Origin of the sequence: Lacibacter sediminis, assembly GCF_014168535.1 — a bacterium.
Taxonomy (GTDB): Bacteria; Bacteroidota; Bacteroidia; order Chitinophagales; family Chitinophagaceae; genus Lacibacter; species Lacibacter sediminis.
Map to the genome: position 1 here is coordinate 3,517,966 of NZ_CP060007.1, position 230,686 is coordinate 3,748,651.

A 230,686-nucleotide genomic window follows, 5' to 3' on the forward strand; every position below is an offset into this window, starting at 1 on the left:
TCACTTTGCACATTGCGACTGGTCACTAAAAACTGGAAACCATTCTGATCATCATTGTATGTGTCAAAGAAAACAGAAAAATAATCGACGTCCTGCTGGCTTTCTTTATCACGTGCCGTTAACTGTGTTCGCACTTTTGAAGGATCATCATATAAATATGCACCGATATAAATAGAATTGTTATCGTAAACAACATACACTTTGGTTCTATATGCAGACGCTTCACCATAGTTAGGACTGTTCACGACGAAGTTTTCGGCAACAGGAGCTGTTTGCCAAATGGCTTCATCCAGCACCCCATCTAACTTGGGTGCCTGCACAACTTTACTGGCCTGGAGGGAACGTTCCGGTTCGTTATTGGCAAGCGATGATAAAGCGGCAATCGTTAATACAAAGGACAGGATCGATTTTCTCATTACGGCCGCAAACTATTATAAAAAAACCGCTCAAATATTTGAATTTGTATGAGCGGTTTAATGACTGACCCCGGCCTTAAAGCCGGGGCCAGTCATTAATTCATTTTCTTTTTAAGGTTATTCACCTGATCCTGAAGGTTACTCACCAGTGATGCAAGATTTGTTACATCCCAACGCTGTCCCTGGTTTACACGGCTCAATACCATTTGAGCACTCCAGAATTCGAGTACATCTTCGGCATTTACTTGGTAGGGCTGGTAAACAGGATTATCACTCACCAACGTGAGCTTATTCTTAGTGCGGTTACTCTTCAGCACACGCTTATAAACAACCCCTTCTGATTTACTAAGGATGATGTACGCATTGTTATTTTTTACATCGTCGAGATTATGCACTTTCTCTCCCACGATCACACTGCCGCTTGGTGTCGGCAACATACTATCACCCACAATTTCAAAGGCACGATAGGTTCCGCCTGCCAGCATAGGTAAAGTGAAGGTGTTCAGTTCATCCAGAAATTCAGGATCGGCATATCCATTCAGGTAACCGGCCGCAGCTTTTACGGGCACAAAATGAATGACATTTGTTTCAGCGATCATCTTTAATTGGCGACGCTTGGCGAGGTAGGAACCTTTTGATTCGCTGAGATCTTTACGCAATAAGTCATCAATGCTTACTTTGAACAGATCGCTCACAGTTTCCAGCACTTCATAATTAGGCTCGGCACGCTCTTCTTCATACGCCCCAACGAGGGAACGTTTAATGCCGATCTTTTGTGCAAATTCTTCCTGTGTCCATCCACGCAATTTACGCAGGTATTTGAGGTTTTGATTGGCAACGGCCATGGTCTGCTAATTTTATTGGAGCGAATATACTAATTATTTTAGTTTGATAAAATATTTTATCATTGTTTCTCACAGATGATTTCAAAAAAGTGAATGACGTTGATGTTCAGACACATTTTGCCAACTCCTCAATAAATCAGACTTTTACGTCCATATAAGAAAGGAACTAACTATGGCGAAGAGCACAAAAAAGAAAGAACAACCCATCATCCTTATCACCAACGACGATGGTGTTACAGCACCGGGCATCCGCAGCCTGGTGGAAGCCGTAAAAGATCTAGGAAAAATTGTGGTAGTAGCTCCCGATAAACCGCAGAGCGGAATGGGCCACGCCATCACCATTGGTTTTCCGTTGCGTTTACAAAAAGTGCATTTAATGGACGATGTAGAAGCCTGGCAATGCAGCGGCACACCGGTTGATTGCGTAAAGCTGGCGGTTGACAAAATACTGCACCGCAAACCCGATCTCTGTCTCAGCGGTATTAATCACGGTGCCAATCACAGTATAAATGTAATTTACAGCGGTACTATGAGTGCAGCCATTGAAGCAAGTATTGAAAGTATTCCCTCAGTTGGATTCTCGTTACTTAATTATAGTATGGAAGCTGATTTCAGCGGTGCAAAAAAATATGCCCGTCTTATTGTTGAGCAACTGCTGAAACGTAAACAGGATAAACATCTTTGCCTGAACGTTAATTTTCCGAGTATTGATGAGAGTTTGATCAAGGGTGTAAAGGTTTGTCGCCAGGCTTATGCCAAGTATGTGGAAGATTTTAATGAGCGGAAAGATCCGTCAGGAAAGAATTATTACTGGCTCACAGGCGAGTTTAAAAACTTCGATAAAGGAAAAGATACCGATGTTTGGGCCCTTGAACACAATTTTGTGAGTGTAGTTCCCGTTCAATTCGACCTGACAAATTATAAACTCAAAAAAGAATTAGAAACCAAACTGAAATTCTGATGCTGAAACTCGATAAACTACCCTTTGGAATTGCATTGGGTGCCCTCGCCCCCATTCTTGGTCTTGTACTTTATTATTTTCTGAAAACTCCTTCCATCAGCTTTGGCGAATTTGTAGAATACTTCTTCAAAACAAAAGCGATGCTTACGGCAGTAGGAAGTTTATGCCTTATTGCAAACATCGTTCTCTTTACCATTTTTATTAATGGTCGTCGTGACAAAACAGCCATCGGCATTTTTGCGATGACGGTGATGTACGGGCTGATCATCCTTTACGCAAAGTTCTTCATGTAAGACCGCTGGGAAAGTTGATTAAGATGATGCGAATGATTACTTGTAATCATCACGCCCACCTTATGATTTCATTTCGCCATCGCTATTGATGGTTGAAAAAAACTTCTGTGTATTTATTATAGGTTAGGTTTAGCAACGGCCTTAAAAAAAAGGGTTGCCTTAAAAGGCAACCCGTAACCCTGTGTCTATTGATTATGACTATTATAGTTTAACGATTGCTGTTTCGTTTACAACACGTGTGTTGTTTTTAATACTGAAAACAGTTGATTGCGTTGATTTAGTTCCAATCACTTCAAATGTTACATCTACACCTTCCAGTTCTTCTGTGTTTAACTGGTATTTACGTGTGATGTTTACACCGCTGATTGTTTCCTGGTGAAGGATCAAACCAAACTCATCCTTTACAACGATCACGAATTTTTCTGCTTCTTTATTATTAAGACTGAGCTGGAAGATTGGCTGGTTTTGTGAACGGCCGATCATTTTTAACTCAGCTGCAGGAGTTATTTCGTTTACGTTTGTTGCGAATGCGGTAAATCCTGTCGTTACTGCTAATAAGGTAAATAAACCAATAGCTGCATTTTTCATTGTCTTTTTCATGTTTCTTATGTTTTAAATTTTTACGAATTGTTATTTGCTTTTTCTACAGGCAAGTATCGCAGCAAAAAATCGTGGGGCAAGTATCGTGGAGCAAGCAGGTTAAGTCAAATTCTACTCCGGAGATTCGGTACGGAAGAAGCTTGTGATTTGCTTCGTTGACAAGACAAAAGTACAGCCCCGCAAACTCCTGCACAAGTCAAGAAAAGGTTCATTTTATGGCCGTTACTTTCTTAATTATTTTCTAAAAGCCTTGCTGGCAAAGGGTTTCAGAAAATATTTTGCATGACGCCCAACCTCTTTTTCAGCTATATTATCACAATGTTATCAGCCTGAAATACGCACAAATACGCATGCGGATTGATTGGTATCTTTACGGCAAAATATCACTTTCAAGATTATTGATCGATTATTTACAACATGAATTACTATATCATAGCAGGAGAAGCAAGCGGCGATTTACATGGAAGTAATTTGATTAAAGAATTGCATAAGCATGATACAACAGCTAATATCCGTTGCTGGGGGGGTGAAAAAATGCAGGCCGCCGGCGCAACTTTGGTGAAACATTACCGTGATCTTGCCTTTATGGGTTTTGTGGAAGTGATCAAAAACTTACGCACTATTTTCAACAACCTCTCTTTTTGCAAAGAAGATATACTGGAACATCGCCCTGATGTACTGGTGTTGATCGATTATCCCGGTTTTAATTTACGCATTGCCAAATGGGCAAAAGAAGAAAACATAAAAGTTGTTTACTACATCTCACCACAGGTATGGGCATGGAAAGAAAACAGGGTGAAGATGATGAAGCAATGCATCGATCGTATGCTGGTGATCCTCCCGTTTGAAAAAGATTATTACAAACAGAAATGGAATTGGGAAGTAGAATATGTTGGTCATCCGTTGATCGAAGAAGTGGAGCGATCGAAAAAAGAATCGATCATGTTGCAACCGGGTATACCAATTGATGCAAATAAACAGATCATTGCATTACTACCCGGCAGCCGCAAACAGGAGATCTTAAAAAAATTACCTGTGATGCTGGAAGTGAGCAGGCAGTTCAGCAATTATCAATTTATAGTTGCCAAAGCACCGGGACTTGATGCATCTTTTTACAATGAATTGTTAAAGTCGTATGAAAACGTATCATACGTCAATAACCAAACCTATGCTTTGTTGCAACAATCAACAGCCGCATTGGTAACATCGGGCACAGCAACATTAGAAACTGCTTTGTTTGAAGTACCGGAAGTAGTTTGTTACAAAGGCAACGAGATCAGTTACCAGATCGCTAAACGATTAGTGAACATCAAATACATTTCATTGGTAAACCTTATCATGGATAAAGAAGTGGTGAAAGAGTTGATACAGCATGAAATGAATGCAACCAATCTCAGCAACGAATTACAACTCATCTTACCCGGTTCTGCAAAACGGGAACAACTGCAACTCGATTATAAACAGCTGAAAGAAAAGTTACAAGCAGGTGGTCATGCTTCGTTGAAAGCAGCTAAATCGATCGTTGATTTTTTACAGCAGTAATACTTATTTAAACAGAGGAAGAATTACCCAACGTACCAGCAAAACCATCATTGCAAACAGAAATACAAAAATGGAAATGCGGTTAATACCATGCATGTATTTCATCCACTGCGTTTTTTCCTGATTAGGATCAGGCTTCTTAATGTATAAATATTCTGCTACCTGGCGAAGGATACCCATATCGTTTTTCTTTTCTAACAATGCAAGTTACCTAAATGTTCTGCAGTTATGATTCAGGTCATAAAAAAAAGGACATATCAGTTTTACTTTAGACAGAATTTCTACATTATTTGTTCAACAAAAAAAAACCAAACGATATGAAGTATTTTTCCTTCATGGCCGCCGCCCTTCTTTCATTTACAGTAGCCTGCAATTCCGGTACCGAACAAGCCAGTACCACAACCGCCGAACCTTCTGCAGCTAATGCAGCCGGTCAATCGGCCGTGCAAGACGATGACTCACAAAAAGATGTGGTAAAAGTTGCCATTGGCAGTAAAGACCACACTACTTTAGTGGCTGCATTAAAAGCCGCAGAATATGTTGATGTGTTGAGCAATGCCGGACCATTTACTGTTTTTGCTCCTACCAACGCTGCATTTGATCTTTTACCAAAAGGCACACTTGATGATTTAGTAAAACCCGAAAACAAAAACACATTGCGTGATATTCTTGAATACCATGTGTATGTTGGTGTGTTGAAAGATGGATTAATGGGTGATGACATGACGTATGGCATGGCAAACGGTCAATCAGTAACCATTGGCAATAAAGATGGAAAAATGACAGTGAATGGTGCAAACATTATTGCTACAGTTCCGGCATCGAATGGAATTATTTATGTGGTTGATGCGGTATTATTGCCTCCAAAAAAATAATCTAACCAGTCCTTAAAATAATAAAGGCATCCAATTGGATGCCTTTTCCGTTCCCATAAGACTTAATCAGTTAATAAATATTTTCCTGCTTGGGAAGTTGTGCAATATTGATCTGCATAACAGTTGCAATAGATAAGGCACGTTGTTTTGCCTGCTCTGCTTTCTCCCCTTCAAACAGCTCATCAATTGTTTCGTTGAACAATTGTATCCAGCGATCAAAATGTTCTTTCTTCATCGTTGATTTCTGGTGAATATCCATGTGTATTCGCATGGGATTACCTGTGTAACCGCCGGTATGAAAAATGATATTCTCCCAGAACGTGTACATCACCGGTAAATGTTTCTCCCACTGCACATCCACAACTTTATTAAAGAAAAAACCAATCAAAGGATCGGGTTTTACTTTATCATAAAATGTATTCACCAGCAAGATCACATCTTCACGATTTTCCATTTGTTTTTTCATGTGTGAATTATTTTTTGCCTGCTATTTTATAATGAGCATACTGAAATCAGTGAGGGCTTTCAATGCATGTACCTGGTTTGCTTTAAATGAAAACAGATCGCCACGTTTTAAATGATGCGACTGTCCTTCAAGTGTAAATTCACATTCTCCCTTCTGCACTACAAGAAATGCATCTGTTTTTGAAACATGTGGTTTTAATACTTCACCTTCGGGCAGGTTGAGCAACATCACATTCATGCGCTCATCTTTATAAACAGATGTTTTTGTTGTTTTACCAAATCGGATCTGGTCTGCTAGATTTCCTAAATGCATATTTTAAGTTTAAAGATCCTTACGTTGAAATTTTTTCATGGATAACCACACCGGAACAATGGCCCATACAAACAATACCAGTCCCGAGAGCAACATGCCACTTGCACTGCCAAAGAATTCACTGAACACTGCACCGGTATAACCCATGAGTGCAGAAATATCAAGCTTTAATAAGATCAAAATTCTTGAGAGATCAACCGGGTTGAGCATACTTAATGCAATCATTGGTTTCTCCAATGGATAATCACTGAAACGGAAGAGTAGCATCAGCACAATTGCATCATAGATCAATGTGAAAAAGAACCATAGCAATACAGATACACCAATCCCTTTTGCTTTATCTCTTGTTATAACTGATGCGAGCAATGCAATTCCGGTAAAGATCAATGTTTGAAAAACGCCTGAAAGCAATAGTGTAAAACCGGTACTTGTACCATCGCAGATCAACACAGGAATACCCACGCCAACCAAAAATGCAAGCACAAGCGATAAGGACAAACCTGCATAGATACTCAACCACAAACTTTTTCGCTTTAACGGTTGTGCGACCAGCAACTCAATAAACTCCGATGAATTATAAACATAAATGGTAGAAAAAATAATACTCACCAACGGAATAAAAATGAGTACCAGGTTCATGAGGCTCATGATACCCTTCGTAGCATTTTCATCCATATTAAAAATCCCGAACGACATGGCCAGCAAGAAAAAAGTATACGCCATGATGATCCTGTTACGGATAAGATCGAGTAATACATGTTTAACAATGGTTCTCATAGTCTCGTTATTTCATGATTTGTGCAAAGGCCTTGGCTAATTTCATTTCACCTGTATCTTCCTGTAATTGTTCAAGCGATTTATGAAACTGTAATTTGCCATCCTGCATATAAATAATTTCACTCACCACATCATCAAGCTCGCTTAATATGTGCGATGTAATGAGAATGAGTTTCCCTTTTTGTTTTTCCCTGATGATCTTTTGTTTCAGTACTTCCGATGCCACAGGATCAAGACCTGCAGTTGGTTCGTCAAGGATCAACACATCGGGGTTGAATAAGAATGCAAGCGCTGCACTTACTTTTTGTCTTGTGCCTCCACTGAGTGTCCGCATTTTTTTCTGCATCATTTCGTTTAATCCAAATTCACTGATAAGTTCTTCATCTGTTGCTGCTGGATTTTTGCGAATGTCACGCATCATCGTAAATACCTGGGCAATGGTCATGTTATCTGGATAGCGACCGATCTGCGGCATATATCCTATGCGTTCACGATACATCCAGTTGTGCAGAATATTATGTTGATCGAACGTGATAAAGCCACTATCGGGCACCACCATTCCGAGAATTGATTTGATTAATGTTGTTTTACCACTGCCGTTAGGACCGATCAACGCAATGGTTTGCCCACGGTTGCAGGTGACACTCACATTGTCGAGCGCTTTTAATTTGCCGAATGTTTTTGTAACGTTACTGGCGATGATCATGGCTTAGAATTTAATTGGTTTCATCAGGGGTTCATCATCTTTTAATTCAACAGGTGTAATTACAGGCAACATTTTTTCCGCTTTATCCAACAGCCCAACAATAAAACTGCGGTAAAGCATCATACTGGAGTTGTTTTGTTCGCTGATCATCGAGAACATACTTACGGGGCGGTAAGGCACATCGCCAATACCATTACGGTTAAGATCATAGCCTTCGTATTTATCCCAGTAGTTCTTGAAAAATTTATTCAGCATCAATTCGCCGTTGGTAGCTACATCAAAAGAATTTGTTCGGAAATTATTATGCATGATATTATTCTCCATACAGCTCGCTTGTATCTTCAATGCCCATCCGTTATTTTCAAATGAATTTTTGATCAGGTCGATGCGGTTACTTCCTTCCATCATCACTCCCACTGTGTTGCGTTTGAACATATTTCCTTCCACATGGCTATCTGTAATATCTTTCATTAAAATACCATAGGCAGCCGTTCCCCAGTTATCAGCAAATGTGTTGTGATACATTTTAATTCCCTTGGAATACATCACTGCTACGCCTGCGCCATTATCAGTAAACCTGTTCGATATATATGAATTGGTATTGGAAAACATAAAGTGCAAACCATACCTCACATTTTTTGTACTGTTGTTCTGTTTGATGGTAGAGTTAGTAACAAACTCGAAATAGATACCATCACGATGACCGGTAACGTAATTGTTACTGATCTGCATACTGTCACTCTTCCAGCAATGAATACCGTTGCCGGAAGAAATTTCATCTTTCGCATCAGAGCTCAACTTATTACCTGTAATGATACAGGCTGTTGCATGTTGCGAGTAAATACCAAAATAGCTGTTTTGAAATTGATTGTTTCGTATAATCACCCGACGGCTTTCCGCTATACGCAAAGCAGCAATATCATTATAACTGCTGCGGCCTGCATTACGAAACATAAACCCTTCCACCACAACGCCATCTGCATTAATGGTAATGATCTCATATTTCCGTTCTCCATCAAGCACAGGGAAATTTATACCAAACAGTACTAATTTTTTGTTGATACTGATCTGCCCTTCTTTGTATACGCCAGCAAATACCATTACTGTATCGCCATCAACAGCCTGTTGCAGCGCTTGCTTAACAGAACGGAATTGCTGTGTTGTACCTACACGTAATGTGCGGGCTGAAACAGATGATAGGAAACAAAAAAACAATATGCCGGTGAGTAATTTCATTATTGAATAAGTTCTTTCCAATTAACAGGCACTCCCTTGAGATCCTGTTGAAATTTTTTCATGCTGTCGGCAACTGCAAATGCAGCTACATTACCACCCATCGGACTGCGTAACTGATCACCCTGCAACAGAAAACTTTCTTCCGCTTTTACCAGTTTTCCTTTTTCAGCAAAATCAACCAGGTAAACAGAAGCAATTTCAGTTGAAGGCACAGTACCTGACTTGATAAATGATACAACACAATGCACATCATCAAACTTGTACACTTTATTTTTATTCGTGATCACTTCAGCACCAAAACGCTGATCGCTGATCACCATCCTACAAAAATGACAGGCATCTTTTCCAAAAGCGATGGGCTGTGGTCCACTTGAACATCCCTGCATGGTTAACATCAGCAACAAAGAACCTGCTGCTGCAATATTTTTTGGCTTTACTTTCCACTCACGGTAAGCGAGTATTACAAGAATGAGTCCCACGCTAAGAAAAATATATCCTCCCACATCAGGAAAAGAATAAGCGCCAAAATTCAATAACTGTTTAAAGCCAATTAGTGGTGGTTGATAAGCCATTCCCGGTACAATGATGGCTGCAGCAGGATCAAGGTTATGACCGTAGTTGTATTCCCACCTGTAAAAATCAAACATGGCAATTACACCAAAGGCAATATAAAGTGCAGTCCACGTATAAAAGAACCAACGGCGGTTTACTAAAAATGTAAGCATGCCAAACAGTGCAAACGCTCCAATGAGATAGGGCAATATGGTAAACTCAACAAAATCTTCGGTGCGTAGTCTACGCATACCAATATAATGATTCAATCCGCTGATCACATCAACATCACCTGCCAGTTTATTCGCATGGATCTTTAATACAAGCCCTTCAGGATACTGCGGGGCAGTAAGATCAATGCGCCACATGGGCACAAAAATGACAACGAATAAAGCAATGCCGCAAATGAGCGATAACATCCTTGCAATTGGTGATAATGGCCTATTCATTGATCTGATTTTTTGTTCAAAAAGAAACAGGCCTGTTTTACCTGTATGGCAGCACAGGCCTGTTATTGATAATTATCCTCAACTTTTATTTGCTCGCTGGCTTTTCTGCAGCGTCAGCACCTTTCTTACCTAAACTGAATGACAGTGGCACATTACTTCCTGCTGGCGATACACGAAGGTAGCCTTGCATTTCCTGGTGCAATGCACTACAGAAATCTGTACAATAGAATGGGAATACTCCAACTTTTTCCGGCACCCATTTTAATGTTTGTGTTTCACCAGGCATAATGAGCAACTCTGCATTCAATGCACCTTTAATGGCAAAACCATGTGGTACATCCCAATCCTGCTCAAGGTTAGTTACGTGGAAATATACTTCATCACCCAGCTTAACACCTTCTATATTATCGGGTGCAAAGTGTGAACGGATCGATGTCATGTACACATGAATTTTATTTCCTTCACGCACTACTTTTGATTCTTTTTCACCTTTTGCTGCATATGGATGCTGGTTCTCATCAATCTTAAAAATTTTCACACTTTTGTCTTTGATCAACGATGCCGGCATTGAACCTGCATAGTGTGGTTCACCAATAGTTGGGAAATCGAGGATGAGTTGCATTTTATCGCCACTTATATCAAATATTTGAGCACTTTGTGTTAACTCAGGTCCTGTTGGCAGATAACGGTCTTTTGTGATCTTGTTATAAGCCACCACATATTTACCCCAAGGCTTTCTTGTATCGCCACCTGGAATTGAAAGGTGACCAATAGAATAATAAGTAGGTACACGATCAAGTACTTCCAGGCTTTTTACATTCCACTTTACAATTTCACTGCTCACAAAGAATGAAGTGTAAGCATTGCCTTTGTCATCAAACTCTGTATGTAATGGTCCGAGACCTGGCTTTTTTACTTCACCATGTAACGCTGCTTCGTATTTAATTACAGGAATGCCACCGTATTCACCATCGTAAGTTTTATCAGCAATTGCTTTCTGAATTTTTGTGAAAGAGAACACAGGAATGATAGCAGCCAGTTTACCACTACCTACAATGTATTCACCTGTTGGATCTGTATCACAACCATGTGGTGATTTAGGACAAGGAATGAAATAACAGATATCTTTCAATATTGCAGGATCAAGCACAGTTACTTCTGTTCTGATCTCATGCTTGGCTGAATGTGTTTTTTCATCCCATGTATTATGCGCATAACGCACTTGTTTTTTTACACCCTTACCCGCTTTCAGATACTCTTCTGCTTTTTTCCAGTTTACAGCAAGAATAAAGTCTTTATCACGTTGTGATGCATTTACTTCTAATAAGGTATTTGCCTGCTCACTATTGTAACAACTAAAGAAGAACCAACCATGGCTGGGTCCTTTACCTGCACGACTCAGATCAAAGTTTACACCTGGTAATAATAACTGGAACGCAATATCCATTTCACCATGTTCTTTACCAATACTGATGAAACTGATCACACCTTTAAAATTGTCTTTGTATGATTCAATAGGCACATCCTGGTTATCGCCAACAGGAATACTGAAACGTGTACCTGCTACGAGATACTCTGAATTCTCCGTAATAAATGGAGATGAGTGATTACCTGCGCTGTTCGGTATTTCAATGATCTCGGCTGTGCGGAAAGTTTTGTTATCGATCCTTGCAACACGAGGTGTGTTGTTACCGTTACCAAACGTCCAGCGTCCATCAATTTCACCATTTGTTTGAGAGAATGAAACGTGATGAAGATCATCCCATGGAACAAAACCATTTGAGGTCATCAACATAGGTTTTGATTCTTCGCTGTAACCGTATCCTTTTTCAGGATCAACAGAGAATACAGGAATCACACGAAACAAACGGCCGCTGGGCAAACCATACACACTCATTTGCCCGCTGAAACCACCGGAAACAAAATTGTAAAATTCATCGTACTTACCGGGAGCAACATACGCTTTTTCAGCAGAGCCACCGGCAGCAGCATTAGAAGCGCCTTTGGGTTTACATGACATCCATTGCAAAGCAACTAAAGCAAGCAGGATCGTCAACATTCTTTTAGAGCTGTTCATATTAATTGTATTAAGAGTTATTAGTAAGTCCTGGAATTGGCTGGTTATTTAACACCATCATTCTTACGCATGAATTCATACACATGTCTTGCGTCGTCGTCGGTTAAATTTTGGTTAGGCATACGAACAAGGCACAGCTCCAATTGAGCCATCGCTTTCGGATCCTTATTAAGCATTTCATCTACGTTAGTCACGAAGTTCATGATCCACTCAGGTTTGTGACGTGTTGTTACACCTTTCCAACCTGGTCCCACCAGTTTTTCATCGGTCAGTTTATGGCAGCTTCCGCATTTAACATCATATACCTTCAAACCAGCTTCCGCCATTACTTTATCCAGTTCAGGCTTTACATCTACATTGGTAAACTTACCGGCACCCCTTTCAGGATCGTAAGATGGGTTACCATTATCAGTAGTTGTTTTTGTGGTTGATTCTGTGCCTGATGTTTTATCAGATGATGTTTCATTATTACAAGCGTATACAAAACCTAGAAAACTAAAGACGATGAGCATTTTTTTCATGAGCTTATTTTTTAAGTTGGCAGATAATATAACAGGGCAAGATTACTATCACTTGAAACAGAACAATATGATTACAGTCATAAAAGAAACTGACTGATTACAATCAGTTAAAAGCAGGTGCTTTAAATTGAATGCTGCTGAAAAACTGACCAAAATCAGTTTAATGTTTGCCATTTATCAGAAGCAGAACATTACCTGCGTAGTATTTTGCAGCCATTATGCAGGCAACTACTATCGGTATTATTGATCTGGATCTGCTCCTTGCGTGGGGCGCAACCTTTCACAACCTTGACAAAGGACAGGTACTTTTTTGTGAAGATGATCCTGCACATTTCTATTACCAGGTAGTGGAAGGAAGGATTAAAATGTGTAACTGTAACGAAGAAGGAAAAGAATTTATACAAGGGATGTTTGAAGCAGGTGAAAGCTTTGGCGAACCTCCTTTGTTTGATGGCGGCGTTTATCCTGCCAGTGCAGAAGCCGACGAAGCATCAGTCGTTATTCGTTTACGAAAAGAAAATTTCCTGCAACTGCTGAAAGAAAACTTCGATATCCATTTTGGTTTTACACAAACACTTGCACGCAGGCTTCGTTTTAAATCATTGATCTCAAAAGAAATTTCATCATATGGTCCCATGCATCGTGTAAGCACGTTGTTGCAGGAGTATAAAAGAAGTAAAGGCATTGCGGATAATGAATTACTAAAAATAGAACTCACACGCCAGCAGATAGCCGATATGACAGGCTTACGGGTTGAGACAGTTATCCGTTCCATTCGTGAACTGGAACGAAATGGTCATTTAAAAATTGAACGGGGCAAAGTGTATTGCTGATATGAGCAAACGCATATTCCTGTATCAAATAAACAATTCACTTTGAGAAAACTTTCGCTGTAATATGACTTTCACACAACTATGGGCCAAACGGGCTTTCTTCAATTTTACATTACTGGCATTGGCAGGTGTATTACTGCGGTATAAAATTCTTTTCCCTTTACCACTGGTTGATCAAAAGCATTTATTGCACGCACATTCACATTTTGCATTTGCCGGTTGGGTATCGCTGGCCTTGTTCATTGGTATCATTCACCTGTTAAAACCAAACGAACAGCAGCAAAAGCAATTCAACAAAATATTATGGGCGCAACAGATCAGCAGTTATGGTATGTTGTGCACCTTTCCTTTCATGGGTTATGCTGCTCCTTCTATTTTCTTCTCTACCCTATCAATACTTGTTTCATTCTGGTTTGCAATGGTTGCGTGGAAAATGATCAGCAGCAACGCACAATTAAGTTTCGAAAAGAAATGGTTGTACACTGCCTTGATCAGTAATATTATTTCAGCAGCCGGCACATTTACGCTTGCTTATTTAATGGCTAATAAGATCATAAACCAGGACCTCTATTTTGGCTCGGTTTACTTTTATCTCCACTTTCAATATAATGGGTGGTTCCTGTTTAGCATTTTTGCTTTGTTCTTTTCGCAGATGAAAGAACGGATGCTGCCACAACACATACGCTTAACGAATCTTTTCTTTTACCTGCTGTTGCTTACACTTATTCCTGCATGGTTCTTATCCATGTTATGGATGCGTGTACCTGGCTGGATGAGTACGTCAGGTGCAATTGCAGCAGTAATGCAGGTCATTGCACTTTCAATTTTTATCCGATTATTAATACTAATGAGGCAGCAATTTCGACTTGTGTTTCATCCACCTGTTCATCTTTTATGGCTAATTGCAGTTGTGGCTTTTTCACTTAAAATAATCATGCAGGGTTTTTCTGCTATACCTGCACTCAACCAATACGCCTTTGGCATTCGTCCGATTATTATTGGATTTCTTCATCTTGTTTTGCTTGGCTTTGTGAGCATATTCATTATTGGCTACCTGTTGCAAAACCGTTTGGTTTATTTGCCAACAAAACTTTCCTTTGGCGGTTTATGGCTTTTTGTAGTAGCCATGTTTCTGAATGAACTTGTGCTTATGAGTCAGGGCTTAGCTGCAATTTTCTATAAACCCTTTCCCTTTAACAATGAATTGTTACTTGTTGCAGCATGCGGCATGTTCACAGGTTTGCTGTTGTTTTACCGGGAACAAACAAGCAAGTACGCTTCTCTGCAACCTGGCACACAAGTGATCAGCAGTTAAACTCATAATAACGTAAATAAAAAACCCGGGCAGGAATACCCGGGTTGAGACCAACTACTGTATGATTAAAAACTACTGTTATTATCTTGTACAATTAGAAATAACTAAAAGTTATGGCAGAGTTCACAGGTTGCTGACCCACAACTGTTGATTGCATTACTGCTGACTTGGGCACTCCGTTTGAATGATACTGGTAAGTATAGTTCACCGTTTCTTCCAGAATATTATTATCGTCCTTATGAATTTCCGTCAGCATATTATTAGGAGATGCCGGTACCCAAAGTAAATGCAACAGATCTTTTGCGGCGTAAAGCGGGTTTGGTTTATTATCGTAAGTAGATGTTACGGTGCCGCCAAAAATAAACAGATCAGGTTGCAGAGGATTTTGAAAGTAGAACTCTGTTTTTTCTACATTACCTGATGCGCTGTTTGTGAAAACAAACTTTAACCATGCTTCACCTGCTGCTGAGTTAATTTGAACTGATTTTAAAAAGTTGTTTTGGTAAGTATAGGTTGTAACGAAGAGTTCTATTCCAGACAATGTTTCGAATGAAGCTTCTGCCAATACACCGTTCTGGTAGATGGGCACAATGCGGATGTCTTCATCAGAAGTGATTTCGCTGATCTTTCCTTGTGCATTATAACTCACTTGGTAATTCACCAGATCGCCTGAGGTAACAAAGTCATTTTTTAAGGCAGCGGTTTTTATAGTACCGTTTGCGTTATACGTCAATGAAACCTGGTTGTCCGGCGCCGTAACTGATTTGAGTTTTGTGCTTGTAAACGCTTCTGATTTGTCTTTCTTACAAGAGCTGAAAATGAGTGTGGTGCTCACAACAAGAGCGAACAGCGTTGCTGTTGATTTAAAGCTGAATTTCATAATAATGATAAGGTTTAATGATTTATGACTTGACAAAGATCATTCAACTAACGTTGCACCGCAACCGCATAAATATGTGAAATAAAAAACCCGCTGTAAAGCGGGCCTAGGTGTGTTCTGTTAACAATTGTAAATCTTCTAATGATTAATATCTCAACAAAGATGTACTTCTGATAAAATTGTACCTATCGCATAATTATGTGGTTTGCATTTTCTTAACAACAGCGAACATTTTCTACAGATCAACCTGTATTAATTTATTTGTGACAGATGCGGGAATATCCTCACCGGTAGCGTTTAGTGAAATCCGGTTCAACGCATCTCTATACCTAATGACTTTACCAAAACGCAGTTTTTCTGAGTCCCGTACAATCTCAAACTTTTTGCTGATAAATAAAGGAGTTTGCATTAAAGGGTAAGCCCGCAACAATTGATATGGAATTAATGTATCCCACAAAACCATTTGACTGTTATTTGAAAGTTGTTTACTTACAGCTAAACGAACTTCAGCCTCTACCCCATTGTAAACCGGTGCAGAGTAATCTGCAGCCTGGAATACTTTAAACTCAACCGTTTGCAATACAGATACGGCTTTCGCAGGCGTTGGTTTTTTGCAGGCAATTAATAAAAGAAGAATAGTTGATGATAAGATTAATTTTTTCATTTTATACATTCTTGATTAGTAATTGAAATGGTTTAACTTATCTGATAAGACTACTGCTCTCGCTATTTATTTTGTTTTTTGATCCACATCACAGCTGTTTTCACTTTTTCATCTTTTGATAACAGCTGGAAATTATCACCGCCTTCAACTTCAATATCCGGCTTTATACAATCATATAATATCTTTCCCTGTCCGTCCTTAAGTACACTTACAGCAAGATTAAATCCCGCTGAAGGCAATAATTCAAAACCTTCGTTGCCACTTGTTAATCCCATACTTTCCTCCCCAATTAAAATCGTATTATTTCGAAATGTAAGTGCAGCCGCAGTGCATTCACCGGCGCTTGCAGTGGATGGCCCTATCAGTACAGCAACAGGCAAATCCGAATAATCGGTGAAGGAATTTATTTTAATTTTATAGTAACCGGTTATAAGACTGTCATTTCTGAAGAAAACTTTTCCTTCGCCTTCTTTTACAGTATGGGAATACGAATCACTAACAATACCTTCCTTAAAAAGGCTTCGTAACCCTGCAATCATTGGAAACATATTTCCACCCTGATTTAAACGCAAATCGATAATGATACCTTTTGGATTCCGTTTCATCATTAACATAATGGAATCATTGATCCTGTTTGCAATTTTATCTACGGATGCTGTGTCTTGAGCTACTATTACCGGAATTCTTAAAAAAGCAATGTCCGGGGTTATCATTTGGGCAACAATTTTCGGACCTTTCACTAATTCAGCTTCCGTAACGGCATTGATCTTGTGCAGGTTTCTGATTTTTCCTGTGCTGCGGAACATGGTGTCTTTATAAAAAAAAGCACCATGAACATCACTTAGCTCATTGTATAATTTTGTAAATACAAATCCGCCCTCCGCTACTGTTTTTACATTCGCCGTTTGTTCTTTCAGTTCCTTTTTTAACCCCGACCAATCAACTTTATGTGCATTCAATGCCTTTTGCTGCATAATACCGATCGTTGTATCAAGTAGAAAGTGTACTGAATCTTTAGCCGTTAACAACTGTGATGATGCAACAAACGGCATCATTATCACGAAAGCCAAACTTATTTTTTTAATGAACATGAAATAACGATTTACAATTATTAAACTAAATGATCAGTTATCTAACAGAGGGGTGTACTGAGCTCATTTTACTATTACAACTGAATTTGAATATCCATTTTCCATTTCTGTTTCTTTATTACCTGGATCAATGATCCACTGCCCGTCAATTACAAATTTGTACATGTGTTTGCCCGGTTCTGCAATCGTTTCAACGATCCATTCATCACCTTGCCTTTTCATTTTCGCAGAGGAAGCCGACCATTCGTTAAAACTTCCTGCCACCGAAACTTCTTTTGCATTGGCATAACCCTTCAACCGGAATGTAACTTTAGTAAACACAGGAGTTTCTTTTTCTACCTGTGCGATCAGGCGTATCAACTCATCTTTCCATCCCGGATCAGTTGATGTATTGAAACTGCTTTTCATTGCCAGTATATGTGCTTTCTGTAATGCAAGTCTTGGCATGATCAAACTATCAGGTTGCACACCAACCCCTTCCCAGTTTGTTTTGGTGATAGGATTAATAGCACGGCCAACAGGTAAAAACATATTGAAGTGCTTTGTAAGATTTACAGAGCCGCCGGGATTTGCACCACCACCTGTTACTTCGCCAATGATGGTTGCACGTTTTAAATTTTTAAGATCATAAGCCATTTCTTCAGCACCGGAAAAAGTACCACCGCTGGTTAAAATATAAATTGGCTTGTTGAGATATTTTTTGCCGGGCACTACTACCTGTGTCCATGTTTGTTGTGTAAAATTCCGCTCACGCCAGTAAAGATCATTTAAGTGCGTTTTATCAGTAAAGAAATAACTGCAAAGAAAAGGGATCACATTGTCACTCATGGCACCACCACAATGGCGAAAGTCGATAATGAGTGCATCGGTGTGCTGTACATAGTTCATCATGGCTGCGTAAAAATCACCGGCATATTCTGTTCCACATAAAAATTTAAAATCGATATAACCGATATTACCTCTTAAAACCTCCAGTTTCTTTACGCCATAGTTTTCAAAACGAAGAAATTCAGCATAGCCTTTCCGTTCTTCTTCCGATATCTGCATCAGATCATTGTTACGGTTTATAGCTAATGGCTCGGCCGAATAACGGATCGTTACATGCTTATCATGACAGATACTTCTTACATCGGTTGTTAATTTTGCAGCAAAAGCTTCAGCACTGCTAATTGTATCATAAGCTTTATTTGATTGCTGTTTTCGCAGGTGAAGTTCGATTTTCTTTGCTGTTTCAGGAAAGATGTAGCGCTCATTCATCAACTTAATAACACTATCGATCGCTTCTGATTTTTGTTCTTTTGTTACCTGTGCAGTGGCAGCATGAAGCGTAAGAAGTAAATAGATGACAAGGTTTATGACAGGCTTCATAAAAAAGATTTTACCAAATGTAACCAGTCAGTAATTGCAGCAGCACCACATGAACATGTGAAAAAAGGAGGACGCAGATCAGGCTTTTACAAAACGATAGTGAAGCTGTACGAGACCCGTTTCAAATTTTTTTACTGTTAGCAATTCGAGATTTTGTAAAGGAATTCCGGTACTAAACAATTTAATACCGTCACCAAGTAAAACGGGTATGTAAGAAAGATATAACTCATCAACCAACCTCTTTTTTAATAATTCATTCACGACAAATGCCCCTCCATCAATAAAAATATTCTTTCCTTCCTTCTTTTTCAGTGTTGTTATCAGCTCCGCAACATCACCATTGTGAAAATGGGTAAAGCCTTTCGTTTCCCGTTCTGTCCTTGTAATGACATAAGCATCCTTATCAGCATGTGGGAAAGGATAACCCATGGACAAAACTTTATCGTATGTATTTTTACCCAATACAACCGTATCAACTGTTGAAATGAAAGCGGCATAGCCATAGTCCTCTCCTTCTTTTTCTACTTTTGAAAGAAACGAAATATCCCCATCAGCTCCAGCAATATAACCATCAACACTTGCAGCAATATAAACAATCACTTTCCTGCTCATAAAAAATCTGATTTTATAACTTAGTGCTGATATTCTTCAGCATCATCTTTGCAAACTCATCTTCCGGATTAATTGCAAGCGCCTTATTGAACCATTCAGCAGCTTCCTTAAACTTTTTCTGATTAGCATACAATTGGCCGGTTACATTATACAAAGATGCTTCTTTTGGAAATTCCTCCCTCCCCATTTCAATTACTTCAAACGCTTTATCAAAGTCCTTCATCATTTCAAACATATCAGAGAACATGATATATACCCAGGGGTTTGGTGTTTTATCAAATCCTTTTTCTTTTAGAATGGATTTATAATTCGTACGCACATAGTCGAACCCTTTCTGCTCTGTTACTTCCATTAATACATTCTCAAGATACTTTTCAGGTTTGCGGGTGTCCTTACTGTAAAGAATACGCAAAATGTTATTTGTTACTTCACGTGGGTTCACCCGGTTATTGATCAATACAATCACAATGTATCCATCCTCCTTTACGATCTTGAGATCAGATGAAAAACCCTTACCACCTCCACTATGGCTGTAAGTCCTTTTCCCAAAATCTGTTTGTTCATCAACCCAACCAAAACTGTATTTATCTGCTCTGCCTGTTGCAACTTTCCCACTCCACATACTGTCACGCATGGTGGCCGAAAGAAGTTTGCCATTCAGTAATGCTTTTGCAAAACGATAAAGATCGATCACGTTCGACTGCATACCACCATCAGAAAAAGCAGGAAATTCTTCTGCTGCTGCATTGATAAATGTTTTTCCTGTGTAAGCTAAGTAAGGAGTTGCTTCATTTGGTGCAACAAAAGTTGCCGGATAATGAATGTATGAACGTTTGATGCCTGCGGGTTTGAAAATCCGTTCTTCCAGGTTTTGCATGTACGACTTACCGGTGATTTTTTCAATGATCTTCCCCAATAAAATAAACCCGGAATTCGAATAGTCGTGACGCTGTCCAACATAATCCAACGTTGGATCCATGGCTACTACATAAGGCATTACATCATTCAACGATTTCAGTTGATGACGCTCTGCTTCAAAATTTACATGCATCATATAGTTGCCAACGCCTGATGTATGTGTCAGCAGGTGCCACACTGTTATGCTATCTGCTTTCTTCACGTTGTATTCAGGAAGTATAGATGCGAGTGTTTGATCAATGGATAATTTCCCTTCCTGTACCAACTGCATAATAAGTGTGGCAGTAAAGGTTTTTCCCATTGAAGCAATATTAAAATTAGTAGCGATTCGGTTGGGCACCTGTTCTTCCCTGTTGGCATAGCCAAATGCCTGTTGATACAATACTTCATTATTCTTTGCAACAAGTACACAACCTGAGAACTGTTTGGTTTCTATATACTGCTGAATAAGACTGTCAACTTTTAATTTTTTATCTGCCGGAAGTTGGGCAAATGAATATTGCAGTCCGAATACAAATAAGAAGATGATAAGTTTCATAGTTTAAATTTAGTTGGGTGCATCAGCAATGACAACCACATGAATATGTGAAAAGGGACCTTTCACAAGATCCCCTTCTTAACCAACCGCTGCTGAAAATTGTAAATCAGTTATTGGTAGCTGTATGTAAATAATATTGGAACAGTACTTCTGTCGTCCTTATAAAGTTTTGTTGCAGGATAACCATCGGCATCATACGTATATTCAAATGTATTTGTTTGATATAGCTCCCCGTTAGCAGCATAATGTCTCATGCGGCCCGCATTGTTTTTTTGAAATACAACTGATGGCAGATAAACTAATCCTGAAAATGATATTTCCGGATTTTTAAAACGATCGTACTGATCATATACTGTACTTCCGCTTAAGACAAAAGGTCCATCGTTTGCCATTTTTAAATAGTACATCATCCGTTTCACATTTCCGTCAGCATAATATTCAAATGTCTGTTTTGATTCTTTTGGCTGATCCGGCTCAGGCTGACTAAACTTTTCCCTCCACTCGATCAATTGTCCCTTATTGTTATAGCTGTAGTTAATCACAGAAATCTCACTTCCCATTGGACGAAAATTTCTTACAACTTTTACCTGCTTTCCTTCTGTTTCATAAAAAACAGAACCACCTGGCGCTCCGGCTGTATTGATGACCCCATCGACATAAGAATAATTCACCGACATAACTGAAGTGCCGTTTCCATTGATAAACTGAATCGTGTGGTTCGTCAAAAGCTTATTTGCATCATAAGTAAACGAACGGAAATCAGTTGGTGATGAGGAAATTTTTGTGACTTGTTTTAACGGTCGTTGTGGCTCATTTACCGGTTTCTTGCATGAAGCAAGTAACATTATAATAATTCCAAAGCTCATGAAGGTGTAACGCATATAATTTCATTTTCAGGTTAAGAAATATTTTGATTAACGATAGGTTGCCACATAGCGGCACAGATCTATTTTCAGATCGCTAGTCCGGAATAGATACTCACCAAACAACTGCCTGCCGGCATTGATCGTAATAAAAATGTATGTATTATTTACAGGGACATATAGAACCTGTGTGGTGCCTCCTATGCCATCGCCTTCGTGTCCATATGTAACAGTAGGTACAGTTTTATTGTAACTCCCAAAATACTCAAGACCCAGGCCATAGTCGGGTTCTGTACTTTCTTTTCCCTGTATCCATGTGCGCATTTCCTGTAATGAAGCTGCACTGATGATATTTCCGTTGATGAGTGCTTCCATAAAACGGATCACATCAGTTCCATTTGCTGCAATACCGCCGTAACCTTCCAAACCTTTTGCAATGGTATTATTCCATTTAGTTACATTTTCGAGCTGGCCATTATTGTAACGTTCAAAATAGTAATTCGGGAAACCCAGATTCAGCATTTGCTGATCAGTAACTCCATAGAACGTTTTTGTAAGATTTAATGGCTGCAATATTTCTTCCTGTAAAACCTGTGCATAGGGTTTATCGCTTGCTTTTTCTACAACCCATTGTAACAATGCGTAGCCGCTGTTGCTATAGAAAAAATCTGTTCCAGGTTCAAACAACGCAGGCTTATCGTAAATAAATTTTATTTTTTCTTTAAGACTCAAGACCGTAAATGGATTGTTGAGTTGAAATAATTGAAAAGAAGGTTCGACTGTATGATTTCTTAATCCACTGCTATGATTCATCAATTGACGAACAGTGATCTTATCGCCGTTTGCAATATGCTGTAATATATCCTGCGAAATAAAATCAGCTATACGTGCATCAAGATTCAATATACCTTTCTCTTTTAACCGCAACGCAACAGTGGCCAGGTAGGTTTTTGAAATACTGTAAACCCATGCCGTCATATTATCCGACATAGCAGTTTTTGTTTCAGGTTTTGCATACCCGCCGTTTGTAATATACCAGCCATCGGCATTCTTCACCATTACCTGGGCACCCGGTACACCTTTGGCAATATGTTTATTCAGAATAAAATCGAGACTGTCTTTCATTGGGTGATTCTCATTCTCTGGTAACGAGCCTGCAACCGGAGTAACAGCGGTGCTATATACATCCTGTCTGCACGAAGCTAAAAGAAATAAACAGGCTACGGCCACAACGATCGAAAGATGTTTCATGATCATTCAATTAATAAGTTGAGTGTGTGAGTTATTTTTTTGCTGAATATTTTACACCCAGCAGAAAGAAAGAAGAAGGCAATGGTGTAAGATCAGGTGTGTACTTAAACAATGCATTTAACTGGTAAGAAACATAAGGTGTAAATCTACCCTTTGCTGTTTCTATTCCACGGTAGCCAATGCTTACCTGTGCTGGAAACTGAATAACAGTTTTTGTGGCTTTACCTTCAACCCATTCTGTACCATTCCATTTTAAGGGCTTTGAAGGATAAAATGAAAATTGATACCCAAGACCTGCACCAATTCCTAATTCAATTTTTTTTGCAACAAGAGGTGTGTAGTTGAATAACAGTTGTGTAAACAACGCATCACCTTGCTGCATGTGCCTGTTATAGCCTAATCTTAATGTTAGTCCAATACTGTTTTTTACATTCAAAGGTTGCTGCACTCCTGCCATAAAAACAGGTTGTGTTCCTTTTAACTCTGCTTTGAGAAAGGGAGCATAATAGGTTTGCAGGCCGCCTGCTACGTCAAACCCAAGCGGCTTTGTTCGTTGCTGGGCCGAAAGATTGAATGCCCCCATCGTAAAAAGAAAAGAAAGAATGATGATAAGGTTAACTTTCATGATAAGGTTTATAAGCTGCAAAGTTTCCAAATAAAAAACACATGCACAACCACATAACAATGTGATAAAAAGAGATGTGCTCTTTCAATCACATCCCGTTGATGACAAGATTTAACTCAGGCAGCTGATAAAACCGACAAGCGATTTTGCTCAACCTGTTTCAAGGTGTTTTCGATTTGCAGGAAGTGCCGTTGCTCGTGTGCAATAAAGAAACGGAAGGTGTCGCCCAGTTTTAACTTAATGAGCTTTGTAAGTGAAATAGGAACACGGTTGTAATCAAGATTAGCTGTTCGTGCAATCTGCAACAGGTTCAGCAAATGATGTTGATGATTGATAAACTCAGTCAACATTGCCACAGCATCGGGCTGAGCAGAGGGAACAGCATTGGCAGGTGATTTCATTTTACTTTTAATATGCTTATCTCCTGTTGGCTTCATGAGGTTGGTAAAATAATTACCGAGCCAGCCGGGCGTAAAGTTTTGGTTAGGCCCCGATTGATTAAGGTGCAGCCTTTCTTCTATTGCTGTAATGTAGTAACGGGCATAGATATTCAAATGTTCCAGCACCTGGGCCACGCTCCACTTACCGGGTTGAGGTTGTTGTGTAAGCAAAGCCTGATTTGTGTTTTGCAGAGCTGTGCACTGCAAAAGTATTTCACGAACATCGCTTTGTAGAAGTTCAAGCAAGGTATTGCTGTTGATCTGTTTCATGTGTTCTTTTTTATTTTTTTAGCCACATAGTATATCCATAAAAATCATCGTCGCTGTTGGTATAAATTAGCTCGATAATTTTTATGGATATATCATGCTTCTGAATTTTATACAAATTTCAACTGAAGCAACAAGATGATTGTTGGTAAAAACCAAGATTTACAAAGCAGGAAAAAAATCAGAGTTTAACGGAGCCCAGCAGTTTGCTGAAATTGGTAGCATCCATGCCGAGATAAGAAGCAATGTATTTGTGCGGTACGAGGTTGAGAATATGTGGGCTTCGTTGCAGCAACGTCCTGAATTTTTCTTCGTTGGTAAAACACTGCAACTCGATATGGCGCTGCAATGCACCTTTCAAAGCATAAGCTGTGGCCTTGAACAATAATTGCTGAATAGCCGGTGAAGATTTTGCCAATTGATCTACTGCATCATATGAAATACGCAGGAAACGACTGGCCGTTAATGTTTCAAGAAAATATAGCGATGGGGTTTGAGTAAGAAAGCTATCAGCCACTCCGCTGAAAGAAGGAGGATAAGTAAACACGATCGTGGCTTCTTTGTTGCCATCACCTATGTAAAAAGCACGCTGTAATCCTTCCAGTACAAAATAAAGATGGCGTTCTGTTTCACCGGCGGCAGTAAGAATTGTTTTCCGCTTCACCGTTAACGGTTGCCAGCCGGATGTAAAACGTTCCAGCTCCGCTACAGGTAGTGGATAGATCTGTTGAACATATTGTTTCAGCAATTCAATTTCCATCCCGCTAAAGATAAGCAATGGGTGCTATGCAAAAAAGCAGATCAGTTATTTTCGGGATTACCTGTGCAGTTGATCAGCAGGTAACCAAATCCGGTTCCTGTTGGTACAACATAGATATGAGCCCACATTAAGTCGTTCATAAAAAATGATTTTAATAATGATATAAACGAAACTGATGTGAAGATAGATTGCAGATACCCCGAAATCAATCGCATAACTGTGTGAATTGAGGAAGCTGTTGGTTGAAATGATGTGATGCAGCATCACATATTGTTGTTGTTTAATGAGCAGGATTAAACATTGCGTAGTAGATCAGATCAATATAACGGTTGTTTTTCAGTTCACTTTCCCTGTGTGTGCCTTCGTAACCAAAGCCAAGTTTCTCAAGGAGCTTTATACTTGTATTATTTCCTCCTTCAACAATCGCTTCAATACGATGCACATCAAGTTGTTCAAATGCGTAACGGCAGATGGCTTTCACCGCTTCTGCTGCATACCCTTTTCCCTGCATTGCAGGCAACAGCCAATAACCGATCTCAACACACCGATGCTGCGGACGGTAGTTATTTAAACCACCATTGCCAATAACAGTTGAAGGATCATCTTTTATGCAGATGGCCCACCAGGTTCCCGTCCCTGTTTCATAAATTGAATTGTAAAAATCGAGTTGTGCCTGCACTTCTTCCAACGAGTAATAAGCAACCGACATGTGTTGATTCACCAGCGGATCGCTGTAGCCTTTTAATACATCAGCCGCATCCGTCTGTTCTACTTTTCGGAGTAGTAAACGTTCGGTTTGTAAAACAGGGAAACTCATCAGACAAATTTACAGCAGCCTGTCTTTAAACGCTTTTGCGACCGCTTCACTTTTTGAGTTGACGTGGAGCTTCTCGTAGATCTTTTTGATATGGCTGCGAACGGTATCAATGGAAATAAACATTTCAGAAGCGATCATCTTGTAGCTAAATCCATCAACCAACAATTGCAACACCTGTTTCTCCCGATCACTTAAATTATAATCATCGTTTTGAGAGGTGTTCACTTGCGAAAACATTTTGAGCACCTGTGTTGCAATGGATGCTGTCATTGGAGCACCACCACTGGCTGCTTCTTCAATATACTCGAGCAATTTAGCCGGGGGTGTTTTTTTGAGCACATAACCATTGGCACCATTACGAATCGCTTCAAATACATTTTTATTATCGTCGAATACGGTCAGCATTAGTATTTTAACATCGGAATTTTTTGCCCGAATCTTTTTCAAACCTTCAATGCCATTTGTGCCGGGCATATCAATATCCATCAGGATCACATCGGGTTTCCACGCTTCTACTTCATCGGTTACATTGTCGCAATTTTTATAGGAAGCCAACACAGTAAATCCATCACTCCCGTCAATCAACATTGTAAGACCTTCACGCAGCTGTGGATTATCTTCATACAGCACTACTTTTATCATGTTATTATAGTTTATACAAATTTAATATTAACCTTACCGCTGCCAATCACATAAATATGTGCTTGTTCATCAGAATCCTCGTCCGCCTGTCAATACCGCATAGACTCTTGGAAGAAACCGGCGCAACAAACTTCCTGTCCAGATACAAAAACACAACGTAATGAACGGTATAACCAGGTAACAAAGCAAACGGTAATAAGGAATCATTGAACTGTTCATTAATGCCCACTTCATTACATAAGGTAACAAAGGAACATGCATACCAAAAATGAAAAACGAAAAACCACTGGCATAATGAAACCATTCTTTTTTATTGAACCAGTGGATTACTTTATCGGCTCCAAACCAAATGGCAATAATACCGGAAAGAACTGCTGTCTGGTGTATGATAATGAGCGTAATTATTGATGGCCACACATCATATTCAAGTTCAAAGGCCAGGAATGTTTTTATAACCGATAAACCGATAAAAAAAATCAATGCTAATCCCAGGCTGAACCATTTTGGTTCCGTTTCAATGGAGAAATTCCGCTTCTGTATCCATACACCCAGGGAAAAGAAAAACAATCCACGAAAATCAAGCAAGGGTACATTTATCAAGGTTACAAAAAATAAGAGGAAGGTGAAAGGCAGCCAGATATAGGGCACCTTAACAACTAACCAACGCAGAACAGGATAACAAATGTTAAACACAAACAACGACATAATAAACCATAACTGGTATGAAATGGGGGCAAGTGTTAACCGCTGAAACATGCCAGCCCAGCCAATCTCCGTATAAGGACGGTTATCACCCATCTGATCAATTCCTGCAGCTGCAACTACATTTGCAGTATAAGGAAACTGTTGTAGCAAAAACGTCAACAATAACCCAAACGAACTCCAGATAAAATAAGGGATAATTAATGTGCGAAATCTGTTCTTTACCTGTTGCGAATAGGGCCGGTGATCGTAGGAGGCATAGAGATAACCGGAGATCATAAACAACAAAGGGATACGAAAACGAAGCAACCCGTTGGCAATAAAATATTCGAAAAATGTGGTAAATGTGAGGGGCTCATTTACTGTACTGAAAGGTGCGAGATAGGTATTGTTCAAATTGTAACCATGCACATATGCCAGCAATGCGATACATACAAACGTAAAGAATCTGAATTTCTGACTGAGTGAACGGGTCATGGCAGTTAATTAAGTGGCACTGTTAATCGTACTTCAGTTCCCTCTCCCTCTTTTGATGTGAGTTGAAGTTTACCATGCAATGCATCGGTACGCTTTTGCATATTACCCAAACCATTCCCTCCATCCGCATCTTTTACATCAAAGCCAACACCATTATCTTTTACCAGCAAGATCAATTTTCTGTTCTCCACAAATACATGCACAATTGCTTTGCTGCACTTTGAATACTTGGCTGCATTATTCACAGCTTCTTTAAAGATGAGGAAAAAATCCCGGCGACCTTCCATATCGATCTTTGCTTCATTTACCTCCTCACTTGCTTTAAACTCAAGATCAATTTCCTTTGCTTCAAATACGTTCGTGGCAAACTCACGCATGCGTGCCACCACTTTCTGCATGGTATCATTAGCCGGTTTAATGGCCCACACAATATCATCCATTGCTTCCATCATGCGCTGACTGTTATCACTGATCTTATTAATGTATTCACCCGTCTTCATGGCATCAGAATTCAATTTTGCTTTGGCCATTGAGCTCAGAATGTTGATGGTGCTGAGTGTGCTGCCCATATCATCGTGCAGGTCACGTGCTACACGATTACGGATCTTCTCCACTGCGATCAAACGGTTAAGACGAAGCCTGTGCATGCTGTAAGCAATCATTGCTACAATTAAAAGCAGCGTTGAAATAAACCACTTTGTTCGCCAAAAAGGAGGTTTTATAAATAGATTTAAACTGCTGATATTTTTCGAAACCATCCCGTCAAGACTTTCTGCCTTTACTTTAAATGTATAATGGCCGGGAGCCATCTCTGTAAATGGAACAGACAAACGATCAGCCCTTATCCAGTCTGTATGCAGGCCGTCCATTTTATAATAGTAAATAAACTTGTCCCTGTTCTTAAAATCAAGACAGGCAAAGCTGATGGTGAAATTATTCTGATCCGGCATCAGTCTTATCTCAGGTAAACGTTGTAATGAATCGAGCAATTGGTATTCATTACCCAACAGGAAATCAGTTAACGTAACATCAGGCGGCGGACTGCTTCTGCGAAACACATCCGGTTTAAAAAACAATAAACTGTTTACACCTGCAAACATTACATAACCCTCGCTGCAGATAAAATCAGCTTTATCAGTAAGTTCTCCCATCAAAATTCCATCCTTGCTGCCGTAACTTGTAAACCGTTTTCGTTTATGATCGTAACGTGATAATCCTTTGTGTGTAATGATCCAGAGATAACCATTCCGATCGAGCCGTAAACGTTTGATGGAGTTTGAAGGTAACCCTTCACGCCAGGTAATCTGTTGCACTTTACCTGTTCTTTTATTGATGATATTCAACGCTTCTGTTGATGCGTAAATAATACTATCGTTCAACTGCTCAAGATCATAGCAGGTGTTGGCAAATAATTGCCCATCGCCTTCTTCCGTGGTATAATGCTGCTCAACTTTATCTGTAATGGTGTTGATCGCATACACACCTTTATCCTGTGTTGCAATCCATGCCCAGCCCTGTTTATCAATTAAAATTTTGTAAATGATTGCACCTCGCCCCAGATCAAGCACAAGCTTATAATCTGTTCCATCATATTTAATAATTCGTCCGGCCTGTGTACCAAACCATAATTTTTTTTGCTGATCTTCTGCAATATAACGGATGGTACGATCTTCAAAAATTTCAGGACGTTGATATAATGTTTTACCTGTTAGAGGATCATGAATCATCAAATGCCCCCCTTGGCAACCAATAAAGATTTTTCCGGTTGTCTTTTGCTGGCACATGCTCCAGGTTAAACGATAATCGTTTGCCTTCCGTTCATCCATTGAAGGCATGTTTTTATAAAGCGGCGAAGGATAAGGTTTAAAACTTTTATCGAGTGTGATGATACCTTTACCCCAGGTACTCAACCAATAATCACCGTTCTTTAATTCTATCAAATCAGTTACACTGTAGTAACCCGGCAAATTCGATAAATAGATATTTGCAATATCAGTAGAGAATGTTGAAGTATAATACAACCCCTGATCAGTTGCGATCCATAACACACCATCCATGTCTTCAAACAACTGATTGACCGATCCATAACGGATGCCGTAATTATCGAGGTACTGTGTGCGGTGAAGCTGAAAACCTTTATTGATGGTATTGTTCCTGTTATCGAGACTGTAAAGATTGCCTAAACCATAAATCCATAAAATACTATCTTTTGTCTGGTAAAAACTTCTCAGCTCTGCATAGGATGTATTAACACCTGTAAGACCAGCCGTATCATTCAATGGATATTTACCTGATGCGTCAAAACAATGAAACTGTTGCCCGATTGGCCAGTTAAACACCCAATGCCTGCGTTGCTGATCAATATAAAATTCAGAAACATTTGATTGCACTTTTTCGTTGTTCAGGAGAGCAAGGTTTGCAGGATTATAATGTTTACTCCACATTTGTTTACTGGCTTCATCATACACAGCCAGGCCGCTATCACAAACGAGCCAGTATTGTTTTTTCAGTTTATCATGAAAGGTATTGGCTGTACTTTTCCAGTTTTTGGGCAATTTATTAAGTGCTGTATTTTCTGTAAATGCATTAGCAGCTTTATCATACTTCACAATTTTCCCGTATTGATGAATGCTGATATAGGTGTCACCATAAGCATCCTGCCACATTTTAAACTCCGAACGAGGGGGCAATGGTGCCGATGTTTTAACGGGCACTTTGCGATAACTGTAAGTAGCAGGATTAAAAATGCCAACCTCCTTAACTGAATAAGCCGCCAGCCACATGCTGTTACTATCAGCTGGCAATATCTGGTTCACTGTAACAGTCGGTAAGGGATCACCCTTTGTACCATCAGGACTGAATGTAACAAACTTGGCACCATCGAAGCGTTGCACACCATTACTTCCGCCCACCCAGATATATCCTTTTTTATCCTGGTAAATACTGAAGAGAACATTTGATTGTAAACCGATACCGTCATCGGTACTTATCCGGTTGAATGCATAAGAAAATCGCTGTGCCGAAACCGGAAGCACAGCAACAATGAAAAAAACAAAGGATACAATTACTCTCATGCGGTTGATACTTCTTCAAATGTAAACAACCGTTTTAATATTCTGCAACCCTGCTCACAAAACCACATGATTATGTGGTGGCTTTGCTGTAACCAATTTAAAATGCAGTTACAGCAAGGCTTTCGGCCAATGAATTTCAATTCTACCCGGCCGCATCAACATGTTTATGCGATTGTTTTCGCCTGTTTCCCGTTGCATCTTTGTGTTGTTAAACGAATCATCAAAAAAAGGCTGCAAAGCCAAAAACCTTATTATCATGAAACAATTATTCATCCTGTTCATCAGTGTGCTGTCAATGGCCACTGTTGCAAATGCAGAGAACATTACAAGAGAAGTGGATCTTACCGCTTCTGTTTACAGTATTGAAGTAAGCGACGACATTAATGTTGTGCTTACACAAAGTACAGATGCAAAACTTCGTATCACCGGCGAAGAGAAAGACAGCAAATCAGTATTACTCGATCAGAAGAATGGCCGTGTGCGACTCCTTAGCAAAAAAGGTTCACTTAAAAACAAGGTAACTGTTTATGTGCCCGTACAAAACCTGCACAAGCTCGTTATCAACGGAAAATCTTATGTACGCAGCAATGGTGTTATTGCATCAAAAAACCTGCAGGTAACAGTTGCAGGCGAAGCAAAAGTGGAGATCAACCACATTGGTGAGATTGCTTTTGAAGCAGACCAGGATATTGATCTGCAGATCAAAAAATGGCACACATCATACAGCAAACAATAATCTTCTGTATCAACAAATGAAAGCCATCTGCATATGCAGATGGCTTTTTGTTTCAGCACTAAACGGTTTATTCTTGGTTTACTACAGTTCACGCAACAATAAGTGCTATTCACATATTTATGCTATTGTGCAGGCCTATACGCATTATATATTTGTTCTGTGATTGATTGATCACAAAAAACAAACAACATGAAAAAAGGTATATTGATGGTAACAGTACTGGCGGCATGGTTCCTGGTAAAAAACCCGGAGTATACGCAACTGGTAAAAGGCAACAACACAGGCTTTCCCGAAAAAGCAATGGCGTTTGCAAAAACAGTGAAGAAAGACCTGTTTCAGTTTACTACCGTTCATTTGCCACAGGTAAAAATAAAAACAAACAATAGCAAGCATAAAACGCAATCCTGCTTTTTGCAGGTAACCAATGACAAACATTTATATAACCATGAACCCTTATTGATCGTAAACGGCCTTTAAAAAACACTTCTTCGTTATTAGTCACACCTATAATTACTTCAGTCTGATCTTGAAAGACACAGCCGCCCCGTAAGGCGGCTTTATCGTTTGCGTAAACAAATTTTTTCAACCCTTCAATTCTTTTTATCTTTCGCTCCACGATTGCCTGCCTTAAAACAGGATTACTATGTCATTTTCACATGCAGCACGTCTGCAACAGTTTAAGAACCTCGTAGGGATCAGATTTCAACTCTACAACAGTTTGTTTACGTCGCTTCCGTTTCATCGTATTGAGCGGACAGGTATTTTATTGTCTTTACTGCTCAACAACAGTGAAGATGGGTATAAGAAAAAACTGAGCCCGGTTGAAATACTTGAAGATTTCTTTAACCGTCATACCACGTACCAGAAAGAACAGGAACAGATCGATCTGCTTTTTCGCTTTGTACAATATGCCGAGCGACAGATCGTATTGTTTGATGCATTGGAAGATGCTTCGTTTCGTGAAGTGAACGACATGCAGGGTTCAGGTTCGTTGAAACAACTTTTTAACGAAGTGCAGTTAAAGCACAAAGAAAAAGAGCTGGAACAAAAGCTCAACGATTATTGCATCCGTTTGGTACTAACGGCACACCCTACCCAATTTTATCCCGGTTCGGTGTTGGGTATTATTCATGATCTGTCGAAAGCTTTGGCCGATAATAATGCAGGACTCATCAATACTTATTTGCAACAGTTGGGTAAAACGCCTTTCTTGAAAAAGCAACGCCCTACTCCCTACGATGAAGCAGTGAGTTTGATCTGGTATTTAGAAAATGTATTTTACACGGCGGCAGGTAAAATTTATACCTCTATCAAAAATCAGCTACAGTTAGGGATTGATTTTAACCAGCCATTGATCCGCATGGGTTTCTGGCCCGGTGGCGACAGAGATGGAAACCCGTTTGTAGTAACAGATATTACGTTGAAAGTAGCAGCACTGTTACGTGGCTCTATCATTAAATGTTATTATTTAGAAGTACGACGTTTAAAACGCAGACTCACTTTTACAGGTGTGGATGTTTTACTTGCCGGGCTTGAAAAGAAATTATACGATAATATTTTTATTCCCGGTCATACAACCAGTTTAAGCAAAGATGAAATACTTGCTACGCTGTTTGAGATCAGGAGTATTCTTATTCACCAGCACAATGGTTTGTTTCAGCAATCAGTGGAGCAACTCATTAACCGAGTGCAGTTATTCGGTTTGCATTTCGCTTCACTCGATATTCGCCAGGACAGTTCAGTTCACAAACAGGTATTGGCAAACATTGTAGCAAAAGACAATACTGTTGCATTACCATATTTACCTGGTTACAAGACCAACCCCGAAAATAAAGCTACTGATGAACTGGTGAAGGAAACACTGGATGTAATGAAAAACATCCGCAACATTCAACAGGCAAATGGTGAAGATGGTTGCAACCGTTACATCATCAGCCAATGTACAAGCGCTGAAAATGTAATGGAAGTATTTCAATTGTTATTGTTAAGTGGATGGAGCAAAGAAGTATTGCCGATTGATATTGTGCCTTTGTTTGAAACAGTAGAAGATCTGCAACAGGCACCAAAGGTGATGAAAGCGTTGTATGAGAACGAAGTGTATAAAGATCACTTACAGCAACGCAGGAAACAACAAACCATCATGCTTGGTTTTAGTGATGGCACCAAAGATGGCGGTTACCTCATGGCCAACTGGAGTATTTTTAAAGCGAAGGAAGAACTCACCCGCATTTCGAGTGAGTATGGATATAATGTAGTGTTCTTCGACGGACGTGGTGGCCCGCCTGCACGTGGTGGTGGTAAAACACATCGCTTCTATGCATCCATGGGCAAACAAATTTCCAATAAAGAAATTCAATTGACCGTACAGGGACAAACTGTAAGCTCCAATTTTGGCACTCACGATTCGGCACAGTTCAATATTGAGCAGTTGCTCAATGCTGGCATCAGCAACGATCTGTTCTCTTCTACCAAAGCGTTGGAGAAAAATGAAGAAGCATTGATCATGGAAGTGGCGAAGAAAAGTTTTGATGCGTATGTTGAATTGAAACAGCATCCTTACTTTATGCAATACCTGGTTGATGTGAGTCCGTTGAAATATTACAGCGATACCAATATTGCCAGCCGTCCTGCAAAGCGTGGTGGCTCTTCACGTCTTGAACTGAAAGATCTCCGTGCTATTCCTTATGTGGGTGCGTGGAGCCAGATCAAACAAAACGTAACGGGTTACTATGGTGTGGGCACGGCGTTGAAAGCATTAGACGACCAGGGACGTTTTCCTGAGATCAAACAACTGTATCAAAACTCGCTCTTCATTAAAACACTCATGGATAACTGTGAGATGGCGATGAAGAAATGTTTCTTCCCGTTAACAGAATACCTGTGTGATCATCCGGTGTATGGCGAGATCTGGCAGAAGATCTACAACGAATACGAACTCACGAAAAAATATGTGTTGCTGCTGAGCGGTAATACTGAGTTGATGGAAGATTTCCCGGTAGAACAATTATCGATTCAGATGCGTGAACGGATTGTAATGCCACTCATCACCATTCAGCAATATGCCATTGCGAAATGCAGGGAGATGAATGAACGTGGGCAACAATCGCCACATAAAGCAGCGTACGAAAAACTCATCATCCGCAGTTCGTTTGGAATTATTAATGCGGCGAGGAACTCGGCGTAAAAGATAAATTGATTGATATTGAAAAATCCGTGTACTGATTGTGCACGGATTTTTTTGCTTTAAGCATTGTGAAACACCGAACTAAAAAACATAATGTAAGTGAGGAAAATCAGAGAGTAGAAAACTAACATTTCAATATGAGTTGTATATATTAGCGTACTAGTGCTAAGAAGTGAATAGCTAACAAGCATACAATTAGTCAAAGAAATTTAACATTTAAGACAGACAAATGCCAGACAAAACGTTCGTAGAAGAAATTAAGCAGACAAAAAAAATGAAACGAACATTTGATGACTATCTGAACTACTTCATTTTGATATTTCCTTTCGGGTTTGTTTCTATTGGTTTTTCGATTGCATTTGGATACTTCAAACATAATCTAGAAATTCAACAATTACTAATTTCTATTATTCCAATTTCACTTGGACTTTTATTTGCCTACTTTACTTTAAAACGGCTGAATGAGAATATCACTTTTGAAATAATTGAAAATAAAAAAAACCTTGAAATAGACAATTTGAAAACAGCTTTAGAGAATAATTTTCGAATAAACGACATTTACATAGATGAAAAATTAGGTTTCATTGAAGTATTGACTAAACTAACTGGATTTTCTTGGGGAGAACGAATTACAATCATAAAAGACGGAAATTTATATTTAGTTAACAGCAGACCAAGTGGCACAAGTCAACCTGTAACAATTACTAAAGACAGAAAAAATATTAAAAAAATCAGAAGTATACTAACTGAATAAAATCTCACACAGCGCAAGTGTCTGCTTGTGTCATTAAACTCTCTTCATTTATTAGCATCAATACTTAATCAATCGTACCTACAGCGCAAAAAAAACACTTCCTGATTTTATCTACCGATCTGTTGTACCTGACGGCACATGCGAAAACCAGCAAATCAAAAAAAAGAATTACCCAATCCTGTTTTGTTGAAGTAACTTGTTTTGCAGACAAGCACATCAACCCATATGCCCACCACAGAAGCGACCATTCCACAACTAAACCTGGATCTTATTCAGACATTGGCCCTTGCCGGTCTGCTTTACTTAACAGGCATGTTGCTCAAAAAGAAAATAAAACTCTTTGAACAGCTCAACATCCCTTCTGCTGTTTTAGGCGGGTTGGTTTTTGCTGCTGTCAATTTAATTCTGCACAACCGGTTCCTGAATATCCAAAGTAATACTTCTATGCAATCGTTATGCATGATGCTGTTCTTTGCCTCTATTGGAACCAATGCAAGTTTTGGCTTATTGAAAAAAGGAGGGAAACAGGTGATCGTGTTCCTTATTCTTTCATCGGCTTTTTGTGTTATTCAGAATCTTGCAGGCATTGGTGTTGCCAGCCTATTTGGTGTATCAAAACTCTTTGGTGTAATGGCTGGTTCAGTTACACTGGTTGGAGGACCGGCAACGGGATTAGCATTCTCTCCTTTGTTTGAAGAACTGGGTTTAAAAGGTGCAGAAACAATTGCCATCACTTCTGCCACATTCGGCATTGTGTTCGGCGGATTACTTGGCGGGCCCGTAGCTACATTTCTTATCCGGAGATTCAACCTGGAGAAACAAACGAAAAAAGATGTGATCAGAGCGAAATCCGATTGGGCAGAAACAGATGAAACACTCGGCGTTGATATTACACATGAGAACTCAAGTTTTACCATGAGTCTTACAAATGTTGTGATCATCATCGGTTTGGGAAGTGCGGTCAGTTTTTTGATTGCAAAATCAGGCATCACACTACCCTCTTATATTGGTGCCATGATCGTAGGAGCTGTTTTCCGGAACATCAACGATAAAAAAGAATGGATGATCCTTGATCAAAAGGTCATTGATTTTGCCGGCGGCATTGCACTGAATATTTTTTTGCTGATCGCATTAATGGATTTGAAACTATGGGAGCTTTCCCACTTGGCCGGGCCACTTTCAGCAATACTTTTAACACAGGTGATCGTTGTTATTTTATTTGCACTCACCATCACGTTCGTATTGATGGGCAGGAATTATGAAGCGGCTGTGATGTCAAGCGGCTTTATTGGATTTATGCTGGGCACAGTTGCCAATGCAATGGCGGTAATGAAAACGATCGTCGATAAACATGGACCTGCACCACATGCCTTCATGGTGGTTCCGTTGGTGGGTGCATTTTTTATTGATTACATCAATGCACTTGTAATTACTGTGTTTGCAAATTTTTTGAAGTAATAGAATTGTGGTGGTTCCTTTTTGCAGAAAGCACCACAATTGAATTTGCATTTAACGTGTAACCGTTACCCGCAAAAATGTTGCAGGAATAGAAACACTGCCACTATCATTACTTTTATTCTGGCTGTTGAATAACTCTTCGAGTTCACGTTGCAGATCTGCTGCCTTTCCATTTTTTTCAGCTGCTTCAAATGCATTCATCGTTGGTCCATAAAAGTTTTTAAACCTGCTCACTAATTCTGCTGCAGGAAAAGGAGCAATAAACGAAAAGCTGTCCCGCATAAAAGAAATCTGTTCGGCCGGTACGCCTGCATTCACGAAGCGTTCGGTTACATTACTTTCCACTCCCCATAACATCGGGCTTATAAAACCTTCGGGTGGCGGCGGCGTGTATGCAGAACTGATCTTTAATATCTGTGCAACCAATGTAGGGTCGCCCGGTATCCAGTTACCCATAATTATTCTTCCGCCTTTTTTTGTTACACGAACCATTTCTTTTGCAACATCCATGGGCTTTGGTGCGAACATGGCGCCAAAGATGCTCACCACAAGATCATATGATTCATCCTGTAAAGCATTCAGATCAGTTGCATCTCCTTCCTGGAAACTGCAATTGCTCAATCCTTCTGCAGCCGCTCTTTTGTTGCCCGCTTCTACCAGGTTGGTTGCAATATCAACACCTGTAACAACAGCTCCAAGCCTTGCTTCAGGAATGGCTGTTGTACCATCGCCACAACCAAGATCAAGAACATTTATTCCTTTTGTGATTCCCAGTTGGGCTACTAATGCTTCACCGCTTTCACGCATGGTTTCAGCAATTTTTGTAAAATCGCCCTTCTCCCATAAAGCTTTGTTTGGATTCATTTGAATTTGTTTAGTTGGTCAAAATAGAAATTAAAGCGGATTATTTTACATCTTGTTTAGTAATTTTTTCTTCGGATATATTACAGAAATAAGCAACCTGCCGACTCTGAGGTCTGGCTGATAAAAGAGTAATAGATTGATAAGACTCCTGCACCCAACTATTTCTGTATTTTTGCCCGTCTTAAAAAAGCACTATGAGTAAAGTACAAGTCGGGCTGGTGCAAATGAGCTGTACAGCCAATAAAGAAGAGAATCTGCAAAAGGCAATTGCCAAAACAAGAGAGGCAGCTGCTAAAGGCGCACAGATCGTTTGTTTACAGGAGTTGTTTACATCGCTATATTTCTGCGATGAAGAGAACTATGATAATTTCCTGCTGGCCGAAGCCATTCCCGGTCCGTCAACAGAAGCGTTAAGCGCAGTTGCAAAAGAATTGGGTGTGGTGATCATTGCTTCACTCTTCGAAAAACGTACACAGGGTTTGTATCACAACACCACTGCAGTCCTCGATGCTGATGGTACCTATCTCGGCAAATACCGCAAAATGCATATCCCTGATGATCCGGCGTATTATGAGAAATTCTATTTCACACCCGGTGACCTCGGTTATAAAATATTCAAAACAAAATTCGCCAACATCGGCATCCTCATTTGCTGGGATCAATGGTATCCGGAAGCGGCACGGATCACTGCGTTGATGGGTGCTGAAATTTTATTCTATCCAACAGCTATTGGTTGGGCTACTTCACAAGATGAAGCAACCAATACCGAACAATACAATGCATGGCAAACGATGCAACGAAGTCATGCAGTTGCAAACGGCATTCATGTAGTGAGTGTAAATCGTGTTGGGTTAGAACAGAATGGGGCCATGCAATTCTGGGGTGGCTCGTTTGTAAGTAATCCGTTTGGCACCTTGTTATATAAAGCCACCCATAACGAAGAAGAAGTGCATGTGCAGGAACTGGATCTCAAAAAAACAGATCAGTACAGAACACACTGGCCGTTTTTACGTGACAGAAGAATTGATTCGTATCAACCAATTACGAAGCGATATATTGATGAAGATTAAACTGTTCATGGTTGATGGTTCATTGTTTATAGCAAGAGCCGCCAACTATGAACCATGAACTATTAACAATGAACTTACAACTTACTCCCAAAGAACTTGGCTACTACTTCCCTGCAGAATTTGCTCCACACGTTGCAACATGGCTTTCATGGCCGCATAAAGAAGCAAGCTGGCCCGGAAAAATTCATACAATCTTTCCATACTACGCACAGTTTATTAAAACACTGGCTTTAAGTGAGCAGGTGCGAATTAATGTTGCTGATGAAGCGATGAAGAATTTTGCATTGGGTCACTTACAAACAGCAGAAGTTGATCTGAGTAAAGTTGAATTCTTTTTTCATCCTACAAACGATGCATGGTGCAGGGATCATGGACCTGCATTTCTCATCAACCCAAAAGCAGAACAGAAAAAAGTAATTGTTGATTGGGGCTATAATGCATGGGGTGGAAAATATCCTCCATTTGATTTGGATGATGTAGTGCCAACACTTATCGGTAAACATTACAATATACCGGTGTTCAATCCGGGCATTGTGATGGAAGGTGGTTCTGTTGAATTCAATGGCAAAGGAGCTTTGATGACATCAACAGCTTGTTTATTAAATGAAAACCGTAACCCGCATTTGAATCAACAACAGATCGAAGAATATCTCATCAACTATTATGGAGTTGAACAGATCCTTTGGATCGATGAAGGAATTGTAGGCGATGATACTGATGGACATATTGATGATACGGTTCGTTTTGTAAACGAAGACACAGTGATCACTGTGATTGAAGAAAACAAAGCAGATGAGAATTACGATTTACTGCAGCATAATTTAAAACAGTTGCAACAAATGCGTTTGCTCAATGGTAAACAGTTGAATATTGTTGAACTGCCCATGCCTGATGAATTGATTTATGACGGGCAGCGTCTCCCCTGCTCTTACGCAAATTTTTATATTTCCAACAAGCATGTGATCGTACCAACATTCCGTTCTGCAAAAGATGACAAAGCTCTAAAGATCATTCAGCAATGTTTTCCTGAACGTGAAGTAGTGGGTATTGATTCAACAGAAATTATCTGGGGATTGGGAAGTTTCCATTGTTTAAGTCAACAGGAGCCGGCAGTATAATCATCAATTTAATTTCTATATGAGGAAACAATGTGTAATCGTTGTTTCCTTTTTTTACGCTTGCTATTATCGCTCACGTATTACACTGATTTACGCAGAACAAAATCTGTGAACATCTGTGAAAACAATGAGCTATAAATCTTTTAAAAACGAAAAACCCCCCGTAAATACAGGAGGTTAATCGATTACCTGCTATAGAAAGAGCAGGTCTGCCATATATAAAAAAGGAAACTAAATAACTTTAGATCCTCCCTTAAAAACTTACTACGGCAGCTAAAATAAATGAACCCGTACTTTTTTGTGATGGAGAAATTACCGGATCACTGTTCTTGTAATAGATTGCATCTTTTGCAGCATCCAATCTGAATTCAGGAACGATCATGATACCTGGCACTGGTTTGATATTGAATGAAAGTGTACCTGCAGTAACCGGAGATCCGCCGAGGTATCCTGTAATATCATCTTTATCAGAAAAGTGTTCTCCTCTGAGAGTAATACCAAATTTATCTGTAGGGTCGATATTTACATACAATGCAGTGCCCCACCATGATACATTAGGGCCAGCTGCTGAAGGATCAACTGTTTTGTAAGCAGCATCAAGACCAAGTCCGAGCTTACTGGTAACTGGTGCTATAAGCGTTAAACCAATCTGGTTAACACTGTTATCGCCTAAATCTTTACCACCAACATAATTGAGGTAAGCATTTAAATGCTCAGATGTTTTGCTTAACTGTGCAATAAAATTTTTCTTCGCAAATGGTGCAGAAATGTAATCTGTTGGGTTTGCGATACCAGCCATTAAGCCAAAGCCTCCACCTAATGTGAAATCAACTTTTAAACCTGTGTGTGTGAAAGGACCGTAAGTGAAGAGATGGCTCATGCTGTAGTTACGATTCAGTTGCGGATCAACCAATTCATAACCCATATGCGTTGCCCATTTACCCATTGTAAATTTCACTTTATCTGAAGGGGCGTAAGTAACATATGCCTGCTTAATTGCAGCCAAAACTCCTGTTTCATTATAAGAGAATTCAGCAGCACGTGTGCCAAAACCAAGATCAGCAACAGCACCAATTTTTCCTTTTGTATAATCAAACTTTACTGAAGCCATACCCAGTTCAAACGAATTGTGTGAATTAGTAAAGCTGGTATTATTATTAAAAGAAGGAACAGCTTTTGCGTTATTAAAATTATAACGGTAGTAGCCATCTACTGAACCGGTAATTTTAAGTGTACCAGTAGTAGAATCCTGGGCCTTTGCAGTTAGAAATAATGACGAACATACGATAGCTAATGCAGAAATTTTTCTTAACATTGTAGTATTGCTTTTAAGTGTTAATAAGGGTACAGCCGATGTATTGCGTCAACAATACATCATTACGCTGTACCTTTTTTTGGTTTGTGAATGTTATACTTTCTAAGCTGAGGATAAGCTTACTCAGCAGTATTTGATACTTCTTCTTCTTTCATTGAACCGTTCTTAGATACCAACAGTGTACCCTGTAAGTACTTCTCATTGTGTTGAGTGGCATCAAGACCAAGCTCTTCTTCTTCTTCAGTTACACGCATTGGAAGAATGAAGTTGATGAATTTGAAGATCAGGAATGAAGCGGTAAAGCTGAATGCAACAACAATAGCAAGTCCCTTCAATTGTGTAAAGAAGAAATCAGGATTGCCGTAAAACAAACCGTCGTTACCGGCTGCATTTACTGTTTTTGTTGCAAACAAACCAGTCATGATCATACCAACAATACCACCAATACCATGGCAAGGGAATACGTCGAGTGTATCATCAAGACTTGATTTTTGCTTGTAATAAACAGCAATATTTGAAATGATGGCAGCTACTGCGCCAATGAAGATACTTTGAGGAACTGCAACAAAACCAGCTGCAGGTGTAATAGCTACGAGACCTACTACAGCACCAATACAGAAACCGAGAACAGAAGGTTTTTTACCACGCACAACATCAAAGAACATCCAGCTCAAACCTGCTGCTGCAGCTGCTGTATTAGTTGTAGCGAATGCAGATACTGCAAGACCGTTTGCACCTAATGCAGAACCTGCATTAAAACCAAACCATCCAAACCATAAAAGCCCTGTACCGATCAATACGTAAGGAACGTTAGCCGGTGGAATCTCTTTATTTTCAATGTGTACTTTTCTACGTTTTAATACCAAAGCACCTGCAAGGGCAGCACAACCTGCTGAAATGTGTACAACAGTACCACCGGCAAAATCGAGAACACCCCATTTAAACAGGAATCCATCAGGATGCCAGCTCCAATGCGCCAATGGTGCATACACGAGTAAACAGAACAACACCGTGAACAGGATGTAAGAAGTGAAACGGATACGTTCAGCAACCGCACCTACTACCAGACCCGGTGTAATGATCGCAAACATCATTTGGAATAATGCAAACAATGCAAGCGGAATACTTGGTGCTAAACTCCAGGGAGCGCCTGATACTACATCTTTAAAGAAAAGGAATGTTGTTGGGTCGCCAATAATGCCACCTTGAGATTGGCCAAACGCAAGACTGAAACCTACAACTACCCAGAGCACACCAACCACGCCGGCTGCTACCACACTTTTGATCATGGTAGAGATCACGTTCTTACGGTGTACCATCCCGCCGTAAAAGAAGGCAAGACCTGGTGTCATCAAGAATACTAAAGCAGTTGCTACAATGATCCAGGCAATGTCTGCCCCATTGTAAACACCTTCTTTGTCTTCAAATGCTGAAGCAGCCGGAATAAAGAGGGCTGCGATGGCTACTGCCGCCAAAATAAGGAAGGGGGCAATTTGCCGGGGGGTTACTTTTTTAATCATGGTCGATCGATTTTTGGTTTAGATATTAATTAATTATCTAATTAATTATTATTTAACTAAACTACATATAAAATATAATAGCAACAGTTAGTTTTTTTCACATTTTATATTTTTTAATATTTACTGAATGGCAATAAAAAAACAGGTGCAATTTTTTGTTTTTCAACAACTTGCACCTGTTTCTACCAGTTGGGCATCATAAAATACCCAATATTAAAATCTCTAATTAAACTGCATAAAAAGTAGCTGTTTGATCTTTTGTTTCCAATAAAGACGTTCCGGATAGAAATTCGTCCACTTTTCTGGCACATTCTCTTCCTTCACTGATTGCCCAAACAACCAACGATTGGCCTCTGCGCATATCACCTGCTGTAAACACTTTATTGATATTGGTCTTGTATTCTTTTTCTGTGGCTTTTACATTCTTTCGCTCATCTAACTCAACACCCAACTGCTCAAGCAAACCAACATATTGCGGATTCACAAAACCCATAGCCAGTAAAGCAAGTTCACAAGGAATGATGCGTTCGCTACCTTCTCTTTCAACAAAAGAAGAAGGACGACCATCTTCACTGCTCTTCCATTCCAGGTCAACGATCTTTAAAGCTTTAAGATTTCCGTTTTCATCCCCAATAAACTCTTTTGTAGCAATGGCCCATTTACGATCAGCTCCTTCTTCATGTGAAGAGGATGTTTTCAACGTCATTGGATAAGTTGGCCAAGGCATAAATTGTGTACGATCCTTTGGCGGCGTTGGCATCAACTCAAACTGCGTTACAGATTTTGCTTTGTGACGGTTGCTTGTACCAACACAATCACTACCCGTATCACCACCACCAATTACCACTACATTTTTACCTGTTGCAAAAACATCTTCGGTAAGAATATTACTTTCAATAGCAGCATTTGCTAAAGGATCGAGCTTTGCATTACGTTTGTTCTGTTGCTTTAAGAATTGCATTGCAAAATAAACTCCCTTCAACTCACGACCTGGAACATTGAGATCTCTTGGCACAGTAGAACCACCAGCCAAAACAATTGCATGGTATTCACGCAACAGATCATTCACATTTACATTCACACCAACATTGGCATTGCATTTAAATGTAACACCTTCGTCTTCCAGCACTTTCAATCGGCGATCGATCACCCACTTTTCTAATTTGAAGTCTGGAATACCATAACGCAACAACCCACCAGCCTGGTCATCACGTTCAAACACCGTAACTGTATGACCGGCATAGTTTAATTGCGCAGCTGCAGCTAAACCGGCAGGACCACTACCAACAACTGCTACTTTTTTACCTGTACGTTTGTTGATCTTCTTTGGTTGAACAAAGCCTTTATCAAAAGCAATTTCAATGATATGCTTTTCAATTTCTTCAATTGCAATGGCAGGTTGATTGATGCCTAATACACATGCTGTTTCGCATGGTGCAGGACAGATCCTTCCTGTAAACTCAGGGAAGTTATTGGTAGAAGAAAGAATGTCATATGCTTCCTTCCATTCTTTACGATATACTGCATCATTGAATTCAGGAATAACATTACCTAAAGGACAACCATTATGACAAAATGGAACACCGCAATCCATGCAACGTGCACTTTGCTGGTTGAGCTTTTCATCACTGTAACGATTTACAAATTCATTGTAATCATTTACCCTTTCTTCCACACTCCTTTTGGTTGGAAGCTCTCTTGTAAATTCTAAAAACCCGGTTGGCTTACCCATGAGAACGATTTATTTTTTCCGTTTCTTAGTTACTGATAATTATTTTCCGACTGTGATTGTTTGTTTGCTCTTCAGCACCACTTTCTTGTAATCAGAAGGGAATACTTTCACAAAATGATGAAGTTGATTTTCAAAATCATCCAACACAAATTTTGCAACAGTGCTGCCTGTGTATTCGTAATGCTTACTGATCATCTGCTTTAACTCAATTGCATCTTCATCACTCACCGGATCAAGATCAACCATTTCCTTGTTGCAGTTGATTGCAAATTTTCCTTTTACATCATATACATAAGCAATACCACCACTCATACCTGCAGCGAAGTTGCGGCCTGTATCTCCAAGGATCACCACTCTTCCACCAGTCATGTATTCGCAACCATGATCACCAACGCTTTCAACCACCACACTTGCGCCTGAGTTACGAACTGCAAAACGTTCACCAGCCTTACCACGAATAAATGCTTCACCATCTGTTGCGCCATAGAAGGCTACGTTACCAATGATGATATTTTCTTCAGGAGTAAATGTTGCAGCTTTCGGTGGATACACAACTAATCTTGCACCACTCAATCCTTTACCGAAATAATCATTTGCATCACCTTCCAGTTCAAGTGTTACACCCTTTGTATTGAATGCGCCAAAACTTTGTCCGGCTGTACCGGTGAATTTGAAATGAATTGTATCAGGAGCCAATCCTTCTGCACGATATTTCTTTGTGATCTCGTTCGATAAAATTGTACCTGCAGTACGGTCCGTATTTTTAATTTCGAATGAAGCCGTTACTTTTTCTTTCTTCTCCAATGCAGGTTTTGCAGCAGCTAACAATTTCCAATCGAGAACGTCTGCTAAACCATGATCCTGTTCTTCTGTGCAATACAACCCTGTGTATTCAGAAGCTGGTTCTTTATATAGGATCGGAGACAGATCAAGTTTGCTGAATTTCCAATGATTGATATTTTCTCTCATCTGCAAACAATCAACCTGACCCACCATTTCATTTACTGTTTTGAAACCAAGTTCAGCCATGATCTCTCTTAACTCCTGCACCATGAAACGGAAGAAGTTCACCACATGATCTGCATTACCGGTAAAACGTTTACGTAATTCAGGATCTTGTGTTGCCACACCAACAGGACAAGTATTCAAATGACACTTACGCATCATGATACAACCTTCAACCACAAGCGCTGCTGTTGCAACACCCCACTCTTCTGCACCGAGTAATGCAGCGATGGCAATATCACGACCGGTTTTCATTTGACCATCGGCCTGCACCACCACACGGCTACGTAATTTATTTTTTACGAGTGTTTGATGTGCTTCAGCCAAACCAAGTTCCCATGGAAGACCTGCATGTTTGATGGATGAAACCGGTGATGCACCTGTACCACCATCATGTCCGCTGATCAACACTACATCTGCTTTTGCTTTTGTAACACCAGCAGCAATGGTTCCAACCCCTGCTTTACTTACCAATTTTACATTGATACGTGCAGCACGGTTTGCATTCTTGAGATCGAATATTAATTGTGCTAAATCTTCAATAGAATAAATATCATGATGTGGCGGTGGAGAGATCAAACCAACACCAGGTGTTGAGTGACGTGTTTTACCGATCCAGTCATCAACTTTATGACCGGGTAACTGTCCACCTTCACCGGGCTTGGCACCCTGCGCCATTTTAATTTGTAATTCATCAGCTTCTGTGAGATACAAACTTGTTACACCAAAACGTGCAGATGCTACCTGCTTAATTGCAGAACGCATACTGTCACCATTTGGTAAACGATCATAACGACGCTCATCTTCACCACCTTCACCGGTATTGCTCTTACCACCTAAGCGGTTCATTGCAATAGCCAGTGTTGTATGTGCTTCCCATGAAATAGAACCAAAACTCATGGCACCTGATGCAAAACGCTTGTATATATTTTCAGCAGGTTCTACTTCATCAATTGAAATTGCAGGACGATTACGTTTGAAATCAAACAAGCTCCTTAGCGTTGCTGCTTTCTCACTCTGATCGTTTACATGCTTTGAATATTTTTTGAATGTTGCATAATCATTCATCTTGGTTGAATACTGCAAGAGGTGGATCGTTGTTGGATTGAACAAATGGAATTCACCTTTGCGTTTCCATTGATACACACCACCAACAGGTAAACGATCAACAGGCACATCTTTTTTGCTGAAAGCAAAGTAATGTTTCACCAATGCTTCTCTTGCAATTTCTTCAAGTCCTATTCCTTGTATACGACTTGTTGCACCTGTAAAATATTTATCTACTACTTCCTGGTTCAAACCAAGTATTTCTAAAATCTGTGCGCCTTGATAAGATTGCAATGTAGAGATACCCATCTTAGAGAATACCTTCAGCAAACCATCACACACCGCTTTCACATAATTTTTGCGTAACACTTCCCATTCAAGATCAGTTTCAAGTGAACCGTTCACTTTCATGTTACGGATCGAAGCCAATGCGAGATATGGATTGATTGCTGTTGCACCAAACGCAAGCAAACAAGCGAAGTGATGAACCTCCCACACATCACCGGCTTCTACAACAATGCCCACCTGTCCACGTAATCCTTTACGGATAAGATGGTGATGTACAGCAGCAGTTGCCAAAAGTGAAGGGATAGCAGCATGATCACTATCAACAGCACGATCGCAAAGGATCAATACTTCAAATCCATCATGCACTGAATCTTCTGCATAACGACAGATACGATCAAGACCTGCCTTGAGTGAACCCGGCTTGCCATCTGCACGGAAATAGATCTGAATTGTTTTTGCCTGGAACTTACCGGTGTCAATACTTCTGATCTTTTCAAGATCACTGCTTGTAAGCACGGGTTGCTTCAACGCAACAGTATGACAATGCATTGGATCTTCTTCCAGCAAATTACCATTGTTACCAACGAATGCAGCAAGACTCATCACCATGCGTTCACGAATAGGATCGATCGGCGGGTTGGTTACCTGTGCAAATAATTGTTTGAAGTAAGAAGTTAAATGCTGTGGTTGATCACTGAGTACGGCCAACGGTGTGTCAGTTCCCATTGAACCAATTGGCTCTTTGCCATCAATGGCCATAGGCTTAATGATGGTATCAATGTCTTCAGTAGAATAACCAAATGCTTTCTGATATTTATGAATGCTTTCATCACTGAGATGTGTAAACGCAACACGTGGTTCAGGCAATTCTTCTAAACGTATTTTATTTTGATTCAACCAATCTGCATATGGTTTTTGTGAGCAGATGGTTTGTTTCAGCTCTTCATCGCTGATGATGCGTCCCTGCTCCATATCCACCACAAACATTTTACCCGGATGCAAACGGCCTTTCTTCACAATTGTTTTTGGATCAACCCACACTGTACCGGTTTCACTTGCCATGATCACACGATCATCAGAAGTAATGCAGTAACGTGAAGGACGAAGACCATTCCGATCTAACGTGGCACCAATAATTTTTCCATCAGTGAATGAAATGGAAGCAGGACCATCCCATGGTTCCATGATCGATGCATGGTATTCATAGAATGCTTTCTTCAAAGGATCCATCTGATCGTTATCATCCCATGCTTCAGGAATCAACATCATCATTACATGTGGTAATGAACGGCCGGTCATTGCCAGCAATTCGATCATATTATCCAGACATGCAGAATCTGATTGACCACCGGTTACAATCGGCAACAACATCTCCATTTCATCTTTGGTGAAGTTGGGAGATGTGAAACCATGCTCACTTGATTTTAGCCAGTTGAGGTTGCCTTGTAATGTATTGATCTCACCATTGTGCGCAATGAAACGGAATGGCTGCGCCAGTTTCCAGGAAGGAAATGTATTGGTAGCAAAGCGGCTGTGCACCAAACCAAAAGCACTCACTACTCTTTTATTATTCAGATCAGGAAAATACCCACGAACCTGTCCGCTGGTTAATTGTCCTTTATAAACAACAGTTTTATAGGAAAGTGATGCAATGTAAAAACCAATCGCATCTTTCTTCACCGTGCTGTTGATTAAATGCGTTGCATGATTACGCAACACAAACAACTTGCGTTCAAACTCATCAGGATTGGTAATATGATCAGGACATGCAACAAATACATGTTCCATTTCAGGTTCAACACTTAATGCTGTTGGACCAATACCATCAGGATTCACCGGCACTTTTCTGTACGTCAAAATTTCCAATCCCAGCTTCTCAGCTGTGCGATTGAAAATATCTCTGCACTCTTCACGAAGTTTTATTTCCCTTGGGAAAAACAAAACACCCACACCATACTTTCCAAATGAAGGAAGATGAACACCCAGCTTTAAACATTCTTCAAAGAAGAACTCATGTGGAGTCTGAATCATAATACCGGCGCCATCGCCCGTATTATTTTCACAACCACACGCACCACGGTGCTCCATGTTTTCCAACACAGTTAACGCATCGCTGATATGCTGATGTGATTTGTAGCCTTTAATACTCGCTACGAAGCCGATACCACAGGCATCGTGTTCAAATGCCGGGTTATATAAACCTTGGTTGCCTGCCATTCTACATGCAAGTTTTGATGAAAAATATTATTCAAGTCAGGTTTTGAAACCTGTAATAGCAAGCAATCGCTTAAAATTACCAAATAAAACAACTAACACCTGTTGTATGAACTGTCATATTTCTAACAGAAATATCACACCAGATAACCAAACAGGTTGTCGTTCTTATTTAATTCAGTAAAGTTAATCTGGTACTTTTTCATATTGGCTATAAGGGCATCATAGTCCGTCCTGCTCCGCAGCTCCACGCCAACCAATGCCGGGCCTGTTTCTTTATTATGCTTCTGCATGTACTCAAAACGTGTAATGTCATCATTTTCACCGAGTACATAATTTACAAATTCTTTTAATGCACCGGGACGTTGTGCAAAACGGATAAGGAAATAATGCTTCAGCCCTTCATACTGCAGGCTTCGTTCTTTGATCTCCTGCATGCGGTCGATATCATTATTACTTCCGCTTACAATGCATACAATCACTTTTCCCTTGATTTCATCTGCATAATCATCCAAAGCGGCTATACTTAATGCCCCGGCTGGCTCAACTACAATGGCATCTTCGTTATAAAGCTTCAGGATCGTTGAACATATTTTGCCTTCATTAACGAGGTGCATATCGTCCAACACATCTTTGCAGATACTGAAGGTTACATCGCCTACACGTTTTACCGCAGCACCATCTACAAAACGATCGATGTTTTCTACCGTTACCGGATGACCCGCTGCCAACGCTTCCTTCATTGAAGGAGCACCTTCGGGTTCCAGTCCAATAATTTTTGTTTTGGGCGAATAGGTTTTGAAATACGAACCAATGCCCGCACTTAAACCACCTCCACCAACAGGAATGAACACGTAATCAATATCACTTTGTTCTTCCAACACTTCTACGCCAACGGTACCCTGCCCTTCAATGATCCGCAGATCATCAAAGGGCGGGATAAATGTTAAGCCATTTTCTTCGGTATAAATTTTAGCTGCTGCTGCACAATCATCAAACGTGTCGCCCACCAAACGCACTTCAATAAAATCTTCGCCAAACATTTTTGTTTGTGTGATCTTTTGATTGGGTGTGATCACCGGCATGAACACAACACCTTTTGCATTTAGTTTTTTACAACTGTAGGCAAAACCCTGTGCATGATTACCTGCACTTGCACAAACAACGCCTTTTGCTAATGCTTCAGGAGGCAAACTGCTCATCATATTATACGCACCACGAATTTTATAGCTGCGTACCACCTGCAGGTCTTCCCGTTTGAGATAAACCTTACATTCATATTTCTTCGACAGACTTCGGCTTAACTGCAACGGCGTTTTGTGCACTACTTTTTTAATACGCAATGCAGCGCCGGTGAAATCAAGTTTTGTATCGTTCGAAGTTAGTTGCATGTTATGCGGGTGTGTTGATCACTTTCATATCCGTCATTGCTTTACGCAATACAGCGCCTACTTTTTCAACAGGGTGTGAACGGAGAATATGATTTACAATGATCAGTTCTTTGTTATCAACGCCGGCATCTTTACCGTCGTTGTAGTTTTTACCGATCACATCTGTATCAATCGTCTTCATAAATTCTGTGAGCATTGGTTTTGCTGCATGATCGAACAGGTAGCAGCCATATTCTGCTGTATCAGAAATTACACGGTTCATTTCAAACAACTTCTTACGTGCAATGGTATTTGCGATCAACGGCGTCTCGTGTAATGATTCGTAGTAAGCAGATTCTGCTTTAATACCTGAAGCCACCATTGTTTCAAATGCTAATTCAACACCTGCACGAACAAAAGCTACAAGTAACAATCCATTGTCGAAATATTCCTGCTCTGAAATTTTTGCTGATGTTGGTGCAGTTTTTTCAAACGCCGTTTCACCGGTTGCCTTGCGCCAAGTTAACAGGTTCTTATCATCATTCGCCCAGTCTTTCATCATCGTTGATGAGAATTCACCGCTCATAATATCGTCCTGGTGTTTCTGGAACAATGGACGCCAGATATTCTTGATTTCAGTTGAAAGTTCAAATGCTTTGATCTTGGCTGGATTTGATAAACGATCCATCATAGCTGTAACACCGCCGTGTTTCAACGCTTCTGTTACAACTTCCCAACCATACTGAATAAGTTTTGAGGCATATGAAGGTTCAATTCCTTTCTCCACCATTTTGTCAAACGCAAGAATAGAACCTGTTTGTAATACACCACACAAAATGGTTTGCTCACCCATGAGATCCGATTTTACTTCGGCAACAAACGATGAACGCAACACACCTGCACGATGACCACCGGTTGCAGCAGCATATGCTTTTGCCTGGATCAAACCTTTTCCTTCAGGATCATTTTCAGGATGCACAGCGATCAACGTAGGTACACCAAAGCCACGCTTATATTCTTCACGCACTTCTGTACCGGGACATTTAGGTGCCACCATGATCACCGTGATATCTTTACGGATCTGTGTACCTTCTTCAACGATATTAAAACCATGTGAGTAAGACAAAGTAGCACCTTGTTTCATCAATGGCATAATTGCTTTAATTACTGACGTATGCTGTTTATCGGGAGTAAGATTCAATACGAGATCAGCAGTTGGAATCAGTTCTTCATAGGTGCCAACAGTAAAACCATTTTCTGTTGCATTTTTCCATGAAGCACGTTTTTCAGCGATTGCTTCTTTACGTAACGTGTACGAAATATCCAATCCTGAATCACGCATGTTCAAACCTTGATTCAAACCCTGTGCACCGCAACCAACGATCACAATCTTTTTTCCCAATAAAGCACTCACCCCATCCGCAAACTCACTACGATCCATGAATTCACATACACCAAGCTGATTCAACTGTTCCCTGAGCGGAAGTGTGTTAAAGTAATTTGCCATTTTCTGTTCTTATTTTTTGTTTGATTTTAAATGTTTATTTCTTTGATAAATTTCTTCTGATTGCCATAGCGTAACCGAGGTGTAATGCATCATGTACCATTACAAACCGAACTGCGTCTTCAATATTGTTTAATGCATAGCCATATGATGTTGTGTAAGGCTTGTATTGAACAAAAACATTTTCAGCTAATCCTCTTTCAAGTTCATCAATGCAAGACATTGCATATTCTTTCAACTCATCAATTGTCTCCTGGCTGATAAAGCTTTCGGGTCTTGTTCCTTTTTTAAAGCTTGCCGTCAATTCGCCCGGCACATCCGCCTCAACTCCTGAAAGTCCATTGCACAAGCCTTGTTGAGCTGTTATTATATGGCCAAAATTCCAGGCAATATTATTGCTCATGCCTTTGGGAATTTCATTCAACTCTTCAATGGATAACCCACTTACAAGATCAATGAAACGTGCCCTAGTTTGTCTTATTAAATCAAATTGCTCTTTCATCCTGTTTTACATTGTAAACACTTCTTCACCTTTATCTAAATACTCGTTCTCGATCACTTCTTCACTTGGCTCCCTGTATTCAAACTCCTTCAGTTTTTTATGGAAACCATCACTTGCTTTTATAATAGCCACTCTTGCAGAACGAACAAATTCAATTAACCCATATGGTTCGAGTACTTTAATGAATGCGTCTGTTTCATCACGCTGTCCGCTCACTTCAAACACCGTATAATCTTTGCGTATCACTACAGCCTTTGCACCATACTGGCTCAACAGGCGTTCTACTTTCACTTCTTCAGCAATAATTTCTGTCGGCACTTTATATAAAGCAAGCTCCTGCCAAATGATCTCTTCATTTGTATTATAATATGCTTTCAATACTTCCACCTGCTTTTCTATCTGGCGACAGAGTTTGCGTACTACTTCTTCTGTTTCGTTGATCACAATCGTGAAACGATGTACACTGTCTACTTCACTGGGCGATGTATTTAAACTTTCAATATTAATCTTGCGTTTGGAAAAGAGAATAGCGATCCGGTTCAACAAACCGATCTGATTCTCTGTGTATACCGTTATGGTGTATTCCTGTTTTTGCATATGCTTTATTTTTACTAAACCGCCTGCAGGGGTTCTTTAGATTTCTTCTTTGCTTAATACGATTTCCGATACGCCTCTTCCCTGTGGTACCATCGGGAATACATTGTTTTCTTTACCAACCATTACTTCCAGCAAATAGCTGCCTTCATGATCGATCATTGTTTTCAATGCGGCTTTTAATTCTGAACGTTCGCTGATGCGTTGTCCGTCGATGTAATATCCTTTTGCCACTGCAACAAAATCAGGACTTGTGATATCAACAAACGAATAACGTTTTTCATGAAACAGTTGCTGCCACTGGCGTACCATGCCCAAAAACTGGTTATTTAAGATCAGGATCTTTACGTTTGGTTTGAACTGCATGATGGTTCCCAATTCCTGTATCGTCATTTGAAAACCGCCATCACCAATAATTGCAACCGTTGTTCTTGAAGGATCGCCATACGCTGCACCAATAGCTGCAGGCAATGCATAACCCATTGTTCCCAATCCACCGCTGGTGATATTACTTTTCGTTTGATTCATTTGTGCATAACGGCAGGCCACCATCTGGTGCTGACCAACATCCGTTACAATAATTGCATTGCCATCTGTTAATTCATTCAATGCTTTGATCACTTCACCCATCGTAAGAATATCCGTTGCAGGATTCATTTCAGGGTCAATGCACAAGGATTGTTCTTTCGCCATGCAGTCATGGAACTTCTGTAACCATTGCGGATATACTTTGCTTTCAACCAACGCAGTTAGCATCGGCAATGTTTCTTTACAATCGCCCCAAACAGGAACAGTTGTTTTTACATTCTTATCAATTTCAGCAGGATCAATATCGAGATGAACGATCTTCGCCTGCTTTGCATATTTATCTAAACGACCGGTTACACGATCATCGAAACGCATACCAACAGCGATCAATACATCACATTCATTCGTCAACAAATTCGGACCGTAGTTACCATGCATGCCCAACATACCAACACCTAAAGGATGATCAGTTGGAATAGCACTCATACCCATGATGGTCCATGCAGCAGGAATACCGGCTTTTTCAATGAAAGCTTTGAATTCTTTTTCTGCTTTTCCAAGAATTACGCCCTGACCAAAAATTACAAATGGACGCTCCGCTTCATTAATAAGCTTTGCTGCTTCTTCAATATATTTTTTACGTACAATTGGTTTTGGACGATAGCTGCGGATGTGTTCGCACTTCTTGTAACCTTCGTATTCGAACAATTGCATCTGTGCATTCTTGGTAATATCGATCAAAACCGGACCGGGACGACCACTGCCTGCGATATAAAATGCTTTTGCTAATGCAGCAGGAATTTCTGTTGCATCTGTTACCTGGTGATTCCATTTTGTAACAGGTGTAGTAATATTGATCACATCCGTTTCCTGGAATGCATCTGTACCAAGCAAATGTGCAAACACTTGTCCGGTGATACATACCAATGGTGTAGAGTCGATCATCGCATCAGCCAAGCCTGTTACAAGATTTGTTGCACCGGGTCCACTTGTTGCAAACACAACACCTGTTTTACCACTTGCTCTTGCAAAACCTTGTGCAGCGTGAATTGCACCTTGCTCGTGACGAACAAGAATATGTTCCAAACGATCATTGTAATCATACAATGCATCATAAATTGGCATAATGGCACCACCCGGATAACCGAAGATGGTCTTTACGTTTTCATTGAGCAAAGCATCTAATACGGCTACACTTCCGGATACACTCCCCACCAAACCTGAGGCTTTCGAACTCTCCGATTTACTTTTACTATCTTTTTCTTTTATCGTCAATTCTGTTGTATTTGACATAACACGCTTTTTCGATTTTTAATGCTGTTTCATAAGCCCCTTTTTGGGGTTCGGGTTTTAAGCCTCGTCTGTTACGCAACCTTGTGAAGCATCCCTCACACACATTGCATATTTATATAAGACACCTTTCTTTTCTTTTAATGCGGGCTGCTTCCAGTTCTTACGTCTTTCTGCTATCACTTCGTCAGCTACTTTTAAGTTTATCTTATTGCTTGTTGCATCCAGTTCAATGATATCATCGTCCTGCACCAATGCAATCAAGCCTCCTTCAAATGCTTCCGGAGTGATGTGTCCGACGACGAAGCCATGCGAACCACCGCTAAACCTTCCATCAGTGATCAATGCAACATCTTTTCCCAAACCTGCACCTGTTATGGCAGAAGTTGGTTTCAACATTTCCGGCATACCCGGTGCACCTTTCGGTCCTTCGTAACGAATCACTACAACATCACCTTTCTTTACTCTTCCGCTTGCAATACCTGCTACCAGATCTTTTTCACCATCAAACACTCTTGCCGGTCCTTCAAAACGTTCACCTTCTTTACCACTGATCTTTGCAACGCTACCTTTCTCAGCAAGATTGCCATATAGAATTTGTAGGTGACCAGTTACTTTCAATGGTTGTTCTAAAGGGTAAATGATCTTCTGTGTTTCAAAATTTATTTCTGTGATGCCGGCTAAATTCTCAGCAACTGTTTTACCTGTAACTGTTAAACAATCGCCATGCAGCAAACCTTTGTTCAATAAATATTTCATAACAGCAGGCACACCACCATGCGCATGTAATTCCTGCATCAGATATTTTCCGCTTGGTTTAAAATCAGCCAGCACCGGTGTTTTATCACTGATGCGTTGGAAATCATCCTGCGTCAAATCAACATCCACACTTTTTGCCATAGCGATCAAATGCAACACAGCATTTGTACTTCCACCGAAGATCATGATCGTTACGATTGCATTCTCAAATGCCTTCTTCGTCATGATATCTCTTGGCTTAATATCTTTTTCTAATAATACTTTGATTGCTCTTCCTGCATCCAGGCACTCATTCTTTTTTTCATCGCTGATTGCAGGGTTTGATGAAGAATAGGGTAAACTCATCCCTAATGCTTCAATAGCCGACGCCATCGTGTTCGCAGTATACATACCACCGCATGCACCAGCACCCGGACAACTATGTTTTACCACTTCTTTAAAATCTTCAGGCGTGATCGTTCCTGCTAATTTTTTTCCCAATGCTTCAAATGCAGAAATGATGTTGAGCTCTTCGCCTTTGTGATGACCCGGTGCGATTGTTCCGCCATACACCATAATTGAAGGGCGATTCAAGCGACCCATTGCCATAATTGCGCCGGGCATGTTTTTATCACAGCCTGGTAATGCAATTAATCCATCATAATAAAATCCGCCGCACACACTTTCAATACTGTCTGCAATTAAATCACGACTCACCAACGAATAACGCATACCATCGGTACCATTACTGATACCATCGCTGATGCCGATTGTATTAAAGATCAAACCAACCAAATCATTCTTCCACACACCTTCTTTCACCACTTTTGCAAGATCGTTCAGGTGCATGTTACAAGTGTTACCATCGTAACCCATACTTGCAATACCTACCTGTGCTTTTTTCAGATCATCTTCTGTTAAGCCAATGCCATACAACATGGCTTGTGCAGCCGGTTGTGTTTCATCCTGTGTTAATACTTTCGAATACTTGTTTAATTCAGCCATTTTTATTTTTGTTATCGTCTGTTATATTCTATTTAGCTTCCGTTGCCACGCTCGCTTGTACTTTCTGTAATTCTATTCTACCGACAAAATGTTCCTATGGAACAAAATTTATACTACTGCTTCTTCTTTCTTTGCGTCTTCGTGTCTTTGTGGTTTAAAATTTTCTACCACTAAATTCTTATACGCCTGTTGAATTTTTCTGCTCACAGTATCACTCCATTTCAATGGAAACTTGTGATCATCCAAACTGTCGAACCCAATCACTTCTGCTGCAGTACCACAATAAAAAACAGCATCTGCATTTTTCAACTCATCGATTGTAAACACCTTTTCTTCTACTTGAATTCCCAGCTCCGCACATAATTCAAACACTGTTGCTCTTGTTATGCCGGGAAGAATATTTCCTTTTGCAGGTGTAAAGAGTTTACCATCTTTCTCATAAAACAAATTGGCGCCCGGCGCTTCTGCAACATTGCCATTCATATCGAGCAACAATGCTTCATCAAACCCTTTTGCTTTTGCTTCGTGGCTGGCGAGTAATGAGTTTACATAATGACCTGCTGCTTTCGCTTCGATCTTGAACGCTTTCGGATTCGGACGTTCAAAAGAACTTGTCATAATGCGTAACAGCTTATCGCCAAGAAACGGTTGCATGGCCCATACTTCAATTACAAGAAACGACTGCTCGTTCTGAACAAAACTCATATTCGCCGGTGCATAAACCACGGGACGTATATAAGCATCCTGCAGATCATTCAACTTCAGCACTTCATATGTAACAGCCGTTAATTCTTCTGTTGTCCAGTGATAAGGGAGGTTCACCAGTTCAGCCGAACGTTGCAAACGATCATAGTGTTCTTTGGCCTTGAAAATTTTCGTTTCGCCATTCACTGTTCTGTACGAACGGATGCCTTCAAACACACTGTAACCATAATGAAAACTCTGGCTATAGAGATCCATTTTTGCTTCAGCTGCTTTTACATACTCACCGTTGAGATACAAAATCGTTTCACTGTTGTAATAAGTTGCCATACACTTTTTCGTTTTTTAGCGGTAATAAAAAAACCCGCCTCTTTTGGAGGCGGGTTGTTATGTTAATTCGTTTTGTCAGTTACATACAACAAGCACCTCCGTTGATAGCAGGAATAATAATGACTACCACAATGACAATTGTGTTTACAAGTAGTAGATTATTTAATTTGCTTTTCAACATAGTGCGTTGTTCGAAAAACGAATATACCGCCTAATTGAAAATAAACAAAGAACTTTTTTTGAGGTGGAAGGTTTAGGGTGTATGGTTTAAGGTCTTACCTTACTTCTTCCTATACCTTTCGCCTTACACCTTTATATTATCGTTGACTTACGCAACTCAATATTCTCTTTCTTCACAGACCCCGGAATTTTTCCTGATACATAATCGCTGATAAGATCACCGATTGTGCTCATGAAATAAAAATTCATGGGATCAATATCTTTTGTAACAAAATTATTTTCCAATGTCCAGTCAACTGCATCACGTATTACCTCCGCTTCGGCAGTCAATCCAAAATGATCGAGCATCATTGCTGCTGATAAAATTGAACCTATTGGATTTGCAATGTCTTTACCTGCTGCCTGCGGATAAGAACCATGGATCGGTTCAAAAAAAGCGGTGCCGTTACCAACAGAAGCTGAAGGCAACATACCCAGCGAACCTGCCAATACACTTGCTTCATCGCTAATGATATCACCAAACATATTTTCGGTTAAGATTACATCAAACTGTTTTGGGTTTATCATCAATTGCATGGCCGCATTGTCAACAAACATATAATCAACAGTTACATCGCTGTACTGTGTTGCAATTTCCTGCACCACTTTTCGCCACAACCTGGATGTTTCGAGCACGTTGGCTTTATCAACCAGCGTTACTTTCTTCTTTCTTCTGTTCTGCGCATATTTAAACGCAAGATGTGCAATGCGTTCAATTTCCGGACGTGTGTAATAACACTCATCACTTGCCGTATTACCATCTTCGCTCGTATACTTTTTTCCGAAATAGATACCACCGGTGAGTTCACGGAAGATCACACAATCAACTCCTTCAAGTAAAGCAGGTTTCAATGGTGATAAATGCTGCAAAGTGGAATAAGTTGTTACCGGGCGAATATTGGCAAACAGCTGCAGTGCTTTGCGTATACCAAGAATGCCTTGTTCAGGACGAACTTTTGCTGATGGATCATTATCATATTTTGGATCACCAACTGCACCAAACAAAACAGCATCGCTGTCTAAACAAATATCAATTGTCTCCGACGGCAATGCTGTTCCGGTTTTATCGATCGCATCTGCACCAATTAATGCTTCCTTGTAATGAAAGACATGCCCATATTGCTGTGCAACTGCATTTAATATTTTAATGGATTGTGCCGTTACCTCCGGCCCTATTCCATCTCCGTTTAATATCGCAATCTTTTTCTCCATGATCAGGTTGTGTGTTTTCGTAGTTTATTGATTGGTTATGTTTAAGCAGTAACAATCACCTGTTTTGCCAATACATTCAGATCAGCGTCTTCCACTTCTTTCTTCGAATCTGCCAGTGCAAGAAAACGTTCATATAATTCATCGACTTGGTTACGATCGAAACTGTAACCAAGATTTTTGAAACGATAAGCCAATGCACTTCTTCCGCTGCGTGCTGTTAATACGATCTTAGAAGTATCTGCACCCACTTCTTCCGGTGCAATAATTTCATACGTGGTTGCTTCTTTCAAAAATCCATCCTGGTGAATACCTGATGAATGTGAGAATGCATTATCACCAACTACAGCTTTGTTTGGCTGCACCACCATACGCATAGTTTCGCTCACCAAACGGCTCATTGGTAACAATTGTTTCGGATCAACATTGGTATACAATCCCAGTTCTGGATGTTTGCGAATGGTCATCACCACTTCTTCAAGTGATGTGTTACCTGCACGTTCACCGATACCATTGATGGTACACTCGATCTGGCGTGCACCTGCAATGGCACCTGCAATAGAATTGGCGGTTGCCAATCCTAAATCGTTATGACAATGACAGGAAAGAATAGCTTTGTCAATATTGCTTACATTGTTCATTAAGTAAGCCATCTTTTCTGCATACTGATGTGGCAAACAAAATCCTGTTGTATCAGGAACATTCACTACTGTTGCGCCTGCAGCAATCACAGCTTCTGTAAGTTTTGCCAAAAACTGCAGGTCTGCACGACCTGCATCTTCGGCATAAAATTCAACATCGGGCACATAATTACGGGCAAGTCTAACGGCGTTAACGGCTCGTTCAAGTATTTCTTCTCTCGTGGAATTGAATTTGTATTTGATGTGGTTATCGGATGATCCGATACCGGTGTGGATACGTGGACGAACCGCAGGCTTTAATGCCTCAGCTGCTACTTCAATATCCTTCTGCACGGCACGGGTTAAACCGCAAACCGTTGCATGCTTAATAACTTTGGAAATCTGGTTCACACTTTCAAAGTCGCCCGGACTTGAAATGGGAAAACCTGCTTCAATTATATCAACACCTAAAGCTTCCAATTTTAATGCAAGCTCTACTTTCTCTGTTGTGTTTAACTTGCAGCCTGGTACCTGCTCTCCGTCTCTGAGAGTGGTATCAAAAATGAACACTTGTTTGTCGGCCATAATATTCTTTAATGCTGTGAAAAAAGCAGGTTTATTACCTCAATAGCTGATCATTGATTGAAGTAACAACCTGCAGGATAAAATTATTTCATATTGAAGCCGTTCGCAAACCTTATTTCATGTATTTTACGACAGATAAGGGATACCCTTTTACCGAAAACGCTTGTCTGTAAAGGATTATAGCAGAAACTAATTACGATGCCCAACAGATCGACCGATACGACCTTTCAACTCGTGAAATCGCTGGAAAAGAGCGAAAAGCGCAATTTTAAGCTTTATGTTCAGCGAAACACAGCCGATCCGAATCTTAAGATCATCCAGCTTTTTGATGCCATGGACAAAATGGATGAGTACGACGAGGCTGCTCTTTTACGCAAAAACCAGAGCCTGGCCAAGCCCCAGCTTTCCAATCTCAAGGCCCATTTATACAAATCGATCCTCAGCAGTCTTCGCCTGATCAAGCAGGAAGACAATATCACCATCCAGCTAAACGAGCAGATGGATTTTGCCCGTATTCTCTACAACAAAGGTCTTTACCTGCAAAGCCTGAAGACCCTCGATAAAATGAAGGAGCTGGCACGGCAATTTGAACAGGTCACTTACCTGCAGCAGATCCTGTTTTTTGAAAAGAAGATTGAGGCATTGTACATCACCCGAAGTATGCAGGACAGGGCCGATAAACTGTCGAAAGAATCAACAGCTGTTGAAGAACAGCTCACCAATATTTCGCAGCTTTCAAATTTATCGTTGCAACTCTATAGCTGGTACATTAAAAATGGTGTGGCAAGAAATGAAAAGGAAGGAGATGAAGCCAAAGCTTATTTTGAAAATCATTTACCAAAGAATGCAGACAAGCTCACGGGCTTTTATGAGCAGCTTTATTTATATCAATCGCATTGCTGGGTAGCATTTATTCGCCAGGATTACCTGTTGTATTATCGTTACACGCAAAAATGGGTGGATCTGTTTGAAAAATATCCAGGTATGCTCGAAGCGGAGACAGCGCACTACATTAAAGGCATGCACAATTTAATGAGTGCGCATTTCGATTTGAGTAATGAAGCCAAATTGAATGAAGCGATTGAACAGTTAGAAAAATTTTCGCACAGGAAAGTCGCACAGCAGAATGAGAACTACCGCATTCTTTGTTTCGTGTATCTCTCTATTGCCAAGATCAACAAACATTTTTTAGAAGGAACGTTCTCCCAGGGTTTACGATTAGTGCCCGGTATTGAAGAGAAGCTCGATGAATATGGTTTGTATCTCGACCGGCATCGCATTCTCACTTTCTATTATAAAATTGCCTGTTTGTATTTTGGCAGTGGCAACAATGAGAAAGCCATCGAGTATCTAAACAAGATCATTAATTGGAAAGTTGATCTGCGTACCGATCTGCAATGTTATGCACGACTGTTGCACCTCATTGCTCATTTCGAATTAGGCAATTACGACCTGTTGGAATACCTCATTAAATCGGTTTACCGTTTCATGGGTAAGATGGAAAACCTGAGTGCGGTGGAAGAAGAAATGTTCAGCTTTTTGCGTAACGCCTTGCAATTATCACCAGCACAGGTAAGACCGGCTTTTGAAAACCTGCTCGAACGAATCAGTCAATACGAAGGCAACCGTTTTGAAACAAGAGCCTTTGTTTATCTCGATGTGGTAAGCTGGCTCGAAAGTAAAATTGAAAATGTGCCGGTGCAGGATATCATTCATAATAAATACAAGCGACAGAAAAAAACAATTGCCTGATCATTGTTGTTAACAGTTAAGCATGAAAAAATCACTCACTCTTTTAACGTTCTTTATCCTTCTTGTTTTAGGTAGCAATGCGCAAAACATCAACCCAAAAAATATAGAAATTGTTCGTGATAGCTTTGGTGTGCCGCACATTTTTGCGAAAACAGATGCCGAAGTTGCGTATGGTTTAGCTTGGGCACATGCAGAAGATGATTTTAAAAGTCTGCAGGATGTGGTATTGCCGGCAAAAGGTTTGATGGGCAAAGTACAAGGTAAAGCAGGTGCTGCCGGAGATTATGCGTTTGCTTTATTCCGTTGCATGGAAATTACCGAAGCAAAATGGAATACGCTTACACCTGCTTTTCTGAAACTGATCGATGGCTATGTTCAAGGTATCAATGCGTATGCAAAAGCACACCCCAACGAAGTATTGCACAAAAAAATATTTCCCATTACGGCGAAAGAATACATTGCTTCATCAGTATTGGCATTAACTGCTTTCAACGGAGCGGATAAAGCACTGATGGCCATTTTCAACAATACAATTGAAACTGATACCGAGTTGAATAAGAAAGGAAGCAATGCAATGGCTATACATCCAACTAAAACAAATACGGGTGAAGCGTTTCTGTTGATCAATGCACACCAGCCCAACACAGGATCACAAGCATTTTACGAAGCACATATTAACAGCGAAGAAGGATTGAATGTACACGGCGGTTTGTTGGCAGGTGGACCATGCATTCTGCATGGCGTGAATGAAAATTTAGGTTGGGCGCACACCGTAAACTATGTTGATCGTGTAGATGTGTTTCAACTGGAAATGAATCCTGCAAATCAAAAGCAATACAAGTTTGATGGCGAATGGATCGATCTGGAAGAGAAAATAATTACCCTGCGCATTAAAGGAATACCTGTTGGTGTAAAACGAAAAGTATACTGGAGCAAGTATGGTGCAACGATGAAGAACAAACAAGGTTTCTTCTCGATTCGTTTGGGTGCCAATATGGATATACGGGCATTGGAACAATGGTATTACATGGACAAAGCAAAAAACTTCACGGAGTTTTATGCGGCCATTAAAGATCAGCGCCTCTCAATGTTTAACATTACCTATGCCGATAAACACGATACCATCTTTTATGTAAACAATGGATTAGTGCCGGTGCGTAATCCTGCGCCGCAGTATAACTGGAAATCAACCTTACCCGGCAATACTTCACAAACATTATGGACAGGTTTTCGCAAATTCAGAGAACTGCCGCAATATGTAAACCCGAAGAACGGCTATGTATTCAACACCAATCATTCTTCGTTTTTTGCAACCGATGCTGCCAATAATTTAAAAGTCGAACAATTTCCATTAGCCGATGGCTGGGAAACCTGGCATAACAACCGCAGCATGCGAGTAGTGGAACAAATGCCCGATACACAATTAGATTATACAACGTTCAAGAAAATAAAATTCGATAAGCAACTGCCCGATACACTTCGCTATCCTTACAACATCGATACCATGTTTATACTCAATGAAACAACTTATCCACAAGTTGCATCATTGATCACTACATTAAATAGCTGGGATAAAAAAGGAACAGCCGACAGTAAAGGCGCTGCTGTTTTCCTCTTGAGTTATTTGCACTTGTCAAAAATACTGGCCGGTCAACCTGCACGAAGCATCACACTACAGGAAGCTCTCACGACCTATCAGTTTGTTCATGACTATATGATGAAACACTTCGGCAAAACCGATCTCACATTAGGCGATATACAAAAATTAGTGCGTGGCGATAAAGAATGGCCGCTCTGGGGTTTTCCTGATCTCTTATCGCCGCAATGGACAGCCAACTATAAAGATGGTAAACTGAAATCGGTTGGTGGTGATGGGCTCATTATGTTTGTCCGCTTTACAAAAAATGCATTGCCACAAATTGAAACGGTAAACATGTATGGTGCTTCTGCTAAAAAAGGCAACAAACATTTTGATGACCAGGTGGAAATGTATATTAACCAACAAACAAAACACATGACGTTGAAGAAAGAAGATGTGTATAAGATGGCGGAGAGGGTTTATCATCCGGGGGAATGAGGTAACAGTATCAAGTACCCAACAGATTCCTCCTTCGTCGGAAAGACAGCTTTATTGAGCAGTTTACAATAGCTCAACTTTGTGGCTAAGCCGAATACTCCTGTCATCCTGAGGTACGAAGGATCTGCTCAATATGCATTCATCAATTCTTACTGCTATCCTTCTTCGGTACAATTTTATAATCAGCATCGGTTATACCTTTTACGCCTCTTCCCTTCTTTGTTGAATCAGGAAAATTATTTTTTTGCGGCGTTACAACCGGAGGCGTAAACGCTGGTGCAGCATTCGTAATTACTTTATTGCTGTCGGGCTGCTGCACGGGTAATGTTACAGGTGCAAGCGTATTACTGTCAACAGGCAAACCTGTGGATGTGTTTGCCGGAACAGTTGTATTGTTTACAGGTGCTATCGTATTGTTTGTACCCGGTGAATTATTGCGTACAGGATTATCGTTTTTGTTGGGACTTGTTACAGGTGCAGTAATGCTTGGCTGATTGACAGAAGGAATATTTTGTTTACGGTTGTTGAAAAAATAAATCAATACAATAGCAACAGCAGCAATGATGAATCCACGGTTGATCCATTTTGCCGGACCATTTGTTGGTGCGGGTGGCGGATTGGTTGAACCATCATCTGTTGGCAGATCAATATCGAGCTGTGCTTCGATACGTGCCCAGATAGCATCCACCATATCCGGCGCCGTTAGCTGTTCCAGCTTTTCGGTAATGGTTAATTCGTATGTTGCTTTTTGATTCATCCGCTATGTTGTGCGACTGAGTTGTTGTTGTAATTTTTTCCGGGCTTCGCTGAGGTGCCATTTCGATGTACCCTCACTGATATTTAGTTGTTCGGCTATCTCCCGGTGATTATAGCCTTCCACTGCATACAACACAAACACAGCATGTGTAGCGGGTGGTAACTGGTGAATGAGTTTCATAATTTCATCAGCACCCATGCGTTCCAACACCGTATTACTGATCTGTGGTTCTTCTACTGTTTCCAGTTCCATATCCTTACTGAAACGTTCTCTTGCTTTGAGGTGATCGAGCCCTTCGTTCATCACAATGCGTTTGATCCATGTTTGCAACGCACCTTTGCTTTTATCGAACGTGTGCATGCTTTTAAAGATCTTCACAAACGCATGACTCATAATATCGGCTGCATCGGCTTCATCACGGGAGTAACGCAGAGCGATCGTCATCGCATAGTTGTAGAACTGCCGGTACAACTGTTCCTGTGCCCTGCGTTGATTGCCCTTGCAATCTTCCACCAACTGATCAATATCGAGTGCTTCTGCAATCACTTCCCTGCTTAGAAATTTGTGTCTTTATCTTTTTCAACATCCTGCATCCTCTTCAAAAGAATAGCCGATGAAATGGATGATAAAATGATTTTGTCTCTTGCATCTAAATTATTTGCAAACCAAATGCTGTTGTCGAGTATATCAATAATGGCTACTACCCCATCATCCCAACGTAATTCATAACCGGTGAGCATAGGTCCACCAACCACTTTTGTCTCTTTACCACTTTTAGTTGTTACTTTCTCCAAACGCAAAGGACGGATAGCAATGTTTTCTTTTCCATTGGTAGCATAGCCCTCTTCTTCTACATACGGACGATCAAACATTCTCCGTGCTGTATCTTTTCGTGCTTCGTATTTGTTCATTAACACCACCGACCATGGATCGTTTTCTTTTGCCATCAACGGAAGTATAGCTGCGGTGAATGCATATTCATAGCGTTGTGTTGCGTTTACCTGTCCGAGAAAAGGATTGTTGCTTTTGTACACGAGTTGATTTTCGCTGAACTTTTCTGTTGCAAAAACTTCGGCCATTAAATTTCCATCCTGGATCGTGTATTGAAATTTATTGCGTTGCTTGAGGTTACGTACATCCGTATCAATATTCAATACACGCAACAACATGGTTTGCGGATCGAGACTGAATTTTGTGTACTGAAATGAACTGCTGAAATCCCAACCACGCTTTACAGCTGATGTTGAAAATTCGCCGAAGCTCAATTTCTGGTTGATCATCCAGCCATTCAAACCTTTTACCTGCATTTTGGTTGCCTGCGAGCTGAAGCTCGCAGGAACCGATACTTTAGCTGCTGTGCAGGACACCAAAAACAGCAGCGCTATGAGTGATAATTTCTGTATCATAAAAATTCGTTTATGAATGTACTTAAAAAACGTTTTTCTTAATAGTTGAAAATGGTCTTTGTTGTAAACAAATGCTCATTGGTGATATACGATTTGTAGCGGCGTATCAGCTCTGTAGGATAACCTTCGCTATCGTATTTGTATTCGAAACTGTAGGCAACATTTAAAGGATAGTTACCAAAGTAAGTGCGTGCCTGCCAGTTGAGATTGTTTTTTGAACTATTGCTTAAAAACAGATCGGGCCAGTTCATGTGGACATATGGATTGATAGCGTTGTCGTGTTGGTAACTGCCTGTTTCTGTACTTCCATTGCTGGTGCGGCTGTTATCGGAAAACAGGTTACCGTTTCTCCAACGTTGATAATAATCCATGGTAAGCCCAGTGTGTGAGTAGCTAAAACGGAAAGTCACTTCATCCATTCCATCGCCATTAGGTCCATGATGTGCGATGTCCACTTCTGTTTTGCTGCTGTTCAATAGATCTTCTGTAATGTGATTGATTTTACCGGCAGCGTTGTAACGGATGGCTCTTGTACCGGCAAATACGTTGCCTTCGTTGTAGATGCTGATTTTTTCTACACGACCATCTGTGTATTCCAGATTTTCTGTTCTGGCAACAAACGGCGTACCATCAGCCGGACGCTTCTGCATGAATTCAACTTTTATTAAACGTCCTTTCCCATCGTAGATATAGTTGTTCTTCGATTCGGCTTTGTACATGTTGCCATCCCAACGTGCAGTAATCTCCGACTTCAGTTTTTTCGCTTCCTTTTCTTCTCCAAATTCGTACACAGTATCTTTTTTCAATTCTTCCTTTGCATAACGTTTGGTGTAAGTGCCGCCCCATTTTTGTACAATAAACTCGTGGTGGGCTGCTTCTTTTTTTAAGATCACGGTATTGGTGCCGGGTAACAGGTTGATGAATTGTACACTCTTCAACTCATTGGCCGCATCGAACGTACGGTACACTAAAGATGACTGAATGCTGTCGTACATAATATCGCCCACTTTTATGCGGGTCCTCATTTTGATGCTGAGCTCTGTTTCTTCGGGTGTATTGCTGTTGCCAAACTCACCGGCAGCATAACCAAAATCAATGGCTTTATCGGTTACTTCTACTTTCAGAAATTCAGCAGCCACAACCACTGAAGTAGCGGCAGGCAATACCATAGGGTAAGCTAATGGCTTGGTTACGGCTGTTGCCTTTGCCGAATTAGTTACCGGTACGGCATACAATACATTACCGGTTCCGGAGACGATCATGAGTTTGCTGATGCGGTACGTACCTGCAGGCAACTCCATTTCTTCGGTTGTAAATTTTCCGTTGAAGCTGATAGCTGCCAGCTTATTGTTTACCACCAATTCGTCCTGTGCATTCACCACATCGAACTTAGCAAACAGGTTGGCCATGGGTTGATTGGGCAAGCCGGGCAATGCATCGGCCGTAATACGATACTTGTGTGATAAGCCGGGCATTGGGCCGGGGCCACCTCCGGGTTGTTGTAGTTCTACCGGCTTCTTGCAGGAAACCAGGATGAGAAGGCTTGCGAAGAAAAGCGTGAATACGCTGCGAAATGTCTGTTTCATAAACTTTGATTATAAGGTTTTAAAATGCCGCTTTTGTGCGGTTTGATAGAGATACCCAACACGGGCACAAAAGGGTTGGGTAGAAATGGAGGCGTTAACGGAATTTTAACAAATGGGGCAAAATCGGATAGTGTTACCGACATTAAAAGGCTCAACAGATTCCTCCTTCGTCGGAAAGACAGCTTTGTTGAACATAGTACAGGTGTTCAGCAACTGTATACTGTAAAAGGTTGTTGTCATCCTGAGGAACGAAGGATCTACTTGGTTTAAAATATTAATTTACTGTTCGTTACCCCCGCAACCGTTCCCACACCTCTCCTTCCACAACTAACAGCTGCAAGTTTCAAACAGCGTAAATTTGGGCGGCCCAACTGCGGCAGCACACATGAACGAAAGATTACAGCAATTAGCCCAACAACTCGAAGGAGAATTTTATTTTGATACAACCATGCGTACCCTCTATGCTACTGATGCATCGGCGTACCGTGAGTTACCATTGGCCGTAGCCATTCCTAAAACAAAAGACGACATCAAACAACTCATTGCGTTTGCACGCAAAGAAAAAACATCACTAATACCCCGTACCGCAGGCACATCGCTTGCCGGTCAGGTGGTGGGCAATGGTATTATTGTGGATGTTTCGAAATACTTCAACAACATTCTTGAACTCAACAAAGAAGAAAAATGGGTGCGTGTGCAACCGGGTGTGATCCGTGATGAGTTGAACATGTTCCTGAAACCGCATGGTTTATTTTTTGGCCCGGAGACTTCTACTGCCAACCGTGCCATGATCGGAGGAATGGTGGGCAACAATTCCTGCGGTAGTAACTCTGTTTTATACAGAAGCACACGGGAGCATTTGCTGGAAGTGGATTGTTTGCTTAGCGATGGAACGGAGACTACGTTTAAAGCATTGAACATTGATGAGTTTCATGCAAAGTGTGAGGGCGAAGGTTTGGAAGCAAACATTTACCGTTCGGTAAGAAGAATGCTGAGCAACTACGACAATCAGGTAGAGATTCGCAAAGAGTTTCCCAAGAAAACAGTGGAGCGCCGCAACACCGGTTATGCAATTGATCTGTTATTGGAAACGGCTCCGTTTACTGCAGGTGAAACTGATTTTAATTTCTGTAAACTCATTGCAGGTTCAGAAGGTACATTGGCTTTCATCACTGAAATAAAATTGAATGTTGTTCCGCAACCTCCAAAAGAAATTGGCTTGTTGTGTGTACACTTCAATACTATTGATGAAGCATTGAGAGCAAACCTCATCGGTTTAAAATATAATCCGGGTGCAAGTGAATTGATTGATCATTACATTCTTGAATGCACAAAAGAAAATAAAGAACAGATCAAGAACCGCTTTTTTGTACAAGGTGATCCCGGTGCTATTCTGGTGATTGAATTTGCACGTGAAACAAGAGAAGAAATTATTTCTATTTGTGAAAAGGTAGAAGCAGAGATGCGTGCAGTAGAATTGGGTTATCACTTCCCGTTGTTGTTTGGCGAAGACAGCAAGAAAATATGGACATTACGGAAAGCAGGCTTGGGTTTGCTGAGTAATTTACCCGGCGATGAAAAAGCAGTACCGGTTATCGAAGACACAGCTGTTGATGTAAATGATCTGCCCGATTTCATTCGTGATTTTAATGTGATTCTGAAACAACATAATCTGTATTCGGTGCATTATGCGCATGCAGGTTCGGGTGAAATTCATTTGCGACCCATCATTAATTTAAAAACAGAAGAAGGCAACCGTCTCTTCCGTGTAATTGCAGAAGAGATCGCTACACTGGTGAAAAAATATAAAGGATCTTTAAGTGGAGAACATGGTGATGGTCGTTTGCGTGGTGAGTTCATCAAGCAAATGGTGGGTGAAAAGAATTACCAATTGTTGAAAGAGGTAAAGAAAACATGGGATCCTGAACATATTTTCAATCCCAATAAGATTGTTGATACGCCGCCGATGGATACCATGCTTCGGTATGTACCCGGACAACAAACACCTGCGTTTAAAACAGTATTCCGTTTTCACAACCAGGATATTCTGCAACATGCTGAGCAATGTAATGGCAGCGGCGATTGCCGTAAAACACATTTATCAGGTGGTACGATGTGTCCTTCGTTTATGGCTACCCGTAATGAAAAAGAAACTACCAGAGCAAGAGCCAATATTCTGCGTGAGTTTTTAACCAACTCAACAAAAGCCAACCGTTTCGATCATAAAGAGATTTATGAAGTGATGGATCTGTGTTTGAGTTGTAAGGGTTGTAAATCGGAATGCCCCAGTAATGTGGATATGGCGAAACTCAAAGCTGAGTTTATGCAGCATTACTACGATGCGAATGGTGTACCTTTCCGTTCAAAACTCATTGCCAACTTTACCAACTCATCGAAGCTGGGTTCCATTGCACCATCATTGTACAATTTTGTGATGACGAATACTGCCATCAGTAACATGGTGAAAAAAGTATCGGGCTTTGCAACGAAACGCTCCATGCCGACGATGTATAGTACTACTCTAAGCAAATGGTTCAAGAAGGAAAATCCAAATTCCAAAAACCAAATTCCAAATTCCAAAAGGGTTTACCTTTTCTGCGATGAGTTCACCAACTACAACGATACACAGATCGGTATCAAAGCTGTTGAGTTGTTGAACAAGCTTGGTTACGAAGTCATCATACCCGAACATATTGAAAGTGGCCGTTCCTGGTTATCAAAAGGATTGATACGAAAAGGAAAAGAAATTGCGAATAAGAATATTGAATTACTGCATCTAATTATTTCAGCAGATACACCACTAATTGGTATTGAACCTTCTGCTATTCTCACTTTCAGAGATGAGTACATTGATTTAGCAACAGATGAGAATTTTGAAAAAGCCAAACAGCTTGCAGCCAATGCATTAATGATTGATGAATTTATTGCAAGTGAAATTGATAAAGGTAATATCAACAAACATCAATTCACTTCAGCTGAAAAGAAAATCAAACTGCATGGCCACTGTCAGCAAAAAGCATTGGCGGGTACAGCAGCTACCGTAAGGATATTATCGTTCCCTGAAAATTATAAAGTTGAAACAATTCCATCAGGCTGTTGCGGCATGGCCGGTTCATTTGGTTATGAGGAAGAACATTATGAACTCTCAATGAAAATTGGTGAAATGGTGCTCTTCCCTGCTGTACGTAATGTAGCCGATGATGTTATTATTGCAGCACCAGGTACAAGTTGCCGTCATCAGGTGAAAGATGGTACAGGCAAGAAGGCGTTGCACCCGGTTGAAGTGTTGTGGGAAGCGTTGACATAAACACAATCACGAATTACTAAAAAATAAGCGGCTGTAATTCCAGCCGCTTATTTTATTTTCCCTGGTAAAAATCAAGTACTCTTGTGCGGAAACTGTATTCGTATTGTGTTTGTACAAGATTGATTTTACTTCTATCAAGATTATTTTTAGCAATTAGAAACTCTGCTGCATTTATTACACCACTTTCAAAACGCACTTCTGCAGCACGGAATGATTCTTCAAAATTTGCCAACTGATCTTTCAACATAGCATAGCGGTTGTAAGATGTCTGCATATTTAACCACGCCTGTTCAATGTTTTGTTTCAGTTGGTAATTGGTATTCTCTGCATTGAGTTGTGTGTTCTTTAATTGCAACTTTGCTTGCCTAACCCTGTTCTTTGTCTGCAGGTTATTAAAAATAGGTATCTGCATATTCACTCCGGCAAAAAAACCAAGGTTGTTTTCCATCTGCTTAAAATAACTAACGGAAGAAGTAGAAAAGTTCTGTATCTCCCTATACACAGGCGTGCGTGCACTTCCGCTTTTGATATAAGTACCTGTCTCCACTTCAGAAATCGTTGTAGGGGTTAACCGTGTAAACAAATTGGAGTAACTGCTTCCTGCACTTGCACCCAAACTAATGGTTGGATAATAACCACTTTTGGCAACCAGGATATTTTTTTCTGCGCTCTTTACACGATATTCATTTGCTTTTACCAACGCCATGTATTGCAGGGCAGCTTCAATTACTTCAGGTGAACTTTGTGCATAGAGATTTTCGTTCAATTGAATTGTTCGTTCTAACTGCATTCCTGCTTCGTAAGGAATATTCATTAGCTGGCATAAAGTAAGCTTTGCCTGTTGCAGATTATTCTCCAGATTCACAATACTGATCTGTTCATTCGCCATTTGGCCCTTCATATCTGTCAGCTGGAAATTTCCTGCAGAGCCTTCCTTCACCATTATTTCCATGCGTTCGATCTGTTTTTTTGTAACCAGCAATTGCGCACGGGAAACATTCAATACATCTTCACTCACCAGCACCTGCATGTAAGACAATATTACATTCAATACAAGATTATCTTTTGCTTGTTTATAATCAAGCTCGGCTGCTTTATGCGAAAAATTGGTTTGCTGAATTAAATTCTGCAAACGCATACCATTGAACAAGATCACACCTGCATCTAATCCCGCATTGGAAGATGACAATTGATTATTGGTGTATGTATTGGTGATCGGATCAACATTACGTCCAAAGTTGTTACCATAATTCCAACGACTGTTTACATTGGGCAACAGGTTCATCTTTGCCTGGTTTTTATCAATCTCTGCCGATTGCATCTGCAAACCTGTTTGCTGCACAAGAATATTTCTGTTCAAGGCCGTATCAATGCATTGCTTTAAACTATACTGCTGTGCTGTTGCACTATATCCCACAACTAAAAGGCACAACACAAAACTGAGTATCCGCATAATTTTTTTATTAATTTTTAACCTGTTGTTCAACACGTCCGTCAAGTAAATGAATGGTTCTGCCGGCATAGGCAGCATTTTTTTCACTGTGTGTTACCTGAATGATGGTTACACCTTCTTTGTTCAACTCTTTAAATAATTCCATGATCTCCTCACCTTGCTTAGAGTTGAGGTTGCCGGTTGGTTCATCGGCCAGTATCAGTTTTGGTTTGGCGATCAATGCACGTGCTACACCTACCAACTGTTGCTGCCCACCCGATAGTTGCGTTGGAAACAGATCTTTCTTACCAACAATATTGAATCGATCAAGCATATCTGCCACCATTGCTTTTCGTTCGCTGTTTTTTACATCCTGGTACAGCAAGGGTGTTTCAATATTTTCATACACCGTCAACTCATCGATCAAATGATACTGTTGAAAAACAAACCCGATATACTGCTTATACAATTGTGCCCGTTGCTTTTCTTTTAACTTATGTACACTCTGATGCAGGAAATTGTATTCGCCTTCATCAAACCCATCAAGCATACCAATTACATTCAGCAATGTTGATTTACCTGAACCTGACGGTCCCATAATGGAAATAAACTCTCCTTCCTCCACTTCAAGATTAATATCCTTCAGCAGAAACGTCCGGTTACCACCAACAGTAACCCATTTAAACAAATTCTTCAGTTGTACTAACATATCTTCTTTTGATTTTATTCGGTTCGTAAACTTTTGATCGGGTTGGTAACAGCAGCTTTTATTGCCTGCAGGCTAACAGTCACGAGTGCTATCATTAATGCAAATACTCCTGCAAAAAGAAAGACCCACCAATGCAAATCGATGCGATAAGCATAGTTATTAAGCCAATCATTCATAAAGTAATAAGCAGGTATTGCAGCAATCAATACTGATAAGAGTACCAACACTACAAATTCTTTTGACAACATCGTTACAATGCCTAAAACAGTTGCTCCCAATACCTTTCTGATGCCAATTTCTTTTGCCTTTCGTTCAACTGTGTATGCAGTGAGACCAAACAACCCGAGGCACGAAATAAGCACAGCAAAAAAAGTAAACCAGTTCACCAGTATGCCGATCTGCGATTCACTTTTGTACAATCGTTCATATTCTTTATCCTGAAAATTATATTCAAACACAAACCCAGGTGCCATCGCCTTATAAACTTCTTCTATCCTTGCAAGTGTTTTCTGCATATTATTACCGTCAGTTCGCACATACATAAGCCATGTCCAATCTGGCCGGCACATGATAATCGCCGGTGCTATCGGGTTGTGCAATGATTCAAAATGAAAATCTTTCACCACCCCTGCTATGGTTGCTTTACCGTAATATAAATCCAACGTTTGTCCTACAGGATTCTTTAATCCCATACGTTTCACAGCCTCCTCATTCACCAGCACTTTGCTTGTATCTGCCGCATAATTACCAATGAATGTATTGCCTTCTGTTATTTTTAATCCCATAGTCTTTACTAAGTCGCTGCTGCTTGCCACAAAGCTGAAGAATACATTCTGCCCTTCTTTTTTTCCGGGCCAATTGACCTGTGTACCACGGTTATTTGACATGGTAAACGTAATGGATGCCTGCGATGTACTGATAACACCAGGCACTTTATTCAACTCACGGATGAATGTTTCATTTTTATCGGCAGGCACATGATTGGGGAACCAGATCAAATGCTCTTTATTAAATCCAAGGTCCCGGCTCTGTATATAATTTACCTGCTGCGAAATAATGATCGTACCAACGATCAATGCAACCGACACAACAAACTGAGCGACCACTAATCCTTTTCTGATAAAAACAGAACCTTGATAAGGAGAAACAAACACATTCTTTAAAACCTTTATTGGCTTGAAGGATGATAATACGAATGCTGGGTAACTACCGGCAAGCAATCCAGTAATGAGTATAATTGAGAGAAATACTCCTGTATTTTTCCAATCACTAAAATCAATACTGATGTCTTTGCCAAAAAACGAATTGAATAACGGCAGAGCAAGCAACACTACAGTTACAGCAATAATTCCCGATAAGAGAGAAAGCAGAATTGACTCGCTTATGAACTGCTTCACCAATGAACTGCGGTCTGCACCTATTACCTTGCGCACCCCAACTTCTTTTGCTCTCTGCGTTGCTCTTGCAGTTGAGAGATTCATAAAATTTATGCAAGCCAATAATAAAATAAAGAAGGCAATAGCAATAAATAGTTTTACATAAGCAATTCTTCCCCCGCCTGCATACTTACCATCTTTAAAATCGTAACGGAGATACCAATCGTCAAGTGCCCACAGAAAGTTAGTCGTTTGAGGTTGCTTATTTGTATACTTTGCGAGTATGTTTGTAAAACTTTTTTGGAACTGATTTTTGTCAACACCCGGTTTCAACTTTAGATAAGCACGTACATTACTTATTTCCCAGTTTGCATTACTTCCATCAGCTCCGTTCAAATAATCGTTTATGGGCATCAAATAATCAAAACGAAGGGTTGCATGCTCAGGAACATCTTTTAAAATACCCTCAACCCGATATACTTTATTTTGTTCAATTGTAATTATTTTTCCAACCGGGTTTTCAGTGCCAAAGTATTTCTGTGCTAACTTCTCCGAAATCAAGATTGTATTTGGCTGGGTTAACACGTCCTTATTATGTCCACTCAGCAAAGGGAAGTTGAAAATTTTAAGAAACTCCGGGCTCACATAAAGTCCAAATTCCACAAAATTTTTATCTCCAACTGTAAATTGTCTTTCATCGCCCCATGATACGTTAGCTGCATACTCAACAGCTGGCAGATCTTTTTGAATGGCAGGCGCTAATAAAGCCGGAACAGCAGAAAAAGTCTGCACTTCGCCATTTTCAAATTTCTGGTTGCTCATCACAGCTGCAATTCTTTCCTTGTCTTTATGAAATCCATTATAATTCATTTCATACTGCACCCAAAGCATTATCAGCATGAATACAGCTAACCCAAGTACAAGACCAATAACATTGATGGCCGCAAAGGTTCTGTTTCTGCCAAGGTTGCGCAATGCTGTTTTGAAATAATTTCTAAACATAATGTAAGGTTTATTCGGTTCGTAAATTTTTAACCGGGTTTGCCGATGCTGCCTGCATAGATTTATAAATAATCGTAAACAACGCAATGGTGAAAATCATACAGAATAATAAGCACAACATGAAGATGTTGATGCCGTCATTGTAAGCAAACAACTTGATGAATACATAACCCGCCATATAACTAACCGGCAATGCAATGCCCGCAGATATCACAATCAGCTTTACAAAACTCCTTGATAACTCTTTCACAATCGCAGGCACCGATGCCCCCATCACCTTCCGTATGCCGATCTCTTTCACACGTCGTTCTGTATGATAGGTAACAATACCTAATAAGCCCATCACAGCGATCACTAACACCACCAAACAAAACATGCCCATGAACCGCATGTCTCTTCCGGGAAAATAACGATCATACAAATCCTTTTGATAGTTGGAGAATGCCAGCTCTTCATGTGGATGATATTTTTTCCAGATGCTGTTGATCTCACTTTTAAACACTGGATCTTCCACATCTGTTTTGGTTTTAATGCTCAACACATGAAACTGTGATGGATTGTACTGCAACAACAATGGCTTTGCTGCAAACTGATACACATGATAACAGAAATCTTTTACTACACCGTGAATTGTAGCCTGGCGGTTGTTATTTAAATAAATGACTTTACCTATTGCTTCCTGCGGTGTACCCAAGCCAAGTGATCTTACAGTTTGTTCATTTACCACGATGAAATCAGATACAGAATCGCTATTCGATAGAGGAAGATTCTTCCCGGCAATGATCTGCAGATTCATGTTTGTAACAAAATCAGCATCTGCTGCATAATAACTGGCTTCGGTATTCTGCTCCAGCTTATCCTTTTTGATGGCACATTGTGCAGAACTGCCACCGAATGGCGTAGACACGAGTCCTATTCGCTCCACAGATTTGTTAGCATTAATATCGTTCTTTAACAGCCGGTAATCTCCGTTGAAAGAAACATGATATATCTGTTCACGGTTAAAATTTTCGTTATCGGTTGCCATGTATTTAAACTGGCCATATAATGTAGCAACTAAAAATATAAAGAGCGAAGTGGCTACAAACTGAATAACAACCAGGCTGTTTCGCAAGCCCATCTTTCCAAACGTAGCGGGACTTATATTTCCTTTTAAGACTTTCGCCGGTTGAAAACCTGATAATATTCTTGCAGGGAAAAATCCGGCAAGCACTCCAATAAAAATGGCAAAGGCGATAAATACTCCCCAAATAATAAATTTATTATCAACCTCCCAGGTAAACCAGTTTACATAACTGAACTGCTCCATCAGATTCAACATAATAAACCCAACCACTAATGCGAGTAATGCAACAAGAATTGCTTCACAGATAAATTGCCACACCAGTTGATAACGCAAGGCACCTGCCACTTTACGTACACCAACTTCTTTTGAACGACTGAGTGAACGGGCCAGTGTAAGATTCACATAGTTAAACCCGGCTAACAACAGCAATGCCAATGCAAATCCAAAGTTCACTGCCAGATCGAGTAAAGATTCAACATAGGAATTACCACGAAGATCATCAAAGTCAGGAGCAAGCTTCTCAATGTATTGTTTACGGAAGTGAAGTGTTTCTTTTAAAGAAAGCGATGCTGCCTGTCTGTTAAGTTTAGCTGCAATGGAAGTCAAAGCTGCATCAAGATTCTTTTCTTCTACCCCCGGCTTCAGTAACACATAAGTGAACCCACTCAGGGAAGTAAGACCCGAATCTTTATTTACTCTTTTGTAAGTAGCCATTGAAATCATAATGTCGCTACGCAAATGCGTATTACGTTTATAAGGTTTCAACACACCTGTTACAGTAAACTCACCATAGTCGGGGTGACTGAGTAATTTACCAACGGGATCAACCGTTCCAAAAAACACCTCTGCTTTTTCTTTCGTGAGCACCAATGTATTTGGTTCAACAGGCCGTGTACCCTTCTCTAACTGAAATCCAAACATGTCAAAGAAAGCAGGTTCAACATAAATACTGTTAACATCAATCGTCTTTAAACGGTTGTTTAACTGCCAGCCAAATTCACGTACCACAAATGTTGATTGCTCAATATAGGGATAGCCTAGATTTAGCTGTTCTGATGCAGCAACAGGCGATAATGCATATTTTGTTTTTGTACCAACATTATCCGTGACATCTGTAATAATTCTAAATGTTCGTTCCGGATATGGGTGAAAATTATCGAACTCGTATGCGCTCTGCACCTGAATCAAACTCAGTAACGCAAAGGGAATGGCGAGGCCAAGCCCAACTATATTAATAAAGGAAAATAATTTATTCTTCCAGAGATTACGCCAAGCTACTTTTAGAAAATTCCTGATCATAGGTGTAAATTATTCGGTGCGTAAACTTTTAACCGGGTTTGCCACAGCAGCCTTCACGGTATTATAGCAAATAGTGATGAACGCAAATAACAATGCGATTACTGCCACCAGTATAAACATCCAGATACTGATATCAATACGGTAAGCAAATGATTGTAACCATTTGTTCATCGCCAGCCATGAAATAGGTGTAGCAATCAACACTGCGATGAGTACCAGCAATAAAAACTCTTTTGAAATGAGATAAGATATATTCGGTACGCTTGCGCCTAACACTTTGCGTACGCCAATTTCTTTTACACGTTGCTGAATGATAAGTAATACCATTGCCAGCAATCCCAAACAGGATAACACAATTGCAATAGCTGCAGCAATACTCAACATAATCGACATCATTTTCTCCTGCTTATACCAGTTATTGATATTATCATCCATGAACGATCCTTTGAATTCACGCCCCGGTTCAAGGATGGCCATTTCTTTTTTCACCGCTTCCATTACCGCTACTTTATTCTGCGCATTTGTTTTGATAAAACAGTAACGAATGCCAGCCCTCTTATTCATCATCAAAGCAAGTGGTTGCTTTGATTCACGCATAGAATACAAATGGAAATCAGGAATGACTCCAACAATATTCCATGCAGGGAAACCACTGTCAACAACTATCTTTTGACCAACAATTTGCTTTTCATTGAACTGCTTTGCAAGGCTTTCTGTAAGTAATACCTGTGGTAAACTATCGGCAGCATAAGAAAGGTCGATATCATTTCCTTCAATTGGTTTGATACCAAACGTTTTCAGGTAATCATACTCAATGTCAGCCATGTTGGTACTGATCTCCGTGTCCTTATAACCAAACCGATTGCTTATTCTGGTGGTTGCACCATCTCTGCCAAGCCCGATATTAATATTACTACCTGTAAGCGAAAGAATAGCGGGGTTTGATGATAACCGTGAACGTAGTTTCTCAATATTGCGTAATCCCTTCTCTGGTTTATGAAACGGAACTACAATAACATACTCTTTATTTACACCAAGGTCTGCATTTTGCATAAACTTAAACTGGCTGTAAATAATAAGTGTACTACTGATCATAATACAGGCTATCACAAACTGTATTACAATTAATGAACTTCGTGCAATACTTTTTCGTTTCAGTGATATTTTTCCTTTAAGGGTTTCTACAACTTTAAGTTTTGCCATAAGCCAGGAAGGATATCCGCCTGCTATAAACGACACCAGCAACAACAAACCAAACGTCATCAACAAATATCCCGGGTTCCATAACAATTCATGCAACGGCATATTCGATGGCGATTGACGTTGTATGATACCGATAATAATATTTGTAAGAACCAATGAAAACAGGAAAGCAATGCTGCAAATAATAAAGCTTTCGCTCCATAACTGTACAAACAGGCTGTCTTTTGCAGCACCCAGGCATTTACGCACACCAATTTCTTTACTTCTTGTAAATGCGTTTGCGAGGTTGATGTTTACAAAATTGAAACATGCGATCAAAATGATCAACAAGCTTATTGCCAGCATAGCGACGAGCTCAGCTTTGTTCACTGAATTTCCGACATTATTAATGCGAGGGGAAAAATGCAGATCCTTTAAAGAAAGTAAATATGTGGTGAATACATCACCCTTTTTATCGGGAATAGCTCCATCACGTTTTAAACTTACCGACCAATCAGCAAGATATTTTTTATTGATTGCCCTCAATTGCTGTTCGGCCTGTTGCACTGTAGCATTATCCTTTAATTGCAGAAACACAGGATGGTGTTGGTTATTCCAGTTTGTTTTATCAACCGCATAATCGGGTCTTACTTCAACCCGAGCCACGGCATCAAACTCGATGGTAGAGTTTCTTGGAATATCTTTTACTACCGCTGCAACGATCATTTCTTTTAGCTTACCGCCATAAGGCGATTGGATCGTTTTTCCTACCGGATCTTCATCACCGAAAATGATCTTTGCTGTTTTTTCAGTGATCACAATATTTGACAGATTACTCAATGGGTTAACAGCATTCCCTTTCACAACCGGGAATGTAAACATTTGCAGAAAATCTTCATCAACCAACATGGTTGTAATGTCTACTTCCTTTTCCTTATAAATTATCGTGTTGCTTCCATGTAAGAAACGGGTGGATTTATCAACAGCTGTCGCTTCCGCTTTAAATATTTCTGCTGCTGGGAAACCAAAAGTATTACCGATCTCATCGCCACTTGCTTTGTGAAATACATGATACACCTGGTAAATCTTGTCACGGTTCAGATGATTTTTATCAAATGTAAATTGACCATATACCGCAAGCAATACAACAAGTCCGATTGTAAAACCTATTACCAAACCAACCAGGTTGATGGTTGTATGAAATTTATTCCTGAACAGGCGACGAAATGATAATGACAAATAATTACTGAGCATGATGTAAGGTTTTTATTCGGTGCGCAAACTTTTTACAGGATTAGCAACGGCCGCTTTTATTGCCTGGAAGCTGATGGTAGCGATAGCAATGGTAACTGCAGCAAGCCCTGCAATCGCAAATACCCACCATGAGAGATCGATGCGATAAGCAAAATCCTGCAACCATTTATTCATTGCAAACCAGGCAACAGGCGTTGCAATCACAAACGAAATGATCACAAGACGTAAAAAATCTTTTGATAACAATTGCGTGATGTTAAATACGCTTGCGCCCAATACTTTGCGAACGCCGATCTCTTTTGTTCTTGATTCAACCGTATAAGTAGCCAAACCAAATAAACCAAGACATGCAATGATGATTGCCCAAACAGATGCCGTTGTAAACAGGCGGCTGTATTGTTGCTCGGTGATATATTGCTTATTAAAATTCTCATCCGCAAAAAAATACTCAAACGGGTTATTGATGAAATATGATTTAAACAGCTTCTCCAGCTTTGCCACGTTATCCTGTATTTTATCTGAGCTTAACCGCACCGTGAAGTAGGCACTGTTGCTTTGCGGATAGAAAATGATTGGTTCAATGGCCCGTTGTAAACCCGTATGGTGATAATTTTTTACTACTCCAATAATCTGCAGCTTACGTTCATCCCACTGTACTTTTGTATTCAATGCATCATCCACTGATTTAAAGCCCAGCTCTTCAATCGCTTTTTCATTCATCAGCACTTTATCATTGTCATTCCATTCCACCATTGTTTCTGCCTGCGTAAATGTGCGGCCTCCTGCCAAGCCGATCTGAAAAGTATTGAGATAGCGATCATCGATCAATGTAAATGAAAATGATTTGAACTCATCTCCTTTTCGTGAGCCCGGCTGGCTAAAACCGGATGTTGCAAAATTGAAACCATTGCCGGGCACACTGCCACTCAACGCATAATCTTTTACATAACTCTGTTGAGCGATCATATTAACGAATGCATTCCGCCTGTCTTTATATGTACTGTCACGGCCCACCTGCGGACCACGGATAACCAGCAATTGCTCTGTGTTTACACCAAGGTTCTCATTCTGCATATAATTCAACTGCTGGTAAATAAATGCAGTAACAAGCAACAAACCGATTGAAATAGCAAACTGAAAAACCACCAGTGATTTTCGTAATACAACGCCTTGGGTTGTTTTGATGAGTTTACCTTTTAATGTTTCAACAGGATTGAACCCGGACAAACTGAAAGCCGTATATGCGCCGGAAAGCAATGAGCCTGTAATGAGCAGCAGCAATCCGATCATCCATGTTTTTGTATACAACAACGACGACAACGAAAGCTCTTTGCCAACGATATCATTGAACAATGGTTGAATAAGTTGCACGATCAACAAGCCCAACCCAAATCCAATCAGGTTTACCAATAACGATTCACCAAGAAATTGCATCACCAGCGATTGACGTGATGCGCCCACTACCTTGCGCACACCAACTTCACTTGCACGTTTTAACGAATTGGCCGTGGAAAGATTAATGTAGTTGAACCACGCAATTGCAAGAATGAGCAATGCAATAACACTCAGGATGTAAACATATTTCAGGTTACCACTTGTTTGATAATAATCGCTGAACGATGCTGGCAAATGCACATTAGCAAATGACTGCAACCGAAACTGCAATCCATCTTTATCTTTTTTAAGCTGTGTTCTGAGTGTGGTTAATTTTTGTTCCAGTCGTTTATGATCCGCACCATCACTTAACCGGAAAAAGGTATTGATGTATTGTGAATTGAGGTTATCAAGTTCGGCCCAATCATTTCCGTTGAGGTTAGCAGGATTTTTCAATGTTGCCAGCGAAAAAACCATATCAAACCGGATGTCTGAATTCTCAGGTATTTCATATACGCCTTCTACTATATAGGTTGCTTTACCAAACTGGTTGTACAAAGTCAACGCTTGACCCAGTGGATCATCGTTCGCAAAATATTTTTTTACAGCGGCTTGCGACAGAAACACAACATTTGATTTTTTAAATGCAGTTGTCTGTCCTTCGATTACTTTAAAACTGAAGAACTCAAAAAAATTACCTTCAGCATAACCAATTTCAGTTTCTCTGAATGGCTCTGCCTTTTCCACATCACGACGAACAATTCCTTGTCCTGCGCCTTCTTCAAATCTGCAATAGTCTTCTATTTCGGGAAAACTTTCTTTAGCCCGTTGCGCCCAACCTGGTTCTACCTGTGGCCATGTTTGTCCTTTTTGATCTTCATTCAACAATCGATAGATCGATGACAGATCTTTATGAAAACCATTTACGCTCTTCTCAAAACTTACATATTGCAATATCAACAGAAATGCTGCAATACCCATTGCCAAACCGGAAATATTGATGAAACTATACAGCTTGTTACGCCATAAATTTCTGAAAGCGATCTTGAAATAGTTCTTGAGCATACAGTTAGTTTTATTCGGTGCGTAAACTTTTTACAGGATTGCTCAATGCAGCTTTAACCGCCTGCGAACTCACCGTTAATATGGCAATGATCAATGCAATAACTGCTGCTGCGGCAAACACCCACCAACCAATGCTTACCCTGTAAGCAAAGTTCTGCAGCCACTGACTCATGGCCCACCATGCAAGTGGTATGGCGAATACACATGCAATTAATACCAGCTTCACAAAATCTTTGCTCAGCATTTGCACAATGCCTGAAACAGATGCACCCAATACTTTACGGATGCCGATCTCCTTTGTACGTTGCTCAGCCATATAGGTTGCAAGACCAAATAATCCAAGACATGCAATAAGAATTGCCAGGAATGAAAAAGAGAAAGCAATTTTGCCGATGCGTTGTTCATCACGATACATTCTGTCGAACGATTCATCAAGGAAATTGTAAGAGAATGGCATACCCGGTGCCATTGCTTTGAATTTTGATTCAACCTGCGTCAGTAAATTTTTCATCTCCTTTGTTTCAACTCGAAATGCTGCAGCCCACCTGTTATTACCAAGACGGAAGCAAAGTGGTGAAACATTTTTCCGCAGCGACTCATAGTTAAAATTCTTCACTACACCTATGACTGTATAAACAAGAGGATTCTGACCATCAGAGGAGTATAGTTTTTTACCAATAGGGTCACCGCCGCCAATTAAAGCTGCAGTAGCTTCATTGATAATTAAAGCTGTTGAGTCGCCACCATATTGCGGAGAAAAATTGCGACCCTTAATTATTTCCATTCCAAGCGTTGGAATATAATCATAATCAATTCGCCAGTTCTGCATATTAAATCCGTTCTTCTCCGTCATTACAGATTCTGTTGACCATGTATTATCATTACGTGCTGAATTGCTTACGGGTAAAAAACCTGCAAAGGAAGCAGACTTCACACTGCTTAGTTTTGACACTTCTGTTTTGAATGACTCCGCCGTTGATCTGCTCATTGATGGAATATCAACCACCATTACCTGTTCTTTATTGAAACCGATCTTTTTTGATTGGATATAATTCAGCTGCTTGTAAATAACAATCGTGCCGGTGATCAATAAGATGGTTGTAAAGAACTGGAATACCACCAATGTGCTGCGCAGGTTACTCTTCGAAAATCCGGCATTCATTTTTCCCTTTAAAACAGCAATGGGTTTGAAAGAAGAAAGAAAGAAAGCCGGATAACTTCCCGCAACAAGACCAACTGCTATTGGCATTGCTAATAAGAATAAAAGGAAACCGGGTTGTAACAGATCAGTAATTTGAAAATCTTTTGCTGCAAGATCATTAAACCAGTTTAAGGCAAGCCATGTGAAAGCAAACGCCAGCAGTAATGCAATAAAACTTGTAAGTGTTGATTCTGCCAAAAACTGGCGGATCAATGATTTCTTTTCTGTACCCAATACTTTCCTGATACCAACTTCTTTTGCTCTTGAGGCTGAACGTGCCGTGGAAAGATTCATGAAATTGATACATGCAATCAGCAATATAAACAACGCAACTGCGCCAAAAATATACACGTACTGTATACTGCCATTCACACCCAACTCAACACCTCTTTCGGAATGCAGGTGAATATCTGTTAACGGTATCAGTGAATATGCAAGTCTGTTCCCGGTTTTTTCAAAATCCTTCATGCTTTCAATCTGCATGAATTGTCTCGCCTGCGGTAACATATATTTATCAATTACCTGCACAAAGTTTTTCTCAAATGCTTTATAATCTGTGCCTGGCTTTAAAACAATATAGGTGTGAAAATTATGACTCAGAAAATTACCAAAACCATACTCCACATTATCCATCGATAAAAACATATCAAAAATGAAATGCGAATTCTTTGGAATGTCTTTGATGACAGCCGTTACTTTATACAGCCTGTTTCGCTCATCATTACATTCCATCGTTTTACCCATGGCTGCATCAACCGAACCGAAATATTTTTTTGCTGTTGATTCTGAAATAACAACTGTATTAGGTTCATTCAAAGCAGTTTTGGCATTGCCCGCAACTGCAGGAAATGTAAACACATCAAACAATGTTGAATCAGCATATACCACTCTCTCCTCCGTAATAAATACATTGTCTTTCTTGAACAATTTGGAACCTTCACTGCCATAAATTCTTGCAAACTGTTCAACCTGAGGATAATCTTTTTTAAGTGTGGCACCCATCGGATCGGCACTCACAGCCATATTTAAAGCAGTACCACCAAAACGGATATCGGAATTGATGCGATAGATACGATCGGCCTTTTCATGATAACGATCGTAACGTAATTCATCGGTGATGTAAAGTGTAATGAGTATAAAACATGCAAGCCCCGATGCAAGGCCGATTATATTAATAAGCGAAAAGGTTTTATTCTTCAGCAGGTTTCGCCAGGCAATTTTTAAATAATTACTGAACATGATAACAAGGTTTAATGGTTGGCAAAGAGAGCTAAATGATTATGGTTAATGGCTAATTGGGGAATGATTTTATCAAACCAATATATTTTCCGTAACCGAATGTCCATCGAGCATGCGGATAATGCGATGACTGTATTTTGCATCGTGCTCGCTATGTGTTACCATGATGATGGTTGTGCCTTGCTCATTCAAATCCGTAAGTAATTGCATTACTTCATTACCGTTTGAAGAATCAAGATTACCTGTCGGCTCATCTGCAAGAATAAGCTTGGGATTATTCACCACTGCACGTGCAACTGCCACACGCTGCTGCTGACCACCGCTTAACTGCTGCGGATAGTGATTACGACGATGCATGATCTGCATTTTGTCAAGTACTTCTTCTACTTTTTTCTTGCGCTCATCAGCCTTTATATTACAATAGATCAACGGCAACTCCACATTCTCGTAAACAGTTAACTCATCAATGAGGTTAAAGCTCTGGAACACAAAACCGATATTACGTTTACGCAGATCGGCACGTTTGCGTTCGTTAAAACCTGCCACTTCAATGCCGTTGAACAAAAAGCTGCCACCATCCGGATCATCTAGCAAACCAAGAATATTCAGCAAGGTTGATTTGCCGCAACCGCTCGGCCCCATTACGGCCACAAACTCTCCTTCCTTTACTTCCATCGAGAGTTTGTTCAATGCAACAGTTTCAACTTCTTCTGTACGATAAAACTTTTCGAGATTAGTGATCTTTATCATTGATGTGATTTTTTTACAATTGAAAATAATTTAATGGGCCATGCAACAGGAAATCGTTTGATGGTGGTTGTTTCATGTCTTGCTCTTCAACACTGCATGTACGATTGTTACTCACTACAACGGATGTTGCGCCAAGCAAACAAACCAGTACAAAAGCGATCAACAAAATGAATTGCTTTTTCATAATCTATTTCTTAAGAATTAACTCCTGCATATTGCCATAGTTTTCATAGCTGCTGGTTACTACTTTATCGCCGGGTTTCAATCCACTCAACACTTCATAGTAGTCAGGATTCTGCCGACCAAGTTGAATATCTACTTTGTAAGCAACAGTTCCGTTTTCATTCAACTTAAATATCCAGTTACCGCCTGTTTGTTGGTAGAAACCTCCTTTCGGTAAAAGAATGGCCTGTGTTTCTTCACTCAAAGCCAAACGCACTTGTAATGTTTGTCCACGACGGATACCTTCCGGTACTTTATCTGCAAATTCCATATCAACCTGGAAACGGCCATTGGTGACCTGCGTATATACTTTTTTAATTTTCAGTTGGTAAGTTTTACCGGCCACATCACAATTGCCCATAAGACCGGCAAAGATTCTGCTGATGTAATGCTCATCTATGTCAACACGAAGCTTGTATCCGCTCATGACATCAATTTGGCCGAGACGTTGTCCTTTATTTTTGTTCTCACCTATTTCAGCATCAAGCGATGTTAACTGTCCGTCAACCGGTGCACGAACAATTAGGTCGCCAACTTTTTTGCGCATCAGTGCAAGTGTGCGCTTCATTTGTTGATAGCTTTCACCCATCTGGTCAACTTGTTGTTTCATACTGGTTGCATCGGTTTTCATGATCTGCTCCGTTAATTTTTTACGGCGTAACTGGTAATCGTATAAATTTTTACTGCTTTGAAATTCCTGCAGGCCAATTACTTTTTGATCGTATAGTTTTTTGTTGAGGAGATAAACACGTTCAGACTCTTTCAATGCATTATCAACTTCTGCATCCTGGTTCTGGCGGTTAATGGAGTTTTGCTCAGCATTATTTTTACTGATCTGCATTTGGGTTAACACATTAAACACCTGGGTTTCCTGGTTGGCAAGTTGTAATTCAAGATCAGTATTTGATAAACGAAGGATCGGTTGGCCTTTCGTCATCATGGCTCCATCTTCCACATATTTCTCTTCTACCCTTCCGCCTTCCATTGCATCGAGATAAATAGTGCTTTCAGGTAACACCACTCCGTTTAATGTAATAAACTCATGAAAGGCTGCAGTTTTAATTTCGCCAATGGTAATGCGTTCAGTATCTACATTCAACTTTGATTTGCCTGATGTAAAATAAACGCTGGCAGCAATCAACGCAACTATAGCTGCAATTCCTGCAATCGTTAGAATGCGTTTCGTGTTCCATTTCTTCTTTTCAATAACTCTGTCCATGTAAAGTAATTTCCTTTTTAAAATCTGTTCTCTTGACGTTGAAAGTTACCCTGATGTTACAGCAGGGTAACTTTTAAACCAAAGAAATCAATTGAGAACACGCAGATAACCTATAACACCGTGCCAATGGGCTAATTCATTGGTTTTCACGCAAGTTCTCTCACCTTCAAATTAAAAGTGTACGGTTTCGATACAATAGGTGTACGGTTTTGATACAGTTTCCGTTGGTTGGGATTTTTGTTGAGAATTAGTTGTCAATACTTTACGAATATGGTAAACTTGTGGTGGTGAAAGTACTGCCATGAATACAAACAGTACGATCGAACATAAAAGAATGAATTTAAAAAATTCCCGCATACTGATCATAGATGATGATACGGATGTTCTCACGGCTGTGCGACTGCTGCTGAAAACTGAAGCAAAGGAAGTAGTGACCGAAAAGAACCCGGAAAACATCCGTCACCTGTTGGCCAAGCAAAGTTTTGATCTGATAATGCTTGATATGAATTTCAACAGCACCATTCATACAGGCAACGAAGGAATTTATTGGTTGAAAAAAATTAAAGAGCAAACGCAACAGCCTGCGGTGATCATGATCACTGCTTATGGCGATATTGATCTTGCTGTGCGTTCACTAAAAGAAGGTGCTGCCGATTTTGTGATAAAGCCCTGGCATAATGAAAAATTGATCACCACCATTCGTGAAGCACTAAATAAAAAAGGTGCAGACAAATCTTCAGGCAGTCTTGTTTCTCCAGCTACTGCAGGCAAAACAGTTATAGGTGAAAGTGCTGCTATGAAAGATATTTTTGTGAAGATCGAAAAAATTGCACCCACTGATGCGAACGTATTGATCCTTGGAGAGAATGGCACGGGTAAAGATCTTGTTGCACACGCAATTCACAAGCAATCACTACGGGCGAATAAACCATTTATAAAAGTTGATGCCGGTGCATTAACGGAAACATTATTTGAAAGCGAATTATTCGGTCATAAGAAAGGAGCATTTACAGATGCAAGGGAAGAACGCATTGGCCGGTTTGAAGCTGCAAACGGCGGTACTTTGTTTTTAGATGAGATCGGTAATATCAGTTTACAACAACAGGCAAAACTTTTATCGGTATTACAAAACAGGCAGATCATTAAGTTGGGAAGTAATGAACCCATACCTGTTGATATTCGCTTGATCTGCGCAACAAATCTTCCCTTAGCTGAATTAGCTAATGAAAATCGTTTCCGTAAGGATCTTGTTTACCGTATCAACACAGTTGAAATAACATTACCGCCATTACGTAAACGCAAAGAAGATATTCCATTGCTGGCACAGCATTATGTGACTGTGTATGCCGAAAAATATATTAAACCGAATATTCAGTTAGATAAAAAAGCAATTGACAAATTGGTAGAGCACCCTTTTCCCGGCAATGTGCGTGAACTGCAATACAGTATTGAACGTGCTGTGATCATGACAGAGGGTGATACGCTTTCAGCAAGTGATCTTATTTTTTCGCCCATTGAAACAGCACGTATGCAGGCCGAAGAAGAAGAACAGGATCTTAAGTTGAGCAGCATGGAAAAGAATACAATTCTTCGTGTAATTGAAAAACATAGCGGTAATATTACCAAAGCAGCAAAAGAACTGGGTTTAACAAGAACAGCGTTGTACAGGAGATTAACGAAGTATGATATTTGAGTCCGTAACACGTCCCGTCTGACGCACTCGTCTGACAGAATCAAACACAGAATAAGAATATGTTTAAACGCTACGAATTCAGATTATTCATAAGATTGATATTGCTGTTTGCAATATTATTTGCTGCTGCGTGGTTGTTAGTGAAAGAATACTTCTTGTATACCGGATTTCTTTTACCCATACTTGCTTACCAGTTTTATGATCTTTATCAATTACTCAACAAAGCACAGAACGAAGTAAAAGAATTTGCTGAATCAATTCACTATAGAGATTTTTCGAGGCACTTTAATGTAAAACACGCTCCTGCTGAATTGCAACCCTTGCGTGAAGGATTTAATGAGATCAACTCTACGTTTAAAGTGATCAGCCGGGAAAAGGAAACACAATATGTATACTTACAAAAAATTCTGGAGCTTGTTGACACCGGTATTCTCTCGTACAAGACCGATACAGGCGAAATTGTATGGATGAATGAATCGTTTAAACGGATGATGGGTATCCCCTATTTAAAAACCATTCACTCATTGGAGAAAAGAGATGAAGGGTTGTATAAAGAAGCGATCAATATCAAAACCGGTGAAAGCAAACTGGCAACTGCAACAACTGATAAAACAAGTTTTAAAGTATTGCTATCGGCTACTGCTTTTCAAACCGATGATCAAACGTTTAAACTCATCGCCTTTCAAAATGTAAATGAGGCCTTGGATGAGAATGAAGCAGAAGCATGGCGCAAACTGTTAAGTGTAATGACGCATGAAATCATGAATTCTGTTGCACCTATTTCGTCCCTGGCAGAAACATTAAAAAACAGGTTGCACCAAAGCGTGGAGCATCTCCAAAACAAAGAAGGATCAGTTGATGATCTTGCATTGGGTATTGAAACCATTCAACGCCGAAGTGAAGGTTTGCTGAAGTTTGCTGAAACTTACCGCAACCTCAATAAGATCACCACACTCAACAGTAAAAAAATACTGGTGAGAGATTTGTTTGAGAACCTGAACCAGTTAATGTTGCCAACACTTGAACAAAAGAAGATCGAACTGGATATTATTCTGAAAGACCCTGCCGTAACCTTGGTTGCAGATATTAATTTACTTGAGCAGGTATTGATTAATTTACTGGTGAATGCCATTGAAGCCGTAAAGGACAAACCAGATCCGCAGATCATACTCACTGCAACTACAACTACAACTGGTAAAACGGTGATCAAAATATCGGATAACGGAAGCGGTATGTCGGCTGAAATTTTAGATAAGATCTTTATTCCATTCTTCAGCACAAGAAAAAACGGAAGCGGCATTGGCCTCAGTCTTTGCAAACAAATTATGCTGTTACACAAGGGCAATATCCGTGTGCAAAGTAAAGAAGGAGAAGGAAGCTCTTTTATTCTTGTGTTTTAGAACTGTTGTTACTGCGTCAATGTTGCACTGCCAAACAAGTGATTATACTGCTGGCAATGGATCAATGCATATTTATATTGTGTGAAATCAGGTGCTCCGGGAATAGCATATACCTGGTTGCCACTTGTTGAACGGAGTTTACCCAGGCTGATAAAATTGATGGGCTGCACTTCCTTTGAAAGATATACATACAGATCAGGACCATTCGAAATAGTTACATTCACCAATGCTAAGCTTAAAGAACCGTTTGATGAACGAAGCACTCTCGCCTGTCCGCTAACAGCACCCCAAGGGCCATTTACAAAACTTCCCATTAAAAGCACTGTTTGATTTACCGAATCAACAGGATCTGTACCTGGTGTTGTGGACGCTTCTTTTTTACAACTGAAAAAAAGCAAGGCAGTAATTGCGAGAAATAAAATGTATTTCATATTGATCGTTTTAAAAATGATAAGCCACACCAATGCCGCCGTTATTCGCTTTGTTACGAAAACGATCGACATCTTTTGGAACTGTTTGTTTTACATTGGTTGTTTTGTATTCAACAAACATGAATTGATAAACGCCTTTCACACTCCAGCTTTTATTTAAATGATAGTAGAGAAAAAATTCTGAGTTAAGCGAACCGAGATCAAGATCCCCGGTGAGTAAAAGATTAAACGGCACCGGCTTTGCTTCGGGTTCTGTTCTTGTTGTTCCATTGCTGGTGAAAACTGCACTGCTTGTGCGGCCAATAGTAAAACCGATGAGATCAATATTAAAGCCGGCATAAAATTTTCCGCTGATATGATAACCAAAGTTTGCAGAAAGGTTGAGTGAATTGGTGAATGGGCGTTGTACTGTAAGTGTATCCCAGTTCTCGGTTTTTTGTTCCGATACTACCACAATGAATGGCACACTCGATCCTCGTGCCACATCAGCAGGTGCTGTCCAGAAATCTTTTTTCACTCCAAAATATGCAGTGTTGCGAATGCCAAGCCCCAATTCAAATTTCCTTTTCGTTCCAACACGCCAATTATAAACATAGGAAGCAGCGAGTGTTTGTTGCGATGCTCCGATGGTTGCAGTAAAATCAGCAAAACGGTTGGTGCGTGGCAATTCTTTTACTTCCTGTGCTGATACAGAAGTACTGATAAATGCAACTAAGATGACAGATGTCCATTTCATAATAACCGTATTAACGTAAAACAAAACTATAAGCAAGTACAAACCCGATTTGTCCTGATACTGACATTACTACCGAAATCAATGTTAAAAACGTTTAACGAATTTGTTGTAAGCTGCACGACCTTTTGCACATTACGGCCTGTTTAGCTTTGCTGAAACTTTAAATATGAAAAAACTATTTCTTCTTGTCTCACTTACGATTTTTTCGGTTGCACAGATGACGGCACAACAAAAACAAATCTTCACAAAAAACAACATTGCAGTTAATGGCTATGATGTGGTGGCCTATTTTACCGATAACAAACCGTTAAAAGGAAATGATGAACATACTGTTACCTGGAACGATGCCAAATGGCTGTTCGCAACAGCAGAACATGCCTTGTTGTTTAAAACAAATCCTGAAAAATATGCACCACAGTATGGTGGGTATTGTGCCTTTGGTTGTTCACGTGGTTACAAAGCAAAAACGGAACCTGATGCGTGGAGCATTGTCAATGGCAAGCTTTATCTAAATTATAATGTAGAAGTGAGGGAACTTTGGAAGAAAGATATTGAGAACTATATTAAAAAGGCAGATGCAGCGTGGGAATCACTAAAAGATAAAGAACCGAAGTAGAAAAATTGCAGGAATCTTTTGTAAACATCATTTGTTAACATTCAGTTCACGTACAAAACACAGCTTTGTAAAAAGCTATTCTTGCATTTACCCTCCTCCTCTGCTTTTGGAAAAGATTTTCTATGGGGTGTAGCTGTTGCAGCTGCACAAAACGAAGGTGCCTGGAATATTGATGGACGTGGCTCATCTATCTGGGATGTGTTTGCACGACGACAAGGAAAAATAAAAGGCGGCGCCAAGCCAACAGAGAACTGCGATTTCTATCATCGTTACAAAGATGACCTCATGCTTGTAAAAGCTCTTGGTTTTAATGTATTCCGTTTTTCATTTTCATGGAGTCGTATTTTCCCTGAAGGCACGGGCAAAGTAAATAAAGAAGGCGTAGCATTTTATCATCGCATGATCGATGAATGTTTGCAATTGGGTTTAACGCCATTCGCCACACTCTATCATTGGGATCTTCCGCAGGCCTTACAAAAAGAGGGTGGCTGGGCAAGTGTACATATGCAAAAATGGTTTGCCCGTTATGCAACATTTTGTGCAGAAGAATTTGGCGATAAAGTCAAGCACTGGATCATTCTCAACGAACCAATGGGTTTTACTTCACTCGGATATATGCTCGGCAAACATGCACCGGGAAAGACAGGACTTGAACATTTTTTCCCCGCTATTCATAATGCTGTGATTGCACAAGCTGAAGGTGGACGAATCGTAAGAAAACATGTACCTAAAGCAATCATCGGAACAAGTTTTTCCTGTAGTGAAGTTATGCCCTATTCGAACAAAAGAGAAGATGTGGAAGCAGCCAAGCGTTTGGATATTTTACTCAACCGTTTATTTATTGAACCAACACTTGGACGTAATTATCCAAATGAAGATTTTCCATTGATCGATAAACTTCACCTTAAAACAAAAGCCTGGCGATACACGGAACGGATGCAGTTTGATTTTGATTTTATCGGACTGCAAAATTATTTCAGTGTAACCGTTAAACACAATGCACTCATTCCATACATACAGGCAAGTGAAGTAACTGCAAAAACAAGAAAGGTGCCGCACACATCATTGGGATGGGAAATAAACCCCGATTCATTCTACCGTTTATTAAAACGTTACTGGAACTATGGCGGTGTAAAATCAATTATTGTTTCAGAAAATGGTGCCTGCTTTAAAGACACATTAAAAAACGGATCTGTTCATGACCAGGAACGCATTGATTATTTTAAACAATATCTGGCAGCTGTCTATAAAGCTAAACAGGAAGGTGTAAAGATCAATGGCTACCTGGCATGGACACTGATGGATAATTTTGAATGGAGCGAAGGTTTCAATGCAAGATTTGGATTGATACATGTTGATTTCAATACACAACTACGCACCATTAAAGACAGTGGTTACTGGTGGCGTGACTTCTTATTATAGCAACAAGAAAGGAGCATCGTTTGATGCTCCTTTCTTTTATTTCTTCAAATAGTTTTTACTCATCTCATCATACATTAGCAGGTATTTATTTGATTTGCCATCCCTGTCGAAAAACTGTTCCCATGTGCTGAGCGGTTCCCAAATACAAGTTCCTTTACCTTTTCCGTTGGGCAGACTGAATGCAATTTTATTTACTTCTTCTTTCAACGCTGAGTATTCAACCACAATCACATCTTTGTTATAACGGCGAACGAGATCCTTGAGATTATTCTCCAGATCAGCTAATGTACCATGCCATTTGGGATAGTAGGACTGTCCGATCACATCAAAGTGCACACCACGTGCAATCATATTGTCAATAAAGAAAACAGATTCGTTGTTTTGTCCGCCTAACGCCACATGCAACATCATCTGCACAGTTGGATCAACTGCTTTAACTGCCGCAGTGCCTGCGCAAAGCAATTGTGCCAGTTGATCGATATTACTCACATTACCATCGGGCCATACAATACCATGATTGATCTCGTTACCCACCTGCACCATATCAGGTGTTGTACCTTGTGCTTTCAATTCCTCCATCACCTTTTTCGTATAATCATACAAGGCCTTCTTCAACTCTTCAAATGAAAGTCCTTTCCATGCAGCAGGTTTATATTGTTTACCGGGATCGGCCCAGTAATCGCTGTAATGAAAATCGAGTAAGAGCTTTAAGCCGGCAGCTTTAACACGCTTTGCCATTTGCTTGGTATAGTTGAGATCGCAAAAACCTTTCTTTGGTGAATAGCCACTGTCCTGTGCAGGATCATGAAAGATGCGCAAACGCACATAGTTGATGCCATGCTCTTTGATAATTTCAATTGCATCTTTTGTGACTCCTTTATCAGAAAACTTTATACCCCTTGCTTCCAGTTCAGGCAAAAAAGAAATATCTGCACCCATCATTTGATCAACCACTCTTGGTTTTGCTGCTTCACCTTTCAATTTATATTTCTCATCAATAGTAATAGCACTCACTTTTTCAGGCGCAACCATTATTACATCCGTTGAACCGGTAAATAAATTATTCGCACTTGCTTCCACTTTAAAAATGCCTGCCTTTGTACCCGATTGAATGATCACCTGGCATTTCCCATTGAATAAACTGCGTTGCCATGTACCCTCTGTACATTTATCTGCTTCATGACTGCTGGGATCACCATTACCCACACCAATGATCTTTGCATCACCCTCAATTTTGAATTTAATGAGATTATCAGCAACCGGTACTTCACGGCCTTCACGATCAACAACCGTTACATTCATCACCGTTACATCTTTACCATCAGCCAGCATCGTTGTTTTGTACGGTGTTAATACCACTTCAACAGGCACGCCTGTTGTTTCCACTTTCGATATAAGCTTTTTTCCCTTCTTATAAGCAACAGCTTCTAATTTGCCCGGTTCAAATTCCACTTTCCATTGCAGGTGACCATTGCGTGGCATGTCTTTCTTACCTAGACTTTTTCCGTTTAAGAATAACTCTACATCATCAGCATTACTGTTCACCCACACATCAATTTGTTTTTTCGGTTGTCCCCACTCGTTACGATGATTCCAATGTGGAGAAATGTGCAGCACATCTTTATCTGTCCACCAGCTTTGATAATAGTAGTAAATATTTTTCGGGAAGCCACACACATCCATGATACCGAAATGCGAATTGATATTCGGCCATTTGTATGGTGTTGGTTCACCACGATAATCAAAACCTGTCCAGATAAATCCACCGAGCCAAAAATCATTTGTTGCAGCTAACTTCCACCACTCTTCTGCACGGCTTGCCCACCATGGAGCAGTAATATCCTGATCAGGTACATATCCACGGATCGAATCTTTTACCAACTCTCCACGTGTAGTTACGGTGCTGCCCATCTCCGTTCCAATGATTGGTTGGTTCGGATGATCTTTATGATAATCTGCAACTGCAAACTGACGATAGTTGAAACTGCGGACAGGAATCACTTCATTCACTCCTTTATATACATTCGCCAGATCAGCAGCGTAAGTGCAGGTGCGTGTAGGATCAAGTTGTTTTAATTTACTGATATAGGTTTCAGCAATTCGCTTGCCGAATGAATTGCTGTGTATCCATCCTTCTTCATTACCGATGCTCCACATAAATACGGAAGTGCGGCTGCGGTCACGCTTTACCAAACGTTGAAATTGATCCATATACTCAGCACCGCTGTTCAACAAACGTTGTTCATCCATTACCAACATACCCAAACTATCACATGCATCCAACAACTCAGGTGTTGGCGCATTATGACTTGTACGATATGCATTTGAACCGAACTCTTTTAATAAACCAATACGATAGTATTGCAGATAATCAGGCAACGCACTTCCCACACCAGCGTGATCCTGGTGATTATTTGTTCCAAATAGTTTAACATGCTTTCCGTTTAAGAAAACACCGTTGGGTTTTATTTCAATCGTACGGAAACCAAAGCGAAGTTTCTTACTGTCTACAATAACTCCATTTTGTTTTAACTCCACTACAACACGATAGAGATAAGGATTTTCCAACGACCATAGCGTTGGGTTCGTAACATTAACGATCTGCTTAATTGTTTTTTCTTCGTTTGTATTGATTGCAAGTGCGGTTTCTTTTGCAGCACCGATCTTTACACCAGCCCTGTCAGTTAAATAGGTATTGACTGAATAATTACCAGCAGCAGTATACTCATTTGCAACTGTAGTTTCAACGTTCAGCGTTGCATTGTTGCCTGTAATATTTGCATAAGCAAACACACCATCCGTTGCAATATGCGTATTGGGATAACTGTTCAACCATACATGACGATAAATGCCTGCGCCTTCATAAAACCATCCTTCGTATTGCGTTGCGTCTACACGAACTGTTATTACATTGCTGCGGTCGTAGTTGATAAAATCAGTTACATCATAATTCACACCAACATACCCACTCTTGTTATTGCCGAGATAAAATCCGTTGATCCATAGATTGGCATCACGAAAAATTCCATCGAACTGCAATTGAAAGCGACGACCGGAATCAGCTTTCGCCACGGTAAAATTCTTGCGATACCAACCAATACTTGTTGCAGGAAACAAACCACCCACCGGTTTGTAACCATGACTTTCCACATCAAAATTATCTACATAAGCAAAAGGTAATTCAACTGCCCAATCGTGTGGCAGATTGAGTGTGCGCCAGCTACTGTCGTTAAACCGTGCATCGATAGCTGTACCTGCAGCACCACCCGATTTCGAAAAGATGGTTTTGATACTGTAGTTGAAATCTTTTTCAGGATTAGCTGCATGACCGAATGCAAACTTCCAGTTGTTATCGATGTTTATTTGTTTGCGTTGAGCGAAAGAGCAAATGCATGAAAGCATTGCAAAAACAAAAAAGGCAGCAATATGTAATCTCATTCTGTTGTTTTTAAAAGCAGTTCAGGCGATACCTGTAAGACAGTAAAAATATTACAGTTCAGCCTAACCATCTAAAAATAAACAGTCAAGACAACAAATAAAATGAAATGCTATCAGATTGAACGGCTGATGCCAAGTTCTAACCCACGCAATTCAGCCAAACCACGTAAACGACCAATGGCACTATAACCGGGATTAGTTTTTTTGCTGAGATCATCAAGCATTTGATGCCCATGGTCAGGTCGAACCACTATTCGTCTGTTTTCTTTTTTCATGAGCAAAACCACTTCTTTCATCACTGCATACATATCTACATTGCCTTCGAGATGATTGGCTTCGTAAAAATCACCATCGGCATTTCGTTGCGTACTGCGTAAGTGTAAGAAATGAATACGGCTGCCCAAACGTTTCACCATACCAGGCAGATCATTATCTGCACGAACACCAAAGCTGCCTGTACAGAAACATAATCCATTAGCAGGCGATGGAACTGCAGCGATGAGATCATTGATATCTGCTTCGGTACTTACAACTCTTGGCAAACCAAAAATTGCATGTGGCGGATCATCGGGATGGATCACCAACTGCACACCTGCTTCTTCAGCTACAGGTGTTACCTGTTGCAGAAAATAAATTAAATGTTGTTTGAGTTTTGCTGCATCAATTGAATCATAAGCAGATAATGCTTTGGCAAAATCAGCAACAGTAAAACTTTCTTCACTACCGGGTAAGCCTGCGATAATCGTACGGATGAGTGATTGCTTTTCTTCTTCTGTCATTGTTTGCAATCTTTCTTTCGCTTTCTCCAATTCAGTTGAAGTGTACTCATCTACTGCTCCTTTTCGTTCGAGAATAAATACATCAAACGCAATGTATGCAGCACGTTCAAAACGCAAGGCTTTGCTTCCATCAGCCATCGTATAATAAAGATCAGTTCTTGTCCAGTCGAGAACGGGCATGAAATTATACGTTACTACCTTGATGCCACATGCACCAAGATTACGCAGCGACAGTTTGTAATTTTCAATGTATTGTTCAAAGCCTGTTGATTGACGACGGATGGCTTCATGCACAGGAACACTTTCCACCACATCCCAGGTTAAACCAGCAGCTTCCACTTCAGCAATACGTTTGTTGATTTCTTCTACTGTCCATACTTCGCCATTGGGGATATGATGCAATGCGGTTACAACACCACTGCAACCTGACTGTGCAATATCTGAAAGGGATACCGGATCGTTTGGACCGTACCAACGCATTGTTTCAATTAAACCTGCTGATTTCTGATTCATAATAAATGTTCGTTCGTTTATTCGTTAACTGCTTTCACTTTTGTTGGAAAAGCAGAGATGCCGACGAAATTACTGCGTTCCAGTATTGCAACATTTATTTTTCTGATGGCATTTGAAAAATAAGGAGGCTTTTTATCGCCCCATTCAACTGAGCAGTTGCGCATCACGATCTTTTTTGCAGTATCAAAATAGAAACCGGCTGTTGTTCCTTTTATAAAACCTTCCACATTCGCCGGTCTGCGATCGTACACGCCACCGGGAATAGTTGTTGTTTTGTTGATGAACACATCCACATTGTCGAATACAATGTTTTGAATTTTATCCTGCGACTCTCCACTTACATAAACTCCATTCTCGCTTGTACATTTGATATTGCTGAAGTAAATATTCCTCACCATACCCACTTTTCCTTCTGTTGCTCCTTTTGGGAAACGCCAGTTGGCATCTTTGTGATTGATCTTTGCACGACGGTAAGCAGTAACATAGATCGGTTCGGCCTTGCCCCACCACACATCGCTGAACAAATGTCCTTCGATGATCATGTTGGAAAAGATGACATCGGTTACCACACCTTCATCCCTGTTTTGAATACCTATACCACGATTACTTTTTTTGATGATGCAGTTATCGATGAGTACCTGGCGGATCGTATCCATATTCTCCGAACCGATCTTAATGGCACAACTTCTCGATGTCATGGTGCAATTTGTAACCGTGATATTTTCACACACACCAAACTCTTCGTACTCTCTTCTGTTCTTTAAACAAATACAATCATCACCGCTTTCAATATAACAATCGCTGATGCGTACATTTTTGCTGTGATCGAGATCAATACCATCGCTGTTGCGCACTTTTAAACTGTTGAGCAACGTAATGCCGCTGATGACAACATCATTGCAACCAACCAAATGAATGGTCCAGTAAGCAGAGTTGCCGATCTTCACATCATGTATGCGGATGTTTTTACCGCCAACGATCGTCAACACATGCGGACGTGGATCCAATACATTGAACGGTTTTAACTCATACGAATCTTCCAGCTCAGCACCCATGAATGAGATACCGTTGCCATCAATTTCTCCATTACCACTAATGGTAAAATTCTCAACATTCTCTCCGCCGATCCAGATGGTTCCTTCACCGGGATTAGTCCTGAACGCACTTTTGGTATATATTTTTTCGTCAGGATTTGCCAGCAGCTTTGCTCCTCCCTGCAAATGCAGTTCAATATTCGACTTTACAGTAATCGGACTTGCCATGTACACAAAAGGTGCAGTAAACAAAACCGTACCACCGCCTGCAGCATGTGCAGCATCAATCGCTTTTTGAATAGCAACTGCATCATCTGTTTTACCATCGCCCACTGCGCCGTAATCTTTTACTACAAAAACTTTTTGTCGGTTACCCTGTTGTGCTGTTCCATAAAAACTGATGAACGAAAGCACAAGAATAAAATATGTTTTAAACCTAAGCATGAGAAGAAATTTTTAATTCGTTAAACCTGTTGGACGACTTGCAGCAGATGAACCCCATTGTGTTGGCTGATCAGTTAACCACAACTCCAGTTTACCACCCTGCATGATATTTGTGTAAGTGATAAAGTTTTTATTGTACGGTTTTCCATTCCATTTTACTTTATCAATATAGATCGACTGAGCATTTGCTTTATGTGTTTGCAGTGTAAATGTTTTATTCCCTTGCAAACGCATGGTTACCTTCTCAAACAAGGGAGCGCTCAACAGGTAGTTGTTCGAAACGGGATCAACGGGATAAAAACCCATCGCTGCAAATACATACCAGGCACTCATTTGTCCTGCATCATCGTTACCGCTTAATCCACCTACACCATCGCTGTATTCTTCAGTCAATATCTTTCTTACTTCCCGTTGTGTTTTCCATGGCGATGAAGTGTAGTTGTACAAAAATGGAATCTGGTGACCGGGTTCATTACCATGCCAATATTCATTTTTATTGAACAAACTATCCAATGCGTTTTCAAATTGCTTTGCGCCACCCATGAGTTTCGCTAATCCCGGAACATCCTGCGGAACATAAAAGGTATACTGCCGTGGTGTACCCTCTGTAATATAGGATTCACGTTTATCTGCATTGAAAGACTTAAACCATGTGCCATCTGCATTTTTACCACGCACCATCCCAACAGATGGATCAAATACATTTTTATAATTGAGTGAACGTAGCTGCAGTTGTTTGTAATCATCCTGCTTATTCAAGCCTTTTGCTACAATTGACAACGCATAATCATCAAATGCATATTCGAGTGTGCGACTCACCTGTTCCTTTTTGTGAAAGGCTTCCTGCACACTGTCTTCCATTGGAATAAAGCCATACTTGAGATAAGTGGTTAACGCTCTTCTTCCCATTCCATTCTTGTATTCTGCAAAATTATTTGGAGTTTCAAATGCATTTTTTCGCATGAGCTGGTATGCAGATGCAATATTGTAATTGCGGATGCCTTTGTTGTAAGCTGATGCAATAAATGCCGTTACATGATCGCCGATCATCGCTGCCGTATAACTGTTCCAGCAAGGAAAGATGGGCAACCAACCACCCTGCTCTCCTTTCAAAATCAACGACTGCACAAAATCGTTCGTCATCGTTGGATTCAAAATTTCCATCAATGGCAATTGTGCACGATAAATATCCCACATCGAAAAATCATCATAGTAGTTGCCATTCATGTTCTTCAGTTGGGCATTACCTGCAAACGAAGGATAAGTACCATCTACATCGCTGAACAATCGTGGATGCTGCATGGAATGATACATCGCAGTATAAAAGATGCGTTTGTCTTTTTCGTTCGAGGTTTGCACCTGCACTTGCCCTAATGCTTTCTCCCATTGCTGTGTTGCGGCAGTTCGTATGTCGTTAAAATTTTTTGCACCAACTTCTGTTGCAAGATTTTTCTTTGCTGCTGCCAGACTGCTGAAGGATGTACCGATACGCAACAACAACTGCTCGCCTTTCTTCAATTGAAAACCTGCAAATGCGCCGGCGTCCTTCTTTTGTAGTACACTGTCATTTGCAAAAACTGAAGCACCTGCAAATGTGCCATGCTTTGTAAAGCGCTTTTCAACTTTAATATAAAACCATCCATTGAAACCTGTTGGTTCGCCCCAACCCTGGTAAATACGATGCGCCGGATTGTATCCCCATATCTCACCTTTCGCTGCATCTACTTTTACAAATCCTTTTGCATAATCGCTATTGGGCGTTACAAGTATATACAGACTATCATCTTTCTGCATGGTGAACTGCAACAGTCCGCAACGAAGTGTGGAAGTTATTTCGGTTGTAACAGATCCGGCAGTAAGTTTATAATAGCTTGGAGAAGTAGATTCATTTTTATGCGAAAACGGAACAGCATATTCTTTTGCCGAAGTTTTTAAAGAACCAACAAGAGGCATAATCGTGAAACTGCCATAATCCTGCGTGCATGAACCACTTAACCAATGCGAACCACGAAAGCCGGTAAGCATTGAATCTTTATAAAAATAAGGTGGCACACATTTGTTTTCTGTTTGTCTTGTTTGTGCCGTCCATTGTGTCATTGCAAAAGGCAATGTAACAGCAGGAATGGTATTGGCATTTGCTTCCGTTCCGCCCGCTTCGCTGTGCTTAATGGCGCTGATAGTTGTTGCAGATGCAGAGCCAGCCAATGGTTGTACATACTTTATCAATTGCTGTGCATTTACAAACTGCTGAACAAATAAGAATGTAACAGCAAGGATACAACTTGAAGCATTTATATATAAACGATCTCTATACATTTCTTTTCGCTGAAAATGATTACTTAACTGAATGTAAGTTTATGTTTAAATGGTGTTGTACCTGTAATATATACATGCTCTCCTTTTGTACGCAAGGTTCCGAAGTGTGTACTGTAGCGCTCGCCTTCCAAATTCATTACCTGCTTATGTGTTACTGCACCGGGGCCAAATGTAATCACATCACTGCCCGAACGGTATTCGCCTGTTCCTTGTTCAAGAAAACTATTGCCATTTGCATCAGCTGCAGTTACTCCGGTTAATTGGCCGCCTTCTTTGAAACATAATTCAATGGTGACAGGTACAGCTTTCATTCCTTTAATATCAAACTCAAGTTCTACCGTTCCGTGTGTTTCTGTTAAGCGGACGATTGTTTCCAATGTTTTTACATTACTCACCGGACGGTTACTGAAATCCATTTTATTCCAGAAACGATCATCGATACTTGGTGATAATTTATAATCGCCATTTGCTTTCCGTTTCTCTTTCGGCATTGGTTGGTAGTAGGGAATTTCCAGTTTCTTCCTTAATACGTAACTGTTACCTTCTTTGCGCAAACCATCGCTATAGAAATAACCCATGCTGAAAAAGCTTGATGACAAACGCATGTACTTCAAAATGGCATCACCTTTTCTATACGAGAAAAAATCAGGTGAGTTGGAACGACCGGATGCAATGAGCAAAGGCTGATCTGTACCTCCAAACAGCGTAACCGTTGTATTCTTTTCTTTTATCCGCAACAGATGTGATGTTGGAAATAATTTTTCATAACGATCAGGTAATATTTCAGCAGTTGGTAATTGCTGCTGCAATATTTCATCTTCCAGAAAATAAAACAACGACCGTGACAGTATATCTTTTTCAAAATCCTTTGTTGATTCGATCTGTTTACAGGTGGCAGCAAACAGTTTATTTTTTTCATGAACAGCCATATAGCGGTACTGCAGGTAAAACAGTGTACTTGGCTTTGCAGCAGCTTCGTACTGATCCTGTCTTCTCGAATCGTTACGTACTAAATCTCCGTTCGATTCGATATAGTACTGATACATGAAAAGATTTTTGCGAACCGGCGCATACAACGAAGACTTATTCGCCAGTCTTGCAATAGTAATAAACGCAGCATTCTCTACACCTGAATAAATACCACTGCGTTCGGGATAGTGGCCATCTGCATCGATGAACACGCCTTCGCCTAACCAATCATTAATGCGGTTGATGTATTTCTTATTCGGAAACAAATGATTGATCTGTGCAAGCGCCGCAGAAATAACCCAACGGTGATTAGGAGTGTGAATGCCGCCTGTTACCAATCCTTCACCAGCTTTCAACAGAATCTGTTTCAACTGTTGCTGCACATCCAGTAATTCGCTGCTGTTATCTTTCCGCATAATCGTTGCAGCTGGTCCAAGTATCTCAATCAAAAAAGCAGTATCGGGTGGCGATTCCAGATTACCAACATTTACTGTTCCATCTTCTGCTTGTGCAGAGGCAAGAAATTTTACAAGAATATCCAGCTTCTCCACTACTGCAGCATTGTGATAATAGGCCGAACCTTTTGCACAATATGCAGCTGTAAGCACGGCAATATCGTAAGCGATCATGCGGCCGAAACGCAGGTTACCCTGCTTCACCGTTTCCATTAACTGCGATGCACTTTTATCATTTGCAGTAAGCAAACGGCGCATCATTTCTGTATCAATGGGTGCAGTAAAATCATTTGCTGTCGCTTTTACAAACAGTGGACTCAATGCCGCCATTGTTCCTATTTTCAAAAAATCAGTCCGGTTCATCTTTTTCATGTGTAAACCATTTATGTGTTACCAGAATACAGTGTACAATGCTGCCAGTATTCCACAAATTATAATGGAGCCAATAATAAAGCCTGTTGACACCTTGAACATACTTTTATCAACTTCAATGGTATGCGTATCTCCCGGTTTGTTTGGTTTCAGTAAACTCATGCTCACCATCATTGCAACGATTACAATAAAGGTAATGGTCATGCGATCAAGAAACGGATAATCAGGGAAACCGCCATTTGTCCATACCGGTAAAAACTTTAATACCGTTGAAACAGGAATCGTTAACACTGCACCCGCCAAAGCCGCTGCTGCGGTTGTACGTTTCCAGAACATACCCAACAAGAAAATCGCCAATACACCAGGAGAAAAGAAGCCCACATATTCCTGGATGAATTGATACGCCTGATCAAGTGATTTTAATGCGGGGGTAACAATAGCAGCAATCACCATCGAAATAATAACTGCCCAACGACCTGTAAGTACCAGCTTTCGTTCCGATGCATCTTTATTGAAATACTTTTTATAAATATCAAGTGAAAAAATAGTGGAGATGCTGTTTGCTTTTCCTGCAAGCGAAGCAACAATAGCTGCTGTTAATGCAGCAAAGGCCACACCTTTCAATCCCGCAGGTAGTAAATTCATTAAGGTTGGGTATGCATGATCGGGCTTAATCACACCAGTTGCAGCATCGGCCATCTCCTGTTGAAACATGCCGTTCTGATGCAACACATACATGGTAATACCGGGCAACACTGCAATAACAGGGATCAACAATTTTAAAAAAGCAGCAAACAAAATTCCGTTGCGTGCAGTTTTTAAATCAGCACCCAATGCCCGTTGAACGATGTACTGATTGCAACCCCAATAAGCGAGGTTATTAATGAGCATTCCGCCAATCAATACCGACAAGCCCGGCAACTCTTTGTAATGCGGACTCGACTTATCAAAGATCATATGAAAATGTTCCGGCGCTTCTTTGCGCAACACACCCAATGCTTCAAGAATATTTCCATCAAAGCCAAACTTATCTGCAAGCAACGACAATGCTAAATAGGTTGTCACTAATCCACCGATCAGTAACACCAACACCTGTATCACATCGGTATAGCCGATCACTTTCATGCCGCCCAATGTAACAATGATGGAGAACACACTTAGGCCAACAATGCTCCATTCGAAACTGATGGGTGAAATAGAAGAGATCGCTAATGCTCCGAGATAAATAATGGACGTAAGATTTACAAACACATACACCAGTAACCAGAACACCGCCATGATGGTGCTCACCTGATCGTTATACCTTTTTGCCAAAAACTGCGGCATGGTATAAATCTTATTCTTGAGATAAAGCGGAATAAGAAAAACAGCAACAATAATGAGTGTTGCAGCAGCCATCCATTCGTAGGTAGAGATAGCAAGCCCTAATGCAAAACCCGAGCCACTCATACCAATAAAATGTTCTGCAGAAATATTGGATGCGATGAGTGATGCCCCAATGGCCCACCATGTTAATGAACCTTCAGCCAGAAAGAAATCTTTTGAGCTGGAAGTTTTCGATTTCTTCTTATGAAAAATATAATAACCGTATGCCGATATCGCAATGAAGTAGATAAAGAAAACAATGTAATCGGCAATTTGTAATGTATGCATAAGCTAGTTCGTTAACGCTTTCGTTTTGAAAGATTGTTATAGTTTTAAAAACCACTTCCGTTTATACAGGAGATATAATCCTGCAAACTGTATAAGAGCAACACCGATCCATAAAAAAGCTTCCCGCCATTTGGCATCCACCAGCTGAACCGTACCGCCAAATAAAAATTCAGAAGTTGACATAAAGTTTACCACGCCATGTGCAGCCATGTAAATCAAGATTGAATTGCAACCCAGCCACACAAAAGGCATGCTCCATTTTTTGAAACCCAACACATCAATTATATAATAAAAGATTGCAAGTAGCAATAAACTCCATCCACCGGTATAAAGCACAAAAGAACTCGTCCACATGTTTTTGTTAATGGGAAATACAAAACCCCAAAGCCAACCGACAAGTAGAAGTATTACTCCGCCAATCAATATGTACACTGTTTTCGTTTGTGCAGTCTCTTTTTTCGAACGTAAAAATTCTCCGGTAAAAATGCCCAGTAATGCTGTTGCAATTGCAGGAATGGTAGAAAGTAATCCTTCCGGATCATACGTGGCACGATGCATTTTACCGGGCAATAATAACTGATCGATCCATGCAGCAACATTTCCTTCTGTTGTCAATACGCCAGCGCCAAAACCGGGAACCGGAACAGCCATCATCACCAACCAATAGCCTAGCAAGATGAGTAGAAACCAGGCTATTCTCCACCTGAAAGAACTGTTGAGATAAATCAACGCTGCAAAAAAACAACTGAGTGCAATTCTCCCCAACACACTTGCAAAACGTGTTTCCTCATAACTCTTCCATTGAAGCAAACCATTTACGATCATACCAAGCAACAATAAAAGGATTGTTCTTTTAAGGAGTGAACGGTAGATCTTCTTTTTTGCATCAGCACCGCTACTTAACTGTTTACTGTAAGAGAACGGCATGCTTACACCAGCAATAAAAATGAACAGCGGAAAAATCAAATCGTAAAACGTAAAACCATTCCATACTGTATGATGTAGTTGATTGCTTGCATGTACAGCCAGCTTTTCAAAGAAACCAAGTTCATCTGTTAGCTGCATCTGCCAGCTTACGGCGTCCTGCTGCAATCCATGTGTTTGCTTTACCGCATTAGCAAAGCCATGAATAATTCCTTCACCACTTACGATCCAGAACATATCAAAACCACGCAACGCATCAAGCGACAACAATCTGTTGCTTGCGGTAGCTGGTTGGTTATGTGTTACGGCCTGGTTCAAACAGAAATTATTTTTTTATCGTGTAGTTGTAAATAATTTTTCCGGCATCATTCACCGCTTGCATTAACAACTCATTGCCGGTAACTGAAAATACAAAGAAGCCATATTCAGAAGCAGACAACAAACTGTTTTCAATTAAACGTGCAGGTGTTTTTTCTGATGCTGCACCTGAAATGATATGGTGCATATTACCGGCCGATTGCATGTGCTGCAAACTATGTTCATGCCCGGCAAGATAAACATCTACTTTATATTGATCGAACATCGGCTTCAATGAATTACGGATGGCTTTTGTATCGTACCCTTCAGTACGGCTGCCACCTGTATACATGGGATGATGTCCTATTACGATCTTCCATTTAATGTTGGGTGATTTGTTGCTGAGGAGTTTCTCCATCCAACGTTTTTGCTTTGTGGTATCCTGCCCTTTTACATGCGGACCATACTCTGCATTTTGATAAAACTCAGGGATCAACGGATTCGTATCGATAAATACAAGCAATACCTGTTGTGTAGTATCACCATTGATTGAAAATGTTTTGCTGTAATACCGTGCAGGCAATTTCCATCGTCTGCTGATGGAAGAATATTTTACCTGCGCATCAGGGTTGCTTTTGTAATCATGATTGCCGAGTACCGGGTACCAATCCCATTGTAAACGGAAATCAGTATAAATATCTTCAAAGGAATATTTCCACAAAGGATCCCACTCACTGATAACACCGCTCGGATAAAAGTTATCGCCTGTTGCAATGGTAAACTGAGAACCAATTTCGTTGGCAGTAATGCCCATTTGCTTTGCAACCTGCAGTTGATGATCGGCACCGTTACGACCCCAATCGCCCATAGCAATAAAGTGCAATGCCTTTTCTTTTTTGATCAGCTTTGCATCTATGGCAGGTAAAGCAGATGAATCTTTTACCAATACCTGTGCCTGCAGAACATGACAGCACAAAACAAAGACAAAAAATAAAATTGATTTTCGAAGTGGCGATTGCATGTTATAAATATAAGTGATAGAAAAATCCCGGGGCTTGACAACCCCGGGGTGATTAACTATTGATTATAAACCTAACTGCTGAGAAGCATTAATTTGGATAACCCGGGTTTTGCGTAAGCTTTGGATTTGTGTTCATTGCCGCAGTTGGAATCGGGAAAATACGGCGATACGTATCGGTATTGGTTTTGAAACCATAAATGGTTTCATACTTACCAAAGCGTATCATATCATTTCTGCGCCAGCACTCCCATGTAAATTCACGTGCACGTTCTGCATATAAATCATCTAGTGTTACTGCAGTCCATGCAGGCGAAGTGCTGCGGTTGCTGCGTACCATATTTACAAGTGAAAGAGCAGTGTGACCGCTTGTTGCTGTACCACCACGTAAAATTGCTTCTGCCTTCATTAACAGAATGTCTGAATAACGGAAGATCGGTGCATCGTTACTTTGGTTACGGCTTGATGAATTTGCATCGGGATAGAACTTAATATTACGGATACCCATGTTCCATGCAATTTCATCATTACCCATATCCAAGGAAGCCGCATTCAAACGAGTAGAAAATACAGAATCGATGTACAAGTGATAAGTCATAGCAGTTGCGCCATCGGAACCGGTATAGAACTGGTCGTATCCTTTTTTGGTAGTACTTACCATAATCGGGCTTCCATCAGGCCAGTATTGAAGACCTACCAACCATTGATTGTTTCTGACATCATTGGCATCAGATGTAAAATAAGCATTATAAAACTTAGACAAAGTTGCACGTGGACCACTTGGTCTTGCATTCACCAAACCATTACCGGAGGTTTGATTCATAATGATCTGATTGAATGAATAACTGCCAGGTGTACTACCTGAATAACGATATTTAATACCGAGGTTACGATTTAAATCGTAACGGCCGTGGAATAAGTAGCCATTGCTTGTTGACGGATCGTAAGGAATAGCGAAAATGAATTCCTTAAAGGACGGTCCGTTTGTAGGAGAAAACTGATTGAGGTATGTACTTCTGCCTTCTACTGCAAAGTTACCTGAAGCTATAATTGCATCGCAGGCAGCAATTGCTTCATTATACTTAGGTGAACCTGCATACACTTCTGCGTTTAAGTAGAGTTTTGCCAGCAAAGCATTCGCCATCCATTTCGTTACTTTCCCGTAAGTGCTGCTACCTGTAGTTGTTTTTAAATAAGGAAGTGCAGCTTTTAATTCAGATTCAACAAAAGTGAATACCTGTGCACGTGTAGCTTTCGCCTGCACACCAGGGCTTGGATAAATCGTATCTAAAGGCACATTACCAAACATATCAAGCAGTTCCCAATAAGCAAAGGCTCTTAATGTTTTCAATTCTGCAATAGCGGTATTTTTCGAATCTCCGTCCGGTGCATTTTTGAAAATAAACATGGTTTGATTACAAAGACCTGCAATTGAATTGGCATCATTCCAAACTGTAGTAATCCATCCATGATCTTTGTTCCAATCGTGGCGGTGCAGTTGAATATATCCTTGCCCATCGAGCCAGTTGCCACCATATACAGGCAGAATAGCTTCATCAGAACTGAGTTGCTGTGCAAACCAATAACCGAGTGAATAATGTCCACGTAAACTGGTATAAATGGTGCCCATTACCGACTGAAATTCGGCATCGGTTTTAGGGAATACATCTTCTGTGTAAAGTGAATTGGGTTTCACCTCAATTTTATGGCAGGAGCTTAAAGCTAAGCCGGCTGCTATCACTATTAGAAATTGTTTAAAATACTTCTTCATAAAAATGTTTTTTTAATCGTTAAAAACCAACTGATACACCTAAGAGAATAGTGCGGGTTTTAGGATAGAAACTGTTATAATCTACACCTAATGATGCACCGCCCTGGTTAATTTCAGGATCAATCCCCTTATACTTTGTTACTACAAACAGGTTGTTTACTGTAGCATAAAACCGGAGATTACTGATGTATTCATTTTTGATATTGAAACGATAACCTAAAGTTGCATTATCGAAACGCAGGTAAGAACCATCTTCTACATAGCGTGATGAAAAAAGATTATTACGTGTGTCAGTTCTTTTATCATCTGTTGCGTAAGGAGTGATATTTGTTTGTCCTGCTGTAACAACGTAAGAAAGATCGGCACGTGTTGCATTAAATATCTTGTTGCCAAGCACACCTCTTATAAAGAAATTGAGGTCGAAATTTTTGTAACGGAGTGTGTTGTTCCATCCAAACATCAGTTTGGCATGCGGACTGCCAAGTGAAAAGTAATCTGTTACATTAGATGGATTTGTTGTTGTTGTTTTATCCTTCTTATAAAACAATGAATTACCTGAAGCATCTTTACCTGCGTACTGGAATGAATAAAACTGACCTAAAGGGCCACCTACTGCCAAAATCTGCAAACGACTTCCTGAAGTACCAGGACCATCAATTTGTGTGTAATAAGTAGAGTCGGCATTTACACCATATTGTTCAGGTCCTTTTAAATCTAATATTACATTTTTATTGCTGGCAAGGTTAAAGCCGGTATTCCAGCTAAAATTCTTTTGACTTACCGCATTTACATTTACACTAAACTCAATACCACGGTTCCTGATCTTACCAACATTCAACCATAAGAAACCACTTGGGTCAATTGATTGTGCTACGGCATAAGGGAACACCATGTTAGTTGTGGTTTTTTCATATAAATCAATCGAACCATTGATCTTTCCTCTCAGGAATCCATAGTCCAAACCAATGTTTTTGGTAGCTGTAACTTCCCACTGTAAATCAGGATTAGAACCTTGTGAAGATCTGAACGATGCTGCAAACACGCCGTTGTTATAATAAGTACCTGATTTGCTGTAAAGGCGTTGTGCATTGTAAGCACCCAGTCCAAAAGCATTTCCTGTTTCACCATAACTCACTCTCAACTTCAAATCATTGATAAAAGAAACATTCTTCAGGAAATCTTCTTCTGAAAGTCGCCATGCAACACTTGCTGCAGGGAAATAACCCCATTCTTTGTTTTTACCAAATACAGAACTGCCATCTCTTCTAACGGAAGCCTGCACAAGAATTTTTTCGTTGAAATCGTAGTTCAAACGGAAGAAGTCGGAGATGAAATTTGTTTCTTCATAAACAGCTCCGCCATAATCTACCGCAAAACCATTTACTGTTTGGTAGTTACCAAGACCCAGATTAGTGTAACCTGTATAATCGTTTACGAAATTGGTCTGGCTTGTTTGCAACCCATCGTTGTTGGTATTTTTTTGCCAGCTGTAACCTAATACCGCTTTGATGTTATGTGCACCAAATTTTTTAGCCCATGTTAAATAAGATTCCAGTGTTTTTGAACTGCTTTGGTAATAACCTCTGTAAGCAAGGCCATTGGAATAAAAGTTACGCAGGCTTCGGCCACCGCCCGGATCGCCATTGGTATAAAAACTTCCGGTACTGTAGTTTCGTGAATAATAACTATTATAATATTCACCATGCAACCAGGTACCACGCTGGTAAGCAAGGTTTGAATTGAATGTTAAGTTAAAAGGAAGTTTAGCTTCAACTGTAAAGTTTCCTTGTAAAGAACCATACTTGGTATCGTCAATCGCATTTTTAATAATTGAAACAGGATTGAAATACTGTGTATTATTCGGGTTTTCAAAAAAAGTACCGTCTGCATTGTATATCGGTGACATCGGGTTGAATTTTACGGCTTGCTGAAACACCATGTTCTGTAATGGAACATTTGACGCTTTACTGTTGCTGCTCATCATGTTCAAACCCAACGTTAAATGATCGTTTAATGCGTGGTGCTCTGCACTGATTCTTCCGATAACCCTTTCTAAACTGCTTTGCAGCATGATACCATCTTTTTTTAGATAGTTCAAACTTGCGCTGTAACTACTTTTATCTGTACCACCGCTAAAAGAAAGATTATGATTATGTGATAAAGCTGATTCTTTTTGTACAGCCTTCATCCAATTTGTATTTGCACCTTTATCGTCGTTAGTACTGGGTGTAAAATTATTTTTTTGCGCATACGCTCTTAACTGGGCAGCATCCAACAGATCCAAACTGCTGCTTACCGTTTCAAAACCTACATAACCGTTATAGGCAGTCTGCAGTTTACCTTTTTTCCCTTTCTTGGTGGTAACCATAATAACACCATTAGAAGCCCGGTTACCATAGATAGCCGTGGCAGAGGCATCTTTTAAAATGTCCATTGAAGCAATATCATCGGGTGCAACCGCATTAATGTCGGCTCCGGGAATTCCGTCAATTACATAGAACGGACCTTGCGGACTGTTTACCGTTGATGCACCACGAAGAATAACCGCAGCCGGACGGTTAGGGTCACCACTGGCTGTAATATTCAAGCCGGGCACCTTACCTTGTAACAGCTGGCCCACATCGCCAATAGCACCCCGGTTGAGATCTTCCGGTTTGATGGATGTGATAGCGCTGGAGAGAGTTCTTTTTGAACTACGACCATAACCTACCACCACCACATCTGTTAAAGCAACTGAAGAAGATGATAATACAATGTTGTACGTTGAAGCAGATGTAATTCTTACTTCCTGTGTTGCAAAAGAAACCGCACTGATCTCCAGTACATCGTTTGCTTTAGCAGCAATTGTGAATGTACCGTTAGCTCCTGTTGTTGTAGAAACATTTTTACCTTTTACAGATACAGTGGCAGATGCTACAGGTTCACCTTTATCATCTTTTACTGTTCCGCTTACCTGTGTTTGTTGTGCACTTACATTTGTGGTAACAAGTGCAAGAAAAAGAACCATTATGCCAGGCAATGCATAACGGTAAAGCAATCGTTGTTTAAAAATTTGCATCATAGCAGTTTGTTTTAGGAGTTATAGTTTGAAACTGTAAAAGGATATTGGACTGCATATATCTATCAAGTGGTTGTTTAAAATTTAAGTGTTGAAGGCAGATACTTTGCAACCAGTTCTTCATAATATGGCCGCAGCTTTTTCCAATCCGGTGGCTCAGGACTTTTTGAATAGAGATCGTAAGGGTTAAAGAGCTGTACCCACTTCAACATATTGCGGTCATGATCATCCAGTAAATGATCATATGCGCCTTCCCGGTGCCATGCATAAAATGAATGATAACGGAGCATGTATAATCCTTCTTCCGGAATATGACCTTTCAGCATATGATATACATATTCATCATGCCCCCAGCTCATATCTACTTTACGTAATCCGCAGTTAGGTTCATATACACCATGCTTTGTTTGATATACCGGATCATTAAAATCGGGGTTGGCTGAGAAATATTCCGGGTACACTACTTTATCAGAGTATGCACATCCTACAGGGAATGTATCGCCTACTACGGCCCATTGCGGTTCACCAAAAAGACAAAGCACTTTACCCATGTCGTGCATTAATCCAACAAGCACCATCCAGTCAGGATGACCATCACGACGGATGGCCTCTGATGTTTGCAGCAAGTGTTGTAGCTGATCAAGGTCTGTATCAGGATCAGAATCATCAACCAATTGATTCAGGAAATCAAACGCATCCCAAACCGTCATTTCTTTTTTATTGAACTGAAGGAACTCTTTACGTTTCTCCTGCACAAAAGCATAGGTTTGATACGTATGATTTAAGCGATAAAATTCCTTTACGGTATCTCTTGCCGGCTCTTCATAGTTCCGGTATTCCTCCGTTGACTTTGCGGTAGCAATAGCTTCGGGATCGGGATAACGCCTGAGCAGATCATCTTCCCATTCATCAAGGTTATTGAGCGGCACTGCCTCAAAGTTGTTTTTACTCATAAAGCTTATTTAAAAGTGATTAATGTTGGTATGTGGTGAAAGACAAGATGTAATTGAGATGGTCTGATCGCCGGGAAAATAAGTGGCGATAGAGAATACAGGAAAGAGCAGAAGTTGCTTTCTTGTTTCATATGCATGCAAGTCGTTAGTGATTGTTAAAGGTTAAAATGACACTTTTTTATTGGATAATGCTGTTAGTTTCATCCACTTTATTTACGAAACCGTTTTCGGTATTCAACCTATCTTTACCCTAATTTCTGAGTGTTAGACCCAACCACAGATCTTTTTCGAACGTATGAGTAAGCTTACAATTAAGACACTGGCAAAAGAACTTGGCCTTTCGATTGCAACTGTTTCCAAGGCTTTAAAAGACAGCCATGAGATAAGTACTGAGACCAAGAAAAAAGTATTGGCAATGGCGGAGCAATTGAATTATGTTCCCAATCCATATGCCAGCAGTTTACGCAAACAAAAAAGCAAAACGATTGCAGTTATATTACCGGAAGTGGCCGATAATTTTTTCTCTTTAGCGATCAACGGCATACAGGCAGTAGCAGTTCAAAAGAATTATCATGTGCTTATTTATCTTTCACATGAAAGTTTTGAGATCGAGAAAGCTGTAGTGAATCATTGTTACAGTGGCCGTGTTGATGGTGTATTGATTTCCATCTCCAGCGAAACAACTAATGCTGAACATATTCAAAAATTACAAAGTGAAAATATTCCTGTTGTTTTTTTCGACAGGGAGTTTGAAAGTTTAGAAGCGCCGAAAGTGATCACCAACGATTATGAAAGCGGTTACCTTTCAGCAAAGCTGTTACTCGAAAAAGGATGTAAACATCCTGTGTTTCTTTCTACATCACTTTCCTTATCTATTTGCAGTAAACGTGCAGCAGGTTTTGCAGCAGCGTTATCCGATACAGGTTTGCAGACAAACAACTATCAATATGTAGTTGATTGTACCGGAACACAGGAAATGATCTTTGACCAGGTGAAAGACTTATTGCAGAAACACAAAGAGATCGATGGCATTGTTGCATCCGTAGAACGGTTGGCGATGCAGATTTACATGGTGAGTCTTTCCGGCCATATCAACATTCCAAAAGATTTGAAAGTTGTTGCGTTCTCTACTCTTGAAACAGCGCCCATCTTAAATCCATCGCTCACAACCATTACACAACCTGCTTTTGAAATTGGCAAGAGTGCTGCGGAAGTTTTGTTCACAATGATCGAAAAGAAGAAACACAGCATTATGGCTGATACGACAGTGATATTGCCTTCAACATTAATTGAACGTGATTCAACAGCGGTTTAATTGTGTCAAGACATTAGCAAACTATACAAACAAAAAAGGCAACCCATTTAAGAGTTGCCTTTTTTGGTGGAGAAAAGAGAACTGAATGTAAACTTTTTAAAAGAAGATTTGGCGATTCTGGGCAATTAGAAATTCCTTCTTAATTAAAAAGCACACCATCATTACTATAATATTCTGGATGGTTTATGGAGAGGCTATATAAATCTGGTAATGAAATGATCGTCTTCGTTACAAAATCTTCCATTATCTTGTTACGCTGTCGAATCTGATCTCTAAATAAATCAACTGCTTTTTGTTTTGCGCATTTCGCCATGCCGTCGTATTTACCCACAACAAACCAGGCAGGTATTATTTTCTAAATTCCAGCGTCTTATTATAGCGCAACATGGCTTCAACGAAATAATAATCAGCATAAGAAAGCGGAACATCTATTTGTGATTTTGCAGGGAAATGGCCAACACTATGCTTTAACAGAAAGCCCCCGTTAGTGCCGGGCCTGGCTTTATATTCATCGCCGGAGAAGGTTAATAAAATTCTTTCGGCAGCGATAAATTGTTTCTTTGATAAATCATCTTTGTTATATCCACTCAACTCTATTAAAGCAGATGCCATTATTGCAGCGGCAGAAGCATCCCGGTATGCATTTGGAATATTGGATGCATGATAATCCCAATAAGGTATTTTGTCTTCGGGAAGATGAGGATGATTAAGAATATAGGAAGCTATACGATTAGCTTGCTCTAAGTATTTTTGGTCGCCGGTTTCACGATACATCATAGTAAAACCATATAATCCCCAGGCCTGGCCTCGAGCCCATGATGAGCTGTCTGCAAAGCCCTGTACCGTCTTTTTTTGTTTCACTTTACCAGTTTCCGGATTATAATTTACCAGGTGAAATGAACTGTAATCTGGTCTGAAATGATTTTTCATTGCTGTATTGGCATGGGTAACAGCAATTTTGTAATAACTGGAATCACCGGTTGCCCTGGTGGCCCAGCATAATAATTCCAGATTCATCATGTTGTCAATAATCACTAAAAAGTCTGAAGGATCTTTAGAATCCCATGACTTAATGCTTCCTACTTTAGCGTTAAAACGTGTTGAAAGTGATTTGGCACTGTTGATCAGTATTTGTTTATATTCCGGCTTAGGATCTGCTTTATATAAATTTCCAAAGCTATTATACATCATAAAACCAACATCATGATTCGTGGTATTATATTGTTCTTTTGCCAAGGATAACATGATGCGTTGCGCTTCGTTTTTCAGAACAGTATCTCCTGTTGCTTTGTACAGATAAAGTAATGTTCCCGGATAAAATCCGCTGATCCAATCATCCGATTTTGCAGTAATCAGTTTATTGTTTTCGTAAGACTTTGCAAAATTATCAGGTGGAGGCAAAAGCGTCATCAGGTATTTATATTGCTGTACGCCATCTTTTAAATTACGTTGCACGGCATTCAACAGTTGTTTTTTCGGCGCCATTCTTATTGTTGAACAGCTTATGAATATTGAAAGTCCGGAGAATACAATTATAAATATTAGCGTTCTTACTATTAAGAAATGAGAAGTAACGTTTAGTTTTTTCAAGCAATCCATATTTCTTTTTATGATTAGAAGGTTTTAAATTTTTAACATACCTGAACCACGTCCATATCAAGTAACTTACCCAGTTTGTGAATTTTAGTACTGATGTGTCCTATACCAACCGCACAATGGTGAGCAGGACCGTAGCTGTTCCAATCATTTACAAACTTCCGGGCTCCTATAGAGAATTTATAACGACTGTTGGTATTGCCTATTTCCAGTATCGGGCCTGCAACAGACTGTGCCTCGGCTACCAGCAACATCAGTTTACCACCTGCCTGTTCTACTAAAGAGAGTAAAGTTACCGGGCCATTTTTTACCGACATTTCTACTGACAATCCATTTCCTACTTTGCCATGGTAAACTACAAGCGGACGAACTTTTGTACGACCTTCTGCTATAGCAATATGCCCTGGACCGTCATGTCCCATCAACACCACATCATCATTAAAGTCTATGGCATAGTATTCTGTAAAAGAACCTCCCGCTCCAAAGCTGTCCATGATCTTCATGGCCTGTGCATTTTTAATTTCGTATTCTCCTGCCACGGGTATTCCTCTTGCTGTTAATAATGAATTGCCCAAAATGATTGAACTGATTGTGTCTTCATTATCGAAATTTCCGGTGCCTTTATAATAATAAGCCATCGAACCTAATTGATAGCGGTCAACCAATGTATCTAATGCCATAGAAGTTTTTGCTGCTCTTTCAAGCTCTGCTACAGAACAATCTTGCTGCACATCGAAAGTGTCCAGAAATAATTTTACTCTTTCCTGTATTTGCTCTGAGGTAACACTTTTTCGTAATTCAGCCAATTCATCTACTTCCAGTAATTCGATATGGCCGCCAAAACTGGCATATTGCTGGGTAAGATCAGAGTAAATATCCAGCATACCGCTATAATAATGCCCCATGCACCCCATGCGGTTATAAGCCATGATATTGGCCACTTTAGCGGCTTCAATCCATTCAGTTATTTCGTTCCAGCATTCAGTGTCATTATTTAACATGCCTGTTATCTGATGGAATTTAATGCCGGTACGTTTAAAAACATTGGCTATTTCCGGTACAGGGCAAGCTGAACAATAAGCCAACCACTCTCCCGTCATTTTGGTACGACTGGTCATATTATTGAAACTACTATAATCGATAGCGGCTTCAGGGGAAAGGTTCAATATGACAACCGGCACTTTTGCTCTTTGTACAACAGGTAAAACAGTAGAAGACAAAGCATAAGTAGTAACATGTAAAAAGATCAGATCTACATCTTCTTTTCTGAAACGGCTGCCTGCTTCGAAAGCTTTCGCTGATGTATCAATTAATCCAAGGTTTACAATTTGAGGATGGATAGCAGATAATTTATTCTCTACAATGTTCAGGAATCCTTCCAGCCGTTCTTTCATCCCTTCAAATTGCTCCCAGTAAGCATCAAGACCAATACCAAACAGGCCTATTTTTAATGATGATTTTTGCATTTAAAAAAAATATATAATGAGGGTATTTACGTTAACAAACATAACAGCTATCAGCTACAGCCGATAGGCTTATATGATATCTTTAGAGCAGATTTTGATATAAACACAGGCTTTAACCATTCAGAAAAAATCACATGTTTTATAAAATCTAATACGTTTAACTATTTCATATTAATCCATATAAAACATCTGCTCCATCGGAATAACAACGGGCGAATTATCCGGGTTTGTTTCCATAATATCGGCCATAAAATCCCACCATTTTCTGATAACAGGATCTTCATTGATTGAGGGTGCATTTTCTTTGCAGGATTGAACAGCAAATAAACTATGCGTTTCTTCATCCAAAAAAATCGAATAGTCAGATACTCCGCCAGTCGTTAACAAGGCTTTCAATTCCGGCCATATAGCGTCATGACGTCGCTTGTATTCCTCTTTAAAACCCGGATAGAGTTTCATTTTAAACGCTTTTTTCTTCATTCGATAATAGTTTTGAGATTGAAGGTTAGGGATAAATGTACTTTGCAGTTTTCTTTTTCTGATGAAGTATAGGTTTCTGATACTTTCAGTTTGTAAATTATATTTCTAACTATTTCCAACGAGGTTTCCATTCCAAAACAAACACTTCCTGCGGTAAAACATCTTTCACAGTTTCTGCATCTCCCTGCTCTACTTTTTGTACAAACAGATGTACTTTCTTTTTTCTATTCCACAAAGCAGTATCATAAGATGGCTCCCATAAGCCAACACTTTCTGCCGTTAAATTTTCAACAACCCATTTGGCTTTGGACAGATCATTACATAACGCCACACTCACTTTATCTTCCTGTTCTATATCCCGGTAGATCATAATTGCTTTTACAGTTTTTTTATTTTCGTTGATGATCAATTGCGGACGGGATATGGGAATTCTTTTTGTACCACTTCCTGATAAACTGAATGGGGTTTTCCTGTCTGATACCTGTTGCGTAATCCATCGGCTACCATCGTGATATACCAACTGATACTGCGGCACTTTACTACTTTCGCTTCTCCAGTAAGTTACGGTGTAAGGCCTTCCTTTACTATCCGCAACAATTGCTGTAGTATTAATGAGCTCACTTTTTTGTGGAATTCTAACTGCATATTCTGCGGTTGCGGCAGTTACCGGCAACTTGTATTTTTCGCCTGTGCTCTTTTCCCAGGTTTTACCTCCATCTTTAGAACGGGCGTAACAAAGGTCATGGTTACTAGCCACATCAGGAGATTCCCGCCATACCCATGAAAGATGAATGGTTCCGGATTTATCTGTTCCCATTTGCCAATACGGACTGCGTTCGCCCTCCCCATTAATCCAGCCATCCTGCACTTGAGACCATTTTTTATATTTGACATCATACCTATTTAAAATAATGCTGCCATTACCTGATGAACCGTCACGGTAGAGAAAAAGCAAATTGCCATTTGGTAAATTGTAAAATTCAGGATATGTTACCCGTTCCTCTTTTAGACCTGTCATTGGAAATTCATTGGTTAATTCCAAAGAGCCCGGCTTCACACTTCTGCAATATCTCAACTTGTTAACGTGATGCCCCCAAGACACATGCAGATAACCATCGCCATCAACAATTATACTAATAGTACAATGAGCATCTGCAGCGTTTCCTTTATACTGACTGACATTTAGCTGCCAGTTTTCAGTGTTGATTTTCCTCTTACCAACTACTAACTGCTGCTGTTCATTGTAATAGGCTATGTATTGAATATTTTTATAAGTGGCTATAGCATTGTGCCTGAGAATATTTGCATTAATAGAATTCCTTGCCCATCCCTTACCCACTTTTATCAGATTAACATTTTCAATTGAATTTGATTTTTGAGCAAATAATGTTGCTTGAATGAAAAGACAAAAAAACAGGAACTTCAGTTTCTTCATTAAAAAGATTGATTTAAATAAGTGATCAAAAATTAAGGATTTACAGTGACGTTAAATTCTTTTACAACTTTTTCCTCTTTATTATAAGTAGCATTTTGCGCAACAAAAACCATTTTATAATTACTTAAACCGGTGAATATGTAGTTATGATTTAAAGGCATAGTTGCTGTAATATTTTCAAAACAACACATATACCAGGACTGATCAGATTTACACAGATAGGTTAATTCGAGAACATGTCCCGACTCACCTAAAGTGTTTTCCTTCTAATCATATAAAAAGGATTACGGATTTTCCTGCAATTATTGTCGAGAATACACTTTGCAGCTGTTCTTCCCATGGCTTCGAAATCAGTTGTTATAACAGTAACATCCAGCAATTCTTTTAACACTGTTTCATTGAATGAAATAATGCCAATACTTTTACCAGGTATCATCTTTGATTGGCGGGCTTTCTTAATAAGCAATGCCAGGTCTGATTCGGTTGTTTCAATATACACTGTTCCTTTGTTCAGTGCAATCGTTTCTGCACTTGAAAGTACTTCCAACTCTTTGTTGAATTCCAAGCAAAACTGCCTTACTCCTTTTATAATTTCTCTGGGATGATGACCTTCCTTTTTCAGAACAACAGCAATACGATCATATTTTAATAATAAATCTTTAGCATCTGCCAAGGCTGAATAAATATCATTTTGAAAATCCTGGTACACTTCAATACAATTCTTCTTCAATCCTTTTATCTGCTTATCTAGAATAACAAGCTCCTGCTCCGGAATCATTTCGAATATCTTAAGATATTCTTCCGTCTTTGCAGTAAGATAAAAATGTGGCATGATTACATAATAATGGTATTTCCCAAGTGCATTTTCGATTATCTCTTTTAACAAATGAGGATCATAATGATGAATCTGTAAATCGACATTAGCATGCTTTCCCAATGTTTCAATAAAACTGTCGTACACCATTTTTTTATATGTACTGAGCTTATTAAAAACTAAAAGCACTTTTAACTTCTTATCCTTTTTGCCTACAACAAAATAGCCTTTCCCTGCAAATGAATTAATATATCCCTGCTTTTTCAAGAGCCCGTATGCTTTTTCTATTGTATCTCTGGCAACTTTGTATTCTGAACTGAATTCGTTAATAGATGGCAACTGTTCATTTCGTTGCAATAACCCTTTTTCTATATCACGTCGAATCGATTCAGCAACCTGCTGAATTCTTGTTAACTCTCTATCTTCAATAATTTTAAATTTATGCATGCGATGCTTTTTTGGCAAACTCTTTATTCAACGTCAGTTATTCACTTCAGTGATTACAATCATTCCAATTTCTGCCACTAAGAAAATGCATTCTAAATATAATTATGATTTTACTTCATTTCTGCAAAAAAAGGCGATAAAGGCAAATTCCAATTATTAAAAATGTCTACGGGAGCATAATTACGATAAGCATATCGAACATATACTGCACTTTGTATCTCTGAGCACTCTAGTTGAATTTTCGTGGCATTTTCTAATAGAGATGCTTTTGCAGGGTAAAATTTATTATCTGCTCCAGCCAATTCAAACCCTGTAATTGAATTATTTGTTGTGTGCAAACCACGTTCTGCAAAATCAAAATCCAAAACAACTTTTCCTTTCTCTGTCTTAGCTGATTTATACATTGGCCCGCTAAAAGGTATTCCTGCTTGCTTATACGTTTTAGCTAAGGCTAATAAGGCTAAACGAAATCCAACTACATCTTTTTGCGGTGGGTGAATTTTAGTAGCCATTCCAACATCTGCCGTAACCACCATACCGCTATTGGGAATTTGTTGAAGACTTGCAAATTGCGATTGTCTTAATTCAGCAGCCTGGAGGCTATCAGGATGATTGTAATTATATGGAGCGATTTGTACATAATAGAAAGGCAGATCTCCCGATTTCCATTTTTCCCGCCACGATTTTACCATAGCAGGAAATAACGCTTTATATAATTTTGGATCAAATCTGTTGGATTCTCCCTGGTACCATAAAAAACCTTTAATGCCATAGCTTATTAAAGGGTTGATCATTGCATTATAAATCAAAGAAGGATCTGATATCGGATTTTTAACTTCTGCGATATCTTTTTTTAATACCGCTAATGATACCTGTGGAAATTGATTCTCCAGTACTTCACTATCCATCCAGGCTTCAATTCTGGTGCCACCCCAACTAGATATAATAACAGCAACAGGAACGTTCAGATTTTTCTGTAATCTTTTTGCAAAGTAGTAAGCAGCGGCGCTGCAATTACCAAGAGTAGTGGGTGAAGTTTCAAGCCATTTTCCTTTGCAATCATTTTCTTTTTTGTTGTTATATGCTTTTTCTACTTTAAAATACCTGATATTATCTGAAGGCTTTGCATCTAATAAAGCATCTACATAACCGTTTATTGGTTGGCCAGAGTATCCGTTCATCGGCATCTCCATATTCGACTGTCCGGAACAAAACCACACCTCACCTATCAGTATGTTTTTAAGAACGATAGATTCTCCATCGGACAGTGTTAAAGTATATGGACCACCTGCCTGTGGAGTTTCTATCTCCATCATCCATTTACCATCATTAGAAGGTAAAACAGTGTACTTTTTTTTATTCCACGATGAAACAATGGTTACATTGTTTGCTTTGTCTGTCTCGCCCCATATCTTAACTTTTGAACTTTGTTGCAATACCATACCATCAGCAATTATAGCAGGTAGTTTTATTTTTGCCTGTAATAAAGAAGCATAAAAAAACAAAACAGTGAATACTAAAATATATTTTCTCATGTTAGTTATTGATGGTTGCCTGAATAATTCAAATGTTTACGTTACGCTATCAGAATCTTTCGTTATTTGGTGCATTATGATTAATATCTACACCATACCTCTTCTTCATCTCTCTGAATAATTTACGCATTTTCCTGAGCTGATTACTGTAAGAAGTATTTTGAGAAAGGTTATCAATTTCATGTGGATCTGATCTGGTATCAAAAAGCTCCTCGTAGTTATGCTCAATGAAATTCATATACTTAAAATCCTTGGTTACTACACCTTCAACCATTGGGATGCGGGGGCTGCCAAGAAAATAATGCTGGTAGAAAAAATGTTCTCTTTCAGGAATATTTCCCTGAACAACATCTATCAGATTTACACCTTGCATAAAGTCCGGCACTTTTATTTCGGCCAACGACAGAATTGTTGGAGCAATATCAATATTCAAAGCAACCTGTTGAGCCTTCAGATTTTTGATCTTATCAGGAGTTCTTGGATCATAGATAATTAGTGGCACTCTGATTGATTCTTCATAGCCAAACCATTTCCCTTCAATATTTTTTTCGCCCAGCATCATTCCATTATCACCCATAAAAATGATGACTGTATTTTTATCAAGACCTTTCTCTTTCAACTTGTGAACCATTCTGCCGATTGCATCGTCTACACCTGTAATTAAGCGGTAATAATTCTTAACATTTTCCTGATACAACTCCGGCGTTCCCAAAAGACCCTTCCAGCGAACTCTTGCAAAATTTGAATCGGTTCTGAAAAAATCCGGGAACTGATTCCAATACGTTTCTTTCGCTGTTACAGGATAGGGGATTGTTACATCTTTGTACAACTGCTCATAGCCCGGCTGTACAAAGTATTTTGGAGGATTTCCATCTTGCTCATGCGGCGCTTTGAAACTTACCGAAAGACAAAACGGTTGCTTACCTGAGTAACCATCAAGAAAGGTTTGAATAGCATTACTAAGTGTATCAGTGTCATGCAGCCTTCTTCCATTCTCAAACGTTTGAATATAATCCGGCTGCATTTTGCCGCCATCTTCGGTATTAACCCAGAAATCATATTGTTCTTTTGGTGGAGCAGTACCAATTCCATACTTGCCGATAAAACCAACCTGATAGCCGTTTTGCTTTAACAGATAAGGATAGGTAGCTGTTAAAACATCTTTCGACATATCAGTCACAAAATCATTTATCTTATGTTTGTTTTGATACGCTCCCGTTAAAATACTTGCTCTGCTTACACAGCAAATAGAAGTGGTAACATATGCATTTCGGAAAAGAATGCCATTATTAGCAAGATTATCCAGGTTGGGTGTTTTCAGAATGGTATTACCCATAACACCCAATGCATCCCAGCGTTGATCATCTGTTAAAATGAAAATGATATTGGGTTTATTGCTTTGAGCCAAAAGTAACAATGGCAAAAAGACAATGTAAACGATCAACAAAAGCGATTTCATAATTGGCTTCACCATCGTAATTTTTTAATATTTCACCCATCATATTCGTGAATGGAAATCTACATGATTATTCAAATGAATGTATTCACTGGTTATAACTTTAATACTTCACTGCCTGCCAATAAAAACGCACCTGTTCCATAATTCTGCCAGCTGTCGGCCGTTGCCGGCCCGGGATCAGCACCAATATTCTGAACCCATCCAACCTTTCCGCTTCCCTGTTGGCAAGCTAACATTGCATTCCACGCTTTTAAAACAGCAGGCTGATATTCTGCCTTGCTTAAAAGTCCATTATTAATACCCCATGCTAAAGCAAAAGTGTAAAGGCCACTTCCACTTACTTCACCGTGATTATATGATTCAGGATACAATAAACTTGTTCTCCATAATCCATCTTCATGCTGAATGCTTTTGATTTTCTGTGACATTTCTTTAAATAAATTTTCATAAAAGGGTCTGTTCGAATAATTCTTCGGCAAGTCATTTAATAACAAAGCCAATCCTCCTAACACCCATCCATTACCTCTTGCCCAGAATACTTTTTTACCATTGCCTTCTTTTTTATCATTCGCATTACCTCTCCATAAAAACCGGGTATCCCTTGCAAACAAATGCTCTTCTTTATCATACAAAAGTTTATAGGTTTCGGCATAATACTTATCCATTTCTTTCAGAAGAGTAATATCGTTTGTTTGCTGCGCATAAGAAACAATTACCGGAGGAGCCATAAACAATGCATCGCACCACCACCATAAAATATTTTTTTCCTCAGGTTCATTTCCTTCTTTCTGCGCATTTTTCCATTCGTGCGGTTTATATAAATGGTCCTTTATAATATTAACCGTTGGTTCTAATTTTACACCGGGTTCGCCTATTGAATTTAAGTAGAGATAGCTGTAACTGATAATGATATCATCTGCATGATAAAATCGCTCCCATGGCTTCCAGTCATTTTTAATAGCCATGCTTTTTAAAGCATCTGCGTAGGTTCTGTCATTTGTTGATTGGTGTGCTTTTGAAACCCCTGTGTAATACACCCCATTTGTCCAATCAGTAGGCGACTTTGCCATAATCGGATTTGCCTCTTGCCATTTTAAGGCTTTCAGCATGGCATCTTCTGTAGCATTTCGATCGATTGCCAGTGTTTTTTGTGAAACCTTGCAGGCACTTAGTCCAAGGCAAATTACTATTATCAAAAAAACTTTGTTCATATACTTTAATTAATCATTATTAATAATTGTTTCAGTTAATTTAAACCCTTCAGGATATGAAATTTTGAATTTACCATTAGCGTTTGAATTGCCGTTCTTACCGGATATAGTTAAACTCAATGAAACCGCCTTGGCATCAGCTGCAGTAACCGACCATTTTTGATATGAGAACTGAGTGCCGTTTCCTATATACAATTCGGCCAGTTGCGATTTGGCATTTAAAGTTAATACGGCATATCTACCTTTGAATTTTATTTGTAAGGCTTTGTCTTCAAATATTGAGTCATCATTATCCTGTGAAATAATCATTTGCTTAATGGCCTTTCCGTTAACGATGCTGTTTACAATTACTCCTTTGAAGATGCCGTTCTGTAAAATACTTTCTACTGATTTTATCTGCCCCTCATTACTTGTTCCGGCAAATGACTCATATACTACTACAAATGGGTTTCTCCATGCTTCTCCTTTCTTTCTTATGACAAGTGTGGGTGTTTGTTTGTCACTGTAAGCTTTTACAGATTCAACACTTGGTGGTGCTAATGCTTTTGTGTACTCTCTGTTTTTATCAGCCGTAACAAAAAGTTTCATTTTAACCGGCTGCTTCCCCAGCGCATTCGCTTCAAATAAAACTTCAAGATCTTTCTCATACTTATTTGAGGTTTCCACAGTATTAAAATAATGCCAGCCCGGATTCATAAACTTTCGTTCTCTTCCCCATTTTTCTGGTCCTTTGAATTTATATCTGTCTTCATCGGATTGTAAAACAAAATCCTGATCGCTTGTATTAAAAATTAACGAGTCACCAATATTATGATAGATATAATCATGATATTGATTTGGCAGTTTTGATTCAGATCTGAAAATATCTACATAATAGCCCGTAGCCGTTGAGGTACGAATGATGCCCACTGTTCTTTCCTGTTTTGCTTCTGCACTATCACCCTTATCATCTATAAAGCCTGATATAGTAAATGAATAATTACCGGATACCGGTTTTTTATAAGCAAGAGGCTCCATGGCTACTTTATTAACCGTATTAATGGCCAGGTTCACCCATCCGCCTTCTCCACGAGAGTAGCCATTCACAACTATAGTATTATGACTTGCAAAAAGTCTGTAATAATTTTCATGAATTTCAGTTGTGTAAGAACCTTTCCCTGCTTTCGTACCTAATACATGTCCTTGTCCATACAGTTCCATATTCATGCCGCTTGCATGTCCATGAATAAAAGCGCCACCACCTACAAATGTCATCAGCCCATGCTTAGGATTTGCTGATGAACTTAAATTCCTTTGTAAAAGAATTCCGGCAAAAGGCAGTTCAACTGTAACAGGTTTAGGATACGTTTTTACTTCTCCAACAATTTCAGGGCAATACCATAGCAACTTAAGGGGCTCTTCAAAATAAGGTTCAGGTATATAAGATCTTGGATTCAGCTGTGATCTATTATAAGCCGGTTCCTGTAAAGCTGTATTCAACAAACTGCCAAATTCATTTTGGATTGAAGAGGAATTCTCCAACTTACCCAGAAAATATGCCAGCTCATAATTAACAATTGGATGTCGATAGCTGCGGCCCCCATCTCCAAAAAGTATTTGTTGTGTATTGTTAGGATATGTGAGATAGTACGGAAGAGTAACTGCACTCAGAATTTCAGGATACTTACGGCCAAGATGCAGACTTGAATCTAATTTTGTCAGAAGAGTCATCAAGTAAGTACTAAGTTTTGCAACACCTGATGAATAGTTTAAACTTTCAGGCCAATTGATTTCTTTCTTATACACCGCTGCAACTTTTGCTAATGCGTCCTGATGAGTAGTGTCTCTGGTAAGATAATATTGCAAGAAGTAATTTCTTTCTGATTCACTATTCAAGGCAAGCGTATTACACACCAAACTTGAACTTTCTAATACAGGCCAGTTACAATCTACAATCCCTCTTCCCAATGCCAGATTCACGTACGTACGAAATATTGTTTCAGCTTCTGTAACAGAAACTGTTTCATACGTATCTGTTACAAAATTATACCCCTTACCTCCCTTTGAGATATAAGGATAAATAAAATCGTACAGAACCGGCATTTGTGCGCCAACTTCTCTTGATTCACGCAGATGATCGTCCTGGTAAATGAGGCCTCCGTTAAACGGAGTTTCAGAAGCTTTCAACTGCAACATTGATTTTAAGAACGTATAAAACACAGAAGTACTGTATTTCACATACTTTTCATCATTCGTTAAAAAGTAAATAATACTGCAATCAATGGCATTTTTTAAATAATGCTGCAATTTATTTCTTCTGTAAGCTGCTTCTTTATCAGGATTATTAATATAGAAAAATGGGGGTATTTGTCCGGGCTTTTGAGCACTCAGGTCAAAAGGCAACCCGCTTAAATACTGCTTTGGATTTTCGTAATAAGCAGCAACATCAGCCTGAACCCTGTTTACAAAAGCTTGATAATAGTCTTTTTTCCATTTATGTTTTTCAATATTATGCAGGATAGCCTGCTTATCATCAGGCTTCACCCAAATCATTGGCCTTACCGTTGTTTGGGCAAATACAGAATTACAAAACACTGTAATAAAAAATAATGAGCAACAAAAAAACTTCAGCATAAATATGAATTAATAAAAATCATTTTAATAATTAGTATAATTATTAAACATTGGGTATAATGAATAAGCAATGAACTAAGCAGGTATTAATTTACGGTAACATTAAATTCTTTCACTACTTCTTTAGAATCAGTTTGATTATTGTTGCTTGCTACAAAAACCACTTTATATGTTCCTGCTTTCGTAAACACATAGCTGTAATTTGTAACCAGATTAGAGCTGAGTGCTTTTATAGCAATTCCGGTACTTGGCATAACTGAATTTGTATTGAAACCTTTTGAAATAGCCCAATCATCATCCTTTGCACTATTGGCAGCTACCAAAGGATGAGTAAAACTGTTATTAGTATTAGAAGTAACAGGGATGTTCCAAAAATTAGCTGCATCACCTGCAAAATCAAAAGAAGCAAACCCTGCGAAATAGACATTATTTGCATTGGTATAACTCTGATTCGGAAAAACAGTTTTAACACTAAAATTACTTACTGTTAGCTGTCTTTGACTCTTAGTTTCATCCTCTGTTTGAAATCTGAAAGCTACATAAATAGGCTTGCCTTCAACTTTGTATGGATTCAACTCAACTGTATCAGTTCCGGGAACTGTTACCTGACTGCTAACATCAACCCAATTTGCTGCTGCTATTTCAGTTTGATTATAGTTTCCTGAAAAATTATTTGATACTAAAATTTTCAAATTAGTAGCAGTACTGCTCCCTGCGGCTGTTGCTAAGGCAGTTGTAAATATCATAGAAGAAACACCTCCTGAGGCAGTGTAAATATCTTTACTGTAATAATCATTGCCCGGTTCTCCGGAATAAAAAACAAGATTGTAGGGAAGACCGCTAATGATAAATTTAGCTGTGTCTCCAACATTGAATGTTGATTTATTGATCGCAATATCAACTTCTGGTTTTTTTACAGCATCCTTCAGGCATGAGGAAAAACTAATTACCCCAACAATACATAGATAAAAAATGAACTGTTTCATAATTATATTAAATTTTAAAACCCTGGATTTTGAGTTGACAACTTGTTATAGAGAATTTCTGAAAGAGGGATTGGCAAAAAGATATCCTTTTCAGAAATATTATTGGGACCCGTAGAAAAAATATTAGAAGCAGCATTGAATGGTGCAGCGTTTCTTGGAATTGTGTAAGGTCCGTAAAGCTTTGTTCCATCAGGGTTGAGTTCATCACTACCTGACCCGACTTCAACACCTATCTTTCTAACGGTTTCTATTAAAATACCCCAACGCTTTAAATCCTGCCTTCTCAAATTTTCAAAAGCTAATTCTCTTAAGCGCTCATCTCTGATTAATTTGATAAACTTTTCAGCACTATTATAATCGCTCGTACTTAAATCTGCAGAAGGCGGAAATTCTGCAACTGCTGTTGCAGCAACTCCGGCATACGTTAAAGTGGCTGTACCATTTGCAACAGCACCGGAAGTATGTGTTGGACCGGTAGCTCCGGAAGTGCCTGCCGTTGTTACAGTATATAAGCGGCCACCATTTACAACTTGGGTATTTAATGTATAAGCTGTGCTGGCAGTCCATGCTGTGCCCACCACAACGGTCGGCAAAGTTTGGTAGCAATCACCCGTTGTAACTAAGTTTACTTTAGTTACTGCCCCCCCTGTTACAACACCTGTAGCTCTTGGATCTTCATTCAGGTATGGCCTGCCGGCAATGGTTTGTGTGCGTAAGTTTCTCGTTCCCCCAACAAATGTAATGGGAGGTGTAGTGCCTGCTCTGTAACCAGACCCTCCGGTTAAAACAGTTACAGAAGCGATTCCTCTTGAATTTTTTGTTTCTCCATACCCTCTTCTTCTCACTAAATTGATAGCATCTACCGGACTAATTCCTGCAATGGTACCAATTGAAGAAGGTCCATTAGCAATACCCTCAGCTTCTGCAAACATCAGCAATACATCTGCATACCTCAACAAAGGAAAACATTGGGAGGATACGAGTCCTGCAGTGGTTGTAATGGGTTCATAATACCTTCTCCATTTGCCGGGCTCTCTGTTCCATTTGGAATCGGCTGCTGCAAAATAGGTCATTGGATTGGGAGTAGTTGCTGAAGAATTACCGTACCAAAATGGGGCAATATTCCAGTCTCTCCGTAAATCACCTGATGCATAAGTATAGTATGCCCTGGGATTGGTTCGTTCCCATCCTGAAACAGTTGCCAATAGCCCACTGGTGGCAGTAATGCCAACCCTTGGTACCCATTGTTCACGCAATGTCGCATCAGTTAAACCAGTGATGGCCGATATCTGCCACATCGTTTCCCTGTTTACATTATCATAAACATTGGAAGAATGATTGATGAAAACCTGCTGATAATCCGGAGTAAGTTTATGTAAGCCGGAAGCAATTACCTTCTGTGCCCAGGCTGATGCCTCCGCATACCTCTTTGTATCATTAACAGGCGCACCGGCAGCAAATAAACACACTCTTGCAAGTATACCTTGCACTACGGTTTGCGTAACCCTTTCATTATAGGAAACTTTCGAAGCAGTTCTTGAGGATAAAAGATTTTCTGCTTCCGTCATTTCTGCAATTACATAATCATACACTTCTTTTGACTTTGTAAAAGCAATCTGCGCATCAGCCAAAGACTTTGTGGAGCTTTTTCTTAAAGGAATATCACCGAACCATTGAGTAGCAAGAAATAAATAATGCGCTCTTAAAAATTTAGCCTCTCCTATATAGGCATCCTTTTCGTCTTTAGAAAGTGTTGTACTGTTGTCAATATTTTCGAGAAAGATATTAGCCCTTTCTATACCACCAAAAAATATACCCCACCAACCTCTCACATAGGAAGAAGCACTTGTTGAATTGTAGTGCGTAGGATAATCATTGTTGCTTACCCTTTGGTTTGATGTGGATTCATCGGTACCTAAATAAGCATGTCTTGCCCTTTCATTTAAACCCTCCTGGTAAAAAGGATATCCACTAAACAGGGGGTCATAGATACCATTAATAGCGAGATCAATTTCCTGTTTGTTTCGAAAGAAATTGGATGAAGTTGGAAAGCCAGGCTCGGTTTCCAGTAACTTCTTACATGATACGTTTGTCAATGAGACAAGCAAAATGAGTATGTGAATATTCTTCATGACAGTAGATTAAAAAGTAATGTTTATACCAAATGTTACGGTAGTAGCGTATGGATACGCAGAAAAATCATAAGCAGGAAACAGTCCTGTACCCAATGTATTTATTTCAGGATCGGTTCCTGTATACTTTGTAAGGATGAACAGGTTTTGTCCTGATGCATTCACCGAAACAGATTTCATTCCTAATTTCTTTGCCGCCTTTGCGGAAATGGTATAGGAAATCTGTGCTGTTTTCAACCGGATGAAAGACGCATCTTCAATAATTCTTGAGCTACTTACATTAATTGAATTAGCTCTTACCCGTGGTGCATAGTTGCTGGGATTTGTGGGAGTCCACCGATCATTATAACTGGCAAACTGATTCTGCGAAATTGTTGACCCGCTTTCAAGATAAAAGCGATTCATGTTCATTGCCTGGTTACCGTATGAAAAATTGAAGAATAAGGTTAAACTGATATTCTTATACCGGATATTATTATTAAACCCACCATAGAACTTTGGAAGTGCCCTGCCAATGATACCCTGATCGTTATCATCAATTACACCATCATTGTTAATGTCTTTATACTTAGGATCACCAGGCATAACTGTAGTTCTTGTAGCACCAAGCAATCCGCCATTGGGAGCTTTTACATCATCTTTTAAAGCATATACTCCGTTGGGTAATTTATCAAAGTCTGCATATTGATAAACACCAACATAAGTGAATCCATAAAACTGTCCGATAGATTGTCCAACCTGTGTGATGTAGTTCGGAAATGTATATTTAGTTTCTGCAGCATTAATCAAATTCTGTGCACCGTCCGCCAACTCCAACAATTTGTTATTATTAAAGGAAATATTAAAACTATTGTTCCAGCTAAAATTTTTCTTATTTAAAACTTCTGTGTTAAGAGTGATTTCAAATCCGGTATTTTGAATCTTACCAACATTGATGAGTCCGCTGGTATAACCACTGCTGATCGGGAAAGAAGCATTTAAAAGTAAATCACGGGTTTTCTTTTTATAGTAATCCAGTTCTATTCCCAAACGTCCTTTAAATGTTGAAAATTCCAGGCCGGCATCAAATTGTGATGTCGTTTCCCATTTCAAATCTTTATTACCCAAACGCTGTATATAATAGCCGTTTAAGTATTGGTTGTTGACTACCACTCCCGATACATTGCTGAAGCCGATAGGTGACAAATAAGGAAAATCTGAAATCCGGTTGTTGCCCGTTAATCCGTAGTTCACCCTTGCTTTTAAATCCTTAATAAAATTCACGCCTTGCATGAATTTTTCCTCATCAACTCTCCATGCAATTCCTCCCGATGGAAAATAGCCCCACTTCTTTCCTTCTGCGAATTTGGATGAGCCATCAGCTCTGAAGCTTCCCTTTAAAATATATCTGCCAAATAGTTTATAATCTGCTGTCGTTCCAAATCCCAATAAATTAGCATCGGAGTAGCCTTGTTGAAAAACAGGCTGAATAACGCCGGAGGTAAGCCCACGGATTCCCAAGCCTGAATTCACAACCTGGTTTGCAGTAATAGATGTGTTGTGCGTGCGCCTCCATTGTTGCGATGCCAATGCGGTAACACTGAATGATGATTTTTTACGTAATGATTTTGTGTAGGTAAGAATATTATCAAGTGTAAAATTGTTCGTTTGCGTGTTGGCAAGGGATCCATTGGGTCCTAATGTAGTTGACCTGCCTGAATTGGTAAATTCATTATCAAATTGTTCATTTCTGCCGTTAGCAATTGAAACACCTGCATTCAAACGATATTTAATTTGTTTTGTGATATCATAATTGAAAACAATACTTGAAAAAAAGGTATTCGTAAATCGTGCGTTATATTGATTTTTCAATGAAATAAGTGGGTTGATCACCAATTGCGGATTACTACCTGCGCCGGGTTCATCATCAAACAATGCTTCGTCCAGGCCACTGCTGTCAAAATTGATAGTGGTGGGTCTGTATATCCACGCTCTGTACAGTAAATTATTACGGGGATCATTCGCCAGAGAACTCATCGACTCCTGGTTTCTCGGGAAAGTGCCATAAGACTTCGTGTGTGAATAATTAATATTAGCAGTGATTTTCATTTTATTTGTAAGCCGCTGATCCAGGTTAAGTCTGCCCTGGTACCTGGTAAAGCCTGAGTTTACCAACAGACCTTTTTGATTTGTATAACCTCCGGAAACAAGATACTTTGTTGATTTACCATCACCTCCATCTACAGAAAAGAAATGATTATGAAAAGGAGCATCCTGAAAAATCAAATCCTGAAAATCTAACGATTTGGCACGTGCGTAATCTTTTGCTGAATAAACAGGTCTTGCCGGATCTACTGGCAAACCGGTTATACTGTTCTTGTTGAAATATTTTTCGTTGGTAAAAACAGAATCTATTTCAAACTGAAGATTGATGAATTCCTCTGCATTCATCAAATCGAATTTTTTGTTTGTGCGGCTGACACCAAAAAAACTCCTGTAAGAAAATACAGCCTTTTTACCACTCCCCTGTTTCGTATTAATAATTACAACACCATTGGCAGCTCTGGATCCATATATTGCAGTAGAAGATGCATCTTTCAGAACAGTAATTGATTCTATTTCGTTAGGATTAAGATTATTGTTGTTAGGATCTTCTACTGCCAAACCATCAATAATGTATAACGGTGCATTTGAGTTATTAATAGAGCTGGCTCCTCTTATTACGATGTTGAAATTATCTCCCGGCTGTCCATCACGTGCCTGTACCTGTACACCTGCGATTCGACCACCTAAAGCTTCTTCGAATGAACGCACAGGTGCTTTTTGAATTTCCTTTACACTTACCGTACCAATTGAACCCGTTAAATCTTTTCGCTTTTGTACATTACCATAACCAAGATCAACTGAAACCACAACTTCTGACAACTCGTTGACAGATTCCTTCATTTTTACATTCAGAACAACAGTGTTTGAAACACGGATTTCCTGCAGTTCATATCCAACGGAACTAAACACTAAAACTGCACTTTTCGCAGGAACTTTAATCGAAAAATTTCCGTCGGCATTAGTGCTTGTAGCTCTCCTTGTACCTTTCAATGTTACTGTAACATCGGGCAATGGATTATTTCCATCTTCTGCCGTAACTGTTCCATTGACAACAACTGAATCTGCAGTAAAGGAATGATTCAATGATAAAAATTCAGTGCTCGCTGCATTTGATTTTGTTTTACCTGCAAAAGCAATACTTTGAATTACCAGCATTAAAATGAGAACCGGTAACATTCTGAAAACAGTAACAGCATTGCTAAAAGAGATGCATTTTTTGGAGTAGAGATTGTAAGGGCTCATTGCATTCATAATTTACATTTTGCACATAGATTTTTATGTGCGAAGATTTTATTAGAAAATTCGGCAGATGATTTCATAGGTAATTCCTGATCAGGATAGAAGAAAATGTAATTACTTAAGTATAGTATTGATAGACCGGTCTAATAATACACCCGGACGATGAATCATGTAAACTGCAAACATCAGTTCCGTTTTACTTAATCACATTAACACTTATATCACAGGAAAACATCAACTGTGTTGAAACGAATCCAATACCTTTTGAGGTATTTCTTTACCATCCGGAAGGGGTTCCGGCAGACCGGGGAAATGGAGAATTTTGGAATGACTGTGCGAAACAAGCATTTCGCTGGTTGGCGTTTTCTCAATATTCAGCATTATTGAGAAAAGCCTTTGTTTGGAAATAAGCATAGCAATCAATTTAGAATTTAAAAGTCATGCAAAAAAACTATTTGACCAACCCGTACTGTCTGTTGTTAAAGAACATTTTATCGACGATTAAACAAAAAAAAACAATAACAGAAAAGACTATTGTCAACTAAAAAATTACAATTCACTATTTTTTTTACTATGATTAAATTTAAAAAATAGTTCCAACTGATTCTAATAAGTCCCGTTACTTTGATTGTCTTTTTTAATGACGCCATCAAATTAAAAAAAACATTGAACGTATCACTTGTTTAATATGGAATTGACCGTTTTGTCCCCTGATATTGAAACAATATATCTCTAGTTTGTACAGCTTTTCAAAAAGGTTGCAACATTTTAAACATCGATGCCCAAAAAAGAATAATGAATAAAAACAAAGACAAAATAAAATATACCAGCATCTGCTATCAATAATGAATATGAATAGTTTACTTTTTATATCCCGATTTATAAAGAAAAGAGTTAGCAAATTACCTGTTCTGGCGGTCATTTTAATATTGTGTATCGATTCTCTTTCTGCACAAACATTAGAAAAGGGTTTCATAAATCCGCCCGACTCCATTCAAACAAGTGTCTACTGGTATTGGATATCAGACAATATTTCAAAAGAAGGTGTTATAAAAGATTTGCATGCAATGAAAGCTGCCGGTATTAACCGTGCATTTATTGGCAACATTGGATTAGAAAATGTTCCTTATGGTAAAGTAAAAATGTTGAGTGATGAGTGGTGGGAAATTCTGCATGTAGCGCTGAAAACCGCTACTGCATTAAACATCGACATTGGGATTTTCAACTCACCGGGCTGGAGCCAATCAGGTGGCCCATGGATAAAACCGAAGGAAGCTATGCGCTACCTTACTTCATCTTCTATGCGTGTAAAAGGTCCGGTTCACTTTTCTAAAAAACTGGAAAAGCCAGCTGAACATTTTGAGGATGTAAAACTCATTGCATACCCTGTTTCAAAAAATGACAACTTGCAATTGAACAGCACCAATTGTTCCATACGTTCCTTTCCCTCAACATCAAACTTAGTAAACCTGATTGATGGCAATAAAAAAACCGGTATAGTTTTTCCGTCAGGCAAATCCTTTACGTTGCAGCTTGATACAAAGACCCCATTTACCGCACGCAGCATCTCTATCAGCACAACTGAAAAATTAATGTTTGCAAAAGCAAAACTGCAAGAAAAAAATGCGAAAGGACAATATCAAACGATCAGAGAATTTGATATCAACCGTTCTAATGCTTCACTCAATGTTGGTTTTGATCCTTATGCTCCGATCGTAATTTCTTTTCGGGCTGCAACAGCAAGTTCATTCAGGTTGATCATTGAAGATGCGATTGCCGGGAACGGTCTTGCTGAAGTTACATTATCATCTGCACCACTTGTGGAACGATACAGTGAAAAAACATTCGCTAAAATGCATCCTACTCCATTGCCTTCATGGAACGATTACAAATGGCCGATGCAAACTGAAATTGATGATAAGGCAACAGCAACTGATCCATCAAAAGTACTTGACATTTCAAAATACCTTTCCGCAGATGGAACACTTACATGGAATGTACCTGCAGGTGAATGGATGATCATGCGATCGGGTATGACAGCAACAGGAGTTGTGAATGGACCTGCATCGCCTGAAGCTACCGGTCTTGAAGTAGACAAGATGAGCAGGCAGCATGTAGAGAAACATTTTGATGCTTTTATTGGTGAAGTGTTAAAACGTATTCCCGAAAAAGACAGAACTTGTTTTAAGGTAGTAGTGCAGGATAGTTACGAGATGGGCGGACAAAATTTTACAGATGATTTTCTTGCCGAATTTAAAAAGCGATATGGATATGATGCCCTTCCCTACTTACCTGTTTACCAGGGAAAAGTTGTAAAAGATCAATTGAGCTCTGATCGTTTTCTTTGGGACATGCGGCGCATGGTTGCCGATAAAGTGGCTTATGATTATGTTGGAGGATTAAGAGATGTAAGTCATAAACATGGATTAACGACCTGGCTGGAAAACTATGGCCACTGGGGATTTCCCAGTGAATTTTTAATGTATGGCGGACAATCGGATGAAATAGCGGGTGAGTTTTGGAGTGAAGGTGAATTAGGAAACATTGAAAACAGAGCTGCTTCATCTTGTGGACATATTTATGGTAAAACAAAAATCTCTGCAGAGTCGAATACGTTTGCTGGTGATCCTTTCAGTCGTTACCCTGCCAGCATGAAACAACGTGGCGATCGCTTCTTTGCAGAAGGCATCAACAATACATTATTACATGTGTATATAACCCAACCATATGAAGAAAAAAATCCCGGCATGAATGCATGGTTTGGCAATGAGTTCAATAGAAAAAATACATGGTTTTCGCAAATGGATGTTTACACACAATATCTCAAGCGGACCAATCTCATGCTTCAGCAAGGATTGAATGTTGCAGATGTAGCTTATTTTATAGGTGAAGATGCCCCTGCAATGACAGGTGTAACTGATCCTGAGTTGCCGGTTGGTTACCAGTTTGACTATATGAATGCAGAGGTGATTGAAAAGTACATGACAGTGAAAGACGGATTGATCTCCTTACCACATGGCACACAATATCGCATGATGGTTTTACCAAAATTAAGTACCATGCGGCCGTCCGTATTAGCAAAGATCAAACAACTTATTATGGATGGCGCAGTTATTCTCGGACCTGCGCCGCAACGTTCGCCTAGTTTACAAGGACAGCCTGCTGCCGATCAACAGATAGCTGTTATGGCAAAAGAAATATGGGGAAACGTTGATGGTATAAAAGTAAAAATGAGAAAAGCGGGCAAAGGCATCATCATGAATGGAATGACGATGAAAGAAGCACTTGCTGTGATCAATTGTATTCCTGATTGCAGCTTGCCGAATGATCGATCCATTCACTATGGTCACAGGCAAGTAAATGGAATGGAGATATATTTTTTATCTAATCAAACAACTGTTACAAAAGAAGTAACACCGCAGTTTAGAGTAACAGGTCTGCAACCGGAAATATGGGAAGCTGTTACTGGCTCTATTCGTGATTTGCCTGCCTATACACAAACGGAAAGCAGCACAGCCGTGCCATTGAAGCTTGCCCCGTATGAAAGCGTCTTCATTGTATTTCGTAAAGCAATCAACAACAAGTCTACTGTAAATATTGCTGCTAATTATCCTTCAGCAACTACACTCGTAAATTTAAAAGGTCCATGGATGGTGAAGTTTGATTCTTTACAAAGAGGGCCATCCTCACCTGTTGTTTTCGATACGTTAATGGATTGGACAAAGTCAGGGGATGATCGCATTAAATATTATTCCGGAACTGCTATTTATAATACTACGTTTAATTTAGACAAACTTCCCGCACACAACAATATCAGCATATCACTTGGCTCCGTTACAGCGATGGCTAAAGTTTTTGTAAACGGAACCTATGCCGGTGGTTTGTGGACGGCACCTTACAAATTGGATATTTCAAAACTTATGAAAGAAGGAAAAAACGAAGTAAAGATTGAAGTGGTAAATAACTGGATGAATCGATTGATCGGCGATAGCAAACTGCCCAAGGAAGAACGACCTACGTGGAGTCCGTTTAATACTTACAAAGCAACCAGTACATTGCAACCTTCCGGATTGTTTGGTCCTGTAAAAATTGAATACGTCAAAAGCAAATAGCGTTAAAGCCCTTCAGCTAATACTTCATACCGGCATGAGTTTTATAGAAACAAAAAACGGACAACCTTTCAAAAAATCGGGGTTGTCCGTTAAGGCGGAAAAAAAAGAACGAAATTTGAGCCGATTGATGGATAATTTGGCCTTATTAGCCGATTTGAAATACTGCTTAGAAAACCAAGTTTATCGATGAACATTCGTTTTTTCAACAAAAATTAACTTAAAGATTCATAGTACGAAAAGCAGCCAAATTCTATGGGGTATGTTAGGTTTCACTTCTGGCCACCGAAAATTATTGTACCTGCCTTTCGACAAACAGTTGCTATTCGCACAATCCACTACTGCTTATAATCGTGCATAGTGGGATTATCAACGATTAACCAGGAAAAATATATAAATATTTTGCAGGTAAAAAAAGCTGCAACATCGGGCTGTGTGCAGTCCTGCCACATAGTGTTGTGACCCCGCTGCAAGTATAACCAACAAGATTAAAATAAGATGAACAGGTCAATAATAACAAAGGCATATGTTTTTCGCATTTACCAATACATGATTTGAAAGTCATCTCCGAAAGGAATGCCCCTGTTTTACAACTTTTTTATTTCAAACTGCCATAAATGGTATTTGTGATTTTATCAACAAAATCTTTGTGAGAATTGGGAGTATGCTGAGTCATAATCAGGCAGATCAGTTTTTCTTTTGGATCGGCCCAATAGTATGAACCGTAGAATCCACCCCACGAAAATGAACCTTTATTCTGCATCTTTAAGTTTGCAGTTTTTTCGGTTGTATATTCAAACCCAAGGCAAAAATTATTATCACCAAATACATTATCGGCCAACTGCGGACTTAACATCAATTCTACAGTGCGCCTTCCCAATATTTGTTTGTTATTGTACCTGCCACCATTTAAAAGCATTTGGAGAAAAATGGAATAATCAAATGCTGTTGACGACAATCCTGATCCCCCCGAAAAAGTATTTTTTTGAAACAACGGATACCCGGGGTCTATATTTCTAAACGTAGGCGACCATTCAATGATATAATTATTTTCATCCTCTGTATAAACAGTTGGAATCCTGCCGGCCTTTGTTGCCGGAACGTTAAAATAGGTATCCTTCATTCCAAGCGGCTCAAAAATATTTTTATGAAAATAAGTTTCCAAAGATTCTCCGCTGATTATTTCAACTAAGCACCCAAGTACATCAGTACTTAAGCCATAAGTATATTTTGATCCGGGATTATGTTTTAGTGGCAGTGCTGCTACTGCTTTCATTTTGGCCAATGCATTCCCTTTAAAATAACCAAGACCTGATGGAATATTATTTTTAGCATAAATAGCTCTCATTGTATCAGAGCCGGAGGCCGGATAGCCGATGCCAGATGTATGCGTCAGCAAATCCCGAAAAGTAATTTCACGTTTAGCCGCAATAGTGGTATAGCTTGTATCAGAAGCATTGTAGCTATTGATCAGTTTTGGTTTTTTAAACTCAGGTATAAAATCAGATATAGGTTGATCGAGGGTAAGCCTTCCTTGCTCAAGCAACTGCATAATTGCCAAACTTGTAATTGCTTTGGTCTGGCTCATAATCCTGAAAATCGCATCAGCCTGCATTTTTGTTTTACTCGAACGATTCGCATATCCACTTCCTTTATAATAAACAACCTGATTGTCTTTGACTATAATTACAACAGCACCAACAAGCCAGTTTTGATCTTGATAATTTTTCAAGATGGTATCAATTTGCGCTAATCGTTGATAATTAAACCCATGATGTTGTTTTACTATTGGTGAAAGGGTTTGTGCAAAGACACATTGCAGTGCAAAAAGGGCTAAAAATAACCCTGTTATTTTTTTCATTCGTGATTTTGATTAGGGTGATTTAACTGGGTATTTAGTGTTTGCCAGATTTAAATAAAGACGAGCAAAATGAAGTTACTTGTTTTCCTGAATTTTCGAGAGGTCGTCAACGATTTTATTCTACAAAATCCAGGTCCTTATGAAATGTTTCCTTCGATAATATTGCAGCAACAATTGTTATTGCCATAATAATTACCGCTGCAATCCATCCACCGGTATAATAATCAGTAGCACCTCTCAATAATTGAAACAAAGGAAGTATAAGTATGGCAAGCATACCTCTTACCATATTCGGTATTGTTGTTGCTGCTGTTGCCCGAATGTTGGTACCAAACTGTTCTGCCCCCATTGTCACAAAAATGGCCCAGAAGCCTGCACCAAAACCAAGTCCGCCGCAGATCCAGTACATTCTGCTTGCAGAACCATTCCATTGTGATGTAAAAAATAAAATCATGAAGAATATGGTAATGCCATAAAATATATACAATGCTTTTTTTCTGCTCTTCAACCATTGACTAAGCACACCAATGAGTATATCACCCAGTGAAATTCCTGCATAAGCAAACATGATCGATTTACCGGGATCGATTTTTTCTGTAATACCCATATACTTACCAAACTCGTTGGAAAATGTGATTAATACACCAATCACAAACCAGGTGGGCAAACCAATAAGAATACTTAACAGGTAACGTTTAAAACGATCTTTGTTATTAAACAACATGAAGAGGTTACCTTTTTGCACGTTTGCTTTTTGCACTGTATGAAACATACCTGACTCAGAAACTGAAACACGCAGGAGCAACAATGCTATACCCAAGCCTCCACCCACAAAATAGCAAGTACGCCAATCGAAATAAAGTTTTAATACAAATGCTGCCACTGCGCCTGTTAAGCCAACACCTGCAACAAGTGATGTTGCCAGTCCTCTTTTTTCTTTTGGAGTGAGTTCTGATACCAATGTAATGCCTGCCCCCAACTCTCCCGCCAAACCAATGCCTGCAATAAAGCGGATGACTTTGTATTGATCTGTTGTTTGCACTAATCCATTAGCTATATTGGCAATGGAATATAAAAGTATAGAACCAAACAACACACTTAAGCGTCCTTTCTTATCTCCCATTACACCCCATAATATTCCTCCAATGAGTAAGCCCCACATCTGCCATTGAATAATGGCTTCACCTTCTGTGAGCAATTGTGCATCTGTTAAATTTAATGAGCGAAGACTTTCCACCCTTACAATACTGAATAGTAACAGATCGTAGATATCAACAAAATAACCCAATGCAGCTACCAGCACTGCCACACTAAATATTGATTTATCCTTTTGTTCAGTCATAGTCAATGGCCCGCTGCTTGTGGTTTGCTTTTGTTCTGTTAACGGCATATAATCGTTCTTAGTAATAACTATTAAAATGCAAAGAAAGAAACTGGTTTTAAAAAGCCCCGGTAGCCGTTCACCGGGGCACGAGAAACTGCTGCTTATAAGAAAGCTTCTTTATTAAATTTTACTGATAGATAAGCCAGGCTGTTGCTGTACAATCTTTATCAGCTGTTGCTCTTATCCAGTGTGCACTGTAGCCATCAGGGAAAACATATTCAACAGTTTTGCCGGCGGCCACTTTTATTTTTTTGTATTCATTCCATCCGTTATGATCTACATCCACTTCCAGGGTGATCGTTATATCCTTATCTGCGGTTAAAGAGATTTTCTTTTTATCATAACCAGTCATCAGGTATGGAAGTGATGGTTGATTCGCTTTTACCTGACTGTTTTTCCAAACACCACCTTCACCAACCGGCTTGCCTAATTTCCAAACATCATCAATACCACCAAACCAAAGACCGTTGCTGTTATTATTACTATTGAAATAATGTCCGTCTTTTGCAGCATTTATTTTTGTTCCGCTTATCACAAGTAAACCACGCCATGTGCAATAATCAATAATTTTCTTTTTATGCGTTGTAATTGGACGAATGGCTGCAAAGCCAGACTCTCTTCCTATTTCATACAAAGTGCCATGAGCGTTCAGCATATATCTTTCCGATTCAAGTTCTCTTGCATTACGATAAGAAAATGTTTCATACTTGTGTGAGGTTTTTGGCAAACGGAAAGTACCCGTTTTATCTTTTACAATAACTGACGCTTCATCCACTTCAAAATCTTTCTTGAAGGAGAGCAACTTCTCCATTTGTTTCGTACTGTCGGCAACAGCAGTTACAACTTCAAGTTTCTCATCTAACTCTGCATATTCTTTTTTACCGTTGCTGATATTGAGTATTTGTAAATTTTTATTATGGCCCGCAGGACGAATCAAATTTGCATGCACATCACCGGCTTCATCAATACCTGCAATTGAATTAAACATGGCATCCTGTTTTACATGCGGCTTACCCGTAAAATGAAAGAATGCTGATGCTGTACAGTTTTTATTCGATTTTATTCTTATCCAGTTTGCAGAAAAATCAGCGGGGAAAATAAGATACTGGTAACCTTTTGCTGCAACAGTGATCTTTTTATAGTTCGTCCATTTATTATTACCTGCTTTATCAATTTCCAATGTAAATGATACTGCTTCTTCCGCATTGTGACTAAGATGCAGTATTTTTTTTCCGAAGCCATTAACCAAAAAAGCATCTGAAGGTACACCTGCTTTTACAGCATCTTTTATCCAGGGTCCACCCCAACCATTTGCTGCACCCCATTGTTTCAGATCGGCAAAATTTCCAAACCATAAATTGGATTGTGAACGGCCAGCCATTGGATTTTCAAGTATCGATGTTTCATCTGTTGCAATAACCAACTTCCCATTCCAGTTACAGAAATCAGGAACATAACGCAGGTGATTACTGATGGGTGAAATACCTGCTGTGTTTTTGTAAGAGAATGTTTTAGGAAAATCATAAAACATACCAAACATATCCATCAACATTTTATTATTTCCAATTTCTCTTATGCGTGGCCACTCGGTAAACCATCCGCCCAAACCTTCGTAAGTACGGGTTGATTTTGGCAACCGGAAACTGTACCATTTACCATTATCCAATAGTTTTAAAATAACTGAACGTTTATCCCAACCCATGCTCCATGCCGGAGCATTATCATCAGGTGCACCATAAATTCCACCGGGACCTGTTACTTCAGTAAATTGTCTTCTTTCAATGATCCTCCATTCTTTCCCATCCCACTCTGCTAATACACCTTTCTCTTCATCATTTTTTGGTGCAGCACCAGCCTTCAGATCTTCTTTTCCTATATCAAAAACTTTATGCTCGCCATTGTTCGCAATGATCAATCTTTTCTGTGCAGTGTAACCGCCTTTCCCATGCCAACCAGGTACCGGTTTATTGAAAAGTTTATTTACTGCAAGCGTGTGCACATTCACTTCATACAGCATGCCTTCCATGTCATAGAAATAAACCATGTTAGCTGGATCAAATAAATGTCTTGCAGTTGCGGTCATTCTTCCCGGCATCACTGTTAGGGGTATTACTCTTACTTTTCCATTAGCATCGATTAAATAAGAACCGGTAATCAATTGATTTGATTCTCTATGAATCATCCTGTTTGCAGGTGTTCCTCCAACGCTTTCGGGATGAATAATCATATTCAAATTTGAATCGATGCTGTAAAGTTTATCTGAACTTCCATTGGGGCAATGTGGTGAATAAGTAACCATCCACAATTTACCGGCCCATGGCACAGTGGCGCCAATACCCACCTCTCTACCCTCTAACTTTTTATCATAATTCCCATCTGTTCCAATTGGTTCGCATGCAGTTGATCCACCTTCATTAAATACAGTAAGATGCGGATATACGCCGCTGATCTGTAACGGTTTTTTGGACGACGGCTTCAATGTAATACCCGTTGATACTGTTGTTTGAGCTGTTATTGTTGCAGCAGCACATATGGCCATGGCACACATAATGCTTCCAGCTGAAAATATCTTTCGCTTCATGTATTAAAAAATTAGTTGAATTATATTTTTGAATTAGTGCCTTTACTGATAGTTGGGATTTTGTGTAAGACCCGGGTTTTGTATACGGTCAACATTTGGGATGGGCCATAAGTATTGCCTGTTTTTATCGAAGTTGCGATCTGCAAGTTTTTTTACATCAGTACCAAAAACAGAGTAATCAGGAACACCATCATCATCCAGCGGCGTAACTCCGGGGAAAGGCCATTTGCTGCGGTTTTGTGCGGCAGGATCGGGCAATCCAATCACTGGTTTCGTTAATGCTTTTTCTGCAAGCTTCCATCGTATAAGATCCATATAACGCAAACCTTCCAAAGGAAACTCTACCCTTCTTTCCCTGCGAACAATCCTTTTCAATTCAGTTGCATTGACTGATGTTACTGAGGGGTAAGATGCCACTGCTGTTACAGCTACACCATAAGCTCTTGCTCGTACCTGATTAATTGCGTTGAGAACAGATGCATCGATTTCGCCCAATTCAATTTTTGCTTCAGCATACGTCAATAATATTTCTGCATACCTGAATAAAATAGCATCATTATCTTCTCTTAAACGATCGGCCCATGTCTGATCAATTCCTTTGCGCCATAAAAACCCGGTAAAGCTGGCGAACTGTGCAACCGCACGGGTATCTCTGTTACTCACTCTCCTGTTTTCTTTTGAACTGAATACAGTTAATGTATCGGGATGTGGTTGATAAGAATAACCTAACCATTGCGTATTGAATTCAACAATGTTTGCAGTGAGACGGGGATCACGGTTTGCAAACGGATTTTTCGGATCATACAAAGCTGATTCATCAATAGGTAATCCATCTTTACATTCATACGCATCGAAAATTTCACGTGTTGGAATCTGTGCACCAAATCCACCTGCATTTCTGCAAATAAAATCCTGCACAAATCCTCCGGCATTAAAAACTTTCTGCGCTTCATCTCTCGGAATACTGATGATGATTTCTTTACTCGTTTCCCCTGCTTTCAGAAACAGATCACGATAGCTTGCATGTAAAGCATATGTACCTCCTGTTGCCAACTGCATAACTGCAGCAGCAGCATCTCTTGCGATATCCCATTTACCTTCATACAACGCAATCCTTGCTTTAACGGCAAGTGCCGAGCCTCTTGTAAAACGTTTAACCTGCGATGTTGTAAATGATACTGGAAGATTTGCGATAGCAAAATCAAGATCTGCAAAAATGAACGTCAACACTTCACTCTTCGCTGTTCTCGTAACATTATATGCCTGTGAAATTTCAATGGGTTCTTTAATTAAAGGCACATCACCAAAATGAGTAATCAAACGACCGTATTCGTAAGCACGCACCAAACGAACTTCTGCTTCAAGCCTTGTTATTACAGAAGCAGGTGTATTGGCTGCCGCACGATCTTTATTTGCAATAAATGCATTGACTCTTGCAATTGCTTTGTAAGCATTCGTCCATAAACTCAAAGCAAAGGCATCATCAGCATTCATGGTGCCAAAGGTTACGGTATTGCCTAACTGTGCACGATGCCAGGCATTATCACTAAAATATTCGTTATCGTTTGCCCAGAAATCGGCACGGTAAAGATCATTCACCGCAAGTTCAAGCTCTGTTTGGTTTGAGTAGAATCCACCTGTTGATGGTTCTGAAAGCGGATTAAGATCAAGCTTGGTGCAGGCACTCAAAGCTGTTGCCAGTATTATAGTAAAATATATTTTTTTCATTGTTGTTTTATTTAGCAGTAACAATCATTTAAAACCTAACGCTTATGCCACCCATAATGGTTGTAACAATCGGATAACCTAAGTTGGCCGCTTCAGGATCGGCACCAATGTATTTCGGGAAATGATGAATAGAGAACAGATCATTTACAGCAGCATAAAAGCGGATTGATTGCACAGCAGCCCGTTTCAGAAATGCCTGTCTCATACTATAGCCAAGCGTAATATTCTTTACTCTGAAATATGCACCGTTCACAAGCCAATGATCTGACACCAGGTAGTTGTTACCATTTGATGTTCTTGACAAACGGGGAAACGTTGCTGCTTTATTTTGTTCTGCTGAATTGTTTACACTCCATAAACGGCCCACCATTGCGCTCGGCATATTACCAAATGCTTCAGCAAATGGCTGTATAGATTCACTTGGTAATAAACTCAGTTTTTTACCTACTCCCTGAAATACCAATCCGAAATCAAAATTTTGATAGTCAAGACGGATATTACCACCATAAATATATCTTGGCAATGAACCACCTAATACTTCTCTGTCTTTATCTGAACTGATACTGCCATCTTTATTCAAATCATTGTACTTCATATCACCCGGCTTTGTATTAGGGAACACCGGGCTTGCTGCTACTTCTCCTGCATTCTGGAAAATGCCGCCGGATCTGTAACCATACCACGAATTAAATTCATAACCTTTCAGGTTTACGATACTTCCCAATGAGCCGGGGTTACTGATTGTAATCACTTCTGTTTTTGCATCAGACAGGTTTGCAGCTACAGAATAATTCACTTTACCAAAATGATCTCTCCAACCCAATTCAATCTCCCAACCTTTTGCACCTATCGTACCCAGGTTGTCATATGGATCATTAAAGCCAACATAGTTTGGAATGTCAGAGATGAGAAGAATGTCTCTTGTTCTGCGAACAAAATAATCTGCAGTAACTGTAAGCCTGCTGTTAAGTAATGTCATGTCGATACCAACATCGGTAGTGCTGGTTGTTTCCCAACTGATATCTTCAATGGCAAAATCAGTTTGTGCATAACCTGTAAGTGGCACAACTGCAGTGCCCTGATAAAACAAAGCTGTGCTTGCAGCAAGTGAAGCCTGGTAGGGATAATTACCTATACGCTCGTTGCCCGCTTCGCCGTAAGAAGCACGCAGTTTAAGAAATGAAAGCCACTTTACATCTTTCAAAAATGTTTCTTCTGAAAGCACCCAGCCGGCAGACACAGATGGGAACATTGCATCACGATAGTTCTTTCCAAAGCGTGAAGATTTATCGTAACGTATATTACCCTGAATAAAATAGCGATCATTAAAACTATAATTCACTCTCCCAAAAAATGAACGTAGCGCCGATTCTGAAGCATTGCCTGAGTTGTCACGGAATTCCTGCGAGCCAACACTCAGGTAGGGAAATGTTGTTAACGGAAATCCATCTCTTGATGCAGAAATCGATTCGAAGTAATTATAATTTTCTTCATAACCTGCCAATGCCTCAATGCTGTGATACTTACCAATGTCTTTACGATAGTTTGCAAGAAACTGTCCGTTCATGATCAGGTTTTCTGTGCGGCCCTCGTTTAAGAAAGTAGTTGAACGGAGGTTTGTGAAAATTACACGTGACGGATCGTTAATATCTGTGAACCTGATTTGCTTTGCAAAGGTTTTATTTTTATCAAAATCAAAACTGGGCGAAATCAAAGCAGTTAATGTAAGATCTTTAATAGGTTTCACATTAATGGCTAACCTGCCAAGCAGTTGGCTTTGTGTACTCTTACCAAAACCACCTTCGTAAATCTGTGCAAGCGGATTACGTCCATCTTTGCCCGGAGCATATCGTCCGTCAGAATAATAATCATCATAAATAGGTGGCAGTACTCTTCCTTCGTACACAGGACTGCCAAAACCCGGTGTTGAAACTGTTGACTTTGTTGTGGTACGTCTATATGCAATGTCAAGATTTACTGAAATGCGGTCATTGATCTGCAGATCATTGTTGAGACGCACCAGGTAACGGTTATAATTAAAGTTATCATAAAACGCACCTGCATTCTGATAACCCAACGAAGCTTTTGTTTTCAGTTTACCAGTACCCATTGTAAATACAAGGTCGTGCCGCTCACGTGGTGCAAACCTGTACTTCATTGTTGCACGTTGCCAATCGGTATTTGGAAATCTGTCGGGGCTTACTTTGTTACTATCGAGGTAAGAATTAATAAACGCCTGTGGATAGGGCCCTGATGATGCGCCATCGTTGACCGACTGCTCATTAAAATAGCGCATGTAATCCTGCACACCAACAAAGGATGGTAATGATGTTGGCGTTTGCACGGCATACTCATAATTATATTCAAGACTTGACTGACCATTCTTTGCACGCTTGGTGGTGACCAGTACTACACCGGCCGCACCTCTTGAACCATAGATTGCCGCTGAAGCTGCATCTTTCAAAACAGAAATACTTTCAACATCATTTGGATTTACATTATCGATGCTGTTAACAGGAACACCATCAACCAAAATCAACGGACTATTTTCACCGGTAGTGGTAATACCACGTATGCGGATAGATGCCCCTGAACCGGGGGCGCCGCTACTGCGTGTAACAGAAACACCGGAAATACTTCCCTGCAATGCTTCCGATACCTGAACTGTTTGACGGCCTCCAACATCTTTTGCGCCAATGGTTGATACAGAGCCGGTGAGATCTTTTTTCTTTTGTGTACCATAACCAACTACTACCACTTCATCCATACCTTTTACTTCAGCAGCAAGACGGATGGAAAGATTGTCTTCCGTAATGTCCACAGTTGTGGTTCGGTAATTCACAAAGGTTATCGTCAATTTTTTTACAGTTGTGGCAACCTGTAATGTGAATTGACCTGATTCGTTTGTTGTAGTACCAACGGTGGTGCCCTCAGCTACCACACTAACACCTGCCAATGGCAGATTGCTGGCGGCATCGGTTACAGTACCCTTTATTGTTTTGTTTTGTGCCAGCACGGGTAGAGTAAGTAAAAGGCAGAGGGAAAAGAATAACAGCAGTTTTTGTTTCATTGTGCAATCGTTTTTAGATTTGAGACTTTAGCAGGAAAGGCTTAAAAAATAAATGAGGATATAAATTTAGATTTGCAGTGCAGGGTATTCCAACTTTTGGCCTGTGCAATACAAAACCAAAACTTTGAACAACTTAACTAACTGCAAATAAGTATTTTGCAAACCCATGCCACAGCAAAATGAACAATACGAAAGCAAGGAATCGTTCTATCATTTAGACCTTTGTTGTCGTATGGCAGCAGAAAAAGTTGGAAAGGCATCATTTGAGAGCTGGACAAACGGAGATTACCTGCGTTTAAGTGGTCAGCTTTTCAGACAAACGAATGTGCAAATAAGCCCAAGTACATTGAAGCGTATTTTCGGCAAGCTCAAAACAACCGACAGGTATTATCCTCAAAAAGCAACACGTGATGCACTTGTGCAATACAATGGCTATAATGATTGGGATACATTTGTAGCAAAATACCCTAAACCTGTTGCAACGAAAGAAGAAGAGCCGGTTGATGAGTCAACAAAAAATATCTCAGCAAAAACCGTTTCTAAAAAAGGAAGGAATATCTACATAATAGCTGCGTTAATATTCATCGCTGTGATTATTTTTTGGGCTTTGCAAAAAAACAAATCAGTCCAAACCGTTACTTCTGCTGATGTCGACTTGCTTTGCAGTAAGCCGGAAGGTGAAGCACCTCACTCAACTACATTTACCATAAAACTTGCAAATAGTTTTAAAGGAGATAAAGACAAGTTTACGATTGATTTTGGTGATAATCATCGGGAGAAAGAAATAGATGACGGTTTAACCATTTCACATTATTATGAAGTACCCGGCCGATACTATGCACGTTTGAAATACAATGGAACTCCGGTTGACTCTGTATCGGTTTATCTCAAAACAAACGGGTGGACAGCTACCGCACAATTACAATTCGATACTTCAAAAGTGTATCCCGTTAACATTAATCGCTATACCAAAACCGGCAAGCTTGAAGTAACGGCAAACGAAGTAAGCTCCGCAGGTGTTGACACAAGCAAAGCCTTCTTTGTGCATTTTGTAAACACAAAACCGTTACCTGTTGATGCTGATAATTTTGAATTAAATCTGTGGGTAAGCACCTCTCTTCCACGCCCGGGAATACGTTGTTCGCAAGCGGATATAACAATTTATGGTGAACAATCGAGTCACGTTGCCAGGTTCATCAAACCAGGTTGTGTAACCTGGGCATTACTGAATTTTTCCGAAATTCATCATGAAGGCGAAAGAGAAGACCTGAGTTTTCTTGGCGTAGATCTCACTGCAGGTGGTCGAATAAAATTGAAAGTTGTTAATAAGAAAGCCACCCTTTTTATTAATGACAAAATAGTTCATGAAACCGCTTATCGTATTCCACTGAAGAAATTCTATGGTATGCGTATAACTTTTGGTGGGATTGGTGTTATCGATGGATTTGCTTTAAAAGATCTCAAGACTGGGAAAATATACTCAGAAGGGTTAACGAATATCGGATCTCAATCTCAATAATATTATTAACCAGCTGAACTATACTGGTTCGAAAGCTGGTTAATCCTGTTTAAAAGACAACCCGACTTTTTGAAGGGTTGTCTTTTAAGGTGTGGAGAAAAGAGAACCGAATGTGAACCATTTGAGGGAAGATTTGTCAATTTTAGTAAATCTGGATTCGTTGCTACAAAGTTGTTAAGCATCGCAGATAACTTTTTGAAAGAAGACTGAGGATAACCAAAAACTCCTTTCACCCCATTAACTCAGTTACCAAATAGACAAAACTTTTACAGGCATCCAAGTAAGCTCTGCTTCAGCTCCGGTAATAGGCGATCTTCTCTATAATCTTGTTGTACTAATGCTATTACAGATTAGTGAAGCCAAACAAATCTACCCTTCAAATCAGATATTCATAATCACCAGACTTCTGATAATCTATCAGTTAATAAATTTTCAGTCCATCCCGAATGAATCCGAAATTAAATACCTGAATCAAATATGATTACTGTTACACTGTCATCTCTCCGACATTTCAGCAACTTGCTTAAGGTAATTTTCCGGTTTGAATTTGTAACTTTAAACAAACCCTCAATTTCAGAGCTAAATGGTCGACTCGTCAGATCATAAACAATTAGCAGAAAGCCTGCTTGCTCAGGTAGCAGATGCCACCCTTGGTCTTTCTGGCCATGATTTTATAGTTGAACTCGCAAAGAAAATACCTCCTATTATTAATATGCGCTATTGCTTTGTTGTAGAGTGCGCCAACAAGGAAAAAACAAGGTTACGTACCGTTGCCTTTGTTGAGGGCGACAAAGTGCTGGATAATATTGAATATAATACCGCAGAATCAGCATGCAGTATGGTCGTAAATGGCGATGCATACTATTTACCAAAAGGTGTCAAAAAATTCCATCAGGGAACAGCAGGAATTGAAGCATATGTGGCCGTTCCTATCATCAGCAAACTCACAGGTGAAATGCTTGGTCATATTGCTGCATCAGATCCAAACCCGATAACTGATAAAAAAAACCGGGTAGCTATTCTTAAAATTTTTGCAGCACAACTGGCAAGTGAACTGGAGCGAATGCAATCTGAAAAAGAACTCGAACAAAAAAAATATGACATCGAATTATACCGGCAAACCTTACGCAATCTTCACGAAGCAGTATTTTGGGTGAATGCCAACGGTAATATCATTGAAGTAAATGAAATGGCAACTCACATGACGGGAAGAAGTCGTGACGAATTGCTAACTATGAAAGTACCTGAACTTAACCCGTCTGAAATTGTTCAGGATTTTCCTGGGTTCTGGAAAAAACTAAGGAAAGCAAAAAAAATTACGTTTGAAGCAAAACATCTTCACAAAGAAGGTTATTTCTACGAAGTTGAAATAACAGGAAATTATATCGAATATAACGGACAGGAGTTTTCGTGCAGTATTGTAAGAGATATACGTAAAAAGAAAAAGGAAGAAGATATATTACGCATCATTTCCGAAGGCACTGCAGCTCTCACAGGTATGGATTACCTGCAAGGGCTCACAAAAATTGTTACCGAAGTTTTAGGTGTTCGTTATGCACTTGTATCTGAATGTGCCAATGAAGAAAAAACGAGAGTACGTACCATTTCATATGTTGATCGTAAACAAGTGCTGGAAAATATTGAATATGATCTTGAAGGCACACCTTGCCAATATGTAATGAATGGAAAAGATTATTTCTGTGCTGACGAACTTGAAAAAAGCTTCCCGGGCGAAAAAGGTATTCAATCATATATAGCTGTTCCCATTAACAGCCCTGAAACAGGTGAAGTATTGGGACATATTGCTGCTCTGGATAGTGTCCCTATGACGAGCGATCAGAACCAATCAAACATACTCCGCATTTTTGCCGCAAGAGCAGGCGCTGAAATGGACAGACTGGCTGCACTGAAAAAACTGGAAGAACTCAACAAAGCATTAGACCTTAGTTTAAAAGAAAGTGATCAACGTTATAAAGATTTGTTTGAACAGGCACCAATTGCTTATGTACATGAAGGTCTCGATTCGAAATTTATAAAAGCAAACAGGGCGGCCCTTAAAATATTAGGGGTTAAGCCGGAGGAAGTGCCTTTTACTTATGGCAGTTCACTTGTACCCAACACTCCTGATGCACAGCAACGGCTTAATGAAGCGTTTGCTTCTATTGGAAGAGGAACGGACACAAGTGGAATTGTACTTGAATTGAGGCGCAAAGATACAGGAGCTCCAATATGGATACAATGGTGGTCGAACCCGGATGTTGGTGGACAATTTACAAGAACAATGTTCATTGATATTACTGAACGTGTGTTGATGGAACAGGAACAGGTCCGTTTAAAAGCGCAGAACCAATATCTGCAGGAAGAAATTAAATACAATCACAACTTTGAAGATATTGTGAGCACCAGCAAAAACTTTCATAAGGTATTGCAGCAAATTGAACAGGTGGCTTCCACTGACGCAACTGTTTTAATACTTGGAGAATCGGGAACCGGAAAGGAATTAATTGCAAGGGCCATTCACAATATCAGCAAACGCAACAAACGTCCTTTGGTAAAAGTAAACTGTGCTACACTTCCTGCCAATCTGATCGAAAGTGAATTGTTTGGTCATGAACGAGGTGCATTTACAGGTGCTATGGAAAGAAAGATCGGTCGTTTTGAGTTGGCGGATACAGGTACAATTTTCTTAGATGAAATTGGAGAGCTGCCGGTTGAATTGCAGGCAAAACTGCTGCGTGTATTGCAGGAAGGTGAATTTGAACGATTGGGCAATCCTAAAACAATGAAAGTAAACGTTCGCATTATTGCAGCTACTAATCGAAATCTTCAAACAGCCATCGAGAAAAAAGAATTTCGTGAAGATCTCTATTACCGCCTGAACGTTTTCCCCATCATCACTCCACCATTGCGTGACCGTAAAGAAGATATTCCATTACTCCTAAAACATTTCATCCGTAAGCATGAAACAAAAATGGGCAGAAAAATAACTGAAGTTGCTCCGGATGTTTTAAATGCCCTTCACCAATACAGCTGGCCTGGCAATGTTCGTGAACTGGAGAATTTAATTGAACGTGCATTGATCCTTTCGAAAGGTTCTGTCCTTGAATATGGCGATTGGATACCTGCAGCTTCCGGAATATCGACAGCACATCAGACTTCGTCATCAAAACAAACCTTAGAAGATGTTGAAAAGGACCACATCATCGAAACCTTACAAAGAACCAACTGGAAAGTAAGTGGCGAAAAAGGAGCTGCAAAAATTTTAGGTCTTAATGCCACAACACTGGAAGCACGTATGAAAAAACTCGGCATCACAAGGCCAAAATGATGCTTTACTATCTCATAAAATATCCAGCCATCCACAACGGATGGCTTTTTTTCATCTTTCAATAAAAAAAAAGAACGACCAGAATATTCCCAAAGGAAAAATCCCAATCTAATGGGAAAGTCCCAACAGATTGGGATGAAAAGACACTCAACAATTTGCAAAAGACACAAGTAAAAAATCACGAAACCCTTTACTGCAAAGCATTTCAGGGCAACCACGGTTCTCCGAAATAAATGCGGCATAGCGTTGGCCTTAAATACCATGCCGAAATTTTACATTATGCCAAAGCAAATTACAACTGAAGAATTTCAAACGAAAGTAACGGAGAGCAAATTTTTATGCGTGGTGAAATTTAAAACTAAATGGAGCGGAGCCTCTCAGATAGTGGAACCATTTTACAAAGAATTATCGATCACCTACCGTGGTGTAGCCAATTTTTTTATTGTAGATACAGAGCACGATAACAGCCTTGCTGAACGCTTCGGCATTATGGAACTCCCTACGATCCTGCTGTTTAAAAAAGGAACTGTGGTTGATCATACAATAGGATTAACATCAAAACAGCTGTTGATCGAAAAAATAGAACATGCACTTTTTGACAACACAGATGAAAAAACTAACTAAATCACATTTGTTATGCGTAACGATCTAAAAGCATGGTACCAACAGCATTTCGGAAGTTTTACCTCTTTACAGCTGTTTGAAATTGAAGAAATGAGTGAATACGAGCTGGGCCTGATACAGCTGCCTGATGTCAATTACAAAAACAACAAAACAGTGGCAACATTACTTTTTGCAGAGAGTCACAGAGAATTAAAAACAATTCTGCAAACAGTTATCAATCGCATCGCAAACTGAACAGACCATTAATCATAAACATTAAACCTTTAAAACAGAAAACCATGTCACCGGAAATTAAGTATGCTTATTTAAAAAGCCACCCTCTCTTTGCTAATGCAACTGAGCAAAGCATTCAACAGGCTTCTGATTTAATGAAAGTAAAAACCATTTACCGTAATGAAAGCTTTGGGTATGGAGATGCGAGCTTCAGCAAGATATTTCTGCTCATCCAGGGAAAAATAAAAATTGCCGAGATCAACAACGACGACAGCAGTGAGCTTATCAAAGACATTTTAACGGCACCTGATATTTTCGGTGACTTGAGTATGGAAGGCAATACAGTTATTGATGAATATGCTGAAGCACTTACAGCAAATACAGTGGTGTGCATCTTCACTATTGGTGATCTGAAGCAGATAATGCATCACAACCCCGCAATTGCAATAGCATACGCAAATCTGGTCAATAAAAAATTACGCAAACTTGAATCAAAGCATTCCGACCTGGTATTTCGTGATGCAAAGAGCCGCCTGATCCGTTTTATCAAAAACTGGGCTATGACGGATGGCAACCGTGTTGGTGATAAAATTATCCTCAATAATTATTTAACGCATACTGACATTGCGAATGTAATTGCAACAAGCAGACAAAGTGTAAATGTGCTTTTTAATGAACTGAGAGATGAGGGGCTTTTATTTTACAACCGTAAACACATTGAACTGAACGATCAGTTCATCTGGAATTAAGCAATTAATTTACTATAACTGTAAATAACAAGACAGTATAACCGTACCATGCCAATTAGCTTTGCATTCATTAAACCTTTCTCACAGATTGATTTAGGGTTAGGAAATAATGGTTCTGTTTCCACAGAGCCATTCTTCTGAAATTCTTAACAACCGGATCTAAATATGCCATTTGTATCATTCATATTCAGGGTGCATCAACCTTATGCGTTAGCAAACTATACATCCAGAGATGTAGGGTTGCTTCATAATTATTTTGACGAAGAAGCTACTGTTGCTCAACTAAACCGTATTGCTGAAGATTGTCTTATGCCTGCCAACCGCCTTCTATTAAAATTAATCAAAGAGTACGGGGGAAATTTCAAAGCAGCATTTTCAATCAGTGGAATTATGTTTGAACTACTGGAGCTTTACCGTCCTGATGTGCTGGAACAATTTAAACGCCTTGTAAAAACAGGTTGTGTTGAAATACTTGGAGAGTCATGTAACAATTCTGCAAGCTGGCTCTATTCACGTACCGAATTTAAACGCCAGGTAGAAAAACATAAAGCGATAGTTGAGGAATTGCTCAACGTAACTCCAACAGTGTTCCGAAATACAGAACTGATCCATGATAATAATCTAGCAACCTTTATTCATTCACTTGGTTTTGAAGGAATGTTCTGTGAATCTGTCGATCAGTTACTGCATCAGCGTTCACGAAACAAAACCTATACCAGTCCTGGTAATAAAATTCCGCTATTGCTCCGTAACTTCAGGATGAGTGATGATATTGCATTTCGTTTTGCTGATGAAGAATGGCCAGAGTGTCCATTGACAGCCGAAAAATTTGCATCATGGATACATGCACATCCCGCAGACACAGAATGTATCAACCTGATGCTCGACTATCAAACCTTTGGCATTTACAAAACAAAAGAAACAGGCATTTTTGATTTTCTTGAAGCCTTGCCCGGCCACATTTTACAAAACCCCGATTGGTTGTTTGCAACGCCTACAGCAATACTTCCCACATATCCATCAAACGATGTGTATGATGTGAGTGAAACCATTTCGTGGGCAACAAACGGAGGGAACAGCAGCAGCCGTTGTGAAAATGCGATGCAGAATAAAATGCTGCATAAAATTTTCAGTCTTGAAACGGCCATAAACAAAAGCAATAATCCGGAACTTAGAAAAACATGGAAATTGTTACAGGCATCCGACTACTTCAGTTATATGTCGCCGGAAAAATATACAATTCCCGACCCCTTGAATCCATATAATTCTGCAGAAGAAGCCTATCAAAACTATTTGAATATTGTTACCGATTTTGAATTACAACTGATTAAACAGGGACTAGCCGATTATAAAGAATATAAACAGCCATTACATTATTCAACACTTTATTAAAATGATATGAATCAAAAATTAAAAGGACAAATAGCTATTGTTACAGGTGCCAGCAGTGGCATCGGCGCAGGTGTATCGAAAGAACTTGCAAAGGAAGGCGCAACAGTTGTGGTAAACTATCCCGTTATAAACGGAAAAGAAATGGCTGAGAAAGTTGTAGCAGACATTGCCGCCAACAGTGGCAAAGCCATCAGCTACCAATGTGATGTAAGCAAAGAAGACCAGGTAAAGCAAATGTTCGCAGATGTCGTCAACCAATTTGGAACAGTTGATATACTTATCAATAATGCAGGCTTGCAAAAAGATGCTCCTTTTACGGAAATGACATTGGATCAATGGAACTTTGTTATTGGCGTTAATCTTACCGGCCAGTTTCTTTGTGCAAGAGAAGCTATTAAAGAATTTTTGCGCAGAGGTGTTAATGGTAAATCGAAAAGTGCAGGTAAGATCATTTGCATGAGCAGCGTACACGAAGTAATTCCATGGGCCGGTCATGCAAACTATGCAGCAAGCAAGGGAGGTGTAAATCTGATGATGAAAACCATTGCACAGGAATATGCGCCAAAAAATATCCGTATCAATTCCATTGCTCCCGGCGCTATTGCTACTCCCATTAATCATGATGCATGGGATACAAGCGAACATTTACAGCAGTTATTAAAACTTATTCCGCAAAAACGTGTTGGACAAGTAGAGGATATTGGCAAAGCTGCTGCCTGGCTGGCAAGTGATGATGCAGATTATATTAACGGCACTACGCTGTTTGTAGATGGTGGTATGACGTTGTATCCGGGTTTTGAAGACAATGGTTAAGCTGGAAGATTGTCAAGAGAACTTAACGGGTAATTATAAAATAGAACCCTACATCAAAATAAAAAAAATGAACGCAGAACAAAAACGATTGACAGGTAACAACTGGAAAAAATGGGGGCCTTACCTGAGTGAACGGCAGTGGGGAACTGTGCGTGAAGATTACAGTGAACATGGTAATGCATGGGATTATTTTCCGCATGATCATGCACGAAGCAGAGTTTATCGTTGGGGTGAAGATGGCATTGCAGGCATTAGTGATGAGATGCAACGTATTTGTTTTGCAGTTGCATTATGGAATGGCAAAGACCCGATACTGAAAGAACGGTTATTTGGATTAACCGGCAACGAAGGAAATCATGGTGAAGATGTTAAGGAGTTGTATTATTATCTCGATAGCACACCCACGCATTCTTACATGAAGCATTTGTATAAGTATCCACAAGAGAAATATCCTTATGCTGATCTTGTGAATACAAACCGCAACCGCAACAGGTTTGAAAAAGAATATGAACTGCTCGATACCGGTTTATTCAACGAAGGAAAATATTTTGATGTAATAACAGAATATGCCAAACAGGATGCAGAAGACATTTACATCCGTATCAGCATTCATAACCGTGCCGATGAAACTGCATATCTTGCACTGCTCCCTACCCTATGGTTTCGTAACCTATGGAGCTTTGGCTTATTAGATGAAAAACCATCCATTACGCAGTTGAATGATTTTAGTGTACAATTACAGCATCCTGAATTGGGCACCTACTATTTTTCCTATGACAAACCTGTTCGTACCCTTTTCACAGAAAATGAAACAAATACACAGCGGCTATACGATCAGCCAAATGCAACTCCATTTGTGAAAGATGCATTTCATACTGCTGTTATTGATCAACAATATGATTTGCTGCAGGAGAAAAAGCAAGGAACAAAACTTGCGCCTATGTATGAAGAAAATCTTGCTGCAAACGAATCAACTACCATTTACCTGCGGCTGGGTAGAGAATTACCTGTTGAACCGTTATCTGCAGATAAGGCTGAAGAAGTATTTAACAATCGCATCGCAGAAGCTGATGAGTTTTACGAAGCAATTCTTGTAAAGGAAAACAAGGAACAACGAAATATTCAACGACAGGCATTTGCCGGTATGTTGTGGAGTAAGCAATACTTCAATATTGATATTCCACGTTGGCTCAATGGCGACAGGGGACAGATAGCTCCACCCGAAGCAAGAAAGACGGGCCGTAATCATCACTGGCACTCACTCAATAATGAAGATGTTATTTCCATGCCCGATAAATGGGAATATCCCTGGTATGCTGCATGGGATCTTGCATTTCATTGCGTGCCGCTATCAATGATTGATCCGCAGTTTGCAAAAGAACAACTCATTTTATTTTTACGTGAATGGTATATGCATCCTAACGGTCAGTTACCTGCGTATGAATGGAGTTTTGGCGACGTGAATCCACCAGTGCATGCATGGAGTTGTTTGCAGGTGTACAAAATGGAAAAAGAAAAAACCGGCAAAGGCGATATTGATTTTCTGGAACGGGCATTTCAAAAATTATTGATCAACTTCACCTGGTGGGTAAACCGAAAAGATCACAAAGGCAACAATGTATTTGAAGGTGGATTTCTTGGTTTAGATAACATTGGTGTGTTTGACCGAAGCAATATGATTCCCGGTGGTGGAGTGCTGGAACAGGCCGATGGTACAAGCTGGATGGCGATGTACAGTTTGAATATGCTCGAGATGGCATTGGAAATTGCACAGCACAATAAAAACTATGAAGATGTAACCACGAAGTTTTTTGAACACTTTGTTTACATCGCTGAAAGCTTGAACCGCATTGGCGAAAACTGGACAGGCAGCTGGGATGAAGAAGAGGGATTCTTTTATGATGTATTGGCAATGCCCGACGGCAGATATATTCCATTGAAAGTAAGAAGCCTTGTTGGTCTCTCTACTATGTTTGCCGTATTGGTATTGAAGAAAGAACAACTCGAAAAAGTACCGGAGTTCTACCGGCGTTTAAAATGGTTTCAGAAATACCGCAAAGACAACGGACAATATCTTGTTATTGAAAACCTGAAACAGCATGATGATATTTTATTGTCACTAGTGCCAAAAGATCGTTTACAACGTTTATTGAAAGCATTACTTGACGAAAAAGAATTTTTGAGTAAAGGTGGCATCCGTTCTATTTCGAAAATTCATGAACATGGGTACTCCGTAAATATCAATGGAGAGGAATTTGGACTCGATTACCAACCTGCTGAAGGTACTTCTTCTCTCTTTGGAGGAAACAGTAATTGGCGTGGACCTGTTTGGATGCCGATGAATTATTTATTGGTAAAAGCACTGAAACAGTATTGTGATTATTATGGACCCGATTGCCAGGTTGAGTTTCCCACCGGTTCAGGGAATAAGATGATGTTGAGTGAGATATCAGAAGAAATTTCAAAACGCCTTGTTTCAATTTTTGAAATGGGTGAAGACGGGCATCGCCCTGCAAATGATCATTACTCAATATATAAAGACGATCCGCATTTTAAAGATCTTATTTTGTTCTACGAATATTTCCATGGCGATACTGCAAGAGGTGTTGGCGCATCGCACCAAACAGGATGGACTGGTGTTGTGGCAGAACTCATTCAACGTATCAACAAAACCGAACAGCCTGCAAAAGAAAAAAACAGCAAATTAAAAGTTGCCAATTGAGCGATTGAAAAACATCATCATGTTACAAAAAGACAAAACGATACTTTCAGATTTTCCCGAAGCTATTCGTCATGAATGGATCGAAACAAATGGTTTAGGCGGATGGTCATCTTCTTCGATCATTGGCTGCAACACACGCAGGTATCATGGTTTGCTGGTTGCTGCCACCAAACCACCTGCTGAACGGATGAACCTGCTTTCAAAACTTGATGAAACGATCATTACCAATTCATCTGTTGGGCCGGTGAGTTATGAGCTTGGTACCAATCTTTATCCCAACAATACTATTCATCCAAACGGAAATAAATATCTGCAGCATTTTAGTAAAGAGTTGTTTCCGCAATGGAACTATCGTGCAGGCCATGTGCGCCTGAGCAAAACGATTGCAATGGTTCAAAATGAAAATACAACGCTTGTGCTCTATAAAGTTGAAGAAGCAACAGAGCCTTTCACACTTGAGCTAAGACCATTTGTTGCAGCAAGAGGATATCATTCGTTACAGCATGAAGGGCCGCAATTACAGTGGAATGCAGAATTTGAAAATGATGTTTTTCACACAATGCCAGATGGAGAAACCAACCTGTTCATAAAAATTTCCGGAGCAACGTATCAGCATCAGCCTGCATGGTTCAATCGATTTCATTACAGTGTTGAACAATACCGTGGATTGGATTTCGAGGAAGATCTGCTCAGCCATGGCGTCTTCTCCATTCAACTTCAGAAAGGAGATTCATTAGGTATTATTATTTCAACAACTGACCCTTCAGATAAAGATGCAACACTGCTATTCCAGAAAGAAGAACAACGCAAACTGTCTTTGCTGAATAATAACACAGATGACGTAACAAAACAATTATTCCTGGCAGCCGATCAATTCATTGTAAAACGTGGCGATGATCTCAAAACAATTATTGCTGGCTACCATTGGTTTACCGATTGGGGAAGGGATACGATGATCGCATTACCCGGACTTTGTCTCAGTACAGGCCGTTATAATGATGCTAAGAAAATTCTTTCTGCTTTTGCACAGAGTGTGAGCATGGGTATGCTGCCTAATCGTTTCCAGGATAACAATGAGCCACCTGAGTATAATAATGTAGATGGTACTCTTTGGTATTTTATTGCAATACATAAATACCTGGCGGCAACTGCTGATGAAGAGTTTGTTTTATCAGAACTGTTGCCGGTACTAAAAGAAATGATTGATTGGCATTTTAAAGGAACACGTTACAATATTCATGTAATAGAAGATTGTTTATTATACGCCGGTGAAAAAGGACAGCAACTAACGTGGATGGATGCACGTATTGGTGACTGGGTTGTCACACCACGTATGGGCAAGCCCGTTGAAGTACAGGCGCTGTGGTATAACGCACTTCGCATTTTTGCCGATCTGTTGAGAAAAAACAAACAAGAAGAAGATGCAGCAATGGTTGAACTAAGTGCTGAAAAAGTAAAACATAGTTTTGAAACACTCTTCTGGAACAAACAAGCGGGCTATTTATATGATGTGATCGATGAAGAAGGGACTCCTGATCCATCTCTTCGCCCCAATCAGTTATTTGCCATCAGTCTGCCGTTCCCTTTACTTGAAGGAGAGAAAGCAAAAGCCATATTAGATATTATTACAAGAGAATTGTACACGCCTGTCGGTTTACGAAGTTTAGCTCGGGGAGATGAACGTTATGTTGGAGTGTATGGAGGTTCACCATTAAAACGAGATGGCTCTTATCACCAAGGTACTGTTTGGACTTGGTTGTTAGGACCCTATGCTGATGCCATTTACAAAGTGGGTGGCGATGAAGTAAAAGAGAAGATCAAACAAATCATTGATGCGTTTGCTTATCATCTCAACGAAGGAGGCATTGGTTCTGTTTCAGAAATAGTTGATGCTGATAATCCGCATACGCCGAGAGGTTGCGTGGCGCAGGCATGGGGTGTGGCAGAGTGGTTACGCATTGTTAAAGAGATGCACTTCTGATACTCGGCGCACTTTCCATTATTCTTTAAAGTAATACAGGAAACTGAACATCACTTTTTGCTCCCGATCGTTTTAAACTGAATCACAAAACCAATCTGAGCATAGAAAGGCAACAACGGCTGTGTTTGAAAATCCTGCTCAATCTTTCTACCTGCCTTCAGGTAAAAGGTGCAGTTGCGGGTTGAATAGCCAAGACGAACACCTGAATACAAAATACCTCCGGTTGATGGCTCATACCAGCCGTCCTTCACTGCAGGAAAAATTTCTTTGTATTCTTTTGAATGTTTGAAATGTGTGAGTATAGCTTTATCAAAGCCGGCTTCTGCTGCAATAAACCAGTGCTTCCGGTAATAGCCGATTGTGGTTGAAACATCTGCACCTATATTTACTAAACGGGAATAGCTGTTTTCAAATCGTCGCAGTTCAGCTCGAAACTCAGAAGCAAAATAGAAATTTCCTTTTTTCATCCACATGATTTGCGCCCCGGTTTTAATATTGAAATCATCAGCCATTGTTTTACCGAAAGGAGCAGTATACTCAAGGTTTATAATCGTTTGCTGTTTTGATTTAAGGCGATACCCATATTGAACTGAATAGGTTAATGCATTATCAATCGCCAATTGCCCGGAAGCAAGATGTCTTACACTCCGATGGTCTGACGCCCAATTTACCGTTTGAGCTTTTGCAGCAAAACTGCTGAATACAACCGCAACAAAAACTATACTTTTCATTTTACAAAGAATTTAAATACTGTAAAGCCACTGGAAAGAATTGCATCCAGCCTGATGGAAAACTTAAAAAATCATGACCGGCATTGTCTATTCGTTGCAATTGAACTTGCTGGTACGCAGATGATACATGCCTTGCATGATCTAAGCCGTAGGCTCTGTTCCGTTCGCTGTATACAAATAAAACGGGAGGAGCAAACATGTGCAAATTACCACTCCAATCCGGTCGTTGCTTTTCACCAAGTTCAAATAGTGCTTTATTTACTACTGCACCAGCTCTCCAGAATGGTAATAAAGACTCGTTACCGGTCGGGTTATCGGGAGAACTTTCAGCTCCTGCCAACAATCCGATTTTATAATCCAGAATTGCATGCTGATCTTTCTTTCCGGTAATAAACTGATCAAGATAAAATGCATCGTTTAAAATCTCACTTGTAAATCGTATGTCTCTTGCTCTTTTAACATACGCTTCAATATCCGTCCATTTAAATCCACCGGGCTCACAAAAAACTGCACCATTTACAGTTGATGGAAACTGATTGATATAGGCCGTTGCCAGAATAGCTCCCCAGGAATGTCCAAGTAAGAAAAGTTTTTGTGATGAAGATTTTCGATAGTGAAGAATAACAGCATTCAAATCATCGATCATGAGTTGTATAGAAAAATCTTCTTTATTGTGACGTTTAGACAAACCCGATCCACGCTGATCAAAAAAAATCACAAAGTAACCTTTGCTGGCAAACTCCTTACAATTTAACAGATAACGATAATCGCTTCCCGGCCCCCCATGCAAAATGACCAACATGCTGTTTTGAGGATTGCCGAAAGTCTCTGCGTGAAAAAGTGTACCATTTGCAGCAAGAGATGGTATTGTAGAATCCTGCTCAACCGTATGCGGCACAAGGTTTCCTTCCTGCAGTATCAATTTCCCTTTTGTACATGACGAAACAACAAGCAATAAAACAATAACAGCAGTACTCTTCATTATACGTTGTTTTATACTTATGAAATTGAGAAAGGTTGAAAGAATAGATTGTCGTATATGAGACCGGCAGCTATAAGTACATGTAAAAAAATGTTATTCTGCATTGAATGATGAATATCCTTTAGATTAAATTATTTTTCTGGTGAAGTCATTTAACCGACACGAGCTCCACGATTATCATTGTCACTTTGCAGCTCACTTAAACAATCATACACAAATGAAAAACTCTTCTCTTCAGCCACTTTCACTTGCGGCTATTACATTAAGAATTTTATTGGGGCTTGTAGTATTTCCTCACGGGGCACAAAAATTATTTGGTTGGTTCGGCGGCTATGGTTTTACCGGCACCATGCAATATTTCACAGGAACAGTTGGGCTACCATGGATCATCGGATTTCTTGTGATCATGCTTGAATCGATTGGCGCAATTGCATTAATTGCAGGGCTTGGCACAAGAGCCATTGCAGCCGCCTATATTATTCTAGCAGTTGGTATTGTATTCACATCTCATGTTCAACATGGATTTTTCAGCAACTGGTTTGGCAACCAAAAAGGCGAAGGCTTTGAATATTTTCTGTTATGGATAGGAATGGCATTGGCATTACTCATGATCGGTGGCGGGCAGTATGCAGTGGAACGCATCATTAAAACATCAAAATAATTTTTTGAAGAGAATGAAAAAAAGACCTGGGATAGTAGTACGTATTTGCATTATTATTATAATACTTTCATCCTGCTCAACAAAAGAAATGACGACTCATTCAACAGGAGATACTACCCTGACCATTTTTCATAAAACAATTCAGCTTAACGGTGTTGATCTGTTTTATCGTGAGTCGGGCCCGGCAGATTCGCCGGTTATTTTATTACTGCATGGATTCCCGTCTTCTTCATTCATGTTCCGTAACCTGATTCCTTTATTGAATAATAAATACAGATTGATCGCACCTGATTATCCGGGGTTTGGTCATAGCAGTGTGCCTGCTGCGAAAAAGTTCAACTACAGTTTTGAACAGATCGCTTCAGTTATTGAATCATTTGTTGATATACTTGGCCTCAGGAAATTCTCAATGTACATACAGGATTACGGCGCTCCTGTCGGACTTCGTTTAGTTACAAAACGTCCGGAATTACTGCAATGTCTTATTATACAAAACGGCAATGCCTATGAGGAAGGTCTGGCCGACTCATGGGCTCCTTTAAAAGCTATCTGGAATGACCCTGATCATCCGCAAAAGAAAAAAGCAGTATATGATTTTATGAAACTTGATGGAACAAAATTGCAATACACTGCCGGCGTAGATGATCCATCTAAGATATCACCAGACACATATACTTTCGATCAATACCTGCTCGAGAGACCCGGTGTAAAAGAAATTCAATACCAATTGTTTTATGATTACCGTACTAATGTAAGAGATTATCCACTGTTCCATAAAATGTTCAGGGAATATCAACCACCAGCATTAGTGGTATGGGGTGAGAAAGATATATTTTTTACAAAAGAAGGCGCATTGGCTTATGCTGGTGATCTGAAAAACATTGAATTCAATTTTTATAATACCGGGCATTTTGCACTGGAAGAATACCCGAAAGACATTGCAGAGAAAATAGATCTATTCCTGCAAAAAAATCTCGGTCAATTACAGAAAGATTAATCAATCCAGATATTTGCAACTGAATAGGTTCTCGCATTGCCGGCGATCAGTACCCGTTCCCCTTTATCTTCACAATATAATTTTCCAACCCTGTCAGAAAGTTGCAATGCAGTCATCTGTTTTTTATTGAGCCTCCTGCTCCAGAAAGGAATCAATGAACAATGAGATGACCCTGTCACCGGGTCTTCAAATATGGATGCCTGCGGTGTAAAATATCTTGATACAAAATCACAATCATTTCCCTGTGCAGTAATCACAACCCCACCTGGATCAAGATTGATCTGATCAAGAATCTGCCTGTTGATTTGAATATCAATTATCTGCTCTTCACTTGTATAAACGAGTATATAATCTCTTGAATGCAATACTTCCTGCGGTTGTATGCTTAGTGAAGTTTTTATTATTTCCGGCAGTTCTGTTTCTATCGGCATCCTTGATGGGAAATCTAACGTGTACATGTCTTTAGCTACAGACACTTTAAGCATGCCGCTTTTAGAATGAAAGCTTATACTGTTTTCATCGTAATTAAGAAATGTCTTCAATACATGTGCTGTTGCAAGTGTTGCATGCCCGCATAAATCCATTTCAATTTCAGGTGTGAACCACCGAAGATCGAAGCCGGCTGACTCTGAATTGGCACCAGCAAACGGAATAAAAAAAGCCGTTTCAGCAACCGCATTTTCTTTTGCGATCTTCAACAGAATATCATCCGGCAACCAGCTTTCAAGCGGCACAACGCAGGCAGGGTTACCTCCGAATATTTTATCGGTAAAACTATCTATTTGATAAAGGTCGAGTTTCATTATTACGATCTGCTTATACTTAATTAAAAATTCAAGTGAACGACTTGATAAGGTACAACGACAATTTCAGTCTATCATCTGAATTAAAAATAGGTGATTCTCTCAGATAAAGAAGTAAAGGAGTTGATTTATCACCCGAATTCATTTCATTAAAATAATCTTTCTCTATTGGTCAGATAATTGACAACGGCTTTATTGCCAAATGATTCATTTTGTAGTTTAAAAAACAGTATGCAAAACCATTACGATATCATCATCATCGGCACAGGTAGCGGAGGAAGCACCATCGCCTACAAACTTGCGCAAAGTGGAAAACGAATTCTTATTCTTGAACGTGGGGGATTCATTCCCCGTGAAAAAGAAAACTGGGATGCAAAAGAAGTTGTTACCAACGGGCGATACCGTCCCAATGAACATTGGTACGACCAGGATAATAAACCATTTAAACCTTTCATTCATTACAATGTTGGTGGCAACAGCAAAATGTATGGTGCTGCACTTTTTCGTTTTCGTGAAAGTGATTTTATGGAAGTGAAACATTATGGCGGCACTTCACCTGCATGGCCTTTTCAATACAATACGCTGGCGCCATATTATACGCAGGCAGAATTTTTATATCATGTACATGGCCAGCGTCATAAAGATCCTACAGAACCAAAAACAATTCACAGCTATCCCTTTCCGCCTCTGCACTATGAACCGGTAATTGCTGACCTGTCAGAAAAAATGAAACAGTTAGGGCTTCATCCTTTCCCACTACCCATGGGAATGAAAAGGCCGCAGGACATAAATTCAAATGAATCGCCAGTTCTGTTGGAAAATTTTGATGGCTTTCCCGACCCTACTGAATCAAAAGCAGATGCACATACTGTTGTGTTACGACCAGCATTAGCAAAACAAAACGTTACGCTTCTCACCAATGCCTACGCAAAACGTTTGGTTACAAACGAAACAGGAAAGCGTGTAACGGCTGTTGAAGCAATTGTTAATGAAGAAGAAGTGATGTTCATAGCCGAACTGGTAATTGTGGCATGTGGCGCAGTAAACAGTGCTGCATTATTTCTTCGGAGCGCAAATGAATTACATCCAACAGGATTGGCGAACAGCAGTAACCAGGTTGGTCGAAATCTTATGCTTCATCACAATGGTTGTCTTGTAGCATTTACAAAAAAGAAGAATGACAGCGTTTTCCAAAAGAGTCTTGGCCTTGCAGATTTTTATCATGGTGCCGACGACAGCAAATATCCGTTAGGAGAAATTCAATTGATGGGCCGTAATGATCCTGACAGCATTTTATGGATGGCAGAAAAAATTGCGCCGGAAAAATCATACAATGAGCTAAAGGAAATGACGATTGACTTCTGGCTTACGGCCGAAGATCTTCCATCACCTGATAATCGGGTTACACTTCGTACAGATGGAAGCATCCAAGTACATTATACACGCACCAATTATACAGCCTATGAAAAACTGAAAGATAAACTTAAGCAGATCTTTCAGCAACTCGGTGAAATTGATGCTGATTATAAAGATGTACAATGGGCTGGTTATGATCTGGACATTAGTGGTATGAGTCATCAGAACGGAACACTTCGCTTTGGCACTGATCCATCAACTTCAGTTCTGGATCATAATTGCAAAACACATGACCTTGAAAATGTGTATGTGGTTGATGCCAGTTTTTTTCCGAGTTGTGGTGCATTTAATCCTGCGCTCACTATTGCAGCCAATGCATTGCGTGTAGGCGATCATATTCTTCATCAATGGTATCCGGTGAAAGCTGACAATAAGGTCATCGAAGGCACTCAAACAATGTAGCGCTTTGATGTGGTTCAACAACAGCGTCCCGATTCTTCGGGATGCATTCTTATACTATTTGACATGGAAGAAACAGCAAAAATTATAACAGTAAACATCAGTCATTCGGTAGAGATACTATCAGCAGTCATCATTGGATGGGCGGTTATAAAAACGCTCGTCATTTATTTCATACCGTCTAAAAGAAAAACCACTGCAGAGCATGTGCGTATTCAGTTCGGAAGCGCCGTGGCAATTGCATTGGAATTATTGCTCGGGGCAGATGTGTTAGCTACTGCAGTTGCACCAAGCTGGAATGATATTGGCCAACTGACAGCAATCGCTATTCTTCGTACAGCATTGAATTATTTTCTATCGAAAGAATTAAAAGAAATAGGCAATGAAACTTCTTAAGCACACATTCTTTCTGTCACTTTTTACGATCTGTAGTTCGTTACTTACAGGTCAAAGAAAGATCGGTGTTGATGTAGCAGCAATCCGTAATCACACAACAAAACAGAACGGTATTAATCTCAGTGCGTTTTATTTTCTGAACAACAAACTCTCAACAGGGCTTGAAATAAACCGTTTCTTTCCTACCCTAAAAAGCAAACATAATGGCAGCTATCGTATTTCTGCATGGGATTATGACTGGAATATTCATTTCAATAACAGCATTGGGAAATTCTGGACAATCTATCCTCTAACAGGCATCAGCTACACATTTGAAAAGGAACAAAACGAACAAAATACTGAACTTGTTCGCACTGGTCGTTTCTATTTTAATGTGGGTGCCGGAATTTTGCTGAACACAAAAAGAGTAAGACCACACTTGGAATATTTTCTGGCTACGAATCGTAAAACTGAACACTATCTTCTTGTTGGCATCGGCTACGAATTTGAATGGAGGGATTATCGTTGATTCGTCAATCATCCGACAGTAAAACCCGTAGAACTTGTTTCACTTTGCAGTATGAGAGTAATGCCTATACGCATCGTTACAGGCCAAAACGGCACTACACAACTCAAAGCTTCCTTTCAAAAAAATTATAAGCATTATTTGCAGGAAGCATTGGGTCTTGCAATATTCATGATGTCTGCCTGTTTCTTTGGCGCTTTACTTGAATCACCTGCATCACCAGTGCATCAATTGTTGCAAAACAGCTTTTTACGTTTAGTGATGATGGGTGTATTGATGGGAGTAACCGCATTATTCATTTTCTATTGGCCGTTTACTGCAGCAAGTGGTGCACAGATCAACCCTGCGGTTACACTTAGTTTTTTACGTATCGGGCAAATGTGCAAATACGATGCTTTGTTCTTTATGCTGTTCCAAATAACAGGAGGAACATTAGCTGTTTATATAATGCAACAACTCATTGGCAGTTGGCTTATTGACGCACCAGTAAACTCAGTAGTTACTGTTCCCGGCGAGGCAGGTGTTGTGCCTGCAGCTATTACAGAATTCATCATTGCATTTATAACCATGAGCATGGTATTGTTTACATCGCATCATGCCTATTTCAAAAAATACACGAGAATATTTGCAGCAATTTTTGTTTGCTGTTGGGTAATTATTGCCGGCCCTATTTCGGGTTTTGGTATGAACCCTGCACGTTCATTTGCAAGTGCATTACCTGCAAATGCATGGACAGCTTTTCCTATCTATGTTATTGCACCGTTTGCAGGAATGTTGAGTGCAACAGAGTTGTTCCTTCATTTCAAAAAAACAAGCATCGCCACCAATTAAACTTCATTTCAATTTATTTATGAAACAGCCTTTTAAATATTTCCTGCTCTTTGTATTAGCGGTGTTGCTCAATTATGTATTGGCAGCGCAAGTAACAAAAGTAGATGCAATTGGCATTACAGTAAAAGATATGAACCGTTCTCTCCCCTTCTATACCGATGTATTAGGTTTTGAAAAAGTAAGTGATGAACAAGTGCAAGGCACGTCGGTTGAACAATTAAAAGCACTGTTCGGTATCAACATCAGGGTTGTTCGTTTAAAACTGGGCGATGAATTTATTGAATTGACAGACTATCTCACAACAGGCGGCCGTAGTATTCCTGAAGATCAGAAAAGTAATGATCTTTCATTCCAACACATTGCGATTGTGGTGAGCGATATGGAACTGGCCTATCAGCAGCTACGTAAGCATAACGTAGAGCATGTATCCACTTCGCCACAAACCTTGCCCAAATCAATTCCGGAAGCTGAAGGAATCAAAGCATTTTATTTTCATGATCCTGATGGACATAATCTTGAACTGATCTTTTTTCCGAAAGGAAAAGGACAGGCAAAATGGCAAGACCAAAACGGAAAACTATTTCTTGGCATTGATCACACTGCTATTGGCGTGAGCAATACAAACAACAGTCATCGTTTCTACTCAACATTATTAGGCATTGAACGGAAAGGCGAAAGCTTTAATAAAGGCATTGAGCAGGAGCATCTCAACAATGTGCAAGGTGCATCATTACACATTACCGGCTACAGATCTCCTGCAGGACCTGGAGTTGAATTTCTCGAATACCTGAAGCCAGGACCCAGACGTTTATACCCGCCTCATACAAGAGCTGATGATCTCTGGTTTTGGCAAACAAATATGATCACAAGTGATGCAGAAAAATTATACAAACAATTAAAAGCGGCGAAGTACAAATTTGTTTCAAGCAAACTAATACATCAGCAACAAAACGGAGTGCATACAAAATCATTCATCGTAAAAGATCCGGATGGGCATGCAGTGCAGATCACGGAATATGTAAACGAAAAATAATTCAATCAATAGTTGCCATGAACGAAACAACTGCTGTTACATGTCCGCTTTGTGGCGATGAAGTGCACAAACTTATTTATCGGTTTCATCTTGAAAGCGAGCGATTGGTTATCGATAAGATCAAAGAACAATTTCCTGAATGGACGAAAAATGATGGCATATGTAGCCGTTGCTTGGATTATTATCATACTGAATTGTTGATGCAGCAACGGATGCTGCCAGAGATAGGCCCATTCTTTCCTGTAAAAAGTCCTGATGATTTTATTATTCTTCCATCAGCCCTACGTATCGATACCGATGTACGTTTCACAGGCAAGGGCGTTACTATCTGTTTTATTGATAGTGGATTTTATCTGCATGACGATCTGATTAAAACAAGTAACCGAATTAAAAAGATCATCGACATCACACATCCTGACCGGACGGAAGATTTTTTCAATACTCCTCATCCATCAGCATGGCATGGCACGATGACAAGTGTGGTATGTGCAGGCGATGGTTATTGCAGCAATGGTTTATACAAAGGCATTGCACCCGATGCTGAGCTTGTATTGATCAAAGTGCAGGATGATAATAACCAGATCACAACAGACAGTATTTGCAAAGCATTGCAATGGGTGGTCGAAAATCACTTGATCCATAATATCAAAATTGTAAACCTGAGCGTGGGTGCTGATGAGAATATAAGTTATCATGAATCGGGAATTGATCAGCTTGCAGAACAACTCATTAAGGTAGGCATCAACATTGTTGCTGCAGCAGGCAACGACACACAGGTCATGATCAAACCACCTGCAAATGCACCAAACGTTATCAGTATTGGCGGTGTAGATGATGCGAACGACCTGACTGCTGTTCCATTCAGCTATCACTCTTCTTTCGGCACCACAGTCGATGGTTTATATAAACCCGAGTTGGTTGCAAATGCCATCTGGATAGCTGCACCTATCTTACCACGAACCTATGAAGCAGAGGAGGCGGCTACCTTACACTATGCACTTCAACTTTCTGATAAAGAGTTAATGCAGTTTTGGCCCGATGTGCAAAAAAATATTTTGTTTCCTGAAAATGGAAATGAGAAAATGAGTGTAACTTATTGCAGGCAGTTGCTGGCAAAACGGTTAATGCAAACAAAGTTTTTTTCTAAGCACTACATGCATGTTGACGGCACTTCCTTTGCAGCACCGCTGGTCAGCGGAGTAATTGCACAGTTACTGCAGGCCAAACCGGAACTTGACCCTTTGAATATCCGCCGACTCCTATTCAGTACTGCTAAACGCCTGCCTGACGTTCCCGTTGTAAAGCAGGGATATGGGTACATCCGTCCCCGAAGAGCATTGCTTAAAATTCTAAACCGGGAGGTTGTAATGAAAAAACATGCGTCGCCATTTATTAACAGGCCAAAAAGAATGATCGAATTTCATATTCAGAATAGTTGCGCCCACCAGATCTCACTTGCAGGTAGTTTTAATTACTGGGCGCAGGACGTTTTGCTGATGGAGCCATGTGCCAACGGGTCATGGAAAATTGAAATACCCATACCACCACAAGGCACTTACACGTATAAATTTTTAATTGATGATAAGATGTGGGTGGAAGATGTGGAGAATCCTGTACGTGAACCCGATGGTTTTAATGGGTGGAACAGCGTGCTTAATGTATAAACTGCTTTTCTTTCCTTCTGCGTCAATTGAACGACAGCAAAAAGCCATTGAATGTTCTCTCTTTGCATAAAGGATCTTTATGATCATATCTGTCATACTTATTATAGCGCTCATATACCTGTTGATCGGGGTATTGTTTGTTCCGTTCTTTTATATCAAAGGCATCCGGCATATTGATGAAACTGTTAAAGGAAGCAGTATTGGTTTTTATATCATCATCAGCCCGGGTGTAATTGTGTTTTGGCCGGTATTGCTCCGCAAGTGGAGAAAAGCATTAAAAGAACAGGCATATGAATAAGCAACTTAGGAAGCGCCATCGCATCAGTTGGGTATTGATCGGACTTTCTCTACCGGTGATGATGCTTATTTCCTGGCTATTCATTCCACAGTTAGAACCGGTAAAAGCAATTACCATGGATCTGCCTGAAGCATTTCCAATAAGCATCAAAAAAATTGAACACCCTGCATACACGGTTCAATTAAGAAAAAATAGTGCAGGTGAAATGCAATTAGAATGGAGAAATGAAGCGCCATTAAAAGTTCCAACGGCTGTTATTTATCAATTAAATGAAGGGAATAGCAAACAATTGATCGGCCGGATTGAAACAAGAGGGATCTATCGTTTCACTATTCAGCCAGATAGTTCTTCGAATAACACCTATCGTTTTCAGTTGTATGATTTCATACATCAACAGATCATCGACACACTCAACTTTCATTTATGAGTACTGCTTATAGTGCTGTCGGCTGGAACCGGCAAAAGAAAATTTATGATGGATGGATCGCTGCTTTTTGCATCACTTACCTTGCTCTATTCATTTCACTTACACTACTGTTTAACAGCGAAGCAACTTTCGAAACGATACTGATCAGGAGCACTTCTACCCTTGCGGTTTTGCTATTGCACATCATTCTTTCCATTGGACCTTTAACAAGATTGAATAAAAAGTTCATGCCGCTGCTTTACAACAGAAGACATCTTGGCGTTACGATGTTTTCCTTTGCAGCAGTTCATGGCATTTTCAGTATCATCCAGTTTCATTCGTTGAGTAATACCAATCCTTTCCTTTCTTTATTTCTATCGAATACAAACTACGGATCAGTTCCGGCATTCCCGTTCCAGACACTGGGCTTTATTGCATTGATCATTTTCTTTTTAATGGCCATTACCAGTCATGATTTCTGGTTGCATAATCTTTCACCCATTGTTTGGAAAACACTACACATGTTTGTGTATGCAGCTTACATACTGGTGGTAATGCATGTAATGCTGGGCGTAATTCAATATGAAAAAAATCCGGCATTCGTACTCATCCTGTTTACCGGTTCGGCTTCACTGATCATTCTTCACCTGCTTGCCGGGCAAAAAGAAAGAAAGATCGATAAGATGAAATTTAAACTGAAAGAGGATGGCTTTGTGTATGTATGCGAAGCAGATGAAATTGAAGATAGTCGTGCAAAAATATTTTGTATTGACCAGGAACGTATCGCAGTGTACAGGCATGAAAATAAATTATACGCAATTCACAATGTATGTAAGCACCAAGGCGGCCCATTAGGTGAGGGAAAGATTGTTGATGGTTGTATTACCTGTCCCTGGCATGGTTACCAGTACCTGCCACAGAATGGCCAATCGCCACCACCTTTTAAAGAAAAAGTAAGCACTTATGATGTGCTTGTAAATAATAACAAAGTATGGTTGAATCCAACTGCTTATGCCGAAGGAACTGAACGTAAAGGAGCATCGTTATAAACAGAAAGTAAATGAACATGAATAATAATGAATTTTATATAGGCTGGATGCCTGCGGCACCAAAAGGATATGCGAAACAGGTTGCCGTAGCCATAGTAGCTGTTGCAGTATTGGTTATTGCACTTGCTTCATTACTGTCATTGCAACAGAAAAAATTCTCGAATGCTGTTTTTGAATATGGACAGCTAACAGAAGTAACTGGTATCTATCAGCAGTTCCCTTTGCCTTCCATCAAAGTATACAGTCACCATAATAACGGAAACAATTTTATCACAATGCCACTGGTTGGATATGGAAAACATGGAGCTGAAGGTATTATTCATTCGCTTGAAGAAGAGAAAGGTTTCAGCTTTGATCAAAAACAAATCAAACTCAACGGAACATTGATTTACCATGATGGAAAATCGTTGTTGCAAATTGATGAACACGATAAGCCACTTCTGAGTATTTCGGCAACAACGGCATATCATCAACCGTTAACAAAAGAACTTGGCACTGTAGAGTTGATTGGTGAAGTACTTGATCCCAAATGTTATTTTGGTGTAATGAAACCCGGCAGAGGGAAGCCACATCGTGATTGTGCAATCCGTTGTATTGCCGGCGGAATAAGCCCCGTTTTTTATGTGCGTCAACAAAACGAAGGACCGTTGTATTACCTTCTGCTGGATGAAGAAGGCAACCGGCTCAATAATTTTGTAAAAGATTATGTGGCTGATCCAGTAAGACTTACTGCGAGAGCCGTGCAACATGATGACTGGATCGTTTTATATGTTGATACAAAGAAAGGATTGCAAAGAACCGGAGGATTGAGTTGGTTCAAAGAAAATGATGAATTGATCTATTGCAAGCCCGAATAAACTTCCTTCATTATATTAGTGATTTTACAAAATTCTCTTTGGCTTGGTGTAGGCTGGCAGCTTCGTTTACAATATCAATCGCCACTTCACTCTTCGGCTTGAGATCAAACTCAACTCTTGTTTGATCATTACGAATGATACTGATCTTATTGGTATCAAAACCAAACCCTGCCTGCGCATCATTCATCGAATTGAGAACAACCATATCAAAATTCTTTTTCTCCAGTTTACCGATAGCATGCTGCAGTTCATTATTTGTTTCCAGCGCAAAGCCAACTGAAAGTTGATGTGGTTGTTTTATCTGCCCAAACTCATAAGCAATATCAATGTTCTTTACCATGCGGATAAAAAAATCTTCATCATTTTTTTTGATCTTCTGATTTGCTATAACAGCCGGACGGTAATCAGCAACTGCAGCAGCAAACACAACAATATCAGCTTCTTCAAAATAGCGGCAACAAGCCAGGTACATTTCATTTGCCGATTGTACCTGCACCAACTTTAAATGTTCATGCAAAAGCGAAATGCATACCGGGCCCGATACAAGTGTAACATTTGCACCGTTCTGCAAACAAACATCAGCTATTGCATATCCCATTTTGCCTGAAGAGTGATTGCTGATATATCGTACCGGGTCAATTGCTTCCTTTGTTGGCCCCGCAGTAATAAGTATATTTTTCCCTTGCAGCATAACTAGTAGAATTATAAACGAAGTTTTATGATCCGCTGGATTAAAACTGTCATATGAAATACATTTGGGAACAAGATCTCTCGAACAGTTTACTCAACCGTTACCATAAACTTTTATCACTGTTTCACGGAGTATGGCGCCTTCATCGCTGCTATGATAGTAAATAACATTGGCAATATCTTCCGGCTTCACCCACTTGCTCACATCTGCATCGGGCATTGATTTTCGGTTTTGTGGGGTATCGATCGTGCCGGGCACAACCAGGCTTGCCACAACATTTGTTCCTTTCGCTTCAACATTCATTATTTCAGCCAAACGAATAACCAATGATTTTGCAAGACCATAAGCTGTCATGCCTTTGCTGTTTGCTGCAGATAAGCCAGGCTTTGAGCCAATCATAAACAGTCGTCCTGATTTTTGTTTCATCATTTGTACAAACACAGGACGGGCAACATGATAAACTGTTTCAAAATTTAGTTTGTATTGTTTTAGAATATCTGCTGATGCCGTCTCAGCAATAGAACCCATCGCAAATCCACCCACTGTTAATACAGCTGCATCAATTGCTGCATGCTTCTCAATAACTGATGATACAAAAGCCGAGGCCGCACCTTCATCTAAAAGATCAACGGTGACAGCTTCGTATTGATGAGCAGGAAAATCTAATTGCACAGGATCGTTTGGAATAACAGTGCCCACCACATAATAACCTTCTTCAATGAATTTTTTTACAACGGCCTGACCAAGATTTCCTGTAGCCCCGGTAACAATTGCTGTTTTCATGTGTTTATTTTTTAGTTCACCGCCTGCGGCGGTTGACAATTTTGTCACATAGAATGCCCAAGATCATTTTTGGTTGCCGTGCTTTGCTGATGGGCATTTCATGATTGATCGTTTTAATAATAAATGAGCCGGGCAATATTACCCGGCACAATTTATACCATTTGTTTACTCCCAACTCAACTTGCCACCGGTGTTTACCCGCAATTTGTAGATACTACTGTGTGCTGTCATATACAATGTTTTTCCGTCATCACCCCAGGCCATGTTAGCAGGCCGTTCTGGAGTAACTACCTTGCCCAGAATTTTTGCTTCAGATGACAGTACCCATAATCCCCCCGGTGCTGATACAAAAAGATTTCCTTCTTTATCGATCTTTAATCCATCCAGCGCCTCTTCATCTTCTGTAAAATTGAAATCGAAGAATACTTTCCCATTCTTTAATGTACCATCAGGTTGTACTTCATATCGCCAAATAGTTTTTGTATTATGAATGTCACGGATATCCCAGTTGGTTGCATAGAAATATTTTTCATCAGGTGAGAAGGCAAGACCATTCGGTCCCCCAAGGTCTTTCGATACCAGTTGCACTTTCCCATTCCTGATCATATAAATTCCTTGCCACTCTGTTTCTTTGCGCTTATCCGTATAAAATGATGGTAACCCATAAGGTGGATCAGTAAAATAAACAGTGCCATCACTTTTCAACACAACATCATTCGGGCTGTTAAAACGCTTTTCTCCAATCTTATCTGCAAGAATAGTAACAGGACCTTTTTTCTCATGACGAACAATACGACGGTGACCATGTTGTGCAACAATCAATCGCCCTTCTTTATCGATTGCCAAACCATTGCTGCCAGGCTGACCATATTCCCCAATATCAGAACCACTATAACCACTATGACTCATGTACACCGTTACATTATGCGTTGAAGGATCGTAACGGTAAATTGTATTGGTGTTAGGATCACTGAATAACAAAAAACCATCGGGATGCCATACCGGCCCTTCAGTGAATGAAAAGCCATCTGCTACTTTTTCAACTTTTGTTCCTTCTGCAATGATCTTGTTCAGATGGGGATTGATGGTATAAATTTTCCCGATGTCAGCCCACTCTTTTTTAACAGGCAATCCATTTTTATAAAAATCCACAACTGCATTACGCACCCAGATATAATTGTCAGGAAGTTTCCCTATTGCTCCATTAATACCAAGAATGTAGATCACAAACTTGTCTCCTTCTGTAGCATGATTGGTTAACACTACACGGTTACGTGTGTTGTAACCTGCTATCACTCCATTACCTGATTGACCAAAACTTTGCTGTTGTTTCCCGTTCACCCATATTTCACTGTAATCATCAACTGTAATTTCGAAAACCGCTGTCATGTCTTTCGTTGATGTTGTGCCGATACTTGTGGGAATTGTTAGTTCAACTTTATACCAAACAAAAGAGAATAAACCTGTACCTCTTCTGCTTTCTAATTCACTTGCGGCAATAGATTTAAATCCATTTTCAAAATCAACTGCACCTATTTGTGGATGTAGTTGATTTGTTTGAATTACGGCACCGGTTGGGTATAATTTCAAGTGATCGCCATTTATACCGGGCCCAGGTTGTTTAAAGGCAGTGCCGACAATATGCGCCGGTTGCTCAAACCATTTTGCATTGAGCAAAGCAGCGCCGTCAGTTGTTTTAAGGTCAGCAACGGCAAAAGGTTTATCAACAGCAAGCTGTCTTGTTTCCTGTGAAAACACAGCAATGCCAATAAGTAGTAATAAAAACAGGATGACTTGTATTTTGATGATTTGATAGATCTTGCTCATGATACAATTCTTATTTGCTAAGCTTAATTTTTGCACCTGCGTTGGCAATATCTTCATCCTGCTGAGCACTTGCACTTCCGCTCACGCCAATAGCACCTATCACCTGCCCTTCAAAAAGAATGGGAATACCACCTTGCAGAAATGTATGCCCAACAGTGATCAATGCTCCTCTTCCTCCATTGATTGAATTTTCAAGTCTTGAAGAAGGCGCTTTGAATAATGCAGAAGTATTTGCTTTTTTTGTTGCCACTTCGCTTGCAGCTGCAAAGGTTCCATCCAGCCGTTCGAGATACACGAGATTGCCGCCATTATCAACGATGGCTATTGCACCGCCCGGCGCATTAACCGATTTCGCAAACTTCACCGCTTCTGAAACGATCAGCTTTGCTGATTCTAATGAAATATTGTGTTGTGTTACTTGTGTATTGGCAAGTGTTATTGTAAATACGGCTAACACGAGTAAAATGATCTTTTGCATATTGATTTTTTTGATGATATGGTTAAACAGGTTTATCGAATTTTACTTTCTTTCCTGCGTTTTGTTCTTTAATTGGCGGCCATTTTACATCAGCCTCTGCCTTGAACTTTGGAATATCTTTATTGAACAGCTCCCATGCTCCTTTTGAATGTTGCAAAATCAAATGACCATCCACAATATTCCAGTACTCAGGATTAACAGGTCTTCTTCGTGCAAACGCCATTGCATAACCGCAGAACGAACCATATAAAGGAGCAAACATATCCGGATGCTCTTTAAACATATCTGCATGTTGCTGTGATGTGAAATAGAAAGTAGCTCCATTGTAACGGGCTGAAAACTCAGATGAACCCTTCATCGCTTTTTTATCTGTGAAGTAAGCAACAGGATCATATCCATCCATGATCACTCCGTCCTTGTCTGTATTATTGTAATACTGTTTTTCTTCGTCTGTTGTAATTTGTTTGCCGTGATGAGCAGCTACATTTGGCCAGTATTTATCAGCGAGGATAATATTCATAGGCACATCTTTGTTCCAACCATTTACCGCACGCTGGTTGTGCTGAATAAATAATCGGCCATTTACAATCGAGAATGTATTCACATCAATTGGTGCAATACGGCCTAATGAAACGGCATAAGCACACCATCCGCCAAATTGTGGCCTATACATTTCAGGATTTACTTTAAAAAGATCAAGATGCTCCTGTGATGCGAAATAATAAACTGCATCCTGGTAACTGAACTTAAAGGCGGCATTTCCTTTTACCGGTTTGTTGTCTGTAAAAAATGCCACGGCGTCATAACCATCGAGGATCACGCCGCCTGCATCTACGTTATTAAAATATTTTCCGCTTTGTTTTTGTGCATGACTGCTAACACTAACAAACAAGCCGATCAACAGCATCGTCAACGTAAATACAATGCTGATCAATCGTTCTTCAACACGTTTCTCTTTGATTGCCTGATCAACGGTTGCAGGCTGTTTAACTATTCGCATATTTCAGTTTTTGAAGTACAAAGAAATGCCCATGTATGCGAAGAAGCTGTCGGTTGCGTTACAGAATGGAGTAAGTGTCGATATTAAATGAAAGGTTTGTCAAATGAGCGACAGGGATGAAAAGATGATATTTCAGGAGATTGATATTCCAACAGTTGCTTAGAAAATTGATGGTTCAATACTCCCTGATTTTTTTGATAAAATAATTGTCGAACCACTCAACTTAATGAAGCCCATCTCCTGATTGAGAATACAAGAAAGGGTTAACGCTCAATAAAAAAAGGACAACCCTTCAAAAAATTGGGTTATCCTTTTAGGTGTGGGTGTGGAGCTGAGCGGATTCGAACCGCTGTCCAAACATATTCGCCGAAAGCTTTCTACATGCTTATTTCATGATTGTTTGTCGGCACTGCGCAGGACATGAACATACCAACGCAGTACTTAGCTGAATAGTCTTTTGCAACAGTCACAGCCTTCTGTTACAGCAACCTGTTTTGTGTTTGAGTCGGCGGCGGAACCTGGTAACAGATCAACCTGTTCGGCGGCCCTAATGACTACTTAATCACTGATTAAGCGGCCATGGCATACTGTGTATTGCCATTTGAGTTTTTGAATATTCAGATTAAAGTGCTAATTATCCAACGCACTGCATGCTTACACCTTCAAAGATCTATGCTGTCAAAACCAGGCAGCCCCATGTTGAAATACAAAGTACAAAGTTGGAAGTACAAAGTATATTCGGACAGCAAAAATACATTTATTTCTGTTGCTGGTGCAATTAGTATTTTTTGTTACCGGCTTTTGTAAATTCTTCAACTGCATTGGCGTCGCACTCTTGTACTTTAGTACGGGTGGTCACCCGCTGTCGTATTGGGTGGCCCATCGGATTAAATGCCAGGTGCTCTTAACTGCAAAAGAAAAACTATCCTGCATTCTTTCTTAGTTTTACAGCATGGCAGAAACGATTCAACCGGATTCATTTTACAAGCACCGGATAAGTGATCTAAATATCAAACTCAATAATTTACTGAAAAGTAAACAGCTCCTTGGCTGGATAAGATTTGGCATTTTAGCAGCAACAGCATTAGTTATCTGGCTATTTTCTTCTTACGGTATTCTTGTATCAGCAGTCGTCTTTTTACTTGGTCTTGCTGCGTTCTTATTTGCGGTAAGAAAAGACCTCGTAAATAAAGAAGCCATCAGCCATCATGAACGTTTGATGGCTATTAACGAACAGGAATTGCTTTACCTGCAACATCAGTACACCCATCAAAAAGACGGCAGTGAATTCTATAAAGATGAACATCCTTACGCCGGTGATCTTGATATCTTCGGCCGGGCTTCTCTTTATCAATATATTAACCGGACTCATTCACAGCAAGGCAATCAACTGCTTGCTGATTGGTTACTTGCTCCTGCAACTCCTGAAGTATTACAGGCAAGACAAAAAGCTGCGCAGGAATTAAAGCAACAATCAAATTGGCGGCAGGAATTGCAGGCGCATGGCTCCTCTTCTACCATTGCCATTGCAACAGAAAAGAAAATGGAAGAATGGTTGAAAGAAGACAATCAGTTCATCGATAAAAAAATATGGCAGATAGTAGCTTATATGCTGCCGGTCATTGCAACAGGCACATTGATCTGTTTTTTGTTTGATATAATCTCTTACCAACTTTTTCTTCAATCACTGCTTGTGTTTACAATCAGCGCCTTTGCCATTACACGCATGATCGTTCCACTTTACCGCAAGTTGAATAAGATTACCGGGCAAATGGAAGTACTTTCAAACAGCATTGCCTGTATTGAACAGGCAGAATTTAAAGATCCATTATTGGTTGAACTGAAACATCAATTTCATTCAGGTTCAAACAAAGCTTCACAACAAATAATGCAACTGAAGAATATTTTCAACCGTTTTGATTATCGGTTAAATCCTGTTGTATTTATTCCTTTGAATATTTTTCTGCTATGGGATCTGCAGCAAGTACTTCAATTGGAGAAATGGAAACAAAAGAATAACCAACAGATCAATCATTGGTTTGCTGCACTGGCTGAGCTGGAGGCATTGAACAGTATTGCCACACTAGCATTCAATCATCCGCATTGGACTTTTCCGCAATTAAAAACAGATGAACCAACTTTTATTGCCGAACAATTAGGTCATCCGTTAATTGCTGAACAAAAGAATGTATTGAATGATTTCACAACCACAGGGAAAGAACAGATTAATCTTATCACCGGTTCAAATATGGCCGGCAAAAGTACTTTCCTGCGAAGTGTAGGAGTAAATATGGTATTGGCTGCAATGGGTGCACCTGTTTGTGCAAAGCAATTAACTGTTACACCGTTGAAAGTAATGAGCAGCATGCGTATTAAAGATAACCTTGAAGAAAGCACTTCTACATTTTATGCTGAGCTGAAAAAACTGAAGCAGATCATTGATGCCGTGAATAACAACGAACCTGTTTTTATTTTACTGGATGAAATTTTGCGTGGTACCAATTCTAACGATCGACATACAGGTTCAAAAGCATTGATCAAACAATTACTTCATCACAAAGCAACGGGTATTTTAGCAACACATGATCTTGAACTAGCAAATCTTGCACATGAATTTCCCGCAGGCATTCATAACTATCATTTCGATGTGCAGGTAAATAAAGATGAATTATACTTCGACTACAAATTAAAAAGAGGCGTCTGCCAAAGCATGAACGCCTCTATCTTAATGAAGAAAATTGGTATAGAGTTGTAACTTATTTATTCCAGCCAAACAGATCATTACCGTTTGCATAGATGAGCAATCCGAAAAGGATCACCATTCCAACGATCTGTGCATATTCTAAAAACTTCTCATTGGGTTTACGTCCGGTGATCATTTCAATCAACGTAAACAACACGTGACCGCCATCTAATGCAGGTATTGGCAACAGGTTCATAAAGGCAAGAATGATGCTGAACAAAGCAGTAATGCTCCAGAAACTTTCCCAATCCCAAACAGCAGGAAAGATCGAGCCCATTGATTTAAATCCACCGATACCTTTGTACGCTTCAGTATCAGGATTAAGAATAAGTTTGAACTGATCAATATAATCGCCAAGCTTGCGGAATGTTTTGCTTACACCGGCAGGAAATGATTCAAAGAAACCATAGCTGAGATGTTCTATTTTAATAACGCCCATATCAGCATATTGCTGATGTGTTAAATAAGGAATCCCTGCTCTTCCTTCTTTATCAACTTTTGTTGTAAGCTGCAAGGTGTCGTTCTTACGTAAAACAGTCATTTGTGCTGTTGCATTTTTCTTTTGTTGAAAGAGTGGAGGCATTTCATCATAAAAAGAAACCGGCTTCCCATCTACTGCAACAATTTTATCATACTCCTGTAATCCCGCCTGTTTGCCAAATGCAGTATCCTTTGGATCGTATGCACCCACAACAGATGGTATGCGGTAAGCTAATAATCCTCTTCTTCTTTTACTTTCAACCAGTTTACCTACAAGACGAACAGGAATATTTACTTCCTGCGGCTTACCATTTCTCTCAACTAATATTGTTCCGCCTGACCCCGTAAGTACTTTCAGATTAAGATTTTCGAGATAGTCAATTGGCTGACCATTTACCTGCAGAATTTTATCACCATTACGCAAACCAATTTCACTCATCAACTTATCCTGTGTCCAGATACCATCTCTCATACTGTTCATTGGTATTCTGTCTTCGCCCCACACAAATAAGATCATGGCGTAAATGATAAAAGCAAGCAACACATTCACCGTTACACCGCCAATCATAATGATCAAACGTTGCCAGGCCGGTTTGCTTCTGAATTCCCAATCCTGCGCAGGAAGTTTCATGGCTTCTTTATCCATGCTTTCGTCGATCATTCCTGAAATTTTTACATAGCCGCCTAATGGCAACCAGCCGATACCGTATTCGGTTTCACCTACTTTCTTTTTGAACAAAGAGAACCATGGATCGAAGAAGAGATAGAATTTTTCAACACGGCATTTGAACCAACGGGCAGTAATGTAATGACCGAATTCATGAAACACAATAAGGATAGAAAGAGACAGTAATAATTGTGCTGCTTTTATCCCGAATTCGGCCCAGTTAATTGCTAACAACATAGTTAATAAATTAGTCCTTGTTTTTCACTTTTTTGATATGGAACCAGCAAATATCGCTGAAAAAAGGAAGGTTACTCAGAATTTTTTGTGAATGTTAGAGTTGAATAAGTGAGGCTGTATAGTTGCGGGCTTCAGCATCACTTTCGAAATATTCATCAAGCGTTGGCTTGGCAATAAACGGGACATGATTCATTGTTTTTTCAATGATATCTGTCATGTCTAAGAACCCTACCCTGTTTTTCAGGAAAGCCCATACCGCAATTTCATTTGCTGCATTCATGATACACGGTAGATTGCCGCCTTTTTGCAACGCATCGATGGCCAACGCCAGGTTACGGAATGTTTTAAGATCGGGTTCTTCAAACGAAAGTGTATTGATCTTTTTAAAATCGTAACGTGGAAAATTATTAGCAAGACGCTGTGGAAACGACATGGCATATTGAATAGGCAACTTCATATCTGGCAAGCCCATTTGTGCCTTAATACTTCCGTCTTCAAACTGCACCATGCTATGAATAATACTTTGTGGGTGGATGACAACCTGAATCTGCTCCGGTGCAAGATTGAACAACCATTTTGCTTCGATCATTTCCAAACCTTTGTTCATTAAGGTTGCTGAATCGATGGTGATCTTGGCACCCATGCTCCAGTTGGGATGTTGCAATGCATGATCACGTTTTACATTGAGCAGGAAGTTTGGTTTCCTTCCACGGAACGGTCCACCACTTGCAGTGAGAATAATTTTATCGATTTTATTACGATGTTCACCAACCAAACATTGAAAAATAGCGGAGTGTTCGCTATCAACCGGTATGATGGGCACACGGTTTTCAACCGCTTTCTGCATAACGATATCACCTGCCACTACCAAAGTCTCTTTGTTGGCTAATGCAATTGCTTTTTTATTTTCGATGGCCCTTAGTGTAGGTTTTAATCCTGCAAAACCAACAATAGCCGCAAGCATCATATCATAGGTATCAAAAGCGGCAGCTTCTTCCAGTGATTGCTCACCGGTAAACACTTTTACATCAGTTGAAGCCAATGCCTGTTTTACTTTCTCGTATTTCTTTTCGTCAACAATTACAACTGCGTTGGGATTAAACTGCAACGCTTGCTTTACCAACAGTTCATCGTTGGTATGTGCGGTGAGAATTTCTACCTCAAATAGTTCGGGATTTGCTTCAATTACATCAAGCGCCTGCGTTCCAATGGAACCGGTTGAACCAAATATTGCGATGCGTTTCTTTTGTTGTTCCTGCATAATCTGGGAGTGGAATGGTAGCTGCAAACCTATTGGAAAAACAGTTACATAATTATCCGGCTTCGTTCGTTTTAGTTTTCTACCCACTTCATTAGCTCATCAGCGATCTTGCGATCGTTACTGAGACGTGGCACTTTATTTTGTCCGCCCAATTTACCGATACTTTTCATGTAATCGATAAATCCATTCTTTTTAACGGGTGTGATCTTTAAAGGTTGTAAAATATTTCCAACAATCAGATCATCATAATAAATATTCTTATCACGGAGATTATTGTTGAGCCTTGCAGCAAACTGCTCAAGGTTTTGCGGTTGATGTTCAAACTCAATAAACCATTCGTGGTAACTCTTTCCTTCACCTTGCTGGATCATTGGCGCCACGGTAAACTCGGTAATATGAATGTTTTCCTCCGTTGCTGCTTTCATTAAGCTTTGCTCCACTTCTTCACCAATCACATGTTCGCCAAAAGCAGAGATATAATGTTTAATACGGCCTGTAACAACCAGTCGGTAAGGATTCGTGGAAACAAACTTCACCGTATCACCAAGATTATAAGACCAAAGTCCGGCGTTGCTGTTGATGATGAGGGCATAGTTTTCGCCCACTTTCACATCACGAAGCGATAACCGGGTCGGGTTTTCGTTATGAATTTCGGCAGCAGGCACAAACTCATAGAAAATGCCATCATTTGTATTTAATAGTAATCCTTCTGCTTCCTGCGAATCCTGGAAGGCGAAGAAACCTTCACTGGCCGGGAACACCTCGATGGTATCTACTTTCCGGCCAATACTTTCGAAAAGCTTGGCTTTATAGGGCTCAAAATTCACCCCGCCTTGTATCATCACATCAAAATTGGGGAAGATGTCCCCTACTTTTTTACCAGTTCGGCGGATAAGCTCATCAAAATACATCTGCATCCATGGTGGAATACCACTGATGAGGGTCATATTCTGGTTGATGGTTTCATCAACGATCTTGCCCAACTTGGTTTCCCAATCCTCAATACAATTGGTTTCGTAAGAAGGCAGTTGGTTGGTGCGGAGGTATTTGGGGATGAGGTGATTTGAAATGCCACTTAATCTACCGGTCGGGATGTTTCCTACCCTTTCCAGTTCCGGAGAACCTGACAAAAAAATAAGTTTCCCATCAAAAAAACGGGTGTTCCCGGTTTCAGAGGCATAACAAAGAGCGGCGTTTCTTGCCGTACCGAAATGATTTCCAACTGATTCTTTGGTAATCGGGATATATTTCACCCCGCTTGTTGTACCGGAAGTTTTGGCGAAATACATCGGCATTCCCTTCCATAAAACATTGTGTTTGCCTTCGATGATCTTATCGATCCACGGGCGGATTTGCTCATAATCCCTGATTGGAACAGCCTGTTTATATTCATCGTAGCCATTTACTTTGGCCAAACCCAGCTCTTTTCCATACTCCGTGTCCTTACCGGTTTTGAGGAGTTGCTTCAGGATCTGATCCTGATCGGCAAGGGCCGTGAGCTTATTTTTTTGGATCGATTTATAGATATAGCCTGCAAATGGCTTGGCAAGCACTGATTTAATTTTCATTCCGAAACCCAGTTTGAGCACACAAATGTAGCTTTACCAGCTCAAAGCATCCCGTTAAAATAGGGGCAAATTTTTTAGGTTGAAACTTGTTTTCAAAGCAATTTTATCCCTACCTTTGCAGCCCTAATATTGGAAAGTTATGTTTGCAGTAGTTAAAATAGCCGGTCAGCAATTTAAAGTTTCAGAAGGTCAGAGCCTGTACGTTCCTCACATTGAAGGTAACGCCGGCGATCAAGTTGAGTTTTCTGATGTATTATATGTTGACACAGATGGAAAGATCAGTGTTGGTGCTGATGCAAAAGTGAAAGTGAAAGCAGAGATCGTTGCTGAAAGAAAAGGCAAAACAGTGATCGCTTTTAAAATGAAACGTCGTAAAGGTTTCCGTAAAAAGAAAGGTCACCGTACGCTTTATACACACATCAAAGTAACTGGTATTGCATAAAATTTGAAGTTGAGCTTCAGATTTTAAAATTCTAAAATTTTCAAATTCTTATAAAATGGCACATAAAAAGGGTGAAGGTAGTGTAAAGAATGGTCGTGATTCACAAAGCAAACGCCTTGGTGTGAAGATCTATGGTGGTCAACCAGCAGCATCTGGTAACATCATTATTCGTCAGCGTGGAACCGTGTATCACCCAGGTAAAAACGTTGGTGTTGGTAAAGACTTTACCATCTTTGCATTAGCTGATGGTGTTGTAGAATTTAAAAAAGGTAAGAACAATAAGACTTTCGTTTCTGTTGCCCCGGTTGAAGCAGGTGCTTAAAAAAATTTTTTTAAATAGAAAATTTTTTTATTTTTACTCTGTTAAGTTTTTTTACTAACTATTAAATTCTAAAAAAAATGGCAACAAAAAAGAAAGCCGCTAAAAAAGCTGCTCCTAAAAAAGCTGCGAAAAAAGCCGCTCCTAAAAAGAAAGCTGCTAAAAAAGCTGCTCCGAAGAAGAAAGCTGCTCCGAAGAAGAAAGCTGCTAAGAAAAAATAAGATTCTAACGAATCCAAAAAGAAACCTCCTGTTTACAGGAGGTTTTTATTTTTCAGTACTGTTTGTAGTTTTACTTTTTTAGATTGAAAAGGCTGTCTGCAAACTCGTGTTTATCGAACACCAACAGATCTTCCACTTTCTCCCCCACACCAATGAACTTAACAGGTATCTTAAACTGGTGAGCAATTGCCAATACAACTCCACCTTTAGCAGTACCATCAAGCTTTGTGATCACTAAACCGGTTACATCAGTAGCTGCAGTAAAATGCTTTGCCTGCTCAATAGCGTTCTGCCCGGTTGAGCCATCAAGCACCAATAACACATCATGTGGTGCATCAGGAATTACTTTTTGTATCACCCGTTTGATCTTGCTCAGTTCCTCCATCAGATGAGTTTTGGTATGAAGTCGACCGGCCGTATCGATGATCAACACATCAATATCTTTTGCAACGGCACTGCTTACCGCATCAAACGCAACAGAAGCAGGGTCACTTCCCATCTCCCGTTTTACAATTGGTACACCTGCACGTTCGCTCCAGATCGTTAACTGATCAACCGCTGCTGCACGAAACGTATCTGCTGCTCCAAGCATTACTTTTTTACCAGCCTGTGTAAAATGATGAGCGAGTTTGCCAATGGTTGTTGTTTTACCAACACCATTCACACCAACCACCATCAATACAAATGGTCTTTTACCTGCAGGCAGATCAAAGTTGGAGTAAGTTGTATCTGCAGGAGCATCAACCAAAATATTTTCAATCTCCTGTTGAAGAATGGAGTTAAGCTCAGATGTATTGATGTATTTATCTTTTGCAACACGTGCTTCAATGCGTTCAATAATTTCAACGGTAGTTTCGATACCCACATCAGCACTTACCAATGCTTCTTCCAGGTTATCGAGTACTTCTGCATCAACAGTGCTTTTTCCTGCAACTGCTCTTGCAATCTTACCGAGAAATCCTTCCTTGGTTTTTTCAAGTCCCTGATCCAGGCTTTCTTTCTCTTTCTTTCCGAATAGCTTACCAAAAAATCCCATCGTTTATGTTTTACATTACAATATTACAATGAACCACGAAGAGTATAAAAACAACAAAGCCGCTCCATGTTTAAGAACTTGGAACAGCTTTGTAATATACTGATCAGGTATAAGTTATTTTTGAGCCAGGTAATCTTTCACCTTATCCTTGTGCACAATTTGCTCCTTAAAGGTATATGCACCAGATTTAGGACTGCGTACGGCCCTGATTACTTTTGTCCAGTTTTTAGATTCTGCCGCTGCTTTAGCGTCTTTAATCTTTGCGTTCTTTGAAGCTGCTTTTGCCATGACTTCTTAATTTTTAACCCGGTGGGTCAGTTTGAGTAATTCAAATGTGCACGAAACACATTATTTGATTTCTTTGTGCGTCGTTACTTTTTTCAAAATTGGGTTGAATTTTTTCAACTCCAGACGCTCCGGTGTGTTCTTTTTATTCTTGGTGGTGATATAACGACTTGTACCAGCCTGACCTGAAGTCTTGTGCTCTGTACATTCCAGGATCACCTGAACACGATTACCTTTCTTTGCCATTTTAGCTCGATTTAAATATGCTTATTAAATATGTTCTCCTCTTGCTCTTAACTCCTTCACTACATTGTACAATCCTCTTTTATTGATGGTACGGATAGCTTCTGTAGAAACTTTAAGTGTAACCCACTTATCTTCTTCAGCCAGGAAGAAACGCTTTGTTTGCAGGTTAGGCAAAAAACGACGCTTTGTCTTAATATTTGAGTGCGACACCTTGTTTCCACCAACCGGCACTTTTCCTGTAAGCTGACAAACTCTAGCCATGATACAAATTTTTTGGACGGCAAAGGTAGGAGAATTTGGCTAAAAAATTGAAATAAAATCTGTTTTTTCTTTGAAGGATTTGGCCTTCAGGCCAACTTGTGCAAAACTCGGGCATATTTGCATAGGTTTGCAGGCTAAATAACAGAATTTCATGGCAGATCATAAAGTAATTACCCGTTTTGAAGGCGGTATGCGCTTCAGCAGCCAACTCGATGAGCACACAATTATCATAGATACACCTGTAAACGACGGTGGCACTAATATGGGGCCCCGACCGAAAAAACTTATGCTCTCTTCCCTTGCCGGCTGTACCGGTATAGATGTGGTGGGGATGCTCAACAAGATGCGGGTTGAGTTTAGCGATTTCAGCATGGATATTGAAGCGGACCTGAGCGAAGACTCCCCCAAAACCTACACTGACGTTAAGATCACGTATATCATTAAGGTAAAAGAAGACGATCAGGGAAAAGTGAAGAAAGCGGTTACTCTTTCCAAAGAAAAATACTGCGGGGTTAGTGCCATGTTCAGTCAGTTTGCTGATATGGATTACGAGATCCTTTTTCTCTGATAAAAGTCTGAACAATTAATCTGTTGCTGAACAATCTGCTTCCTTATTTTTGCCGCCATGGCAAAGGCAGGCGCAGATACTCCGTTGATGCAACAACACAAGGCGATCAAGGCAAGATATCCTGATGCGATTCTTTTATTCCGGGTAGGCGATTTTTATGAAACCTTTGGAGAGGATGCGATTGTCACATCCCGTGTTCTCGGGATTACATTAACCAAACGCAACAATGGCTCTGTTGACAGTAACGAACTGGCCGGATTCCCGCACCATGCATTAGATACTTATTTACATAAATTGGTAAAAGCTGGCCATCGTGTTGCGATCTGCGACCAGCTGGAAGATCCTAAACAGGCAAAAGGAATAGTAAAACGTGGTGTTACTGAACTCCTCTCACCCGGCACTGCCACCAATGATAAATTACTGGAACACGACAGCAATAATTTCCTTGCAGCCATTCATGAAGAGAATGAACGATACGGTCTTGCTTTTACAGACATCAGTACAGGAGAATTTTTTATTGCTGAAGGAAACAAAGAATATGCTGATAAGCTGTTGCAAAGTTTAAAACCAGCTGAAGTTGTTTTTCAACGCAACAAACAAAAACAATTCAAAGAAAATTTCGGACCTAAGTTCTATACTTATCATTTAGAAGAATGGATCTTCAGCGAAGCATATGCCACAGAACTTCTGCTGAAACACTTTCAAACACATTCGTTAAAAGGATTTGGGATTGAAGAACAAAAACTGGGTACTATTGCTGCAGGTGCTGTGCTTCATTACCTGAGAGATACTGAACATCCAAATCTCAATCATATCACTTCCGTTCAACGTTTGGATGAAGCTGATTATTTATGGATGGATCGTTTCACCATCCGCAATCTTGAAATACTTGGCAGCAATGCCGATGGAGGTAATTCCTTATTGAAAGTGCTCGACAATACTGTTTCCCCCATGGGAGCAAGATTGATGCGCCGCTGGATGGTATTGCCATTGAAAGATATGGAACGCATCAATGAACGGTTAGATGCTGTGCAATCGTTAATCCTTGAAACAGAACTTCGCAAGCAACTCCAATCGCTCATTAAACAAAGTGGTGATGTGGAGCGATTGGTTGCAAAACTGCCTTTGAAGAAAATAAACCCACGGGAAATTCTTCATTTGGCAAAAGGTTTAGGTTTTGCAGAAAAGATCAAAGCGCAATGTGCCACTTCTTCCAATAATTATTTAAAAAGGCTGGGCGATACCATTAATCCCTGCCATTACATTGCTGAAAAAATTTTAAAAGAAGTTGTTGATAATCCGCCAGTAATGATCAGCAAGGGCGATGTGATTCGGGATGGTATTTACAGTGAGCTGGATGAGCTTCGCCGTATTGCTCATCATGGTAAAGAATATTTAGTAGAGATACAGCAACGTGAGAGTGAAGCAACAGGCATTCCTTCATTGAAGATCGCTTTCAACAATGTGTTTGGTTATTATTTAGAAGTAACGAACACACATAAAAGCAAGGTTCCTCCGGAATGGACACGAAAACAAACACTTGCAAATGCTGAACGTTACATTACACCTGAACTAAAAGAATACGAAGAAAAGATCACCGGTGCAGAAGAGAAAATTCTGAAGATTGAAACAGAGTTGTTTGAAAAAATATTAATTGAACTGCAGGAATACATCGGGCCAATTCAGACCAATGGACAGGTAATGGCCATTCTTGATTGTATTTGCTGCTTTGCAGAAAATGCTTTGCAGTTCAAATATGTTCGCCCTCAGATGCAGGAAGATGCAACACTTGCATTGAAAGATGCACGTCATCCTGTAATTGAACGTCATCTGCCCGTTGGCGAAAGCTATATTGCCAACGATCTTGTACTTGACAAGGAACAACAGCAGATCATCATTCTTACCGGTCCAAACATGAGTGGTAAGAGTGCTTTGCTTCGCCAAACAGGATTGATTGTTTTGATGGCGCACATGGGAAGTTTTGTTCCGGCATCTTCAGCAACCATTCCTTTAACCGATAAAATTTTCACACGTGTTGGTGCCAGTGATAATTTAAGTGGTGGCGAAAGTACATTCATGGTGGAGATGAATGAAACAGCAAGTATCATTAACAATCTTTCATCAAGAAGCTTAATCCTGCTCGATGAAATTGGGCGTGGTACATCTACCTATGATGGTATTTCTATTGCCTGGAGTATTGCTGAATTCCTACATCAATCTTCGCATCAACCAAAGACATTATTCGCTACACACTATCATGAATTGAATGAACTGGAAGAAAAATTTCCACGCATCAAGAACTACCATATCACAAATAAAGAAGTTGGCAACAAAGTGATTTTCTTACGCAAGCTGGCTCCCGGCGGAAGCACGCACAGTTTTGGTATTCACGTTGCGAAGATGGCAGGCATGCCGGTTTCTTTGATTAACCGTGCCAATGAAATTCTAAAACAACTCGAAGATCAACGCAGCAGCGGCGATATAAAAGACCAGTTGAAACAACTGCCGGTACAAAAAATGCAGTTGAATATTTTTGATATACACTCGCAAACATTTGATGAAATAAGAACAATGCTCGATGGAATTGATATCAATCGCCTTACTCCTGTTGAAGCCCTGTTAAAACTGCAGGAGATAAAACAACGGTTGAATTGATGACTAACCAATGACATTAAAAAAATTATCATATTCCGTTCTACATATTATCACACTTGTTTATTGTAGTTTAGCAGCGGATGTATATTCGTTTTAAACAGAAAAACTTTAAAACCTGGATACAGGAGCTGAGCCAGGGAACCGGCATCAAAGCAAAAAACAATCTGCTTACCTTAACCGAAAATATTGGTAGCGGCTATTGCTTTGCTGACAGTATTGACCGCACATTCTCTTATGTGATGATGAATGTTGAACTGAACAGCGATTGCACATTGCACCGTGTCAGCAACAATCAAATGGGTTTACTGATCTTCTTCAACCAAACTCAGATCAGCGATTATATCCGTCTTCGGCACAAGAAAGATTCACTTACTGACAGTCTCAACAAAAAACGCAGTAACATTTTTGTTTCATCTACAAATACAGAACTGGAAGTAAATTATCGTGCGGGTTCAAAATTAAAGCGGCTGGGCATTTATCTGTCACCCCAATGGATAGCCGATCATTTCGATGCCAATACCAAACTACAGGTTGAGTTATTAACCAGCCAGGGACTTGAATTGATCGAGAAGCTTCCCATCAACCAGGAAATACAAGAGAAACTAAATCGCATTTTTGATACGCAATTCAGCAGCGAACCCGATCGACTTGCTTTGAAAAGCAGGATCATCCTGTTACTTGAATATTTCTTCAGTACGTATCTGAATGAATCACTTGTCATCAAAAACAAAAAGATCATTCCGGATGAAGACATTACACGACTCCGCAATATTGAAGCGCTGCTTGTAAATGAAGAAACAGAAAAATTCCCCTCCATTGTTAAACTGGCACGTATTGCTCAAATGAGCAGTACCAAACTTAAGCAACGCTTTAAGCAGGTGTATGGTTATCGTTTATATGAATTCTACAATAAGCAACGATTAGAAAAAGCAAGAGAATTAATTAAGCAAGGGGTTACACCTAAAGAAGCAGGTTATACCATTGGCTTCAGCGATGTTTCAAACTTTACCAAAGCATTTAAAAAAGAATACGGTTTTACACCGGGAACTTTATTTGAAAAATCAACCAAGACCCTGCAGTAATGCAGGGTTTGTTTTTTCACACATTCTTTATTAAAGAAGAACGCAATCATAAAAAAATCCCCACACAAAATGTGCAGGGATAAGCGGGAGATTGAGGGGTCTCGAACCCCCGACCCTCAGAACCACAATCTGATGCTCTAACCAACTGAGCTACAACCTCCGTCTTTGGGACAGCAAAAGTAATGGAAATCAGTTTTCCAAGCAAATCACTTCCAGAGAAATCAAAAAATAAACGTTCTTTGCAGCCACTTACAAATTTATGAATTACTGGCTTATCCTGATTCCCGTTATTTCTGCTTTCATTGGCTGGGTTACCAACTGGGTAGCCATTAAAATGCTTTTTCATCCACGCAATCCTGTGAACGTGTTGGGCATTCGTATTCAAGGTATTTTTCCAAAACGTCAGGAGCAATTTGCCGAAAAGCTGGGGAAATTAGTAAGCCGGGAACTTCTCTCTTTCTCTGATATCGAAGAAAAGATCAGCAACCCTGAAAACCTGAAGAAGGTGTTGCCAATGGTTGAAACGCATATCGATCATTTTCTGCGGGTGAAACTCAGCGAAAGCATGCCGATGATCAGCATGTTCATTGGCGATAAAACCATTGAAAAGCTGAAAGTTACTTTTATGGATGAGCTGGAGATACTCTTTCCAAAAGTGATGAAAGATTATACCAACACGCTCAAACAGCAACTTGACCTTGAACATATTGTAACGGAGAAAGTAAAAGCTTTTTCAGGCGATAAACTGGAAGAAATCCTTTACCAGGTAATGGCAAAAGAATTCAGATTTGTAGAAATCATTGGTGGAGTACTGGGCTTTCTCATTGGTATTTTACAAGTACTCCTCACCCTTCTTACGCAATAGTTTCCACTCATCACAAACAAAATGGGGTCGGCAGAACATTTGCCGTCTAAAACGGTTAATTAGTCATTCATACCAAATGAACTTCATAATTAATCAATTACGCAGAAATTTGCGCCTCAAATTTAAAATGAATAACATGAGATTAGTCCTCAGTGTGCTTTCTTTACTTCTTAGTTTACAATTGGTTGCACAGGCTCCGGGCGGTCGGCCGGGCGGAAATGGCCAGATGAATATTGGTCGTTTCTATGGCAAGATCGTAGACACCAAAACAAACAAGCCGATCGACGCAGCTTCGGTTCAACTCTATCAAAACAGGATGGACACAGCTACGAAAACCCGGAAAGACGTTTTGGTAAACGGACAGTTAACAAAAGCCAACGGTGATTTCAGCCTTGAAGGACTAAGCCCAATGGGTAATTATAAATTATTGGTGACTGCTATTGGTTTTAAAACCATTGAGCAAACCATCAGTTTTGGTTTAAAGCCGGGTGGTGCACCTGAGGACATAATGGCCATGCTCGATAAAGATCTTGGTAACATCAAACTTGAAACAGATATACAGCAGTTGAGTGAGGTGGTAGTAACTGCTGATAAACCTACATTGCAGCTAGGTATCGATCGCAAAATATTCAATGTTGAAAAGAATATTGTTTCGCAAGGCGGTACTGGTGTGGATGTAATGCGCAACGTTCCTACAGTGAATGTTGATATTGATGGCAACATCACCATGCGTAACAGTGCACCGCAAATTTTTGTAGATGGCCGTCCTACTGTATTAACGCTTGATCAAATTCCTGCTGATGCTATCCAAAGCATTGAGCTCATTACCAACCCATCTGCAAAATTTGATGCAAGTGGTGGCCAATCGGCTATCATCAATATTGTATTAAAGAAGAATCGTCGTGTAGGTTACAGTGGCAGTGTGCGTGTGGGTGTTGATATGCGTGGTCGTGTGAATGGCGGTGGCGATATCAACGTACGTCAGGGAAAAGTAAACTTCTTTGCAAATATTGGATTGAACCAACGTAAAGGCATTGGCTTTGGAGAAACAGATCGTAACAACTTTGGCGATAACGTAGCAAATACACTTTTTACACGAAACCGCAACATCAGTGAAGGTATGTTCAACTTCGGTCGTGCAGGTTTTGATTTCCTGCTCGATAACAGAAATACTCTTACAATTTCTGGCAACTTTGGTGGTGGTAATTTCGATCTCCTCGATCAGAACTATATCCGTTACGATTCAGCATATTCTACCCCGAAAACTATTTATGAATACCGTGAAACAAACGGTATCAATAAATTTCGCAGTGCAGGTGCGTCCATCAGTTATAAACATATTTTCCCACGTGCAGGAAAAGAGTGGACAGCTGATGTAAACTACAATAAGAGCAGAAGTGAAAATGATCAATCAATTGATTTCACAAAATGGTATGATAAAGACTGGACAAATGTTTACATTCCTAAACAAAATCAAATCAATAATGGCGGCGGTAACAACAGTTTTGTTGTGGCACAAACAGACTACACGGATCCTATTAATGAAAACATGAAGGTAGAAGCTGGTTTGCGCACACAGATCCGTTTATTTGAAAGCTTCCAGAATGTTTCTTATAATGGAGTTGCTCAAACAGGTTTGAGTAATCGATTTGAATATGTAGATTATGTTCATGCTGCTTATGCAAGCTTTTCGCAAAAGATCAAAAAAGCAAATTTGAACTACCAGGTTGGTTTACGTGCAGAAAGTTCAAAATATGAAGGTGAGCAGGTTGGCAAACCCGGAACGTTCAACAACCAGTTTCCCTTAGCGTTATTCCCGAGTGTATTTTTATCGAAGGCACTTGAAGGAAAACAGGATCTGCAGTTGAACTACAGTCGTCGTATCAACCGTCCAAGCTTCTTTCAATTGTTACCGAATACTGATATCAGCGATATCTTCAACTACCAAACAGGCAATCCAAATCTGAAACCTGAGTTTACAAACTCATTGGAATTGACCTATCAAAAAACATACGGGGACAAAAACAATACCTTCCTTGCTACTTTGTTTGGAAAGCAAACCAACAACCTGATTTCACGTTACCAGAACAGAGAACAGATAGGCAATACAAAAGATACAGCCGTAATCAGCACTTGGGTGAATGCCGACAGAAGTTATGCAGCAGGACTTGAACTTGTATTCCGTAATACTGTAAGTAAGTGGTGGGAGATAAACTATAACGTAAACGTTTACTATTCTAAGATCGATGGCAGCAGTGTTTTACCTGAGTTGAAAAACGAACGCACCAGTTATACAATAAAACTCAACAACTCATTCCGTTTAGGTAAAGGATGGAGTATGCAGTTGAGTGGTGATTATAATTCACGTTCTATTCTGCCCGTATCATCTGGTGGCGGTGGTGGTCGTGGCGGCCGTGGTGGCGGAGGCTTTATGGGTGGTGGCGGATTTGGTGGTGGTAGTGTTTCAACCACGCAAGGTTATATTGATGATAACTACTATGTTGATTTTGGTGTGCGCAAAGAATTCAAGATCAAAAAGAATACAGCTTTCGTATCATTAAACTGGAGCGACGTATTCAGCACACGCAGAAACAATGTATTTTCTGAATCACAATACTTTGATCAATACAGCTGGAGAAGAAGAGATCCTACATTTGTACGTCTTAACTTCAACTACCGCTTTGGTAAGTTTGATGCTTCACTCTTCAAGCGTAAGAACACACGTAGCGAAAGTGGAGGTGATGAAATGCAAATGCAATAAGAAATCACCCATGATATACGCTGATCCCTCTCCATTTAAACGGAGAGGGATTTTTTGTATCCTCATTTTCAGGTGAACTAAAGTAAATTCACTTTGCAAACGTTTTTCTTTTCAGGATACTGATACAAAATCAACCAATATGCAAACAGCCACAACACCCATGCGTGTAATTGTTACAGGAGCCAGCGGAATGGTAGGCGAAGGAGTATTACACGAATGTCTCAATAGTAGTCTCGTAAAAGAAGTAGTAGTGCTTGGACGGAAAAGTTGCGGCATTACACATCCAAAGCTGAAGGAAATTCTACACAGTAATTTTCATGACCTCTCTCCTGTTGCTGATCAACTGAAAGGTTATGATGCCTGCTACTTCTGTGCAGGTGTATCGTCAGTTGGGAAAAAAGAAGAAGAGTTTTATCATCTCACCTATAAACTTACCATGCATGTTGCTGAGACATTAGCAAAACAAAACAGCAACATGACGTTTTGTTATGTTTCCGGTGCCGGTACCGACAGCAGTGAAAAAGGCCGACTCATGTGGGCACGGGTAAAAGGCAAAACAGAAAACGATCTGGTGAAACTTCCTTTTGCACAAGTCTATAATTTCCGGCCGGGTATTATTGAATCAGCACCCGGAATGAAGAATACTATAAAACTTTATCACTATTTCAAATGGCTGATCCCCATTATTAAACTCATTAGTAAAAATGGAGTAGTGAGTTTGGCAGAGATCGGGCAGGCCATGATCAAAGCCGCAACAAAAGGTTACAAAAAACAAGTACTGGAAGTGAAAGATATTAAGGAACTTGCTGCATCATAAACAGCCGGTATGAAAAAGGGTTTTCTTTTCTTTTTTACTTTTATCATTTCTATTCAAATACTACATGCGCAAACACCCTTGCGTGTCATGACGTTTAATATTCGTTTGAACACATCTTCTGACAGTTTAAATGCATGGCCCTATCGCAAAGACAATGTTGCATCACAAATACTGTTTCATAAAATTGAATTACTCGGCGTACAGGAAGCATTGCATGATCAGATGATCGACCTGCAGCAACGCTTACCTCAATTCAAATACACGGGCGGTGGCAGAGATGATGGAAAAACAAAAGGCGAATACAGTGCTATTTTTTACGATACAACAAAACTGCAACTGCTTGGCTCTTCCATGTTCTGGTTAAGTGAAACATCAACTGTTCCCGGCAGTAAAGGATGGGATGCAGCCATCACACGTATTGTCACATGGGCGAAGTTTAAAGATAAACGCACAAAGAAGATCTTCTTTGCTTTCAATACACACTTCGATCATATGGGTAAGATAGCTCGAAGAGAAAGTGCAAAACTGGTATTACAGAAAGTAAAAGAAATTGCCGGCTCCATTCCTGCTGTTATCACGGGTGATTTTAATGCAGAGCCAGCAGATGAACCGATACAGGTGATCGTTGATAAGAATAATCCACTGCGCCTGACAGACAGTAAAGACCTTTCACAAGCACCTCACTACGGGCCAACAGGAACGTTCACCGGCTTCCAAACCAAAGAACGCAACGATCAACCGATCGATTACATTTTTGTAAAAGGCAACTGGAAGGTACTAACCCATGCAACTATTTCGCAAACATGGGGTGGTCGTTTTGCAAGCGATCATTTTGCAGTGATGGCTGAGTTGTTGCTGAGATAATGTTTATTGGTATCACATCTATAAAACATAGCAAATGAGCATTTCAAAATCAAATAACCCCGCACTAATCTTAATTGATATTCAAAAAGCATTTGACAACATTGAATACTGGGGCGGGCAAAGAAACAATCTTAATGCAGAGAGCAATGCAGGTGAGCTCTTAACTCTTTGGAGAGAACACAATCTTCCGGTTTTTCATATCAGGCATTGTTCTTCAAATCCGAATTCATTGCTGCACGAAACGAAAGAAGGAAATCAATTTAAAGACATTGTTAAACCAACAGGGGAAGAAACAATTATCAAAAAAAATGTCAATAGTGCTTTCATCGGTACTGACCTAAAAGAAAGGCTTGACAATGCAAACATTTCAACACTTGTCATCGTTGGTTTAACAACAGATCATTGCGTTTCTACAACTACAAGAATGGCAGGCAATTTTGGTTATACTACCTTTCTTGTTTCAGACGCAACAGCAACATTTAATAAGAAAGGGCTTGACGGACAAACCTTTTCGGCGGAACTGATTCATGAAACCGCTCTTGCAAGTTTAAATGAAGAGTTTGCTACGGTTGTTACAACCGACTTCATAAAACAGAACATTCAGTGAATAATAAAAGCGGAACCTTTATTGATCACCAATAAGACAAAAACCATGAAGCTTACAACATTGTTTCTGTTAGCAGTTTTTCTCTTTTTCTTTTTTATCGACTCATTCTCCCAACAACAGGGCGACGAGGCTTTGATCAGAAAACTCGAAGACAAGGAAAGAGAAGCGATATTGAAAAGCGATACAGCTTTGTTGCATGAATTGATGTCCCAAAAAATTGTAGTGCAAAATCCTGAAAATGAAATTTTAGGATTTCAACAGATCATGGACCGCATCAAGAAAGGAAAAATTAACTACGCCAGTTTTGAAAGAAGAATTGACAATATTGCTTTTATAAACGGTATTGCGGTTGTGATGGGATTGGAAACACTCGTACCAAAAGCCGATACACAACATGCAGGCAAGGCTGTAACAAGACGGTTCACCAACATCTGGACAACAGAAAATGGAAAATGGAAATTAACCGCAAGGCAAGCCACTATCATTTCAATCAATTGATTCCGGGTTTACTTCCCATTCTGCTTTCCGCCAAGCATCGGTACAAACGAAAACGAATCGAAGAGTTCTTCTGTGTAAGAACCATCTTCATGTTTGGTTAAACGTTTCATGCGTTGTGCATCGCCTTCATCAACCGGTATCACCATCTTGGCACCAGCCTTCATTTGTTCGATCAGCTTCGGTGGCACAAACGGTGCAGCAGCAGTAATGATCACTTTGTCAAACGGTGCATAAGTGGGTAAGCCTTCAAACCCATCACCAAAAAAGAATTTAATGTTGAGGTATTTCTTTAAGAAAGGAAAAGAGGCTTTATTAAAGTCGAATAATTTTTTCTGACGCTCAATGGTAAATACATGAGCATTCATTTCGGCCAACACACATGCCTGGTAAGCACTGCCCGTGCCGATCTCCAATACTTTATCGTAAGGTTTTACTTCAAGCAATTGCGTTTGGTAAGCAACAGTGTAAGGTTGAGAAATGGTTTGTCCTTCGCCAATAGGGAAAGCCCTGTCTTCGTAAGCAATCTCATCAAAAGCAGTATCTAAAAAATAATGACGTGGAAGATTATTGATGGCCTCCAGCACCCGTTCATCGGTAATGCCTTTACTGCGCAATACATCTACTAACTTTTTGCGTAATCCTTTATGCCTGTAACTATCTTCAAAACGTCTCATAAGCGGGTGCAAAATAAGAAAGCTGCATCAATTGATGCAGCTTTTATTTTCGATTTCCTACTTTCAACTTTTCACTTTACTTCAACTTCATATCCTTAATAATTCCATCGATCCTATCATTTAACTCCTGATGCACTGCATCAAAGTTCTCTGCTTTATCAAGCTTCGTATTTACACTAAAATAAAATTTGATCTTCGGTTCAGTTCCACTTGGTCGTGCAGAAATTTTACTTCCATCTGCTAAAATAAATTGCAGCACATTACTCTTTGGTAAGTTAATCGTCCACTCCTCACCTGTTTGAATATTTTTGCCTTTTTGTAATTGATAATCGAGCAACTGCACCACTGCCGAACCATTGATGGATGTAGGCGTGTTATCACGGTAGCCCTGCATCATCTCGGCAATTTCCGCCTGGCCGTTCATTCCTTTTTTGGTAATGGAAATAAGGCTTTCTTTATAAAATCCATACTGCACATACAGGTCGATCATCTTCTGGTAAAGACTACGGCCTTTGTTCTTTTCATAAGCTGCCATTTCGCACAACAACGCAACAGCACTGATGGCATCTTTATCACGCAACTGGCTGCCGATCATCAAACCATAACTTTCTTCACCACCAACAATATAATTTTCAGTCGCTTCTTTTTCTTTGATCAATTCTGCGATCCATTTAAAGCCGGTGAGTACATTGTAACACTTGATATCGCTTGCCTTTGCAATGGCATCGATCATTTCTGTTGTTACAATGGTTTTAACCACCATATCGTTTGGTTGATTGATGCCTTTAGCCTTGCGTGCTTCAATCATATAGTTGAAGGCAAGTACAGCAGTTTGGTTTCCGTTCATCAACACCCAGTTGCCTTTGTGATCTTTAATAGCAATACCCACACGATCGCTGTCAGGATCAGTTCCCAATAAAATATCAGCATCCAAGGCTTTAGCTTTGTTCAAACCAATATTCATGGCCTCAGCTTCTTCAGGATTTGGATAAACTACTGTTGGGAAATTTCCATTGGGTTCTTTCTGCTCATCCACAATGGTTACATTGGTAAAACCAAAACGTTGTAACACCTGTGGCACAAGTGTAATACCTGTACCGTGAATGGAAGTGTACACAATCTTAAGATCATGCTGTGCTTTACATACTTCAGGATACACACTCAAACTTTGTATCATTTGCATGTACGCTTCATCCATTTCTTTTCCGATCAACGTGATGTTGCTTTCACCACCACTCCACTTTACATCATCAACACCTGCAATTTTATCAACTTCAGTAATTACATTTTTATCATGTGGTGGCACTAACTGTCCGCCATCATTCCAATAAGCTTTATAGCCATTGTATTCTTTAGGATTGTGCGATGCTGTGCAAACAACACCACCCTGGCAACCAAGATGACGGATAGCAAAACTCAACTCCGGTGTTGGACGTAATGCTTCAAACAAATAAACTTTAATACCGTTTGCACCCATTACGTTTGCAACGATCTCTGCAAACAGTCGGCTGTTGTTGCGACTATCGTGCCCCACAACACATTTTACATTACCCCCGCCAAAACTTTTATTGAGATAGTTGGCATAACCTTGTGTTGCCATACCTACTGTGTATTTATTCATGCGGTTGGTACCAATGCCCATGATACCACGTAACCCACCTGTACCAAACTCCAGGTTACGGTAAAAAGAATCTGCCAGTTCATCGGGGTTGCCTTGTTGAAGTTGTGTGATCTCGTCTTTCACCGATTGCTCGAAATTACCAGCGAGCCACTTTTGTACATTGGCCTGAATCGTTGCTTGCATACAGTTTATTTTTTAGTGATTCAAATGTAGGATACTCCCGCTTTTGTTTCAAGAGCAATTTCAGAAAGAATGGATATTTTCCCCAGCTTCCGTATTTTGCAGCGGCCTATGACAGGTAAGCATTATATCAGCAGGATTATTTTATTGATTTGCATTGCATCCATCACAATGCAGCAGGCAGGTGCCCAGCAATATTTTTTGCCGCCTAGTGATCAGTTTCGTCCCGATCGTTTACGGAAAGTAGTATGGACAGAATCGGCGGTATTTGTATTAACATCTGTTGGTTTGTATTTTCTGTGGTATAAAAAATTTCCCAAGAGTAAGTTCCATTTGCTGAACGATAACAAAGAATGGTTACAGATGGATAAATTGGGGCATGCAACCACTGCTTACAATGTTTCGGTTATGCAACACGATCTGTTACGTTGGAGTGGAGTAAAACCAAACCAGGCTATTGTTGGTGGGGCATTAACCTCCCTTGCATTTTTAAGTATTGTAGAAATGATGGATGCTTTTTCCCGTGACTGGGGTTTCTCCGGTGGGGATATGCTGGCCAATATTTCAGGTGCAGGATTATTTGCGGCGCAACAGTATGGCTGGGGGCAACAACGCATGGGATTGAAATTTTCGGCAAGCTTTTCACCGTATGCACAATACAATCCGAAATTATTAGGGAAAAAGTGGGCCGAACGTTTAATGAAAGATTATAACGGACAAACGTATTGGCTATCGGTCAATCTTCGATCATTTATGAAAACAGAAAGTAATTTCCCTGTTTGGTTCAATGTGGCAGCAGGCATTGGTGCCGATGGCATGATCGGCGCAAGGCAAAACCCAACAGAAATTAATGGTAATACAATACCTTCGTTTAAACGTACCCGTCAGTTTTATCTGGCACCCGATGCCGATTTGCACCGGATACGTTCTGTACAAGCTTTGAATGCACCTTTATTCCTGCTGCAATATTTTAAAACACCTGCACCTGCCATTGAGTGGAAAACTGATGGTAAATTAAAATTGAAACCAATACAATTCTGATTGCATGTTGATGCTTCTTTTATATGGCTCTTTTGCTTTGTTATTTGTTCTGTATGTGATGCGTGCATTGCTGATGGCCGGTTATGATAATCTCAATCTGAAGCATGTTCAACGAAATAATAATTCTTTGATGAGAGGATGGGTTCAGAAAATGCTGCAGTTGAAACCTATCACACAAATGAAACTGAACCCGAGAAGTATTGATCATAAAATACATGTACGCTTTCAGAAAAAAGCTACACTTTATTATTATGGAATCTGGGCTTGCATGTTTGCCATTCTTTTTCTGGCAGCGAAGATTTACCTGGATGCGTTTTGATTTTGTTTCACGCAAAGGCACAAAGAAGCAAAGGTGCAAAGTAGAAATATTATATTTCTTTCCGTCTTCCCGACTTACTGGTAAAAAAACTTACCAGCTTAACGCCACTTCTTTATTGGGAAATGTAAAACGGTGACTCTTGCGTTCTCCTTTATTTTTGAAGTGGATGATGTTTAGCTGATCTTCCCTGTAACTATACAACAGATCATTAAACACAACAGCCGATTTAAACGCAGTGGTATTACTGGTAACAAGATAGATCCACACCGCTTCTCCTTCCTGCTCGAAACCGATCATTTGTAATGCAGCAGCTTTCCCATCGAGTTGCAATCGTAAATGTTGCTGCAGGTAACGGTTGAGCAATTGCTCATTTTCCTTTTTCGTGGATATATTCATGATGTCCACTTTTCGCTTGTATTCTTTCTTTAATGCTTCTTCCAGGTCATCAGTGAAGATTTTACACGCTACCTGTACTTCCTTTTCAGCAGGCTTGTATTCAAACTCCGTTACACTCATGTAATAAGGATGGGCAGAAAAAGCCGTTAGCCAAAAGCCGAGAGTGGCAAGAAAGAAAAGACGACGGACGACGGACGACAAACGACTGCCCGCTAGAGACTTTTTTTCCACTACCAACTTACCACTATCCACTACCGGCTTGCTTTTCCCGAGCCGCTCATATAATTCTGCCACCATCTTCGTATTAAATTTCAAGGATACAAACTTCTGGTTTATTTTCCGAGTTCAACCACCACTGCCACAAAAAATGGGGGATTTTGGGTTTTATTTAAGGGAAGGTTTTTATCACATCACCGACTGGAAAGGTTACGATCATATCCTGTTCGTAATGGCTCTGTGCCTCCCCTATTTCCTGAAAGACTGGAAACAGGTATTGATCCTGATCACCGCATTCACCATTGGTCATAGCCTTACATTAGCATTAAGTATATTCAACAAAATTCTGATCCCCAGCACATGGATCGAATTCCTGATACCGATCACCATCATCATTACGGCATTGGAAAATTTATTCCGCAATAACAATCAACCAAAACATGTAAGACTCCGTTATGCGGCTGCAATGTTGTTTGGATTGATCCATGGTCTTGGTTTCAGCAATTACCTGAGAAGTATGATGGGCAAAAGCGAAAACATCATCACCCAATTACTGGCATTCAATATTGGCCTGGAACTGGGACAATTATTGATTGTACTTGTTGTATTGATGGTTTCCTTCATCTTTGTGCGCCTGCTGAATATAAAACAGAGAGAATGGTCATTGTTTATCAGCGGCGGCATTTTTGGCATTTCATTTATTATGGCGCTTGAGCGCTTACCGTTTTAAAAAGCAAAAAAAATCTGAACTATGCACATGCGTTTTTTACTTGGTTGTTTACTACTCACAGTTGTGGGTATGGCGCAACCGCCCCAGAGCAATCCCGGCAGTAATCATGGCAACCGCTTTGAACAATTGGGATACTTGTTACAAAGTCCGAATGAATACCGTACAGCAAGTGGAGCTCCCGGTCCAAAGTATTGGCAACAAAAAGCCGATTACGACATCAGTGTTGAATTAGACGAAGCTAATCTTCGTTTAACCGGCATCGAAACAATTACGTATTTCAACAACTCTCCTGATCAGTTGACTTACCTGTGGATGCAGTTAGATGAAAACATTCACAACCCGGATCATGATTATCTCCGCAACGGCCGCAACCGTATGGAAGCAAACATGAGCAACACGCAGTTAGTGAACCTTGAGAAATGGCGCACTGCGCAAGAGTCAGGACTTGGCATCAAGATCACTAAGCTAACTGATGCTTCAGGTAACGCATTGAAGTATACCATCAACCAAACAATGATGCGTATTGATCTGCCTGTTGCTTTAAAGCCCGGACAGAAATTTGTATTCAAGATCGATTGGAATTATAAAATACCGGACCGTTTGGTGTGGGGTAGCCGTGGTGGATATGAATTGTTTCCTGAAGATGGAAATGCAGTGTTCACCATGAGTCAATTCTATCCACGCCTTGCAGTGTACAGCGATTTTCAAGGTTGGCAGAACACACAGTTCAGTGGTGGTTCAGAGTTTGCACTCACCTTCGGTAACTTTAAAGTTAAGATGACTGTGCCTGGAGATTTTGTCGTAGCAGCAACAGGTGAATGTCAGAACTACAAACAACTTTTAACTGCGGCACAGTTTCAACGTTGGCAACAGGCGCAATCAGCAAAAGATGTGGTGGAAGTTGTAACACTCGCTGAAGCAACAGCGAATGAAAAAGATAAATCAACTGATAAGAAAACATGGATCTATTCTGCAGAGAACGTACGTGATTTTGCATGGGGTGCCAGTCGCAAATTTGTGTGGGACGCCATGCCAACCTATGTAGAAGGGAAGAAGATCATGAGTATGAGTTATTATCCGAAAGAAGCGTATGCACTTTACCGCAAGTATTCTACCAAGGTAACAGCACATACGTTGAAGATCTATTCAAAGCATACTATTCCTTATCCTTACCCGGTAGCTATTTCTGTTGAAGCATCACAGGGTATGGAATATCCAATGATTGCTTTCAACTATGGACGTACTGAAAAAGATGGTACCTATAGTGAAGCAACGAAGTATGGAATGATCGGTGTAGTGATTCATGAAGTAGGTCATAACTTTTTCCCGATGATCGTGAACAGTGATGAACGCCAGTACTGGTGGATGGATGAAGGATTGAACACCTTCACACAATTCTTAACAGAAGGTGAATTTGATAACAACTATCCTTCACGTCGTGGGCCTGCACATTTGATCACTGATTATATGAAGTTGCCGAAAGATCAACTCGAGCCTATCATGACTATGGGCGATAACGTTACACAGGTTGGTGCCAATGCCTATGCAAAAGCTGCAACAGGTTTAAACATCCTGCGTGAAACAGTAATGGGTCGTGAATTGTTTGATTATTCGTTCCGTGAATATGCACGCCGTTGGGCATTTAAACATCCAACACCTGCTGATCTTTTCCGTACCATGGAAGATGCAAGTGCGGTTGATCTTGATTGGTTCTGGAGAGGCTGGTATTATGGTACTGAGCCGGTTGATATTTCTCTCGACAGTGTGCGTTGGTTCAAGATGAATGATGCTTCGAACTCAGCTGCATTTCAGCAAAAAGAATTTGATGCTGTACACAAACTGCGCAACAAAGATGATAAGAGTATCACCTATGCAACAGATGCTGATACAAGTCTGCGTGATTATTATTATTTCAATCCCGGAGCTGATGCGAAATTTTTTCAACAGCAACGTGAAGCAGCTATAACCATTGATCAAGAGAACAAGAGCAAATGGGCGAATAAGAATTTTTACGAGTTGAGCTTCACCAACAAAGGTGGCATGGTAATGCCTGTAATTGTTGAGTGGACCTATAAAGATGGCACCAAAGAAACCGATCGTGTACCGGTGAATGTTTGGAAACTCAATGAAAATAAATTCACCAAAGTATTCATCAAGGATAAAGAAGTTGCTGCTATCCGTATTGACCCAATGCGTGAAACAGCTGATATTGATGAAAGCAATAACCTATGGCCGGTGAAAGAAATGCCATCGAAGTTTAATTTGTTCCGCCAGGGCGGTGGTCCGGTGCGTGGTGCAAGTGCTGGTGGTAATTCAATGCAGAGAGAACAGAAGAAGAATTAAAGCTGACTTATACCTTAAAAAAAGGCGACAGTTGTGCAACTGTCGCCTTTTTTGTCATTTCGACGAAGGAGAAATCTGTTGGACCTTGTTATGCAGTTGAGCAGATCCCTCGTACATCGGGATGACAGCTATTTTGTGCAGCAGAAATATTTATCTTCAATACATGAAACGATTAAGTACTCTCCTCCTTTTCTTATTCATCGCCTTTCATCTCTTAGCTGCTAAAGTTGATACCGTTACTGTATTCAGCAACAGCATGCAGAAAGAAATTAAATGCGTGGTGATCACACCAAAGAATTACAAGAAAAGTAAAGAACGTTTTCCGGTTGTTTATTTATTGCATGGTTATAGCGGTAATTACCGCAGCTGGTTAAAAGATGCACCGCAGCTTACACAAAAAGCAGATGAATTACAACTGATGATCGTTTCTGTTGATGGTGGTTTTTACAGTTGGTATTACGACAGCCCGATTGACCCAAAGATGAAATACGAAACCTTTGTGAGTAAAGAGTTGGTGAGTTATATCGATACACATTATAAAACCATTGCTGATAAAAAAGGAAGAGCCATTACCGGTTTGAGCATGGGTGGACATGGTGCACTTTATCTTGCAGTACGTAACAAAGAAGTGTATTCGCAGGCAGGTTCAATGGCTGGTGGCGTAGATATTCGTCCATTCCCGAACAACTGGCAGATCAAACAGGTGTTGGGTGATATCAATACGAATAAAGAAAACTGGGATACTTATACCGTCATCAAACAAATTGAAACATTGAAGAACGGTGAATTAAATCTCATCATTGATTGTGGTTTGGGTGATTTCTTTTTAGAAGTGAACCGCAGTCTTCATCAAAAACTGATGAACTTAAAAATAGATCATGATTATACCGAACGCCCCGGTGTACACAATGGTGCTTATTGGGGCAGTGCCGTTGATTATCATTTGTTGTTTTTTAAGAAGGGGTTTGGGAAGAAATAGAGTAAGACAATAGTAACAATTATACAGATAAAAAAATATATGCAAATAAACAAATTAGCTACACCACATGTGACTAACAAAAAAATAATCGCTTAGTAAGTTCTACAAACATTTTTTATTATATCTTCAATCCATATAAAATACTTTTATGAAAAATATAACCGTAAGAAAAATATCCATGCTTCCGCTATTTGTATTTCTCCTTTTGTCTTTAGATAGTTGCAAGAAGGAAGCGGCTCCAATAACCTACAAAATTCAGGGTTTATGGGTAGGCACTATTGGTAATCCAACCTCAACAGCTCAGCCTTACGCATTGTCTATTAAAGCTAATGGTCAAATTACTTTTGAAGGATATGCTGCTAATACATACCATTTCGGAACCGGTACATGGACATTAAATGGCGACTCTTTTACTGCCAATGTTACCACTCTTTATGGCATATCTTCGAATGTCGGAGTCCAACAGAAATTGGAAGCAACATTTAATAGTTCGACTGGGATTCTCAACAACGGAAAGTATGTAAATACTTCTCCAGCAAATGATGCCGGCACATTTTCGGTTACAAAAGTAAATTAAACAACCCTGTAAAAAATATTACAATTTAATAGCACATGCATTCCGCTGCCAGACTCAAGTATCTCGCTTGTGCTGCTTAAGTAAAAACTTCATTCCACCTTCGACCATCTATATTTGTAATTGATCACTTTACTCATGCCAACCGGCGCAAGCGTCCCGCTTGTGACTGATACATTCTATCTGAAATTTGTTATTAAAAGAAGGCTACTATTTCCGTCCGAAGAGGATGTCTGACGTGTCGTCTTACGATTTTTAGCATAACCAACTTTCATATATCTTCATACCACAATCATCACCTATGTTTCAACAGGCTTTTGCTGCACATGCAGCCATCATTGCAGAAGATGACCCTTCCATTCTGGGATTAGCAGTTGCCGGTTCCTGGCTTACACAGGAGCTCGATGAATTTTCTGATCTTGATCTTTTACTCATCAGCAATACAAAAGTGGGTGGCAATAAAGAACAGATGATGGCCTATGCCAATAAGTTTGGCAACCTGTTGAATGCATTTACTGGTGAGCATGTAGGCGAACCTCGTTTGCTCATTTGTTTGTACAACAATCCGCTGCTGCATGTGGATATTAAATTCATTACAGCTGATGAACTGAAAACAAGAATAGAAAATCCGGTGTTATTGTTTGACAGAGATGGAAGTCTGCAGCAGATCATCGATTCAAGTTCCTATCAATTCCCTCACCCTGATCATCAATGGATCGAAGACCGTTTCTGGACATGGGTGCATTATGCCTTGCTGAAGATCGGTCGTGGTGAATACATGGAAGCACATGATTTTCTTGCGTTTTTGCGCATGGTTGTATTTGGACCATTGCTGCATATCAAGAATAATAATTTACCAAGAGGTGTACGTAAAGTGGAAACAACTATTGCACTTGAAGACTTCCAGCAATTACAACAAACATTAGCAACAAATAATAGAGCATCATTGCTTAGTGCATTAGAAAACGCTGTGCAACTTTACCGTTCGTTACGCAACGAATTATTTACGGTTGATACGACTTTACAACATCAAACAGAAGAAGTTGTGATGCAGTATTTTGAAGAAGTGAGGAATAAGACCGTTTAGTTGTTGGCGCTGAGAAAAGAGAACGCAAAGACATTCGCAGAGAAAACACTCTGCGTTAAACTCCTTTTCTCATTTCTCTGTGCCAAGGAGATGCCCCGTCAGACGGGTGGCGTGTTATTGCAACAAACCCGTAGCCCAGTTTAACGCAGCAAATGCCTGGTAAAACTTCACTTTCAGTTCCAGTAATTTCTGTTTTGCTTCCAGCACTTTTGTTTCACGTGAGTTGAGTAAGAACAAGGTTGTTTCGCCCAATGAAAATTTCAGTTGCTCAGCTTCAAACAGGCGTACATAATTACGATACGCATTTTCGTAAATACTGATCTGCTTTTGCAGGTTTAACACCTCATTGTAATGAAAACGTACTTTGTTCTCCAGGTTCAGTTCAGTAAAGCTGCGGTCAAGTTCAGTTGACTTGATCTTAATTCTTGCAGCACGGTAATCACCAATGCCACCCCGGTTAGGAATCGGAATAATGGCATTCACGCCAAACTTGTAATTATTCTCAAAGAAATTCGCATTGAAAGAATTAGCCACGTTGTATCCTTTCTGCAAAAAATTATATTTCAGATCAAGCTTAGGTAACAGATTCTGGAACTTTAATCTACGTTCTACTTCCAGCGATTGCAATTTAAAATCGATCTGTTGCAGCTTCGGATGGTTGGTAACAGTTTGTGTGAGCCAGTTACTGAGTTGATCTACTTTAAAATTGGTGAATGATTGTGCGGTCCATACGCTGTCAGGTATTACACGTTCATTTAAGTAAACAGGCTTGTTTCCTTCTAACCATAAAAAAGTTGAGAGCTCCAATGTTGACTTTCGGAATTTCAGCCATGCTTCTTCACGTTGCTGTTGAAAGTTCTGCAACTGTGCCAGTGCTTCTGTGGTATCAACCGCTGCACGGTCGCCCTGCTGAAAGGAGATACGCACCAGTTCATATCTTGCTTCGTTCAAAAAGATCGTTGTATCAAGTACCATCAGCAGTTGGTAATCTCTTGCCCAACTCCAATACGCTTTGTATGCATCGAATAACAGATCGTTAATAACAGTGCGTCGTTCAAATGCTGATTGCTGTTTAAACAGTTTGCCTTGTTGCAATGCAGCACGGCGTTTATCCAAGATCAGATCTTTCAATAACGGCAAACTGATACCTGCATAACTGGTACGGCTGGCCGAAACTTCAGGATTAAGAAAATCACCAAAATTGTTTTCAAGTCCTGCATATAATTCCACACCAAACCAGGTGGGTATACCCAGCTCTGCATTGGTATAATTGTAATAGTTCTTACCATCAAATGTTTTTTGATCGTTGTTCAAAAAAACTATGGGATCAAAGTTTCCACGGATTGAAAGCAGTTGTGCCCTTGCAGCATCTACCAATAAACCCGCCTGTTTTGCAACCGGGTGATGCTGTTTTACAATCGTAATAAATTCATCTTCTGCCAACACACGCAACGTGTCCTGGGCACGCAATGGAATGCATGCAACGGTATACAAAATCAATAAACTCAAAATTCTGTGCTTCATCATGTATGTGGCCGTTTTTGCTTGCTTACTTTTTTTCTTTTTCTTCTTTTCCGTTGGCAGTTGTTTGCGGACGATAATAATCCGGTGGAAAACCATTGATCTGCCGCCACAATTCATACCACACCGATACATCTTTCAACAACGTAAAATTTACGGCACCTGTTCCGAGTTTCATATTGGTTGGCCACGGCCGTTCGTTTTTATCTTCTGCAACGAGTACACGAAACATACCATTGCTGCTGAGGTTTGATTCAATGGCTACAATTTCACCAGCATAGGTTCCATACGATGCCTGCGGCCATCCACTGAAAACAATTGCCGGAAATCCATCGAACATAAAACGTGTTTTTTGTCCGATGGTGAGCAACTGCAGATCCATTGGCTTTACCCAAACTTCTACTGCCAGTTGATATTGTTTTGGTACAATCTCAACGATCATATCGCCTTCTTTCAGCATTTCATTGATACCCGCTTTCATGGCTTTGATCACTTGTCCATCCTGTGGTGCCAACACAAAATATTGTCCGTTTCGTATTCTGTAGTTGTCATATTGATTTTGCAGCTTCGCTACTTTTCCCTGCCCGGTTGAAATTTGTGATTGCGATTGAAAACGATCGCCGGATGCTTTTGCAATTTTTTCTGCATATTCCTGGATGGCTGCACTGCGTTCCAGTTGAAGAATCAGCAGATCCTGTTTACTGTTATTGAAATCGTTTTGTGCGCCGATCAGTTTTGCATTCACATTCTGATGCATCACTTTGCGGCGTTCAAATTCAGTTAACGGAATAACACCTTGCTCATACATTTTTACAGCGCCTTCGAGTTGTCGATCTGCTACATTCATTTCATTCATAGCCGCACTCACTTTCATGCTATCACTCTGCACTTTTCGCTTTGTCTGTATGAGTTTATTATCGATTGAACTCAACTTTAATTCCCGTTCATTTTCCAATGCGGCAATCTGCTGACCCGTAGCACTTACTTTCCCTTCATAATAATCGATCGTCATTTGTTCGGCAGTGAGTTGCTGTTCGGTACGTTGCAACAGGTTCGGATCGAGGTAATCATCTTTAATCTCTGCTAACTGCAAAATGGTATCACCCTTCTTCACAAAGTCGCCTTCCTTCACCCACCATTTTACAATTCGTCCGCCAATGATATTGTTTACCTGTTGAGGGCGTTGCTCCTGCCGAAGTGTAGTAACTGTGCCGTTGCTGCGGATATTTTGTGTCCACGGCAAAAAAAGTATAATGATGGTAATACCAATGATGAAAAAAAAGTAGCGGCGTATTTTACTGGTTTTGTGCTGCCGGTAAATTTCATTGAATGATCGGAGCGGCTTACCTGTTTTTTCCTGTATATCCGGTGTAAGTAGTTGAAACGACATGTGGTTTAATTTAACGGTTAACAGTTGGCTGCTCTTCCTTTACAATTCGTCCGTCCTGCATATATAAAACACGATTGCACCTTCGTGCATACACATCATCGTTTGAAATGACGATCACAGTTGTGCCTGGTATTTTCTGCAGCAGGTATTGCTGCACTTTTTCACGGCAATCTGCGTCAAAGCCAAACCATGGTTCTTCGAGCAATAATAATTTTGGATGCGATACCAATGCACGGAGCAATAATACTTTTCGTATAACGGCACTGGACAAGCGCTTTCCTGCTGCATCGATTTGTGTATCGAATCCATTTTTGAGAGAAGAAATAAAATCGCTGACTCCAAGCTGCGTTGCAAGTGTTGTGATCTGTGAAGTTGTTACCGAAGTATCACCTAAAGAAATATTTTCATACAATGTACCCTGAAAAATATCCTGCTGGTGAAACAGGATGCCTGTTTCTGCACGCAGCAATGCAGGGTTATAATTACCGATCGGTATATCGTTAATCAATATGCTTCCTCCAAAATCTGCATAAGCACCGGTGAGTAATTTTAACAGCGTGGATTTACCTGAACCATCACCGCCTTTAATACAAATTTTTTCTCCCTGCTTTACATTGAATGAAAGTTGCTGCAGTATCGATGTTTGATCGTTGTAACTGAAATGCAGATCGTTTACCGTAACTGATAATCCGTTTGCAGATGAATCGGGGCGTAATGTTCCTTCTGATTCGAGCGGCTTATCTATCACTTTTCCTAACTTTTCAACGCTGGTTAAAATGTCATATATTTTATCAAGGCTGCGGATCAATTTTTCAACTGACGCCAGTACTAACAGAATAACGATCTCTGCTGCTGCAAACTGTCCCACGTTAATTTCATTACCCACGAGCAATACAGCACCAACAATCAACATACCTGCCGTTACCAGAATTTTAAACCCGATCAATGTCCAGTACTGCATTAACAGAATCCGGAAATGACTGGTGCGTGCATGAAGGTATTTGGTTACCAGTGCATCTGTTTTATCCATGGGCAATGATGAACCTCTGGAAAACTGAAATGATTTCAATACACGTGCAATTTCCTCCAGCCATCCGGCAACTTCATATTTATATTCACTTTCATCGAGGCTGGTTGACAAACCCCTTGCGTATGTTACCCGAATAATAACAAACAGGATCAAAATAACCAGTAAACTGAAGATGATAAATACATTCGCATATAGAGAGAGCAAGATCAAACCAAACAATACCTGTATCAATGCCGCCGGAATATCGAGCAGCAAACGGCTTAAGCTTTTTTCTAAATTAACGGTATCGAAAAAACGGTTGACAAACTCAGGTAAATAATACTGATCGATCTTCTTCAAATCGAGACGGGGGATACGCCATGCAAATTCAAATGAATAACGGGTGAAGATCCGTTGCTGAATTTTTTCAATGATCTTCATTTGGTTTACCTGCAGCAAACCGGTAAAGAATACACTGATCACAACAAGAATAATTAAAACAATAATGGAAGTAGATATACGGCCGGCAAGTACAAAGTTGATAATGGCCTGCACACCCAATGGCACAGCAAGCTGCAATAACCCTGCAAGAATTGCATAAAAATAAATTGCACCAATCTCCTTTCGCTCCAGGTTCAATACCTGTAATAAGCGTTGCAGCGGACGTTTAAGGTCCTTTCCTGCCTGGTAATTTGCCATTAATTTGACCGTTATGTTAAAGAAAGTTATTGATTTAAATCCGCTCCTTTGAACAGTTTTTTAAATCGTTTGCAAAAGAACAGCATTTCTGCAAAATTGTTAAGCGCTGTTGACTGATTTTGTTTTTTTTAACAACTAACGGGTATCAACACTCGGGAAGAGCAATTGGAATATTGATGGCTAAACCGCCTTCGGCAGTTTCTTTGTATTTGTGATTCATATCTTTTGCGGTATCCCACATGGTTTTCACCACAGCATCTAATGATACTTTTGCAAAATCGGGTGTACTTTGTAATGCAAGTTGAGAGGCTGTGATAGCTTTGATTGCACCCATGGTGTTCCGTTCAATGCATGGAACCTGCACCAATCCTGCAATAGGATCGCAGGTTAAGCCAAGATGATGTTCCATTGCAATTTCAGCCGCCATCAACACCTGTCGCTGTGTACCTCCCATACATTCAGTGAGTGCAGCCGCAGCCATTGCACTTGACACGCCAATCTCGGCCTGGCAGCCACCCATTGCTGCAGAAATGGTAGAACCTTTTTTAAAGATGCTTCCTACTTCAGAAGCAGTTAATAAAAAACGAATGATCTTTTCTTCATCGGCACCATTACAAAAACAAACATAATACATCAATACAGCAGGAATAACACCGGCGGCTCCATTAGTTGGAGCTGTTACTACTCTGCCGAAAGATGCATTCTCTTCATTCACTGCCAATGCAAAACAACTTACCCAATCGAGTGTGTATTTAAAATCATTACCACCACTGCGAATGGCTTCCACCCACTCCTGAAAATCAGTATAAGATTTCTGCTGCAATAATTTTTTATTCAAACCGGCACCACGTCTTTTCACATTCAGACCACCCGGCAAATAACCTTCAGTGTGACAACCTTTAAACATACATTCATGCATTACACGCCAGATGTTGATTACGCCTTGCTTTGTTTCCTCTTCGCTGCGCCACGCATTTTCATTCTCCATCACCACTTCACTGATACTCATGCCTGTTTTCATGCACCAATGCAACAGATCTTCGGCCGTATCAACAGGAAAAGGTAACTGCACCTGTGCATGGCCGGTAGACTCCTCGTTTTCTTTTACCACAAAACCACCACCAATGGAGTACCAGGTTTCAGCTATAGAAGTGCCATCATTAAATGAAGCAAGAAATGTAACGGCATTAGGATGATAAGGAAGACTCTCCGTCATCAAAAAATCAATATCCTCTCTTGGATCAAAAGCCACTTCGTGCTTTCCTCCCAAAAGAATTTCATTCATGTCAGCAATATCCCTGATGCGTGCATCAATAGAATTTACATCAAATGTAACAGGATCTTCACCACACAAACCTAACTGGATAGCGACATCAGTTCCATGCCCTTTCCCTGTTTTCGCTAATGACCCATAAAGCAACACACGCACAGTTGCCACCTGCTCTAACGGTTGCATTGTTTGAATTGACTGAACAAAACGTTGAGCGGCACGCCATGGCCCAAGCGTATGACTGCTGGATGGGCCAACGCCGATCTTAAACATATCGAAAACGGAAATAGGTTCGTATGACAAGTGATTGAGTTTTTACAAAAGTAAGTAAACAAAAAAGCTCCCCGTTGTTTAGGAGAGCTTTTCTATTCGCTTGTTGAGATTACTTATTTATAAACAGTTACAATTTCAACATCAAAAATGAGCATAGCATTTTGAGGAATGGTATATAAACCGGTATTCGGATTAAACGACCCCGCTGCACCATAACCCAATGAAGAGGGAATATACAACCTGATCTTGCCACCCTCACCTACTAATTGCATACCACGGTTCCATCCTTCAATTAAACTACCTAAAGTAAAAGATGCTGTTGATGTTCCCGTTGTTTGATCGAAAATTGTTCCATTTGCAAGCTGCCCCTTATATTTTACAACAACGGTATTGCAAAGCGCAGGTTTATTAGTGTTTCCTTGCGCATCAATTACATAGTACATACCGGAAGTTCCCAACTCAGTTGTGCCTGTTATGTTATTTGCAGCAATATAATTTGTCACTACAGCTTCTTCCTGTGCCGATGCCGATGTATTTTCAGCAGAGTAAGGACACTCCTCACTATTTTTTTTCTTACACGCACTTAACATAGCTACTGCCATCAATAATCCAACTACATACTTCATGTTACGATATTTTGTTTTAGTTCAAATTTCAATTAAAAGACCTGCTTTATTTTGACAATCATTTTTCCTCTAACGTTGCCTCTGTTTCTAATTTTTGCTTCAGTTCAAGATAACGTTGCTCATTCATCTCCCATTTAAAACGCATCTTGAAAATAGCGTAGAACACGATCACCAGTAAAACGGCGATCAGGATTATGGTCAACTGTGACCCTGATACATAAGGCATGTTTTTGTACCAGCCCCTGAACATGACTGCCAGCAAAATCGGGAACCCAAATGCAAGACCTAATGGCAAACCTATTGTAAGTTGGCTCAACAGTCTCTTTTCCCTGCTACGGTTTTGCTCCCACCACTGCATAAACTCTTTTTCCTGTGCCGACAGCATGCTGTTATTTTTGGCAAATGTAAGCAACAGCGTTCAGCCCTATGTCTTCTTTAACGAAGATTTGCGGAAACAGTAAAATCAAGGGCTTGAACCCTTTATAAATGGGCTGTCCTGAACGTCGGCATTCTATTTCTATGATAAAAGCTGGTTTTTAAGTATGTTTGAAAAAAATTATCCGTGAAAATCCAGGAAATATTATCACAGTATCTGTACAAGGAGAAAAGTCTTACACTCCCAGGTCTTGGCCGTTTTGATCTGAATCCTTCGGTTAATATCTACGATTTAAAAGAAGAAGGATGGCCTGCCGATACTATTTCATTTACCACCAACCGTAATGCCGTTCTTGATGAAAGTCTGCTTCAGTTCCTGATGCAACAGACAGGCAAAATGAAGCCGCTTGCCATGAGCGATCTTGAATCGTATATAAGCAATGGTATGCAGCTGATCAACATTGGCAAACCGTTTCCTATTAAAGGCATTGGCTCCATCAATAAAACTAAAGACAACCAGTTTACATTTGAGCAAGGCAGTCCTGCCCTGGAAAAAATTGATTCAATTAATACCGATCATGTTCGTGACCGTACGGTATTAGCAGAAGGTGAAAAGGAAATTGACTTTTCACATGAAGAACGGAAGAGTTCAAAAAAGCCGATCATTATTCTGGGAACCATTGTAGCGTTGGTGCTGGTTGGCTGGGCTGTTTATTTGGCTATTCCAAAAAAAGATAAACCGCAAGAACCTGAAACAAACCTTACTGAACAAATTACTCCTGCAGATACCACAACACAACAACCTGATACAACTGCAAGCGTAGTGAAAGATTCTGTGGCACCGGTTGTGCCTGCACCTCTAGTTGATACAAGCTCGTTAAAACTTATTCTTGAAACAGCTGCTACAAAAAGCAAAGCCGATGCCCGTATTGCTTTTCACAAAACAAGAGGAAGAGAACTTTCATTACTTATGAAAGACAGCAGTACTTATCAACTGATATTGCTTGTACAGAAATCGCTTTCTGACAGCACGAAAGTGAAAGATTCGCTCCGAAACTGGTATGGCATTAAAGCACAGGTTGTGAAACCGGGTAACTAGTATGAAGCAGCTGGCAAAAATCATCTTTGGCATCTATGCGTTGGTGGTTGTGCTTGAATTGCTATTCATTTATTTTGATCAACCGCAACTACGATGGTTTACCAAACCATTGCTGATGCCTTTGTTGATGCTGGGATTTTATATCGCATCTGCTAAACAGAGTGGAACATTCTTCAAACTTATACTTGTTGCGTTGTTACTTTCCTGGGCAGGCGATGTATTGCTTCAAATGAAAGGAATGTTTATACCCGGGTTGGTTTCGTTCCTGCTGGCGCATGTTTTCTACATTGTTTACTTTCTAAAAACAGGAAAAGGGCAGAAAGGATTAATACAATTACAACCATTGATCGGAATTCCCGTATTGATTTACATTCTCATTTTCCTTTGGCAGCTCTACCCTTTTCTTGATGCACTAAAAATACCGGTGACGGTTTATGGCATTACGATTGGGACCATGCTGCTGTCAGCGATCAATACAAAACGGAAGACCAGTGATAATGCAGCTGTATTATTTTTAATCGGGGCAATATTATTTGTTATTTCAGATTCGTTATTGGCTGTTAATTTATTTGCCATGCATGATGTTGTTTTAAGTTTATGTGTGATGCTTACCTATGCTGCTGCACAGTATCTGATTGTGAAGGGAGCATTGATCAATAACCAACCAAATTAATTCACCCAACTTATCGTCTTGCGGAAAAAGAAAAAACAGAAGTAGTTGTTTAATCGCTTCATCATTCCCTTACTATTTTCTTCAGCACACTTGCAAAAAACGATTTCTTTTTTTTATCTTATTGTTGAAAACATCGCTTTGTTTACAAACCAAAACTCCCATGGCTTCAAAAACATTTAGCTGGAAAAAGTTTTTCATCCGCATATTTATTGTTCTCTTCACACTTGCAGTTATTGTATTTGCTGCGTTCAAATTATCGCCCTGGCCTTCAGCAATGATCATCCGCAACGCATTTAACAGAGGAGGCGTTACGACTAATGATGCATTAGAAAAACATGTACCAAAAAATATCACTGCAATTTTGGATGAAGTGTATGATGCTGCAGATAAAGATGCGAAACTAGATGTTTATTATCCTTCTTCTCTTGCAGCCAATGAATTATTACCCGTAATCGTATGGATTCATGGTGGCGGGCTTATCTCCGGCGATAAGGCGCACATCCGGAATTACTGTAAAATACTTGCATCATATGGCTATGTTACGGTATCGATTGATTATTCGGTTGCTCCCGAAAAAAAATACCCCACACCACTGAAACAAACTGCAGCGGCATTGGCTTATCTGCAAAAACAGGCCAACCGTTTTCATATTGACACGGCTCATTTTATTCTGGCGGGTGATTCAGGTGGCGCCCATATTGCTTCGCAAACAGCAAATATTATTTACAACAGCAGTTACGCAAAATTAATCGGCATTATGCCCTCATTAAATCCTTCACAGCTCGCAGGACAATTATTGTACTGCGGACCTTATGATATAGACAATGTAAACACAGAAGGTGCATTTGGTGGATTTATGCAGACTGTACTTTGGGCTTACAGCGGATCGAAAAATCACAAAGAAAATGAATTGTTCAAAACAGCTTCGATTATTAATTACATAGAAGCAGGTTATCCTCCAAGTTTTATTTCTGCAGGTAATGGCGATCCGCTATTGTCGCATTCAAAAGCATTGGCAGAAAAACTGGTAACGATCAATGCAAAGGTAGATACACTCTTTTTCCCGCAGGATTTACAACCTGCACTTCCGCATGAATATCAGTTTAACCTGGATACAGAAGCAGGGAAAACAGCATTGCAACAATCCTTACGTTTCCTCAACAGCCTGCAGATGAAATTTACTCTGTAATTCATTTATATTTCATTGACTTTGTTCATAAATCAAAACCTCCTGCGGTTGCAGGAGGTTTTGATTTAATAGATCAGATAAGGATTATCAAATGGATCATCATCTCCCCTTCTGATACGTTGCAATAATTGATTGATTTTGTTTTTCAATTTCAACATAAACGGTAAAAGCATGTTTACTTTTTTCATTTCTCATGTTTTTAATCGTGATGAATCATTGAAATGCAAAGTCCCCTGTTTTACCAGAGGACTTTGTTTGTATGTTCAAGCTGTTACAAGTTGTTGAGGTGTTTAAATTGAAGACACTTTCGACATTCAACTTTACACTTCCCACTTTCTTAGTAACCACCCATGCCACCCATATCAGGAGCGCCATGTGCATGTGCTTCTTCTTTCTTCGGCTTATCAGCAATTACAGCTTCTGTTGTTAACAACATACCTGCAATAGACGCTGCATTTTCCAAGGCTACACGGCTAACTTTTGTAGGATCAATTACACCTGCTTTGAACAGGTTCTCATACACTTCTGTACGTGCATTGAAACCAAAATCGCCTTTACCTTCTTTGATCTTCTGTACAACGATCGAACCATCGATACCTGCGTTAGCAGTTAATGTACGCATTGGTTCTTCCAGTGCACGACGAACGATCTGCATACCGGTTTGTTCATCTTCAATTTGTCCACGAACTTTTGCTTCCAATGCATCAATTGCACGGATGTAAGCAACACCACCACCTGGAACAATACCTTCTTCAACCGCAGCTCTTGTTGCATGTAATGCATCATCTACACGGTCTTTCTTTTCTTTCATTTCCATTTCAGTAGCAGCACCAATGTACAATACAGCAACACCACCGGCTAATTTAGCAAGGCGCTCTTGTAATTTTTCTTTATCGTAATCAGAAGTTGTGTTTTCAACTTGTGCTTTGATCTGGTTTACACGTGCAGTGATGTCAGTTTTCTTTCCTTTACCACCAACAACTGTTGTATTGTCTTTATCAATTGTTACAGAAGAAGCCTGACCTAAATAAGTCAAATCAGCATTCTCCAATTTGTAACCTTGCTCTTCGCTGATTACTGTACCTGCAGTGAGGATCGCAATATCAGTGAGCATTTCTTTACGACGGTCACCAAAGCCCGGAGCTTTTACAGCAGCCACTTTCAATGTACCACGGAGTTTGTTTACTACCAATGTTGCCAATGCTTCACCTTCAAGATCTTCAGAGATGATCAACAACGGACGACCGCTTTGAGCAACTTTCTCCAGAATGTGGAGGATATCTTTCATTGCAGAGATCTTCTTATCATAGATAAGAATGTATGGGTTCTGCAATTCAACTTCCATTTTTTCGCTGTTTGTAACGAAGTATGGAGAAATATAACCACGATCGAACTGCATACCTTCTACTACATCAACAGTAGTATCAGTACCTTTTGCTTCTTCAACAGTGATCACACCTTCTTTACCAACTTTAGCAAATGCTTCTGCGATCAACTTACCAATAGTTTCATCGTTGTTTGCAGAAATAGTTGCAACCTGTTGAATTTTTTTGCTGTCGTTGCCAACAGTTTGCGATTGGCTTTTTAAATTTTCAACTACCAGTTTTACTGCTTTATCAATACCACGTTTCAGATCCATTGGGTTTGCACCAGCAGCAACCATTTTCAAACCTTCGCTGATGATTGATTGCGCCAATACAGTTGCAGTAGTAGTACCATCACCTGCAATGTCTGCAGTTTTAGAAGCTACTTCTTTCACCATTTGAGCACCCATGTTTTCAATAGGATCTTCCAGTTCAATTTCTTTTGCAACAGTAACACCATCTTTCGTTACAGCCGGTGCACCGAATTTCTTTTCGATTACTACGTTACGTCCTTTAGGACCGAGGGTAACTTTCACGGCGTTGGCCAGAATGTCAACACCTTTCTTCATTTTATTTCTTCCTTCAATATCGAAGAAGATTTGCTTTGCCATAGTTATTTAATTTGAGAATTAATTAATTTAAAAAATTAAAGCTTCACGCTGTTCGCTGCAAGCTACAAGCCTTTGCGTGCAGCAAATGGCTAACAGCTTCGGGCTTTTATACAATTGCCAGGATGTCGCTTTCACGCATGATCAACAGATCATCACCATCAATTGCGATTTCAGTACCGGCATATTTACCATACAAAACCGTGTCGCCAACTTTTACGGTTACAGGTTCGTCTTTTTTACCGGGACCGGCAGCCACTACAGTACCACGTTGTGGTTTTTCTTTTGCAGTATCGGGAATGATGATACCACCAGCTGTTTTTTCTTCAGCAGGAGCAGGCTTCACAATTACCCTGTCATGTAAAGGGGTAACACTTACCTTCTTAGCCATAATTATTCGTTTTTTGGTTTTGAAATGAAATTTATTGATGCCCTTTCAAAGGGGCAACGAAGGTAAGCGAATACAGTGCCACCCCGCCAGAACAGGAAAAAATTTCAGAAATGGCGGGAAACAGGGGTTTTAGTTCAAAATTTCTGACAGGAAGGAAGACAAATTTGCATAATTGTCTGAAGAAAAGATAAGGCCCGTCTATGGGACGGGCCTTTATGATTTACTGTTTTATCAGTTTGAAACTTTGCGTTTTATTACCGGCATCTATCCGTAGAATATATACTCCGTCCGGAATCGATTTTTCATTGATCGGTAATTGGTCGTTGCCATCCGTGCGTCCAAGATCCCAGCGCTGCAACAATTGTCCGTTGTTGCTAAACAGCGTTGCCTGTATTTGTTGCCGGCTTCGATTACTGATGCTTAACGGTATACTTGTGCTTACAGGGTTTTGCAGCAGTTTTACAAAATCTGCCTGCTGAGTTGGATTACGGACCGACGTTACTGTTCCTTCCGTAAGGAAATACAAACCGGGACCAAACACTGTTGCTGTATAAAGATAACCTGTTCCAAAATTAGCTACAGCTGTAGTGTAGATATTGGTGTTTCCGCTGGTGGCAGCGCCAATAGTACCTGCAGTTGTACCAGCCAGGCGAACCTGGTTTGGATCTTTGCCACCCAGCTCCGCAGCTGAGAAATAAACACCAAGCGAATAGCTGCTGTTTTGCGGAGTTCCCACAAAATCAACAAACACAATTTTTTGAGAGCGTGGACCAGCAAAAAAGCTTTGCCAAACATTTCCAGATGCCGCTATACTTGAAGTAACACATTCGAAATTGCGTGAAGCCTCCGAAATACGACTGATGATATCAAAGCCACTGTAGAAATAATAAGTACCACTGGTTGCAACAAATTCACTCCGGGTAGTATTTTGAGCAGTGGCGATTGGGTTTCCTGAACTTGCCCCAAATGTTACTTTTGCCCTTGCGTCAGAAATAAACGCTGCTCCAAGTGAACAGCCTGCATTCGTTACCACATCGGAATAAGAAGATGCTCTGATGCCTGTACCCAATGCAGTAGCTGTACCCTCTACAATATCAGCAGCTGCATCAACCGGCAGAGCTCCGTTATCAAAGCAGATATTCACCACAAGATTTGAGGCCCCATCCCAAAAAAACGGCGTTGAAAAATTAAATGTGTTAAGACCAAACACGGTACTGTAATTAGCAGAATATACCTGTGAAAGAGTTCCTCCCGCAAAACCGTTTAAAGAGGTGGTAGTAGTATTTCCCATTGAAATAGTAAATCCGTTGAAAGGCTTTGTACTATTCTTTGTTGTGACATTTAATACCATTGATGTAATGTATCCTTCTCCCGAAATACCTGCAGATGCTAAATCAGATGAGGTAAAAAGGTATTGCAAACGGAAGGCAGAACGGTTACTTCGGAACGGACTCTGGTTATTCAGGTTGGCATCACCTACACCAATATCGTAATTGCCGCTATAATTTGTTGGTATTGGTGCTACGTCATTGTCCGTTATAGTAAAGCTATACGACTGACTACTTGGAGCAGCTAATGCATTCGTTGAGCCGCTTACTGTGTAGGACAATGTAAATGACTCAGCAGATTCTATCTCTGAATCATTGTACACACGAATCGTTATTGGTTGTTCAGCAGTTGAACCATTAGGAAATGTAAGCACGTTTGAAGGCGTACTGAAATTACCATTGGTGGTAAAGTCATAATCAATTCCCTGAACCGCAGTACCACCGCCGGCTACACTTAAGGTGACAGTAGCAGCGCCCACAGGAGCTTGGTCAATACGCATGTTTACAGTATAATCTTTGTAATTGCGGCAAACATTGCCTGACGTAGTGGTTGCTTCCTGTACGGTATTATAGGTGTAGGATGATGAAAAACGAATATAAGGAACAGCTGATGGGAGTGTTGCAGTCCACATGCCACGTCCGTGGGTAGCAGCTAAGATGGTTCCATCACGTTGACGGTATTGAAGCATATTGGTTCGCACAATCGGGAACGAACTATTCTGTACCCACACTGTTGAGCTTCCGTTTATATCATCTGTTTCATAGATGCCCATATCAGTTGCAACAATAGCCTTGTCATTATCTTCCGGATAAAACATCCCCCATCTCACAGGAATATCTGGAAGAGTACCGGTGATATTTGTCCAACCGGATGTACCACCTCCTGTTGAACTTACAAATACATGCTGCACTCCATAGTTTGAAAAAGTGGCGATGAGATTGTTATCATCTGTACCCACATTTATACTTGAAATGGTAGCACTGCTTGTGGGCATATTCGATCCGGTAATATTTGTTACGGTCGGGTTAATAAGATGGGCGTTATCTACTTTCACAACTCTCCCACCTGATGAACCAAAAAACACACGATTATTGGTGTAGGGCGACACTTTTAAACTACTTACGGTTGTACTGGTTGCTGAAGAAATTGAAAGCGTTGTGAAATTTGAACCGCTTTGAGGATTTTCCCATCGAACAAATGTACCGCCGGAACCACTTGCATACATTCGGTTATTCATATCATCGTAATCCGTAGGGTTGATGAAAAGACCAACCGTTGGGGATTGATTAACAGACGACCATGATGCTCCGCTGTTAATACTCCTGCGATAGTTGCTTCGGGTGGTAGCACTAAACTGATACTGAGGTTCATTTTCATCAATATGAGTAAAGCCACCATCGCCTCCATGAACTTCTGTACTTCCGCTCAGGCCAGCAGCAGTTAATTGATGTGTTCCGTTATCCTGAGTCCCTCCAAGAAAATAATTGGTTGATGTGGGATGGATGGCACAGGAATAAAATTGCTTTATACGTAATCCAACATTGCGGTCTTCATAATTATTTCCATTATCAGTTGATAAGAAAATGCCGCCATCTGTTGCCACCATCACTTGTGTACCATTCCAAACAACCGAATGATGATCGGCATGGACATAATTGATTGCTGTACCAACCCAGCGAGTGATCTGTGTCCAGGTGACACCGCCGTCATCAGATTTATAAAAATTTAATCCTCCGGCGATCACAATATTCGGGTTGGTTGGATCTGTTCCAATAGCAAGATCGTACCAGCCTTGTCCGGCGTTAATGGTTGGCTCTGTTCCGGTACCTGGAGGTGAAGTGGTTGTTGCTGACCAGTTAGCACCTCCATCCGTAGATTTATATATTGTTGGAGTAAGATCAGATGAGTTAGAAGGCAAAACATATAATGTATTACCTGCAACTGCAAGCTCACAATTGTACTGATAGTTGAGAAAGGGTGTTGTTGGTGATACCCAACTGGCAGAAGTTGCAGTTGCAGGATTATCAACAAAAAAATACCCCGATTGATTGATCGTACTTCCTCCCGCACCCATGGTTACATGCATACGGCCCGTGCTGCTAATCCGCAAATCAGTAATACGGTTACCACTTTCAGGAGTAACAGGTGTAATATTCGTCCAGGTAATACCTCCATCTGTTGAACGTTGCAAACCACGGCCATTCCCGGCTGTGCCAACATACACATTACCGGCAGCATCGCATACAATTTTCGAAGCATTCCAAAAAGAAGTCGTACTTGGCAACAGGCTCCAGCTAACCCCATTATTTGTACTTTTCCATATACCACCACCACGCACAGCATCAATATTACCGTTACGCTCTCCTGTAGCAAAGTACATGATCTGTGGATTACTGGGATCTTGACAAATGCTCGCTACTGCAAGGTTTCCAAGAAAGTCGTTAACCAATATCCAGTTGGCGGGAGACGCAGTTATATTAGTTGTTTTCCATAATCCTCCACTCACACTACCAACCCACACTGTTTTTTTTGTAGCATCGGCCAAGTCAACATGAATGGCCCTTATACGGCCGGCCGTTACGGCACTATTACTTGGTCCTCGTGTATTACCATTGCTGGCTCCTACAACATCAGTAAAAGGTCCACGCTCTACCCAATTAAGCGCTGAAATACGGGCTACCTTTCCGGAGCGTCGCTCAATCATCAGATCTTCATAGGCTCTTACCAACCTGTTTCTTGGTACATACCCGAGCTTTGGGTCACGGGTCATTTCATACTCCATCATCAACGACTCATATGCACCATCCTCGTTTTCTTTGTCCTCCGTTTCTTCGGTTTCAGATTGTTCATCAATGCGATATTCTGAGACTTTTTTATTTCTGTCCTTATTGCAGCTGACAAGTGTTGTAACACAATAAAGGATGGCAATAATGGATAGTACTTTCTTCATGCTCATTTAGTTGGGTGGCCTTTTGAAACTCAAATCTGGCAAGGCTTATATGCAAAAATCAATAAATATCAAATATAAGGCAAAGCAATACTTATCTTTGCGGTTTGTTTAAACAAGTTCTTTCCACATGATCAGCAGAAGAAACATACGGGTTAAGGTGATGCAGACGTTGTACACCTGTTTTACAAGAGAGGGTGATATTACTAAAGAAGAGGCCATTCGAACATTAGATAAGCACATCGACCAGAGCCGGCAACTTTTTGTTTTCCTTATTTACATATTGACAGAAACAGCTCGTTATGCTGAAGCCGATGCCCGGCAAAAGGCATCAAAGCATTTGCCCACAGCTGCGGACCTGAATATCAATACCAAAATTTCCGGTAATACATTGCTTTGGCAACTACTTGAACATACTTCGTATGACAAAGCTGCCAAAGAAATCAAGCCTGAATTGATGGGTGCTGAGGACTGGATCAGGAAACTTTACAGTGAATTGGTGACTTCGGATGTTTACAAACAATACATAAAAATTGAAGGACGTGAAAAAAAACAGGAGAAGGAAATTCTTGAATTTATTTTCACTGATCTGATGCTGCCCAACGAAGATTTCATCAGCTTTATTGAGGAGCGTTTTCTTCATTGGGAAGATGATGCAGATATGATCAACCTGCTGATGCTTAACCTGCTGCAAAAACCGCACAACGGCGATTTTCAGCAATTCGTGAGCAACGAAAAATTAAAATTCGCAAAAGATCTGCTGCTGAGTGTTATTGAAAAAGAAGAAGTGTGTAACGACTATATCAAGGATAAACTCCAAAACTGGGACCCTGAACGTACGGCCATACTCGATATGATTCTGATGCGGATGGGTATTTGCGAGTTCCTGTTCTTCGAAACTATTCCGCCAAAAGTGACCATCAACGAGTATATCGATCTTGCAAAAGACTACAGTACTCCGCAAAGTGGCCATTTTGTAAACGGTATACTCGACAGTATTCATAAAGAACTTGCCACGCAGAATAAACTGCACAAGGTGTCTTTTAAGAAACCATAATCATCGCTTTCCTTTACATTTGCAATCCGATAAATAAATACACATGAAACAATTGATCTTATTGTCAACTTTCATTGCATTTCTTACAGCTTGTGGAAATGCCGACAAGAAAGCAGCTGATGCAGCCACTACCACAACTGAGCAAACTGAAGCGGCAGAAGCGGCAGCACCTGCTGATGTAACAACTGTGCAATGGCTTGATTCTTCACAGAACTTCGGCAAAGTAACCGATGGCGAAAAAGTGATGATCACTTTTCATTTCAAGAATACCGGTACAAAGCCATTGATCATCTCTAATGTGCAGGCAAGTTGCGGTTGCACCGTACCTTCAAAACCGGAAGAGCCCATTGCTCCGGGTGCTGAGGGAAAGATCACTGCAGAGTTTAACAGCGAAGGCCGTGTAGGTAAAGCATCAAAAAATATTACAGTAACAGCAAATACAAAAGAAGGCATCGCAGTTCTTATGTTCGAAGGCGAAGTACTTCCTAAAAAATAAAACAAATACACATGTACGAATTACTCTTATTTGCAGGCGATCCCAAATCAGGTGGTGGAAGCATCCAGTTAGTTTTTCTTGGATTGATGATCTTAGTATTCTGGTTATTCATGATCCGTCCGCAAGCTAAAAAAGCAAAGCAACAAAAGACATTTATTGAGAATCTTCAGAAAGGTGATAAAGTAGTAACGATTGCAGGTATTCATGGCGTAGTTAACAAAGTGAATGAAGATGGAACACTTTCTTTAGAGATCAACCCCGGAAGTTATATCAAAATTGAACGTAGCTCTATCAGCATGGATTGGACAGCACAACTGAACAAGACAGCTGAAGTAAAAAAATAAATACAGCTGATAGTAAATAGCCGGTAGTTATTAGTTAAGTAGTCAATGGGCTAACAACTAAAAAACTATCGGCTATCGGCTTCTTAAAACAATGTTGAAAATCGGATTAACTGGAGGAATTGGCAGCGGTAAGAGTACTGTTGCGAAAGTACTGGAAGTGCTGGGTGTTCCTGTTTATTATGCCGATGAAGCCGCAAAAGAATTAATGCATTCAAATGAGCTGTTAAAACAACAGCTCATTTTACATTTTGGCAAAGAAACTTATTTTGAGGATGGGCAACTGAACCGCAAACACCTTTCGTCTATTGTTTTTAACAACAAAGAAAAACTGGAGTTACTCAACAGTCTTGTGCACCCTGCTACGATTGCTGATGCAAAAGAATGGTTCAGTAAACAGCATTCACCTTATGTTGTAAAAGAGGCGGCTCTTTTGTTTGAAAGCGGAACAGCCGAAGGATTAGATTACATCATTGGTGTAACAGCTCCTATTGCTTTGCGCATTAAACGTGTGATGGATCGTGATGGAGTAACAGCAGATGAAGTAAAGAGAAGAATGGCCAACCAAGTTGATGAAGCATTGAAAATGAAATTGTGTGATTTTGTAGTGCACAACAACGAACAGGAATTATTATTGCCGCTGGTATTGGCATTGCATAACGAACTGATCAAACGATCAACAGAACAATGAGTTTATTATTTATCATCATTATTGCAGCAGGGCTTCCGTTTCTTACAGCACAGAGCTATAAGAATATTAAAAAGATGGAAGCTGAAATGGAAGGCGCACAGATCGCTAAGATACCCGTGTACCTGCAATCAATGTTGATGCAGATGATTCTTTGTGTGCTGGCATTCT

General features: G+C 40.0%; 184 protein-coding genes, 1 tRNA gene and 1 other RNA gene (2 of these 186 running past the window's edge). 71 read left to right on the forward strand and 115 right to left on the reverse strand.

What is annotated here, in order from left to right:
* Together H4075_RS14930 and H4075_RS14935 are read right to left on the reverse strand one after the other, a co-directional pair.
* Positions 1-416: the 5' portion of a DUF5916 domain-containing protein gene (locus H4075_RS14930; protein ID WP_182801633.1), read on the reverse strand. Its footprint begins 2,050 nt before the window's first position; 416 of the gene's 2,466 nt are visible here — the first part of the coding sequence; it begins with the start codon at positions 414-416; its stop codon lies beyond the left edge, outside the window.
* Between the two features lie 95 nt (positions 417-511).
* Complete coding sequence (locus tag H4075_RS14935) at positions 512-1,261, reverse strand: XRE family transcriptional regulator (protein ID WP_182801634.1); 750 nt, start codon at positions 1,259-1,261, stop codon at positions 512-514.
* 172 nt (positions 1,262-1,433) lie between these two features.
* On the opposite strand from H4075_RS14935, the gene surE reads away from it, so the two are divergent.
* Positions 1,434-2,222 carry a 5'/3'-nucleotidase SurE gene (gene surE, locus H4075_RS14940; RefSeq protein ID WP_182801635.1) on the forward strand — a complete coding sequence of 263 codons (789 nt, stop codon included), beginning with the start codon at positions 1,434-1,436 and terminating at the stop codon, positions 2,220-2,222.
* Positions 2,222-2,515 (forward strand): hypothetical protein, encoded by a 294-nt coding sequence (locus tag H4075_RS14945; protein WP_182801636.1) that lies wholly within the window; start codon positions 2,222-2,224, stop codon positions 2,513-2,515. Before surE ends, H4075_RS14945 begins: the two co-directional genes overlap by 1 nt.
* 201 nt (positions 2,516-2,716) lie before the next feature.
* Here the strand turns inward: H4075_RS14945 and H4075_RS14950 are convergent, their stop codons facing one another.
* A complete protein-coding gene (locus H4075_RS14950; RefSeq protein WP_182801637.1) occupies positions 2,717-3,115 on the reverse strand; it encodes a hypothetical protein in 399 nt (132 codons plus the stop codon).
* Between the two features lie 417 nt (positions 3,116-3,532).
* On the opposite strand from H4075_RS14950, the gene lpxB reads away from it, so the two are divergent.
* A complete protein-coding gene (lpxB, locus tag H4075_RS14955) occupies positions 3,533-4,657 on the forward strand; it encodes a lipid-A-disaccharide synthase (protein WP_182801638.1) in 1,125 nt (374 codons plus the stop codon).
* A gap of 3 nt (positions 4,658-4,660) precedes the next feature.
* On the opposite strand, the gene H4075_RS14960 is transcribed toward lpxB, so the two are convergent.
* Positions 4,661-4,837 carry a DUF6728 family protein gene (locus H4075_RS14960; protein WP_182801639.1) on the reverse strand — a complete coding sequence of 59 codons (177 nt, stop codon included), beginning with the start codon at positions 4,835-4,837 and terminating at the stop codon, positions 4,661-4,663.
* A gap of 137 nt (positions 4,838-4,974) precedes the next feature.
* Between H4075_RS14960 and H4075_RS14965 the strand changes: the two genes are divergently transcribed.
* A complete protein-coding gene (locus tag H4075_RS14965; protein ID WP_182801640.1) occupies positions 4,975-5,532 on the forward strand; it encodes a fasciclin domain-containing protein in 558 nt (185 codons plus the stop codon).
* A 70-nt stretch (positions 5,533-5,602) separates the two neighbouring features.
* Here H4075_RS14965 and H4075_RS14970 read toward each other — a convergent pair whose 3' ends face one another.
* The 8 genes from H4075_RS14970 to H4075_RS15005 form a co-directional block, all read right to left on the reverse strand.
* Positions 5,603-5,998: a group III truncated hemoglobin gene (locus tag H4075_RS14970; RefSeq protein WP_182801641.1), complete on the reverse strand. Its 396-nt coding sequence runs from the start codon at positions 5,996-5,998 to the stop codon at positions 5,603-5,605.
* Between the two features lie 21 nt (positions 5,999-6,019).
* Positions 6,020-6,310, reverse strand: a complete 291-nt coding sequence (locus H4075_RS14975) for a cupin domain-containing protein (protein WP_182801642.1) — start codon at positions 6,308-6,310, stop codon at positions 6,020-6,022.
* A 9-nt stretch (positions 6,311-6,319) separates the two neighbouring features.
* The gene (locus H4075_RS14980; RefSeq protein ID WP_182801643.1) at positions 6,320-7,087 is read right to left on the reverse strand and encodes an ABC transporter permease; all 768 of its coding nucleotides are present in this window, start codon (positions 7,085-7,087) and stop codon (positions 6,320-6,322) included.
* Between the two features lie 7 nt (positions 7,088-7,094).
* Positions 7,095-7,793: an ABC transporter ATP-binding protein gene (locus H4075_RS14985; RefSeq protein WP_182801644.1), complete on the reverse strand. Its 699-nt coding sequence runs from the start codon at positions 7,791-7,793 to the stop codon at positions 7,095-7,097.
* Positions 7,794-7,796: 3 nt separating this feature from the next.
* Positions 7,797-9,029: a nitrous oxide reductase family maturation protein NosD gene (gene nosD / locus H4075_RS14990; RefSeq protein ID WP_182801645.1), complete on the reverse strand. Its 1,233-nt coding sequence runs from the start codon at positions 9,027-9,029 to the stop codon at positions 7,797-7,799.
* Positions 9,029-10,030 (reverse strand): nitrous oxide reductase accessory protein NosL, encoded by a 1,002-nt coding sequence (locus tag H4075_RS14995; RefSeq protein ID WP_182801646.1) that lies wholly within the window; start codon positions 10,028-10,030, stop codon positions 9,029-9,031. Before H4075_RS14995 ends, nosD begins: the two co-directional genes overlap by 1 nt.
* An 85-nt stretch (positions 10,031-10,115) precedes the next feature.
* On the reverse strand, positions 10,116-12,107 hold the full coding sequence (gene nosZ / locus H4075_RS15000) for a Sec-dependent nitrous-oxide reductase (RefSeq protein WP_182801647.1): 1,992 nt from the start codon (positions 12,105-12,107) through the stop codon (positions 10,116-10,118).
* A gap of 44 nt (positions 12,108-12,151) precedes the next feature.
* A complete protein-coding gene (locus tag H4075_RS15005; RefSeq protein WP_182801648.1) occupies positions 12,152-12,628 on the reverse strand; it encodes a c-type cytochrome in 477 nt (158 codons plus the stop codon).
* A 218-nt stretch (positions 12,629-12,846) separates the two neighbouring features.
* Here H4075_RS15005 and H4075_RS15010 point away from each other — a divergent pair, with 218 nt between their 5' ends.
* Positions 12,847-13,461, forward strand: a complete 615-nt coding sequence (locus tag H4075_RS15010) for a Crp/Fnr family transcriptional regulator (RefSeq protein WP_255460202.1) — start codon at positions 12,847-12,849, stop codon at positions 13,459-13,461.
* A 64-nt stretch (positions 13,462-13,525) separates the two neighbouring features.
* Positions 13,526-14,776 carry a hypothetical protein gene (locus tag H4075_RS15015; RefSeq protein ID WP_182801649.1) on the forward strand — a complete coding sequence of 417 codons (1,251 nt, stop codon included), beginning with the start codon at positions 13,526-13,528 and terminating at the stop codon, positions 14,774-14,776.
* A 94-nt stretch (positions 14,777-14,870) separates the two neighbouring features.
* Here H4075_RS15015 and H4075_RS15020 read toward each other — a convergent pair whose 3' ends face one another.
* The 15 genes from H4075_RS15020 to H4075_RS15090 all read right to left on the reverse strand — a co-directional run bounded on the left by H4075_RS15020 (position 14,871) and on the right by H4075_RS15090 (position 30,765).
* On the reverse strand, positions 14,871-15,656 hold the full coding sequence (locus tag H4075_RS15020; RefSeq protein WP_182801650.1) for a hypothetical protein: 786 nt from the start codon (positions 15,654-15,656) through the stop codon (positions 14,871-14,873).
* Positions 15,657-15,891: 235 nt separating this feature from the next.
* Positions 15,892-16,320: a hypothetical protein gene (locus tag H4075_RS15025; protein WP_182801651.1), complete on the reverse strand. Its 429-nt coding sequence runs from the start codon at positions 16,318-16,320 to the stop codon at positions 15,892-15,894.
* A 62-nt stretch (positions 16,321-16,382) separates the two neighbouring features.
* A complete protein-coding gene (locus H4075_RS15030; protein WP_255460458.1) occupies positions 16,383-17,381 on the reverse strand; it encodes a S41 family peptidase in 999 nt (332 codons plus the stop codon).
* Positions 17,382-17,474: 93 nt separating this feature from the next.
* Positions 17,475-18,779 carry a S41 family peptidase gene (locus tag H4075_RS15035; RefSeq protein WP_182801653.1) on the reverse strand — a complete coding sequence of 435 codons (1,305 nt, stop codon included), beginning with the start codon at positions 18,777-18,779 and terminating at the stop codon, positions 17,475-17,477.
* A 78-nt stretch (positions 18,780-18,857) separates the two neighbouring features.
* Positions 18,858-19,391, reverse strand: a complete 534-nt coding sequence (locus H4075_RS15040) for a dihydrofolate reductase family protein (RefSeq protein WP_182801654.1) — start codon at positions 19,389-19,391, stop codon at positions 18,858-18,860.
* Positions 19,392-19,404: 13 nt separating this feature from the next.
* Positions 19,405-20,847: a serine hydrolase domain-containing protein gene (locus tag H4075_RS15045; RefSeq protein ID WP_182801655.1), complete on the reverse strand. Its 1,443-nt coding sequence runs from the start codon at positions 20,845-20,847 to the stop codon at positions 19,405-19,407.
* 110 nt (positions 20,848-20,957) lie between these two features.
* A complete protein-coding gene (locus H4075_RS15050; RefSeq protein WP_182801656.1) occupies positions 20,958-21,728 on the reverse strand; it encodes a hypothetical protein in 771 nt (256 codons plus the stop codon).
* Positions 21,729-21,761: 33 nt separating this feature from the next.
* The gene (locus tag H4075_RS15055; RefSeq protein ID WP_182801657.1) at positions 21,762-22,961 is read right to left on the reverse strand and encodes a serine hydrolase domain-containing protein; all 1,200 of its coding nucleotides are present in this window, start codon (positions 22,959-22,961) and stop codon (positions 21,762-21,764) included.
* Between the two features lie 31 nt (positions 22,962-22,992).
* On the reverse strand, positions 22,993-23,586 hold the full coding sequence (locus H4075_RS15060) for a hypothetical protein (protein WP_182801658.1): 594 nt from the start codon (positions 23,584-23,586) through the stop codon (positions 22,993-22,995).
* A 116-nt stretch (positions 23,587-23,702) separates the two neighbouring features.
* Positions 23,703-24,296, reverse strand: coding sequence for a DinB family protein (locus H4075_RS15065; RefSeq protein ID WP_182801659.1), 594 nt, complete (start codon positions 24,294-24,296; stop codon positions 23,703-23,705).
* 178 nt (positions 24,297-24,474) lie between these two features.
* Positions 24,475-25,053 (reverse strand): Crp/Fnr family transcriptional regulator, encoded by a 579-nt coding sequence (locus H4075_RS15070; RefSeq protein ID WP_182801660.1) that lies wholly within the window; start codon positions 25,051-25,053, stop codon positions 24,475-24,477.
* Between the two features lie 280 nt (positions 25,054-25,333).
* On the reverse strand, positions 25,334-25,870 hold the full coding sequence (locus H4075_RS15075) for a GNAT family N-acetyltransferase (protein ID WP_182801661.1): 537 nt from the start codon (positions 25,868-25,870) through the stop codon (positions 25,334-25,336).
* Between the two features lie 9 nt (positions 25,871-25,879).
* On the reverse strand, positions 25,880-26,512 hold the full coding sequence (locus H4075_RS15080) for a response regulator (protein WP_182801662.1): 633 nt from the start codon (positions 26,510-26,512) through the stop codon (positions 25,880-25,882).
* Between the two features lie 69 nt (positions 26,513-26,581).
* Positions 26,582-27,691 carry an acyltransferase family protein gene (locus tag H4075_RS15085; protein WP_182801663.1) on the reverse strand — a complete coding sequence of 370 codons (1,110 nt, stop codon included), beginning with the start codon at positions 27,689-27,691 and terminating at the stop codon, positions 26,582-26,584.
* Between the two features lie 5 nt (positions 27,692-27,696).
* Positions 27,697-30,765 (reverse strand): ligand-binding sensor domain-containing protein, encoded by a 3,069-nt coding sequence (locus tag H4075_RS15090; RefSeq protein WP_182801664.1) that lies wholly within the window; start codon positions 30,763-30,765, stop codon positions 27,697-27,699.
* A gap of 256 nt (positions 30,766-31,021) precedes the next feature.
* Here H4075_RS15090 and H4075_RS15095 point away from each other — a divergent pair, with 256 nt between their 5' ends.
* The 5 genes from H4075_RS15095 (at position 31,022) to gltS (ending at position 36,897) form a co-directional block, all read left to right on the forward strand.
* Positions 31,022-31,501 carry a GIN domain-containing protein gene (locus H4075_RS15095; RefSeq protein WP_182801665.1) on the forward strand — a complete coding sequence of 160 codons (480 nt, stop codon included), beginning with the start codon at positions 31,022-31,024 and terminating at the stop codon, positions 31,499-31,501.
* A gap of 189 nt (positions 31,502-31,690) precedes the next feature.
* On the forward strand, positions 31,691-31,978 hold the full coding sequence (locus tag H4075_RS15100; RefSeq protein WP_182801666.1) for a hypothetical protein: 288 nt from the start codon (positions 31,691-31,693) through the stop codon (positions 31,976-31,978).
* Positions 31,979-32,144: 166 nt separating this feature from the next.
* The gene (locus tag H4075_RS15105) at positions 32,145-34,685 is read left to right on the forward strand and encodes a phosphoenolpyruvate carboxylase (protein WP_182801667.1); all 2,541 of its coding nucleotides are present in this window, start codon (positions 32,145-32,147) and stop codon (positions 34,683-34,685) included.
* Between the two features lie 274 nt (positions 34,686-34,959).
* Positions 34,960-35,439 (forward strand): hypothetical protein, encoded by a 480-nt coding sequence (locus tag H4075_RS15110; RefSeq protein WP_182801668.1) that lies wholly within the window; start codon positions 34,960-34,962, stop codon positions 35,437-35,439.
* 225 nt (positions 35,440-35,664) lie between these two features.
* Positions 35,665-36,897 carry a sodium/glutamate symporter gene (gene gltS, locus H4075_RS15115; RefSeq protein WP_182801669.1) on the forward strand — a complete coding sequence of 411 codons (1,233 nt, stop codon included), beginning with the start codon at positions 35,665-35,667 and terminating at the stop codon, positions 36,895-36,897.
* 51 nt (positions 36,898-36,948) lie between these two features.
* Here the strand turns inward: gltS and H4075_RS15120 are convergent, their stop codons facing one another.
* Complete coding sequence (locus H4075_RS15120; protein ID WP_182801670.1) at positions 36,949-37,761, reverse strand: class I SAM-dependent methyltransferase; 813 nt, start codon at positions 37,759-37,761, stop codon at positions 36,949-36,951.
* Positions 37,762-37,955: 194 nt separating this feature from the next.
* On the opposite strand from H4075_RS15120, the gene H4075_RS15125 reads away from it, so the two are divergent.
* A complete protein-coding gene (locus H4075_RS15125; protein WP_182801671.1) occupies positions 37,956-38,831 on the forward strand; it encodes a carbon-nitrogen hydrolase in 876 nt (291 codons plus the stop codon).
* A gap of 68 nt (positions 38,832-38,899) precedes the next feature.
* Complete coding sequence (locus H4075_RS15130) at positions 38,900-39,949, forward strand: agmatine deiminase family protein (RefSeq protein WP_182801672.1); 1,050 nt, start codon at positions 38,900-38,902, stop codon at positions 39,947-39,949.
* Positions 39,950-40,202: 253 nt separating this feature from the next.
* Here H4075_RS15130 and H4075_RS15135 read toward each other — a convergent pair whose 3' ends face one another.
* From H4075_RS15135 to H4075_RS15195, 13 genes are all read right to left on the reverse strand, one after another.
* Positions 40,203-41,264, reverse strand: a complete 1,062-nt coding sequence (locus H4075_RS15135; RefSeq protein WP_182801673.1) for a porin — start codon at positions 41,262-41,264, stop codon at positions 40,203-40,205.
* A gap of 119 nt (positions 41,265-41,383) precedes the next feature.
* Positions 41,384-42,784, reverse strand: a complete 1,401-nt coding sequence (locus H4075_RS15140; RefSeq protein WP_182801674.1) for an ammonium transporter — start codon at positions 42,782-42,784, stop codon at positions 41,384-41,386.
* 226 nt (positions 42,785-43,010) lie between these two features.
* Positions 43,011-44,516, reverse strand: coding sequence for a glutamate synthase subunit beta (locus H4075_RS15145; RefSeq protein WP_182801675.1), 1,506 nt, complete (start codon positions 44,514-44,516; stop codon positions 43,011-43,013).
* 39 nt (positions 44,517-44,555) lie between these two features.
* Entirely contained in the window at positions 44,556-49,073 is a 4,518-nt protein-coding gene (gltB, locus tag H4075_RS15150) for a glutamate synthase large subunit (RefSeq protein ID WP_182801676.1), read from the reverse strand.
* A gap of 134 nt (positions 49,074-49,207) precedes the next feature.
* On the reverse strand, positions 49,208-50,461 hold the full coding sequence (gene ilvA, locus H4075_RS15155) for a threonine ammonia-lyase (RefSeq protein ID WP_182801677.1): 1,254 nt from the start codon (positions 50,459-50,461) through the stop codon (positions 49,208-49,210).
* A gap of 1 nt (position 50,462) precedes the next feature.
* Positions 50,463-51,947 (reverse strand): ketol-acid reductoisomerase, encoded by a 1,485-nt coding sequence (gene ilvC, locus H4075_RS15160; RefSeq protein WP_182801678.1) that lies wholly within the window; start codon positions 51,945-51,947, stop codon positions 50,463-50,465.
* Between the two features lie 34 nt (positions 51,948-51,981).
* Positions 51,982-52,446, reverse strand: coding sequence for a DinB family protein (locus H4075_RS15165; RefSeq protein WP_182801679.1), 465 nt, complete (start codon positions 52,444-52,446; stop codon positions 51,982-51,984).
* Positions 52,447-52,452: 6 nt separating this feature from the next.
* Positions 52,453-53,043 carry an acetolactate synthase small subunit gene (gene ilvN, locus H4075_RS15170; RefSeq protein ID WP_182801680.1) on the reverse strand — a complete coding sequence of 197 codons (591 nt, stop codon included), beginning with the start codon at positions 53,041-53,043 and terminating at the stop codon, positions 52,453-52,455.
* Between the two features lie 36 nt (positions 53,044-53,079).
* Entirely contained in the window at positions 53,080-54,861 is a 1,782-nt protein-coding gene (gene ilvB, locus H4075_RS15175) for a biosynthetic-type acetolactate synthase large subunit (RefSeq protein ID WP_182801681.1), read from the reverse strand.
* Positions 54,862-54,918: 57 nt separating this feature from the next.
* Positions 54,919-56,601, reverse strand: a complete 1,683-nt coding sequence (ilvD, locus tag H4075_RS15180) for a dihydroxy-acid dehydratase (RefSeq protein WP_182801682.1) — start codon at positions 56,599-56,601, stop codon at positions 54,919-54,921.
* Positions 56,602-56,709: 108 nt separating this feature from the next.
* Positions 56,710-57,633: a branched-chain-amino-acid transaminase gene (gene ilvE, locus H4075_RS15185; RefSeq protein WP_182801683.1), complete on the reverse strand. Its 924-nt coding sequence runs from the start codon at positions 57,631-57,633 to the stop codon at positions 56,710-56,712.
* 312 nt (positions 57,634-57,945) lie between these two features.
* Complete coding sequence (gene leuB / locus H4075_RS15190; protein ID WP_182801684.1) at positions 57,946-59,064, reverse strand: 3-isopropylmalate dehydrogenase; 1,119 nt, start codon at positions 59,062-59,064, stop codon at positions 57,946-57,948.
* 41 nt (positions 59,065-59,105) lie between these two features.
* Complete coding sequence (locus H4075_RS15195) at positions 59,106-60,266, reverse strand: 2-isopropylmalate synthase (protein ID WP_182801685.1); 1,161 nt, start codon at positions 60,264-60,266, stop codon at positions 59,106-59,108.
* A gap of 198 nt (positions 60,267-60,464) precedes the next feature.
* On the opposite strand from H4075_RS15195, the gene H4075_RS15200 reads away from it, so the two are divergent.
* Positions 60,465-62,018, forward strand: a complete 1,554-nt coding sequence (locus H4075_RS15200; RefSeq protein ID WP_182801686.1) for a hypothetical protein — start codon at positions 60,465-60,467, stop codon at positions 62,016-62,018.
* Positions 62,019-62,040: 22 nt separating this feature from the next.
* A complete protein-coding gene (locus tag H4075_RS15205; RefSeq protein WP_182801687.1) occupies positions 62,041-64,095 on the forward strand; it encodes a penicillin acylase family protein in 2,055 nt (684 codons plus the stop codon).
* Between the two features lie 142 nt (positions 64,096-64,237).
* Here the strand turns inward: H4075_RS15205 and H4075_RS15210 are convergent, their stop codons facing one another.
* From H4075_RS15210 to H4075_RS15225, 4 genes are read right to left on the reverse strand one after another with little or no spacing between them, the layout of a single operon-like run.
* Positions 64,238-64,852, reverse strand: a complete 615-nt coding sequence (locus H4075_RS15210; RefSeq protein WP_182801688.1) for a hypothetical protein — start codon at positions 64,850-64,852, stop codon at positions 64,238-64,240.
* 3 nt (positions 64,853-64,855) lie between these two features.
* Positions 64,856-65,398 carry an RNA polymerase sigma factor gene (locus H4075_RS15215; protein WP_182801689.1) on the reverse strand — a complete coding sequence of 181 codons (543 nt, stop codon included), beginning with the start codon at positions 65,396-65,398 and terminating at the stop codon, positions 64,856-64,858.
* A gap of 8 nt (positions 65,399-65,406) precedes the next feature.
* Entirely contained in the window at positions 65,407-66,258 is an 852-nt protein-coding gene (locus tag H4075_RS15220) for a hypothetical protein (RefSeq protein WP_182801690.1), read from the reverse strand.
* Positions 66,259-66,296: 38 nt separating this feature from the next.
* On the reverse strand, positions 66,297-67,844 hold the full coding sequence (locus H4075_RS15225) for a hypothetical protein (protein ID WP_182801691.1): 1,548 nt from the start codon (positions 67,842-67,844) through the stop codon (positions 66,297-66,299).
* A gap of 385 nt (positions 67,845-68,229) precedes the next feature.
* On the opposite strand from H4075_RS15225, the gene H4075_RS15230 reads away from it, so the two are divergent.
* On the forward strand, positions 68,230-71,151 hold the full coding sequence (locus tag H4075_RS15230) for an FAD-binding and (Fe-S)-binding domain-containing protein (protein ID WP_182801692.1): 2,922 nt from the start codon (positions 68,230-68,232) through the stop codon (positions 71,149-71,151).
* 52 nt (positions 71,152-71,203) lie between these two features.
* Here the strand turns inward: H4075_RS15230 and H4075_RS15235 are convergent, their stop codons facing one another.
* The 10 genes from H4075_RS15235 to H4075_RS15280 all read right to left on the reverse strand — a co-directional run bounded on the left by H4075_RS15235 (position 71,204) and on the right by H4075_RS15280 (position 87,541).
* Entirely contained in the window at positions 71,204-72,604 is a 1,401-nt protein-coding gene (locus tag H4075_RS15235) for a TolC family protein (protein WP_182801693.1), read from the reverse strand.
* A gap of 10 nt (positions 72,605-72,614) precedes the next feature.
* On the reverse strand, positions 72,615-73,292 hold the full coding sequence (locus tag H4075_RS15240) for an ABC transporter ATP-binding protein (protein WP_182801694.1): 678 nt from the start codon (positions 73,290-73,292) through the stop codon (positions 72,615-72,617).
* 14 nt (positions 73,293-73,306) lie between these two features.
* Complete coding sequence (locus tag H4075_RS15245; RefSeq protein ID WP_182801695.1) at positions 73,307-75,670, reverse strand: ABC transporter permease; 2,364 nt, start codon at positions 75,668-75,670, stop codon at positions 73,307-73,309.
* A 10-nt stretch (positions 75,671-75,680) separates the two neighbouring features.
* Positions 75,681-78,035, reverse strand: a complete 2,355-nt coding sequence (locus tag H4075_RS15250; RefSeq protein ID WP_182801696.1) for an ABC transporter permease — start codon at positions 78,033-78,035, stop codon at positions 75,681-75,683.
* A gap of 9 nt (positions 78,036-78,044) precedes the next feature.
* Positions 78,045-80,471, reverse strand: a complete 2,427-nt coding sequence (locus tag H4075_RS15255) for an ABC transporter permease (protein ID WP_182801697.1) — start codon at positions 80,469-80,471, stop codon at positions 78,045-78,047.
* Between the two features lie 12 nt (positions 80,472-80,483).
* On the reverse strand, positions 80,484-82,910 hold the full coding sequence (locus H4075_RS15260; RefSeq protein ID WP_182801698.1) for an ABC transporter permease: 2,427 nt from the start codon (positions 82,908-82,910) through the stop codon (positions 80,484-80,486).
* Between the two features lie 10 nt (positions 82,911-82,920).
* Positions 82,921-85,350 (reverse strand): ABC transporter permease, encoded by a 2,430-nt coding sequence (locus H4075_RS15265; RefSeq protein WP_182801699.1) that lies wholly within the window; start codon positions 85,348-85,350, stop codon positions 82,921-82,923.
* 72 nt (positions 85,351-85,422) lie between these two features.
* The gene (locus H4075_RS15270; RefSeq protein WP_182801700.1) at positions 85,423-86,100 is read right to left on the reverse strand and encodes an ABC transporter ATP-binding protein; all 678 of its coding nucleotides are present in this window, start codon (positions 86,098-86,100) and stop codon (positions 85,423-85,425) included.
* A 13-nt stretch (positions 86,101-86,113) separates the two neighbouring features.
* Positions 86,114-86,284: a hypothetical protein gene (locus H4075_RS15275; protein WP_182801701.1), complete on the reverse strand. Its 171-nt coding sequence runs from the start codon at positions 86,282-86,284 to the stop codon at positions 86,114-86,116.
* Between the two features lie 3 nt (positions 86,285-86,287).
* Positions 86,288-87,541: an efflux RND transporter periplasmic adaptor subunit gene (locus H4075_RS15280; RefSeq protein WP_182801702.1), complete on the reverse strand. Its 1,254-nt coding sequence runs from the start codon at positions 87,539-87,541 to the stop codon at positions 86,288-86,290.
* 334 nt (positions 87,542-87,875) lie between these two features.
* On the opposite strand from H4075_RS15280, the gene H4075_RS15285 reads away from it, so the two are divergent.
* Together H4075_RS15285 and H4075_RS15290 are read left to right on the forward strand one after the other, a co-directional pair.
* The gene (locus H4075_RS15285; protein ID WP_182801703.1) at positions 87,876-89,234 is read left to right on the forward strand and encodes a sigma-54-dependent transcriptional regulator; all 1,359 of its coding nucleotides are present in this window, start codon (positions 87,876-87,878) and stop codon (positions 89,232-89,234) included.
* 59 nt (positions 89,235-89,293) lie between these two features.
* The gene (locus H4075_RS15290; protein ID WP_182801704.1) at positions 89,294-90,634 is read left to right on the forward strand and encodes a sensor histidine kinase; all 1,341 of its coding nucleotides are present in this window, start codon (positions 89,294-89,296) and stop codon (positions 90,632-90,634) included.
* Between the two features lie 8 nt (positions 90,635-90,642).
* On the opposite strand, the gene H4075_RS15295 is transcribed toward H4075_RS15290, so the two are convergent.
* A complete protein-coding gene (locus H4075_RS15295; RefSeq protein WP_182801705.1) occupies positions 90,643-91,065 on the reverse strand; it encodes a DM13 domain-containing protein in 423 nt (140 codons plus the stop codon).
* Between the two features lie 10 nt (positions 91,066-91,075).
* Positions 91,076-91,801: a hypothetical protein gene (locus tag H4075_RS15300; RefSeq protein ID WP_182801706.1), complete on the reverse strand. Its 726-nt coding sequence runs from the start codon at positions 91,799-91,801 to the stop codon at positions 91,076-91,078.
* A 166-nt stretch (positions 91,802-91,967) separates the two neighbouring features.
* Between H4075_RS15300 and H4075_RS15305 the strand changes: the two genes are divergently transcribed.
* Together H4075_RS15305 and H4075_RS15310 are read left to right on the forward strand one after the other, a co-directional pair.
* Positions 91,968-92,417, forward strand: a complete 450-nt coding sequence (locus H4075_RS15305; protein WP_182801707.1) for a YHS domain-containing (seleno)protein — start codon at positions 91,968-91,970, stop codon at positions 92,415-92,417.
* Between the two features lie 81 nt (positions 92,418-92,498).
* Positions 92,499-93,839: a GH1 family beta-glucosidase gene (locus H4075_RS15310; RefSeq protein WP_182801708.1), complete on the forward strand. Its 1,341-nt coding sequence runs from the start codon at positions 92,499-92,501 to the stop codon at positions 93,837-93,839.
* 36 nt (positions 93,840-93,875) lie between these two features.
* On the opposite strand, the gene galA is transcribed toward H4075_RS15310, so the two are convergent.
* The 11 genes from galA to H4075_RS15365 all read right to left on the reverse strand — a co-directional run bounded on the left by galA (position 93,876) and on the right by H4075_RS15365 (position 113,833).
* Positions 93,876-97,277, reverse strand: coding sequence for a beta-galactosidase GalA (galA, locus tag H4075_RS15315; protein ID WP_182801709.1), 3,402 nt, complete (start codon positions 97,275-97,277; stop codon positions 93,876-93,878).
* A 113-nt stretch (positions 97,278-97,390) separates the two neighbouring features.
* A complete protein-coding gene (gene uxuA, locus H4075_RS15320) occupies positions 97,391-98,569 on the reverse strand; it encodes a mannonate dehydratase (protein WP_182801710.1) in 1,179 nt (392 codons plus the stop codon).
* A gap of 17 nt (positions 98,570-98,586) precedes the next feature.
* Complete coding sequence (locus tag H4075_RS15325; protein ID WP_182801711.1) at positions 98,587-100,047, reverse strand: glycoside hydrolase family 28 protein; 1,461 nt, start codon at positions 100,045-100,047, stop codon at positions 98,587-98,589.
* Positions 100,048-100,059: 12 nt separating this feature from the next.
* On the reverse strand, positions 100,060-102,363 hold the full coding sequence (locus H4075_RS15330; RefSeq protein WP_182801712.1) for a GH92 family glycosyl hydrolase: 2,304 nt from the start codon (positions 102,361-102,363) through the stop codon (positions 100,060-100,062).
* 23 nt (positions 102,364-102,386) lie between these two features.
* Positions 102,387-104,159, reverse strand: a complete 1,773-nt coding sequence (locus H4075_RS15335; RefSeq protein WP_182801713.1) for a hypothetical protein — start codon at positions 104,157-104,159, stop codon at positions 102,387-102,389.
* 18 nt (positions 104,160-104,177) lie between these two features.
* Positions 104,178-105,812, reverse strand: coding sequence for a sodium/sugar symporter (locus H4075_RS15340; protein WP_182801714.1), 1,635 nt, complete (start codon positions 105,810-105,812; stop codon positions 104,178-104,180).
* Between the two features lie 36 nt (positions 105,813-105,848).
* Positions 105,849-107,054: an acyltransferase family protein gene (locus H4075_RS15345; protein WP_220494770.1), complete on the reverse strand. Its 1,206-nt coding sequence runs from the start codon at positions 107,052-107,054 to the stop codon at positions 105,849-105,851.
* Between the two features lie 7 nt (positions 107,055-107,061).
* Positions 107,062-108,054 (reverse strand): metallophosphoesterase, encoded by a 993-nt coding sequence (locus tag H4075_RS15350; protein WP_220494772.1) that lies wholly within the window; start codon positions 108,052-108,054, stop codon positions 107,062-107,064.
* 88 nt (positions 108,055-108,142) lie between these two features.
* Positions 108,143-109,822, reverse strand: a complete 1,680-nt coding sequence (locus H4075_RS15355; RefSeq protein ID WP_182801715.1) for a RagB/SusD family nutrient uptake outer membrane protein — start codon at positions 109,820-109,822, stop codon at positions 108,143-108,145.
* A 19-nt stretch (positions 109,823-109,841) separates the two neighbouring features.
* Entirely contained in the window at positions 109,842-112,883 is a 3,042-nt protein-coding gene (locus H4075_RS15360) for a SusC/RagA family TonB-linked outer membrane protein (RefSeq protein WP_255460203.1), read from the reverse strand.
* Between the two features lie 74 nt (positions 112,884-112,957).
* Positions 112,958-113,833, reverse strand: a complete 876-nt coding sequence (locus H4075_RS15365) for an inositol oxygenase family protein (RefSeq protein WP_182801716.1) — start codon at positions 113,831-113,833, stop codon at positions 112,958-112,960.
* Between the two features lie 295 nt (positions 113,834-114,128).
* On the opposite strand from H4075_RS15365, the gene H4075_RS15370 reads away from it, so the two are divergent.
* On the forward strand, positions 114,129-115,148 hold the full coding sequence (locus H4075_RS15370; protein WP_182801717.1) for a LacI family DNA-binding transcriptional regulator: 1,020 nt from the start codon (positions 114,129-114,131) through the stop codon (positions 115,146-115,148).
* A gap of 348 nt (positions 115,149-115,496) precedes the next feature.
* On the opposite strand, the gene H4075_RS15375 is transcribed toward H4075_RS15370, so the two are convergent.
* The 12 genes from H4075_RS15375 to H4075_RS15430 all read right to left on the reverse strand — a co-directional run bounded on the left by H4075_RS15375 (position 115,497) and on the right by H4075_RS15430 (position 134,658).
* Complete coding sequence (locus tag H4075_RS15375; RefSeq protein ID WP_255460204.1) at positions 115,497-116,633, reverse strand: glycoside hydrolase family 88 protein; 1,137 nt, start codon at positions 116,631-116,633, stop codon at positions 115,497-115,499.
* A gap of 146 nt (positions 116,634-116,779) precedes the next feature.
* Positions 116,780-118,210, reverse strand: coding sequence for an arabinose isomerase (locus tag H4075_RS15380; protein WP_182801719.1), 1,431 nt, complete (start codon positions 118,208-118,210; stop codon positions 116,780-116,782).
* A 171-nt stretch (positions 118,211-118,381) separates the two neighbouring features.
* Entirely contained in the window at positions 118,382-118,690 is a 309-nt protein-coding gene (gene rhaM, locus H4075_RS15385; protein ID WP_182801720.1) for an L-rhamnose mutarotase, read from the reverse strand.
* Positions 118,691-118,799: 109 nt separating this feature from the next.
* Positions 118,800-120,125 carry a BNR repeat-containing protein gene (locus H4075_RS15390; RefSeq protein WP_182801721.1) on the reverse strand — a complete coding sequence of 442 codons (1,326 nt, stop codon included), beginning with the start codon at positions 120,123-120,125 and terminating at the stop codon, positions 118,800-118,802.
* Positions 120,126-120,375: 250 nt separating this feature from the next.
* The gene (locus H4075_RS15395) at positions 120,376-121,386 is read right to left on the reverse strand and encodes a GntR family transcriptional regulator (protein ID WP_182801722.1); all 1,011 of its coding nucleotides are present in this window, start codon (positions 121,384-121,386) and stop codon (positions 120,376-120,378) included.
* A gap of 110 nt (positions 121,387-121,496) precedes the next feature.
* Positions 121,497-122,921, reverse strand: coding sequence for a sialate O-acetylesterase (locus H4075_RS15400; protein WP_182801723.1), 1,425 nt, complete (start codon positions 122,919-122,921; stop codon positions 121,497-121,499).
* Positions 122,922-122,970: 49 nt separating this feature from the next.
* Positions 122,971-124,395, reverse strand: coding sequence for a sulfatase family protein (locus tag H4075_RS15405; RefSeq protein WP_182801724.1), 1,425 nt, complete (start codon positions 124,393-124,395; stop codon positions 122,971-122,973).
* Between the two features lie 77 nt (positions 124,396-124,472).
* Entirely contained in the window at positions 124,473-125,591 is a 1,119-nt protein-coding gene (locus H4075_RS15410) for a glycoside hydrolase family 88/105 protein (RefSeq protein WP_182801725.1), read from the reverse strand.
* Positions 125,592-125,600: 9 nt separating this feature from the next.
* Positions 125,601-128,123: a heparinase II/III domain-containing protein gene (locus H4075_RS15415; RefSeq protein WP_182801726.1), complete on the reverse strand. Its 2,523-nt coding sequence runs from the start codon at positions 128,121-128,123 to the stop codon at positions 125,601-125,603.
* A gap of 167 nt (positions 128,124-128,290) precedes the next feature.
* The gene (locus H4075_RS15420; RefSeq protein ID WP_182801727.1) at positions 128,291-129,190 is read right to left on the reverse strand and encodes a DUF5017 domain-containing protein; all 900 of its coding nucleotides are present in this window, start codon (positions 129,188-129,190) and stop codon (positions 128,291-128,293) included.
* Positions 129,191-129,204: 14 nt separating this feature from the next.
* A complete protein-coding gene (locus tag H4075_RS15425) occupies positions 129,205-131,322 on the reverse strand; it encodes a RagB/SusD family nutrient uptake outer membrane protein (protein ID WP_182801728.1) in 2,118 nt (705 codons plus the stop codon).
* A 9-nt stretch (positions 131,323-131,331) separates the two neighbouring features.
* The gene (locus tag H4075_RS15430; RefSeq protein ID WP_182801729.1) at positions 131,332-134,658 is read right to left on the reverse strand and encodes a SusC/RagA family TonB-linked outer membrane protein; all 3,327 of its coding nucleotides are present in this window, start codon (positions 134,656-134,658) and stop codon (positions 131,332-131,334) included.
* A gap of 839 nt (positions 134,659-135,497) precedes the next feature.
* Here H4075_RS15430 and H4075_RS15435 point away from each other — a divergent pair.
* Positions 135,498-138,758 carry a glycosyl hydrolase gene (locus H4075_RS15435; protein WP_182801730.1) on the forward strand — a complete coding sequence of 1,087 codons (3,261 nt, stop codon included), beginning with the start codon at positions 135,498-135,500 and terminating at the stop codon, positions 138,756-138,758.
* A gap of 595 nt (positions 138,759-139,353) precedes the next feature.
* Here H4075_RS15435 and H4075_RS15440 read toward each other — a convergent pair.
* The 5 genes from H4075_RS15440 to H4075_RS15460 all read right to left on the reverse strand — a co-directional run bounded on the left by H4075_RS15440 (position 139,354) and on the right by H4075_RS15460 (position 149,379).
* On the reverse strand, positions 139,354-140,616 hold the full coding sequence (locus H4075_RS15440) for a serine hydrolase domain-containing protein (RefSeq protein ID WP_182801731.1): 1,263 nt from the start codon (positions 140,614-140,616) through the stop codon (positions 139,354-139,356).
* Positions 140,617-140,731: 115 nt separating this feature from the next.
* Positions 140,732-142,006, reverse strand: a complete 1,275-nt coding sequence (locus H4075_RS15445) for an MFS transporter (RefSeq protein ID WP_255460205.1) — start codon at positions 142,004-142,006, stop codon at positions 140,732-140,734.
* 121 nt (positions 142,007-142,127) lie between these two features.
* Positions 142,128-144,581: a hypothetical protein gene (locus H4075_RS15450; protein WP_182801732.1), complete on the reverse strand. Its 2,454-nt coding sequence runs from the start codon at positions 144,579-144,581 to the stop codon at positions 142,128-142,130.
* Positions 144,582-144,623: 42 nt separating this feature from the next.
* On the reverse strand, positions 144,624-146,309 hold the full coding sequence (locus H4075_RS15455) for a RagB/SusD family nutrient uptake outer membrane protein (RefSeq protein ID WP_182801733.1): 1,686 nt from the start codon (positions 146,307-146,309) through the stop codon (positions 144,624-144,626).
* Positions 146,310-146,337: 28 nt separating this feature from the next.
* Positions 146,338-149,379 carry a SusC/RagA family TonB-linked outer membrane protein gene (locus H4075_RS15460; protein WP_182801734.1) on the reverse strand — a complete coding sequence of 1,014 codons (3,042 nt, stop codon included), beginning with the start codon at positions 149,377-149,379 and terminating at the stop codon, positions 146,338-146,340.
* A 166-nt stretch (positions 149,380-149,545) separates the two neighbouring features.
* On the opposite strand from H4075_RS15460, the gene H4075_RS15465 reads away from it, so the two are divergent.
* The 9 genes from H4075_RS15465 to H4075_RS15505 all read left to right on the forward strand — a co-directional run bounded on the left by H4075_RS15465 (position 149,546) and on the right by H4075_RS15505 (position 162,720).
* Complete coding sequence (locus H4075_RS15465) at positions 149,546-150,898, forward strand: hypothetical protein (RefSeq protein WP_182801735.1); 1,353 nt, start codon at positions 149,546-149,548, stop codon at positions 150,896-150,898.
* A 583-nt stretch (positions 150,899-151,481) separates the two neighbouring features.
* The gene (locus H4075_RS15470; protein WP_182801736.1) at positions 151,482-154,226 is read left to right on the forward strand and encodes a sigma 54-interacting transcriptional regulator; all 2,745 of its coding nucleotides are present in this window, start codon (positions 151,482-151,484) and stop codon (positions 154,224-154,226) included.
* 279 nt (positions 154,227-154,505) lie between these two features.
* Positions 154,506-154,850 carry a thioredoxin family protein gene (locus tag H4075_RS15475; RefSeq protein WP_182801737.1) on the forward strand — a complete coding sequence of 115 codons (345 nt, stop codon included), beginning with the start codon at positions 154,506-154,508 and terminating at the stop codon, positions 154,848-154,850.
* Between the two features lie 12 nt (positions 154,851-154,862).
* Complete coding sequence (locus tag H4075_RS15480; protein ID WP_182801738.1) at positions 154,863-155,084, forward strand: hypothetical protein; 222 nt, start codon at positions 154,863-154,865, stop codon at positions 155,082-155,084.
* Between the two features lie 44 nt (positions 155,085-155,128).
* Positions 155,129-155,812: a Crp/Fnr family transcriptional regulator gene (locus H4075_RS15485; protein ID WP_182801739.1), complete on the forward strand. Its 684-nt coding sequence runs from the start codon at positions 155,129-155,131 to the stop codon at positions 155,810-155,812.
* A gap of 165 nt (positions 155,813-155,977) precedes the next feature.
* The gene (locus tag H4075_RS15490; protein ID WP_182801740.1) at positions 155,978-157,204 is read left to right on the forward strand and encodes a glycoside hydrolase family 57 protein; all 1,227 of its coding nucleotides are present in this window, start codon (positions 155,978-155,980) and stop codon (positions 157,202-157,204) included.
* Between the two features lie 6 nt (positions 157,205-157,210).
* Positions 157,211-158,017 (forward strand): SDR family oxidoreductase, encoded by an 807-nt coding sequence (locus tag H4075_RS15495; RefSeq protein ID WP_182801741.1) that lies wholly within the window; start codon positions 157,211-157,213, stop codon positions 158,015-158,017.
* Between the two features lie 67 nt (positions 158,018-158,084).
* Positions 158,085-160,739, forward strand: a complete 2,655-nt coding sequence (locus H4075_RS15500; RefSeq protein WP_182801742.1) for an MGH1-like glycoside hydrolase domain-containing protein — start codon at positions 158,085-158,087, stop codon at positions 160,737-160,739.
* A 19-nt stretch (positions 160,740-160,758) separates the two neighbouring features.
* On the forward strand, positions 160,759-162,720 hold the full coding sequence (locus H4075_RS15505) for an amylo-alpha-1,6-glucosidase (protein WP_182801743.1): 1,962 nt from the start codon (positions 160,759-160,761) through the stop codon (positions 162,718-162,720).
* Positions 162,721-162,770: 50 nt separating this feature from the next.
* Here the strand turns inward: H4075_RS15505 and H4075_RS15510 are convergent, their stop codons facing one another.
* Together H4075_RS15510 and H4075_RS15515 are read right to left on the reverse strand one after the other, a co-directional pair.
* Positions 162,771-163,451 (reverse strand): hypothetical protein, encoded by a 681-nt coding sequence (locus H4075_RS15510; RefSeq protein ID WP_182801744.1) that lies wholly within the window; start codon positions 163,449-163,451, stop codon positions 162,771-162,773.
* Between the two features lies 1 nt (position 163,452).
* Positions 163,453-164,433 carry an alpha/beta fold hydrolase gene (locus H4075_RS15515; RefSeq protein ID WP_220494774.1) on the reverse strand — a complete coding sequence of 327 codons (981 nt, stop codon included), beginning with the start codon at positions 164,431-164,433 and terminating at the stop codon, positions 163,453-163,455.
* A gap of 217 nt (positions 164,434-164,650) precedes the next feature.
* On the opposite strand from H4075_RS15515, the gene H4075_RS15520 reads away from it, so the two are divergent.
* Positions 164,651-165,094: a DoxX family protein gene (locus H4075_RS15520; protein ID WP_182801745.1), complete on the forward strand. Its 444-nt coding sequence runs from the start codon at positions 164,651-164,653 to the stop codon at positions 165,092-165,094.
* Positions 165,095-165,107: 13 nt separating this feature from the next.
* On the forward strand, positions 165,108-166,091 hold the full coding sequence (locus H4075_RS15525; RefSeq protein ID WP_255460206.1) for an alpha/beta fold hydrolase: 984 nt from the start codon (positions 165,108-165,110) through the stop codon (positions 166,089-166,091).
* On the opposite strand, the gene H4075_RS15530 is transcribed toward H4075_RS15525, so the two are convergent.
* Positions 166,088-166,894, reverse strand: a complete 807-nt coding sequence (locus H4075_RS15530) for a PhzF family phenazine biosynthesis protein (protein WP_182801746.1) — start codon at positions 166,892-166,894, stop codon at positions 166,088-166,090. The genes H4075_RS15525 and H4075_RS15530 overlap by 4 nt on opposite strands.
* Positions 166,895-167,125: 231 nt before the next feature.
* On the opposite strand from H4075_RS15530, the gene H4075_RS15535 reads away from it, so the two are divergent.
* The 10 genes from H4075_RS15535 (at position 167,126) to H4075_RS15580 (ending at position 175,748) form a co-directional block, all read left to right on the forward strand.
* Positions 167,126-168,712, forward strand: coding sequence for a GMC oxidoreductase (locus H4075_RS15535; RefSeq protein ID WP_182801747.1), 1,587 nt, complete (start codon positions 167,126-167,128; stop codon positions 168,710-168,712).
* 63 nt (positions 168,713-168,775) lie between these two features.
* Positions 168,776-169,105, forward strand: coding sequence for a DUF1622 domain-containing protein (locus H4075_RS15540; RefSeq protein ID WP_182801748.1), 330 nt, complete (start codon positions 168,776-168,778; stop codon positions 169,103-169,105).
* A complete protein-coding gene (locus tag H4075_RS15545; RefSeq protein WP_182801749.1) occupies positions 169,092-169,613 on the forward strand; it encodes a hypothetical protein in 522 nt (173 codons plus the stop codon). Before H4075_RS15540 ends, H4075_RS15545 begins: the two co-directional genes overlap by 14 nt.
* Before the next feature lie 51 nt (positions 169,614-169,664).
* On the forward strand, positions 169,665-170,441 hold the full coding sequence (locus tag H4075_RS15550) for an aquaporin (RefSeq protein WP_182801750.1): 777 nt from the start codon (positions 169,665-169,667) through the stop codon (positions 170,439-170,441).
* Between the two features lie 19 nt (positions 170,442-170,460).
* Entirely contained in the window at positions 170,461-171,474 is a 1,014-nt protein-coding gene (locus H4075_RS15555) for a VOC family protein (RefSeq protein ID WP_182801751.1), read from the forward strand.
* A 17-nt stretch (positions 171,475-171,491) separates the two neighbouring features.
* Positions 171,492-173,138, forward strand: a complete 1,647-nt coding sequence (locus tag H4075_RS15560) for a S8 family serine peptidase (RefSeq protein ID WP_182801752.1) — start codon at positions 171,492-171,494, stop codon at positions 173,136-173,138.
* Positions 173,139-173,217: 79 nt separating this feature from the next.
* Positions 173,218-173,436 (forward strand): hypothetical protein, encoded by a 219-nt coding sequence (locus H4075_RS15565; RefSeq protein ID WP_182801753.1) that lies wholly within the window; start codon positions 173,218-173,220, stop codon positions 173,434-173,436.
* On the forward strand, positions 173,429-173,863 hold the full coding sequence (locus H4075_RS15570; protein ID WP_182801754.1) for a hypothetical protein: 435 nt from the start codon (positions 173,429-173,431) through the stop codon (positions 173,861-173,863). The genes H4075_RS15565 and H4075_RS15570 overlap by 8 nt, the downstream gene beginning before the upstream one ends.
* Positions 173,860-174,891 (forward strand): Rieske 2Fe-2S domain-containing protein, encoded by a 1,032-nt coding sequence (locus H4075_RS15575; RefSeq protein WP_182801755.1) that lies wholly within the window; start codon positions 173,860-173,862, stop codon positions 174,889-174,891. The genes H4075_RS15570 and H4075_RS15575 overlap by 4 nt, the downstream gene beginning before the upstream one ends.
* Positions 174,892-174,902: 11 nt before the next feature.
* Positions 174,903-175,748 (forward strand): hypothetical protein, encoded by an 846-nt coding sequence (locus H4075_RS15580; protein WP_182801756.1) that lies wholly within the window; start codon positions 174,903-174,905, stop codon positions 175,746-175,748.
* Between the two features lie 10 nt (positions 175,749-175,758).
* Here the strand turns inward: H4075_RS15580 and H4075_RS15585 are convergent, their stop codons facing one another.
* The 6 genes from H4075_RS15585 to ssrA form a co-directional block, all read right to left on the reverse strand.
* A complete protein-coding gene (locus H4075_RS15585; protein ID WP_182801757.1) occupies positions 175,759-176,439 on the reverse strand; it encodes a phosphopantothenoylcysteine decarboxylase domain-containing protein in 681 nt (226 codons plus the stop codon).
* Positions 176,440-176,532: 93 nt separating this feature from the next.
* Positions 176,533-177,222 (reverse strand): SDR family NAD(P)-dependent oxidoreductase, encoded by a 690-nt coding sequence (locus tag H4075_RS15590; RefSeq protein ID WP_182801758.1) that lies wholly within the window; start codon positions 177,220-177,222, stop codon positions 176,533-176,535.
* A 165-nt stretch (positions 177,223-177,387) separates the two neighbouring features.
* Positions 177,388-179,049 carry an SMP-30/gluconolactonase/LRE family protein gene (locus tag H4075_RS15595; protein WP_182801759.1) on the reverse strand — a complete coding sequence of 554 codons (1,662 nt, stop codon included), beginning with the start codon at positions 179,047-179,049 and terminating at the stop codon, positions 177,388-177,390.
* Between the two features lie 10 nt (positions 179,050-179,059).
* Entirely contained in the window at positions 179,060-179,527 is a 468-nt protein-coding gene (locus H4075_RS15600) for a GlcG/HbpS family heme-binding protein (protein ID WP_182801760.1), read from the reverse strand.
* 22 nt (positions 179,528-179,549) lie between these two features.
* On the reverse strand, positions 179,550-180,527 hold the full coding sequence (locus tag H4075_RS15605) for a YHS domain-containing (seleno)protein (protein WP_182801761.1): 978 nt from the start codon (positions 180,525-180,527) through the stop codon (positions 179,550-179,552).
* 323 nt (positions 180,528-180,850) lie between these two features.
* Positions 180,851-181,223: a transfer-messenger RNA gene (gene ssrA, locus H4075_RS15610) on the reverse strand.
* 256 nt (positions 181,224-181,479) lie between these two features.
* Here ssrA and H4075_RS15615 point away from each other — a divergent pair.
* Positions 181,480-183,282: a MutS-related protein gene (locus H4075_RS15615; RefSeq protein WP_182801762.1), complete on the forward strand. Its 1,803-nt coding sequence runs from the start codon at positions 181,480-181,482 to the stop codon at positions 183,280-183,282.
* A 1-nt stretch (position 183,283) separates the two neighbouring features.
* Here H4075_RS15615 and rseP read toward each other — a convergent pair whose 3' ends face one another.
* From rseP to H4075_RS15630, 3 genes are all read right to left on the reverse strand, one after another.
* The gene (gene rseP / locus H4075_RS15620; RefSeq protein WP_182801763.1) at positions 183,284-184,654 is read right to left on the reverse strand and encodes an RIP metalloprotease RseP; all 1,371 of its coding nucleotides are present in this window, start codon (positions 184,652-184,654) and stop codon (positions 183,284-183,286) included.
* 94 nt (positions 184,655-184,748) lie between these two features.
* Complete coding sequence (locus H4075_RS15625) at positions 184,749-185,915, reverse strand: 1-deoxy-D-xylulose-5-phosphate reductoisomerase (protein WP_182801764.1); 1,167 nt, start codon at positions 185,913-185,915, stop codon at positions 184,749-184,751.
* Positions 185,916-185,986: 71 nt separating this feature from the next.
* Positions 185,987-187,483 carry a GH3 family domain-containing protein gene (locus tag H4075_RS15630; protein WP_182801765.1) on the reverse strand — a complete coding sequence of 499 codons (1,497 nt, stop codon included), beginning with the start codon at positions 187,481-187,483 and terminating at the stop codon, positions 185,987-185,989.
* 139 nt (positions 187,484-187,622) lie between these two features.
* Between H4075_RS15630 and rplU the strand changes: the two genes are divergently transcribed.
* The 3 genes from rplU (at position 187,623) to H4075_RS15645 (ending at position 188,465) form a co-directional block, all read left to right on the forward strand.
* Complete coding sequence (rplU, locus tag H4075_RS15635; protein WP_182801766.1) at positions 187,623-187,925, forward strand: 50S ribosomal protein L21; 303 nt, start codon at positions 187,623-187,625, stop codon at positions 187,923-187,925.
* 55 nt (positions 187,926-187,980) lie between these two features.
* Complete coding sequence (rpmA, locus tag H4075_RS15640; RefSeq protein ID WP_182801767.1) at positions 187,981-188,247, forward strand: 50S ribosomal protein L27; 267 nt, start codon at positions 187,981-187,983, stop codon at positions 188,245-188,247.
* Positions 188,248-188,324: 77 nt separating this feature from the next.
* A complete protein-coding gene (locus H4075_RS15645) occupies positions 188,325-188,465 on the forward strand; it encodes a hypothetical protein (protein WP_182801768.1) in 141 nt (46 codons plus the stop codon).
* A gap of 70 nt (positions 188,466-188,535) precedes the next feature.
* Here the strand turns inward: H4075_RS15645 and ftsY are convergent, their stop codons facing one another.
* The 4 genes from ftsY to rpmB form a co-directional block, all read right to left on the reverse strand.
* Positions 188,536-189,501 carry a signal recognition particle-docking protein FtsY gene (gene ftsY / locus H4075_RS15650; protein WP_182801769.1) on the reverse strand — a complete coding sequence of 322 codons (966 nt, stop codon included), beginning with the start codon at positions 189,499-189,501 and terminating at the stop codon, positions 188,536-188,538.
* A gap of 114 nt (positions 189,502-189,615) precedes the next feature.
* Positions 189,616-189,789 carry a DUF4295 domain-containing protein gene (locus H4075_RS15655; protein WP_129132649.1) on the reverse strand — a complete coding sequence of 58 codons (174 nt, stop codon included), beginning with the start codon at positions 189,787-189,789 and terminating at the stop codon, positions 189,616-189,618.
* 60 nt (positions 189,790-189,849) lie between these two features.
* The gene (gene rpmG, locus H4075_RS15660; protein ID WP_182801770.1) at positions 189,850-190,032 is read right to left on the reverse strand and encodes a 50S ribosomal protein L33; all 183 of its coding nucleotides are present in this window, start codon (positions 190,030-190,032) and stop codon (positions 189,850-189,852) included.
* A gap of 24 nt (positions 190,033-190,056) precedes the next feature.
* Positions 190,057-190,293 (reverse strand): 50S ribosomal protein L28, encoded by a 237-nt coding sequence (gene rpmB / locus H4075_RS15665; protein WP_182801771.1) that lies wholly within the window; start codon positions 190,291-190,293, stop codon positions 190,057-190,059.
* 151 nt (positions 190,294-190,444) lie between these two features.
* Here rpmB and H4075_RS15670 point away from each other — a divergent pair, with 151 nt between their 5' ends.
* From H4075_RS15670 to H4075_RS15680, 3 genes are all read left to right on the forward strand, one after another.
* Positions 190,445-190,861, forward strand: a complete 417-nt coding sequence (locus tag H4075_RS15670) for an OsmC family protein (protein WP_182801772.1) — start codon at positions 190,445-190,447, stop codon at positions 190,859-190,861.
* 57 nt (positions 190,862-190,918) lie between these two features.
* Complete coding sequence (mutS, locus tag H4075_RS15675; RefSeq protein WP_182801773.1) at positions 190,919-193,516, forward strand: DNA mismatch repair protein MutS; 2,598 nt, start codon at positions 190,919-190,921, stop codon at positions 193,514-193,516.
* A gap of 80 nt (positions 193,517-193,596) precedes the next feature.
* Complete coding sequence (locus tag H4075_RS15680) at positions 193,597-194,598, forward strand: helix-turn-helix domain-containing protein (protein WP_182801774.1); 1,002 nt, start codon at positions 193,597-193,599, stop codon at positions 194,596-194,598.
* Between the two features lie 86 nt (positions 194,599-194,684).
* Here H4075_RS15680 and H4075_RS15685 read toward each other — a convergent pair.
* A tRNA-His gene (locus tag H4075_RS15685) sits at positions 194,685-194,758 on the reverse strand.
* A gap of 99 nt (positions 194,759-194,857) precedes the next feature.
* Between H4075_RS15685 and H4075_RS15690 the strand changes: the two genes are divergently transcribed.
* From H4075_RS15690 to H4075_RS15715, 6 genes are all read left to right on the forward strand, one after another.
* Positions 194,858-195,463 carry a DUF445 domain-containing protein gene (locus H4075_RS15690; RefSeq protein WP_182801775.1) on the forward strand — a complete coding sequence of 202 codons (606 nt, stop codon included), beginning with the start codon at positions 194,858-194,860 and terminating at the stop codon, positions 195,461-195,463.
* 136 nt (positions 195,464-195,599) lie between these two features.
* The gene (locus tag H4075_RS15695) at positions 195,600-198,224 is read left to right on the forward strand and encodes an outer membrane beta-barrel family protein (protein WP_182801776.1); all 2,625 of its coding nucleotides are present in this window, start codon (positions 195,600-195,602) and stop codon (positions 198,222-198,224) included.
* A gap of 139 nt (positions 198,225-198,363) precedes the next feature.
* Complete coding sequence (locus H4075_RS15700; RefSeq protein ID WP_255460207.1) at positions 198,364-199,041, forward strand: NAD-dependent epimerase/dehydratase family protein; 678 nt, start codon at positions 198,364-198,366, stop codon at positions 199,039-199,041.
* Positions 199,042-199,050: 9 nt separating this feature from the next.
* A complete protein-coding gene (locus tag H4075_RS15705) occupies positions 199,051-199,905 on the forward strand; it encodes an endonuclease/exonuclease/phosphatase family protein (RefSeq protein ID WP_182801777.1) in 855 nt (284 codons plus the stop codon).
* A 34-nt stretch (positions 199,906-199,939) separates the two neighbouring features.
* Positions 199,940-200,512 (forward strand): cysteine hydrolase family protein, encoded by a 573-nt coding sequence (locus H4075_RS15710; protein WP_182801778.1) that lies wholly within the window; start codon positions 199,940-199,942, stop codon positions 200,510-200,512.
* A 45-nt stretch (positions 200,513-200,557) separates the two neighbouring features.
* Complete coding sequence (locus H4075_RS15715) at positions 200,558-201,010, forward strand: nuclear transport factor 2 family protein (RefSeq protein ID WP_182801779.1); 453 nt, start codon at positions 200,558-200,560, stop codon at positions 201,008-201,010.
* Positions 201,011-201,018: 8 nt separating this feature from the next.
* Here H4075_RS15715 and H4075_RS15720 read toward each other — a convergent pair whose 3' ends face one another.
* Positions 201,019-201,684: a protein-L-isoaspartate(D-aspartate) O-methyltransferase gene (locus tag H4075_RS15720; RefSeq protein WP_182801780.1), complete on the reverse strand. Its 666-nt coding sequence runs from the start codon at positions 201,682-201,684 to the stop codon at positions 201,019-201,021.
* A 76-nt stretch (positions 201,685-201,760) separates the two neighbouring features.
* A complete protein-coding gene (locus H4075_RS15725; RefSeq protein WP_182801781.1) occupies positions 201,761-203,488 on the reverse strand; it encodes a phospho-sugar mutase in 1,728 nt (575 codons plus the stop codon).
* 69 nt (positions 203,489-203,557) lie between these two features.
* Here H4075_RS15725 and H4075_RS15730 point away from each other — a divergent pair, with 69 nt between their 5' ends.
* Together H4075_RS15730 and H4075_RS15735 are read left to right on the forward strand one after the other, a co-directional pair.
* The gene (locus H4075_RS15730; RefSeq protein WP_182801782.1) at positions 203,558-204,526 is read left to right on the forward strand and encodes a DUF2279 domain-containing protein; all 969 of its coding nucleotides are present in this window, start codon (positions 203,558-203,560) and stop codon (positions 204,524-204,526) included.
* A 4-nt stretch (positions 204,527-204,530) separates the two neighbouring features.
* On the forward strand, positions 204,531-204,845 hold the full coding sequence (locus H4075_RS15735) for a hypothetical protein (RefSeq protein ID WP_182801783.1): 315 nt from the start codon (positions 204,531-204,533) through the stop codon (positions 204,843-204,845).
* 90 nt (positions 204,846-204,935) lie between these two features.
* Here H4075_RS15735 and H4075_RS15740 read toward each other — a convergent pair whose 3' ends face one another.
* A complete protein-coding gene (locus H4075_RS15740) occupies positions 204,936-205,556 on the reverse strand; it encodes a DUF6702 family protein (RefSeq protein WP_182801784.1) in 621 nt (206 codons plus the stop codon).
* Between the two features lie 52 nt (positions 205,557-205,608).
* Between H4075_RS15740 and H4075_RS15745 the strand changes: the two genes are divergently transcribed.
* The 5 genes from H4075_RS15745 to H4075_RS15765 all read left to right on the forward strand — a co-directional run bounded on the left by H4075_RS15745 (position 205,609) and on the right by H4075_RS15765 (position 211,170).
* Positions 205,609-206,187: a HupE/UreJ family protein gene (locus tag H4075_RS15745; RefSeq protein WP_182801785.1), complete on the forward strand. Its 579-nt coding sequence runs from the start codon at positions 205,609-205,611 to the stop codon at positions 206,185-206,187.
* Between the two features lie 27 nt (positions 206,188-206,214).
* A complete protein-coding gene (locus tag H4075_RS15750; RefSeq protein ID WP_220494776.1) occupies positions 206,215-208,530 on the forward strand; it encodes a M1 family metallopeptidase in 2,316 nt (771 codons plus the stop codon).
* 163 nt (positions 208,531-208,693) lie between these two features.
* Positions 208,694-209,509 carry an alpha/beta hydrolase gene (locus H4075_RS15755; RefSeq protein WP_182801787.1) on the forward strand — a complete coding sequence of 272 codons (816 nt, stop codon included), beginning with the start codon at positions 208,694-208,696 and terminating at the stop codon, positions 209,507-209,509.
* Positions 209,510-209,657: 148 nt separating this feature from the next.
* Positions 209,658-210,086: a hypothetical protein gene (locus H4075_RS15760; RefSeq protein ID WP_182801788.1), complete on the forward strand. Its 429-nt coding sequence runs from the start codon at positions 209,658-209,660 to the stop codon at positions 210,084-210,086.
* Positions 210,087-210,384: 298 nt separating this feature from the next.
* Positions 210,385-211,170: an aminoglycoside 6-adenylyltransferase gene (locus H4075_RS15765; RefSeq protein WP_182801789.1), complete on the forward strand. Its 786-nt coding sequence runs from the start codon at positions 210,385-210,387 to the stop codon at positions 211,168-211,170.
* A gap of 114 nt (positions 211,171-211,284) precedes the next feature.
* On the opposite strand, the gene H4075_RS15770 is transcribed toward H4075_RS15765, so the two are convergent.
* From H4075_RS15770 to H4075_RS15795, 6 genes are all read right to left on the reverse strand, one after another.
* Positions 211,285-212,697, reverse strand: coding sequence for a TolC family protein (locus tag H4075_RS15770; RefSeq protein ID WP_182801790.1), 1,413 nt, complete (start codon positions 212,695-212,697; stop codon positions 211,285-211,287).
* Between the two features lie 22 nt (positions 212,698-212,719).
* A complete protein-coding gene (locus H4075_RS15775) occupies positions 212,720-214,081 on the reverse strand; it encodes an HlyD family secretion protein (RefSeq protein WP_182801791.1) in 1,362 nt (453 codons plus the stop codon).
* A gap of 10 nt (positions 214,082-214,091) precedes the next feature.
* Complete coding sequence (locus tag H4075_RS15780) at positions 214,092-215,789, reverse strand: peptidase domain-containing ABC transporter (protein ID WP_182801792.1); 1,698 nt, start codon at positions 215,787-215,789, stop codon at positions 214,092-214,094.
* 145 nt (positions 215,790-215,934) lie between these two features.
* The gene (locus tag H4075_RS15785; RefSeq protein WP_182801793.1) at positions 215,935-217,362 is read right to left on the reverse strand and encodes an L-serine ammonia-lyase; all 1,428 of its coding nucleotides are present in this window, start codon (positions 217,360-217,362) and stop codon (positions 215,935-215,937) included.
* 83 nt (positions 217,363-217,445) lie between these two features.
* Positions 217,446-217,958, reverse strand: coding sequence for an FKBP-type peptidyl-prolyl cis-trans isomerase (locus tag H4075_RS15790; RefSeq protein WP_182801794.1), 513 nt, complete (start codon positions 217,956-217,958; stop codon positions 217,446-217,448).
* 58 nt (positions 217,959-218,016) lie between these two features.
* Positions 218,017-218,343: a FeoB-associated Cys-rich membrane protein gene (locus tag H4075_RS15795; protein ID WP_182801795.1), complete on the reverse strand. Its 327-nt coding sequence runs from the start codon at positions 218,341-218,343 to the stop codon at positions 218,017-218,019.
* A 177-nt stretch (positions 218,344-218,520) separates the two neighbouring features.
* Between H4075_RS15795 and H4075_RS15800 the strand changes: the two genes are divergently transcribed.
* The 3 genes from H4075_RS15800 to H4075_RS15810 all read left to right on the forward strand — a co-directional run bounded on the left by H4075_RS15800 (position 218,521) and on the right by H4075_RS15810 (position 221,294).
* Complete coding sequence (locus H4075_RS15800; protein WP_182801796.1) at positions 218,521-219,432, forward strand: hypothetical protein; 912 nt, start codon at positions 218,521-218,523, stop codon at positions 219,430-219,432.
* 1 nt (position 219,433) lies between these two features.
* Complete coding sequence (locus tag H4075_RS15805) at positions 219,434-220,105, forward strand: lysoplasmalogenase (protein WP_182801797.1); 672 nt, start codon at positions 219,434-219,436, stop codon at positions 220,103-220,105.
* Between the two features lie 160 nt (positions 220,106-220,265).
* Positions 220,266-221,294, forward strand: a complete 1,029-nt coding sequence (locus tag H4075_RS15810) for an alpha/beta hydrolase (protein WP_182801798.1) — start codon at positions 220,266-220,268, stop codon at positions 221,292-221,294.
* Positions 221,295-221,359: 65 nt separating this feature from the next.
* On the opposite strand, the gene H4075_RS21695 is transcribed toward H4075_RS15810, so the two are convergent.
* The 4 genes from H4075_RS21695 to H4075_RS15825 all read right to left on the reverse strand — a co-directional run bounded on the left by H4075_RS21695 (position 221,360) and on the right by H4075_RS15825 (position 227,936).
* Positions 221,360-221,482 carry a hypothetical protein gene (locus tag H4075_RS21695; protein WP_255460208.1) on the reverse strand — a complete coding sequence of 41 codons (123 nt, stop codon included), beginning with the start codon at positions 221,480-221,482 and terminating at the stop codon, positions 221,360-221,362.
* Positions 221,483-221,631: 149 nt separating this feature from the next.
* Complete coding sequence (gene groL / locus H4075_RS15815) at positions 221,632-223,269, reverse strand: chaperonin GroEL (protein WP_182801799.1); 1,638 nt, start codon at positions 223,267-223,269, stop codon at positions 221,632-221,634.
* 106 nt (positions 223,270-223,375) lie between these two features.
* Positions 223,376-223,657: a co-chaperone GroES gene (locus H4075_RS15820; protein WP_182801800.1), complete on the reverse strand. Its 282-nt coding sequence runs from the start codon at positions 223,655-223,657 to the stop codon at positions 223,376-223,378.
* Between the two features lie 220 nt (positions 223,658-223,877).
* A complete protein-coding gene (locus H4075_RS15825; RefSeq protein WP_182801801.1) occupies positions 223,878-227,936 on the reverse strand; it encodes a T9SS type A sorting domain-containing protein in 4,059 nt (1,352 codons plus the stop codon).
* Between the two features lie 127 nt (positions 227,937-228,063).
* Between H4075_RS15825 and nusB the strand changes: the two genes are divergently transcribed.
* From nusB to H4075_RS15850, 5 genes are all read left to right on the forward strand, one after another.
* Positions 228,064-228,990 (forward strand): transcription antitermination factor NusB, encoded by a 927-nt coding sequence (gene nusB, locus H4075_RS15830; RefSeq protein ID WP_182801802.1) that lies wholly within the window; start codon positions 228,064-228,066, stop codon positions 228,988-228,990.
* Between the two features lie 43 nt (positions 228,991-229,033).
* Complete coding sequence (locus H4075_RS15835; RefSeq protein WP_182801803.1) at positions 229,034-229,486, forward strand: DUF1573 domain-containing protein; 453 nt, start codon at positions 229,034-229,036, stop codon at positions 229,484-229,486.
* A gap of 11 nt (positions 229,487-229,497) precedes the next feature.
* Positions 229,498-229,830, forward strand: coding sequence for a preprotein translocase subunit YajC (gene yajC / locus H4075_RS15840; protein ID WP_182801804.1), 333 nt, complete (start codon positions 229,498-229,500; stop codon positions 229,828-229,830).
* A 91-nt stretch (positions 229,831-229,921) separates the two neighbouring features.
* Complete coding sequence (coaE, locus tag H4075_RS15845; protein ID WP_182801805.1) at positions 229,922-230,518, forward strand: dephospho-CoA kinase; 597 nt, start codon at positions 229,922-229,924, stop codon at positions 230,516-230,518.
* Positions 230,515-230,686, forward strand: partial view of a CPBP family intramembrane glutamic endopeptidase gene (locus H4075_RS15850; RefSeq protein ID WP_182801806.1) — the beginning only. The gene runs 509 nt beyond the window's last position; only the first 172 of its 681 coding nucleotides appear in the window; the start codon lies at positions 230,515-230,517; the stop codon falls past the right edge of the window. Before coaE ends, H4075_RS15850 begins: the two co-directional genes overlap by 4 nt.

Excerpts from the sequence above, each read along its gene's own strand:
- H4075_RS15135 (WP_182801673.1), bottom strand. The coding sequence starts at position 41,264 with ATGTTAAGAAAAATTTCTGCATTAGCTATCGTATGTTCGTCATTATTT.
- coaE (WP_182801805.1), top strand. The coding sequence starts at position 229,922 with ATGTTGAAAATCGGATTAACTGGAGGAATTGGCAGCGGTAAGAGTACT.
- H4075_RS15535 (WP_182801747.1), top strand. The coding sequence starts at position 167,126 with ATGCAAAACCATTACGATATCATCATCATCGGCACAGGTAGCGGAGGA.
- H4075_RS15715 (WP_182801779.1), top strand. The coding sequence starts at position 200,558 with ATGAAGCTTACAACATTGTTTCTGTTAGCAGTTTTTCTCTTTTTCTTT.
- H4075_RS15825 (WP_182801801.1), bottom strand. The coding sequence starts at position 227,936 with ATGAAGAAAGTACTATCCATTATTGCCATCCTTTATTGTGTTACAACA.
- H4075_RS15615 (WP_182801762.1), top strand. The coding sequence starts at position 181,480 with ATGGCAGAAACGATTCAACCGGATTCATTTTACAAGCACCGGATAAGT.
- H4075_RS15040 (WP_182801654.1), bottom strand. The coding sequence starts at position 19,391 with ATGAGCAGGAAAGTGATTGTTTATATTGCTGCAAGTGTTGATGGTTAT.
- H4075_RS15270 (WP_182801700.1), bottom strand. The coding sequence starts at position 86,100 with ATGATAAAGATCACTAATCTCGAAAAGTTTTATCGTACAGAAGAAGTT.
- H4075_RS15360 (WP_255460203.1), bottom strand. The coding sequence starts at position 112,883 with ATGATGCAAATTTTTAAACAACGATTGCTTTACCGTTATGCATTGCCT.
- H4075_RS15425 (WP_182801728.1), bottom strand. The coding sequence starts at position 131,322 with ATGAAGAATATTCACATACTCATTTTGCTTGTCTCATTGACAAACGTA.
- H4075_RS15195 (WP_182801685.1), bottom strand. The coding sequence starts at position 60,266 with ATGGCCGACAAACAAGTGTTCATTTTTGATACCACTCTCAGAGACGGA.
- H4075_RS15625 (WP_182801764.1), bottom strand. The coding sequence starts at position 185,915 with ATGCAGGAACAACAAAAGAAACGCATCGCAATATTTGGTTCAACCGGT.
- H4075_RS14980 (WP_182801643.1), bottom strand. The coding sequence starts at position 7,087 with ATGAGAACCATTGTTAAACATGTATTACTCGATCTTATCCGTAACAGG.
- ilvN (WP_182801680.1), bottom strand. The coding sequence starts at position 53,043 with ATGCAAAAACAGGAATACACCATAACGGTATACACAGAGAATCAGATC.
- H4075_RS15480 (WP_182801738.1), top strand. The coding sequence starts at position 154,863 with ATGCGTAACGATCTAAAAGCATGGTACCAACAGCATTTCGGAAGTTTT.
- H4075_RS15820 (WP_182801800.1), bottom strand. The coding sequence starts at position 223,657 with ATGGCTAAGAAGGTAAGTGTTACCCCTTTACATGACAGGGTAATTGTG.
- H4075_RS14995 (WP_182801646.1), bottom strand. The coding sequence starts at position 10,030 with ATGAATAGGCCATTATCACCAATTGCAAGGATGTTATCGCTCATTTGC.
- nusB (WP_182801802.1), top strand. The coding sequence starts at position 228,064 with ATGATCAGCAGAAGAAACATACGGGTTAAGGTGATGCAGACGTTGTAC.
- H4075_RS15375 (WP_255460204.1), bottom strand. The coding sequence starts at position 116,633 with ATGGCGCCGAAAAAACAACTGTTGAATGCCGTGCAACGTAATTTAAAA.
- H4075_RS15670 (WP_182801772.1), top strand. The coding sequence starts at position 190,445 with ATGGCAGATCATAAAGTAATTACCCGTTTTGAAGGCGGTATGCGCTTC.
- H4075_RS15765 (WP_182801789.1), top strand. The coding sequence starts at position 210,385 with ATGTTTCAACAGGCTTTTGCTGCACATGCAGCCATCATTGCAGAAGAT.
- H4075_RS15735 (WP_182801783.1), top strand. The coding sequence starts at position 204,531 with ATGTTGATGCTTCTTTTATATGGCTCTTTTGCTTTGTTATTTGTTCTG.
- H4075_RS15120 (WP_182801670.1), bottom strand. The coding sequence starts at position 37,761 with ATGAATCCAAACAAAGCTTTATGGGAGAAGGGCGATTTTACAAAAATT.
- H4075_RS15070 (WP_182801660.1), bottom strand. The coding sequence starts at position 25,053 with ATGGAAATTGAATTGCTGAAACAATATGTTCAACAGATCTATCCACTA.
- ilvC (WP_182801678.1), bottom strand. The coding sequence starts at position 51,947 with ATGGCAAATTACTTTAACACACTTCCGCTCAGGGAACAGTTGAATCAG.
- H4075_RS15065 (WP_182801659.1), bottom strand. The coding sequence starts at position 24,296 with ATGAAACAGATCAACAGCAATACCTTGCTTGAACTTCTACAAAGCGAT.
- H4075_RS14970 (WP_182801641.1), bottom strand. The coding sequence starts at position 5,998 with ATGAAAAAACAAATGGAAAATCGTGAAGATGTGATCTTGCTGGTGAAT.
- H4075_RS15250 (WP_182801696.1), bottom strand. The coding sequence starts at position 78,035 with ATGATCAGGAATTTTCTAAAAGTAGCTTGGCGTAATCTCTGGAAGAAT.
- H4075_RS15690 (WP_182801775.1), top strand. The coding sequence starts at position 194,858 with ATGAATTACTGGCTTATCCTGATTCCCGTTATTTCTGCTTTCATTGGC.
- H4075_RS14975 (WP_182801642.1), bottom strand. The coding sequence starts at position 6,310 with ATGCATTTAGGAAATCTAGCAGACCAGATCCGATTTGGTAAAACAACA.
- H4075_RS15240 (WP_182801694.1), bottom strand. The coding sequence starts at position 73,292 with ATGTTAGTACAACTGAAGAATTTGTTTAAATGGGTTACTGTTGGTGGT.
- H4075_RS15645 (WP_182801768.1), top strand. The coding sequence starts at position 188,325 with ATGGCAACAAAAAAGAAAGCCGCTAAAAAAGCTGCTCCTAAAAAAGCT.
- rpmB (WP_182801771.1), bottom strand. The coding sequence starts at position 190,293 with ATGGCTAGAGTTTGTCAGCTTACAGGAAAAGTGCCGGTTGGTGGAAAC.
- H4075_RS15435 (WP_182801730.1), top strand. The coding sequence starts at position 135,498 with ATGAATAGTTTACTTTTTATATCCCGATTTATAAAGAAAAGAGTTAGC.
- H4075_RS15445 (WP_255460205.1), bottom strand. The coding sequence starts at position 142,006 with ATGCCGTTAACAGAACAAAAGCAAACCACAAGCAGCGGGCCATTGACT.
- H4075_RS15570 (WP_182801754.1), top strand. The coding sequence starts at position 173,429 with ATGAATAAGCAACTTAGGAAGCGCCATCGCATCAGTTGGGTATTGATC.
- H4075_RS15100 (WP_182801666.1), top strand. The coding sequence starts at position 31,691 with ATGAAAAAAGGTATATTGATGGTAACAGTACTGGCGGCATGGTTCCTG.
- H4075_RS15465 (WP_182801735.1), top strand. The coding sequence starts at position 149,546 with ATGCCACAGCAAAATGAACAATACGAAAGCAAGGAATCGTTCTATCAT.
- H4075_RS15590 (WP_182801758.1), bottom strand. The coding sequence starts at position 177,222 with ATGAAAACAGCAATTGTTACCGGGGCTACAGGAAATCTTGGTCAGGCC.
- H4075_RS15075 (WP_182801661.1), bottom strand. The coding sequence starts at position 25,870 with ATGAGTTTCCCTGTTTTACAAACCGAACGTTTACTACTCCGAAAAGTA.
- H4075_RS15755 (WP_182801787.1), top strand. The coding sequence starts at position 208,694 with ATGAAACGATTAAGTACTCTCCTCCTTTTCTTATTCATCGCCTTTCAT.
- H4075_RS15450 (WP_182801732.1), bottom strand. The coding sequence starts at position 144,581 with ATGAAGCGAAAGATATTTTCAGCTGGAAGCATTATGTGTGCCATGGCC.
- rseP (WP_182801763.1), bottom strand. The coding sequence starts at position 184,654 with ATGTTGTTAGCAATTAACTGGGCCGAATTCGGGATAAAAGCAGCACAA.
- H4075_RS15210 (WP_182801688.1), bottom strand. The coding sequence starts at position 64,852 with ATGAATCAAAAAGCAACATACGAATTAACCATTACCGAAAAGCTGGAA.
- H4075_RS15405 (WP_182801724.1), bottom strand. The coding sequence starts at position 124,395 with ATGGTGAAGCCAATTATGAAATCGCTTTTGTTGATCGTTTACATTGTC.
- H4075_RS15630 (WP_182801765.1), bottom strand. The coding sequence starts at position 187,483 with ATGAAAATTAAATCAGTGCTTGCCAAGCCATTTGCAGGCTATATCTAT.
- H4075_RS15545 (WP_182801749.1), top strand. The coding sequence starts at position 169,092 with ATGAAACTTCTTAAGCACACATTCTTTCTGTCACTTTTTACGATCTGT.
- H4075_RS15080 (WP_182801662.1), bottom strand. The coding sequence starts at position 26,512 with ATGATAAAAGTAGTGCTGTATGAAGATAATCCACAGCTGCGTGAAGGT.
- H4075_RS15655 (WP_129132649.1), bottom strand. The coding sequence starts at position 189,789 with ATGGCAAAAGCAGCTTCAAAGAACGCAAAGATTAAAGACGCTAAAGCA.
- H4075_RS15045 (WP_182801655.1), bottom strand. The coding sequence starts at position 20,847 with ATGAAACTTATCATCTTCTTATTTGTATTCGGACTGCAATATTCATTT.
- ilvB (WP_182801681.1), bottom strand. The coding sequence starts at position 54,861 with ATGTCAAATACAACAGAATTGACGATAAAAGAAAAAGATAGTAAAAGT.
- yajC (WP_182801804.1), top strand. The coding sequence starts at position 229,498 with ATGTACGAATTACTCTTATTTGCAGGCGATCCCAAATCAGGTGGTGGA.
- H4075_RS15500 (WP_182801742.1), top strand. The coding sequence starts at position 158,085 with ATGAACGCAGAACAAAAACGATTGACAGGTAACAACTGGAAAAAATGG.
- H4075_RS15255 (WP_182801697.1), bottom strand. The coding sequence starts at position 80,471 with ATGCTCAGTAATTATTTGTCATTATCATTTCGTCGCCTGTTCAGGAAT.
- H4075_RS15050 (WP_182801656.1), bottom strand. The coding sequence starts at position 21,728 with ATGCGTTACACCTTCATGAGCTTTGGAATTATTATAATGTTACTTGCT.
- ilvA (WP_182801677.1), bottom strand. The coding sequence starts at position 50,461 with ATGCAACTAACTTCGAACGATACAAAACTTGATTTCACCGGCGCTGCA.
- H4075_RS15485 (WP_182801739.1), top strand. The coding sequence starts at position 155,129 with ATGTCACCGGAAATTAAGTATGCTTATTTAAAAAGCCACCCTCTCTTT.
- H4075_RS15415 (WP_182801726.1), bottom strand. The coding sequence starts at position 128,123 with ATGATTTGGGTGAAGCCTGATGATAAGCAGGCTATCCTGCATAATATT.
- H4075_RS15705 (WP_182801777.1), top strand. The coding sequence starts at position 199,051 with ATGAAAAAGGGTTTTCTTTTCTTTTTTACTTTTATCATTTCTATTCAA.
- H4075_RS15750 (WP_220494776.1), top strand. The coding sequence starts at position 206,215 with ATGCGTTTTTTACTTGGTTGTTTACTACTCACAGTTGTGGGTATGGCG.
- rhaM (WP_182801720.1), bottom strand. The coding sequence starts at position 118,690 with ATGAAGAAAAAAGCGTTTAAAATGAAACTCTATCCGGGTTTTAAAGAG.
- H4075_RS15355 (WP_182801715.1), bottom strand. The coding sequence starts at position 109,822 with ATGAAGAAGTATTTTAAACAATTTCTAATAGTGATAGCAGCCGGCTTA.
- H4075_RS15410 (WP_182801725.1), bottom strand. The coding sequence starts at position 125,591 with ATGAACAAAGTTTTTTTGATAATAGTAATTTGCCTTGGACTAAGTGCC.
- H4075_RS15290 (WP_182801704.1), top strand. The coding sequence starts at position 89,294 with ATGTTTAAACGCTACGAATTCAGATTATTCATAAGATTGATATTGCTG.
- mutS (WP_182801773.1), top strand. The coding sequence starts at position 190,919 with ATGGCAAAGGCAGGCGCAGATACTCCGTTGATGCAACAACACAAGGCG.
- uxuA (WP_182801710.1), bottom strand. The coding sequence starts at position 98,569 with ATGAATCAGAAATCAGCAGGTTTAATTGAAACAATGCGTTGGTACGGT.
- H4075_RS15230 (WP_182801692.1), top strand. The coding sequence starts at position 68,230 with ATGAACGAAAGATTACAGCAATTAGCCCAACAACTCGAAGGAGAATTT.
- H4075_RS15505 (WP_182801743.1), top strand. The coding sequence starts at position 160,759 with ATGTTACAAAAAGACAAAACGATACTTTCAGATTTTCCCGAAGCTATT.
- H4075_RS15055 (WP_182801657.1), bottom strand. The coding sequence starts at position 22,961 with ATGAAACATCTTTCGATCGTTGTGGCCGTAGCCTGTTTATTTCTTTTA.
- ftsY (WP_182801769.1), bottom strand. The coding sequence starts at position 189,501 with ATGGGATTTTTTGGTAAGCTATTCGGAAAGAAAGAGAAAGAAAGCCTG.
- H4075_RS15495 (WP_182801741.1), top strand. The coding sequence starts at position 157,211 with ATGAATCAAAAATTAAAAGGACAAATAGCTATTGTTACAGGTGCCAGC.
- H4075_RS15420 (WP_182801727.1), bottom strand. The coding sequence starts at position 129,190 with ATGAAACAGTTCATTTTTTATCTATGTATTGTTGGGGTAATTAGTTTT.
- H4075_RS15835 (WP_182801803.1), top strand. The coding sequence starts at position 229,034 with ATGAAACAATTGATCTTATTGTCAACTTTCATTGCATTTCTTACAGCT.
- H4075_RS15280 (WP_182801702.1), bottom strand. The coding sequence starts at position 87,541 with ATGGACAGAGTTATTGAAAAGAAGAAATGGAACACGAAACGCATTCTA.
- H4075_RS21695 (WP_255460208.1), bottom strand. The coding sequence starts at position 221,482 with ATGAAAAAAGTAAACATGCTTTTACCGTTTATGTTGAAATTGAAAAAC.
- nosZ (WP_182801647.1), bottom strand. The coding sequence starts at position 12,107 with ATGAACAGCTCTAAAAGAATGTTGACGATCCTGCTTGCTTTAGTTGCT.
- H4075_RS14945 (WP_182801636.1), top strand. The coding sequence starts at position 2,222 with ATGCTGAAACTCGATAAACTACCCTTTGGAATTGCATTGGGTGCCCTC.
- H4075_RS15015 (WP_182801649.1), top strand. The coding sequence starts at position 13,526 with ATGACTTTCACACAACTATGGGCCAAACGGGCTTTCTTCAATTTTACA.
- rpmG (WP_182801770.1), bottom strand. The coding sequence starts at position 190,032 with ATGGCAAAGAAAGGTAATCGTGTTCAGGTGATCCTGGAATGTACAGAG.
- rplU (WP_182801766.1), top strand. The coding sequence starts at position 187,623 with ATGTTTGCAGTAGTTAAAATAGCCGGTCAGCAATTTAAAGTTTCAGAA.
- H4075_RS15550 (WP_182801750.1), top strand. The coding sequence starts at position 169,665 with ATGAGAGTAATGCCTATACGCATCGTTACAGGCCAAAACGGCACTACA.
- H4075_RS15510 (WP_182801744.1), bottom strand. The coding sequence starts at position 163,451 with ATGAAAAGTATAGTTTTTGTTGCGGTTGTATTCAGCAGTTTTGCTGCA.
- H4075_RS15695 (WP_182801776.1), top strand. The coding sequence starts at position 195,600 with ATGAGATTAGTCCTCAGTGTGCTTTCTTTACTTCTTAGTTTACAATTG.
- H4075_RS15565 (WP_182801753.1), top strand. The coding sequence starts at position 173,218 with ATGATCATATCTGTCATACTTATTATAGCGCTCATATACCTGTTGATC.
- H4075_RS15220 (WP_182801690.1), bottom strand. The coding sequence starts at position 66,258 with ATGATACAGAAATTATCACTCATAGCGCTGCTGTTTTTGGTGTCCTGC.
- H4075_RS15790 (WP_182801794.1), bottom strand. The coding sequence starts at position 217,958 with ATGAAGTATGTAGTTGGATTATTGATGGCAGTAGCTATGTTAAGTGCG.
- H4075_RS15730 (WP_182801782.1), top strand. The coding sequence starts at position 203,558 with ATGGATATTTTCCCCAGCTTCCGTATTTTGCAGCGGCCTATGACAGGT.
- H4075_RS15395 (WP_182801722.1), bottom strand. The coding sequence starts at position 121,386 with ATGCATAAATTTAAAATTATTGAAGATAGAGAGTTAACAAGAATTCAG.
- H4075_RS15060 (WP_182801658.1), bottom strand. The coding sequence starts at position 23,586 with ATGAAAGTTAACCTTATCATCATTCTTTCTTTTCTTTTTACGATGGGG.
- H4075_RS15770 (WP_182801790.1), bottom strand. The coding sequence starts at position 212,697 with ATGATGAAGCACAGAATTTTGAGTTTATTGATTTTGTATACCGTTGCA.
- H4075_RS15110 (WP_182801668.1), top strand. The coding sequence starts at position 34,960 with ATGAAACGAACATTTGATGACTATCTGAACTACTTCATTTTGATATTT.
- gltS (WP_182801669.1), top strand. The coding sequence starts at position 35,665 with ATGCCCACCACAGAAGCGACCATTCCACAACTAAACCTGGATCTTATT.
- H4075_RS14935 (WP_182801634.1), bottom strand. The coding sequence starts at position 1,261 with ATGGCCGTTGCCAATCAAAACCTCAAATACCTGCGTAAATTGCGTGGA.
- H4075_RS15200 (WP_182801686.1), top strand. The coding sequence starts at position 60,465 with ATGCCCAACAGATCGACCGATACGACCTTTCAACTCGTGAAATCGCTG.
- H4075_RS15380 (WP_182801719.1), bottom strand. The coding sequence starts at position 118,210 with ATGCAAAAATCATCATTAAAAATAGGCCTGTTTGGTATTGGTCTTGAT.
- H4075_RS15560 (WP_182801752.1), top strand. The coding sequence starts at position 171,492 with ATGAACGAAACAACTGCTGTTACATGTCCGCTTTGTGGCGATGAAGTG.
- H4075_RS15400 (WP_182801723.1), bottom strand. The coding sequence starts at position 122,921 with ATGAGAAAATATATTTTAGTATTCACTGTTTTGTTTTTTTATGCTTCT.
- H4075_RS15810 (WP_182801798.1), top strand. The coding sequence starts at position 220,266 with ATGGCTTCAAAAACATTTAGCTGGAAAAAGTTTTTCATCCGCATATTT.
- H4075_RS15585 (WP_182801757.1), bottom strand. The coding sequence starts at position 176,439 with ATGCTGCAAGGGAAAAATATACTTATTACTGCGGGGCCAACAAAGGAA.
- H4075_RS15035 (WP_182801653.1), bottom strand. The coding sequence starts at position 18,779 with ATGAAGCCTGTCATAAACCTTGTCATCTATTTACTTCTTACGCTTCAT.
- H4075_RS15540 (WP_182801748.1), top strand. The coding sequence starts at position 168,776 with ATGGAAGAAACAGCAAAAATTATAACAGTAAACATCAGTCATTCGGTA.
- H4075_RS15205 (WP_182801687.1), top strand. The coding sequence starts at position 62,041 with ATGAAAAAATCACTCACTCTTTTAACGTTCTTTATCCTTCTTGTTTTA.
- H4075_RS14950 (WP_182801637.1), bottom strand. The coding sequence starts at position 3,115 with ATGAAAAAGACAATGAAAAATGCAGCTATTGGTTTATTTACCTTATTA.
- H4075_RS14965 (WP_182801640.1), top strand. The coding sequence starts at position 4,975 with ATGAAGTATTTTTCCTTCATGGCCGCCGCCCTTCTTTCATTTACAGTA.
- H4075_RS15330 (WP_182801712.1), bottom strand. The coding sequence starts at position 102,363 with ATGTATAGAGATCGTTTATATATAAATGCTTCAAGTTGTATCCTTGCT.
- H4075_RS15390 (WP_182801721.1), bottom strand. The coding sequence starts at position 120,125 with ATGAAGAAACTGAAGTTCCTGTTTTTTTGTCTTTTCATTCAAGCAACA.
- H4075_RS15525 (WP_255460206.1), top strand. The coding sequence starts at position 165,108 with ATGAAAAAAAGACCTGGGATAGTAGTACGTATTTGCATTATTATTATA.
- H4075_RS15725 (WP_182801781.1), bottom strand. The coding sequence starts at position 203,488 with ATGCAAGCAACGATTCAGGCCAATGTACAAAAGTGGCTCGCTGGTAAT.
- H4075_RS15460 (WP_182801734.1), bottom strand. The coding sequence starts at position 149,379 with ATGAAACAAAAACTGCTGTTATTCTTTTCCCTCTGCCTTTTACTTACT.
- surE (WP_182801635.1), top strand. The coding sequence starts at position 1,434 with ATGGCGAAGAGCACAAAAAAGAAAGAACAACCCATCATCCTTATCACC.
- H4075_RS15575 (WP_182801755.1), top strand. The coding sequence starts at position 173,860 with ATGAGTACTGCTTATAGTGCTGTCGGCTGGAACCGGCAAAAGAAAATT.
- H4075_RS15165 (WP_182801679.1), bottom strand. The coding sequence starts at position 52,446 with ATGAAAGAGCAATTTGATTTAATAAGACAAACTAGGGCACGTTTCATT.
- H4075_RS15710 (WP_182801778.1), top strand. The coding sequence starts at position 199,940 with ATGAGCATTTCAAAATCAAATAACCCCGCACTAATCTTAATTGATATT.
- rpmA (WP_182801767.1), top strand. The coding sequence starts at position 187,981 with ATGGCACATAAAAAGGGTGAAGGTAGTGTAAAGAATGGTCGTGATTCA.
- H4075_RS15780 (WP_182801792.1), bottom strand. The coding sequence starts at position 215,789 with ATGGCAAATTACCAGGCAGGAAAGGACCTTAAACGTCCGCTGCAACGC.
- H4075_RS15010 (WP_255460202.1), top strand. The coding sequence starts at position 12,847 with ATGCAGGCAACTACTATCGGTATTATTGATCTGGATCTGCTCCTTGCG.
- H4075_RS15300 (WP_182801706.1), bottom strand. The coding sequence starts at position 91,801 with ATGAAATGGACATCTGTCATCTTAGTTGCATTTATCAGTACTTCTGTA.
- H4075_RS15595 (WP_182801759.1), bottom strand. The coding sequence starts at position 179,049 with ATGAGCAAGATCTATCAAATCATCAAAATACAAGTCATCCTGTTTTTA.
- H4075_RS15105 (WP_182801667.1), top strand. The coding sequence starts at position 32,145 with ATGTCATTTTCACATGCAGCACGTCTGCAACAGTTTAAGAACCTCGTA.
- H4075_RS15325 (WP_182801711.1), bottom strand. The coding sequence starts at position 100,047 with ATGCTTAGGTTTAAAACATATTTTATTCTTGTGCTTTCGTTCATCAGT.
- H4075_RS15275 (WP_182801701.1), bottom strand. The coding sequence starts at position 86,284 with ATGAAAAAGCAATTCATTTTGTTGATCGCTTTTGTACTGGTTTGTTTG.
- nosD (WP_182801645.1), bottom strand. The coding sequence starts at position 9,029 with ATGAAATTACTCACCGGCATATTGTTTTTTTGTTTCCTATCATCTGTT.
- H4075_RS15265 (WP_182801699.1), bottom strand. The coding sequence starts at position 85,350 with ATGTTCAGTAATTATTTAAAAATTGCCTGGCGAAACCTGCTGAAGAAT.
- ilvE (WP_182801683.1), bottom strand. The coding sequence starts at position 57,633 with ATGGCAACTTATTACAACAGTGAAACGATTTTGTATCTCAACGGTGAG.
- lpxB (WP_182801638.1), top strand. The coding sequence starts at position 3,533 with ATGAATTACTATATCATAGCAGGAGAAGCAAGCGGCGATTTACATGGA.
- galA (WP_182801709.1), bottom strand. The coding sequence starts at position 97,277 with ATGAGATTACATATTGCTGCCTTTTTTGTTTTTGCAATGCTTTCATGC.
- H4075_RS15025 (WP_182801651.1), bottom strand. The coding sequence starts at position 16,320 with ATGAAAAAATTAATCTTATCATCAACTATTCTTCTTTTATTAATTGCC.
- H4075_RS15720 (WP_182801780.1), bottom strand. The coding sequence starts at position 201,684 with ATGAGACGTTTTGAAGATAGTTACAGGCATAAAGGATTACGCAAAAAG.
- H4075_RS15795 (WP_182801795.1), bottom strand. The coding sequence starts at position 218,343 with ATGCTGTCGGCACAGGAAAAAGAGTTTATGCAGTGGTGGGAGCAAAAC.
- H4075_RS15125 (WP_182801671.1), top strand. The coding sequence starts at position 37,956 with ATGAGTAAAGTACAAGTCGGGCTGGTGCAAATGAGCTGTACAGCCAAT.
- H4075_RS15225 (WP_182801691.1), bottom strand. The coding sequence starts at position 67,844 with ATGAAACAGACATTTCGCAGCGTATTCACGCTTTTCTTCGCAAGCCTT.
- H4075_RS14985 (WP_182801644.1), bottom strand. The coding sequence starts at position 7,793 with ATGATCATCGCCAGTAACGTTACAAAAACATTCGGCAAATTAAAAGCG.
- H4075_RS15745 (WP_182801785.1), top strand. The coding sequence starts at position 205,609 with ATGGGGGATTTTGGGTTTTATTTAAGGGAAGGTTTTTATCACATCACC.
- H4075_RS15090 (WP_182801664.1), bottom strand. The coding sequence starts at position 30,765 with ATGAGAGTAATTGTATCCTTTGTTTTTTTCATTGTTGCTGTGCTTCCG.
- H4075_RS15760 (WP_182801788.1), top strand. The coding sequence starts at position 209,658 with ATGAAAAATATAACCGTAAGAAAAATATCCATGCTTCCGCTATTTGTA.
- H4075_RS15600 (WP_182801760.1), bottom strand. The coding sequence starts at position 179,527 with ATGCAAAAGATCATTTTACTCGTGTTAGCCGTATTTACAATAACACTT.
- H4075_RS15365 (WP_182801716.1), bottom strand. The coding sequence starts at position 113,833 with ATGAGTAAAAACAACTTTGAGGCAGTGCCGCTCAATAACCTTGATGAA.
- H4075_RS15580 (WP_182801756.1), top strand. The coding sequence starts at position 174,903 with ATGAACATGAATAATAATGAATTTTATATAGGCTGGATGCCTGCGGCA.
- H4075_RS15680 (WP_182801774.1), top strand. The coding sequence starts at position 193,597 with ATGTATATTCGTTTTAAACAGAAAAACTTTAAAACCTGGATACAGGAG.
- H4075_RS15520 (WP_182801745.1), top strand. The coding sequence starts at position 164,651 with ATGAAAAACTCTTCTCTTCAGCCACTTTCACTTGCGGCTATTACATTA.
- H4075_RS15335 (WP_182801713.1), bottom strand. The coding sequence starts at position 104,159 with ATGAAAAAGATGAACCGGACTGATTTTTTGAAAATAGGAACAATGGCG.
- ilvD (WP_182801682.1), bottom strand. The coding sequence starts at position 56,601 with ATGGCTGAATTAAACAAGTATTCGAAAGTATTAACACAGGATGAAACA.
- groL (WP_182801799.1), bottom strand. The coding sequence starts at position 223,269 with ATGGCAAAGCAAATCTTCTTCGATATTGAAGGAAGAAATAAAATGAAG.
- H4075_RS15235 (WP_182801693.1), bottom strand. The coding sequence starts at position 72,604 with ATGCGGATACTCAGTTTTGTGTTGTGCCTTTTAGTTGTGGGATATAGT.
- H4075_RS15490 (WP_182801740.1), top strand. The coding sequence starts at position 155,978 with ATGCCATTTGTATCATTCATATTCAGGGTGCATCAACCTTATGCGTTA.
- H4075_RS15555 (WP_182801751.1), top strand. The coding sequence starts at position 170,461 with ATGAAACAGCCTTTTAAATATTTCCTGCTCTTTGTATTAGCGGTGTTG.
- H4075_RS15350 (WP_220494772.1), bottom strand. The coding sequence starts at position 108,054 with ATGCAATCGCCACTTCGAAAATCAATTTTATTTTTTGTCTTTGTTTTG.
- H4075_RS15805 (WP_182801797.1), top strand. The coding sequence starts at position 219,434 with ATGAAGCAGCTGGCAAAAATCATCTTTGGCATCTATGCGTTGGTGGTT.
- H4075_RS15020 (WP_182801650.1), bottom strand. The coding sequence starts at position 15,656 with ATGAAATTCAGCTTTAAATCAACAGCAACGCTGTTCGCTCTTGTTGTG.
- H4075_RS15260 (WP_182801698.1), bottom strand. The coding sequence starts at position 82,910 with ATGCTCAAGAACTATTTCAAGATCGCTTTCAGAAATTTATGGCGTAAC.
- H4075_RS15295 (WP_182801705.1), bottom strand. The coding sequence starts at position 91,065 with ATGAAATACATTTTATTTCTCGCAATTACTGCCTTGCTTTTTTTCAGT.
- H4075_RS15430 (WP_182801729.1), bottom strand. The coding sequence starts at position 134,658 with ATGAATGCAATGAGCCCTTACAATCTCTACTCCAAAAAATGCATCTCT.
- H4075_RS15245 (WP_182801695.1), bottom strand. The coding sequence starts at position 75,670 with ATGTTTAGAAATTATTTCAAAACAGCATTGCGCAACCTTGGCAGAAAC.
- H4075_RS15475 (WP_182801737.1), top strand. The coding sequence starts at position 154,506 with ATGCCAAAGCAAATTACAACTGAAGAATTTCAAACGAAAGTAACGGAG.
- H4075_RS15145 (WP_182801675.1), bottom strand. The coding sequence starts at position 44,516 with ATGGGTAAGCCAACCGGGTTTTTAGAATTTACAAGAGAGCTTCCAACC.
- H4075_RS14960 (WP_182801639.1), bottom strand. The coding sequence starts at position 4,837 with ATGGGTATCCTTCGCCAGGTAGCAGAATATTTATACATTAAGAAGCCT.
- H4075_RS15530 (WP_182801746.1), bottom strand. The coding sequence starts at position 166,894 with ATGAAACTCGACCTTTATCAAATAGATAGTTTTACCGATAAAATATTC.
- H4075_RS15455 (WP_182801733.1), bottom strand. The coding sequence starts at position 146,309 with ATGAAAAAAATATATTTTACTATAATACTGGCAACAGCTTTGAGTGCC.
- H4075_RS15085 (WP_182801663.1), bottom strand. The coding sequence starts at position 27,691 with ATGACCCGTTCACTCAGTCAGAAATTCAGATTCTTTACGTTTGTATGT.
- H4075_RS15515 (WP_220494774.1), bottom strand. The coding sequence starts at position 164,433 with ATGAAGAGTACTGCTGTTATTGTTTTATTGCTTGTTGTTTCGTCATGT.
- H4075_RS15285 (WP_182801703.1), top strand. The coding sequence starts at position 87,876 with ATGAATTTAAAAAATTCCCGCATACTGATCATAGATGATGATACGGAT.
- leuB (WP_182801684.1), bottom strand. The coding sequence starts at position 59,064 with ATGGAGAAAAAGATTGCGATATTAAACGGAGATGGAATAGGGCCGGAG.
- gltB (WP_182801676.1), bottom strand. The coding sequence starts at position 49,073 with ATGGCAGGCAACCAAGGTTTATATAACCCGGCATTTGAACACGATGCC.
- H4075_RS15370 (WP_182801717.1), top strand. The coding sequence starts at position 114,129 with ATGAGTAAGCTTACAATTAAGACACTGGCAAAAGAACTTGGCCTTTCG.
- H4075_RS15440 (WP_182801731.1), bottom strand. The coding sequence starts at position 140,616 with ATGAAAAAAATAACAGGGTTATTTTTAGCCCTTTTTGCACTGCAATGT.
- H4075_RS15130 (WP_182801672.1), top strand. The coding sequence starts at position 38,900 with ATGAACTTACAACTTACTCCCAAAGAACTTGGCTACTACTTCCCTGCA.
- H4075_RS15775 (WP_182801791.1), bottom strand. The coding sequence starts at position 214,081 with ATGTCGTTTCAACTACTTACACCGGATATACAGGAAAAAACAGGTAAG.
- H4075_RS15005 (WP_182801648.1), bottom strand. The coding sequence starts at position 12,628 with ATGAAAAAAATGCTCATCGTCTTTAGTTTTCTAGGTTTTGTATACGCT.
- H4075_RS15340 (WP_182801714.1), bottom strand. The coding sequence starts at position 105,812 with ATGCATACATTACAAATTGCCGATTACATTGTTTTCTTTATCTACTTC.
- H4075_RS15700 (WP_255460207.1), top strand. The coding sequence starts at position 198,364 with ATGCAAACAGCCACAACACCCATGCGTGTAATTGTTACAGGAGCCAGC.
- H4075_RS15470 (WP_182801736.1), top strand. The coding sequence starts at position 151,482 with ATGGTCGACTCGTCAGATCATAAACAATTAGCAGAAAGCCTGCTTGCT.
- H4075_RS15095 (WP_182801665.1), top strand. The coding sequence starts at position 31,022 with ATGAAACAATTATTCATCCTGTTCATCAGTGTGCTGTCAATGGCCACT.
- H4075_RS15140 (WP_182801674.1), bottom strand. The coding sequence starts at position 42,784 with ATGATTAAAAAAGTAACCCCCCGGCAAATTGCCCCCTTCCTTATTTTG.
- H4075_RS15305 (WP_182801707.1), top strand. The coding sequence starts at position 91,968 with ATGAAAAAACTATTTCTTCTTGTCTCACTTACGATTTTTTCGGTTGCA.
- H4075_RS15605 (WP_182801761.1), bottom strand. The coding sequence starts at position 180,527 with ATGCGAATAGTTAAACAGCCTGCAACCGTTGATCAGGCAATCAAAGAG.